General features: G+C 72.1%; 207 protein-coding genes, 4 tRNA genes and 3 pseudogenes (1 of these 214 cut by a window edge). 101 read left to right on the plus strand and 113 right to left on the minus strand.

Annotation, left to right across the window (positions count from 1 at the left end):
* Positions 1-177: 177 nt before the first annotated feature.
* The 6 genes from argS to ACGFI1_RS06025 all read right to left on the minus strand — a co-directional run bounded on the left by argS (position 178) and on the right by ACGFI1_RS06025 (position 5,809).
* Positions 178-1,923, minus strand: coding sequence for an arginine--tRNA ligase (gene argS, locus ACGFI1_RS06000; protein ID WP_392783520.1), 1,746 nt, complete (start codon positions 1,921-1,923; stop codon positions 178-180).
* Between the two features lie 47 nt (positions 1,924-1,970).
* The gene (gene plsX / locus ACGFI1_RS06005; RefSeq protein WP_392783522.1) at positions 1,971-3,197 is read right to left on the minus strand and encodes a phosphate acyltransferase PlsX; all 1,227 of its coding nucleotides are present in this window, start codon (positions 3,195-3,197) and stop codon (positions 1,971-1,973) included.
* A gap of 126 nt (positions 3,198-3,323) precedes the next feature.
* Complete coding sequence (locus ACGFI1_RS06010) at positions 3,324-3,740, minus strand: hypothetical protein (protein ID WP_138636499.1); 417 nt, start codon at positions 3,738-3,740, stop codon at positions 3,324-3,326.
* 85 nt (positions 3,741-3,825) lie between these two features.
* Positions 3,826-4,197: a hypothetical protein gene (locus tag ACGFI1_RS06015; protein WP_386875411.1), complete on the minus strand. Its 372-nt coding sequence runs from the start codon at positions 4,195-4,197 to the stop codon at positions 3,826-3,828.
* Positions 4,194-5,084 carry an alpha/beta fold hydrolase gene (locus ACGFI1_RS06020; RefSeq protein WP_392783525.1) on the minus strand — a complete coding sequence of 297 codons (891 nt, stop codon included), beginning with the start codon at positions 5,082-5,084 and terminating at the stop codon, positions 4,194-4,196. The genes ACGFI1_RS06015 and ACGFI1_RS06020 overlap by 4 nt, the downstream gene beginning before the upstream one ends.
* Complete coding sequence (locus ACGFI1_RS06025) at positions 5,081-5,809, minus strand: DUF998 domain-containing protein (RefSeq protein ID WP_138636497.1); 729 nt, start codon at positions 5,807-5,809, stop codon at positions 5,081-5,083. Before ACGFI1_RS06025 ends, ACGFI1_RS06020 begins: the two co-directional genes overlap by 4 nt.
* 427 nt (positions 5,810-6,236) lie before the next feature.
* On the opposite strand from ACGFI1_RS06025, the gene ACGFI1_RS06030 reads away from it, so the two are divergent.
* Together ACGFI1_RS06030 and ACGFI1_RS06035 are read left to right on the plus strand one after the other, a co-directional pair.
* Positions 6,237-7,553 carry a KamA family radical SAM protein gene (locus ACGFI1_RS06030; protein WP_301176551.1) on the plus strand — a complete coding sequence of 439 codons (1,317 nt, stop codon included), beginning with the start codon at positions 6,237-6,239 and terminating at the stop codon, positions 7,551-7,553.
* A 113-nt stretch (positions 7,554-7,666) separates the two neighbouring features.
* Complete coding sequence (locus ACGFI1_RS06035) at positions 7,667-8,041, plus strand: SCO4225 family membrane protein (protein ID WP_392783528.1); 375 nt, start codon at positions 7,667-7,669, stop codon at positions 8,039-8,041.
* On the opposite strand, the gene ACGFI1_RS06040 is transcribed toward ACGFI1_RS06035, so the two are convergent.
* Positions 7,977-9,173, minus strand: a complete 1,197-nt coding sequence (locus ACGFI1_RS06040; RefSeq protein ID WP_364546715.1) for an MFS transporter — start codon at positions 9,171-9,173, stop codon at positions 7,977-7,979. The two genes, ACGFI1_RS06035 and ACGFI1_RS06040, sit on opposite strands and share 65 nt — an antisense overlap.
* A gap of 59 nt (positions 9,174-9,232) precedes the next feature.
* Here ACGFI1_RS06040 and ACGFI1_RS06045 point away from each other — a divergent pair, with 59 nt between their 5' ends.
* Positions 9,233-10,207 carry an ArsR/SmtB family transcription factor gene (locus ACGFI1_RS06045; RefSeq protein ID WP_392783532.1) on the plus strand — a complete coding sequence of 325 codons (975 nt, stop codon included), beginning with the start codon at positions 9,233-9,235 and terminating at the stop codon, positions 10,205-10,207.
* Between the two features lie 31 nt (positions 10,208-10,238).
* On the opposite strand, the gene ACGFI1_RS06050 is transcribed toward ACGFI1_RS06045, so the two are convergent.
* From ACGFI1_RS06050 to ACGFI1_RS06080, 7 genes are all read right to left on the minus strand, one after another.
* Complete coding sequence (locus ACGFI1_RS06050) at positions 10,239-10,757, minus strand: YbhB/YbcL family Raf kinase inhibitor-like protein (RefSeq protein WP_138636493.1); 519 nt, start codon at positions 10,755-10,757, stop codon at positions 10,239-10,241.
* A 52-nt stretch (positions 10,758-10,809) separates the two neighbouring features.
* A complete protein-coding gene (locus ACGFI1_RS06055) occupies positions 10,810-11,685 on the minus strand; it encodes a carbohydrate ABC transporter permease (protein ID WP_386875421.1) in 876 nt (291 codons plus the stop codon).
* Positions 11,682-12,620, minus strand: coding sequence for a carbohydrate ABC transporter permease (locus ACGFI1_RS06060; protein WP_392783536.1), 939 nt, complete (start codon positions 12,618-12,620; stop codon positions 11,682-11,684). Before ACGFI1_RS06060 ends, ACGFI1_RS06055 begins: the two co-directional genes overlap by 4 nt.
* Positions 12,617-13,690, minus strand: coding sequence for an ABC transporter ATP-binding protein (locus ACGFI1_RS06065; protein ID WP_392783539.1), 1,074 nt, complete (start codon positions 13,688-13,690; stop codon positions 12,617-12,619). The genes ACGFI1_RS06060 and ACGFI1_RS06065 overlap by 4 nt, the downstream gene beginning before the upstream one ends.
* Before the next feature lie 3 nt (positions 13,691-13,693).
* The gene (locus ACGFI1_RS06070; protein ID WP_138636490.1) at positions 13,694-15,109 is read right to left on the minus strand and encodes an ABC transporter substrate-binding protein; all 1,416 of its coding nucleotides are present in this window, start codon (positions 15,107-15,109) and stop codon (positions 13,694-13,696) included.
* 132 nt (positions 15,110-15,241) lie between these two features.
* Positions 15,242-15,868 (minus strand): ABC transporter ATP-binding protein, encoded by a 627-nt coding sequence (locus ACGFI1_RS06075; protein WP_449201956.1) that lies wholly within the window; start codon positions 15,866-15,868, stop codon positions 15,242-15,244.
* Positions 15,869-16,040: 172 nt separating this feature from the next.
* Positions 16,041-16,943 (minus strand): ABC transporter permease, encoded by a 903-nt coding sequence (locus tag ACGFI1_RS06080; protein WP_301176560.1) that lies wholly within the window; start codon positions 16,941-16,943, stop codon positions 16,041-16,043.
* Positions 16,944-17,152: 209 nt separating this feature from the next.
* Between ACGFI1_RS06080 and ACGFI1_RS06085 the strand changes: the two genes are divergently transcribed.
* The 3 genes from ACGFI1_RS06085 (at position 17,153) to ACGFI1_RS06095 (ending at position 20,356) form a co-directional block, all read left to right on the plus strand.
* Positions 17,153-18,739 carry a bifunctional phosphatase PAP2/diacylglycerol kinase family protein gene (locus ACGFI1_RS06085; RefSeq protein ID WP_392783542.1) on the plus strand — a complete coding sequence of 529 codons (1,587 nt, stop codon included), beginning with the start codon at positions 17,153-17,155 and terminating at the stop codon, positions 18,737-18,739.
* A 158-nt stretch (positions 18,740-18,897) separates the two neighbouring features.
* Positions 18,898-19,776, plus strand: coding sequence for a VanW family protein (locus tag ACGFI1_RS06090; RefSeq protein ID WP_392783545.1), 879 nt, complete (start codon positions 18,898-18,900; stop codon positions 19,774-19,776).
* Positions 19,777-19,834: 58 nt separating this feature from the next.
* The gene (locus ACGFI1_RS06095) at positions 19,835-20,356 is read left to right on the plus strand and encodes a YceI family protein (protein ID WP_392783548.1); all 522 of its coding nucleotides are present in this window, start codon (positions 19,835-19,837) and stop codon (positions 20,354-20,356) included.
* Here ACGFI1_RS06095 and ACGFI1_RS06100 read toward each other — a convergent pair.
* The 6 genes from ACGFI1_RS06100 to ACGFI1_RS06125 are packed head-to-tail and all read right to left on the minus strand — an operon-like array spanning position 20,340 to position 25,424.
* Positions 20,340-21,122: a hypothetical protein gene (locus tag ACGFI1_RS06100; RefSeq protein WP_392783551.1), complete on the minus strand. Its 783-nt coding sequence runs from the start codon at positions 21,120-21,122 to the stop codon at positions 20,340-20,342. The genes ACGFI1_RS06095 and ACGFI1_RS06100 overlap by 17 nt on opposite strands.
* Positions 21,119-22,234: a glycosyltransferase family 4 protein gene (locus tag ACGFI1_RS06105; protein WP_392783553.1), complete on the minus strand. Its 1,116-nt coding sequence runs from the start codon at positions 22,232-22,234 to the stop codon at positions 21,119-21,121. Before ACGFI1_RS06105 ends, ACGFI1_RS06100 begins: the two co-directional genes overlap by 4 nt.
* Positions 22,234-22,587: a hypothetical protein gene (locus ACGFI1_RS06110; RefSeq protein ID WP_392783556.1), complete on the minus strand. Its 354-nt coding sequence runs from the start codon at positions 22,585-22,587 to the stop codon at positions 22,234-22,236. The genes ACGFI1_RS06105 and ACGFI1_RS06110 overlap by 1 nt, the downstream gene beginning before the upstream one ends.
* Positions 22,584-23,312 (minus strand): hypothetical protein, encoded by a 729-nt coding sequence (locus tag ACGFI1_RS06115; protein WP_301176566.1) that lies wholly within the window; start codon positions 23,310-23,312, stop codon positions 22,584-22,586. The genes ACGFI1_RS06110 and ACGFI1_RS06115 overlap by 4 nt, the downstream gene beginning before the upstream one ends.
* Before the next feature lie 10 nt (positions 23,313-23,322).
* Positions 23,323-24,474 carry a glycosyltransferase family 4 protein gene (locus ACGFI1_RS06120; protein WP_387071390.1) on the minus strand — a complete coding sequence of 384 codons (1,152 nt, stop codon included), beginning with the start codon at positions 24,472-24,474 and terminating at the stop codon, positions 23,323-23,325.
* Positions 24,471-25,424, minus strand: coding sequence for an NAD-dependent epimerase/dehydratase family protein (locus tag ACGFI1_RS06125; protein ID WP_392783559.1), 954 nt, complete (start codon positions 25,422-25,424; stop codon positions 24,471-24,473). Before ACGFI1_RS06125 ends, ACGFI1_RS06120 begins: the two co-directional genes overlap by 4 nt.
* A 181-nt stretch (positions 25,425-25,605) precedes the next feature.
* On the opposite strand from ACGFI1_RS06125, the gene ACGFI1_RS06130 reads away from it, so the two are divergent.
* On the plus strand, positions 25,606-25,980 hold the full coding sequence (locus tag ACGFI1_RS06130) for a hypothetical protein (RefSeq protein ID WP_392783562.1): 375 nt from the start codon (positions 25,606-25,608) through the stop codon (positions 25,978-25,980).
* A gap of 66 nt (positions 25,981-26,046) precedes the next feature.
* Here the strand turns inward: ACGFI1_RS06130 and ACGFI1_RS06135 are convergent, their stop codons facing one another.
* The 3 genes from ACGFI1_RS06135 to ACGFI1_RS06145 form a co-directional block, all read right to left on the minus strand.
* A complete protein-coding gene (locus ACGFI1_RS06135; RefSeq protein WP_301176569.1) occupies positions 26,047-26,343 on the minus strand; it encodes a MoaD/ThiS family protein in 297 nt (98 codons plus the stop codon).
* Positions 26,340-27,455 carry a WD40/YVTN/BNR-like repeat-containing protein gene (locus ACGFI1_RS06140; protein ID WP_392783565.1) on the minus strand — a complete coding sequence of 372 codons (1,116 nt, stop codon included), beginning with the start codon at positions 27,453-27,455 and terminating at the stop codon, positions 26,340-26,342. Before ACGFI1_RS06140 ends, ACGFI1_RS06135 begins: the two co-directional genes overlap by 4 nt.
* Positions 27,456-27,605: 150 nt before the next feature.
* Complete coding sequence (locus tag ACGFI1_RS06145) at positions 27,606-29,249, minus strand: ABC-F family ATP-binding cassette domain-containing protein (RefSeq protein WP_138637314.1); 1,644 nt, start codon at positions 29,247-29,249, stop codon at positions 27,606-27,608.
* A gap of 218 nt (positions 29,250-29,467) precedes the next feature.
* Between ACGFI1_RS06145 and ACGFI1_RS06150 the strand changes: the two genes are divergently transcribed.
* Positions 29,468-30,286 carry a rhomboid family intramembrane serine protease gene (locus ACGFI1_RS06150; RefSeq protein ID WP_240807718.1) on the plus strand — a complete coding sequence of 273 codons (819 nt, stop codon included), beginning with the start codon at positions 29,468-29,470 and terminating at the stop codon, positions 30,284-30,286.
* Between the two features lie 4 nt (positions 30,287-30,290).
* Here ACGFI1_RS06150 and ACGFI1_RS06155 read toward each other — a convergent pair whose 3' ends face one another.
* Entirely contained in the window at positions 30,291-31,991 is a 1,701-nt protein-coding gene (locus tag ACGFI1_RS06155; RefSeq protein WP_392783570.1) for a proline--tRNA ligase, read from the minus strand.
* A 58-nt stretch (positions 31,992-32,049) separates the two neighbouring features.
* On the opposite strand from ACGFI1_RS06155, the gene proS reads away from it, so the two are divergent.
* Entirely contained in the window at positions 32,050-33,522 is a 1,473-nt protein-coding gene (gene proS / locus ACGFI1_RS06160) for a proline--tRNA ligase (protein ID WP_392783573.1), read from the plus strand.
* Positions 33,523-33,544: 22 nt separating this feature from the next.
* Here proS and ACGFI1_RS06165 read toward each other — a convergent pair whose 3' ends face one another.
* From ACGFI1_RS06165 to ACGFI1_RS06195, 7 genes are all read right to left on the minus strand, one after another.
* The gene (locus ACGFI1_RS06165; protein WP_392783576.1) at positions 33,545-34,048 is read right to left on the minus strand and encodes a DUF6328 family protein; all 504 of its coding nucleotides are present in this window, start codon (positions 34,046-34,048) and stop codon (positions 33,545-33,547) included.
* 54 nt (positions 34,049-34,102) lie between these two features.
* Positions 34,103-36,070, minus strand: a complete 1,968-nt coding sequence (locus tag ACGFI1_RS06170; protein WP_387071403.1) for a SpoIIE family protein phosphatase — start codon at positions 36,068-36,070, stop codon at positions 34,103-34,105.
* 124 nt (positions 36,071-36,194) lie between these two features.
* Positions 36,195-37,016 carry an ANTAR domain-containing response regulator gene (locus ACGFI1_RS06175; protein ID WP_387071406.1) on the minus strand — a complete coding sequence of 274 codons (822 nt, stop codon included), beginning with the start codon at positions 37,014-37,016 and terminating at the stop codon, positions 36,195-36,197.
* A gap of 76 nt (positions 37,017-37,092) precedes the next feature.
* Positions 37,093-37,491, minus strand: coding sequence for a CBS domain-containing protein (locus tag ACGFI1_RS06180; RefSeq protein ID WP_240807723.1), 399 nt, complete (start codon positions 37,489-37,491; stop codon positions 37,093-37,095).
* Between the two features lie 146 nt (positions 37,492-37,637).
* Positions 37,638-38,006: an SSI family serine proteinase inhibitor gene (locus tag ACGFI1_RS06185; RefSeq protein ID WP_138637321.1), complete on the minus strand. Its 369-nt coding sequence runs from the start codon at positions 38,004-38,006 to the stop codon at positions 37,638-37,640.
* Between the two features lie 352 nt (positions 38,007-38,358).
* On the minus strand, positions 38,359-39,051 hold the full coding sequence (locus ACGFI1_RS06190) for a sigma-70 family RNA polymerase sigma factor (protein ID WP_392783581.1): 693 nt from the start codon (positions 39,049-39,051) through the stop codon (positions 38,359-38,361).
* A 486-nt stretch (positions 39,052-39,537) separates the two neighbouring features.
* Positions 39,538-42,657, minus strand: coding sequence for a M14 family metallopeptidase (locus ACGFI1_RS06195; protein WP_392783583.1), 3,120 nt, complete (start codon positions 42,655-42,657; stop codon positions 39,538-39,540).
* A 378-nt stretch (positions 42,658-43,035) separates the two neighbouring features.
* On the opposite strand from ACGFI1_RS06195, the gene ACGFI1_RS06200 reads away from it, so the two are divergent.
* From ACGFI1_RS06200 to ACGFI1_RS06210, 3 genes are all read left to right on the plus strand, one after another.
* Positions 43,036-45,402: an ATP-binding SpoIIE family protein phosphatase gene (locus tag ACGFI1_RS06200; protein WP_392783586.1), complete on the plus strand. Its 2,367-nt coding sequence runs from the start codon at positions 43,036-43,038 to the stop codon at positions 45,400-45,402.
* A gap of 90 nt (positions 45,403-45,492) precedes the next feature.
* Positions 45,493-46,350: a hypothetical protein gene (locus tag ACGFI1_RS06205; RefSeq protein WP_392783589.1), complete on the plus strand. Its 858-nt coding sequence runs from the start codon at positions 45,493-45,495 to the stop codon at positions 46,348-46,350.
* Positions 46,351-48,132: 1,782 nt separating this feature from the next.
* Positions 48,133-49,050, plus strand: coding sequence for a hypothetical protein (locus ACGFI1_RS06210; RefSeq protein ID WP_392783591.1), 918 nt, complete (start codon positions 48,133-48,135; stop codon positions 49,048-49,050).
* Here ACGFI1_RS06210 and ACGFI1_RS06215 read toward each other — a convergent pair whose 3' ends face one another.
* The 6 genes from ACGFI1_RS06215 to ACGFI1_RS06240 form a co-directional block, all read right to left on the minus strand.
* Positions 49,051-49,926, minus strand: coding sequence for a hypothetical protein (locus ACGFI1_RS06215; protein ID WP_301177891.1), 876 nt, complete (start codon positions 49,924-49,926; stop codon positions 49,051-49,053).
* Positions 49,927-50,035: 109 nt separating this feature from the next.
* Positions 50,036-51,754, minus strand: coding sequence for a sporulation protein (locus ACGFI1_RS06220; protein WP_392783594.1), 1,719 nt, complete (start codon positions 51,752-51,754; stop codon positions 50,036-50,038).
* A 262-nt stretch (positions 51,755-52,016) separates the two neighbouring features.
* Complete coding sequence (locus tag ACGFI1_RS06225; protein ID WP_301175368.1) at positions 52,017-53,381, minus strand: M16 family metallopeptidase; 1,365 nt, start codon at positions 53,379-53,381, stop codon at positions 52,017-52,019.
* Entirely contained in the window at positions 53,378-54,634 is a 1,257-nt protein-coding gene (locus ACGFI1_RS06230) for a M16 family metallopeptidase (RefSeq protein ID WP_301175369.1), read from the minus strand. The genes ACGFI1_RS06225 and ACGFI1_RS06230 overlap by 4 nt, the downstream gene beginning before the upstream one ends.
* Positions 54,635-54,881: 247 nt before the next feature.
* Complete coding sequence (locus ACGFI1_RS06235; RefSeq protein ID WP_240808279.1) at positions 54,882-55,235, minus strand: STAS domain-containing protein; 354 nt, start codon at positions 55,233-55,235, stop codon at positions 54,882-54,884.
* A 97-nt stretch (positions 55,236-55,332) separates the two neighbouring features.
* Positions 55,333-55,953: an ATP-binding protein gene (locus ACGFI1_RS06240; RefSeq protein WP_138639450.1), complete on the minus strand. Its 621-nt coding sequence runs from the start codon at positions 55,951-55,953 to the stop codon at positions 55,333-55,335.
* A gap of 271 nt (positions 55,954-56,224) precedes the next feature.
* Here ACGFI1_RS06240 and ACGFI1_RS06245 point away from each other — a divergent pair, with 271 nt between their 5' ends.
* Positions 56,225-57,046 (plus strand): helix-turn-helix domain-containing protein, encoded by an 822-nt coding sequence (locus ACGFI1_RS06245; RefSeq protein WP_138639452.1) that lies wholly within the window; start codon positions 56,225-56,227, stop codon positions 57,044-57,046.
* Complete coding sequence (locus ACGFI1_RS06250) at positions 57,043-57,297, plus strand: DUF397 domain-containing protein (protein ID WP_386875468.1); 255 nt, start codon at positions 57,043-57,045, stop codon at positions 57,295-57,297. Before ACGFI1_RS06245 ends, ACGFI1_RS06250 begins: the two co-directional genes overlap by 4 nt.
* Before the next feature lie 159 nt (positions 57,298-57,456).
* Here ACGFI1_RS06250 and ACGFI1_RS06255 read toward each other — a convergent pair whose 3' ends face one another.
* The gene (locus tag ACGFI1_RS06255; protein ID WP_392783599.1) at positions 57,457-59,343 is read right to left on the minus strand and encodes a serine/threonine protein kinase; all 1,887 of its coding nucleotides are present in this window, start codon (positions 59,341-59,343) and stop codon (positions 57,457-57,459) included.
* Between the two features lie 194 nt (positions 59,344-59,537).
* Between ACGFI1_RS06255 and ACGFI1_RS06260 the strand changes: the two genes are divergently transcribed.
* Positions 59,538-60,200, plus strand: coding sequence for a TetR/AcrR family transcriptional regulator (locus tag ACGFI1_RS06260; protein ID WP_392783601.1), 663 nt, complete (start codon positions 59,538-59,540; stop codon positions 60,198-60,200).
* Positions 60,201-60,309: 109 nt separating this feature from the next.
* Here ACGFI1_RS06260 and ACGFI1_RS06265 read toward each other — a convergent pair whose 3' ends face one another.
* Positions 60,310-60,492, minus strand: a complete 183-nt coding sequence (locus ACGFI1_RS06265; protein ID WP_138639448.1) for a hypothetical protein — start codon at positions 60,490-60,492, stop codon at positions 60,310-60,312.
* 235 nt (positions 60,493-60,727) lie between these two features.
* Between ACGFI1_RS06265 and ACGFI1_RS06270 the strand changes: the two genes are divergently transcribed.
* Both ACGFI1_RS06270 and ACGFI1_RS06275 read left to right on the plus strand, forming a co-directional pair.
* Positions 60,728-61,066 carry a PadR family transcriptional regulator gene (locus ACGFI1_RS06270; protein WP_138639447.1) on the plus strand — a complete coding sequence of 113 codons (339 nt, stop codon included), beginning with the start codon at positions 60,728-60,730 and terminating at the stop codon, positions 61,064-61,066.
* The gene (locus tag ACGFI1_RS06275) at positions 61,063-61,803 is read left to right on the plus strand and encodes a DUF2812 domain-containing protein (protein WP_392783610.1); all 741 of its coding nucleotides are present in this window, start codon (positions 61,063-61,065) and stop codon (positions 61,801-61,803) included. Before ACGFI1_RS06270 ends, ACGFI1_RS06275 begins: the two co-directional genes overlap by 4 nt.
* A gap of 25 nt (positions 61,804-61,828) precedes the next feature.
* Here the strand turns inward: ACGFI1_RS06275 and ACGFI1_RS06280 are convergent, their stop codons facing one another.
* Positions 61,829-65,299, minus strand: a complete 3,471-nt coding sequence (locus tag ACGFI1_RS06280; RefSeq protein ID WP_392783614.1) for an AAA family ATPase — start codon at positions 65,297-65,299, stop codon at positions 61,829-61,831.
* Between the two features lie 321 nt (positions 65,300-65,620).
* Here ACGFI1_RS06280 and ACGFI1_RS06285 point away from each other — a divergent pair, with 321 nt between their 5' ends.
* A complete protein-coding gene (locus tag ACGFI1_RS06285; RefSeq protein WP_301175375.1) occupies positions 65,621-68,998 on the plus strand; it encodes a pyruvate carboxylase in 3,378 nt (1,125 codons plus the stop codon).
* A gap of 60 nt (positions 68,999-69,058) precedes the next feature.
* Here ACGFI1_RS06285 and ACGFI1_RS06290 read toward each other — a convergent pair whose 3' ends face one another.
* Positions 69,059-69,679, minus strand: coding sequence for a TetR family transcriptional regulator (locus tag ACGFI1_RS06290; RefSeq protein WP_392783616.1), 621 nt, complete (start codon positions 69,677-69,679; stop codon positions 69,059-69,061).
* Between the two features lie 95 nt (positions 69,680-69,774).
* Between ACGFI1_RS06290 and ACGFI1_RS06295 the strand changes: the two genes are divergently transcribed.
* From ACGFI1_RS06295 to ACGFI1_RS06305, 3 genes are all read left to right on the plus strand, one after another.
* Positions 69,775-70,773 carry an RNA polymerase sigma factor gene (locus ACGFI1_RS06295; protein WP_386875480.1) on the plus strand — a complete coding sequence of 333 codons (999 nt, stop codon included), beginning with the start codon at positions 69,775-69,777 and terminating at the stop codon, positions 70,771-70,773.
* A gap of 131 nt (positions 70,774-70,904) precedes the next feature.
* Complete coding sequence (locus tag ACGFI1_RS06300; RefSeq protein WP_392783619.1) at positions 70,905-72,230, plus strand: serine hydrolase domain-containing protein; 1,326 nt, start codon at positions 70,905-70,907, stop codon at positions 72,228-72,230.
* A gap of 43 nt (positions 72,231-72,273) precedes the next feature.
* Positions 72,274-74,820 (plus strand): DUF7824 domain-containing protein, encoded by a 2,547-nt coding sequence (locus ACGFI1_RS06305; protein WP_392783621.1) that lies wholly within the window; start codon positions 72,274-72,276, stop codon positions 74,818-74,820.
* Positions 74,821-74,837: 17 nt separating this feature from the next.
* On the opposite strand, the gene ACGFI1_RS06310 is transcribed toward ACGFI1_RS06305, so the two are convergent.
* The 3 genes from ACGFI1_RS06310 to ACGFI1_RS06320 form a co-directional block, all read right to left on the minus strand.
* Positions 74,838-75,779 carry a threonine/serine dehydratase gene (locus ACGFI1_RS06310; protein WP_392783624.1) on the minus strand — a complete coding sequence of 314 codons (942 nt, stop codon included), beginning with the start codon at positions 75,777-75,779 and terminating at the stop codon, positions 74,838-74,840.
* Between the two features lie 73 nt (positions 75,780-75,852).
* Complete coding sequence (locus ACGFI1_RS06315) at positions 75,853-77,031, minus strand: RNA polymerase sigma factor (RefSeq protein WP_392784549.1); 1,179 nt, start codon at positions 77,029-77,031, stop codon at positions 75,853-75,855.
* A gap of 155 nt (positions 77,032-77,186) precedes the next feature.
* Positions 77,187-77,540 (minus strand): YciI family protein, encoded by a 354-nt coding sequence (locus tag ACGFI1_RS06320; RefSeq protein ID WP_135655624.1) that lies wholly within the window; start codon positions 77,538-77,540, stop codon positions 77,187-77,189.
* 272 nt (positions 77,541-77,812) lie between these two features.
* On the opposite strand from ACGFI1_RS06320, the gene ACGFI1_RS06325 reads away from it, so the two are divergent.
* From ACGFI1_RS06325 to ACGFI1_RS06340, 4 genes are all read left to right on the plus strand, one after another.
* Positions 77,813-78,637: an SAM-dependent methyltransferase gene (locus ACGFI1_RS06325; RefSeq protein ID WP_386875488.1), complete on the plus strand. Its 825-nt coding sequence runs from the start codon at positions 77,813-77,815 to the stop codon at positions 78,635-78,637.
* Positions 78,634-79,533 carry a helix-turn-helix domain-containing protein gene (locus ACGFI1_RS06330; protein WP_392783629.1) on the plus strand — a complete coding sequence of 300 codons (900 nt, stop codon included), beginning with the start codon at positions 78,634-78,636 and terminating at the stop codon, positions 79,531-79,533. Before ACGFI1_RS06325 ends, ACGFI1_RS06330 begins: the two co-directional genes overlap by 4 nt.
* Before the next feature lie 159 nt (positions 79,534-79,692).
* Positions 79,693-80,337, plus strand: a complete 645-nt coding sequence (locus tag ACGFI1_RS06335) for a hypothetical protein (protein ID WP_392783632.1) — start codon at positions 79,693-79,695, stop codon at positions 80,335-80,337.
* On the plus strand, positions 80,334-80,570 hold the full coding sequence (locus ACGFI1_RS06340) for a hypothetical protein (protein ID WP_392783635.1): 237 nt from the start codon (positions 80,334-80,336) through the stop codon (positions 80,568-80,570). The genes ACGFI1_RS06335 and ACGFI1_RS06340 overlap by 4 nt, the downstream gene beginning before the upstream one ends.
* 14 nt (positions 80,571-80,584) lie before the next feature.
* On the opposite strand, the gene ACGFI1_RS06345 is transcribed toward ACGFI1_RS06340, so the two are convergent.
* The gene (locus ACGFI1_RS06345; protein ID WP_392783638.1) at positions 80,585-81,145 is read right to left on the minus strand and encodes a dihydrofolate reductase family protein; all 561 of its coding nucleotides are present in this window, start codon (positions 81,143-81,145) and stop codon (positions 80,585-80,587) included.
* Positions 81,146-81,395: 250 nt separating this feature from the next.
* Between ACGFI1_RS06345 and ACGFI1_RS06350 the strand changes: the two genes are divergently transcribed.
* Genes ACGFI1_RS06350 through ACGFI1_RS06365 form a run of 4 tightly spaced genes read left to right on the plus strand, consistent with a single transcriptional unit; the run spans position 81,396 to position 88,867 of the window.
* Positions 81,396-84,701, plus strand: a complete 3,306-nt coding sequence (locus tag ACGFI1_RS06350) for an ABC transporter permease (protein ID WP_392783640.1) — start codon at positions 81,396-81,398, stop codon at positions 84,699-84,701.
* The gene (locus ACGFI1_RS06355; protein WP_392783643.1) at positions 84,698-87,262 is read left to right on the plus strand and encodes an FtsX-like permease family protein; all 2,565 of its coding nucleotides are present in this window, start codon (positions 84,698-84,700) and stop codon (positions 87,260-87,262) included. Before ACGFI1_RS06350 ends, ACGFI1_RS06355 begins: the two co-directional genes overlap by 4 nt.
* Positions 87,262-88,179: an ABC transporter ATP-binding protein gene (locus ACGFI1_RS06360; RefSeq protein WP_386875500.1), complete on the plus strand. Its 918-nt coding sequence runs from the start codon at positions 87,262-87,264 to the stop codon at positions 88,177-88,179. Before ACGFI1_RS06355 ends, ACGFI1_RS06360 begins: the two co-directional genes overlap by 1 nt.
* Positions 88,172-88,867, plus strand: a complete 696-nt coding sequence (locus ACGFI1_RS06365; RefSeq protein ID WP_138636047.1) for an ABC transporter ATP-binding protein — start codon at positions 88,172-88,174, stop codon at positions 88,865-88,867. Before ACGFI1_RS06360 ends, ACGFI1_RS06365 begins: the two co-directional genes overlap by 8 nt.
* A 1-nt stretch (position 88,868) precedes the next feature.
* Here ACGFI1_RS06365 and ACGFI1_RS06370 read toward each other — a convergent pair whose 3' ends face one another.
* Complete coding sequence (locus ACGFI1_RS06370) at positions 88,869-89,612, minus strand: GntR family transcriptional regulator (protein WP_392783646.1); 744 nt, start codon at positions 89,610-89,612, stop codon at positions 88,869-88,871.
* Positions 89,613-89,735: 123 nt separating this feature from the next.
* On the opposite strand from ACGFI1_RS06370, the gene ACGFI1_RS06375 reads away from it, so the two are divergent.
* Genes ACGFI1_RS06375 through ACGFI1_RS06385 form a run of 3 tightly spaced genes read left to right on the plus strand, consistent with a single transcriptional unit; the run spans position 89,736 to position 92,161 of the window.
* Complete coding sequence (locus ACGFI1_RS06375) at positions 89,736-90,935, plus strand: Tm-1-like ATP-binding domain-containing protein (RefSeq protein ID WP_392783648.1); 1,200 nt, start codon at positions 89,736-89,738, stop codon at positions 90,933-90,935.
* Positions 90,932-91,753, plus strand: coding sequence for a phosphoenolpyruvate hydrolase family protein (locus ACGFI1_RS06380; protein ID WP_138636044.1), 822 nt, complete (start codon positions 90,932-90,934; stop codon positions 91,751-91,753). Before ACGFI1_RS06375 ends, ACGFI1_RS06380 begins: the two co-directional genes overlap by 4 nt.
* Positions 91,754-92,161: a cupin domain-containing protein gene (locus ACGFI1_RS06385; RefSeq protein ID WP_138636043.1), complete on the plus strand. Its 408-nt coding sequence runs from the start codon at positions 91,754-91,756 to the stop codon at positions 92,159-92,161. It abuts the gene before it with no gap.
* Here ACGFI1_RS06385 and ACGFI1_RS06390 read toward each other — a convergent pair.
* Positions 92,158-92,559 carry a YchJ family protein gene (locus ACGFI1_RS06390; protein WP_392783652.1) on the minus strand — a complete coding sequence of 134 codons (402 nt, stop codon included), beginning with the start codon at positions 92,557-92,559 and terminating at the stop codon, positions 92,158-92,160. The genes ACGFI1_RS06385 and ACGFI1_RS06390 overlap by 4 nt on opposite strands.
* Positions 92,560-92,694: 135 nt before the next feature.
* On the opposite strand from ACGFI1_RS06390, the gene ACGFI1_RS06395 reads away from it, so the two are divergent.
* The 7 genes from ACGFI1_RS06395 to ACGFI1_RS06425 all read left to right on the plus strand — a co-directional run bounded on the left by ACGFI1_RS06395 (position 92,695) and on the right by ACGFI1_RS06425 (position 99,662).
* The gene (locus ACGFI1_RS06395; protein ID WP_392783655.1) at positions 92,695-93,093 is read left to right on the plus strand and encodes a VOC family protein; all 399 of its coding nucleotides are present in this window, start codon (positions 92,695-92,697) and stop codon (positions 93,091-93,093) included.
* 13 nt (positions 93,094-93,106) lie between these two features.
* Positions 93,107-93,445, plus strand: a complete 339-nt coding sequence (locus tag ACGFI1_RS06400; protein ID WP_386876835.1) for a YciI family protein — start codon at positions 93,107-93,109, stop codon at positions 93,443-93,445.
* A 10-nt stretch (positions 93,446-93,455) separates the two neighbouring features.
* Positions 93,456-94,652 (plus strand): RNA polymerase sigma factor, encoded by a 1,197-nt coding sequence (locus tag ACGFI1_RS06405; protein WP_392783659.1) that lies wholly within the window; start codon positions 93,456-93,458, stop codon positions 94,650-94,652.
* 234 nt (positions 94,653-94,886) lie between these two features.
* A complete protein-coding gene (locus tag ACGFI1_RS06410) occupies positions 94,887-94,976 on the plus strand; it encodes a potassium-transporting ATPase subunit F (protein WP_138636037.1) in 90 nt (29 codons plus the stop codon).
* The gene (kdpA, locus tag ACGFI1_RS06415) at positions 94,977-96,641 is read left to right on the plus strand and encodes a potassium-transporting ATPase subunit KdpA (RefSeq protein ID WP_392783662.1); all 1,665 of its coding nucleotides are present in this window, start codon (positions 94,977-94,979) and stop codon (positions 96,639-96,641) included.
* On the plus strand, positions 96,638-98,761 hold the full coding sequence (gene kdpB, locus ACGFI1_RS06420; RefSeq protein ID WP_392783665.1) for a potassium-transporting ATPase subunit KdpB: 2,124 nt from the start codon (positions 96,638-96,640) through the stop codon (positions 98,759-98,761). The genes kdpA and kdpB overlap by 4 nt, the downstream gene beginning before the upstream one ends.
* 1 nt (position 98,762) lies before the next feature.
* Positions 98,763-99,662, plus strand: coding sequence for a potassium-transporting ATPase subunit C (locus tag ACGFI1_RS06425; protein WP_392783668.1), 900 nt, complete (start codon positions 98,763-98,765; stop codon positions 99,660-99,662).
* Here the strand turns inward: ACGFI1_RS06425 and ACGFI1_RS06430 are convergent.
* Positions 99,659-100,327 carry a response regulator gene (locus ACGFI1_RS06430; RefSeq protein ID WP_392733109.1) on the minus strand — a complete coding sequence of 223 codons (669 nt, stop codon included), beginning with the start codon at positions 100,325-100,327 and terminating at the stop codon, positions 99,659-99,661. The two genes, ACGFI1_RS06425 and ACGFI1_RS06430, sit on opposite strands and share 4 nt — an antisense overlap.
* Positions 100,324-102,828 (minus strand): DUF4118 domain-containing protein, encoded by a 2,505-nt coding sequence (locus tag ACGFI1_RS06435; protein WP_386876824.1) that lies wholly within the window; start codon positions 102,826-102,828, stop codon positions 100,324-100,326. The genes ACGFI1_RS06430 and ACGFI1_RS06435 overlap by 4 nt, the downstream gene beginning before the upstream one ends.
* A gap of 240 nt (positions 102,829-103,068) precedes the next feature.
* Between ACGFI1_RS06435 and pabB the strand changes: the two genes are divergently transcribed.
* On the plus strand, positions 103,069-105,144 hold the full coding sequence (gene pabB / locus ACGFI1_RS06440) for an aminodeoxychorismate synthase component I (protein WP_392783672.1): 2,076 nt from the start codon (positions 103,069-103,071) through the stop codon (positions 105,142-105,144).
* 43 nt (positions 105,145-105,187) lie between these two features.
* On the opposite strand, the gene ACGFI1_RS06445 is transcribed toward pabB, so the two are convergent.
* The 3 genes from ACGFI1_RS06445 to ACGFI1_RS06455 form a co-directional block, all read right to left on the minus strand.
* Positions 105,188-107,851, minus strand: coding sequence for a cellulose binding domain-containing protein (locus ACGFI1_RS06445; RefSeq protein WP_392783675.1), 2,664 nt, complete (start codon positions 107,849-107,851; stop codon positions 105,188-105,190).
* A gap of 174 nt (positions 107,852-108,025) precedes the next feature.
* Positions 108,026-108,673, minus strand: a complete 648-nt coding sequence (locus ACGFI1_RS06450) for an ATP-binding cassette domain-containing protein (protein WP_392783678.1) — start codon at positions 108,671-108,673, stop codon at positions 108,026-108,028.
* Between the two features lie 163 nt (positions 108,674-108,836).
* Positions 108,837-110,237, minus strand: a complete 1,401-nt coding sequence (locus tag ACGFI1_RS06455; protein WP_392783680.1) for a glycoside hydrolase family 16 protein — start codon at positions 110,235-110,237, stop codon at positions 108,837-108,839.
* Positions 110,238-110,498: 261 nt separating this feature from the next.
* Between ACGFI1_RS06455 and ACGFI1_RS06460 the strand changes: the two genes are divergently transcribed.
* Positions 110,499-111,491, plus strand: coding sequence for a LacI family DNA-binding transcriptional regulator (locus ACGFI1_RS06460; RefSeq protein ID WP_301175396.1), 993 nt, complete (start codon positions 110,499-110,501; stop codon positions 111,489-111,491).
* Between the two features lie 146 nt (positions 111,492-111,637).
* Here the strand turns inward: ACGFI1_RS06460 and ACGFI1_RS06465 are convergent, their stop codons facing one another.
* The 11 genes from ACGFI1_RS06465 to ACGFI1_RS06515 form a co-directional block, all read right to left on the minus strand.
* Positions 111,638-112,495: an alpha/beta fold hydrolase gene (locus tag ACGFI1_RS06465; protein WP_392783684.1), complete on the minus strand. Its 858-nt coding sequence runs from the start codon at positions 112,493-112,495 to the stop codon at positions 111,638-111,640.
* Between the two features lie 221 nt (positions 112,496-112,716).
* The gene (locus tag ACGFI1_RS06470) at positions 112,717-114,078 is read right to left on the minus strand and encodes a dihydrolipoyl dehydrogenase family protein (protein WP_392783687.1); all 1,362 of its coding nucleotides are present in this window, start codon (positions 114,076-114,078) and stop codon (positions 112,717-112,719) included.
* Positions 114,071-114,988: a carbamate kinase gene (locus tag ACGFI1_RS06475; RefSeq protein ID WP_392783690.1), complete on the minus strand. Its 918-nt coding sequence runs from the start codon at positions 114,986-114,988 to the stop codon at positions 114,071-114,073. Before ACGFI1_RS06475 ends, ACGFI1_RS06470 begins: the two co-directional genes overlap by 8 nt.
* Entirely contained in the window at positions 114,985-115,920 is a 936-nt protein-coding gene (gene argF, locus ACGFI1_RS06480; protein WP_392783693.1) for an ornithine carbamoyltransferase, read from the minus strand. The genes ACGFI1_RS06475 and argF overlap by 4 nt, the downstream gene beginning before the upstream one ends.
* The gene (locus tag ACGFI1_RS06485) at positions 115,917-117,176 is read right to left on the minus strand and encodes an arginine deiminase (RefSeq protein ID WP_392783695.1); all 1,260 of its coding nucleotides are present in this window, start codon (positions 117,174-117,176) and stop codon (positions 115,917-115,919) included. Before ACGFI1_RS06485 ends, argF begins: the two co-directional genes overlap by 4 nt.
* Before the next feature lie 8 nt (positions 117,177-117,184).
* A complete protein-coding gene (locus ACGFI1_RS06490) occupies positions 117,185-118,624 on the minus strand; it encodes an amino acid permease (RefSeq protein ID WP_392783698.1) in 1,440 nt (479 codons plus the stop codon).
* A 209-nt stretch (positions 118,625-118,833) separates the two neighbouring features.
* Positions 118,834-119,610, minus strand: coding sequence for a sigma-70 family RNA polymerase sigma factor (locus ACGFI1_RS06495; RefSeq protein WP_392783701.1), 777 nt, complete (start codon positions 119,608-119,610; stop codon positions 118,834-118,836).
* A 307-nt stretch (positions 119,611-119,917) separates the two neighbouring features.
* Positions 119,918-122,671, minus strand: coding sequence for a helix-turn-helix transcriptional regulator (locus ACGFI1_RS06500; protein ID WP_392783704.1), 2,754 nt, complete (start codon positions 122,669-122,671; stop codon positions 119,918-119,920).
* Between the two features lie 157 nt (positions 122,672-122,828).
* Positions 122,829-125,579 carry an ATP-binding protein gene (locus tag ACGFI1_RS06505; RefSeq protein WP_392783707.1) on the minus strand — a complete coding sequence of 917 codons (2,751 nt, stop codon included), beginning with the start codon at positions 125,577-125,579 and terminating at the stop codon, positions 122,829-122,831.
* Between the two features lie 207 nt (positions 125,580-125,786).
* On the minus strand, positions 125,787-128,567 hold the full coding sequence (locus ACGFI1_RS06510; RefSeq protein WP_392783710.1) for an ATP-binding protein: 2,781 nt from the start codon (positions 128,565-128,567) through the stop codon (positions 125,787-125,789).
* Between the two features lie 189 nt (positions 128,568-128,756).
* Positions 128,757-129,074, minus strand: a complete 318-nt coding sequence (locus ACGFI1_RS06515) for a helix-turn-helix domain-containing protein (protein WP_387071526.1) — start codon at positions 129,072-129,074, stop codon at positions 128,757-128,759.
* Positions 129,075-129,251: 177 nt separating this feature from the next.
* On the opposite strand from ACGFI1_RS06515, the gene ACGFI1_RS06520 reads away from it, so the two are divergent.
* A complete protein-coding gene (locus ACGFI1_RS06520; RefSeq protein WP_392783713.1) occupies positions 129,252-129,473 on the plus strand; it encodes a hypothetical protein in 222 nt (73 codons plus the stop codon).
* 15 nt (positions 129,474-129,488) lie between these two features.
* Here the strand turns inward: ACGFI1_RS06520 and ACGFI1_RS06525 are convergent.
* Positions 129,489-129,561, minus strand: a tRNA-Arg gene (locus tag ACGFI1_RS06525).
* Between the two features lie 132 nt (positions 129,562-129,693).
* On the opposite strand from ACGFI1_RS06525, the gene ACGFI1_RS06530 reads away from it, so the two are divergent.
* Both ACGFI1_RS06530 and ACGFI1_RS06535 read left to right on the plus strand, forming a co-directional pair.
* Positions 129,694-130,143, plus strand: coding sequence for a hypothetical protein (locus tag ACGFI1_RS06530; protein ID WP_392733090.1), 450 nt, complete (start codon positions 129,694-129,696; stop codon positions 130,141-130,143).
* A gap of 82 nt (positions 130,144-130,225) precedes the next feature.
* The gene (locus ACGFI1_RS06535; RefSeq protein ID WP_138642161.1) at positions 130,226-131,260 is read left to right on the plus strand and encodes a D-alanyl-D-alanine carboxypeptidase family protein; all 1,035 of its coding nucleotides are present in this window, start codon (positions 130,226-130,228) and stop codon (positions 131,258-131,260) included.
* Between the two features lie 27 nt (positions 131,261-131,287).
* Here ACGFI1_RS06535 and mscL read toward each other — a convergent pair whose 3' ends face one another.
* From mscL to ACGFI1_RS06570, 7 genes are all read right to left on the minus strand, one after another.
* Complete coding sequence (gene mscL, locus ACGFI1_RS06540) at positions 131,288-131,701, minus strand: large conductance mechanosensitive channel protein MscL (RefSeq protein WP_386876793.1); 414 nt, start codon at positions 131,699-131,701, stop codon at positions 131,288-131,290.
* Between the two features lie 415 nt (positions 131,702-132,116).
* Complete coding sequence (gene cpaB, locus ACGFI1_RS06545; protein WP_392783715.1) at positions 132,117-132,731, minus strand: Flp pilus assembly protein CpaB; 615 nt, start codon at positions 132,729-132,731, stop codon at positions 132,117-132,119.
* Positions 132,728-133,549 (minus strand): S-methyl-5'-thioadenosine phosphorylase, encoded by an 822-nt coding sequence (locus tag ACGFI1_RS06550; protein ID WP_392783717.1) that lies wholly within the window; start codon positions 133,547-133,549, stop codon positions 132,728-132,730. Before ACGFI1_RS06550 ends, cpaB begins: the two co-directional genes overlap by 4 nt.
* A 102-nt stretch (positions 133,550-133,651) precedes the next feature.
* Positions 133,652-135,778: an MMPL family transporter gene (locus ACGFI1_RS06555; RefSeq protein WP_392783719.1), complete on the minus strand. Its 2,127-nt coding sequence runs from the start codon at positions 135,776-135,778 to the stop codon at positions 133,652-133,654.
* Between the two features lie 371 nt (positions 135,779-136,149).
* Positions 136,150-136,521 (minus strand): FmdB family zinc ribbon protein, encoded by a 372-nt coding sequence (locus tag ACGFI1_RS06560; RefSeq protein ID WP_392783723.1) that lies wholly within the window; start codon positions 136,519-136,521, stop codon positions 136,150-136,152.
* Positions 136,522-136,720: 199 nt separating this feature from the next.
* Positions 136,721-138,205, minus strand: a complete 1,485-nt coding sequence (locus tag ACGFI1_RS06565; protein ID WP_301176589.1) for a potassium/proton antiporter — start codon at positions 138,203-138,205, stop codon at positions 136,721-136,723.
* A gap of 231 nt (positions 138,206-138,436) precedes the next feature.
* A complete protein-coding gene (locus ACGFI1_RS06570) occupies positions 138,437-139,018 on the minus strand; it encodes a 5-formyltetrahydrofolate cyclo-ligase (protein ID WP_301176588.1) in 582 nt (193 codons plus the stop codon).
* A gap of 33 nt (positions 139,019-139,051) precedes the next feature.
* Here ACGFI1_RS06570 and galU point away from each other — a divergent pair, with 33 nt between their 5' ends.
* From galU to ACGFI1_RS06610, 8 genes are all read left to right on the plus strand, one after another.
* Entirely contained in the window at positions 139,052-139,987 is a 936-nt protein-coding gene (galU, locus tag ACGFI1_RS06575; protein WP_386876782.1) for a UTP--glucose-1-phosphate uridylyltransferase GalU, read from the plus strand.
* A gap of 27 nt (positions 139,988-140,014) precedes the next feature.
* Positions 140,015-141,217, plus strand: a complete 1,203-nt coding sequence (gene glp, locus ACGFI1_RS06580) for a molybdotransferase-like divisome protein Glp (protein ID WP_392783727.1) — start codon at positions 140,015-140,017, stop codon at positions 141,215-141,217.
* Positions 141,214-141,681: a cyclic pyranopterin monophosphate synthase MoaC gene (gene moaC, locus ACGFI1_RS06585; RefSeq protein ID WP_138640155.1), complete on the plus strand. Its 468-nt coding sequence runs from the start codon at positions 141,214-141,216 to the stop codon at positions 141,679-141,681. Before glp ends, moaC begins: the two co-directional genes overlap by 4 nt.
* A gap of 8 nt (positions 141,682-141,689) precedes the next feature.
* The gene (locus tag ACGFI1_RS06590; RefSeq protein ID WP_392784551.1) at positions 141,690-142,157 is read left to right on the plus strand and encodes a MogA/MoaB family molybdenum cofactor biosynthesis protein; all 468 of its coding nucleotides are present in this window, start codon (positions 141,690-141,692) and stop codon (positions 142,155-142,157) included.
* A 70-nt stretch (positions 142,158-142,227) separates the two neighbouring features.
* Entirely contained in the window at positions 142,228-144,036 is a 1,809-nt protein-coding gene (locus tag ACGFI1_RS06595; RefSeq protein WP_392783730.1) for an alkyl/aryl-sulfatase, read from the plus strand.
* A 50-nt stretch (positions 144,037-144,086) separates the two neighbouring features.
* Entirely contained in the window at positions 144,087-144,614 is a 528-nt protein-coding gene (locus ACGFI1_RS06600) for an SMI1/KNR4 family protein (RefSeq protein WP_387071547.1), read from the plus strand.
* A gap of 24 nt (positions 144,615-144,638) precedes the next feature.
* A complete protein-coding gene (locus ACGFI1_RS06605) occupies positions 144,639-145,481 on the plus strand; it encodes an AraC family transcriptional regulator (RefSeq protein ID WP_392783733.1) in 843 nt (280 codons plus the stop codon).
* Between the two features lie 73 nt (positions 145,482-145,554).
* Positions 145,555-146,166 carry a dihydrofolate reductase family protein gene (locus ACGFI1_RS06610; RefSeq protein WP_392783736.1) on the plus strand — a complete coding sequence of 204 codons (612 nt, stop codon included), beginning with the start codon at positions 145,555-145,557 and terminating at the stop codon, positions 146,164-146,166.
* Here the strand turns inward: ACGFI1_RS06610 and ACGFI1_RS06615 are convergent.
* Positions 146,150-147,136, minus strand: coding sequence for a helix-turn-helix transcriptional regulator (locus tag ACGFI1_RS06615; protein ID WP_392783739.1), 987 nt, complete (start codon positions 147,134-147,136; stop codon positions 146,150-146,152). The two genes, ACGFI1_RS06610 and ACGFI1_RS06615, sit on opposite strands and share 17 nt — an antisense overlap.
* A gap of 109 nt (positions 147,137-147,245) precedes the next feature.
* On the opposite strand from ACGFI1_RS06615, the gene ACGFI1_RS06620 reads away from it, so the two are divergent.
* On the plus strand, positions 147,246-147,641 hold the full coding sequence (locus tag ACGFI1_RS06620) for a RidA family protein (protein WP_301176599.1): 396 nt from the start codon (positions 147,246-147,248) through the stop codon (positions 147,639-147,641).
* Positions 147,642-147,818: 177 nt separating this feature from the next.
* Here ACGFI1_RS06620 and ACGFI1_RS06625 read toward each other — a convergent pair whose 3' ends face one another.
* Positions 147,819-148,337 carry a hypothetical protein gene (locus tag ACGFI1_RS06625; RefSeq protein ID WP_392783742.1) on the minus strand — a complete coding sequence of 173 codons (519 nt, stop codon included), beginning with the start codon at positions 148,335-148,337 and terminating at the stop codon, positions 147,819-147,821.
* A gap of 288 nt (positions 148,338-148,625) precedes the next feature.
* Here ACGFI1_RS06625 and ACGFI1_RS06630 point away from each other — a divergent pair, with 288 nt between their 5' ends.
* Positions 148,626-148,805, plus strand: a complete 180-nt coding sequence (locus ACGFI1_RS06630) for a hypothetical protein (protein WP_386876770.1) — start codon at positions 148,626-148,628, stop codon at positions 148,803-148,805.
* 181 nt (positions 148,806-148,986) lie between these two features.
* Complete coding sequence (locus ACGFI1_RS06635; protein WP_386876768.1) at positions 148,987-149,391, plus strand: hypothetical protein; 405 nt, start codon at positions 148,987-148,989, stop codon at positions 149,389-149,391.
* On the opposite strand, the gene ACGFI1_RS06640 is transcribed toward ACGFI1_RS06635, so the two are convergent.
* Positions 149,388-149,870 carry a hypothetical protein gene (locus ACGFI1_RS06640; protein ID WP_392783745.1) on the minus strand — a complete coding sequence of 161 codons (483 nt, stop codon included), beginning with the start codon at positions 149,868-149,870 and terminating at the stop codon, positions 149,388-149,390. The two genes, ACGFI1_RS06635 and ACGFI1_RS06640, sit on opposite strands and share 4 nt — an antisense overlap.
* Before the next feature lie 270 nt (positions 149,871-150,140).
* On the opposite strand from ACGFI1_RS06640, the gene ACGFI1_RS06645 reads away from it, so the two are divergent.
* Positions 150,141-150,731, plus strand: a complete 591-nt coding sequence (locus ACGFI1_RS06645) for a hypothetical protein (RefSeq protein WP_392783747.1) — start codon at positions 150,141-150,143, stop codon at positions 150,729-150,731.
* A 1,018-nt stretch (positions 150,732-151,749) separates the two neighbouring features.
* On the opposite strand, the gene ACGFI1_RS06650 is transcribed toward ACGFI1_RS06645, so the two are convergent.
* On the minus strand, positions 151,750-152,217 hold the full coding sequence (locus ACGFI1_RS06650; protein WP_392783749.1) for a hypothetical protein: 468 nt from the start codon (positions 152,215-152,217) through the stop codon (positions 151,750-151,752).
* Between the two features lie 480 nt (positions 152,218-152,697).
* Here ACGFI1_RS06650 and ACGFI1_RS06655 point away from each other — a divergent pair, with 480 nt between their 5' ends.
* Positions 152,698-153,609: a helix-turn-helix transcriptional regulator gene (locus ACGFI1_RS06655; protein ID WP_392783752.1), complete on the plus strand. Its 912-nt coding sequence runs from the start codon at positions 152,698-152,700 to the stop codon at positions 153,607-153,609.
* Here the strand turns inward: ACGFI1_RS06655 and ACGFI1_RS06660 are convergent.
* The 4 genes from ACGFI1_RS06660 to ACGFI1_RS06675 form a co-directional block, all read right to left on the minus strand.
* The gene (locus tag ACGFI1_RS06660) at positions 153,496-154,692 is read right to left on the minus strand and encodes an MFS transporter (protein WP_392783755.1); all 1,197 of its coding nucleotides are present in this window, start codon (positions 154,690-154,692) and stop codon (positions 153,496-153,498) included. The genes ACGFI1_RS06655 and ACGFI1_RS06660 overlap by 114 nt on opposite strands.
* A 423-nt stretch (positions 154,693-155,115) precedes the next feature.
* On the minus strand, positions 155,116-155,481 hold the full coding sequence (locus ACGFI1_RS06665) for a GntR family transcriptional regulator (RefSeq protein ID WP_138636129.1): 366 nt from the start codon (positions 155,479-155,481) through the stop codon (positions 155,116-155,118).
* Entirely contained in the window at positions 155,478-156,257 is a 780-nt protein-coding gene (locus tag ACGFI1_RS06670) for a hypothetical protein (protein WP_392783758.1), read from the minus strand. The genes ACGFI1_RS06665 and ACGFI1_RS06670 overlap by 4 nt, the downstream gene beginning before the upstream one ends.
* A 492-nt stretch (positions 156,258-156,749) precedes the next feature.
* Positions 156,750-157,742: a hypothetical protein gene (locus ACGFI1_RS06675; protein WP_392783760.1), complete on the minus strand. Its 993-nt coding sequence runs from the start codon at positions 157,740-157,742 to the stop codon at positions 156,750-156,752.
* A gap of 319 nt (positions 157,743-158,061) precedes the next feature.
* Between ACGFI1_RS06675 and ACGFI1_RS06680 the strand changes: the two are divergent.
* Positions 158,062-159,203: pseudogene (locus ACGFI1_RS06680) on the plus strand (IS3 family transposase).
* A gap of 195 nt (positions 159,204-159,398) precedes the next feature.
* On the opposite strand, the gene ACGFI1_RS06685 reads toward ACGFI1_RS06680, so the two are convergent.
* On the minus strand, positions 159,399-159,986 hold the full coding sequence (locus ACGFI1_RS06685; protein ID WP_392783763.1) for a hypothetical protein: 588 nt from the start codon (positions 159,984-159,986) through the stop codon (positions 159,399-159,401).
* 264 nt (positions 159,987-160,250) lie between these two features.
* On the minus strand, positions 160,251-160,475 hold the full coding sequence (locus ACGFI1_RS06690) for a hypothetical protein (protein ID WP_392783766.1): 225 nt from the start codon (positions 160,473-160,475) through the stop codon (positions 160,251-160,253).
* A 382-nt stretch (positions 160,476-160,857) separates the two neighbouring features.
* Between ACGFI1_RS06690 and ACGFI1_RS06695 the strand changes: the two genes are divergently transcribed.
* On the plus strand, positions 160,858-161,451 hold the full coding sequence (locus tag ACGFI1_RS06695) for a hypothetical protein (protein ID WP_392783769.1): 594 nt from the start codon (positions 160,858-160,860) through the stop codon (positions 161,449-161,451).
* Between the two features lie 561 nt (positions 161,452-162,012).
* Here the strand turns inward: ACGFI1_RS06695 and ACGFI1_RS06700 are convergent.
* Both ACGFI1_RS06700 and ACGFI1_RS06705 read right to left on the minus strand, forming a co-directional pair.
* Positions 162,013-162,606 (minus strand): IS630 family transposase, encoded by a 594-nt coding sequence (locus ACGFI1_RS06700; RefSeq protein ID WP_387076529.1) that lies wholly within the window; start codon positions 162,604-162,606, stop codon positions 162,013-162,015.
* On the minus strand, positions 162,510-163,106 hold the full coding sequence (locus ACGFI1_RS06705) for a winged helix-turn-helix domain-containing protein (RefSeq protein ID WP_392783771.1): 597 nt from the start codon (positions 163,104-163,106) through the stop codon (positions 162,510-162,512). The genes ACGFI1_RS06700 and ACGFI1_RS06705 overlap by 97 nt, the downstream gene beginning before the upstream one ends.
* A gap of 106 nt (positions 163,107-163,212) precedes the next feature.
* On the opposite strand from ACGFI1_RS06705, the gene ACGFI1_RS06710 reads away from it, so the two are divergent.
* A complete protein-coding gene (locus tag ACGFI1_RS06710) occupies positions 163,213-163,854 on the plus strand; it encodes a hypothetical protein (RefSeq protein ID WP_392783774.1) in 642 nt (213 codons plus the stop codon).
* A 790-nt stretch (positions 163,855-164,644) separates the two neighbouring features.
* Here ACGFI1_RS06710 and ACGFI1_RS06715 read toward each other — a convergent pair.
* Positions 164,645-165,436 (minus strand): hypothetical protein, encoded by a 792-nt coding sequence (locus ACGFI1_RS06715; protein WP_392783777.1) that lies wholly within the window; start codon positions 165,434-165,436, stop codon positions 164,645-164,647.
* Between the two features lie 243 nt (positions 165,437-165,679).
* Between ACGFI1_RS06715 and ACGFI1_RS06720 the strand changes: the two genes are divergently transcribed.
* Entirely contained in the window at positions 165,680-166,906 is a 1,227-nt protein-coding gene (locus ACGFI1_RS06720) for a sensor histidine kinase (protein WP_392783779.1), read from the plus strand.
* Positions 166,907-166,958: 52 nt separating this feature from the next.
* A complete protein-coding gene (locus ACGFI1_RS06725; RefSeq protein ID WP_392783782.1) occupies positions 166,959-167,621 on the plus strand; it encodes a response regulator in 663 nt (220 codons plus the stop codon).
* Between the two features lie 720 nt (positions 167,622-168,341).
* Here the strand turns inward: ACGFI1_RS06725 and ACGFI1_RS06730 are convergent.
* Genes ACGFI1_RS06730 through ACGFI1_RS06740 form a run of 3 tightly spaced genes read right to left on the minus strand, consistent with a single transcriptional unit; the run spans position 168,342 to position 169,331 of the window.
* The gene (locus ACGFI1_RS06730; RefSeq protein WP_392783785.1) at positions 168,342-168,533 is read right to left on the minus strand and encodes a DUF397 domain-containing protein; all 192 of its coding nucleotides are present in this window, start codon (positions 168,531-168,533) and stop codon (positions 168,342-168,344) included.
* The gene (locus ACGFI1_RS06735; protein WP_392783788.1) at positions 168,524-169,024 is read right to left on the minus strand and encodes a DUF5753 domain-containing protein; all 501 of its coding nucleotides are present in this window, start codon (positions 169,022-169,024) and stop codon (positions 168,524-168,526) included. The genes ACGFI1_RS06730 and ACGFI1_RS06735 overlap by 10 nt, the downstream gene beginning before the upstream one ends.
* Before the next feature lie 7 nt (positions 169,025-169,031).
* A complete protein-coding gene (locus tag ACGFI1_RS06740; RefSeq protein ID WP_392783790.1) occupies positions 169,032-169,331 on the minus strand; it encodes a helix-turn-helix domain-containing protein in 300 nt (99 codons plus the stop codon).
* Positions 169,332-169,495: 164 nt separating this feature from the next.
* Between ACGFI1_RS06740 and ACGFI1_RS06745 the strand changes: the two genes are divergently transcribed.
* Positions 169,496-169,822, plus strand: coding sequence for an ATP-binding protein (locus ACGFI1_RS06745; protein WP_392783793.1), 327 nt, complete (start codon positions 169,496-169,498; stop codon positions 169,820-169,822).
* Between the two features lie 756 nt (positions 169,823-170,578).
* On the opposite strand, the gene ACGFI1_RS06750 is transcribed toward ACGFI1_RS06745, so the two are convergent.
* A tRNA-Ala gene (locus ACGFI1_RS06750) sits at positions 170,579-170,666 on the minus strand.
* Positions 170,667-170,790: 124 nt separating this feature from the next.
* Between ACGFI1_RS06750 and ACGFI1_RS06755 the strand changes: the two genes are divergently transcribed.
* The gene (locus ACGFI1_RS06755; protein ID WP_392783796.1) at positions 170,791-172,143 is read left to right on the plus strand and encodes a tyrosine-type recombinase/integrase; all 1,353 of its coding nucleotides are present in this window, start codon (positions 170,791-170,793) and stop codon (positions 172,141-172,143) included.
* Positions 172,144-172,297: 154 nt separating this feature from the next.
* On the opposite strand, the gene ACGFI1_RS06760 is transcribed toward ACGFI1_RS06755, so the two are convergent.
* Positions 172,298-172,495, minus strand: coding sequence for a DNA-binding protein (locus ACGFI1_RS06760; protein WP_392784553.1), 198 nt, complete (start codon positions 172,493-172,495; stop codon positions 172,298-172,300).
* 173 nt (positions 172,496-172,668) lie between these two features.
* Between ACGFI1_RS06760 and ACGFI1_RS06765 the strand changes: the two genes are divergently transcribed.
* A complete protein-coding gene (locus ACGFI1_RS06765; protein WP_392783799.1) occupies positions 172,669-172,956 on the plus strand; it encodes a hypothetical protein in 288 nt (95 codons plus the stop codon).
* Positions 172,957-173,222: 266 nt separating this feature from the next.
* Here the strand turns inward: ACGFI1_RS06765 and ACGFI1_RS06770 are convergent, their stop codons facing one another.
* The 3 genes from ACGFI1_RS06770 to ACGFI1_RS06780 form a co-directional block, all read right to left on the minus strand.
* Positions 173,223-174,770, minus strand: coding sequence for a relaxase/mobilization nuclease domain-containing protein (locus ACGFI1_RS06770; protein WP_392783801.1), 1,548 nt, complete (start codon positions 174,768-174,770; stop codon positions 173,223-173,225).
* Complete coding sequence (locus ACGFI1_RS06775) at positions 174,767-175,186, minus strand: plasmid mobilization protein (protein ID WP_392783803.1); 420 nt, start codon at positions 175,184-175,186, stop codon at positions 174,767-174,769. The genes ACGFI1_RS06770 and ACGFI1_RS06775 overlap by 4 nt, the downstream gene beginning before the upstream one ends.
* A 367-nt stretch (positions 175,187-175,553) precedes the next feature.
* Positions 175,554-176,015 carry an ATP-binding protein gene (locus ACGFI1_RS06780; protein ID WP_392783805.1) on the minus strand — a complete coding sequence of 154 codons (462 nt, stop codon included), beginning with the start codon at positions 176,013-176,015 and terminating at the stop codon, positions 175,554-175,556.
* Positions 176,016-176,355: 340 nt separating this feature from the next.
* Between ACGFI1_RS06780 and ACGFI1_RS06785 the strand changes: the two genes are divergently transcribed.
* Positions 176,356-177,798 (plus strand): helix-turn-helix domain-containing protein, encoded by a 1,443-nt coding sequence (locus ACGFI1_RS06785; protein ID WP_392783808.1) that lies wholly within the window; start codon positions 176,356-176,358, stop codon positions 177,796-177,798.
* 14 nt (positions 177,799-177,812) lie between these two features.
* Complete coding sequence (locus ACGFI1_RS06790) at positions 177,813-178,352, plus strand: NUDIX domain-containing protein (RefSeq protein ID WP_392783811.1); 540 nt, start codon at positions 177,813-177,815, stop codon at positions 178,350-178,352.
* A 907-nt stretch (positions 178,353-179,259) separates the two neighbouring features.
* Here the strand turns inward: ACGFI1_RS06790 and ACGFI1_RS06795 are convergent.
* Together ACGFI1_RS06795 and ACGFI1_RS06800 are read right to left on the minus strand one after the other, a co-directional pair.
* Positions 179,260-180,084, minus strand: coding sequence for a hypothetical protein (locus tag ACGFI1_RS06795; protein ID WP_392783814.1), 825 nt, complete (start codon positions 180,082-180,084; stop codon positions 179,260-179,262).
* Positions 180,081-180,488 carry a RusA family crossover junction endodeoxyribonuclease gene (locus ACGFI1_RS06800; RefSeq protein WP_392783817.1) on the minus strand — a complete coding sequence of 136 codons (408 nt, stop codon included), beginning with the start codon at positions 180,486-180,488 and terminating at the stop codon, positions 180,081-180,083. Before ACGFI1_RS06800 ends, ACGFI1_RS06795 begins: the two co-directional genes overlap by 4 nt.
* Positions 180,489-180,544: 56 nt before the next feature.
* On the opposite strand from ACGFI1_RS06800, the pseudogene ACGFI1_RS06805 reads away from it, so the two are divergent.
* Positions 180,545-180,992 (plus strand): annotated as a pseudogene (locus ACGFI1_RS06805) (transposase); the annotation flags it as partial.
* A 403-nt stretch (positions 180,993-181,395) separates the two neighbouring features.
* Here the strand turns inward: ACGFI1_RS06805 and ACGFI1_RS06810 are convergent.
* The 4 genes from ACGFI1_RS06810 to nagA form a co-directional block, all read right to left on the minus strand.
* A tRNA-Ala gene (locus tag ACGFI1_RS06810) sits at positions 181,396-181,472 on the minus strand.
* A 47-nt stretch (positions 181,473-181,519) separates the two neighbouring features.
* Complete coding sequence (locus tag ACGFI1_RS06815) at positions 181,520-182,041, minus strand: hypothetical protein (protein ID WP_386872942.1); 522 nt, start codon at positions 182,039-182,041, stop codon at positions 181,520-181,522.
* A 215-nt stretch (positions 182,042-182,256) separates the two neighbouring features.
* Entirely contained in the window at positions 182,257-182,886 is a 630-nt protein-coding gene (locus ACGFI1_RS06820) for a GNAT family N-acetyltransferase (RefSeq protein WP_392783820.1), read from the minus strand.
* 74 nt (positions 182,887-182,960) lie between these two features.
* The gene (gene nagA, locus ACGFI1_RS06825) at positions 182,961-184,076 is read right to left on the minus strand and encodes an N-acetylglucosamine-6-phosphate deacetylase (RefSeq protein WP_386872939.1); all 1,116 of its coding nucleotides are present in this window, start codon (positions 184,074-184,076) and stop codon (positions 182,961-182,963) included.
* A gap of 94 nt (positions 184,077-184,170) precedes the next feature.
* On the opposite strand from nagA, the gene ACGFI1_RS06830 reads away from it, so the two are divergent.
* Positions 184,171-185,004, plus strand: a complete 834-nt coding sequence (locus tag ACGFI1_RS06830; RefSeq protein WP_392783824.1) for a DeoR/GlpR family DNA-binding transcription regulator — start codon at positions 184,171-184,173, stop codon at positions 185,002-185,004.
* 22 nt (positions 185,005-185,026) lie between these two features.
* Here the strand turns inward: ACGFI1_RS06830 and ACGFI1_RS06835 are convergent, their stop codons facing one another.
* Positions 185,027-186,199 (minus strand): class I tRNA ligase family protein, encoded by a 1,173-nt coding sequence (locus ACGFI1_RS06835; RefSeq protein WP_392783826.1) that lies wholly within the window; start codon positions 186,197-186,199, stop codon positions 185,027-185,029.
* 283 nt (positions 186,200-186,482) lie between these two features.
* Between ACGFI1_RS06835 and ACGFI1_RS06840 the strand changes: the two genes are divergently transcribed.
* Positions 186,483-186,932, plus strand: coding sequence for an ATP-binding protein (locus ACGFI1_RS06840; RefSeq protein WP_392783828.1), 450 nt, complete (start codon positions 186,483-186,485; stop codon positions 186,930-186,932).
* A 2-nt stretch (positions 186,933-186,934) separates the two neighbouring features.
* Complete coding sequence (locus tag ACGFI1_RS06845; RefSeq protein ID WP_386872931.1) at positions 186,935-187,360, plus strand: VOC family protein; 426 nt, start codon at positions 186,935-186,937, stop codon at positions 187,358-187,360.
* 21 nt (positions 187,361-187,381) lie between these two features.
* Here ACGFI1_RS06845 and ACGFI1_RS06850 read toward each other — a convergent pair whose 3' ends face one another.
* A complete protein-coding gene (locus tag ACGFI1_RS06850) occupies positions 187,382-188,278 on the minus strand; it encodes a hydroxymethylglutaryl-CoA lyase (RefSeq protein WP_386872929.1) in 897 nt (298 codons plus the stop codon).
* A 127-nt stretch (positions 188,279-188,405) separates the two neighbouring features.
* Between ACGFI1_RS06850 and ACGFI1_RS06855 the strand changes: the two genes are divergently transcribed.
* The 5 genes from ACGFI1_RS06855 to ACGFI1_RS06875 are packed head-to-tail and all read left to right on the plus strand — an operon-like array spanning position 188,406 to position 194,909.
* Positions 188,406-189,080: a GntR family transcriptional regulator gene (locus ACGFI1_RS06855; protein WP_301176319.1), complete on the plus strand. Its 675-nt coding sequence runs from the start codon at positions 188,406-188,408 to the stop codon at positions 189,078-189,080.
* A complete protein-coding gene (locus tag ACGFI1_RS06860) occupies positions 189,081-190,304 on the plus strand; it encodes a CaiB/BaiF CoA transferase family protein (RefSeq protein WP_138636116.1) in 1,224 nt (407 codons plus the stop codon).
* Positions 190,305-190,330: 26 nt separating this feature from the next.
* Positions 190,331-192,391 carry a hydantoinase/oxoprolinase family protein gene (locus ACGFI1_RS06865; RefSeq protein ID WP_386872926.1) on the plus strand — a complete coding sequence of 687 codons (2,061 nt, stop codon included), beginning with the start codon at positions 190,331-190,333 and terminating at the stop codon, positions 192,389-192,391.
* Positions 192,391-194,286, plus strand: a complete 1,896-nt coding sequence (locus ACGFI1_RS06870) for a hydantoinase B/oxoprolinase family protein (protein WP_392783830.1) — start codon at positions 192,391-192,393, stop codon at positions 194,284-194,286. Before ACGFI1_RS06865 ends, ACGFI1_RS06870 begins: the two co-directional genes overlap by 1 nt.
* Positions 194,283-194,909: an isochorismatase family protein gene (locus tag ACGFI1_RS06875; protein WP_392783833.1), complete on the plus strand. Its 627-nt coding sequence runs from the start codon at positions 194,283-194,285 to the stop codon at positions 194,907-194,909. The genes ACGFI1_RS06870 and ACGFI1_RS06875 overlap by 4 nt, the downstream gene beginning before the upstream one ends.
* Here the strand turns inward: ACGFI1_RS06875 and ACGFI1_RS06880 are convergent.
* A complete protein-coding gene (locus ACGFI1_RS06880) occupies positions 194,902-195,528 on the minus strand; it encodes a TetR/AcrR family transcriptional regulator (protein WP_392783835.1) in 627 nt (208 codons plus the stop codon). The genes ACGFI1_RS06875 and ACGFI1_RS06880 overlap by 8 nt on opposite strands.
* A 103-nt stretch (positions 195,529-195,631) precedes the next feature.
* Between ACGFI1_RS06880 and ACGFI1_RS06885 the strand changes: the two genes are divergently transcribed.
* A complete protein-coding gene (locus tag ACGFI1_RS06885) occupies positions 195,632-196,666 on the plus strand; it encodes an oxygenase MpaB family protein (protein ID WP_392783837.1) in 1,035 nt (344 codons plus the stop codon).
* Positions 196,667-196,681: 15 nt separating this feature from the next.
* On the opposite strand, the gene ACGFI1_RS06890 is transcribed toward ACGFI1_RS06885, so the two are convergent.
* Positions 196,682-197,398 carry a TIGR03943 family putative permease subunit gene (locus tag ACGFI1_RS06890; protein WP_392783839.1) on the minus strand — a complete coding sequence of 239 codons (717 nt, stop codon included), beginning with the start codon at positions 197,396-197,398 and terminating at the stop codon, positions 196,682-196,684.
* Positions 197,395-198,423 (minus strand): permease, encoded by a 1,029-nt coding sequence (locus tag ACGFI1_RS06895; protein WP_392783841.1) that lies wholly within the window; start codon positions 198,421-198,423, stop codon positions 197,395-197,397. Before ACGFI1_RS06895 ends, ACGFI1_RS06890 begins: the two co-directional genes overlap by 4 nt.
* 169 nt (positions 198,424-198,592) lie before the next feature.
* Between ACGFI1_RS06895 and ACGFI1_RS06900 the strand changes: the two genes are divergently transcribed.
* From ACGFI1_RS06900 to ACGFI1_RS06910, 3 genes are all read left to right on the plus strand, one after another.
* On the plus strand, positions 198,593-199,237 hold the full coding sequence (locus ACGFI1_RS06900; RefSeq protein ID WP_392783843.1) for a TIGR03086 family metal-binding protein: 645 nt from the start codon (positions 198,593-198,595) through the stop codon (positions 199,235-199,237).
* Positions 199,234-199,710 (plus strand): ribosomal protein L7/L12, encoded by a 477-nt coding sequence (locus ACGFI1_RS06905; RefSeq protein ID WP_392783845.1) that lies wholly within the window; start codon positions 199,234-199,236, stop codon positions 199,708-199,710. The genes ACGFI1_RS06900 and ACGFI1_RS06905 overlap by 4 nt, the downstream gene beginning before the upstream one ends.
* A 117-nt stretch (positions 199,711-199,827) precedes the next feature.
* Positions 199,828-201,972, plus strand: coding sequence for an acyl-CoA dehydrogenase (locus tag ACGFI1_RS06910; protein ID WP_392783847.1), 2,145 nt, complete (start codon positions 199,828-199,830; stop codon positions 201,970-201,972).
* Here ACGFI1_RS06910 and ACGFI1_RS06915 read toward each other — a convergent pair.
* From ACGFI1_RS06915 to ACGFI1_RS06925, 3 genes are all read right to left on the minus strand, one after another.
* The gene (locus ACGFI1_RS06915; protein ID WP_386872908.1) at positions 201,965-203,017 is read right to left on the minus strand and encodes an aldo/keto reductase; all 1,053 of its coding nucleotides are present in this window, start codon (positions 203,015-203,017) and stop codon (positions 201,965-201,967) included. The genes ACGFI1_RS06910 and ACGFI1_RS06915 overlap by 8 nt on opposite strands.
* 89 nt (positions 203,018-203,106) lie before the next feature.
* Positions 203,107-203,886, minus strand: a complete 780-nt coding sequence (gene hypB, locus ACGFI1_RS06920; protein ID WP_392783849.1) for a hydrogenase nickel incorporation protein HypB — start codon at positions 203,884-203,886, stop codon at positions 203,107-203,109.
* A complete protein-coding gene (locus tag ACGFI1_RS06925) occupies positions 203,879-204,217 on the minus strand; it encodes a hydrogenase maturation nickel metallochaperone HypA/HybF (RefSeq protein ID WP_138638483.1) in 339 nt (112 codons plus the stop codon). Before ACGFI1_RS06925 ends, hypB begins: the two co-directional genes overlap by 8 nt.
* A 193-nt stretch (positions 204,218-204,410) precedes the next feature.
* Between ACGFI1_RS06925 and ACGFI1_RS06930 the strand changes: the two genes are divergently transcribed.
* From ACGFI1_RS06930 to ACGFI1_RS07015, 18 genes are all read left to right on the plus strand, one after another.
* A complete protein-coding gene (locus ACGFI1_RS06930; RefSeq protein ID WP_138638482.1) occupies positions 204,411-205,487 on the plus strand; it encodes an NADH-quinone oxidoreductase subunit B family protein in 1,077 nt (358 codons plus the stop codon).
* Positions 205,488-205,593: 106 nt separating this feature from the next.
* Positions 205,594-207,378, plus strand: a complete 1,785-nt coding sequence (locus ACGFI1_RS06935) for a nickel-dependent hydrogenase large subunit (RefSeq protein ID WP_392783851.1) — start codon at positions 205,594-205,596, stop codon at positions 207,376-207,378.
* Complete coding sequence (locus tag ACGFI1_RS06940; protein WP_138638480.1) at positions 207,375-207,860, plus strand: hypothetical protein; 486 nt, start codon at positions 207,375-207,377, stop codon at positions 207,858-207,860. Before ACGFI1_RS06935 ends, ACGFI1_RS06940 begins: the two co-directional genes overlap by 4 nt.
* Positions 207,857-208,477, plus strand: a complete 621-nt coding sequence (locus ACGFI1_RS06945) for a DUF5947 family protein (protein WP_138638479.1) — start codon at positions 207,857-207,859, stop codon at positions 208,475-208,477. Before ACGFI1_RS06940 ends, ACGFI1_RS06945 begins: the two co-directional genes overlap by 4 nt.
* Positions 208,478-208,497: 20 nt before the next feature.
* Positions 208,498-208,677 (plus strand): hypothetical protein, encoded by a 180-nt coding sequence (locus ACGFI1_RS06950; protein ID WP_240808032.1) that lies wholly within the window; start codon positions 208,498-208,500, stop codon positions 208,675-208,677.
* 44 nt (positions 208,678-208,721) lie between these two features.
* Positions 208,722-209,405, plus strand: coding sequence for a DUF6084 family protein (locus tag ACGFI1_RS06955; RefSeq protein WP_392783854.1), 684 nt, complete (start codon positions 208,722-208,724; stop codon positions 209,403-209,405).
* Entirely contained in the window at positions 209,393-210,367 is a 975-nt protein-coding gene (locus ACGFI1_RS06960; RefSeq protein ID WP_386872895.1) for a hypothetical protein, read from the plus strand. Before ACGFI1_RS06955 ends, ACGFI1_RS06960 begins: the two co-directional genes overlap by 13 nt.
* The gene (locus ACGFI1_RS06965; protein ID WP_392783856.1) at positions 210,364-211,146 is read left to right on the plus strand and encodes a hydrogenase maturation protease; all 783 of its coding nucleotides are present in this window, start codon (positions 210,364-210,366) and stop codon (positions 211,144-211,146) included. Before ACGFI1_RS06960 ends, ACGFI1_RS06965 begins: the two co-directional genes overlap by 4 nt.
* Complete coding sequence (locus ACGFI1_RS06970; RefSeq protein ID WP_386872892.1) at positions 211,143-211,274, plus strand: hypothetical protein; 132 nt, start codon at positions 211,143-211,145, stop codon at positions 211,272-211,274. Before ACGFI1_RS06965 ends, ACGFI1_RS06970 begins: the two co-directional genes overlap by 4 nt.
* A 32-nt stretch (positions 211,275-211,306) precedes the next feature.
* Positions 211,307-211,828 (plus strand): DUF892 family protein, encoded by a 522-nt coding sequence (locus tag ACGFI1_RS06975; protein ID WP_387077179.1) that lies wholly within the window; start codon positions 211,307-211,309, stop codon positions 211,826-211,828.
* Positions 211,825-212,421, plus strand: a complete 597-nt coding sequence (locus tag ACGFI1_RS06980) for a D-sedoheptulose-7-phosphate isomerase (protein WP_392783859.1) — start codon at positions 211,825-211,827, stop codon at positions 212,419-212,421. The genes ACGFI1_RS06975 and ACGFI1_RS06980 overlap by 4 nt, the downstream gene beginning before the upstream one ends.
* The gene (locus tag ACGFI1_RS06985; RefSeq protein WP_392783861.1) at positions 212,418-212,624 is read left to right on the plus strand and encodes a HypC/HybG/HupF family hydrogenase formation chaperone; all 207 of its coding nucleotides are present in this window, start codon (positions 212,418-212,420) and stop codon (positions 212,622-212,624) included. The genes ACGFI1_RS06980 and ACGFI1_RS06985 overlap by 4 nt, the downstream gene beginning before the upstream one ends.
* Before the next feature lie 5 nt (positions 212,625-212,629).
* On the plus strand, positions 212,630-213,283 hold the full coding sequence (locus tag ACGFI1_RS06990; RefSeq protein ID WP_386872970.1) for a D-sedoheptulose-7-phosphate isomerase: 654 nt from the start codon (positions 212,630-212,632) through the stop codon (positions 213,281-213,283).
* Positions 213,283-213,552: a HypC/HybG/HupF family hydrogenase formation chaperone gene (locus tag ACGFI1_RS06995; protein WP_301176310.1), complete on the plus strand. Its 270-nt coding sequence runs from the start codon at positions 213,283-213,285 to the stop codon at positions 213,550-213,552. The genes ACGFI1_RS06990 and ACGFI1_RS06995 overlap by 1 nt, the downstream gene beginning before the upstream one ends.
* Positions 213,552-214,676, plus strand: a complete 1,125-nt coding sequence (gene hypD, locus ACGFI1_RS07000) for a hydrogenase formation protein HypD (protein WP_386872885.1) — start codon at positions 213,552-213,554, stop codon at positions 214,674-214,676. The genes ACGFI1_RS06995 and hypD overlap by 1 nt, the downstream gene beginning before the upstream one ends.
* Positions 214,673-215,740: a hydrogenase expression/formation protein HypE gene (hypE, locus tag ACGFI1_RS07005; protein WP_138638470.1), complete on the plus strand. Its 1,068-nt coding sequence runs from the start codon at positions 214,673-214,675 to the stop codon at positions 215,738-215,740. Before hypD ends, hypE begins: the two co-directional genes overlap by 4 nt.
* Positions 215,741-215,896: 156 nt before the next feature.
* Positions 215,897-216,403, plus strand: a complete 507-nt coding sequence (locus tag ACGFI1_RS07010) for a DUF1269 domain-containing protein (RefSeq protein ID WP_138638469.1) — start codon at positions 215,897-215,899, stop codon at positions 216,401-216,403.
* 60 nt (positions 216,404-216,463) lie between these two features.
* A tRNA-Met gene (locus ACGFI1_RS07015) sits at positions 216,464-216,535 on the plus strand.
* 80 nt (positions 216,536-216,615) lie between these two features.
* Here ACGFI1_RS07015 and ACGFI1_RS07020 read toward each other — a convergent pair.
* From ACGFI1_RS07020 to ACGFI1_RS07030, 3 genes are all read right to left on the minus strand, one after another.
* Positions 216,616-217,197 carry a TetR/AcrR family transcriptional regulator gene (locus ACGFI1_RS07020; protein ID WP_301176308.1) on the minus strand — a complete coding sequence of 194 codons (582 nt, stop codon included), beginning with the start codon at positions 217,195-217,197 and terminating at the stop codon, positions 216,616-216,618.
* Positions 217,184-218,614, minus strand: a complete 1,431-nt coding sequence (locus tag ACGFI1_RS07025) for an FAD-dependent monooxygenase (protein ID WP_392783863.1) — start codon at positions 218,612-218,614, stop codon at positions 217,184-217,186. Before ACGFI1_RS07025 ends, ACGFI1_RS07020 begins: the two co-directional genes overlap by 14 nt.
* 96 nt (positions 218,615-218,710) lie before the next feature.
* Entirely contained in the window at positions 218,711-219,691 is a 981-nt protein-coding gene (locus ACGFI1_RS07030) for a zinc-binding dehydrogenase (protein WP_392783864.1), read from the minus strand.
* Between the two features lie 112 nt (positions 219,692-219,803).
* Between ACGFI1_RS07030 and ACGFI1_RS07035 the strand changes: the two genes are divergently transcribed.
* On the plus strand, positions 219,804-220,406 hold the full coding sequence (locus ACGFI1_RS07035; protein ID WP_392783866.1) for a DUF6461 domain-containing protein: 603 nt from the start codon (positions 219,804-219,806) through the stop codon (positions 220,404-220,406).
* Positions 220,407-220,465: 59 nt separating this feature from the next.
* Positions 220,466-221,458 carry an IS481 family transposase gene (locus ACGFI1_RS07040; RefSeq protein WP_392783868.1) on the plus strand — a complete coding sequence of 331 codons (993 nt, stop codon included), beginning with the start codon at positions 220,466-220,468 and terminating at the stop codon, positions 221,456-221,458.
* A gap of 152 nt (positions 221,459-221,610) precedes the next feature.
* Here the strand turns inward: ACGFI1_RS07040 and ACGFI1_RS07045 are convergent.
* Positions 221,611-221,808, minus strand: a pseudogene (locus ACGFI1_RS07045) (transposase); the annotation flags it as partial.
* A 174-nt stretch (positions 221,809-221,982) separates the two neighbouring features.
* Positions 221,983-222,312: a putative quinol monooxygenase gene (locus tag ACGFI1_RS07050; RefSeq protein WP_392783870.1), complete on the minus strand. Its 330-nt coding sequence runs from the start codon at positions 222,310-222,312 to the stop codon at positions 221,983-221,985.
* Positions 222,313-222,376: 64 nt separating this feature from the next.
* On the opposite strand from ACGFI1_RS07050, the gene ACGFI1_RS07055 reads away from it, so the two are divergent.
* Positions 222,377-222,736 carry a MerR family transcriptional regulator gene (locus tag ACGFI1_RS07055; protein WP_392783872.1) on the plus strand — a complete coding sequence of 120 codons (360 nt, stop codon included), beginning with the start codon at positions 222,377-222,379 and terminating at the stop codon, positions 222,734-222,736.
* Positions 222,737-224,256: 1,520 nt separating this feature from the next.
* Here the strand turns inward: ACGFI1_RS07055 and ACGFI1_RS07060 are convergent.
* Positions 224,257-225,333, minus strand: a complete 1,077-nt coding sequence (locus ACGFI1_RS07060) for a DUF222 domain-containing protein (RefSeq protein WP_392783874.1) — start codon at positions 225,331-225,333, stop codon at positions 224,257-224,259.
* A 538-nt stretch (positions 225,334-225,871) separates the two neighbouring features.
* Positions 225,872-227,872: the final stretch of a DNA repair ATPase gene (locus ACGFI1_RS07065; protein WP_392784556.1), read on the minus strand. It continues 2,925 nt past the right edge of the window; the window shows 2,001 of its 4,926 coding nt (coding positions 2,926-4,926); its start codon lies beyond the right edge, outside the window; it ends in the stop codon at positions 225,872-225,874.

A 227,872-nucleotide genomic window follows, 5' to 3' on the forward strand; every position in this document is an offset into this window, starting at 1 on the left:
TCCCGGCAGAGACTAGTGCCGATCGCCGCCGCATGCCCCCTCGCCGGCGGACGTGGGGGGGGGGGGCCGCCCCCCCCCCCCCCGCCCGCCCGGGGCGGGCGCCCCCCCCCCCCCCCCCCCCCCCCCCCCCCCCCCCCCCCCCCCCGGCGGGTCATGCGTGGCGGTTGGGGTTCGGGCTTACATGCGTTCCGGGGTGGGGACGCCCAGGAGGTGCAGGCCCGTCTCCAGGGTGCGCAGGGTCGCCGCGCACAGGGCCAGGCGGGACGCCTTCGTTGCCTCGTCCGGGGCCTTCAGGACCGGGCAGTTCTCGTGGAAGGTCGTGTAGGCGTCGGCGACCGCGTAGACGTAGGACGCCAGCCTGTGCGGCTCCGCGGTGTCACCGGCCTGCTTCAGGACGGCGCCGAAGCTGAGCAACTCCAGGGCCAGAGCCCGCTCAGCGGGATGCCCCAGGGCGATCGGGCCCGTGGCGTCCTCGACGGTGACGCCGCCCTTGCGGAAGATCGACCGGATCCGGGCCGCCGCGTACTGCAGGTACGGGCCCGTCTTGCCGTGGAACGAGATCATGCGGTCGAAGTCGAAGACGTACTCGCTGTCGCGCGCCACCGACAGGTCGGCGTACTTCACCGCGCCGATGCCGACCGCCTGCACGATGGCCGCGCGGGTCTCGTCGTCGAACGAGTCGTCGTGCTGCACCTCGTCGAACGCCGCACCGGCCCGCTCGACGGCCTCGTCGAGGAGTTGGGCGAGTTTGACGGTGCCGCCCGCCCTGGTCCGCAGGATCTTGCCGTCGGTGCCGAGGACGTTGCCGATCTGCGCGTGCTCGGCCTCGACCTCGTCGTTCAGCCAGCCCGCCATCCGGGCGACGGCGAAGACCATCTGGAAGTGCAGTGACTGCGGGGCGCCCACCACGTAGATCATCCGGTCGACGTGCTCGGTGTCGACCCGGTACCGGATGGTGGCGAGGTCGGTGGTGGAGTAGTTGTAGCCGCCGTCGCTCTTGCGGATGATCACGGGCAGCGGCTCGCCCTCGCGGCCGGTGAAACCGGGCGGGAACGCGCACAGCGCCCCGTCGCTGATCACCGCGATGCCCTTGTCCTCCAGCTCCTGGACGGTCGGGGCCAGCAGGTCGTTGTAGAAGCTCTCGCCCTTGATGTCGTCGTCGGTGAGCGTGACGCCGAGCCGCCCGTAGACGGCGTTGAAGTACCGCTTCGACACGTCCACGAGGACGTTCCACAGCCGGAGGGTCTCGGCGTCGCCGGCCTGGAGCGCGACGACCCGCCGCCTAGACCGGTCGGCGAACTCCTCGTCGCCGTCGAACTTCTCCCGCGCGGCCTGGTAGAACGCGGTCAGGTCGCTGACGGACGAGTCGTCCCGCGCGGCGGCGTCCTCGCCGAGGTCGAGCAGGTGCTCGATCAGCATCCCGAACGGGGTGCCCCAGTCGCCGACGTGGTTGTCCCGGACGACGTCGTGGCCGAGGAACGCCAGGATCCGGGCGATCGCGTCGCCGACGATCGTGGTCCGCAGGTGGCCGACGTGCATCTCCTTCGCCACGTTCGGCGAGGAGTACTCGACGACGGTCTTCTGCGGCTCCTCGGCCGCGGGGACGCCGAGCCGCTCGTCCTCCAGGGCGCGCTGCGCCTCGGCGGCGATCCAGCCGTCGCTGAGCGTCAGGTTGATGAAGCCCGGCCCGCTGACCTCGACGTTCGCCACGACGTCGGCGGTGTCGAGGTTCTTGACGATCTCGTCGGCCACGTCTCGCGGCTTGCGGCCCAGCTTCTTGGCCAGCGGCAGCGCCACGTTGGCCTGAAGGTCGGCGAACTGCGACGGCCGGATGACCGGGTCGGCGTCCGCGTATGACGGTCCGAAGGCGGCGCTGAGCGCGGCCTGGACCCGAGCGGCGAGTACGAGTTGCGGATCGGGCATGTTCCAAGGTTATCGGCGCGGGACGCCCGACCGGACCCGGTTTTCCGCTACGGCGCGCCGGGCGGCTCGGTGCGGTCGGGGACGGTGTCGCCGGCGGGACCGCTGACCGGCTGCCGGGGCGCGGGCGGCCCCTCGACGGGCTGCGCCGCCCCTTCCGGGGGTTTTTCGGGCGGTTTGTCGCTCGCGTCGCGCTCGCCGTGCGTCCAGCGGCCGAACCGGGAGGTGCGGGTCGCGGCGACCTGCTCCCGGATCCGCTCGACGATCCGCCCGGCGGCCAGCCGGTGCGCCAGCTCGCACGCCGAGGTGATCGCGCGGGCGTGCGAGGCGCCGTGCGCGATCACGACGGTGCCGTTCAGGCCGAGCAGGACGCCGCCGCCGTAGGTGTCGGGGTCGAGCCGGTCGCGGAGGTCCTGGAGGCGGCGGCGCTGGAGCAGCGCGCCCATCCGCGCCGCGGGGGTGGAGGTCATCGCGTCGCGGATCTCGGTGAACGCGGTGCCGATCGTCCCCTCCATCGTCTTGAGCGCGATGTTGCCGGTGAACCCGTCGGTGACGATGACGTCGACCCGCCCGGCGAGCAGGTCGTGGCCCTCCACGTTGCCCGCGAACTCGATGCCGTGGCTGCCGCCGGCGAGCAGCTCGTGGGCGCGCTTGGCGAGCTTGTTGCCCTTGCCCGCCTCGGCGCCGATGTTGAGCAGCCCCACGGTGGGGCGGTCGGGGCCGAGCAGGATCTGCGCGTACGCGGTGCCGAGGGCCGCGAACTGGACGAGCGTCTCCGCCTTGACGTCGGCGGTGGCGCCCGCGTCCAGCAGGATCGTCGGGCGCGGGCGGGTCGGCAGCGTCACCGCGATGGCGGGGCGCAGCACGCCCTGCTGGCCCTTCAGCCGCAGCCGCGACGTCGCCACCACCCCGGCGGTGCTGCCCGCCGAGACCAGGGCCGACGCCCGCCCCTGCTTGATCAGGTGGCAGGCGATCGCGATGGACGAGCGGGGCTTGCGCCAGCTCGCGAGCGCGCCCTCGCCCATGTCGAGCGCCTCGTCGGCGTGCACGATCGGGATCTTGCCGATATAGCCGTACCGGTCGAGCTCGCGCCGGATCCGCGGGGCCTGCCCGACCAGGACGAGCCGGACGCCGTGCTCGCGGACGGCGTCCACCGCCCCGGCGACGATCTCCCCGGGGGCGTGGTCGCCGCCCATCGTGTCGACCGCGACCGGCAGCGGACGCGGCGGCACGCGGCGAGGCGACCCGGCACGCGACGGCTCGCCAGTGCCGGTCATGGCCGCTCCAGGGAGATGGAAGGAAAATGCGGTGTGCCGCAACAACGCAGCTCATCGCATCGTATGGCGTTCCTTCACCTGCCTTGGCAGCGCCCGGCCGGAGTGGCGATCATCACCCTCCGGGCGTCAGCCGCGGCTGCCGGCCTCCTGGCTGTGGCAGTCGGCGCCCAGGCAGGTCGCGTTCTGCACGACCGGGCGGCCGCCGACGAGGATCGTGTAGTAGGTCGTTGCGGTCTTCTTCTCGCCGCTCCCGAGCACCTCGACCCGCTTGCTGTCGGACGTGGTGCCGGTGCACGAGACGCGCAGCCGCTCCTTCGTCCAGCCGGGCAGGTCGGCGCATTTCAGCGGCGCGGCGAGGGTCACGCCGCGCTGGTGCAGCTCGGCGGCGGCCGTGACCGGCAGCGCGTTGCGCAGCGCGGCCTGCGTCTTGTACTTCAGCTCCTTGCCGCCGGACAGCGCCAGGTACGAGATCCCGCCGGCGAGGGCGAGCACGATGAGCGCGGCGGACCCCAGGATCAGGGCCTTCTTGCGACTTATCTTCACAACGGTTACGTCACCGACAGTACGCGGACGTATGCGTCGAGTGGTGGGTTTTGAAGGTCCGCAGGCGGATTCGTTGCCGTCCGGGTCAGGTGTTCGGGTGCTCGCAGCCGAGGCCGAGGCAGCCCTTGCGCAGCACCTCGCGGCCGCCGACGGTGACCACGTAGGTCTCGCGCGGACGGTCGGTGTCGGCGTTGTAGGCGACCCCGTCCACGGTGACCGGTTCCCCGGCGGTGGTGCGGGCCGTGCAGGCCACCCGCACCACGGAGCTCGTGGCGGGCACCGGCGACTCGCAGGAGGGGCGCTCCCGCAGCTCGATGCCGCGGATCTCGAGCTCGTCCACGACCCCGTCGGAGACCGCGTTGCGGTACGCGCCCTCCGAGATGCGCTGCATCACCTTGCAGCCCGACAGGGTCAGGGCGAGCAGCGCCGCCAGGACGAGGACCGGCCACCTTCTCATGCGGACTCCTCGATCCGGCCGGTGCGGCCGACCGCGTCGGCGACCACGTCGGGACGGTCGAGCGGGACCATGTGCAGGGCGTCGGGCAGCTCGATCCGGCTCCCGAGCGGGCTCATCCGGGCGAGCCGCTCGTGGCCCTCGGCCCAGTCGCGCTTCCCGCCGGGGTCGTCGACGTCGCCGAGCGCGGTCACCACGACGAGCGGAATGTGCGGGAACGGGCGCCGCTCCCGCAGCCGGGCCAGGTCGGCGGCCATCTCCCGGTAGGCGAGCTCCTCCGCGATCACCGTGCCGATCACCGTCCCGCGCCCGTACACGGACCGGACCACGCGGTTCGGGACGGCCTCGTCGCGCCGGCTGGTGTGGTCGAGGACCAGCCGCCGCCCGAGCGGCCCGGCGACCCTCGCCAGCCGCGTCGCGTCGAGGAGCGCGCCGGCGGCCGTGGCGAGCGGGGTCAGCGCGGCGGCCGTCCGGACGCGCACCCGCGGGTCGCGCTCGTGGCTGGGGTCGAGCAGCACCAGGCCCCGGACGAGCCGGGGCCGCAGCCGGGCCAGGGCCTCGGCGGGGAACGCGGCCATCGAGTGCGCGAGGACGGTCACCGGCCCGCCCGCCCGCTCCGCCAGCGCCTCCAGGATCGCCGTGTCGCGGCGCAGCGACGCCGGCGCGACCGCGGCCGGGCTGAGCCCGAGGCCGGGGCGGTCGAACACCGTGACCCGGTGCCCGGCCCGCAGCTGCTCGATGCTCGGCACCCAGTCGAACCACGCCCCGCCCAGCCCGGACGTCAGCAGCAGCGGCGGCCCGCCCTGCGGACCGGTCTCGATCACGTGCACCTGCTCGCGCCCGGCGTTGACGATCCGCCCGTCCGGCAGGGGGGTTCCGCTCGTGCTCACAGCCGGGCCTCCTCCGTCACGGCGGCGGTGTCGTCCCGGGCGGCGCGCGCCGCGTCCCGCCGGTCGGCGTACAGCGCCCAGGCGATGACCAGCAGGCCGAGGACGAGGATGCTGATCTGGACGCGCTGGACGACCCCGAGCCACTGCCCCAGGTACATCGCGACGAGCGTGCCCAGCGCCGACACCGACTCGGCGAGCGCGAGCAGCCAGCCCCAGCGGGCGAGCGCCGGCCACCAGCCGTAGCGGCGGGCGGCGAGCGAGAGCAGCAGCAGCGCGGCGACCCCGCAGACGATCACGGCGCTGCTGGTCACCGAGTGGAACTCGTGGGAGAACGAGACGTGCTCGGAGCGCTCCCGCAGCGCGCACCAGGTCTCCAGGCTGGGCGCGCAGTCCAGCGGGAAGGACGCGTCGCCGATCGCGCAGACGCCGAACAGCCCGAGGAACGCCCAGCCCGCCGTGGCGAGGGGCCTGCGGGTGAGCCGGCGCAGCGTGCCGACCGCCACCATGATCGACAGCACCCCGGTGACGAAGTCGCCCGCGCTGTAGACGAGGTGGAACGGCTGGTCGGCGGCCGACAGCTCGCTGACGTAGCCGTTGAAGAAGTCGAGCTTGGGGCTGAGGAGGTTCTCCAGCACGAAGGTCGCGTAGCTGATCCCGGCGATCGTCGCGAGGACGACCAGCCGCAGCGGGACGACGCCCGGCCCGTCCCGTTCGACAGCGTCCACCGGCCCCCCTCACGCCGCGTGACCGCGTCCGCGCCCTGCCGCACGCCCCGGTCCCGCCGCTTCGGTCCTGCCCGCCCCGCCCAGTATTTCCCAAGATCGCGACTTGCGGGGACCGGGGGTGCCGAGTCGCGGTGTATCCGCTGGCAGTGTCCGTGCGCCGGGCGGGTTGCGGCGCATCTCACCGCCCGATGACGGAGAAGTTGACGTCCCGTAGTCGTTGTACTGGGTACCGGGCGTCAACGATGATGTCCAGGCGATTTGTCTGGATCGTCCTTGACCAGCCTTTGTCCCGGCCCGGTAGGGGGTATCAATTCGGCATGAACCCGTCCCAAACGGTTGAATGGGGGTGTCCCGCGCACTCCTGATCACAGACCGTGATGACGCCCCGGGGCGCGCCTCCCCCGCTGACAGCAAGGAGTACCAACACGTGACACTGGTGAACGACGCGGCTCCCGCGGTGCGATCCACCGGTCGCAAGTTCCGCGCCTTCACGGCGAAGCACCTGGACGAACTCACCGCTCGCGCCGGGCTGGCGCCCGACGAGCGGCTCGCGACCCGGGCGGTGGCGACGGTCCTGCCCTTCCGGACCAACGCCTACGTCATCGAGGAGCTCATCGACTGGACGGCCGCCCCCGACGACCCGATCTACCGGCTCGTCTTCCCGCGCCCGGACATGCTCCCCGCCGAGGACGTCGCCCACCTGTCGGACCTGCTGCGCCGCGAGGCCCCGAAGGCCGAGATCGAGGCCGCCGCCCACCGGGTCAGGATGCGGCTGAACCCGCACCCGGCCGGCCAGATGGAGCTCAACATCCCGAGCTTCGGCGACGGCAAGATCCCCGGGATGCAGCACAAGTACGACGAGACCGTGCTGTACTTCCCCAAGCAGGGCCAGACCTGCCACGCGTACTGCACCTACTGCTTCCGCTGGGCCCAGTTCGTCGGCGAGGCCGACCTGAAGATGGCCGGCGACGAGCCGACGGCGCTGCGCGACTACCTGATCGCCCACCCCGAGGTGACCAGCGTCCTGTTCACCGGCGGCGACGCCATGATCATGGGTGAGCCGGTGCTGCGCCGCTACGTCGAGCCGCTGCTCGACCTGGAGCAGCTCGAATCCATCCGGATCGGCACCAAGTCGCTGGCCTACTGGCCGCAGAAGTTCGTCACCGACCCCGACGCCGACGACATGCTCCGGCTGTTCGAGCAGGTCGTCGAGTCGGGCAAGAACCTCGCGTTCATGGCGCACTTCTCGCACCCGCGCGAGCTCGAACCCCTCATGGTCGCCGAGGCGTGCCGCCGGATCCGCGACACCGGCGCGATCATCCGCACCCAGGCCCCGCTGATCAGGACGATCAACGACGACGCCGCGACCTGGGAGAGCATGTGGCGGACGCAGACCCGCATGGGTCTGATCCCCTACTACATGTTCGTCGAGCGCGACACCGGGCCGCAGGACTACTTCGCCGTCCCGCTCGCCCGCGCCTACGACATCTTCCGGGACGCCTACAGGAACGTCTCCGGCCTCTCCCGTACCGTCCGGGGCCCGTCCATGTCCGCGACGCCGGGCAAGGTCTGCGTGGACGGCGTCCTCGACCTGCTCGGCGAGAAGGTGTTCGCGCTGCACTTCATCCAGTGCCGCGACTCCGATCTGGTCGGCAAGCCCTTCTTCGCCCACTACGACCCCGACGCGGTCTGGCTGGACGACCTGAAGCCCGCCTTCGCCGACCGCTTCCCCTGGGAGAAGTAGCCGAGCCGTGCCAGGAGCCGGGGGCCGGCCACGGCCGGACTGAGTACGTGGCCGCCCCCGGCTGAGCACGAACGCCCATGCGGCGGTCGCCGCGGCACGGCGACGATGCCCGCATGTCCCCCCACATCCTCTCCTTCGAGGGGCGCGGCCCGGCCGACCGGATCCGGCTCGTGCTGGCCGCCGGCTACACCGTCGCCGTCCTCGCGGTCAGCGCGGTCGTCCTCGGCGTCATGCTCTTCTCCGACGACCCGGGCTTCATCGGCGTCTGGCTCGTCTTCGTCACCAGCCCGCTGTCGGTCCTCGGGATCACGCTCATCATGCCGCTCGGCGAGCTGCCCGGCCCCCTCGACATCGCCGTGTTCTTCGCGGCGACGACCGGCCCCGGCCTCCTCCAGGCGTGGCTGCTGTGGCCGTCCCGGAGGGTCAGCGCAGCGAACGGGCCAGGCACAGGCAGGCGGCGACGGTGGCGGCGCCGCACAGCGCCATGACGTGGCCGGGCGCCAGGAACTCGCCCAGCGCGCCCGCCGCGCCGATCCCGGCGGCCTGGCCCGTCATGAGCCCGCTGCCGGACAGCCCCAGCGCCTGACCGCGGATCTCCTCGGGCACCGCGTCCACCAGGCGGCGCTGGACGGTCAACTCGTAGCCCAGCCCGAACGTCCCGGCCGCCATCAGCGCGCACGCCGCCGGCAGGCCCGGGTCGAACGCGAACAGCAGGAGGGGCGCGCCCGTCAGCATCGCCAGCGGGAGGGTGAGGCGCTCGCGCGTCGCCGGCGGGATCCAGCGCCCCACCACGAGGTTGCCCGCGAACATGCCCGCGGCCGCGGCGGAGAGCAGCAGCCCCGCCGCGTCCGGGCGCCCCGAATCGGCCGTGAAGGGCACGACGACGCCCTCCGCGCCGACCGAGAGGGAGATCGGCAGCCATGCGGCGAGCAGCAGCCCGCGCGTGCCGCGGTGGCCCAGCAGCAGCCGGTTCGTCCGCCATGTCTCGCTCGCCAGGCCGGACGACGACGGCCGCGCCGCGGGCGGAGCGTCCGGGAGCCGCGTGCGGGCGAGCAGCGCGGCCAGCGCGGCGCCGGCCGCCGCCAGCCACAGCGCCCCGGACGCGGAGATCGCCGCCAGCAGCAGCCCGCCCGCCGCCTGCCCGGCGATCTGCGCGCCCGCACTGGTCATCGTGAACAGCGACCGGCCCAGCACGTAGCCGTCCCCGGGCAGCAGGGCGGGCAGCCGCGCCTGCACGGACGCGGCGCCGACCGGCGCGAACAGCCCCACCGCGACGAGCAGCGCCATGACCGCCGGCAGCGGCAGGACCCCCAGCGCGAGGACGGCCGTGATGACGAAGCGCAGCACGTGGTAGCCGGTCAGCAGCCGCCGCGCCGGGAGGCGGTCGGCGAGCGACAGCAGCAGCGCGCCGCCGATCACGTACGGGAGCATCCCGGCGGCGAACACGAGCGCCGCGGCGACGGACGACCCGGTGCGCTCGAACGTCTGCACCGACAGCGCGATCGTCCGGACGGAGTCGCCGGCGACCTGCAGCGTCTGGAGGGAGAACAGCGTCCGGAACTCGGCGACGCCGAAGACGTCGCGGTACCGCGCGGCGGCGGTGGACGGCGGAGCGGTCATGCCGCCGACTCTGCGGCCCCGGATCTCGTCCGCGACAATGTTTCGGGGAGGAGCGAAACATGTACCGCATCGTGGTGGGGCCGGGGGACATCGCCGCCAGCCGGTTCGGGGTCGGCCCGCTGATCGAGGTGTACGCCGCACTCGGCCTGGTCGCCGGCCGGATGCCCGTCGGGCCGCTCGGGCCGTGGGTGGAGCGGGCGCGGCCCGCATACCGGGAGATCGCCGGCGACCCGGCCGTGCGGGCGCTGGTCTTCCTGCGCCGCCCGCACGGGTACATGGCGGACTTCGTCGTCCCGCCGCCCGCCCGGCCCAACCTCACCGTCCCCGAGCAGCTGGCGGCCGTCCGGGCGACGCCGCTCGGCCAGGCGCGGCGGGAGATCGCCCGCAACCTGGTGGGCCTGCCGGAGCCGGACGCCGAGATCCGCGGCGTCCTGGACGCGCCCGACATGCCCGAGCGGCTCGCCGCCGGGCTGGAGACCGCGTGGCGCACCCTGCTGGAGCCGGACTGGGCGGTGCTGCGCTCGATCCTGGAACGCGACATCGTCCACCGCGCCGGGCGGCTCGCCGCCTACGGCTGGGCGGCGGCGCTGGACGGCCTGTCACGCCAGGTGCGCTGGCGGGACGGCGTCATCGAGGCCGACATCCAGGGCGACGTGACCTACCGGCTGGGCGGCGCCGGGCTGACCCTCGTGCCGGTGGTCTTCTCCGAGCTGGGCCTGGCCCTCGAACAGGACTGGCCGTACACGCTGATGTACCGGGCGCGGGGAGTGGCGGCCCTCTGGGAGAGCCGGGAGCCGCGCGGCGAGGACGCCCTCGACCGGCTCGTCGGCCGCACCCGCGCGGAACTGCTGCGCCTGCTCGCCGAACCCGCCACGACGACCTGGCTGAGCGCCCGGCTCCGGATGAGCCTCGGCGGGATCGGCGGCCACCTCGCGGTGCTGCGCGAGTCCGGGCTGGTCACGCGGGAGCGGAGCGGCCGGTCCGTCCTCTACCGGCGCACGGCCGTCGGGGACGTCCTCGTGGGCGCCGGCTGAGGCCGCCCCCGGCCGGGGGCGGCCGGGAACCTCAGGACTCGTAGACCGGCACGATCGAGGCGCGGGCCAGCGTGTGCGCGGTGACGTTGAACCCGACGACGGCGGGGGAGGCGTCGGAGTCGATGCCCAGCGACTCCACGTCCAGCGCGTGCACGGTGAACACGTAGCGGTGCGGCCCGTTCGGCGGCGGCGCGGCGCCGCCGTACGCCTTCGTGCCGAAGTCGTTGCGGGCCTGCACGCCGATCTTGGAGTCGGCGGTGCCGGCGCCGGTCGGCAGCTCGGTCACGCCGGCCGGGATGTCGAACAGGCTCCAGTGCCAGAAGCCGCTGCCGGTCGGCGCGTCCGGGTCGTAGCAGGTCACCGCGAAGCTCTTCGTCTCCGCCGGGAACCCCGACCAGCGCAGGTGCGGTGACCTGTTGCCGCCGCTGAACCCCCAGTCGTCGAAGACGTGCTCGTCCGCGAGCCGCTCGCCCTCGGCGACGTCGTCGCTCTCGACGGTGAAGGACGGGACCTCGGGCAGGTGCTCGTGCGGAAGCGGCGGCTTGGCCATGGCGACCTCCTACATCAGGATCTTCGTGTCCCTCCATCTCTACCAGTGGGCGTCACGTCTTGACCGCGCCCATGGTGAACCCGGTGACGAAACGGTCCAGGAACAGGTTGAACAGGAACGCGATCGGCACCGCCGTGATCACCGTGGACGCCTGCAGCGACTGCCAGAAGAACACGTCCCCCCGCACCAGCTGGGTCGGCACGCCGGTGCTGACCACCATCTCCGGGCTCGCCGACACGAACGCCAGCGCGTACACGAACTCGCTGGAGGTGAGCGTGAAGCTGAACACGACCACCGCGACGATCCCCGGGAACACCAGCGGCAGGACGACCCGGAGGAACGCGCCGAGGCGGCTGTGGCCGTCCACCATGGCCTGCTCCTCGACGTCCTTCGGGACGGCCTTCAGGAACCCGATCAGCAGCCACACCGACACCGGGACCGTGATCGTCGGATACACCACGATCATCGACCAGAGCGTGTCCTCCAGGTGCAGCGCCACCACGACCCGCGTCAGCGACAGGAACAGCAGCGACGGCGGCACCAGGTACACCATGAAGATCGCGATGCCCATCGGCGTGCCCCACGGCCGGTCCAGCCGCGCCAGCGAGTACGCCGCCGGCAGCGCCAGCACCAGCGTGACCGCCACCACCGCCGCGCCGACGATCAGCGTGTTCACCACGAACGTCAGGAACGGCGTGTCGGTGAACAGGAACGTCACATGGTCGGGCGTCGCCGGCTTGTTGAAGAAGAACGGGTTGCTCTCCGGGTTGTAGAGGTCCTGGTTCTGCTTGAACGCGCTGATCACGCTCCACAGGAACGGCAGCGCGCACACCAGCGCCGCCAGCACCGCCGCCCCGTACACGCCGCACCGCGCCGCCACATGCCGCCGCGCGTACTTCCGCCGCAGCGCCGCCACGTCCGTGGTCATTGGGCCTCCAACCGCCGGACCGCACGGAGGATGGCGACCGCGCCGGCCAGCAGCAGCGGGAACAGGAACAGCGCGATCGCCGCCCCCTGGCCGACGTCGCCGCCCTCGACGCCGCGGAAGTACGCCCAGGAGGCCAGGACGTCCGTCGAGTGCGTCGGGCCGCCCCGGGTCAGCACGTACGGGACGGTCATGTCGGTGAACGTCATGATCGCGCCGAACAGGCCCGCGACCGCGATCACCGGGAGCGTCAGCGGGATCGTCACCTCGAACATCCGGCGCCAGAACCCGGCGCCGTCGATCCGCGCGGCCTCGTCGATGTCGCGGGGGATCGCGACCAGCCCGGCCATCACGATCACGGCGGCCAGCGGGGTCAGCCGCCACGTCTGCACCGCGATCACCGACGCCATCGCGGTGCCGGGCTGCCCGAGCCACACGACGTTCGCGTCGATCAGCCCCAGGTGCCGGAGCACCCAGTCGACCGGCGAGTAGATCGAGTCGAGGAACCACAGCCACGAGATCGTCGACAGCGCGACCGGCGTCGTCCAGGGCAGCAGGACCAGGAACCGCACCACCCACTTGCCGCGGAACTCGGCCACCAGGATGTTCGCGAGGATCTTCCCGAACAGGACGATCAGCACCATGCTCACCAGCGTGAACACCAGCGTGTTGCGCAGCGCCCGCCAGAACACGCCGTCCGCGAAGACCGCGTCGAAGTTGCGGAACCCGACGAGGTCGAACGACGGGTCGCCGGTCGTCACGTCCGAGAACGCGAACGCGATCGCCAGCAGGAACGGGACGCCGACCAGCGCGGCGATGTAGACGACCGAGGGCAGCAGCATCACCCAGGCGAGGAAGCCCTCCCGGTCGGCGAGCCCGGCCTTCGCCCGCGGGGCCGCGGCCCTGTGCTCCGGGGCCGCCGCCTCCGCCCGCGTCACCGCGCGTCCCCGAGCGGCACGGCGGCCCGCCGGGCGCCCGACGCGGCGTCGAAGAACCGGAGCCGCTCCGCAGGCACCGCGAACTCGCGGGTCTCCCCGGCCTCCAGCGGCGTTCCCACGGTCGCGGGGAGCCGGGCGATCACGCGGGTCTCCGCGCCGATGCCCGTGACCGTCCCGTACACGTGCCGGTCGCCGGACAGGTACTCCATCCGCTCCACCCGGAGCGGCATCGTCACCCGCTCCGGCGACACGACGTTCTCGGCGGGCAGCAGATGCTCGGGACGGAACCCCACCAGCATGTCGCCGCGCTCGACCAGGTTCATCGGCGGCGACCCGATGAACGTCGCCACGAACGTGTCGGACGGGTCGTCGTACACCTCCTGCGGCGTCCCGACCTGCCGGACGCGGCCGTGCTCCAGCACCGCGATGCGGTCGCCGAGACCCATCGCCTCCGCCTGGTCATGGGTGACGTAGATGGTGGTGGTGCCGACGCGCTGCTGGAAGCGCTTCAGCTCGTCCCGTGCCGTCGCCCGCATCTTGGCGTCGAGGTTGGAGAGCGGCTCGTCCAGCAGGAAGACCGCCGGGTCGCGGACCAGCGCGCGCGCCAGCGCCACCCGCTGCCGCTCACCGCCCGACAGCTGGCGCGGCTTGCGGCGCAGCAGCGGCTCGATCTCCAGCAGGCCCGCCGCCCATTGCGCCTTCTTCTCGCGCTCCTCCTTGGGCATGCCCTCCGCGCGCAGCGGAAAGACGATGTTGTCCCTCACCGTCTTGTGCGGGTACAGCGCATACGACTGGAACACCATCGCGATCTGCCGGACCCTCGGCGGAAGCCCGTTCACGACGTTCCCGCCGATCAGCACCTCGCCCTCCGTGGGCTGCTCCAGGCCCGCGATGGTGCGCAGCAGCGTCGTCTTCCCGCATCCGGACGGCCCCAGCAGCACCAGGTACTCCCCGGGCTCCGCCGCGAGATCGACACCGTCCAGCGCCCGCACGTGCTCGGCCCGCCCCCGCCGAGCCCGCACATGCCCGTCGAAGGTCTTCACCAGCCCCTTGACCTCGACCGTGTTCATTGCTCAGCCGCCCACGAGGCCGCGGTCGCGCCAGTTCTTGAAGATGGCGTTGACCCGCTGCTCGGCCTCCGCGACCGCCTGGCGCGGGGACGTCTGGCCGCGGGCGGCGCGGCCGAACATCGTCGGCAGGACGTTGGTGTTGAAGATCTCGCCGATCGCCGGGTTGGACGGGCCCGGGTAGCCGATGTTCGCGCTCCACGACGTCGCCGTCTTCAGCAGCCCCAGCTTGTTCGCCGGTTTCGCGCCCCACGGGTCGTCGTCGAGCCAGCCGTTCAGCTGCGGGACGAGCGACGGCCAGCCCGGCAGGTCGTACAGCTCCGAGTAGTACGACACCGACGGGAAGTTCGCCGTGTAGTGCAGCAGGAACTCCTTCGCCGCGTCCGCGTTGCCCGCGTACTTCGGCACGATCCACTGCTGGATCACGTGCTGCGCCGCCATCGCCGCCTTCGGGCCGCGCAGCGCCGGCACGAAGAAGATGTCGTCGCCGATCGCCCGGTTCGTGCCCATCGCGGTGCGCCACGCCGAGATGGAGTTCACGATGTAGGACGACTTGCCGGCGATGAGCGCCTGGTTGTTCGACGCCGGCGTCCACGAGAAGACCTCGCTGGTCTCGGCCTCCTTGAACAGCCGCGCCATGTACTCCACGGCCGCGACGGTCGCGTCCGAGTTCAGCACGACCCGCTCGTTCTGGTCCTGGACGGACCCGCCGTACGACCACAGCAGCGCCCGCGCCGCCATGTTCGAGTCGGTCTCCGGGGACAGCCCGATGCCGCACGGCACCCCGGTCTGCTTCTTGATCTCGGCGGCGCCGCGCAGCAGGTCGTCCCAGCTCGACGGGCCGTTCGGCATGCCGACCTTCTGCCACATCGACTTGCGGTAGTCGCCGGGGTCGGGCGACCAGCCGGGGCAGTAGGCGTAGAACTTCTTCGTGTTGGGGTTGTAGCTCGACTTGCGGCACAGCTCCAGCTGCTGCCCCCAGCGCCGGGTCGCCTCCTGCACGAGGTCGGTCATGTCGAGGACGGACGGCTCGTACTGCGAGAACGGCGCGATGTGCTGGATGAGGTCGTGGCCGCGCCCCGCCTGGATCTCGGACGCGGCCCGGCGGGGGACGTCCACGGTGTTGATGTGGTCGACCCGGACGTCCACCCCGACCTTCTTGCCCCAGTCGGAGACGAACGTGTCGAACCATTTGTCGTGCCGGGGCACGAAGTGGCTCCACATCAGGATGCTGAGGGAGCCGCTCAGCTTCTTCGCGGGGGCGGTGAACACCTCCTTCGGGGCGTTCCCGGTGTTCTTCGCCTGCGGGCCGGAGGACTCGCTGGCGCAGCCCGCCAGCGCACCGTACGCGCCCGCCGCGAGCGCCGTGGAGGACAGGAAGCCGCGTCTGCTGATCCCGGGGGTGTCGAACCGTTCGGCCATGGGGAGTCTCCCTCGCCGCTGGAGGTCTCCCCTCGACGGTAGATCGGCGAGGGGACTTCATCCAGAGACGATCCGGTAACTCCGCGTCACAATGGCCTCGGCGGCCACGACAACCCCGGGAGTGCGCCCGGGTTACTTGCCGGTGGCCTCGATGTAGGCGGCGATGACCTCTTCGGGGTCGCCGTCCATGTGCATGCGGCCCTCGTCGATCCAGATGACCCGGTCGCACATGTCCTTGACCGTGTCGAGCTGGTGCGCGACGAGGAAGACCGCGCCGGCCTCCTTGCGCAGCTCGTCGATGCGGCGCTTGCTCTTCGTCCGGAACTTGGCGTCGCCGGTGGCGAGGGCCTCGTCGATCAGCAGGACGTCGTGGGTCTTGGCCGCCGCGATCGCGAACCGGAGCCGGGCCCCCATGCCGGACGAGTACGTCCGCATCGGGTACTGGATGAACCCCTCCTTGAGCCCGGCGAAGTCGACGATGTCCTGGTAGCGGGCCTTGGCGTCGGCCGGGGACATGCCCATCGCGAGGCAGCCGAGCACGATGTTGCGCTCGCCGGTGAGGTCCTTCATCAGGGCGGCGTTCACGCCGAGCAGGGACGGCTGGCCGTCGGTGTAGACGCCGCCGCGGTGCGGGGGCAGCAGCCCGGCGATGGCCTTCAGCAGCGTCGACTTGCCGGAGCCGTTGGTGCCGATGATCCCGACGGCCTCGCCGCGGTAGGCCACGAACGACAGGCCCTTGATCGCGTGGACCTCGGTCATCGAGGGGCGCTTCTGCCGGCGCAGGACCCGCGAGAACGCGGAGGCGGCGTTGCCCTTCCCGCCCGCGCCGTACACGCGGTAGACGATGTGCAGATCGTCCACGACGACGATCGGCTCCCGGGACGGGTCGATGGTGACCTGGTTTCCGGACGGGTTCATGCGCACCTTCGTGTCAGCCACGGCCGTATCGCTCCTCAGCGCGGTGGAAGTACGTGAATCCGCCGACCAGCATCACCACTGCCCAGATGACGGCGTACAACCACAACTGGCCCGTCTCCTGGACGCCGAGTTCCTTGGAGACGTGCTCGCGGTACTCGCCGAGCAGGACGTGGCGGCTCAGCTCGACGTACACGTAGGCCGGGTTGGCCTTCAGCAGCTCCCCGAGGATGGGGTACTCCGCGAGCTTGGAGCCGGGCTGCATCAGCGACGGGAGGCTGAAGATGACGCCGGACATGTAGAGCCAGGTCCGCATGACGAACGGCAGGAGCTGGGTGATGTCGCGGTTGAACGCGCCCAGCCGCGCCATCACCATGCTGATGCCGACGTTGAACATGAGCTGCAGCGCCACTACGGGGACGAACAGCGCCATGTTGAAGCTGAGGGGCTCGCCGAACGCGAAGATGATCGCGAAGAGCACGATGAGCGAGAGCAGCAGCTGCTGGAGCTCGACGACCGCGATCGCCAGCGGCAGCGTGGCCCGGGGGAAGTGCAGCGCCCGGATCAGCGAAAGGTTGTCGCCGACGGATTTGGCCCCGGACGTGACCGAGCGTTGGGTGAATCCGAACAGGAACACGCCGGTCACGAGGAAGGGGATGAAGTCCGGGACCCCGCGCTTGGTGTTCAGCAGCAGCCCGAAGATCAGGTAGTACACCGCCGCGTTCAGCAGCGGTGTCAGCAGCTGCCACACCTGGCCGAGCCGCGAGTCGGAGTACATCGAGATGTTCTTGGCCGACGCGAACGCCCAGATGAAATGGCGGCGAGCCCACACATCCTGGATGTACTTGCGCAGCGGGGGGCGCGCAGCGCTCTGCCTCAGCCCGTATCGTGCGGCGTAGTCGGCCAGGGACCCGTTCACGTGATGAGGCTCCGCGATCGTTCCGACCGACTCGCCACCCGGGGATCCGAGCCGTTCCGGGTGACTCATGTCGCGAAGCCTATTGCAGTCGATGAGTCGAGAGTGACGTTCGCCCGCATGTGACCCCCGATTTGAGATCTTTACGGAATCATGTCGGCGTCCCTGGGGATACCCCGGAGATGCGGGTCAACCACTCACGGAGCATCGTCGTGCCATCACGGTCCGCCATCAGGCGTCGTCATGAGCCCGCCCATGCCCGCTCCCCCCGATCCGTCCTGCTGCGCCGGCTCGGCCGCGCCGACCGGTGGGCGTTCGACCGGGTGGCGGCCGCGCGGCTGCACGGGCTGGAGTACGTGCTGCCGCGGCTGTCGCGGTTCGCCGACCACGGGGTCCTCTGGTTCACCGCGGCCGGGGTGATGGGCCTCACGGGGCGGCCCCGCCTGCGGCGCGCTGCGCTGCGCGGCGCGATCGCGATCGCGGTCGCGAGCCCTGCCGTGAACATCCTGGGCAAGCAGGCGTTCCGCCGCAAGCGCCCCGTCGTCGATCTGGTCCCGCCGATCCGGATCCGCTGGAAGCTGCCGACCTCGCACGCGTTCCCGTCCGGCCACTCGGCGTCCGCCGCCGCGTTCGCGACCGGTGTGGCGCTGGAGGCGCCGCGGCGGCTGGCGGTGCCGGTCGCGGCGACGGCCGCCGCGGTGGCGTTCTCCCGCGTCTACACCGGCGCGCACTACCCGGGGGACGTCCTCGCCGGTGTCGGGATCGGCGCGCTGGCGGGGGCGGGGACCCGCCTGGTGTGGCCGGCCCGGCCCCCGGTGGCCGAGGTGGCGCCGGCGGCCGGGCCGGCGAAGGTGGCCGAGGACGGGCGCGGGCTCGTCGTGGTCGCCAACAGCGGCGCCGGGCCCGGCGCGGGCGGCGAGGCGGCCGGGATCTCCCTGCCGGGGCGCCCGGAGGTGACGCTGGGCCTGCTCCGCCATGAGCTTCCGGCGGCGGAGATCGTCCAGCTCGACCCGGACGCCGACCTCGACAAGGCGTTCGGCGAGGCCGCCGAGCGGGCCGACGTGCTCGGCGTCGTCGGCGGCGACGGCACCGTGAACGCGGCGGCGGGGGCCGCGCTGAAGCACGGCGTGCCGCTGCTCGTCGTCCCGGGCGGGACGTTCGACCACTTCGCCCGCGCGCTCGGCATCGAGTCGGCGGCGGAGGCGATCGGCGCGTACCGGGACGGGCGGCTCGGCCGGGTGGACGTGGCCTACGCCGCCCCGGTGGCCGGCGCGGGCCGGGACGAGGAGGGGCTTTTCCTCAACACCGCGAGCTTCGGCGCCTACACCGAGCTCGTCGACCGGCGCGAGCGGCTGGAGCGGCGGATCGGCAAGTGGCCGGCGCTCGCGGTCGCGGCGGTCCGCACGCTGCGGCACTCCGAGCCGGTCGAGCTGCTGGTGGACGGGCGCCGGCTGCGGGTGTGGCTGGCGTTCGTCGGCAACTGCGTCTTCGGTTCGCGCGGCGCGGCGCCGACCTGGCGCGGGCGGCTGGACGACGGCCGGCTCGACGTCCGGATGATCGTCACCGGGCGGCGGGTGCCGCGGGTCCGCGCGGTCGCCGCGGTGCTGGCCGGGCCCCTGCACGTCATGCCCGGGTACCGGGAGTGGCGGACGAGCGGCCTGGAGGTCGTCTCCTCGGACGGCGGGCTGCGGCTCGCGCGTGACGGCGAGGTCTCGTCGCTGCCGGCGGCGGTCCGGTTCGGCAAGCACACGGGCGCGCTCGCGGTGTTCTGCCCCACGGCGCCCCCGGCTCCCGGGTAGCGGCTCGGTAGCGGTTCCCGGACGGGTGGCGCGTCAAGGCGCGTTCCCGTGTTGGCCGGGTGCCGGTCTTGTTCGGGTAAAGGCGTGGGAGTCGCCCGTCCGGCGGCGGCAGGGTCCGGTGCAGGATCCCGCTAGGGGATCAACTGGGGGTGTGGGCCGTGGGACGGACCCGGCGGGACCGGTACCGGCGATGTCAGGAGCGCCAGCCGCAGCTGCTGCAGTGCGTCCGGCAGTGGTGGCCGATCGTGGCGGGGGCGCTCGCGACGACCGGTCTCCTGCTCGGCGCCTACCTGGAGGTCCCGCGCCAGAAGGGGGCGGCGACGCTGGCCGCCCCCGGCCGTCCGGCCCCGAAGCGGCCGGACGCGGCGTCGCGGGACCCGGCGGAGCGGCTGATGAGCACCTACACGACGCGTTTCACGCCGGGGGAGCCGCGCGTCCGCAACATCGAGCTGGCGGCGCAGATCCTGGACGGGCACATCGTCGAGCCCGGCGGGACGTTCTCGTTCAATGGCGCCGTCGGGCCGCGCACCAGCAGCCGCGGGTACGTGCCCGCGCCCGCCATCGTGGGGCCGCGGCTGGTGAACGATGTGGGCGGCGGCATCTGCCAGGTGTCCACGACGCTGTTCAACGCGGTGTTCAGGGCGGGCCTGGACATTCGCAAGTCGCGCGCGCACACCATGTGGATGCCGGAGTACCCGGAAGGGCGGGAGGCCGCGGTCTCCTACCCCGACCTCGACTTCACCTGGAAGAACGACACCGGCCGCGCCGTGCGGATCGAGGCGGGCTACACGGGGTCGTCGCTGACGGTGAACCTGTGGGGGGAGCGCAAGTACGAGGTGCGGTCGACGACGTCGGAGCGGTACGGGTTCACCCCGTACGGGGCGGGTGTGGGGCACGGCCGCAAGTGCGTGCCGATGACGGGCCGGAAGGGCTTCAAGATCGACGTGTGGCGGACGCTGTACGCCGAGGGCCGCAAGGTGCGCAGGGAGAAGTTCCACACCGAGTACCGGCCGCAGCCGAAGGTGAAGTGCCGCTGACGGGCGCGGAGGCGCCCTATCGCAGAGCGCGGAAATGCCGCGTGGCAGGGTGGGAAGTATGCGGGGAGATTTCGAGCTGGGACCGGACGACGGGCACCTGCTGCTGCGCACGGGCCGCAGTGGGCTCGGCCGGCGGGCGGGGCACGACCTGACGATCGAGGCTACCCGGTGGTCGGCGGCGGTGCGGGCCGGGGAGCCGCTGTCCGCGTCGTCGGTCGAGGTGACCGTCGAGGTGGACGGGCTGGAGGTCCGCGAGGGCAGCGGCGGCGCGCTGCCGCTGTCCGACCAGGACCGCGCGGACATCCGCAGGAACCTGCGCAAGGTCCTCGACAGCGGGCGGTACCCGGAGATCACGTTCGTCTCGACTGCGGTCGGGGAGGACGCCGTCGAGGGCGATCTGACGATCATGGGCCGGACGAAGCCGGTGCGGGTGGCCGCCTCCCTGGACGGCGGCCGGGTGCGGGGCTCCGCCACGGTCACGCAGACCCGCTGGGGCGTCAAGCCCTACTCGGCGTTCTTCGGCGCGCTCCGGCTCGCCGACGACGTCGAGGTGGAGTTCGACATCAGGCTTCCCGAGTAGCGGTCTCCCGCCGGGCGCGTGCCGCGCGCGCGAACTGGTCGTCCAGGCTGCGTGGGAACGGCAGGATCCGGTGCCGTTCGCGCCAGGGCGCGTACTGGCGGACGGCGTTGAACCCGGCCGCGGTGATGATGCGTTCGACGTTCGGACCCGGCGCGTAGGCGGGGTAGACGTCCAGATGGGCGATGCCTTGGGGCAGACCATGCGGCCGTTGGGGCGACACCAGCGTCATCGGCGGGCGGACCCCTTCGGCGGACGCCATGTCCCGCGCATAGGCGACGAGTTCAAGGGTCTCCAGGTCGGGCCCACTGTGGACGATGAGCCAGCCGTCCACATCGACCGGTTCCGATGGGGGATCGGTGAGCACCAGCGGCGAGACCTCGTCCGATACCTCGCGCAGATAGGCGTCATGGGCGGGGGCCAGCGGCTCCAGGACGAACGTGCGGTCGAAGCGCGGCGGGTCGGCGGGCAGCAGAGGACGGTACGCGTCCCAGCGCAGCAGCCGGGCCAGGTGCGTGACCCTCGTCCCGGACGGGAAGCGGGTCAGTTCGCCCTTCAGCCCGGCGGGGAACGCGTCGACGACCACCTCGTCCGGTGCGAGCCCCGCCGCGCTCTCCACGACCTGCCAACCGCCCGTGACGCGCGCGTCGCCGCCGAACCGCGAACCGGTCACCACCGTCACCGGGCCGTCCATGCCCAGGGTGAGCAGCGCCGCCCGGAGCCGCGTCAGATGGCCGAGCCCGTCCCCGGCGGCGTAGCAGACGATCACCGGGCCGCGTCGAGGACGGCCAGGTAGCCGGCGGTCTCGGCGGCCGGGGTGAAGTCGCGGCGGATCCGCTCCGCGCCCGCCGCGCCGAGCTTCGCCAGCTCGTCGGCGCCCGCGCGGGCGGCCCGGTCGACGGCCGCGCGGCAGGCGTGCGCGTCCCCGGCGGGGAACGCGAACCCGATCTCGTCGTCCACCAGGTCGGCGAGGCCGCCGCCGTCCGAGGCGAGCAGCGGCACGCCGAGCGCCGCCGCCTCCAGCGCCACGTTCGGCATCCCGTCATAGAACGACGGGAGCGCGACGAGGTCGCAGCCCGCGTAGACGGCGGGCAGGTCGTAGCGCTCCATGAACGGTAGGAAGGAGTGCGGGACGTCGTGCGCGGCGAGCCACTCCCGCACCGACTCCTCGACCTCGCCGACGAGCACCAGGTGGAACGCGCCGGCGTGCCCGGACGCGGCCAGCGCGTCCAGCAGGAACCCGACGCCCTTCTTGACCTTGAGCTGCCCGATGAGGCCGATCGTGCGGCGGCCCGGCTCGACGTTCGCGTCCCGCCACGCCAGGCCCGAGGCCCGCTCGGACGGCAGGATCCGCCACTGCGCCGTGTCGACGCTGTTCGCGACGAACTCGACGGCCGCGTCCGGGGCGAGCGCCGCCACCAGCGGCGCGTGCGACCGGGCGACGACGCAGACCTGGGCCGAGGCGCGCAGCGCGTCCGCCAGCACGCCGCGCCGCCGCATCGAGAACACGCCCACGTCGATGTCGTTGCCGCGCAGCAGCGTGACCAGCGGGGCGTGCAGCAGCGAGGACAGGACGGGCGCGGCGAGCATCGCGTACACGCCGCCGAACGCGACCACATGGCTGTAGCCGCTGAGGTCTTCGGCGTTGATCGTCGTCCACAGCCGGCGCAGAGCGTGCTCGGAGTCGTCGCCGAGCGGGGCCGTCAGCAGCCGCCCGCCGTGCTCCCGCTTCACGCCCCACGGGCGGGCGCGCCGCGTCAGGTGCGCGACGTCCACCTCGACCCCGGCGCCGCGCAGGCCCCGCACGATCCGGTCGCACGACTGCGCCATGCCGCCCTGGCTCGGCGGGTAGTGCTCGGTGAGCCACAGGACGCGGTGCATCAGCTGTCCACGAAACCGGTGTCGTCGTCCGGACCCCAGTCGCCGCCGTAGGAGTAGTCGTCACCGGGGTTGAACGCGCCTCGGTCGTACTCGTCGAACGACGAGTACCAGTACGTGTCCTGGTAGGTCTGCGAGCTGCGGTGGTAGTACTCGCGCCGGCGGTTGCCCACCCACGTCGGGTCGTGCGGGTCCTGCGTGCGGTACCCGCGCGCCGCCGCGCACGCGGGGCACGCCCCGCCCGGCGCCGCGTGCGCCGCGCAGACGGGCCGCGAGCAGTGCGGGCAGGTCGCCACCGCCGCCTGGCCGCAGCGGCCGAGGACGAAGAAACCGGTGGTCACGGTGCAGCGGGTCACTTGGCCCTCCTCGCGGCCGTGCCGGGCGGGGTCCACCGGAACGGCTCCGTCGACACGTCCAGGATGCGGTCGAGCATGGCCTTGCCCTCCTGCACGCCGCGCAGCTTCCCGTCCACCCGGATCACCATCCGCTTCCCCGGTTTGACCTGCACCTTGAGCCAGCGCGGCGGCGGTGACGACGGCTGCCGGACGACCGCGTCCCGGCCCAGCCGCCGGGTGACCCGCACGAGCTGGGTGGTCTTCGTCTTGGTCTTGATCTTGACCTTGCCGCGCGGGTTGCGCTTCTTGCGCCGGCGGTAGCGGACCCGGTCGGTGACGGCGAGCTCCAGGACGCTGCCGTCGCGCAGCTCCGCCCGCATCCGCAGCCACGGGTCGAACGCGTACCACTGCTTCATCGAGATGACCGGCCGCTGGACGGGCACGTCGTGCTGCGGGCCGCACTTCTCCGGCAGGTCGGAGCCGCGCAGGTCCGCCGCGACGGACAGCACACCGTCCGGCGGCATGTCGGCGGCCAGCACCCGCAGCAGCGGGACGAGGACGGCCGGGACCCGCCCGGAAAGCTGCCACTTGCGCCGCTTCACCACGGTGCGGTGCCCCGCGAGGCTCTGGATCACCGGCTCCCAGTCGTCGCGCCGCAGCGAGACGGAGAACCCCTTCTCCAGCGTGAGCGCCTTGTGCAGCGGATGGAACCGCTCGATGGCGGCCTTCTGCTTACGCCAGAACATGTCGAACCACCTATCGACCTAGCGTGCGGTAGACCTCGGCCAGCCGGGCGCGGGACCGCGCCCAGGTCAGGCTCTCCTCGATGTGCTCGCGGCCCCGTCGCCCCATCGCGGCGGCCTCGTGCGGGTACTCCAGCAGGACGCGGACGGCCCGCGCCAGCTCGGCGGGACGGTCGGCCGGGACGAGCCGCCCGTGCTCCCCGTCCGCCATCAGCTCGCGCACCGCCGGCAGGTCCGACGCGACGACCGGGACGCCCGCCGCCATCGACTCGATGACCTTCAGCGGCGCGCAGCCCTGGTCGAGGTTGCGGGCGCAGCCGGTCAGCGGCGCCAGCGACGCCTCGGCGTGCGCCAGCCAGGCGGCGACCTCGTGGTGCGGCAGCGTGAACCGCCAGTCGATCCGGTCGGCGACCCCGAGCCGCTCGGCGAGCCGCCGCACCGGCTTCGCCCGCCGCTCCGGGACGGACGCGCAGACCACCAGCCGCAGCCCGTCGAGGTCGGCGAGCCGGGCGAACGCGCGCATCAGCACGTCCAGCCCCTGCCACGGCTGCATCGCGCCGACATAGATGACATAACGCTCAGGCGCATCGGCGGGCCGTTCGGTTTCACCGGGCACGTCCGCGCCGTTCGGCACCAGACGCACCTTGTGCTCGGGAACGCCCCGCTCCCGGACCGCGTCGCCGATCACCCGCGACGGCACCACGACCGCGTCGCTGCGCTCCAGGCAGAACCGCTCCAGCTCGCGGATCTTGCCGAGCGTGCTCGGCGCCGCCCACGGCCACGTGTGGCTCATCTCGATGGACGGCAGGCCGTTGACCTCGTACACGACCTTGTGGCGGCGGCCGTCCGCGACCGCCGGCAGCGCGCTCCAGGGGTCCCGCACATGGCAGACCTCAAGGGTCTCCCAGTGCGGCGCCAGATGGTCGGCCACCCAGCCGGAGAACGCCTCGGCCCGGTCGATCAGGTTCGGGACGGGCGTGTCGAACCGCGCGATCTCGCGCGTCCCCTCCCGCTGGTAGCGGGGCAGGTCACCGCCGCCGATCACGCCGAGGAGCCCGCCGCCGTACCGCTCGAACAGCTCGTCGGCCATCTGCGCGATGTGCACCGCCGACCCCTTGCTGGACGGGAACCGATCGAACGCGACGTAGGCCGCTCTGTGCCTCATCCGACGCGCACCTCCGCCGACGCCCGATGCCAGGCGATCTGGTCGTCGAGCCCCTCCCGCAGGCCGATCGCCGGCTCCCAGCCGAGCAGCTCCCGGGCGCGCCCGGTGTCGGCCCACGTCCGGTGCGCGTCACCGGCCACCGGCGTCTCCCGCTGGATCTCCGCCTGGACGCCAAGGGCGTCGACGAGCATCGCGATCGCGTCCCGCACGGCCACATGCTCGGGATGGCCGACGTTGACGGCGATGCCGGACGGCAGCTCCTCGGCCGCCGCCGCGAGCGTCGCCGCCACCACGTCCCGCACATGCGTGAAGCTGCGCGACCGGTGCCCGTCGCCGAACACCGGCAGCGGGCGCCCGTCCAGCGCCGCCTCCACGAACCGGTGGAACGCCATGTCGGGCCGCTGCCGGGGCCCGTACACCGAGAAGTACCTGAGCACGACGACGCGGAGCCCGGCGTCCGCCGCGAGGCCCGCGAGCCGCTCCCCCTCGACCTTGCTGACCGCGTAGGGGCTCTCCGGCCGGAGCCGGTCGTCCTCCCGGTTCGGCCGCCGCCCCGCCGACCCGTACACCGACGAGCTCGACGCGACGACCACCTTCGGCCTTCGCCCCGCCGTCAGGCACGCCGCGAGCAGCCGCCGCGTCGCCGTCACGTTGTCCCGCTCGGCGACGGCCCGCCCCGGCCCCCACGAATCCCGCACGCCGGGCCGCCCCGCCAGATGCAGGACGACGTCCGCCCTGGCGACGGCGTCCAGCTCGTCCACCGCGAGATCGACGTCGGCGGCGACTACACCGGGCCGCGCCGCGACCCGCGCCCACGTCCGCCGGGCGAGCTCCGGAGTCAGCGACCGCGCGGGCGCGTCGACGGCGAGCACCTCGTGCCCGGCCCCCGAGCACGCGTCGACGACATGGCTCCCGATGAACCCCGCAGCACCCGTCACGACCACCCGCACCCGGGCACTTTATCCGTAGGACCCCGAACCCGGACAGGGCTCGCGTCCCAGCTCAACCAGGACGATCACCGGGACGGATGGAGCGAACATAGCCGCCCACTGTCGTTACTTAGGGTTAGTTTTCGGTCACAGAGGGGCAGGACTGCCATGCCTGTCAACACACTTATGAAAGGGAGAGTTCGTGAAACTACGCCATAGTTTCGCAACCCTGCTGCTCGCGGGCACCGTCGGCGCCGGCCTCGCCGGCGCGCCCGCCGCGCAGGCGTCGGCTCCGCCGGCCGCCGAAGGGACGAGCACGCCGACGGCCGCCGCGTACCAGTACGCGACGGGGAAGGTGATCAGCCGTCACCGGCTCGCGATCCGGTCGAAGCCGACCACGCACTCCAAGTGGGTCGGCTGGCTGAAGCCGGGCCAGCGGTTCTTCGTCAAGTGCTGGACGCGGGGGCAGAAGGTCCGCCACACCCGCGTCTGGTACCGCATGGGGTACAGCAGCCCCAAGGACTACGTCTCGGGCGCCTACGTCCGGATCGTGAAGGGCAAGGTCCACCGCTGCTAGCCGAGCCGGATCCGGGGGCAGGGGCGGTCCGCCGCCCCTGGCCCCTCACCCGCCGGCCCTGGATTCTCATCCGCCGGCCATGGCGCCGACCACCATGAACGGCTCGGCCCCCGCCGCGACACGCGCGGGCAGGACGGTCTCCGGCGGGTCATGGGAGAAGTCCTCCTCGCAGGCGAAGAAGCGGACGAACGCGCGGCGGCGACCGGTGGAGCGGTCCCGGATCGTGCCGCGCAGCACCGGGTACCGCGCCTCCAGGGCGTCCAGCACCGAGCACAGCGTGACCGGCTCGCGCACGTCCAGCTCCACCTCGCCCTCCACCTCCGCCAGGACGCGCAGGTGCGCGGGCAGCACGACGCGGATCACGGCAGCGTCTGGACTTCCACCGACAGCACCGCCGGCAGGTCGCGGACGATCGGCGCCCAGGTGTCCCCGGCGTCGGCGGACGCGTACACCTGCCCGCCCGTCGTGCCGAAGTAGACGCCGCACGCGTCGAGCGAGTCGACGGCCATCGCGTCCCGCAGCACGTTGACGTAGCAGTGCTCCTGCGGCAGCCCCGCGGTCAGCGGCTCCCACTCGTCACCGCCGACCCGGCTGCGGTACACGCGCAGCCGCCCCTCCGGCGGGTAGTGCTCGGAGTCGCTCTTGATCGGGACGACGTACACGGTGTCCGGCTCGTGGGCGTGCACCGCGACCGGGAACCCGAAGTCGCTCGGCAGGTCGCCGCTGATCTCGTGCCACGTCTCGCCCGCGTCGTCGCTGCGCATGACGTCCCAGTGCTTCTGCATGAACAGCACCTCGGGCCGCGACGGGTGCATCGCGATGCGGTGCACGCAGTGCCCGACCTCGGCGTCCGGGTCGGGGATGCCCTCCGACCGGAGCCCGCGGTTGACCGCCCGCCACGTCTTGCCGGCGTCGTCCGTCCGGAACACGCCCGCCGCCGAGATGGCCGCGTACATCCGCGCCGCGTCCGCGGGGTCCCGCACGATCGTGTGCAGGCACATCCCGCCCGCGCCCGGCTGCCAGGACGGCCCCGACCCGTGCTCGCGCAGCCCTGGCAGCTCCTGCCAGGACGCCCCGCCGTCGACCGTGCGGAACAGCGCGGCGTCCTCGACCCCGGCGTGCACGGTGTCGGGATCGGTGGGCGACGCCTCCAGATGCCAGACCCGCTTGAACTCCCACGGCCTGGGCGTCCCGTCGTACCACTGGTGCGTGCCGGGGACGCCGTCGTAGGCGAACTCGTTCCCCATCGGCCGCCAGGACGCGCCGCCGTCGTCCGACCGCTGGATCATCTGCCCGAACCACCCCGTGGACTGCGACGCGTACAGCCGCGCCGGATCGGCGGGCGACCCCGCCACGTGGTAGATCTCCCACCCGCCGAAGTGCGGCCCGCTGACCGCCCAGTCCCTGCGCGCGCCGTCCGCCGTGAGGATGAACGCGCCCTTCCGCGTACCGACGAGAACCCGAACCCCGGTCATGGTGCCCCCTCCAAGAGCCGTCCGGCATGACTTCACCGGCGATGCTGACTCCGGCCCTCCGGAAAACTCATCGGTGCTCCCACCACGGGATGCCGCCGTTCAGATCGCGAGCACCCGTCCGCGACAGATCCTTCGCGCCTTCGCGAGGGGTCAGCGGGGGCGGTTCACCCGGGTTTCGTCCCAGACGGGTTCGGGGGACTCGTAGACGGTGCCGTCGGCGCCGAAGATGAGGTGGCGGTCGAAGGCGCGGGCGAACCAGCGGTCGTGGGTGACGGAGATGACCGTGCCCTCGTAGGACTCCAGGCCCTCCTGGAGGGCTTCGGCGCTGGCCAGGTCCAGGTTGTCGGTGGGCTCGTCCAGGAGGAGGAGCGTGGCGCCGCCGAGTTCCAGGAGGAGGATCTGCAGGCGGGCCTGCTGGCCCCCGGAGAGGGTCTCGAAGGGCTGCTCGGCGCAGACGCTCAGCTCGTAGCGGGCCAGGGCGCTCATGGCGTCGTTGCGGAGGCGGGCGTGCTCGGTCATGACGATCTCGCACGGGGTGCGTCCGGCCAGGTCGGGACGGGCGTGGGTCTGCGCGAACAGGCCGGGGACGACGCGCGCGCCCAGGCGGGCCACGCCGGTGTGGGCGACGGGTTCCACCGGGGTCGCGCCTCGGGGGAGTGCTTCCGCGATGGCCGTGAGGAGGCGCAGGAAGTGGGACTTGCCCGAGCCGTTGGAGCCCAGGACCGCCACGCGCTCGCCGTACCAGATCTCGGTGTCGAAGGGCTTCATCAGGCCCGTCAGTTCCAGGTTCTCGCAGATCACCGAGCGCTTGCCGGTGCGGCCGCCGCGCAGGCGCATCTTGAGGTTCTGGTCGCGGGGCGGGATCTCGGGCGGGCCCGCCTCCTCGAACTTGCGCAGGCGGGTCTGCGCCGCGCGGTAGCGGGACGCGAAGCCGTCGTTGACCGTCGCCTTGGTGCGGAGCATGTTGACGAGGTCCTTGAGCTTCGCGTGCTCCTCGTCCCAGCGGCGGCGCAACTCTTCGAGCCGTTCGTTGCGGTCGCGGCGGGCGGCGGCGTAGGTGGCGAAGCGCCCGCCGTGGATCCACACGTTGGCCGCCTCGACGGTCACGATCCGGTCGGCGGAGCGGTCGAGGAGTTCGCGGTCGTGGGACACGAGCAGGACGGTCTTCGGGGTTTCGCGGAGTCGTTCCTCCAGCCAGCGCTTGCCCGGGACGTCCAGGTAGTTGTCCGGCTCGTCAAGGAGGAGGACCTCGTCTGGGCCGCGTAGCAGAGCTTCCAGCGCTAGGCGTTTCTGCTCGCCGCCTGAGAGGGTGCGCACCTCACGCCAGCGGCACGAGTCGTAGGAGACGCCCAGCGCCGCCACGCAGCAGGCGTCCCAGAGCACCTCGATCTCGTAGCCGCCCGCGTCGCCCCAGCCCGAAAGGGCCGTGGCGTAGCGGAGCTGCGTCGGTTCGTCGTCGCGCTCCATCATCGCGAGCTCGGCCGCCTCGACCGCTTCGGCCGCCGACCGCACGCGGGGCGGCGCCAGGGACAGCAGCAGGTCGTGCACCGAGGAGTCGTCCCGCATGCTGCCGATGAACTGCCGCATCACGCCGATGCCGCCGCTGTGCCCGACCGTCCCGGACTGGGGGACGAGGTCCCCGGCGATCAGCCGCAGGAGGGTCGTCTTGCCGGCGCCGTTCGGGCCGACGAGGGCCGCCGTGACGCCTTCGCCGACGCGGAAGGACACGTCGTCCAGGAGCGTGCGGCCGTCCGGCAGCACATGGCTGATATGGCCGACTTCGACGTGTCCCACGTTTCTCCCCCTCGATGACCCATCGAGTCTCCGGAGGCGACGGCGGGGGCGTCAAACGGTTTTCGCGGGGCGTGTCGGCGGTTGCGGCTATGATCTCCGGCTCCCGGAGAGGTTGGATGATGACGGCGACACAAGAGGCCCCCGCGTGCTACAGGCACCCCAAGCGTGAGACGTACGTCCGCTGTTCGAGGTGTGACCGCTACATCTGCCCGGACTGCATGCGCACGGCGGCGGTGGGGCAGCAGTGCGTCGACTGTGTACGGGAGGGCAACAAGACCGTCCGGCAGGGGCGCACGGTCTTCGGCGGCACGGTCTCGGTCACGCCGTGGGTGACGTACGTGCTCATCGCGGTGAACGTGCTGGTCTATCTGGGTGAGCTGGCCAAGCCGGATCTCGTCGACAAGCTCGGGTCGCTGGGCATCGGGCTCGTCGGGCCGGACGGCGACCTCTTCGTGGCCGACGGGACGGCCTACGCCGGGTTCGAGTCCGTTGGGGTGGCCCACGGCGAGTGGTACCGGCTCATCACGTCGGCGTTCGTGCATCTGCCGCCGACGGAGGGCGGGTTCGGGATCCTCCACATCGTGTTCAACATGTGGTGGCTGTGGCGGCTCGGCCGGCCGACCGAGGAGATGCTCGGCCGCGGGCGGTTCCTCGCCCTGTACCTGCTGTCCGCGCTGGGCGGCTCGGTGCTCGGTTACCTGATCGACCCGGGCATGAACGCGGTCGGCGCGTCCGGGGCGGTGTTCGGGCTCACCGCCGCCTACTGGATCTTCATGCGCCGGCTCGGGCACCGCATGGACGAGGCGAACCGGCTCGTCGTGCTCGCCCTGATCTGGCTGGTCGTCTCGGCCGGGATCGCCTCCTGGCAGGGGCACCTGGGCGGCCTTCTGGCGGGCGGCGCCGTCGCGATCGCCTTCGCCCACGCCCCGCGGGAACGGCGGCTTCTCGTCCAGGCCGGTGCCGCCGCGGCCGTGTTCGTCCTGCTGGCCGTCCTGGTGGTGGTCAAGACGGGGGAGCTGGGCGGCACCCTGCTGTGACCCTTCAGGCCGTCTTGGCCAGCAGTGCTTCGACGTGGGCGGCCACCGCGTCCAAGGCGATCTTGGACGTCTCGCCGGTGGCACGGGTGGTCACCTCGGCGACGCCCTCGGCCAGGCCGCGGCGGCCGATCGTCACGCGGAACGGGATGCCGGTCAGCTCCGCGTCGCGGAACTTCACGCCCGCCCGCTCGGGACGGTCGTCGATCACGACCTCCGCCCCGGCGGCCGACAGCGCGGCGTAGACGCCCTCCGCCGCCCCCGACACGCCCGGGTCGTCGGACTGGGCGGGGACGACCACCACCTGGAACGGCGCCACGGAGACGGGCCACACGATGCCGCGCTCGTCGTGGTGGGTCTCGACGATCGCGGCCATCGCCCGCTCCACGCCGATCCCATAGCTGCCCATGACCACCGGGACGCGCCGGCCGTCCGGGTCCAGGACCTCGACGCCGAGCGCCCGGGAGTAGCGGTCGCCGAGCTTGAAGATGTGTCCGACCTCGATGGCGCGGACGATCTCCAGCGGCGTCCCGCAGCGGACGCACGGCTCCCCGGCCGCCACCTCCCGCAGGTCGGCCCAGGCGCCGACCTCGATGTCGCGCCCGACGTCCACGCCGCGCAGGTGGACGTCGTCGGTGTTCGCGCCGGTGAACATGTCGCGGCGGCCGCGCAGCGCCTCGTCCGCGATCACCGGGAGGGCCGCGCCGACCGCGCCGAGGCTGCCGGGCAGCGCGCCGAGCGCGTCCTGGATCTCCTGCGGCTCGGCGGCCCGGATCTCCGCCGCGCCGGTCGCGTCCACGAGCTTCTGCTCGTTCAGCGGATGGTCGCCGCGCAGCAGGACGAGCGTGAGCGCGCCGTCCAGCATGTACACGAGCGTCTTGATCTGGCGGTCGCCCGGCGCGCCGTAGGCCAGCAGATCCTCGATGGTGCGGACGCCGGGCGTGTCGAACCGCTCCGGCCCCGGCAGTCCGGGGCCGTCGGACGCGGCCGGCAGCGCCGACGTCGCCCGCTCGACGTTCGCCGCGTACCCGCAGGACGGGCAGTGGGCGACGAGGTCCTCGCCGGCGTCGGACGGGCACATGAACTCGGTCGAGCCGGAGCCGCCCATGGTGCCGCTGGACGCCTCGCACACCAGCGTCGGCACCCCCAGCCGCGCGAAGATCCGCGTGTAGGCGCCCTGGTAGGACGCGAACGACGCGTCGAGCCCGGCGGGGTCGACGTCGAAACTGTAGGCGTCCTTCATGGTGAACTCGCGGGTCCGCATGAGGCCGCCCTTGGGGCGCGGCTCGTCCCGGAACTTCGTCTGGAACTGGTACCACTGCTGCGGCAGCTGCCGGTAGGAGCTGAGCTCCCGCGCGACCGTCGCGAAGATCTCCTCGTGCGTCATGCCGAGGGCGTGGTCGGCGCCGCGCCGGTCGCGGAGCCGGAACATCTCCTGGCCCATCAGCTCCCAGCGGCCCGACCTGCGCCACGGCTCCGCCGGGTGCAGCGCCGGCAGCAGCATCTCCTGCGCGCCGATCCCGTCCATCTCCTCCCGGACGATGGCGATGATCTTCGACCGGACGCGGACGGCCAGCGGCAGCAGCGAGTAGTGCCCGGCGGTGAGCTGCCGGACGAACCCGGCGCGCAGCAGCAGCCGGTGGCTCGCCGCGTCCGCCTCCGCCGGGTCCTCGCGGAGCGTGGGCGCGAACATCTGGGACCAGCGCATCCCGCGAGGGTAGCGAAGGTGCCCGGACCGATGCCGAGGGTCAGTACCCTTGTTTGCCGTGAGTCGAGAAGGTGTGACGCCGCAGAGCGAGGATTTCTCCGCCTGGTACAACGAGGTGGTCGTGCAGGCCCAGCTCGTCGACCGCGGCCCGGTGCGCGGCACGATGGTCATCCGACCGTACGGTTTCCGGATGTGGGAGCTGCTCCAGGCCGACCTGGACCGGCGCATCAAGGACGCGGGCCACGACAACGCCTGCTTCCCGATGTTCATCCCGGAGTCCTACCTCAAGCGCGAGGCCGAGCACGTCGAGGGCTTCTCGCCGGAGCTCGCGGTCGTCACCCACGCGGGCGGCAAGGACCTGGAGGAGCCGCTCGTCGTGCGGCCCACGTCCGAGACCGTCATCGGCGAGTACATGGCCAAGTGGATCGACTCCCACCGCGACCTGCCGCTGCTGCTGAACCAGTGGGCGAACGTCGTCCGGTGGGAGATGCGGCCCCGGATGTTCCTGCGCACGACCGAGTTCCTCTGGCAGGAGGGCCACACCGCGCACATCGACGAGGACGACGCGATGCGCGAGACGATGTGGGCGCTGGACGCCTACGCCGCCGTCGCCCGCGACCTCGCCGCGATGCCGGTCGTGCCGGGGGAGAAGACGCCCGGCGAGCGGTTCGCCGGCGCCGTCCGCACCTACACGATCGAGGGCATGATGCGGGACGGCCGGGCCCTGCAGGCCGGCACGTCGCACTACCTCGGCACCAACTTCGCCAAGGCGTTCGAGATCCAGTACCAGGACGAGGCGGGCAAGCTCACCCACGCCCACACGACGTCCTGGGGGATGAGCACCCGCATGATCGGCGGCGTGATCATGACGCACGGGGACGACAAGGGCCTCGTGCTGCCGCCGCGGCTCGCCCCCTACCAGGTCGTGATCGTCCCGATCGGGCGCAAGGAGCAGGGCGAGCAGGCCGCCGCGGAGGCCCGCAAGCTGGGCGCCGCGATCAAGGCGATGGGCATCCGGGTGCACGTCGACGACAACCGTCCGCAGCTGTCGCCCGGCTTCAAGTTCAACGAGTGGGAGATGCGCGGCGTCCCGGTCCGCGTCGAGCTCGGCATGCGCGACATCGAGAACGGCGTCGCGACCGTCGTCCGGCGGCTGCCCGAGGTGGGTTCGGGCGGTGTAATGCATGGAGCGGGGCAGGGCAAGGAGCAGATCCCGCTCGCCAAGGTGCCCGAGGTGCTGCCCGGGATGCTCGCCGACTTCCAGGCGTTCCTGCTGGCGAGGGCCGAGCGGTTCCGCGACGACAACACCGCCGTCGTGGACGGCTGGGACGCGTTCGCCGCGCAGGTCGCCACCGGCTGGGCCCGCGCCTTCCACTGCGGCGAGACCGAGTGCGAGGACGCGATCAAGGCCGACACCGCCGCGACCCCGCGGGTCATCCCGGCGGACGCGCCCGCGGAGACCGGCGCCTGCGTCAAGTGCGGCCGCCCGTCCGCCTACGGCAAGCGCGTCATCTTCGGCCGCGCCTACTGATCGAGAAGGGGCGCCCGCGCGGTCACGTGTCACCCTCCGCGCGGGCGTTCGCCTTCATCCGGGTCAGGTACGGCTGGACGAACCACACCCAGCCGCTCAGCGCCATGATCCCCACGGCCGTGAGGACGACCGGGACCGTCCGCTCCGACAGCGACTCGACGATCAGCATGGTCGCCGCGGTGATCGAGACCGCCAGCGCGAACGCGCCCGCGATGCCGTACCGGTTGGCCCGCTTGATCAGCAGTTCCTTCTGCCCGAGCCGGAACAGGATGCGGTGCTGGAACGCGGGCGCGATGAAGCAGATCGACGCGAACGCCGCGCCGAACAGCGCGATGTAGAACAGCGTCGTCCCGGCGCCGTCGACCTTGTCGAAACCGGCGGAGAACGGGACGGTCAGCAGGAACGCGAACAGCACCTGCACCCCGGTCGTCGCGACCCGGAAGCCCTGGAGCAGCTCCATCAGCTGCCGGTCCAGCCGCTCGTGCTCGGTCTCGTTGCGGGGCTTGTCGGCGGGATCGACGGTCATGTTCCCGATCTACCCGGCTAAACGACCATCATCCCGACATCTTGCCCGTGCGGGCTAGTTCAGCGTGGGCTGTTCCACCCGCAGCGCGAGCATCGACACGTCATCGCGCAGGTCGCCGTCGCAGAAATCGAGCAGCGCCCGCTCCACCCCCGCGAGCATGCCCTCCGGCGTGTCGCCGGCGTGCCCGGCCAGCGCCTCCAGCAGCCGCTCCTGGCCGAACTCCTGCCGCGTCATGTCGCACGCCTCCAGCACCCCGTCGGAATGCAGGATCAGCGTGTCGCCGACGGTGAGGTCGATGGTGTCGAGCCCGGCCTCGAAGTCCTCGAACAGGCCGAGCGGGACACCGCCCCGCGACGCCGACCTGATCACCCCGTCGGCGCGCACCACGATCGCCGGCGGATGCCCGGCCGTGCCCAGCGCGACGACGACCCGCTCGGTCTCCAGCGTCAGCCCCGCCATCACCGCCGTGACGAACCGGTCCTCCTCCAGCAGCGCCTCGTTCACGATGCCGAGGACGTCCCCTGGAGAGGACTTCCACCGCGACGCGAGCCGCACGCAGTGCCGCGCCGTCGCCGTCACCGCCGCCGCGTCCTCGCCCTTGCCGCACACGTCGCCGAGGACGAGCCCCCAGCCGCTCTCCGTGCGGAACACGTCGTAGAAGTCGCCGCCCACGTCCGAGCCGTGCGTGGACGTCAGGTACTTGGCCGCCACCCGCACGCCCGGGATCGACGGCAGCGTCTTCGGCAGCAGCCCCGCCTGCAGCGTGTCGGCGACCTCGGCGCGCCGCCGGTACAGCCGCGCCGCCCGGATCACCAGCGCCAGGTACCGGCCGAGCCGCTGCACGACCCCGAGGTCCATCAGGTCGAACGGGCCGTACTCGCCGCTCGCCGCCAGCGTGATCGTGCCGATCGCGCGGTCGCCGTCCTCGATCGGCACGCTCAGCACCGACGTCGCGCCGATCTTGCCGCAGACGGGCTGGCCGTCCGGGCAGACGCCGAGCACGTCGAGGTTCTCCAGATGCGGGCGCAGCGCGCTCTGCCGGGTGACGTACACCGTGTGCGGGAGAGTGCCCTGGCCGGGCTCGACCTCCTCCAGCATCCGCGCGGCCTCGACGGAGTGCTCGTCCTCCGGGCCCATCACCACCTGGCGGCGCAGCTCCGGCTTCGCGCCCGCCGCGTGGATGCCGCCCTGCGGCGCGCCGCCCGGCCCGCCGCCCGAGCCGGTCAGGTCGATGAACGCCCAGTCGGCCAGCTCCGCGGCCAGCAGCCGGGCGCAGCGGCGCACCGCCACCGTCTCGTTGAAGACCGGCTCGTCCAGCAGCAGCTCGCTCGCGGTGGCGAGGACGTCCATCCGGTGGACGATCGTCGCCACGGCCTCGTCGTCGGCCGGCGCGTTCTGCGCCGTCCGCCCCCGGCCCCGCGTCGGCTGCTTGCGCGGCTCGTCCTCGGTCGGGGTGGTGGTCGGCCCGGCCGCGACCACCACCATCGGGTCGGGTTCGCCGCGGATCCACACCCGCGCCAGCGTCACCACCGCGTCGACCGGGCGGTCCCGGCCGAGGAAGCGGACGTTGACGCGGCGGCGCCGCCCCGTCCGGACCACGGCGGCCAGCTGCGACCGCACCGCCGCCCGCGTCGCCATGTCGCAGAACGCCGTGAACTGCTTGCCCGACACGTACCCGGACGAGGTGCCGAGCAGCATCGCCGCCTGCCGGTTGACGCGGCGGACGCTGGTCGTCCGGTCCAGCAGGAACAGCGGGACGGGGGCGTCCTGGAACACGGTGCGCAGCACCCGGCGCTCGTTCTCCGCCGCGGCCGATCCGCCCTGCTCGCCGGCCTGCTCGCCGCCCATCGTCCGCAGCACGGTCAGCGCCAGCTCCAGCTCGACCAGCGCCGCGTCCAGCGTGGCGCGCAGGTCGGGCTCCGGGACGCCGGCGGCCTGGCGCAGCTCGCCGATGCGCCCCTCGAGGTCCGAGATCTCCCGGGTCAGCGACTCGGGTTCGAGCTGGTCGGGCTGATCGTGCATCTGGTCTCCCTCTCATCCGCGTCACACGGTGGAACCAGCTCGGTTCCGGCCCGGACCGACCACGATCCGCGGAACCGCTTCGAGCAGCCTATTCGCCTCACCCGCATGCGTCTGTAAGCACGGCCTAAGGAAGGCCCTGATGACCGACGATACGCTGTGCGAGCGCGGTCAGCTTCACATGACGCGTCTGTGAGATGCGGCGCATCTCGGCGAACGCCTCGTCGGCGTCGCACCCCAGCGCGTGCATCAGAATGCCCTTCGCCTGGTCGACGACGGCGCGCGCCTCCACCGCCTGCTGCAGCTGGACGGCGGTCCGGTGCACGTCGTCGTACTGCTGGCTGTTGGAGACGGCGGCGGTGCCCTGCGCGAGCAGCAGCGCCGCGAGCGCGTGCCGGCCGTGGCCGAGCGCCTTCGGCAGCACCCCGTACAGCGTCAGCGTGACCAGGACGGGCGGGTTCACGTGCGGGGTCGTGCTGAAGCAGCGCACCCCGCGGCGCAGCATGTCCGACATGGACTCGGGCCAGCGGGTCTCGGCGAGGATGTCGTCGGAGGTGAGCACCCGGCGCCCGCGCACCACGTCGAAGATCGGCCCGTGCCCGCGGGACAGCTGCCGGTCGGTCACCTCGGCGAGATCGGGATGGCTCGCGGCCGCCGCGAGCGGCTCGGGCCGCGCGTCCTCCGGCGCGCCGGCGTCCACGGCGATCTCCGCGCCCGCCGCCGTCGCCGCGTCCGCCGCGGCCTCGGCCGCCGGCCACGCGGTCGCCCCGCCGGCCGCCGGCGGCAGCGCCCACCGCACGCTCGCCGCTCCGGCGCAGCCCGGCACGGCGCGCGCGGCCAGCTCGGTCACCCGGTGCAGGGTGCCGACGTCGGAGGACTCCCCGACCATGCCCAGCCGGGCGATCTCGAGCGCGAGCTGGTCCGTCAGGACCGTTTCGGTGGCCGTCACCCCTCCGAGATTATCCTGGCCGGGCGGCTCCGGGGCATGCCCGCGCACCCGGCGGCCCTCGTGGTCCATGGGGGTCCTAGTTGTTGGGCGGTGCCTTGCTGATCTCTCCGAGCGGCCCCGCGTCCCCGTTCGCCATCGCGAGGTCGCCGATGGACACGATGCCCACCGGGCGCTGCTCGGCGTCCACCACGGGCAGCCTCCGCACGGCCTGCTCGCACATCAGCCGCGCCACGGTCCCGGTGTCGTCGTCGGGACGGACGGTGGTCAGCTCCGCCGTGCAGACGTCGCCGAGGGGCGTCAGTGACGTGTCACGGCTCTCCGCCACCGCGCGGACCACGATGTCGCGGTCGGTGACCACTCCGCACAGCCGGCCGGCATAGGTGACGAGCACATCGCCGATCCCCTCGTCCCGCATCACACGGGCCGCCTCGTACAGCGTCGCGTCCAGCGGCAATGACAGCGGGGCCTCCGTCATCACATCGCTGACCCTTGGTGGCATCGCGCGCACATCCTCCCGAATCGCCGGCGGCTCGCGTGGCCCGTGTGCGCGCCTTACCCAAGGTCGGCGCGCCTATTCGGACATATCCGCGATCGGCCACCGCTTCGCCCCGTTTCCCATGGTCAGAAGGCGAACACGGTACCGGTCCGCGACTGCATCGCGCAGTCGTTGCCGTACTCGGCGCGGAATCGCACCGGTTCTCCGTTCCACTGCCCTTCGGCTCGCGCGATGACCGGCGCGTGGACGGCGGTGCACATCCGCCCGTCCGGCGGATGCTCGAACTTCCCGCCGGACGCCTCCAGTTCGGCGCACGCCCGCGCCGCCGCGGGATGCCCGCCTCCCGGCGGATCGCAGCGCAGCGTGACGGTCCGCGTCCCGGACGTGTCGCGTCCGGGATGGGTGAGCGTGAGCCGCACCGTCGACTCCGACGGGACGACGGGCACAAGGGCGATCACCGCACCCGCGATGACCCCGGTGAGGAGGTTCGACACGAAAGACTCCGAGTGGTCGAGGGACCCTGAACTCAGAGTAGCGACTCAATGACGTTCTGTACGGAGAAACAAGTGATCCCGCAGCCACGGGGCAGCTGCGGGACCACGCTTTTCGATCATCGCGTTTTGATCATTTTCCTCGCCAAGCCACGCACGAACGGAAAGGCACACTTCCGTAACTCCAGCCCGCGGCGACCCCCATTCGCGATCGCGTGCGAAGCCAGGTTTCGAGCGAAGCAAGAAACCTGATCGCGAAGCGAGCCGCAAGGCGAGCCGGAGCGATGCCAGCGATCGCGTTCTGCCCGTGGAAGGAAGGGCCGCCAGGCCCGACCGCCGAGGGCAGAACAAGAAATCACGCCGCGAGGATGTGGGCGGCCCGGCGGTGGTCGGCGAGGGATTCGCGGAGCTGCTTGCGGCCGCGGTGCAGGCGGGACATCACCGTGCCGATGGGGGTGCCCATCATCTCGGCGATCTCCTTGTAGGCGTAGCCCTCGACGTCGGCGAGGTAGACGGCGTCGCGGAAGTCCTTCGGCAGGGCGCGCAGCGCGTCGATGACCTGCGAGTCGGGGATGCGGTCGAGGGCCTCGGACTCGGCGGACCGGAAGCCGGAGGCGTCCGCCTCGGTCTGCGCGAGCTGCCACTCCTCCAGCTCCTCGGAGCCGGCGCGCTGGGGCTCGCGCTGCTTCTTGCGGTAGGTGTTGATGAAGTTGTTGGTCAGGATCCGGTGCAGCCAGGCCTTGAGGTTCGTGCCCTCCTGGAACTGGTGGAAGTTCACGTAGGCCTTGGCGAGGGTCTCCTGGACGAGGTCCTCGGCGTCGGCGGAGTTGCGGGTCATCCGGACGGCGCTGGCGTAGAGCGGGTCGGCCAGCGGAAGCACGTCCCGCTCGTAGCGCTGGGTGCTCTCGATGTTCGTGGTGCTCCTCTTCGCGCGGTCGTTCGTCGTGGCGGTGCTCGCGGTGGTCTTGATGCTCATCGTGCCGCTGGTGCGGATCGTTCGGCTGGCGTCGCGGCCGTTGTCGCGGACAGGCGTGGTGACAGCGGTCATCGTCGCTCCCCGTGGTAGGGCCCGGTGCAACGGGCCGGTTGCATGGCGCGTGGTCGGGGGCACGCGCGGACCGGGCGGATGATGCCGCCCCCCGTTGAGTGGTACGTGCCACCGTTCCCGGCGGGTTCGGAGAAGGTCCCCGGTCTCGCGCGGAGGCTGGGCCGAGGGTTCTGCGCGGGTCGGCGGTGCCAGGGCGACCCCGGTGGTCCGGGACGTCGCGGGCGGTGCTCGATCAGGCGCTTGACCACCCGCCGGTGGTCTTCCTGTTAGGTAAGACGCATGGAAGGGTCCAAAAGGTTGCCTCACCTGGGGTGTCGCTCATCACATCCGCATGGCGTGTCGGCGAACCCGCTGTGAACCCTTGCTATAAGGCCCGCGAACGCCGGGCTATTCCCGGCGCCGGGAGGACGGGCCGGACGCGGGCCGCGGCCCCCGCCCGGAGCGTCGAGGCTCCGGGACGAGGGCCGCGTTCGGGGGCGTTCGCGGTCAGTCGAGCAGGTGGTCGAGGGCCTTGGTGATCAGGGTTGGGGCGTCGGGGGACTGCTCCACGCCGAAGCCGAGGAGGACGGTGTCCCGGGTCGCCACCGCGGAGACGGAGTCGATCAGGGCCTGCGAGCGGACGTACTCGGCGCCGTTGCCGGGGCTGCCGGCGGGGGCGCCCTGGATCGTCCAGGGGCCGAGTCCCGTCTCGAAGCCCTCGGCGTCGAGCTGGCCGCCGGACGTGGTCAGCCGGGTGTCGTCGATGAACAGCCCGGTTCCGCCGGTGGCGGGGTCGCTCACGTAGGAGATGGACACCTCCACCTTCTTGCCCGCGTAGGCGGACAGGTCGAACGCGGCCGGGACCCAGCCGTTGGAGTTGCCGGTGAAGGCGTTCCATTGACCCGAGGTGCCGGTGTTGCCGCAGGGGTTGCCGCCGGTGAGGTAGTGGCTGAGGAACGGGTGCATGTCCAGGTAGTAGCCCTGCTCGCACTGCTCCGGGACGGTGTTGCTCGTCCGGCCGTTCTTGTCGGGCAGCGTGGTCCAGTCCTCGGCCCCGGCGGTGTGCGCCTCGACGATGATGTTGTCGAAGCCCGTCTCGGTGCTGTAGGAGAGCTGGGCCTGCAGGGTGGGGGCCTGGGCCGCGGTGACCGACGTGAGGTCGATCGTGCGGGTCAGCCGGCGGTAGGCGCCGTCCTGGTGCGGGCCCGCGACGTACCACTGGCCCTCTACGGGCTCGCTGGGCGCGGCGGCGCCGGTGTAGTCGCCGGCCTTCCAGCTGGTGAACTGCGGGAAGTCGGCCTTGGGCAGGACGGTCGAGGTGACCTGGAACCCGCCGGCCTCGTTCACCGGGTTGGTCGCGGTGCCGGTGAGCTTGGACGTGACCCCGTCGAACGGGGCGCCGGTTCCGACGAAGCCCGTGGGCGCGCCCACGCGCTGCCTGTCGTAGGCCCCCAGGTAGTACTGGAGGAAGTCGTCCGACAGCAGTTCGCAGTCGTCCCGGAAGTTGCCGGTGACCACGCACGGCTTCTCAGGGTGGCCCTTGAGGCCGTAGTAGATGCCGCCTCCGTTGAGCCGGCTGATCGGGCCGTAGTAGCCGGTCGTCTCGCCGGTGTGGAGGAGCTTGCCGCCCTCGTTCAGGTAGGAGCGGACGGAGAGGACGAGGTCCTTCTCGCGGTCGGCCACCTGCGAGTCGGGGGCGTTGCCGATGTAGGTCTTCACCGGGTCGTCGGCCGCGTCCTGGGTGAGGCGGTTGTCGCCGAGGTACCAGACGACGGCCTTGAAGTGCTTCAGGACGCCGAGGTCGTGCGGGACGCCGTCCTTGTCGATGTCCCAGACGAGCGGCCGGTGGCCCGCCGCCTTGACCAGGTCGGCGTACTGGCCCGTGTACCGGGGCGCCTCGGCCGGGTAGGTCGGGTTGATTCCGGTGTAGTCCTCGTCGGCGACGATCAGGACGTCCGCTCTGTTCTGGTCGCGCACGGTGTAGGTGAAGTGCTTGCTCTCCACCTGCTTGTGGCCCTTCCTGCCGGTGAACCACACCTCGACCCGGTCGCCGGGCCGCTGCCGCTTGATCTCGCCGCGGTACTCGGCGTAGTAGACCTTGTTGTCGTGGCCGAACCGCTCGCCGCCGCGCCACTCGCGCACGTTCCCGCGCTGCACCCGGCCGCCGTTGACCCGGTAGCGCAGCTCCTTGTTCCGCAGCGACCTGCGGATCACGGACGCGACCTCCTGCGACGTCCCGTAGGACGTGCCGAACGCGTCGGTCTCGAAGTCGGGCGCGGTGCGTCCCACGGACGACACCGGCTCGTCGGGGGTGTGCGCGGACGTGCCGATCGACAGCGCGAACGGCAGGTTCTTCCGGAACTCGCGCTCGATCAGCGCCTCGTCGTCCGGGAACTCGAAGTCGCTGCCGCAGTCGCCGGGCTCCCAGGCGTCGTCCGGGTCCTCGTTGGCGGCCGTCGTGCAGGTCGCCATCTCGGGCGTGATCGAGAGCGTGCCGTACTGGTTGTCGACCTGGCCGTCGGTGTCGCCGTTGGTCGTGTAGAGCTGCGCGCCCAGCTCGGGCGTGTAGCCGGGGACGGCGGGGTGGTCGATGTCGCCGAGCAGCGCGTCGTGGATCGCGTCGTCCGGGCTGCGGGTGAGGGCCTGCCAGCCCACGCCGTGCAGCAGCAGCTGCGCCGCCGAGTGGTAGTTGATCAGGTAGGTGGGGCGGACGCGCTTGTAGAGGTTCAGCTGCGCCTGCGTCTCGGGCTCGGACCCCGGCGACCTGCCGCGGTAGGTCTGGCTGGACGGCAGGTCCGAGGAGCCCTCGTTGTCGTAGCCCCACTTGTAGGGGAAGTTCCGGTTCAGGTCGATGCCGTCCGCGCCGGTGATCTGGCCGTCGCCGTTGTTGTCGCGGACGTTCTTGCGCCACAGCCGGAAGCCGTCCTGGAACGTCAGGTCGTAGCCGTCGACGTTGACGACCGGGATGAACCACAGCTCCGTGGTGTCGATGACCTTGGTGAGCGCGGCGTCCGTCCCGTACCCGCCGACGTAGTGGTGCAGCAGCCGGCGGACCATCTCCGGGGTGATCCACTCGCGGGCGTGCTGGGCGGCCTGGTAGACGACGACGGGCCGCTTGTGCTGCCCGCGCCGCTCCTTGCCGGCGACCCGCACGGCGGTGATCGGCTGCCCCTTGATGGACGTGCCGATGTCCACGGCCTTCGCGATGGACGGGTGGTCGGCCGCGACCTTGAGCAGTTCCTCGCGGAGATTTCCGGGCCCGCTGTAGGGGCGGAAGACGTTCTGGGCGGCGGCCTTCGCGCGCGGGCGGGCGCCCTTCACGGCGGTGAGGCCGAGGCCCCGCGCGTTGAGCGCGGCGGCTTCGGTGCCGCTCATGACGACCTCGACGTGCACGCGGTCCTTCTGCGCGCTCTTGGAGAAGCCGACGTCCTCCCGGTCGAGGGCGGAGCCGTTCAGGACCTTCACCTGGTCGGGGGTCAGCTCCGCGGTGTAGACGCCCACGGCGGGGCCGGAGGCGGCCGACCCCGGCGCCGCCTCCGCGGGCGCCGCGACGAGCGCTCCGATCAGCAGCGCGGCCGTGGCGGCGATGGGCGTGAGTCTTCGATGCCGGACCGATGTGCGCGGCATTGCGCCTCCTGGCAGGGATCACAACGGGGGGTTGCGCGATCGTCTGCCGGAGGGCAAAGGGTGTCAATGGGGCAATAGTTGCCTAAGCCCGCATTTGGCCGCTGAATAACCCCGGGTGGTGCATTCTGGCGTTCTGGCCAGCTCCGGTCCGCGCGGGCGCCTTGGCGGACGCGCCCCCGTGTGCTCGCCGTTCCCGCGCTGCCCCTGATCGCGTTCGCCGCGCAATTCGGGCCCGTCCACACCCGCCCGCAGGCGGGTGGGCCCTTAGCCGAACCATTTTCGGCGGAGTCGCAGCGCACCTGCCTTACAGCAGGTAACGTCCCCTTTACCAGGCGTTGCCGGGGACTTCGGGCGTCCTGCGCCCGGAAGGGGGACAGCATGGTCATCGCCGACCTGCTGGGAGTGACCAAGATGGCCGCCATCACGCTCGACGAGCACGGCCACATCAACCACTGGGACGACACTGCCGCCGAACTCTTCGGGGTCGGGCCGCCGCGCGCCCTGGGCCGGCCGCCCGCGGCGCTGCTGCGGCTGCCGCCCGAGCACCGCGGCGCCTTCGAACCGGAGACCTTCGGGCACGTCTGGTGCGGCTCCTGCACCCTGCCGCGGGTCGACACCGGCGAGCCCGCCGAGATCGCGTGGTGGGTCTACCCCATCGACCGGGCCCCCGGCGAACGCGGCGTCAGCGTGCTGGCGCTCGCCGCCGACCTGCGCCGGCTCCGCCGCGACGGGATCGGCATCACCATCGGCGACCGGCTGCTCTCCCCGCCGGACGGGCCGGTCCCGGTCCGCCGCCCGGCCGCCCGGCTGCTCCGCGTCGAGCCCGCCCTCGCCGGCCCGTCCGGGGACGGCGCCGACGCCGTCGCGGGCTCGCTCGCCGGCCGGCTCGCCGAACTGCTGCCCGCGCTCGACCCGGCCGCGGCCGAGAAGATCACCCAGCGGGTGATCGGGCTCGGCTGCCCGGCCGTCTCGCTCGGGCTGACGATCCGGCTGCCGATCGTCCCGCACGCCGCGGGGCCGCCGGCCGTCCCGGCGCCGCGGCCCGCCCCGGCCCGCCGGCGGCGGCCCGCCGGGGCCGACGTCCCCGCCGCCTGGGAGCCCCTCGCCTACCTCAGCGAGGCCGGCGAGCAGATCGGCAGCTCCCTCGACCACCTGCAGGCCGCCCGGGCGCTCGCCGAGGTCCTCGTCCCGCGGCTCGCCGACTTCGCCGCCGTCGAACTGCTCGAACGCGTCGTCGCCGACTCCGCCCCGCCCGCCGACGACGTCGACGAGACCACCCCGATGCGCCGCGTCGCCGTCGCCCACAACGACGACCACGGGCGCTGGGACGAGGCCGTCCGCGAAGGGGAGCCGCTGTTCCTGCCGTCCGGCACGCCGTTCGTCCAGGCCATGCGGACCGGGCTCCCCGTGCACATCCGGCGCGTCGGCCCCGGGCAGGCCGCCAAGCTCGCCATCGCGTTCGGCAACCCCGAGCTGCGCCACCTGTTCGCCGGGCGCGCGATGCTGGTCGTCCCGCTGATCGCGCGGGGGCGCGTCCTCGGCACGTTCAAGCTGCTCCGCAAGCCCGACCGGCCCGGGTTCGGCGAACTCGAACTCGCCATGGTCGACGAACTCGCCCGCCGCGCCGCCCTGTGCGTCGACAACGGGCGGCTCTACCGGCGCGAGGTCCAGGTCGCCGAGAAGCTCCAGCGCAGCATGCTGCCCGACGACCCGCCCGACGTCGCCGGGGCCCGCGTCCGCTACCGGTACCGCCCCGCCGAGCAGGCCGCGCAGGTCGGCGGCGACTGGTTCGACGCCATCCCGCTGCCCGGCTGCCGGCTCGGCCTCGTCGTCGGCGACGTGATGGGGCACGGCCTCACCTCCGCCGCGATCATGGGCCAGATGCGCACCGCCGTGCGCACCCTCGCCGCCGAGGACATGCGGCCCGACCGGGTGCTCCGCCAGCTCGACGGCCTCGCCCGCCGGCTCGGCGAGGACTACCTCGCCACCTGCCTGTACGCGGTGTACGACCCGGTCGAGCGGCGCTGCACGTTCGCCAACGCGGGGCACATCCCGCCCGTGCTCGTGTCGGCCGCCGGTGAGAGCCGCGTGCTGGCCGTCCCGTCCGGCGTGCCCATCGGCGTCGGCGGCGAACCGTTCCAGACGATGGAGGTCGAGGTCGAGGACGGCTCCCAGCTCGTCCTGTGCACCGACGGCCTCCTCGAACGCCGCGACCGCGACATCGAGGAGGGCCTGGAGCAGTTGCGCGCGCTGCTCGCCGGGGCGTCCACCGACCTCGACGGCGCCTGCGACGACCTGCTCGCCGCGCTCGCCGCGCACACCCCCGCCGACGACATCGCCATCGTCGCGGTCGGCTGCGACGGCATCCCCAAGGACGAGGCCGCCGCCTGGGAGCTCGAACCCGAGCCGAACAGCGTCCCGTGGATCCGCGCGCAGGTCGCCGCCCGGCTCGCCGGCTGGGACCTGCACGCCCTCACCGACACCGCGCAGCTGCTCGTCAGCGAACTCGTCACCAACGCGCTCGTGCACGGCGCAGGCTCCCTCGCCGTCCGCCTGATCAAGGGCCGGACGCTGCTCTGCGAGGTCCACGACGACGGCCACGACCTGCCGCACCTCCGCCACGCCGAGGCCACCGACGAGTCGGGCCGCGGCCTCCAGCTCGTCGGCCACTTCGCCGCCCGCTGGGGCACCCACCGCACCGCCGCCGGCAAGATCGTGTGGTTCGAGCAGCGGCTGCCGCGCTGATGTGAGGTAAATGTTCCGTTGCCGCCAGATCCGCTCCGCCGTCCCCATCGGCTCTGATCGAATGGTGCCGACTACCCCCGGGGGACGAGTTTGGGCGAACATCTGACGCTGCCCGTGCCGGAGACCCTCTACGGAACCTACGCCGTGGCGCTCGCCGAACCGCTCACCGACCCCGCCGCCCTCGCCCGCGACCACATCGCCCGGCACACCGCGGCGCCGCTGCGCGACCTCGTCCTCGGCATGCTCGGCAGCCCCATGCTGACCCTCGACCAGCGCCCCGCGGCCGCCTTCCCGCCGCTGCCCCGCGACCTGCTCGCCGCCTACGGCGCCGCCGCCCCCGACCTGGAGGCGATCACGTCCGCCGCCCACCTGATCGCCGTCCGCGCCGCCTACCGCCCCGGCCGCCCGCCCGCGCACGAATGGGCGTCCCGCGCCGTCGCCGGGGCCCTGGGCGCCATCACCGGCGCCCCGGTGGTCGACGTGTTCACCCCGCAGATCCTGACGCCCGACCACCTCCGGCGCTCCCTGCCCGGCCCCGACGGCACCGTCCGGCTCACCGACTGGATGCTCCTCCCGCACACCGACGGCCCGGACGGCCTCTTCGTCACCACCAAGGGCCTCGCCCGGTTCGGCCTCCCCGAACTGCAGACCGAGGACGTCCCGCCCGACCTCCTCGAACCCTGGGGCCGCGTCCTCAACGGCCTCGCCCACCGCGTCCTCGACCTGTGGTTGGCCGAACTGCACGCGGGCGCCCTCACCGCCGACATCCCCGAGACCGTCCCGGTCGGCCTCCAGGACATCGCCGCCGCCCAGGGCACCCGCGACCCGACGAGCCGCGAGGTGCCCGTCCGCCTCCGCCTGGCCCCGGGCCCCGTCCTCACCGCCGGCGCCCCAGACACCCTCGCCCCCCTCTGCACCGCCCTCTTCGGCGGCCGACCTTGCCGATGATCTTGATAGGAGCGCAGGATCGACACCGTGAGATTCGGCCCGCGTGACCGCCCCAGCCCCGAACCAGACGACTCTCCCGGGGACCCCGTCCAAGTTCCCCACCCCGGAGACGTCCACGTCGCAGGCAAGCGCACGTCCGACTGGGTCCCCCACCCCACCCCGCCCGACCCCGGCGCACCCGCGAGCCCGCCCCCTGACCCCGCCGCCACACCCCCGGCCCTGCCGCCACCGTGGTACCCGAGCGCCCAACCACCAGAGCGGGACGTGACACCCGCGCCACCTCCCGCAGGCGACCAGCCGACCCAGCCATGGAAGCCGCACAATCCACCCGCCGGACAGCCGGCGTCAACGTGGTACCCCGAGCAATCCACCCCGACGACGCCCCCCGCACCCCCCACGCCCGAACACCCGCAGCCGTCTTGGTACCCCCAGGACCAGACCGCCCGCCCCCCAGAACGGAACGCCTCACCGCCAACTCCCGCAGGCGAACAGCCAAGCCAGCCGTCCCCCACGTGGACACCACACGATGCGAGCACTGGACCGTCAACGTGGTACCCACAGGAGCAGGCAGGGCAATCAACAGAGCAGCACTCTGCGACCCCAGCGAACCCCACCGACGAACACCCGAGCCCGCCATCACCCCCGCCCTCCCAAGGCTGGACGCCGCTCGGTCCCGGTGTGGCGCCGTCCTCTGAGCAGAGCGCCGCACCCTCAGAGGGCGAAGCCCCGCTAGGCAACTCTTCCCTGCGGGAGCAGGGCGGACGATCAATGGAGCGGGACGCTACGGCTACTCCGGCGCCCCCTGCAACCGACCCTCCGAGCCAGCCGTCGCCCGCGCCCTCCCAAGGCTGGACGCCGCTAGGTCCCGGTGTGGCGCCGTCGTCTGAGCAGAGCACCGCAGCCTCAGAGGGCGAAGCTCCGCTAGGCAACTCTTCCCTGCGGGAGCAGGGCGGACGATCAATGGAGCGGGACGCTGCTGCTTCCCCGGCGATCCCTGAAGGTGAACCTTCGAGCCAGTCGTCGCCCGCGCCCTCCCAAGGCTGGACGCCGCTAGGTTCCAGCGCTGGGCCGTCGGCTGAAGAGGGGCCTTCAGGTGCCACGGGCGGACACCCGTCCGGCACCTCGCCGTCCCTGCCTCCTGACCGCGGTTCTGCGCCCTCGGGAAGTGAGTCGGCGTCGTGGTACCCGCAGGCTTCGAGCGGGCCGTCTGCTGAGCAGTACTCTGCGCCCGGCGCAGGAGATTCAGAGGGCGGAGGCTCGCTAGGCGGCCCGTCGTCCACGCATGAGCAGGGCGGGCGATCAACCGAGCAGGACGCTGCTGCTTCCCCGGCGAATCCCGCTGGCGAACAGCCCGATCCGTCGTCGACTGCGTCCGCTCAGGGGTGGGCGCCGCACGGTGCGAGTGCTGGAACGTCGGCGTCGGCTGAGTACGGTGCCGTGCCTTCTGAGGGTGAAGGCTCGCTGGGCGGGGCGTCGTCCGTGCGTGAGCAGGGTGGGCGATCGACGGAGCGGGACGCTGCTGTTTCCCCGGCGACTCCTGAGGGTGAACCTTCGAGTGCGTCCTCTGAGGGGTGGGCGCCGCATGATCAGAGTGCGGCGATGTCGTCGCAGTCCTCGCAGGAGGCAGGCTCTGCGTCTGGTGCGGAGGGGGCCGGGGCAGCGGAGCCTTGGACGCCTTACGGAGCCGGTGGGTCTGCGGATGACGCGTTGACGCCGATGTGGGCTCCGCATGGTTCGGTGCCTTCGGGGGAGGGCGGTGGTCGTCCAGCCGGTTCGGAAGCGGTGTCCGGTGCTTCCGGGGAGGAGTCGCCTGGGGCGTTCGGGTCCGCGCCGGGTGGTGGCGAGGCGGAGCGGGAGACCAGGCCCGATGCGGTGGCGCGGCCGGGGCAGGACGAGCCGTTCCTGCCGGTGAAGGGGCTGTCGGCGGAGCCGCCGGCGGTGAGCGTGCCGGCGCCTCGGCACGGGGACGTGGTCGAGACCGGGTCGCGCGGGGCCATGGCGGACGCGTTCGTGGGCGAGTTCGTCGGCGGGACGACGTGGCGGGCGATGCTGGCGGTGCTGGAGAGCGCGTTCCCGGGGCTCGGGATCGCCTCGGCGCTCTCGCGGCGGAGCGATGTGGCGGTGGGCGTGCTCGACCGGAAGGCGGCGGCGAGCCTCGGAGTGCCCGCCTGGCTGGACGACGCCGGGATGGTGTTCGACCTCAGCGCGCATCAGGGCAGGCGCCCGGTGCGGTCGCCCATGCCGGGACGGGCCGCGCCGCCGCGCGCGTCCAGGCCCTACGCGGGCGCCTTCGTCATCGACACGCTGGACCCGCTGCGCTACCACCGCGCCGTGGGCGGGCCGAGAGCGCCGCGGGACCTGTCGGGCGAGGGCGCGCTGCGGGTGCCGCCGGGGGCGGACGAGGACGACGGCGGGGTCGTGGTCGTCGCAAAGCTCACGGAGGCGGGCGTGCGCGTGCTCGACTCGGCGGCGCTGTGGCGGTACGCGGGGCGGGTCGTCACCGGGACGCTGCACGAACCGGGGCGTCCGGAGACGCGGGCGCGGGTGCGGCGGGCGCTGCGGGCGCTGCGGCAGGTCGTGGTCGTCGACCCGGACCTGCGGCTCGGGCTCTGCCTGCGGATCGACGCGGCGCGGGTGCCGCGGTGCCTGCTGGCGTTCGGGGTGGACGAGGAGGGCGCGGCCCTGTTCGTCCGCCCGTGATCACTCGTCGGGGCGCAGCCAGGACAGGTCGCGCTGCCGGTCGGCGGGCAGTTCGCGGATGCGGTCGACGAGCTGCCACGGTTCGGTCGGCGGCGTGCTCTCGTCGTCGGGGAGCACGCCGCACAGGAGCGCGCTCGGCGTGCCCACCGCGACGAACGGGCCGAACTGCGCGATGCCGCCGCCGCGCAGCGACGCCAGTTCGGTGAGCAGCGCGTTGACGGCGGACTCGTCCCGCGGGTCGTAGAGGGCGCGGACGTAGGAGAACAGGTCCTCGGCGAGGACGTCGGGGCGCCGGCCCGACATGTGGTAGACGGTGCCCCAGTAGGTGCCGGTCGCCTGCGCGGAGCGCCGGTCGCGGATGCGGACGCGCAGCCCGCACTCGGCGGCGCACTTCTCGTACGCCTCGGCGAGCAGCGTCTCGTTCTCGCCCTCCTCGCTGAGCAGGACGCCGGTGACGACGCCCTCCTCGCGGTCCAGCCGGTCGAGCATCTCGCGGTGCAGTTCGAGGACGTCCTGCTCCACCGCGTCGAGGGAGCGGGCCAGCGCGCGCTGGGCGTCGCGGTCGAGGTCGGCGCCCGTCAGTTCCGCGGAGATGTCGCCGAACTGCTTCTCCAGCCGCTCCACCCGGCCGACGGCGGAGTCGAGCCGTTCGAGGATCTCGGCGGGCGGCTCCGGCGGCGGGATGGGGATGCCCGCCGGCTCCGTCGCCTCGTCCACCACCGTCTTGAGCGCCTCGTGGTCCCTGGCGAGGTCGTCCAGCTGCCTGCGCAGCCGGCCCAGCTCCGCCTGGGCGCGGGGGAGCCGTTTGTCGGACGCCAGGTAGAGCTCGCGTCCGGCGATCGCAAGGCAGAGCAGGACCAGGATCACGGTGGTCATGTGACTCCTCGGGAAGCGGCTGCGCCTTCGACGATAACCATCCGTGGCCGGATTGGACGAGATCGCGGCGCATCTCGTCCGAAAGGTCCGGTGATTTCGGTGCGGGCGGTCAGCCGAAGAGGCCGCCGAGCAGGCCGCCGAGGATCTCAGCGGCACCGCCCGCGATCTCGCCGGCCACGTCGCCCGCGATGTCCCCGGCGACGCCGCCGGCGGCGTCCGCGATCATGCCGCCGGCGACGTTGCCGGCGTATCCGGCGACGGCGTTGCCGAACGCGTCGACCGGGGCGCCCGCGACGTAGCCCGCCACGTTCGCGGCCTGCCCGGCGACGTCGCCCATGGCGCCGATGGCCATGCCGCCCGCGACACCGGCCGCGGCGGCACCGCCGACCAGGCCCGCCGCGGCGATGCCGTGGTGGCCGCGATGCCCGTGGTAGCCGTGGTGGACGTGCGGCGGCGGCGCGGGGTGGCCGTGCATCGCGGGCGGGTAGGCGGGCGGCGGGCCCGCGTGGCTCGGCGCCGGCGGGTACGGGCCGCCGGGCGCGGGAGGCGGCGGGGCACCGTGCGGTGCGGGCGGCGGAGCGGTGTGGCCGGGCATGCCGCCGGGGCCCGGCGGTGCGGGCGGTGGCACGGCTCCGTGGGGAGCGGGCGGCGGCCCGGCGTGCCCGGGCGCGAACGCTCCGCCGGGAGGCGGAGGCGGCGTGTGCCCATGCCCCATATGTCCGGGCAGCGGGGGCGGCATGGGCGCGCCGCCGGGCGGTGGAGGCGGGGTCTGGCCGGGAGGCGGGGCGCCGTACGGCATCTGTCCGGGCGGAGGCGGCGCTCCGGGCCCGGGGGGCATGGGCGAGTGCGCGGCGTGCGCGGGAGCGCCCGGGGGCGGGTACGCGGGGCCCGGCCCGCCCGGATAGCCGGGGCTGGAGGAGTAGGCGGCCGGTCCCTCGCCCGGGGCGGGCGCCGGGGGCGGGAACTGGGCGTTCTCGGCCTGCCCGTAAGGGGAGGCGTTGGCCGGGGGCGGCGGCGGGAAGGGCGCACCGCCGGGCGGCGGCAGCGGCGCCCGGGCGTCGCCACCGGAGCCGGACGAGCGCGGCAGCGCGGCGGCGGCCTCCAGCCACTCGCCGATCTTGGCGTTCCAGTCGGTCTCGGCGGCCTCGGCGTGCGCGACCTGGAACACGCCGAACGACTCGTCCCGCGGGGTGTCGCGGTCTTCCGCGCGCAGGACGAAGGCCATGCTGCGCGGGCTGGCGACGAAGCTCAGCCCGACCTTGTCGATCCGCCCCTGGTACGCGGTCGGCGGGTTGAGGTGGATCTCCTGGTGGAACGGCAGCTGCTGCGCGACGCCGCGCAGCTTCGACGACTCGAACGTCACGTTGGTGATCTGGAAGCCGAGCCGCGCGATCGAGGCGAGCACCCACTGCTGGGACTCCAGCGGCTCGACCGAGATCGGGTCGATGTCGCCGGGGTCGGGCTGCCCGACGGCGTCGACCTCGGTGCACATGCCGATCGTGAAGCCGGGCAGCTCATGCCCGAGGACGGTCGTGAACGGCAGCTCGTACGGCAGCGGGATGGAGAACGCGAGGTCGCGCTGCTGCGCGGGATCCAGCCGGAAGCGGCGGGTGAGCGCGCCCCGGTACACCTCGGGCCCCGCGGTCTCGCCGCCGTAGCCGTTCTGCATGCGCGGCATGAGCGCGAGCGTCACATGCCGGATCTCCACGGGCCCGGGCCCGCCGCGCAGGTGGACCTTGCCCGCCACGACCCCGCCCGGCTTGCAGTTCGGCTCCGCGAGGATCGTGTCGACGGACGGCCCGCCACCCGCCATCTGCCCGTAGGACACCGGCCGTTCCCTTCTTCAGTTCGCGAGGACGTTCGCCCCGCCCCCAGCCCACCGCGCCAGCCCTGGGCCACGCAAGTTAGACCTACTTCACCATGCCATCGGTTCACCCCCGAAGCGGAACATTGAAGGGTCTCCGGCCGTGGGGGCCGGAGACGCCTTCGTCGCGGCGCTGCGTGATGCTCGGCGTGGCCGCTCGCAAGGGACATGCCCGGGCTTCTCGCGCGCGGGGGTGCCGCCGCTGGTCGGCGGGGCGGCTCCGGGGTCAGTCCTCCTTGGAGGTCACGGTGACCGGGGCGTAGCCGAGCTGCTCCAGGGGTTCGCGGATCTTGGACGCGTCGCCCACGGCGATGACGGTGAGGCCCTCCGGGTCGACGTGCTTGCGGTAGGCGCGGGCCACCCCGTCGGGGGTGGAGGCGCGGACGGCGGCCAGGTAGGCGCTCGGGTAGCCGGCGCCGAGGCCGTTCGCGGACGCGTCGGCGAGTTCGGCGGCGACGGCGCGGGACGTCTCGTACTCGGCGGGCGCGCGGTCGGCCAGCGCGCGGACGGAGAGGCCGTGCTCCTCGGGGTCGATGCCCCGGGAGACGATGCTGCGCAGCTCGGTCAGCGCGTCGCCGACCGCGTCGGCGGTGACCTCGGTGTGGACGGAGCCCTGCGCGATGAACAGGCCGCAGTGCCGCATCCGCAGCAGGCCGGCGCGCATGCCGTAGGTGTAGCCCTTCTCCTCGCGCAGCACCGCGTTCAGGCGGGACGTGAGGCCGCCGCCGAGGACGTGGGCCGCGACCGTCAGGGACGGCCAGTCGTGGTGCGAGCGGTCGGGGACGCCGTGCCCGAAGCTGAGGTAGGTCTGGACGGATCCGGGGCGGTCGACGACGACGATGCGCGCCGCCGAGTCGGGCAGGACGCGGTCGGCGGTGGGCAGCGGCTCGCCGGTGGCCGCCCAGGACTCCAGGGCGGCGGCGAGGGACGCGTCGGCGCCCGTCCCGGAGAGGTCGCCGGCGACGACCGCGGTGGCCTCGGCCGGGACGATGGAGCCGTAGAAGGCGCGGACGTCGGAGCCCTGCAGCGCGCCGACCGAGGTGCGGCCGCCGCCCGTCGGGCGGGACGCGCGGGCCTCGGCCGGGAACATCACCGCGCGCAGTTCGCGCATGGCGCGCGAGCCGGGGTCGGCGTCCTCCTGGGCGATCTCCTCCAGGCGCTCGCGGACGAGCCGGCGCACGTCGGCGTCGTCGAGCGCGGGGCGGCGCACGACGCCGGAGAACAGGTCGAGGGCGGCGCCGAGGCGGGAGGTCGGGACGTCCAGCGCGATGCGCAGCGCGGTGAGGTCGGCGGTCGCGTAGAAGCTGGCGCCGAGGCGCTCGAACGCGGCGGTCAGCGCGGTGCCGCCGCCGGGCTCGGTGCCCTCCATCAGGGCGTGCGCGGCGAGGGTGGCGACGCCGTCCAGGCCGGCGGGCTCGCGGCCCGCGCCCGCGTGCAGGACGAGCCGGACCGCGGCGAGCCGGCGGCCGGGCAGGTCGCAGCGGAGCGTGGCCGGGCCGGCCGGGACGCGGCCCTCGACGCCGGACGGGAACACCCAGGCCGGGGCCGGGCCGGGGACGGGACGGGGCTGCAGTGCCAGGCCGCTGCTCACGAGGTGCCTCCGTAGGTCAGGGCGGTGCGGGCGCCGGGGGCCAGCCAGCGGCCCGCCATCTCCTTGATCGCGTCCCCGGTGACGGCGGCGGCGCGGCCGGGGGCGGTGAAGACCCGGGCCGGGTCGTCGAACTGGGTGGCGTTCTGCGACAGCGCGTTGGCCAGGCCGGTGACGGTCTCGGTCTGCTCCAGGAAGCCGCGTTCGGCCTGCGCGGTGGCGCGGGCGGTCTCGTCGGCGTCGGGGCCGTGCGCGGCGAACCGCTCGAGCTCCTCGTCCAGCACGGCGGCGATCTTGTCCGGTTCCGGCCCGATGGCGTCGACGATGGCCAGCGACGGGCCGGAGGCCAGCCGGGTCACCCCGGCCCAGACCTCGGTGGCGATCTGGTCGCGGCGGACCATCCGGTCGTAGAGGCGGGAGCCGGAGCCGCCGCCGAGGATCTCGACGGCCAGCTCGGCGGCCTCGACGTCGTCGCCGCCGTCGGTCGGCAGCGTGAACATAGCGAAGTAGGCGGGGGACGGGACGTCCTCGGTGAGGGTCTCCTCGCGGACGCCGGTCAGCGGCCCGAGCTCGCCGGGGCGGGCGGCGGGTTTGGCCGGGCCGGCCGGGATGCCGCCGAAGTAGCGCTCGACCGCCGCGATGGTCGCGGCCGGGTCGACGTCGCCGACGACGGACAGGACGGCGTTGCCCGGCGCGTACCAGGTGGCGAAGAAGTCGGCGCAGTCTTCGAGGGTGGTGGCGTCGAGGTCGTCCATCGAGCCGATCGGTGTGTGCGCGTACGGGTGGCCGCCGGGGAACGTCAGCGCGCACAGCCGCTCGAAGGCCGTCCCGTAGGGCTGGTTGTCGTAGCGCTGGCGGCGCTCGTTCTTCACGACGTCGCGCTGGTTGTCGAGGTTGGCCTGGGTGAGCGCGGCGGGCAGCGTGCCCATCCGGTCGGCCTCCAGCCAGAGCGCGAGCTCCAGGTGGCTGACCGGCACCGTCTCGTAGTAGTTCGTGCGCTCGAACGACGTGCTGGCGTTGAAGGCGGCGCCGGCGCTCTCCAGCAGCGCGGCGTGCTCGCCTTCGGCGACGTTCGCGGAGCCCTGGAACATCAGGTGCTCGAAGAGGTGGGCGAGGCCGGTCCGGCCGGACCGCTCGTGCCGTGAGCCCACCCCGTACCAGATGTTCACGGCGGCCAGTGGTACGACGTGGTCTTCGCAGACCACCACGCGCAGGCCATTGCCGAGCGTGTGCTCATGCAGCGGCTGTTCTGCCACGGAGCGCTCCCGTCCGTTCGATGGGTCGGCTGGCGGACAGCACCGCGCGCGTCGGCGGGACGTGCCCGGGCGGCGGGCTTGATCTCGGTCTCACCGTACCGGGTACGTCCGGCCGCGGTCGCGTCCACGCCGACCTGTGGATGACCAGGTCGACAAAGCCGGACAAGAGCGGGCGAATGGGAGCGGAAGTTGGGGTCGTTCCGGGCGGGGGTCTGGGGGAGCGGTGGGTCAGGCGGGGAGCGGCGGGTCAGGAGGTGGCGGCCTCGTGGGCCGCTATCGCGTCCTCCAGGGAGCGGTGCAGGACGAAGATCTTGGTGAGCTGGGTGACGTGGAAGACCCGGCGCACCCGGTCGTTGACACCCATGAAGGACATCGAGCCGTCGCGCGCGCGGAGCCGGTGGTAGATGCCGACCAGGACGCCCAGGCCCGTGGAGTCGAGGAACGTCACCTCGCCGAGGTCGATGACGAGGTGGGTGCCGCCGTTGTCGATGATGTCGAGCAGTGCCTCGCGCAGCCGGGGGCTGGTGAAGACGTCGATCTCACCGCTGATCTTGACGACCGTGAGGCCCCTCTCGACGCGGTGCTCGACGGCGAAGTCCACAGGTGCTCCTCTCATCCGCATGGCTCGTCGGGCCCTGTGCGAGGTGCCCGCGGGGGAATTGGATAGTTACCCCTGTCGCGCGCCGTTACGCGCTGCGTCACGGGGAACGGAACAGCGCCCACACCACCTTGCCGTGGTCGAGCCCCCGCCACCCCCACCGGACGCTGAACGACTCGACGAGGTGGAGGCCGCGTCCCGTCTCGGCGATGTAGTCGGGTTCCCTGCGGCGCGGCGCGGTCCGGCTGGCGTCCATGATGCCGCAGAGCAGCCAGGGCGCCTCGTGCCCCAGGCGCAGCCTTATCGCGGACGGCGCGGAGCCCAGCGGGTCGGCCGGGTCGCCGTACACGCCCTCGCGGTGCACGTCGACGCCCGGCCGCCCGCTGGAGTTCACCCCTCCGCTGTGCCGCAGTGCGTTCGTCACGAGCTCGGACACGACGAGGCCGACGTCGTCGGCGAGCTCGGGGAGGTTCCATTCGGTGAGCCGGGAAACGGCGAAGTGCCGGGCCTCGGTGACCGATTCCGGGTCGGGCTGCACCGTGAACGACACCGTGGTGCCCCGCAGCTCGGTGAGCGCCGTGACGGCCGTGTCCAGCCGGGGCGGCAGGTTCACCGACTCGGGGACGGGCGTCGACAGCCCAGCGTGGTCCCGTGGCTCGCTCGGCCCCGCGATGGGGCCGAGCTCCCACCGCGTGTCGTCGTGCGCGTGGCGTGACGTCATTCCACCGGACCCCGCAGAGTGATCTCGTTGTGCAGCCGTGGCTCGGAAGTCTCGTGCGTTATCCTGCGCATCGTAGCGTGCGAATGCAAGGCCCAATGCACGTGCATCCGGGTTGTGTGGGTGTGGGGCGACGCGGATTGCACGCGGGTGAACGGAGGTAACCGCAGGACACTCAGGCCAGTGGCACACTAGGTTCGCTGTCCGCCGAATAGCCGGGAGGTTGGGCGTGACTCCAGAGACGCCGGGAAGCGGGTCGACGGTTCGTCGGATCCTGCTCGGGTCGCAGCTGCGCCGTCTGCGCGAGCAGAAGGGCGTGACCCGTCAGGACGCCGGCTACGTCATCCGTGCGTCGGAGTCGAAGATCAGCCGTCTCGAGCTCGGCCGGGTCAGCTTCAAAGAACGCGACGTGGACGACCTGCTCACGTTGTACGGCGTCAGCGACAAGACCGAGCGCGAGGCGCTGCTGCAACTGGCGCGGGAGGCCAACACCCCCGGTTGGTGGCACCGGTACAACGACGTGCTGCCCGGCTGGTTCCAGACCTATGTGGGCCTGGAGGAGTCGGCGGCGTTGATCCGCACGTATGAACTGCAGTTCGTCCCGGGACTGCTGCAGTCGGAGGGGTATGCGCGTGCGGTGATCCGCCTGGGCAACGCCGGCGCCGCCGAACACGAGATCGACCAGCGCGTGGAACTGCGCCTGCAACGTCAGGAACGCCTCACGGGCCCGGACGCACCGCGCCTGTGGGCCGTGGTGGACGAGGGGGCGCTCCGGCGCCCCATCGGCGGTCCGGAGGTGATGCGGGGCCAGTTCGAGCACCTCATCGAGATGTCCAAGCTGCCCAACGTCACCATCCAGATCATGCCGTTCAGGTTCGGCGGCCACGCCGCCGAGGGCGGGGCCTTCACCATCCTGCGCTTTCCCGAGCAGGACCTGCCGGACGTGGTTTACGTCGAGAACCTCACCGGCGCGATGTACCTGGACAAGCGCGACGACGTCGACACCTATCTGCAGGCGATGGAACGCCTGTGCGTCGACAGTGCGACCCCGGAGCGCACCGTCGAGCTTCTCGGTGATCTTCTCAGAGAGACATGATGCTCCAGACCGATTACGACAACGGGATGCCGGCCGCCGAACTCCTCGGAGCGCGGTGGCTGAAGTCCCGGCGAAGCAACTCCCAGGGGAACTGTGTGGAAATCGCCGAGCTGCCCGGCGGGCAGGTCGCGATGCGCAACTCCCGTCATCCCGACGGACCCGCCTTGATCTACACCCGCCCGGAGATAGAGGCGCTGATCCTTGGAGCCAAGGACGGCGACTTCGACCATCTCATCGCCTCCCGTAACTGACCGGCTCTCACAACGAACGGCACGCCCGAACGGCGGCGGGTCGGCTCCGGAACACCGAACGTCGACCCGACCGCGGTACGGACGGCACCAGATCGCTCACAGGCCACCCCGGCGCGAGGGTGGCCTTTCTTCTGCCACCGCGGGGTTCCGGCCGCGGGCTCAGCCGCAGTTGCCGTAGGGAGCGCTACGGCCGTTGCCGCCGAACCTGACGCAGGCGCCGGGCGCCTTCACGTACACCGGTCCCGCGTACCAGGCGAACGACCCGCTGTCGGCGATGGAGCTGCCGCCCTGCTTCTGGATCCACACCGAGACGGGCGACGACTTGCCGACGTTCACCGTCTTCATGGTGACCGCGCAGTTGTAGCCCGAGCTGTTGTAGAGCAGGTAGGCCACGCCGCCGGAGACGCTTAGCGACCGCTGCACGTAGTAGCCGCTCCCATGGCCGCCGCTGTTGCACGCCTGCTGCGGCGTGTACTTGTTGGCGGGCTCCCGGGCGGGCGTACCGCCGCCGCCATCATCACCGCCACCGCCGCCGGTGCCCGGCGTGGGCGCGGGCTGGCCCGGCTGCTGCGGTGCCTCCCCCGGCTTCTTGGACGGCCCAGGGGACGCCGGGTTTCCGCTTTTCGTGCTCTGCGGTTGCCCGGACTTCTGCTTGGACGGGCTCTGCGCGGCGTTGCCCGCACTGTCCGTGGGCCCGGCGCCTCCCTGCGCGCCCTGGTTGTCGTCGGAGGCGACGGTCTGGTGGTCGTTGCCCTTGTCGTCGCCGCCCCTCGTCGCGGCCCAGGCGGCGCCGCCCGCGAGGACGACGGCCACCGCCGCCGCTGCCGCGATGGGCACGAGGAGGCGCCCGCGCCTCCTGCCCTCCGGCCCGTGCTGGCCTTGTCCGTGCTGGCCTTGTCCGTGCGGGCCCTGACCAGGCGGTGCGGCGGGCGGGACCGGCGGGGGCGCGCCCTGCGGCTGCCCCGGCATGACCAGCGGCGGGTTCAGCTCCTCGTAGGGCGGCGGTTGCGGGGCCGTCCTGTTCCGGGGGGCGGACGGGTCCGTGACGTGGTCGGGAGGCAGCAGGGCGCCCGCCATCGCCGACGGGGAGGCGTACGGGTCCGTGGAGCTCCGCGGCGTCCCCGCGCCGGGCCCCGTCGCCGCGTCGGCGAGCAGGCCGGGGAAGGCGGGCAGCGGCGGGACGGGCGATCCGCCGGCGAACGTCCCGGTGGCGGCGCCGACCAGCCGCTCCTGCGCCTGCCGTGCGGTCGGGCGCTGCGCCGGGTCTTTGGCCAGGCACGCCAGGACGAGTTCGCGCATCGGGTCGGGCAGGTCGCCGAGATCGGGCTCGCCGGTCAGGATGCGGTGCATGACCGTGGCCATCTCGTCGTTCCCGAACGCGGGACGCCCGGTGGCGGCGAACGCCATCGTCGTGCCCCAGGCGAACATGTCGGCCGCGGGGCCGACCTCCCCGCCGGTGAAGTGCTCGGGCGACATGTAGGCGGGCGTGCCGACGTTCTGCGTCTCACCCGCCGCGCCCAGCGCGCGCGCCACTCCGAAGTCGATGACGCGAGGGCCGTCTGGGCCCAGCATCACGTTGTGCGGTTTGAAGTCACGGTGGACGATGCCGGCCTGGTGGATCGCGGTGAGCGCGGTCAGGGTGCTGATGGCGAGGCGCTCCAGCGCGCCGCCCGTGCGCGGGCCCTCCGTCCGCACGACATGGTGCAGCGACAGGCCCGGCACGTACTCGCTGACGATGTAGGGCTGGTCGCCCGCGACGTCGGCGTCGAGCACCTGCGCGGTGCAGAACCGCGCCACCCGCTTGGCGACCTCCAGCTCGCGGACGAAGCGCGCGCGGGCCGCCTCGTCGCCGGCGAGGCCGCCGTGCAGCAGCTTGATCGCGACGTGGTCGGCGGACCGGATCGTTCCAGTCTCGCCGGCCCGCCTGCCGAGGAAGACGGCGCCCTGACCGCCCTCCCCGAGGCGGCCGAGGATCTCGTATCCGCCCAGCTCAGTCGGGTCGCCCGACCTCAGTGGAAGGGCGTCCGGCATCGTCCTGTCCGTCACACCACTCGCTCCCCGTTGCTCCCGGCTCGTTCGCAAGACCGTGGAGCAAGACTATTGGGCACACGATGGTAGACGCTCCGCGCGATCATCGATCTCCGCGCCCCGGATCCGCTCCGGCCCTGATCCGGCATGATCTGGGCACGCGCGAACGCAAAATAGGACTATAGTCCGGTTAATTCGATGAGGAGGCGCCGATGGAGCGGGGACCCGCGGGCGGCCGTCGTGTCGACCTCGAACTGATGCGGACGCCGCCGCCCAAGGAGCGCGCCGACGCCGCCCGCAACCGCGTGAAGGTGCTGGACGCGGCGGCCGGGCTCTTCGCCAGGCACGGGGTCGAGTCGGTCTCGATGGACGCCGTCGCCGCCGCGGCCGGCGTCGGAAAGGGGACGCTCTTCCGCCGGTTCGGCGACAAGGCCGGCCTGGCGGCGGCCCTCCTGAACCAGCGCGAGCGCGACCTCCAGGATGCGATCCTTTCCGGCCCGGCCCCGCTGGGTCCGGGTGATGGGGACGCGGCCGTCTCGCCGTCCGACCGGCTGCACGCCTTCGCCGACGCGTATCTCGACTACGCGCTGGCCCATCTCTCCCTGGTGCGGATGTCGGAGACCGCCGCGCCGGGAGCGCGCTACCGCATCGGCGCCTACGGGTTCTGGCACCGGCACCTGATGATCCTTCTCGACCAGTTGGGTGGAACGGTCCCGGACTCCGGCGAGCCGGGCGTTGACTCGGATGCGGCCGCGCATGCGCTTCTGGCCGTCCTCGGAGCGGAGCATCTCGCCGCGATGGTCGACCTCGTAGGAGCGGAACGCGCGCGCGCCGCCGTCCACGCGCTCTACAACGTGACCCACGTCCGGCCCTGAGTACGAGACGACAAAACCCCCGTGCGCGATGCACGGGGGCTCGGCGTCGTACGCCTGACCAAGACCGGGTCAGGCCGGACAAGTTGCCGGAGGGTGCGGGGGGCTGAGGTCAGGCCGGGTCGGGAGTCGCTCGCTCGGGGCGGGACTCCTCCCGGCCGTCCACTTTGCCCGGTGGTCCCTCCGGGGCGTGGTTGCGTTCCAACTGGGCCGCCACCGCGAGGGCTCGCAGCGACGTCGTCTTCACGTGTTTGCGTCCGTTCGTGGAGCGGGTGCGGGGGATGCTGCTCGGCACGGTCACCTCCATGGGTCGTGGACATGGGTGCTACCCGGTGCGCCGGTGTTCGCACGGTAGTTGCAACCGCAAGATCCTTCCGGCTATTCCGAGTGATCGTTCCGTTTATGCGCGACCGGTTCCGGCCGCGGCGCTCCCCGGCCTCGGTTCGGTCTCGCTATCTAGATTGTATTCCTAACTAGGTTGCTCTACCGTTTAGGTCGTTGCGCTAACTGAAGGGGAGGTGCCGTCCGCCATGGCTCTCGACCGCCGTGCCAGCTGGCTCAAGGGCGTGCTCGACCTGCTGGTCCTCGCCGGGCTGACCCGCGGCGAGAGCTACGGGTACGAGATCGCCAAGACCCTCGCCGACGCGGGGCTGGGGCAGATCAAGGGCGGCACCCTGTACCCCGTCCTCAACAGGCTGGAGGAGGCGGGGCTGGTCTCTTCGGAGTTCCGCGCCGCCGACCGCGGGCCCGGCCGCCGCTACTACCGCCTCACCGCCGCCGGCCGCGCGACGCTCGCCGAGCAGAGCGGCCTGTGGCTCGCCTTCGACGAATCAGTCCGGAAGATGCTCACCGAGGGAGCCGACCGATGACGCACCCCTACTTCGACGAACTGACGCGGAGCCTGCGCGACCGCGGCCTGCCCGAGAAGGAGGTCACCCGGACGGTGGCCGACCTGGCCGCCTTCGCGGCCGAGTCCGGCACCGACCCGGAACAGGAGTTCGGTACGCCGGACGAGTTCGCCGCGCATCTCGCGGGAGCGGGCGAGCGTGAGAGCGATCCCGCCGGCCCCGCCGCCCCGCCGGCCGAGGCCGAGACGTGGACGTGGCGGGCCGACGCGTTCCACGAGCGCGAGGTGCTCAACCGCTACGGCGACGAGGGGTGGGAGGTCGAGCGCGTCGACTCCGTCGGCCGCTTCGTCAGCCGCCGCGCCGGCGACCACCCGCTGCGCTGGGAGTACCGCCGCGAGACCGTCCTGCCCCGCAACCGCGCCGCCGTCGCGGAGCGCCTCGCGCCGGACGGCTGGGAGCCCTGCGGGTCGTGGTTCCACTTCGAGTACTTCAAGCGCCCCAAGGCGGTCACGCTCGGCTTGGAGGGCGAACTCGATCTGACGCCGGAGGCCCCGGCCAAGGCGACCTACTGGAGCAGGCGCTTCTACCTGTTCCTCGCCGGCTACGCGGTCTTCCTCGCCGTCATGTGCACGGCCTGGATCGTCTTCGCGCCGGACGACTCCCACTTCATCTTCATCGCGGGCTGCCTGACCGGCGGCGTGGTGGCCCTCGCGCTGATGGGCCTGCGCCTGAGGCACGCCCATCGCCGCGTGCAGTGACGCCCGCCGCCACAGGTGGCCGGCGCTACAGGTAGAGGCCGACGCTCTTGGACGGATCGGACGACCCGGGCTTGTGCGGCCGCAGATCGGCGGCCTCCAGCGTGGCCAGCTCCTCCGGGCCGGAAGCGGCGGTGAGCCGCTCCGCCTGGACGGCCAGGGCGTCGTCCAGCAGGTTGCGCATGAGGCGGCCGTTGCCGAACGACGGGCCGCGCGGCACGTCCCGCAGGATCTCGCGGAGCCGGCCGGGGACGTCCGGCGCCGGCCGGAGCCCGTCCCGCGCGGCGAGGTGCTCGAAGATCGCGACCAGCTCGCCGTCGGAGTAGTCGGGGAACGCCAGCCGCTTGGGGAAGCGGGACCGCAGCCCGGAGTTGGCGTCCAGGAAGGCGTCCATCTCGCGCTCGTAGCCCGCCGCGATGACGACCAGGTCGCCGCGGTACTCCTCCATCAGCTGGACGAGGGTCGCGACGGCCTCCCGCCCGTACGCGTCGCCGGCCAGGGAGTACGCCTCGTCGATGAACAGGATCCCGCCGAGCGCCTGCTCGACGGCGGCCCGCACGCGCGGCGCGGTCTGGCCGACGTAGGCGCCGGCGAGGTCGGCGCGCGTCACCTCGACGAGGTGCCCGGACGACAGCAGCCCCAGCTGCGCGTAGACGGACGCGACGAGCCGCGCCACGGTCGTCTTGGCGGTGCCGGGGTTGCCGGTGAACACCATGTGCCGGGACGGGGCGCCGACCGGCTGCCCGGCGGCGCGGCGCAGGTCGGCGGCGCGGGCCTCGGCGGCGAGGCGGCGCACCTCCTCCTTGACGGACGCGAGGCCGATGAGGGCGTCCAGCTCGGCGAGCGGGTCGGTGGCCGGCGGGACCCGCGTGGCGCCGCCGAGGCCGTCCGGGATGTCGTCGGCGCGCAGTTCGGCGAGGTCGGCGGCGGTGGGCGCGTCCAGCGCGGTGACGCGGCGGGCCTGCAGCGCGGTGGCGCGCTCGCACAGGTTGCGCATGACGCGGGCGTTGCCGAAGGACCGGCCGCGCGGGGCCCGCCGCAGCAGGCCGGCGAGCTTGCCGCGCGCGCCGTCCGACACCGCGAGCCCGGCCGCCGCGGCCTGCCCGGTGAAGATCTCCATCAGCTCGGCGTCGCTGAAGTCGGGGAACCGGACGGTGCCCGGGAACCGGGACGCCAGGCCCGGGTCGGACGCGATGAACCGCTGCATCTCGCGCTCGTAGCCCGCGACGATGACGACGAGGTCGTCCCGGTGGTCCTCCATGCCCTTGAGCAGCTCGGCGACGGCCTCGGGCCCGTAGTCGTCCTCCGAGCCCGTCGGCGCGAGCGCGTACGCCTCGTCGACGAACAGGACGCCGCCGACGGCGCGCTGCACGACGGCGCGGGTCTTCCCGGCGGTCTCGCCGACGTAGCGGCCGACGAGCCCGGCGCGGGACGTCTCGACCAGGTGCCCGGACGACAGGACGCCGAGGTCCTTCAGGACGCGGGCGACCAGCCGGGCGACGACGGTCTTGCCGGTGCCGGGGTTGCCGGTGAACACCATGTGCCGCGCGGGCGGGGCGGGGACGGGCAGCCCGGCGTCGCGGCGCATCTTCGCGGCCTTCGCGGCGGCGACGAGCAGCTCGATCTCCTGTTTGACGGTGCCGAGCCCGGTGAGGGCGGCGAGTTCGGCCATCGGGTCGTCGCCGGCGGTGTCGAACGAGGCGGGGACGTCGGCGTGCGTGACGACGAGTTCGGCGCCGGGCTCGGTCCGGGCGCGGACGGCGTCCACGACGGTGTCGGCGAGGTGCTGGGCGAGGCGGGCGTTGCGCAGGTTCCGCACGGGCGGCGTGCGGACGAGCAGCTCACCCGCGGCGGTCAAGGCGCGCTTGTGCGCGCGCGCCCCGCGCTGCTGGATCGCACGGTTGAACAGCTCCGCGTGGCCCTCGGCGGTGAACGGGTGCGTCGGGACGATCTGGAACCGCAGCGCCAGCGCGGGGTTGACCTCGCGGATCCGTTCGTCGCCTCCCGGCTCGCACAAGACGACGACGTGCAGGTCGTCGTGGGCGTCCAGGGTCCGGTGCAGCTGCTCGACGATGGCTTCGCCGCTCTGCGTGTCGTGGGACATGTCGTCCAGGCCGTCGATGACCATCAGCCGCACGCCGGCGCAGTCGCGGGCCTCGGCGTAGAGCTGGCTGGTCGCGGCGGAGACCTCCTTGGCGGCGAAGAAGTCGCCGGCCAGCCACAGCGGCGGCTCCATGATGCCGCGCCGCTGCACGATCTCGGCGACCTCCTGGGCGGCGTCGCGCTTGCCGGTGCCGTCCGGGCCGACGAGCATCAGCCGGACCGGGCCGTCGCCCGCCGCGATGTCCGCCAGCGCCGCGACGACGTCCGGCTGGCCGATCAGGTCCGTCTCGATCTCGGCGGTGCGGTCGCCGCGCCGCCGCGACGGCGCCGTGCCGAGGCTCGCGGCGAGCGGGTTGGCGACGCGGCGGCGCGGGGTGAACAGGCGGCGCACGTCGTCCTGGAAGCCGCCGACGGGGATCCACACGGGGTCGGGCGAGCGCGCCGGGCCGGGCAGCCCCTGGACGCAGCCGGTGAAGCGCGCGGCCATGTCGAGCCAGCCCCGGCAGGCGTCGACGGCCCCGGCGCCGAGGGCGCGGCCGAGCCACGCCCATTCGTCCGAGCACCACTCGTCGGGGTCGAAGGAGGAGCCGCGGGCGTCCTCGAACCGTCCGAGAAGTTCGCCGTACCGGTCCTCGGTGAGCACGACCGACAGTTCGGCTGGGACCTGCTTGAGCCCCGCCTGCAGCAGCAAGTGGACGAGCAGCCCGTCGGCGGTCTCGCCGTGCGGGGCCACCTCGCGCAGGTGCTCGTGGACGGGCAGCAGCCCCGAGCACACCCATTCCAGATAGCCGATGGGGCCGGCCAGTTCAGGCAGTACTGCGAGGACATCGTCGTCGGCCTGCGCGGCCCACGCGTCGCGCCGCTTCTCCAAGGGCAGCGCTAGCCAGTTCCCGGGCGGCGGGTTGTCGTACAGCTTGAGCAGGGCGCGCCGCCGCCGCTCGAACGGCTGCAGCCCCTGGAACACGCCGGCCGCCTCGCGGGCCAGGGTGAGCGCGAGGTCCTGGTCGCCGGTCTCCTCCAGCCAGTCGAAGGGCCGGAAGGCGCCGGCCCCGGCGCTCCAGTCGACGTCCTCCTCGCCCGGGTCCAGCGGCTCGGCCATGTAGGGGCCGAAGACCTCGTGGTACAGCTTCGCGCTCGACCCGGACAGGACGGCGGCGCCGCCGGGCAGGAAACCGAGCGTGGTCATCATCTCGGCGACGATCAGCGGGGCGGGGACGGCCATCAGCCCGTGCTCGTCCACGGTGAACCCGGCGCAGCGCGGGTCCTCGGCGAGGGCGTCCACCCGGCCGCGGACCTCGTCGTAGAACCCGTCGGGGACGCGCCACGGGCGGGACGCGTACAGGTCGAGGACGGGCTCGTCCGTGACGAGCAGTTCCAAGTGTTCTGGCAGCCGCACCCGCTGCTCCTCCCCGAGGTCCACGAAACAGTGCGAAAGCCTAGCGATCCAGGGCTTTCCGGGGGTCGGACCCGGTGCGGCCGGAAGGGGAACCCGTCGAGGTGAGAACAATCGTGCGTTTTTCCCACTAAGCGTCATCTGTCGCTTTGTTCACGCGTCCGGACTGCTGTGCCAGGCTCGCCGGACCGCTCAACTGGGTAGGTATCCGAAGATTCGGTTCGCCCGCCGGGCTGGTCCCGCCTCAGAGCGGCTCAGCGTGGAGCCCCAGGAGACCGTCGGGTGCGGGCGGACGCGCCCGTGCCGTCTCCTGGGAGAGATACGTTGATCAGAAAGCTGCTCGTCGCCAACCGGGGCGAGATCGCCGTGCGCGCCTTCCGCGCGGCCTACGAACTCGGCATCGCCAGCGTCGCCGTCTACGCGCACGAGGACCGGCTGTCCCTGCACCGGCAGAAGGCGGACGAGGCGTACGAGATCGGCGAGCACGGCCACCCCGTCCGCGCCTACCTCGACGTGGACGGGATCGTGGAGACCGCCCTGCGGGTGGGCGCCGACGCCGTCTACCCGGGCTACGGGTTCCTGTCCGAGAGCCCCGAGCTGGCCGAGGCGTGCGAGCGCAACGGGATCAAGTTCGTCGGCCCGCCGTCGCGCGTGCTGAGGCTGGCCGGCAACAAGATCGAGGCGGTCGCGGCGGCGCGCCGGGCGGGCCTGCCCGTGCTGCGCTCGGCGACCCCCGCGCCGGGCGAGGAGCTCGCGGCGGCCGACGAGGTCGGCTTCCCGCTGTTCGTCAAGGCCGCGGCCGGCGGCGGCGGGCGCGGGCTCCGCCGCGTCGACCACCGCGACGAGCTGGAGGCCGCCGTCGACACCGCGCGCCGCGAGGCGGAGAGCGCGTTCGGCGACCCGACCGTCTTCCTGGAGCAGGCCGTGGACCGGCCGCGCCACATCGAGGTGCAGGTCCTCGCGGACGGCGAGGGCCACATCGTCCACCTGCGCGAGCGCGACTGCTCCGTGCAGCGCCGCCACCAGAAGGTCGTGGAGATCGCGCCCGCGCCCCGGCTCGACCCCGTCGTGGCGCAGCGCCTCTGCGAGGACGCGGTGAGGTTCGCCCGCGAGATCGGCTACGAGAACGCGGGCACCGTCGAGTTCCTCGTGAACGACCGCGGCGAGCACGTGTTCATCGAGATGAACCCGCGCATCCAGGTGGAGCACACCGTGACCGAGGAGGTCACCGGCGTCGACCTGGTGCAGAGCCAGCTGCGCATCGCGGGCGGCGAGACGCTCCCCGGCCTCGGCATCGCGCAGGAGGACGTCACCGTCAGCGGCTTCGCCGTGCAGTGCCGCATCACCACCGAGGACCCCGCGAACGGCTTCCGCCCCGACACCGGCAAGATCTCGGCGTACCGCTCGCCGGGCGGCGCCGGGGTCCGGCTCGACACCGGCACCGCCTACGGCGGCGCGATCATCTCCCCGCACTTCGACTCGCTGCTGGTGAAGCTGACCTGCCGCGGCCGGACGTTCGAGGAGGCGGTGCGGCGCGCGCGCCGGGCCGTCGCCGAGTTCCGCATCCGCGGCGTCGCGTCGAACATCCCGTTCCTCCAGGCGCTGCTGGACGAGCCCGACTTCCGCGCGGGCGGCGTCACCACGTCCTACATCGCCGACCACCCCGAGCTGCTGACGGCCCGGTCCAGCGGCGACCGCGCGACGCGGCTCGTCCGGTACCTGGCGGACGTCACCGTCAACAAGCCCCACGGCGACGCGCCTACCGACCTGGACCCGTCGACGAAGCTGCCGCCGCTCAACATGGACGCCCCCTTCCCAGAAGGGTCGAGGGACCGCCTCCTCGCCCTCGGCGCGCGCGCGTTCGCCGAGCAGCTCCGCAACCAGAGCGCCCTGGCCGTCACCGACACCACGTTCCGGGACGCACACCAGTCACTCCTGGCGACGCGAGTACGCACCTACGACCTGCTCGCCGCCGCGCCTTACCTGGCCCGAATGACCCCTGAGCTGCTCTCCATCGAGGCATGGGGCGGGGCGACGTACGACGTCGCGCTCCGGTTCCTCGGTGAGTCGCCGTGGGACAGGCTGTCCGCGATCCGCGAGGCCGCCCCGAACCTGTGCATCCAGATGCTTCTGCGGGGCCGCAACACCGTCGGCTACACCCCGTACCCCGACTCTGTGGCGCGGGCCTTCGTGAAGGAGGCGGCCAGTACGGGCGTCGACATCTTCCGTGTGTTCGACGCCCTGAACGACATCGAGGCCATGCGTCCGGCCATCGACGCGGCCCTCCAGACCCACGCCCTGGTCGAAGGCACCCTCTGCTACACGGGCGACCTCTCGTCCCCGAACGAGAACCTCTACACACTCGACTACTACCTGCGGCTCGCGGAGCAGCTGGTCGAGGCGGGCGTCCACATCCTGTGCATCAAGGACATGGCCGGCCTGCTCCGCGCACCCGCCGCGCGCACGCTCGTCAAGGCGCTGCGCGAGCGGTTCGACCTGCCCGTCCACCTGCACACCCACGACACGGCCGGCGGGCAGATCGGCACCTACATCGCCGCCATCGAGGCCGGTGTCGACGCCGTCGACGGCGCCGCCGCGCCTCTGTCGGGCACCACCAGCCAGCCGCCCCTCCAGGCGATCGTGGCCGCGACCGACTTCACCGACCACGCGACCGGCATCGACCTGGACGCGCTGACCGTCATGGAGCCGTACTGGGAGGCCGTCCGCAAGCTGTACGCGCCGTTCGAGATGGGCCTGCCGTCGCCGACCGGACGCGTCTACCGGCACGAGATCCCGGGCGGGCAGCTGTCCAACCTGCGGCAGCAGGCGGTCGCGCTCGGCCTCGGCGACCGCTTCGAGGAGATCGAGCGGCTGTACGCGGCGGCCGACGCGATCCTCGGGCGGCTGGTGAAGGTCACCCCGTCCAGCAAGGTCGTCGGCGACCTGGCCCTGCACCTCGTCGCCGCCGGCGCCGACCCCGACGACTTCGCCGCGAACCCGGAGCGCTACGACATCCCCGACAGCGTCATCGGGTTCCTCAACGGTGAACTGGGCGACCCGCCGGGCGGCTGGCCCGAGCCCTTCCGCACCAAGGCGCTCGCCGGACGCCACTACACGCCGCCCAGGGCCGAACTGGACGGCGCCGAAGAGAAGGCCCTGGCCGGGCCAGAGGTCCGCGACACTCTCGACCGGCTCCTCTTCCCCGGCCCCGCGAAGGACTACCGCGAGGCACGCGCCGCCTACGGCGACCTTTCCGTGCTGCCCACCGGCCCGTTCCTCTACGGCCTGCGCACCGGGCACGAGGTCGCGTTCGACCTCGAACCCGGCGTCCGCGTGCTCGCCGGGCTGGAGGCGGTCGGCGACGTCGACGAGGCGGGCGTCCGGCAGGTCATCTGCACGGTGAACGGCCAGCTCCGCACGCTGTCCGTCCGCGACAAGTCCGTGGTCTCGGACGCGCCGCCGGTCGAGCGCGCCGACCCGTCCGAACCCGGCCACGTCGCCGCGCCCTTCGACGGCTCGGTCACCCTCCGCGCGTCCAAGGGCGACACGGTCGCCGCCGGCGACGTCGTCGCCACGATCGAGGCGATGAAGATGGAGGCGGCCATCACCGCGCCCGTGGCCGGCACCGTGACCCGCTTGGCCGTCCCTGAGGCCACGCCGGTCCAGGCGGGCGACCTCCTCCTCGTCATCCAGGAGGCTTAACCCGAACACAACAGCGGGGTCTTGCGGCGCACTGGCGGTGCCGCAAGACCCCGCTGTGCGTTAGCGCACCGCGTAGTCGTTGAGGGACGGGGACAGCAGGTCGAAGGCGGTGCGGGCCGTCTTGGTGAGGGCGGCGGCTATCTCGTCGTTGCTCTCGCCGGTGAGGGTGCGGCGCAGGGTCTCCTGGAACAGGAAGCGGTGGACGGTGCCGAGCTGGGCGGCGACCAGCCGGGGGAGGGGGTCGCCGGGGGCGGTGCCGGTCTCCTCGGCGAGGACGGCGGCGAGGGCGTCCTCGCGCTCCTCGTGGAACTCGCGGAGGCGGGCGACCAGCGCGGGGCTCTCGACGATCATGCGGGCGAAGTCCGGGCCGGAGAAGCCGATGACCGGATCCTGCCGGTCGGCGGCGGCGAGGAACGCGCGGCGCAGCGCGGCCAGTGCCGACTCGCCGGGGGCGCGGCCGGCGACCGTGCGGGCGAGCAGGCCGGTGAACTCCTCGTGCAGGTCGAGTGCGAGGTCCTCCTTGCGGGGGAAGTAGTTGGTCACGGTCATCTTCGCGACCTGCGCCGCCGCCGCGACGTCGGCGATCGTCACCCGGTCGAAGCCGTGCCGCAGGAAGAGGCGCGTCGCCTGGTTCGAGATGTTCTGCCTCGTCTGCTGCTTCTTCATCTCCCGCAGTCCCATGCGGACATCATTGCATACCGACCTAAGTTTGTCATTGACACATCTCTAGGTTCGTCCTAAGTTTATGTCGCAAGGCAGACGGGTACCGAGATCGGGTGACCCGTTCCCTCCCGGCCGGACGAGCAAAGGACACCGCCCTGAACGCCAGCCACGCGCCCAGCGCGTCCCCCCGCGCGACCGTGAACCTCGTCGACCCGATGAAGGACTACCTGTCCCGGATCGGGCGCACCCCGCTGCTCACCGCCGAGCAGGAGGTCGACCTGGCCAAGCGCATCGAGGCCGGCCTGTTCGCCCGCGAACGTCTCGAGACCCTCGGCGACGACCTCCCCCTCCAGGACAAGGAGGACCTGGAGTGGATCGCCGCCGACGGGCGCCGCGCCAAGGAGCACATGGTCGAGGCCAACCTCCGCCTCGTCGTGTCGCTCGCCAAGCGCTACATGGGCCACGGCCTCCCGCTGAACGACCTCGTCCAGGAGGGCAACCTCGGGCTGATCCGCGCCGTGGAGAAGTTCGAGTACCGCCGCGGCCTGAAGTTCTCCACCTACGCCGTCTGGTGGATCAAGCAGGCGATCAGCCGCGCGCTGGCCGACCAGAGCCGCACCATCCGCATCCCCGTGCACGTCGTCGAGGTCCTCAACCGGATGACGCGCGTCCGGCGGCGGATGATGCAGGACCTCGGCCGCGAGCCCAACTCGCAGGAGCTGGCCGTCGAGCTGGACATCACCCCCGAGAAGGTGGAGTGGCTGCGCCGGCAGGCCCGCGAGCCGCTGTCGCTGCACACCCCGCTCGGCGAGGACGGCGACGGCGAGCTCGGCGACGTCATCGAGGACCCGGACGGCGGCGACCCCGCCGACGTCGTCGCGTCCTCCATGCTGCGCGGGCGGCTGGACGCGGTGCTAGAGACGCTCACCGAGCGCGAGGCCGGCGTCATCTCGATGCGCTTCGGGCTGTCCGGCGGCGAGCCGAAGACGCTCGAAGAGGTCGGCAAGGTCTACGGGGTGACGCGCGAGCGCATCCGGCAGATCGAGTCGAAGGGCATGCACAAGCTGCGCCACCCGTCCCGCCGGGAGACCCTCGCCGACCTGCTCGGCTGAGGCGGACCCCGAGTGCGGCCCGGTTCACCCGGTGAACCGGGCCGTTGAATTCTCACGTATTGGGATGACAGAGCGGCTGATCGCCGAGGACACTTTTCTCTGGACGTCCTGGGGTGCGTGGAGAGTTGGGGATGATGGCGAGGCGGTTCGGGCGGGCCGCGGCTGCGGCCGTGGCACTGGCGCTCCTGGCGGTTCCGGCCCCTGCGCGGGCCGCCGGACCGGGCACCGCGTCCACCGCCCCCGCGGCGACCCCGCCCACGTCCACCACGACGCTGCGGCCGCCGACCGTGGCGTTCGACGCCGCGAAGCTGCGCGCCACCCTGGACGCCACCCGCGACGCGGGCATGTACGGGCTCTTCTCCCAGGCGCGCGACGGGCGCACCGCGTGGGACGGCGCGTCCGGCGTCGCCGACGCGCGCACGCGCCGCCCGGTCACGCCCGGCATGCGGCAGCGGGTCGGCAGCATCACCAAGTCGTTCGTCGCCGCCGCGGTCCTCCAAGAAACCGAGAAGGGGCGCATCGGCCTGGACGTGCCGGTCGGGCACTATCTGCCGGGCCTGCTTCCGGGGCGGCTCGGCGACCAGGTCACGGTCCGCATGCTGCTGAACCACACGAGCGGGATCGGCGACTACGTCGGCACGGCGTTCCCATCGTGGACGGAGCTGTCGCCGAAGAGCCTCGACGACTACCGCTTCCGGAACGTTCCGCCCGACCAGCTCATCGCGTGGGGCGTGCAGGCACCGCGCACCGGGATGCCGGGGGAGCGCTGGTCGTACTCCAACACCAACTACATCATCGCCGGGAAGCTCCTGGAGAAGGTGACGGGAACCAAGGCGGAGCAGTACATCACCCGCAACGTCATCGAGAAGGCCGGGCTCAAGGACACCTACTTCCCGTCCTCACCCTGGATCGCCGAGCCCCACCCGCGCATGTACGAATCGCTGTACCAGCACGTGCAGCCCCCACGCGACTACAGCGTCTACAACATGAGCTGGGCATGGACGGCGGGCGCACTGGTCTCCACCATGGACGACCTCAACCGCTTCTACCGCAAGCTCCTCACCGGCCGCATCATCGGCAAGGACGCGCTGGCCCAGATGAAACGCACCGTCCCCGTGCAGGACGCCGAAGGCAACGTCCTGATGGACTACGGCCTCGGCCTCTACGCGCTCGACCTGCCGTGCGGGACGTTCTGGGGCCACGACGGCGCCGTCTTCGGCGCAGGCACGCAGGCGCTGTCGTCCGCCGGCGGCGCGCGCCAGGTTTCGGTCGCCTTCAACCTGATGAAGTACCAGCAGCTCGACGCGAACGGCGCGCCCGTCCCGCACCCGATCGACAACGCGCTCGCCGCCCACGTCGTGGAGGCCCTCTGCGGCACCCGCCCCGCAACGGCAACGACAACCCCCGGCGCCCCCCTCCGCCTGCTGCCGCTCCAGTTCGCGCGAACCGTGCGCTGATCGCCGACGCCGAATGTCGGTGGGAACGTCTAGCTTTCCCGGCATGCCGAGCGCGACCGACATGGACGACCCCGCCTGGGAGAAGATCGCGGCCCTCATCGACGATCGGAACCCCGGGGCGGTCGCCGCCGCCGTCCGCGACCTGGACGCCGCCGGGCGGCGCGCGGTCGCCAGGGCGCTGCCGGGGCACGTCACGGCCGTCCGCGCCCGGCGCGAACTCTGGGAGGACATCGACGACTTCGCGCCCTCCTTCCGCGCGGCGGGCGCCGTCGCGCTGGGCGGCGCCTCCGCCGTCGCGGCCTGGCTGACCCGCCGCGAGTTCAACTCCCGCTGGTCGGGCGGCCACCACGACACCGGCCTGCTGATGGAGATGTGGGCCGACCGCGACGACGCCTGGCTCGCCGACCTCGCGCGCCGGCTCACGCTCCGGCTGCGCGGCCCCCGGTACATCGGGCTCGACCTCGTCCTGGCGCTGCTGGCCGAGACGGGCATCGAACCGCCCGACCACGATCCGCTCGTCGTCGGCTGGGTGTCGTCCGCGCCGCCCCGCGCGCAGGATCCGCTGCTGCCGCTCCTGCTGCCGCGCGTCTTCGAGGCCGCCGGCGTCGGCCGGGAACTGCGCGACGACTCGTCCTGGCCGCGGACGCTGGCGACGCTCGCCGAGCGGGGCGCGGTCGACCGCCGGATGCTGCTGGACGGCTGCGTCCGCCGGTTCCTGCGCGGCGGGACGGTCCTCGACCTGCGCTTCTTCGTCCGCCTGCACGGCCTGCTCATGCCCGCCGACCCGGCCGCGCGGGAACGCGAGATCCTCGACCACGCCCGCGACTACGTCCGGCTGCTGCCCGTCGCGCCGGGCACCGTCGCCGACCTCGCGCTCGGCCTGCTGATGGAGCCCCAGGAGCTGCCGTCCCGGCACGTGGTGGAGGCGCTGGACGGGGTGCTCTTCCGCGCGGAGTCGGGGCTTGTGAACACAGGGCTGACGTGGCTGCGCGCGACCCTCGGGGACAGGCCCGAACTCGCCGGCGCCTGCGCCGCCGCCCTCGCGCGGGCGTTCGGGCACGAGTCGTACGCCGTCCAGGAGCGCGCGGTCGGGATCGCGCTCAAGCTTCCCGAGGGTACGGACGCGGCCGTGCTCGCCGACGCCGTTCCGCTGCTGCCGCCGGACCTCGGCGCGAAGGCCGCCGCACGCTTCGGCGGCACCGTCGCCGAACCCGAACCGGACGACGGCCCGCCGCCCGTCCTCGTCTCGCCCCCGCCGCCGGACCCGCCTCCCCCGCTCCCGGACCCGATCGACCGGCCGGCGGAACTGGTGGCGGCGCTCGCCGACCACCACCTCCAATGGCCGATCATCGAACCGGTCCTGGTGGCGTTCGCCCGGCTCGCCCGAGAGGACGCCGGCCGCCTGCGCGCCGCGTTCGCGGACGGTCCGCGGCCGGACCCGTATCCGGGGCCGGACGAGCGGTACTGGACCTGGCCGAGCCAGTGGCTCGACGCGGCCGCCCGTCTCCTGACCGGCTCCGGTCCGGTGCCCGCCGACTGGCGCCACCGGCTGCCCGCGCTCCAGGGCGGGGCGTCCCCGCACATCATCCTGCTGTCCCGGTGCGCGGAGATCGCCGCGGCCATCGAGGACGGGACGCCGCCGCCGCTGCTGCTCGCCACCCCCACCGAGCCGACCGGCCACATCGCCCCGGACGCGCTCGTCGACCGGCTGGAGATCCTGCGGTCCGCGGGCGTCGAACCGGGGCCCGCCGACCTCCAGCAGGCCCTGCTGCGGCTGCCGCGCGAGATCGCGCAGGGCGCCGTGCGGCGCGCGTCCGCGCTGACCACGCCCGCCGGGCGCACCGCCGCGCGCTGGCTGGCCGAGGGCGGGCTGCCCGTCCCCGAGGTGTCGATGGGCCCGCTGGTGAAGGGCCGGGCACAGCCCGTGATCGACGCCCCGCCGACGGGCCTGCCGCTGGTCGACGCGGTGTTCACGGCACCGCCCATGTACTCCGGCGGGCGGCACGGCTTCTACCGGCACGACTGGGCGCGGCAGCTGCCCTCCCATCCCGAGGTCGTCGCCGCGCACGTCCTCCCGCACCTTCCCGGCGGCCGGTTCGGCTCCGGGGCGCCGATCGGCGAGTTCACCGGACTCACCGCGGGGAACGGGCCGTTCGCCGAGGCGATCGCCCACCACCTGGCCCGCCACCTCGGGGGACGGCGCGGCGGGGCCGCCGGTGACGCGCTGCTCACCATGGCCGCCCGCGGCGACCTGCCCGCCGCCGCTCTCGGCCGGCACATCGGGGGGCTCGTCCGCGCCGGCGAGATCCGCCCGGTGCGGATCATCGAGGCGCTCGACCGCGCGGCGGACGCGGGCGCCCACGCCGAGGTCTGGACGGCGATCGCCGCGGCCCTGCCCGTCCTGTGCCCCGGGCCGGGCGAGCGGCCGGTGAACTCCCTCGACCGCCTGCTCGCCCTCGGTCTCAAGACCGCGCGCTGGTCCGGTACCCGCGGACCCGTCCCGCAGGTCGAGCAGCTCGCCGCCCGCAAGGGGACGTCCAACGTCGTCCGCGAGGCGCGCGCGCTGTCCGCCCACCTCGCCGCTCCGTAGGGCTCGGTGCCGGGGCGTCAGGCCAGGTCGGAGGGGTTGGTGTTGGCGCCGCAGAGGACGATCAGCACACGCTCGTCCGGGGACGGGCGGTAGGCGCCGGCGCGTAGGGCGGCGACCGCGGCGGCGGTGCCGTGTTCCACGACCAGGCGGTACTCGTCCCACATGAAGCGGCGCGCCTCGATGATCGCCTCGTCGGACACGAGGACGGGCCGCACCCCGGTGCGGGACGCGACCGCGAACGCGATGTCGCCGAGCCGGGTGGCGCCGAGCGAGTCCGCCGCGACCCCGGACACCGCCACGTCGACCGGGCCGCCGGCGTGCAGGGCGCGTTCGAGCGTCGGGATCGTCGCCGGCTCCACCCCGACGACGCGGGCCCGCCCGTCGAGGGCCGCGGCGACCCCGGCCATCAGGCCGCCGCCGCCGACCGCGAGCAGCACGGTGTCGACCTCGCCGCCGGTCTGCTCCAGGATCTCCAGGCCGAGGGTGCCCTGGCCGGCGCAGACCTCCGGCAGGTCGTAGGCGTGGCAGAACAGCGCGCCGGTGTCGGCGGCGCGTTTGAGGGCGGCGTCCTGCGCCTCGGCGTACCGCGTGCCGACCTGGACGACCGCGGCGCCGAGGGCGCGCAGCCGCGCGACCTTCACCGCCGGCGCCGTCTCCGGGACGAACACCTCGGCGGGCACGCCGGTCTCCGCCGCCGCGTACGCGAACGCGAGGCCCGCGTTGCCGCCGGAGGCGGCGACGACGCCGGCGCTCGGGAGCCGCCCCGCGTCGCGCGCGGCGAGGACGTGGTTGAACGCGCCGCGCGCCTTGAACGACCCGGTGTGCTGGGCGAGTTCGAGTTTCAGCCACATCCGCCCGGCGGGCGCGAGCGGGGCCGGGTCGACCTCGATCAGCGGCGTGCGGCGGACGCGGCCCGCGACGCGGCGGGCCGCCGCCCGGACGTCCGATTCAGCGATCATCGATCTTCCTCCCGGCCTCAGCGGTCAATCCCAGTTTGGCGCATGACGACGCGTCGGGCGGCCGGGAGCGGCGTCACTCCGTGTCGCCGAGCGCGGCGGCCCGGTCGAGGAGCACCGCGCGCTCCGGAGCGTTGCGGGTCAGCTCCGCGGCGCGCTCGAACTGCTCCCGGGCCTCCTCCCGGCGGCCGAGGCGTTCGAGCAGGTCGCCGCGGACGCTCGGCAGCAGGTGGTAGCCGCGCAGCGACGGCTCGTCCAGCAGCGCGTCGGTGATCTCCAGGCCCTTCTCCGGGCCGTGCGCCCGGCCGACCGCGACCGCCCGGTTCAGTTCCACGACGGGTGACGGGGCGACGCTCGCGAGGATCTCGTAGAGGGACGCGATCTGCGTCCAGTCGGTGTCCTCGGCGGCGAGGGCCTGCGCGTGGGTGGCGGCGATGGCCGCTTGCAGGACGTAAGGGCCGGGAGGCTGCCCGATGGCCTTGGCGCGGAGCAGGGCGGCGAAGCCCCGGTGGATGAGGAGCCGGTCCCAGAGGGCGCGGTCCTGCTCCAAGAGCGGGATGGGTTCGCCGGACGGCCCGGTGCGCGCGCGTGTCCGGGACGCTTGGATCTCCATCAGTGCGGCGAGCCCGTGCACCTCGGGTTCGCCCGGCGCGAGTTCGGCGAGGATGCGGCCGAGGCGCAGCGCCTCCTGGCACAGGTCGGTCCGCACCCAGGCGTCGCCCGCGGAGGCCGCGTAGCCCTCGTTGAAGATGAGGTAGACGACCTCCAGGACGGACGACAGCCGCGCCGCGCGGTCGTCGCCCTGCGGGACCTCGAACGGCACGCCGGCGTCCGCCAGGGTCCGCTTGGCCCGGACGATCCGCTGCGCCACGGTCGACTCGGAGACCAGGAACGCGTGCGCGATCTCGTCGGTGGTGAGGCCGCCGAGCATCCGGAGCGTCAGCGCCACCCGCGCCTGCACCGACAGCACGGGATGGCAGGCGGTGAAGATCAGCCGCAGGACGTCGTCCTCGATGTGCCCCTCGTCCGGGACGTCGAGCTCCGGCGGCGCCTGGCTCTCCAGGTCGCGGCCCATCTCCTCCAGCTTGTGCGCGAAGCGCTGCTGCCGGCGGATGCGGTCGATGGCGCGGCGCTTGCCGACGGCCATGAGCCAGGCGCCCGGGTTGTCCGGGACGCCTGACTCGGGCCACTGTTCGAGCGCGGCGACCAGCGCGTCCTGCGCGAGTTCCTCGGCGAGCCCGATGTCGTGCACCATCCGCGCGAGGCCGCCGATGATGCGCGCGGACTCCAGCCGCCACACCGCGTCGACGCTCGCCCGCACGCCGGGCGCGTGCCCATCGGGCCCTCTCGAAGCCGTCACGCCGCCGATGAGAGCATCCGCACCGGCCGCCGCGCAAGCTCAGCGCGCGGTCACTGCCCCGGGTAGGGGTCGTCCGGGCCGAACACCTGCTTGATGACGCCCTCGCCGCCCCCGACGATCCCGTAGAACCGCTTGGACAGCTCGATCGCCTCCTCGCGGGTGCGGACCTCGATCAGCGCGAAGCCGACGACGCCCTCCTTCGACTCGGCGAACGGGCCGTCGGTGACGGTGATCTTGCCGTCGACCGCGCTGATGCGGGTGCCGTCCGGCTCCAGCCCGCCGGTCGCGAGCAGCACCCCCGACTTGGCCATCTCCGCGATGAACTCGCCCATCTCCTGCTGCATCCGCTCGTCCGGGGGAGCGGTGTCGGGGCCGGTGTCGGTGGTCATCATCATGAATCGCATGGCTGCCTCCTGTGGTCGGTGTCCGGGGTCATCCCCAGCCTTCACTGGCGCGTCGAAGAGGGGGAGGGCGGATCGACATCCCGGATCGACTTTTTTCGGATTTTCTTCGGAGCATGGATCGTGCCAGGTCAGCCCGCCAGCGGGACGACCTGGCCGCCAGATATTCCCGCAGATCACGACAAAACGGGCGGTTCGGGACCGGTGGGCAAGCGGCCCGGCGTCGAGTAACTTCTCTCCGTAGGTAGTTTTCTTTCCTGTCGAGGAGGAGTTCCGTGGGAGATTCGGCACCGGATACCGGTCCGCGACCGGAGCCCGACATCGACGACACGGTGCCGCAGTCCGCGCGCATCTGGAACTACTGGCTCGGCGGCAAGGACAACTACCCCGTCGACAGGGCCGCCGGCGACCAGTTCGTCGCCGCCTACCCGCAGATCGTGGACATCGCCCGGCACTCGCGGGCCTTCCTCTCCCGCGCCGTCCGCTACCTGGCGGGCACCGTCGGCATCCGGCAGTTCCTCGACATCGGCACCGGCCTGCCCACCGTCGACAACACCCACGAGGTCGCGCAGCGCGTCGCGCCCGAGTCCCGCATCGTCTACGTCGACAGCGACCCGCTCGTCCTCTCGCACGCCCGCGCGCTGCTGACCAGCAGGCCGGAGGGCGCCACCAGCTACGTCGACGCCGACCTGCGCGACCCCGCCCGCATCCTCGCCGAGGCCGGCCGCACCCTCGACCTCGGCGAACCCGTCGGGCTGATGCTGCTGAACATCCTCGGGCACGTCGCCGACTACGACGAGGCGCGCGCGGTCGTCCGGCACCTGGTGGGAGCGCTTCCGCCCGGCAGCCACCTGGTGATCGCCGACGGCACGGACGTCGTCACCGGCGAGGCGTTCCGGAGCGCCATCGAGATGTGGAACCAGGCCAGCGACGCCCCCTACCACCTGCGCACCCCCGAGCTGATCGCCGGCTTCTTCGAGGACGTGGAGATCCTGGAGCCGGGGGTCGTGCCGGTGTCGCGGTGGCGCGCCGAGGCCGGCCCGTTCGGCGAGCCGGACGAGGTGGACGAGTTCTGCGCCGTGGGCGTGAAGAGATCATGACCGCCCGCCCCCGCCCGGACGAGCCGCTGCGCACCGCGCCGGACCTGCGGGCCGCCGGGCCCACCGTGCTGCGCATGGTGGTCGGCGCGCAGCTGCGCCGCTTCCGCGAGGCGGCCGGGATCTCCACCGAGGACGCCGGGTACGAGATCCGCGGCTCGCATTCCAAGATCAGCCGGATGGAGCTCGGCCGGGTCGGCTTCAAGGAGCGCGACATCGCCGACCTCCTGACCCTTTACGGTGTGACCGACCCCGGCGTCCGCGACACGCTGCTGGAACTGGCCGCGCACGCCAGCACCCCCGGCTGGTGGCACGCGTACGGCGACGTGGTGCCCGGCTGGTACGAGCCCTACCTCGGGCTGGAGCAGGGCGCCCTGGTCGCCCGCGTGTACGAGGTCCAGGACGTCCCGGAGCTGCTGCAGACCCCCGGCTACGCCCGCGCCCTGCTCGCCGCCCGCCACCCGGACGCCTCCAAGGAGGAGGTCGAGCGCCGGGTCGAGCTGCGGATGGCGCGCCGCCGCGTGTTCGAGCGCCCCGACCCGCTGAAGCTGTGGGCCGTCCTGGACGAGGCGGTGCTGCGCCGCGTCGTCGGCGGCCCCCGGACGATGCGCGCGCAGATCGAGCACCTGATCGCGATGGCGGAGCGGCCGAACATCACCGTGCAGATCCTGCCGTTCACCACGGGCGGCCACGCGGCCGAGAGCGGCCCGGTGACGCTGCTGCGGTTCGCCGAGCCCGAACTGCCCGACGTCGTCTACCTGGAGCAGCTCACCGGCGCCCTGTACCCCGACCGCGCCGCCGACATCGCCCGCTACCGCGACGTCCTCGACCGGATCGGCGTCCAGGCCGAACCGCCGTCCCGCACCCCGCAGATCCTCCGCGACCTCCTCATCCCCTGACATCCGCGACCTCCTTATCCCCTGACAGCGGCGATACGCTCGCGGACGCCCGGCTCCGGGCCCGCGAGCAGGACGTCGGACGTGCGGTGGGCCCAGGTGCCGGCGAAGGCGAGGCCCGCCTCGGTGCGCACGGCGACCAGGGTGGGGGGACGCGGGCTCGTGCTCAGCCGGATGGCCGGCGACCGGACGCTGGTGCTGGCCGCGTGCGCGACCGCGCTGTTCGCCACGACCGTCCTCGCGGCGCTGACCGGCTACGTCGGATCGGTGACCGGCGAGGGGCTGCGCCGCACGCTCGTGGCCGCGACGTTCGAGTCGGCGGGGACGACGATCGGCGTGCACGTCCCCGCGGACGGCCTCCCCGGCGTGCGGGACCGGACGAGGGTCGCGCCCGCCGCCCTGGCGGTGGAGGGCGGCCTGCTGCGGCTGAGCATCCCGGCGACCCCGTACCAGCGGACCTACCAAGGGGACGCCGTGCCCGTGCCCCGGGTGTCCGTCCACGCGATGGCCGCCGGGGCCGGGCCGCCGCCGGGCCACCCGTCGGAGAACGCCGACCTGCTGCCCGCCGTCCCCGGCGTCGTCACGAGCGAGCTGGCCCGGCGCGCGGACGCGGGCGTCGGCGGCACCGTCACCGTGTCCACCGCCGACGGCGAGCAGCCGATCACGGTGGTGGGCGTCGCCCCGGCGCTGCCGAGCGTGCCCGGCGGCACGGCGGGCGCCCTGGTGGACCTGCCCACGCTGACCGAGCGGCGGCTCGCCGTGACCGGAGCGGACCCCGCCGCCCTCGCGCCATCGCGTTCGCGGTGAACGCGGCGGTGACGGCCGGGGAGCGGTCGCGCGAGTCCGCCGTCCCGCACATCGTGCTCGGCGTGCGCGCCGCCCGTCCGTATCCGCCCGTCGAGGCGGTGTTCCCGTGGCCGGCCCTGCTGGTGATGACCGCCGGGGTGGCGGCGGTGCTCGGGCTCGTGCTGCGGGTCATGATCGGTGCGCTGCGCCGCCGTGACCTCGCCGCCGACCTGCGCATGGGGGAGGACCGGTAGGCGGTCGCCGGCCGCTACTGCCGGACGGGGACGTAGGTCGCGATGACGACGCCGGTCTTGAACGTCCTGATGCCGGCCGGCTCGAACGCGGCCTTGAAACCGGAGCGGGTGATCAGGTGCTCCGGGTCGGCGGGGCCGGCGAAGACGGGGTGGATCCACAGGCGCAGCTCGTCCAGCAGGCCGTTGCGGATGAGCGTCCGGGTCACCGGGCCGAATCCGTACTGGAGGATGTCCTGGCCGTCGCGCTCCTTGAGCCCGGTGATCTCGGCGACGGCCTCCGCCCGGGGGATCGCCGTCGTGTCGCCCCAGCCCGGTTTCTTCAGCGAGTCGGACACGACGTAGTGGGGGAGGGTGTTCATCCGGACGCCGAAGTCGCCGGTCGCCTGCTCCATCGCCGGCCACGCCTGGGAGAAGCCGTCGAACGTCCGGCGGCCCATGAGCAGGGCGCCGCAGGAGAACAGCAGCTCCCGCGCGTAGGCGGCGGCCTCGTCCCCGAAGTAGGCCGGCGTCCAGTGCTGCGGCTTCTCGACGACGCCGTCGAGCGACACGTACGTCGAGTTGATGATCTTGCGCATGCTCGTCCTCCAGGGGATCCGACCGGTGCCGCGCCTGCCTCTCGCCTGCTCTTGTCCCGCATGGCACCGCCGCCGCGCACGTCGTTTACCGGATCATTACGCCGTCCCACCTGGCGGAACGTTGGGTGATTTGTCGTATATTGCAACAGCATTGCGGAAAGTCACGGAAAGGTTGCGGCCCCTTGTGGTCCGTGCCACAAACACTTGATCATGAGCGGCTGTGGGGCGACGGGGGCTGGTACTCAGGCGGATGGCCGGCGATCGCATGCTGGTCCTGGCCGCGTGCGCGACGGCCCTGTTCGCCACGACCGTGCTCGCCGCGCTGGTCGGCTACACCGGGTCGGTGACCCGCGAGGGGCTGCGGCGCACGCTCGCCGACGCCACCTTCGCCACGGTGGGGGCGACGCTCGGCACCCACGTCCCCGCGAACGGCCTCCCCACCGTGCAGGACGAGGTCTCCCGAGGGCTCGAGCAGATCTACCGGGACGTGCCGCTCACCGTCTCGATGAGCGTGCGCAGCGACTCCTACACGCTGCCCGGGCAGGAGAAGAGCGACCACCCCGAGCTGACCGCGTTCGGGACCTACACCGGCATCGAGAAGCACGCGCGGCTCACCGCGGGCCGCTGGCCCGCCGCCGCGACGTCCGGTGAGGTCGAGGCGGTGCTGCCCGGCGCCGCAGCCCGCGCGATCGGCGCCCGCGTGAACGACGTCCTCACCCTGCACGGCCGCGTCGACAAGAAGTCCGTCGTGCGGGTCCGGCTGGTCGGGCTGTTCGACGTCCCCGACCCGCAGCACTACTTCTGGCAGGGCGACCGGCTCGTCACGACCGGCGCCGAACGCCTCGACTACACGACGTACGGGCCGTTCGTCGTGCCGCCCGAGGTGTTCGCGGAGCGCTTCACCGGCACCGGGGCCGACGCCCGCTTCACCGTCATGCCCGACCTGCGCGGCGTCGCCGCCGGGGACCTCGGCCCGCTCGGCGACCGGGTGACGCGCGCCGCCGGCACCTTCGAGGACATCGGCGGCGGCGAGCAGTTCACCGTCGTCACCGAGCTCCCCGAGCTGACCTCGCAGCTGCGCGGCGCCGTCCAGGTGGCACGGTCCACGATGCTGATCCCGGTGATCCAGCTGGTGCTGCTGGCCGGGTGCGCGTGGCTGCTGGTCGCCCGGCTGCTGGCCGACCACCGGCGCGGCGAGGTGGCGCTGCTGCGCACCCGCGGCATGGGCATGCGGCAGCTCGCCCGGCTCGGCATCGCCGAGGGGCTGCTGATCGTGCTGCCCGGCGCCGTGCTCGGCCCGCTGCTCGCCGGTCCGCTGCTGCGGCTCGCCGGGCACGCCCCGGCGCTGCGGTCCGCGGGGCTGCGGCTGGACGCCGGACCGCTCGCGCCGCTGTGGGCCGTGTCGGTGCTGACCGCGCTGGCCTGCGCGGTCGTCCTGACGATCCCGACGCTGCGCGGCGCCAACCGCACGTTCGTCGAGGCGCAGGCCGGGATCGGCCGGCAGGGACGCGGCGGCCTGCGCGGCTCCGGCGTCGACCTCGCGCTGCTGCTCGTCGCCGGCCTCGCGATCTGGCAGCTCACCCGGTACGGGGCGGACGGCGCGGGCGACACCGGGGACGGCGCGTCCGGCATCGACCCCTTCATCGTGTCCGGCCCCGCGCTGGCGCTGCTCGCCGGCGGGGTGCTGCTGCTGCGCGTCGTGCCCGTGGCGTCCCGCGCCGCCGAGCGCGTCGCGACCCGGGCGCGCGGGCTGGTGCCCGTGCTCGGCACCCGGCAGGTCGGGCGCCGCCAGCTCCGCTACGCGGGCCCGGTCCTGCTGCTGGTGATGGCGATGGCCGTCGGGGTGCTGTCGGTGACGACGATGGCGACCTGGCGCGCGTCGCAGACCGACCAGGCCGACTTCCAGAGCGGCGCCGACCTGCGGTTCGCCCGCACCGCCCAGGCCGGCGGCCCGGCGGCGCTCGGGCAGGGCGGGCGGTTCGCGGCGCTGCCCGGCGTCACCGGGACGGTGCCGGTGCTGCGCGCGGACGCCGACCTCGGCAACGACCCGGCGACCCTGCTCGGCGCCGACGCGAAGGCGCTCGGCCCGCTGCTGCGCGTCCAGCCCGGCCTGCGCGACGACCTGCGCCTGGACGAGCTGGCGAAGGCCAGGCCGCCCGCGCCCGCGCTGACCGTCCCGGGCCGGCCGAAGCGGCTGCTGTTCGACGTGCGGCTCGGCCACGCCGGGCGGGTGCCCCCGATGCCCGAGGACTACGCGCCGCCGCCCGGCCCGGACCACAAGATCGCGGTGACCGTCATGGACGGGGCCGGGCTGGCCCGCCGGTTCGACCTGCCCCCGTTCGACGCGGACGGCGACGTGCACACCCTCGCCCTCGACACGGCGCAGATGGCCGGGCCGGACGGCGTGCTCTCCTACCCCCTGTCGGTCCGGGGCGTCCACTTCGCCTACGACGACAACGCCCTCACCGGCCCCCTCGACCTCCGGCTGCTGGACGTGCGCGGCGAAGGGACCGGCAAGGCCGAGGCGCCCGCCGGAAGCCGCTGGGACGTGTTCGCCGAGCAGCCCAACCTGGTCGACCCGCTCAAGCCGCACGCCACCGGCGCGCGGGGCGCCCTGGTGGGCCTCGTGATCCCCATGTCGCCGCTCCTGCACGAGAGGGCGAGCGAGGTCCTCGGATCCGAGACGGGCACGGTGGTCCACGGGGTGCTCGGCACGCCCTCGCCGCCCGCCCACGACCCGCGGAACGCCGACCTCCTGCCGGCCGTGCCGGGCGTCGTCACCGAGGAGGCCGCCGCGCGCGCCAAGGTCGGCGTCGGCGGGACCATCACCCTCAGCACCGTGGACGGCGACCAGCCGGTCAAGGTCGCGGGGATCGCCCCCGCGCTGCCGACCGTGCCGGCCGGCGCCCCCGGCGTCCTCGTGGACCTGCCGACGCTCACCCAGAGCCGGCTCGCCGCGGGCGGCTTCATCAGCGGGAGCATCGAACCCGGCGAATGGTGGGCCGCGGTGCGCGGCGGGCGCACCGCCCCGGCCGCGGCGGCGCTCGCCGAGCACCCCTCCTGGGGCGAGGTCGCCGGCGACCGCGTCCGGACGCGCGCCGAACTCCGGGACGCCCCGCTCGGCGCGGCCCTGCAGGGGGCGCTCGTGCTCGGCTTCGGCGCGTCGCTGGCCTTCGCGGTCATCGCGTTCGCGGTGAACGCCGCGGTGACCGCGGGCGAGCGGACCCGCGAGTTCGCGGTGCTGCGCGCCCTCGGCGTCCCGCCCCGGCAGGTCGCCGGGATGCTCGCCATCGAGCAGGCGTACCTGGTCGCGCTCGGCCTGCTCGGCGGGACGGTGCTGGGCCTCGTCGTGGCGCGGCTCGTCGTCCCGCACATCGTGCTCGGCGTGCAGGCCGCGGAGCCGTACCCGCCCGCCGAGCTCGTCGTGCAGTGGCCGATCCTGCTGGCCATGCTCGCCGGGGTCGCGGCGGTGCTCGGCCTCGTGCTGCCACCGGTGATCCGCATGCTGCGCCGCCGCGACGTCGGCGCCGGCCTGCGCGTGGGGGAGGACCGATGAGGAGCACCGCCCTGCGGCTGGCGCGGGCGCAGTGGGCGCCGCTCACCGCGCTGGCCGTGCTGTCGCTGCTGACGGCGCTGCTCGCGGTCGCCGTCCCGGCCCGCACCGCCGCCGGCTACGACCGCGCCGCCGCGGCCGCCGCCGGCGCCGACGCCGACATCCTGATCCAGGGCAAGGCGCGCGGCAACGAGGCGTGGGCGGCGGTGCCGAGCCGGGCCGCGCTGGAGGCCAACAACGTCACCTGGCAGCAGATGCTGCCGGCCTCGCTGCGCGCCGTCGCGGGCGAGCCGGAGGCGTCCGCCACCGCCGAGCGGATGTCCGTCGAAGGGAAGTTCGACGCCCCGCGCCTGCTCTACCTGGGCTGGGACCTCGGCGCGCTGAGCCGCGTCCGCCTCGTGGCGGGCACGCCCGCGATCAACCCGGCGACCGAGACGAGCGGCGACATCCGGGTCATGGTCGCCAAGAAGTACGCCGACCAGCTCGGCTACAAGACCGGCGACCGGATGGCCCTGGGCGGCATCACCGTCCGGATCACCGGTCTGTACGAACCGGTGAACGCCGCCGACCCGTTCTGGTCGCCCCGCACCCGCATGCTGCACCCGGTCAAGGAGAGCCTCGGCGGCGACGGGATCCAGGGCGACGCGGGCACCGCGCTGATCGACGCCGGCGCGTACTCGCGGCTCGCGCGCGGGGGCGCCACGCAGTTCACCTTCACCTGGCGCTTCCCGATCCGCGTCGGCGCCGTCGGCGCGGACGACGCGAGCACCCTGGCCGCCGACCTCGACGCGCTCCGGTCCGCCGTCCGGGGCCGCGCCGCGTTCTTCTCCTGCGACGTCATCACCGCGCTCGACGACCGGCTGAACGAGTTCGCCGGACGCCTGCACACCGCCCGGTCCGTGCTCGGCCTCGCGCTCGGCGGGCTCGCCGCCGTCGCCGCCGGGGCGCTGCTGCTCGCGGCCGGGCTGCTCGGCGACCGGCTCCGGCCGGTGCTCGGCACGATGCGGGCGCGCGGCGCGTCGCTGCGGCAGCTCGCCGGCCCCGCCGTCGGGCTCACCGCGCTCGCCGCCGTCCCCGCCGCCCTGCTCGGCTACCTCGCGGGACGGCTGCTGGACGCCGGCCCGCCGCAGCCCGTGTCCGCCTACGCGGTCACCGCGCTGGTGGCCGCCGTGCTGCTCGTCTCCGCCGCCTCGGTGTGGCGGGAGCGGGGCGGCGGCCTCGGCTCCGTCGCCGACCGCCGCGACGACCTGGTGTCCGTGCGGCCGTCCGCGCGGCGGCTCGTCCTGGACGTGCTGCTGGTCGCGCTCGCCGTGATCGGCGTGGTGCTGCTGCGGCGGCGCGGCGCGTCCGCCGGGACCGACCCGCTCGTCGCCGCCGTCCCGGTGCTGCTCGGCGCGGCGCTCGGCGTGCTCGTCCTGCGCGGCTACCCGTACCTGCTGCGCGCCGCCGGGCCGTTCCTGCGGCGGCGCAGCGGCGCGGTCGCGTTCCTCGGCGTGGCCCGCGCGTCCCGGCAGAGCCTCGTGGGGGCGCTGCCGCTCGCCGTCCTGCTGCTGGCCGCGACCGTCGCCGGCTTCACCGCCACCGTCGACACCGCCCTGCGGGACGGGCAGGTGCGCGCGTCCTGGTCGGACACCGGCGGCGACGCGCGGATCGAGGCCGGGCCGGTGGACGAGGCGGCACTCGCCCGCATCCGCGCCCTGCCCGGCGTGACGGGCGCGGTCCCGGCCCGGATCATCACCGGCGTCACCAGCGCCTCCGACCCGGCGCCGCTGACACTGGTCGGCGTGGACCTCGACGCCTACCGCAAGCTCGCACCCGGCGTCCCCGGCCTGCCGTCCGGGACGGGCGCCTACCTGTCGCCGCTCGCCGCCCGCACCCTCGGGAACGGCCCGGTGACGCTGGGCCGCCCCGGGATGACCTCGATCGACGTCAAGCCCGCCGGGCAGGTCGAGCGGTTCCCCGGGCAGGGGACCGGCACCGCGTTCGTCGTCGTCCCGTACAAGCTGATCGCCGGCGAGACGGGCTTCCCGTCCCAGGTGTTCGTCACCGGGAACGTGGACGCGAAGGCCCTGCGCGCCGCCGCCCCCGGCGGGGACGTGCGGATGCGCCGGGACGTCCAGAAGGCCATGACCGACACGCCGCTGGTGACGGTCGTCCACGAGACGTTCCGCGACGGGGCGCTCATCGGCGGCGCGTACGGCCTGCTCGCGGTGCTGCTCGTCCTCGTCGTCGGCGCGCGCGCCCGCGGCCGCACCGTCGCCCACCTGCGCGCCCTCGGCCTCAGCCGGAGGCAGAGCCGCGGCCTCGCGCTCGTCGAGATCGCGCCCGTGCTGCTCTGCGCGGTCGGCGCCGGCTGGGTGCTCGGCCTGCTGCTGCCGGAGATCACCGGGCCGGTCGTCGACCTGCGCCCCTACACCGGCGGGTTCGCCGTCACCGCCCACACGCCCGGCCTCGCCGCGCTGCTCGGCCTCGTCGGCGCGCTGCTGCTCGCCGCCGCCGCGGCCGTCGCCGTCGACCGGCTCTTCGACGCCCGCCCCGGCACCGTCCTGAGAACGGGGGACTGATGACCAACGCACCCGACCTCGCGGAACTGGAACGCCGCGCAGCCGAACGCGGGCCCGTCTACGGCGAGGGCGCCCACATCGTCTGCGACAACCTGGTCCGCATCTACAAGACGGACGGCATCGAGGTCGTCGCGCTCCAGGGCCTCGACCTGCTGGTGGACCCCGGCGAGCTGGTCGCCATCGTCGGCGCGTCCGGCTCCGGGAAGTCGACGCTGCTGAACATCCTGTCCGGGCTGGACGTGCCGACCGCGGGCGTCGCCCGCGTCGCCGGGTCCGACCTGCTCACGATGGCGTCCAAGGAGCGGCTCCGGTTCCGCCGCGAGCAGGTCGGGTTCATCTGGCAGCAGACGTCCCGCAACCTCCTGCCGTACCTGACCGCCGTGCAGAACGTCGAGCTGCCCATGCGGTTCGCCGGGCGGTCCCGGCGCGAGCGCGCCACCCGCGCCGCCGAGCTGCTCGGCATGCTGGACGTCGGCGACTGCGCGAACCGGCGCCCCGCCGAGCTGTCCGGCGGCCAGCAGCAGCGCATCGCGATCGCCGTCGCCGTCGCCAACGAGCCCAAGGTCGTGCTCGCCGACGAGCCCACCGGCGAGCTCGACACCGCCACCGCCGCCGGGGTGTTCGCCGCGCTGCGCCGCGTCAACGAGGAGCTCGGCACCACCACCGTCGTCGTCACCCACGACGCGCAGGTGTCCGAGCGCGTCGACCGGACCGTCGGGATCCGCGACGGCCGCACCAGTGTCGAGGTCCGCCGCGGCGGCGGCACCGCCGAGGAGTACGCCCTGCTCGACCGCGCCGGGCGCGTCCAGCTGCCCGCCGCGTTCACCGAGTCCCTCGACATGCGCGACCGCGTCCGCCTCGCGCTGGAGAGCGACCACGTCGGCGTCTGGCCGGACCGGGAGGAACCGCATGAGTGACCCGATGGTGGCCGTCGAGGACCTGACCCGCGTCTACCGCACCGGCAAGATCGAGGTCCCGGCGCTGCGCGGCGCGTCGTTCAGCGTCGACGCGGGGCAGCTCGTCGCGATCAAGGGCCGGTCCGGCTCCGGCAAGACGACGCTGCTCAACCTGATCGGCGGCCTCGACACCCCGGACGGCGGCACCGTCCGCGTCGACGGCCGCGACGTCGGCGCCCTCCCCGAGAACGACCTGCTGGCGCTGCGCCGCGACCACATCGGCTACGTCTTCCAGTCGCACGGGCTGATCCCGGTGCTGTCGGCCGCCGAGAACGTCGAGGTGCCGCTGCGGCTCGTCCGGACGGACCCGAAGGAGCGCGACGAGCGCGTCCGCGTCCTGCTCGCCCTCGTCGGGCTCGGGGACCACGCCGCCCAGCGACCCTACGAGCTGTCCGGCGGGCAGCGGCAGCGCGTCGCGATCGCGCGGGCCCTCGCCAACCGCCCGCGGCTGCTGCTGGCCGACGAGCCGACCGGCCAGCTCGACTCCGAGACGGCCGCCGCGATCATGCCGCTGCTGCGCGCGGTGGTGGCCAGCGAGGGCGTCACGGTCCTGGTCGCCACGCACGACCAGGGGCTGCTCTCCGAGGCCGACCGGGTGCTGAGCCTGGAGGACGGCGTGATCACCGAGGCGACCGTCCCGGCGGGCTGAGTCACTCGACGGGCACCGTGTAGGAGAGCTCGTAGCGGTCGGCTGGGACCACGATGTCGGCGGTCTCGACGGGCCGGTCCCCGGTGTAGGTGCGCCGGATCACCATCACGACGGACCCCCTCGGCGCGCGGAGCCGCTCGGCCTCGTCCGCGAGGACGGGCCGCGCCGTGACGACCTCGGTGGCCTGAGCCACGTCCCGGCCGATGGCCCGCATCCGCGCGACCACGCCCGCCCCGGCCTGCGGCCCCTCCTCCGGCAACATCACCGGTGTGCCCCAGGTCAGGTCGAGCGGCTCCCAGGACGTGGACAGCATGACGGGCTGGTCGCCGGCGAAGAAGGTGTAGCGCGTCACCATCACGGGCTCTCCCACCGGGATGCGGAGGCGTTCGGCGACGTCCGGCGACGCCTTGTCCGTCTCCGAGCCCGACAGCCACGTCCCCTCGTGGCCCTGCGCCTCCATGTCCGCGCGGAACGGGGAGCCCGCCCGGCCGTTGGCGCGATACCAGGCGCTGGTGAGGCGCCGCACCTGCGGGCGCCGCCGCACGTACGTGCCGCTGCCCGAGCGGGACACCACGTAGCCCTCGGACACCAGCAGCCGGACGGCCTCGACCGCCACCCGGTCGGAGACGCCGTGCTCGCCCGCGAGCTTGTACCGGGAGGGGACCCGGTCGCCGGGGACCAGGCGGCCGTCGGCGATCTGCCGGCGCAGGTCATCGGCGATGCGGAGGTATGCGGGTCTGGTCACGGTCACTCCGGCTGGCGACGTGGATGATCGTTTTGTGGGTGTTCCTGCCGGAATGATCGCAGCCGATCCGTTGCCCGGACGTTGCGCCGGTTGGGTGGGCGATCGGGCGGGAAGTGATCGTTCATGGCGACCGTGGTTCTGGTGGGGACGCTCGACACCAAGGGGGACGAGTACGCGTGGCTGCGCGAGCGGCTGCGCCGGCTCGGCTGCGACGTGGTCCTCGTGGACGCGGGGGTCGGGCCGCCGCAGACGGAGGCCGACGTCCCGGCCGACGAGGTCGCGCGGGCCGGGGGCGCGTCCCTCCAGGTGCTGCGCGACGCCGGGGACCGCGGAGCCGCCGTCACCGTGATGGGCGAGGGCGCCGCGGCCGTCCTCGCCGAGCTGGACCGGGTCGACGCCGTGCTCGCCGTCGGCGGCAGCGGCGGGTCGTCGATCGCGGCGCGGGCCGTCCGCGACCTGCCCATCGGCGTGCCCAAGCTGATCGTGTCCACGATGGCGGCCGGGGACGTCGCGCCCTACGTCGGGGCCAAGGACGTGGCGATGATGTACAGCGTCGTCGACATCGCGGGCGTGAACCGGGTGTCGCGGCTCGTCCTCGGGAACGCGGCGGCAGCGGCGGCCGGGATGGCGAAGGCGTACGCAGCGCCCGCCCCGGTCATGGACGACCGGCCGCTGGTCGGGGCCTCGATGTTCGGCGTCACCACGCCGGCCGTCGAGGCGGCGCGCGAGCGGCTGGACGAGCTGGGCTACGAGGTGCTCGTCTTCCACGCGACCGGCGCCGGCGGGCAGGCCCTCGAAGGGCTCGCCGAGAGCGGGCTCCTGGCCGGCGTCCTGGACCTCACCACGACCGAACTCGCCGACGACCTCGTCGGCGGCGTCCTGTCGGCCGGGCCCGACCGGCTCACGGCGGCGGGCAAGACCGGCGTCCCGCAGGTCGTGGCGCCCGGCGCGCTCGACATGGTCAACTTCGGCCCGCTCGCGACGGTCCCGGAGCGCTTCCAGGACCGCAACCTCTACGTCCACAACCCGACCGTGACGCTGATGCGGACGACCCGGGACGAGATGGCCGAACTCGGGCGGCGGGTCGCGGGGAAGCTCGCGGCGGCCACCGGCCCGACCGTGCTCTTCCTGCCCCTCCAGGGCGTGTCGGCGCTGGACGCGCCGGGGATGCCCTTCCACGATCCGGAGGCGGACGAGGCGTGCTTCGCGGCCCTGGAGGGCACCGTGGAGACCGAGAGGCTCGACATGAACATCAACGACCCGGCGTTCGGCCGCGCGATGGCCGACCGGCTGCACAAGCTGATCACGGAGGGGGCGCGGTGAACCGCGACACGGTCCTGTTCCGGCTGCGGAACGCCACCGCGGAGGGCAAGCCGATCATCGGCGCGGGGGCGGGCACCGGGCTGTCCGCCAAGTGCGCGGAGGCCGGCGGCGTCGACCTGATCATCATCTACAACTCGGGCCGGTACCGGATGGCCGGGCGGGGCTCGCTGGCCGGGCTGCTGCCCTACGGGGACGCCAACCAGATCGTGGTGGAGATGGCGTCGGAGGTGCTGCCGGTCGTCAAGAGCACGCCCGTCCTGGCCGGGGTGTGCGGCACCGACCCGTTCCGGCTGATGCCGGTCTTCCTCGACCAGTTGAAGGCGATGGGGTTCGCGGGCGTCCAGAACTTCCCCACGGTGGGCCTCTACGACGGGGTGTTCCGGCAGAACCTCGAAGAGACCGGCATGGGGTACGCCCTGGAGGTCGAGATGGTGCGGCTCGCGCACGAGCGCGGCCTCGTCACCGCCCCGTACGTCTTCGACGAGGACCAGGCGCGCGCCATGGCGGAGGCCGGCGCGGACGTCCTCGTCCCGCACGTCGGGCTCACCACCAAGGGCAGCATCGGCGCGGGCACCGCGCTGACGCTGGACGAGGCGGTCGAGCGGGTGCAGGCCATGCGGGACGCCGCGTTCGCCGTCCGCCCCGACATCGTCGTCCTCTGCCACGGCGGCCCCATCGCCGAACCCGAGGACGCCGCCTACGTCCTGTCCCACACGGAGGGCGTCGTCGGCTTCTTCGGCGCGTCCTCCGTCGAGCGCCTGCCGACCGAGCGGGCGATCACCGAGCAGGTCGCCGCCTTCAAGAACCTGGAGCTGTGAATGCGAGTCGGTCCCGATGACGTGGCGACGATGTCGTTCGACTGGGGGTCCATCAAGTGGTTCGTCACCCCGTCGAGCGTGGAGGGCGCGGGCAGCACGCTGGGCGAGGTGATCGTCAACCCCGGCAAGGGGCACGCGCGGCACAACCACCCCGGCGCCGAGGAGGTCATCTACGTGATCTCCGGCGAGGCGACGCAGATGGTGGACGACGGCGAGCCCTTCCCGATCCGCGAGGGCGACGCCGTCCACATCCCGAAGGGCGTCTGGCACTCCACGTACAACACGACGTGGCGGCCGCTGCGCCTCATCGTGACGTACACGCCGGGCGGCGAGGAGAAGGCCCTCGAAGGCGCCCCCGACTTCTGCCGCCACGACCCCGGCGCCGTCCCGGAGTGGAACCGGGCCTAGCCGCCCGGCTCGATGATCTTGCCGCGGACGTAGACCCAGTCGCCGTCCCGGCGGACGAACCGGCTGACCTCGTGCATCTCGCCGGGCCGCCCGTCCGCCAGGTAGCGGGCGCGGAACTCGACGACGCCCTTCTCGTCCGCCGGGCCGCCGTCCTCCTCCCGGACGATGTCGAGCCCCGTCCAGCGGGTGCCGCCCTCGAAGCCGACGCGCTCCGGGCGGGTCGCCGGGTGCCACGTGCGCAGCAGGTACGCCTCGTCCTCGACGGCGAACGCGCTGAACCGCGACCGCATCAGCTCCCCGGCCGTCTCCGCCGACCCCTCACCCCGGTGCAACCGGCCGCAGCAGTCCCGATACCGGGCGCCGACACCGCACGGACATTTCTTGGCCACAGCCCGCATTCTGCCCTGCGAGGAGGCATGCTCGCGGAACCATGATTCTTCGCGGGGGATGTCTGATCGGGACGTCCGCCGATCGTCTAGGGGGTGACAGCAACCGACCGCCCCGGACTCCGGGGCGTCCCGAAGGAGCGTGTCATGGACCTGACGATGAACACGATCGACATCGTGGTGGCCGACATGGACGCCGCCATCGCCTTCTACCGCCGGCTCGGCGTCGAGTTCAAGACCGACGCCGCCTACCCCGGCCACGCCGGCTGCGACCTGCCCGGCGGGCTGCACCTGATGCTGGACGCCGAGGAGTTCCGCGGGCCGACCGTCGACGGCTGGACGAAGCCGTCCGGCGGCCCGCGCACCTTCCTCGCCTTCCAGGCCGGGTCCCCGGCGGACGTCGACGCCAAGTACACCGAGCTGACCGAAGCGGGGTACACCGGAGCCAAGGAGCCGTGGGACGCGTTCTGGGGCATGCGCTACGCGACCGTCCTCGACCCCGACGGCAACGGCATCGACCTGTACGCGCCGCTGCCCGCGAGCTGAGGGGGAGACCGACATGAAGTACGTGCTGATGTTCGTCGAGACCGAGGAGTTCGCCGCGGAGCTCGCCGCGATGAGCGAGGACGAGCGCCAGGCGTCCTACGAGCAGGTCGCCCAGTGGTTCGCGCGGCACGCGGCGCAGATCACCCACCACGGGCACCTGCAGCCCGCGCACACCGCCACCACCATGCGCCTGGACGGCCCCGAGCCGATCCTCACCGACGGCCCGTTCGTCGAGGGCAAGGAGGTCGTCAGCGGCTACGCCGAGGTGGAGGTCGCCGATCTGGACGAGGCCCTCGCCATCGCCCGGTCCTGGCCCGCCTGCCCCATCGTCGAGGTCCGCCCGCTCACCTGACGGGCGCCGCGTGACCGAGGGGGTGAACGCCGAGCTGACCCGCGTGCTGCGCGAGCACGCGGGCCGGCTCACGGCGTCCCTCATCCGGACCCTCGGCGACTTCTCCGCCGCCGAGGACGTCATGCAGGACGCCCTGGAGACCGCGCTGAAGCGCTGGCCCGCCGAGGGCATCCCCGAGCACCCGGACGCGTGGCTGCTCACCACGGCCCGCCGCCGCGGCATCGACCTGCTGCGCCGCCAGGCCAACTACCGGGAGAAGCTGGCCCGGCTCCAGTGGCCGGTGCCCGGCGAGCCCGACGACCGGCTCAAGCTCGTGTTCACCTGCTGCCACCCCGCGCTGCCGGTGCCCGCGCAGGTCGCGCTCACCCTGCGCACGGTGTGCGGGCTGACGACCGGGCAGATCGCCGCCGCGTTCCTCGTCCCGGAGACGACGGTCGCGCAGCGCATCACCCGCGCCAAGCGCAAGATCACCGACGCGCGCATCCCGTACCGGATCCCGCCGGACGGCGAGCTGGACGAGCGCCTCGACCAGGTCCTCGCCGTCGTGTACCTGCTGTTCAACGAGGGGTATCTGACGAGCGGCGGCGACCGCCCGCACGCCCGCGACCTCGCGGACGACGCGCAGTGGCTCGCCGAGAGCCTCGCCTGGCTGATGCCGCGCCGGCCGGAGGTGCTCGGCCTGCTCGCCCTGATCAGGCTGCACCAGGCCCGGACGCCCGCCCGCTTCGACGCCGCCGGGCACCTCGTCCTGCTGCGCGACCAGGACCGGACGAAATGGGACCACGACGCGGTCAAGGAGGCGACCCGGCTGATCGGACGGGCCGCCGCGATGCGCCGCCCCGGCCCGTACCAGGTGCAGGCGGCGATCGTCGCGTGCCATGCGGAGGCTCCCACCTGGGACGACACCGACTGGACGCAGATCCTCGTCCTGTACGACATGCTGCTGGGCATGACGCGGTCCCCGGTGGTCCGGCTCCACCGCGCCATCGCGCTCCGCTACGTCCAGGGCTCCGAGGCCGCGCTGGCCGAGCTTGACCCGCTCGCCAAGGCGCTGGACGGCCACCACCTGTACCACGCGACCCGCGCCGAACTCCTGCGCGACGTCGGCCGCCAGCGCGACGCCCACACGGCCGACCGCCGCGCCCTCGCGCTCACCGCGAATCCCGCTCAGCAGGCCCTGCTCGCCGACCGCCTCACCTGGTCCTGAACCCACGGCGGCGCTGGGCGCGTCAGGGCGGCGTCAGGATCGGCGTCGGCGGTGTCAATATCGCGTAGCGAACGGCGGCCGGGTGGAAATTCGTCCCTATGGTCGGATTCGTCCGGCCGAAACGCGCGCCGGGAATTCGATGGGGGCACCGATCGTGCAAGACGTCGTCTTCGTGCTGCTGACCGTGGCGGTGTTCGCCCTGCTCGGCCTGCTGGTGAAGGGCGTGGAGAAGCTGTGACCGCGGAGAACGCCGTCGGGCTCGGGCTCGCGGCGGTACTGATCCTTTTCCTGGTCGCGGCGCTGCTGTTCCCGGAGCGATTCTGAATGGACACGACCCTCGCGGGGATCCTTTTCCTCGGGTCCCTGGTAATCGCCTTGGCCGTGGTCTACCGGCCGCTCGGCGATTACATGTACCGCGTTTACAGCCGTCCGGAGCACGGCCGGGCCGAACGGGCCGCCTACCGGCTCGTGGGCGCCGACCCGGACGCCGAGCAGACCTGGGGCGCCTACGCCCGGAGCGTCCTCGCCTTCTCCGTGGCGGGAATCCTCTTCCTGTACGGGCTGCAGCGCCTGCAGAACCACCTGCTGCTCAGCCTCGGGTTCGGGCCGGTCAAGCCGGACCAGGCGTGGAACACCGCGGTCAGCTTCGTCACCAACACCAACTGGCAGTCGTACTCCGGTGAGGCGACGATGGGCCACCTGGTGCAGATGGCGGGCCTCGCGGTGCAGAACTTCGTGTCCGCCGCCGTCGGCATGTCCGTCGCGGTCGCGCTGATCCGCGGGTTCGCGCGGAAGAAGACCGACCGGCTCGGCAACTTCTGGGTCGACCTGACCCGCACCTGCCTGCGCGTCCTGCTGCCCATCGCCTTCGCCGGCGCCGTGCTCCTGATCGCGGGCGGGCTGGTGCAGAACTTCGGCGGCGGCCACGCCGCCGACACGATCACCGGGGCGCGGCAGCTGATCCCGGGCGGGCCGGTCGCGAGCCAGGAGGTCATCAAGCTCCTCGGCACCAACGGCGGCGGCTTCTACAACGCCAACTCCGCGCACCCGTTCGAGAACGCGGCCGCCTGGACGAACTGGCTGGAGATCTTCCTCATCCTGCTGATCCCGATCGCGCTGTGCCGGACGTTCGGCCGCCTCGTCGGGCAGAACCGGCAGGGCTACGCGATCCTCGCCGTGATGGGCACGATCGCGCTCATCAGCGTCTCGCTCGTCAACGCCTTCCAGCTCGCGCACCACGGCACGGTGCCGACCGCCGCCGGGGCGGCGATGGAGGGCGTGGAGACGCGGTTCGGCGTCGCGAACTCCGCGACGTTCGCGGGCGCGACCACGCTGACCTCGACCGGCGCCGTCGACTCCTTCCACGACTCCTACACGAGCCTCGGCGGCATGATGACGATGATCAACATGATGCTGGGCGAGGTCGCGCCCGGCGGCGTCGGCTCCGGCCTGTACGGGATGCTGATCCTCGCCGTCGTCACCGTGTTCGTCGCCGGGCTCATGGTCGGCCGCACCCCCGAGTACCTCGGCAAGAAGATCGGCCGCCGCGAGATCACGTTCGCGGCCCTGTACTTCCTGACGACGCCCGCCCTCGTGCTGGCCGGGACGGCGGTCGCCATCGCGCTCCCGGAGGGCCGCGCGGGCATGCTCAACGGCGGCCCGCACGGCTTCAGCGAGGTGCTGTACGCGTTCACGTCGGCGTCCAACAACAACGGGTCCGCCTTCGCCGGGCTGACCGTGAACACCGTCTTCTACGACACCGCGCTCGGCCTGTGCATGGCGTTCGGCCGGTTCCTGCCGATCGTGTTCGTCCTCGCGCTGGCCGGGTCGCTGGCACGGCAGGGCGCCGTGCCCGAGTCGGCCGGGACGCTGCCGACCCACCGCCCGCAGTTCGTCGGGATGGTCGTCGGCGTCACCGTCGTCCTGGTCGCGCTGACCTTCCTGCCCGCGCTCGCGCTCGGCCCGCTCGCCGAAGGGATCGGCTCATGACGACGCAGACCATCGAACCCGCGCCCGCGCGGCCGGCCGAGCGTGGGCCCGGCGGGCTGCTCGACCCGGCACAGCTGGCCAGGTCGCTTCCGGACGCGTTCCGCAAGCTCGACCCGCGCACGCTGTGGCGCAACCCCGTCATGTTCATCGTCGAGGTCGGTGCCGTGTGGACGACCGTCCTCGCCGTCCTCGACCCGAGCGTGTTCGGCTGGCTGATCGTCGCCTGGCTCTGGCTGACCGTGCTCTTCGCGAACCTCGCGGAGGCGGTGGCGGAGGGGCGCGGCAAGGCGCAGGCCGACTCGCTGCGCAAGGCCAAGACCGACGTGGTCGCGCGCCGCCTCGCCGGCACGGCCGAGGAGCGGGTCCCGGCGCCCGAGCTGCGCCGCGGTGACCGGGTGGTCGTCGAGGCCGGGGAGATCATCCCCGGGGACGGCGACGTCGTCGAGGGCATCGCCAGCGTGGACGAGTCGGCGATCACCGGCGAGTCCGCGCCGGTGATCCGCGAGTCCGGCGGCGACCGGTCCGCGGTGACCGGCGGGACGCGGGTGCTGTCGGACCGGATCGTCGTGGAGATCACCCAGGAGCCCGGCCGGTCGTTCGTGGACCGGATGATCGCCTTGGTGGAGGGCGCGAGCCGGCAGAAGACGCCGAACGAGATCGCGCTCAACATCCTGCTCGCCGCGCTCACCATCGTGTTCCTGCTGGCGGTCGCGACGCTCCAGCCGATGGCGATCTACGCCAAGGACGTCAATCCGGGCGTCCCCGACGGCCCCGCCCTCGGTGGGCACGGCGTGACCGGCATCGTGCTGGTGTCGCTGCTGGTCTGCCTGATCCCGACGACGATCGGGGCGCTGCTGTCGGCGATCGGCATCGCCGGCATGGACCGGCTCGTCCAGCGCAACGTCCTCGCGATGAGCGGCCGCGCGGTCGAGGCGGCGGGCGACGTCGGCACGCTGCTGCTCGACAAGACCGGGACGATCACGCTCGGCAACCGGCAGGCCGCGGCCTTCGTCCCCGTCGCCGGGGTGGGGGAGGACGCGCTGGCCGACGCCGCGCAGCTGTCCAGCCTGGCCGACGAGACGCCCGAGGGCCGCTCGGTCGTCGTGTTCGCCAAGCAGCGCTACGGCCTGCGCGAGCGCACGCCCGGCGAGCTGAGCCACGCCACCTGGGTGCCGTTCAGCGCGCAGACCCGGATGAGCGGCGTCGACCTCGACGGCGCGCCCGAGCGGCACCTGCGCAAGGGCGCCGCCGGGGCGGTGGCCGAGTGGGTGCGCGAGAACGGCGGCGCCGTCCCGTCCGACCTGGCCTCGATCGTGGACGGCATCTCCGCGTCCGGCGGCACCCCGCTCGTGGTGGGGGAGCGGACGGGCGGCGCGGCCCGCGTCCTCGGCGTCGTCCACCTCAAGGACGTCGTGAAGGAGGGCATGCGGGAGCGGTTCGACGAGATGCGCCGGATGGGCATCCGCACGGTGATGATCACGGGCGACAACCCGCTGACCGCCAGGGCCATCGCCGACGAGGCCGGGGTGGACGACTTCCTCGCCGAGGCCCGCCCCGAGGACAAGCTCGCCCTGATCAAGCGGGAGCAGGCCGGCGGCCGGCTCGTCGCGATGACCGGGGACGGCACCAACGACGCGCCCGCCCTCGCGCAGGCCGACGTCGGGGTGGCGATGAACACCGGCACGTCCGCCGCCAAGGAGGCGGGCAACATGGTCGACCTCGACTCCGACCCGACCAAGCTCATCGAGATCGTCGAGATCGGCAAGCAGCTGCTCATCACGCGCGGCGCGCTGACCACGTTCTCCATCGCCAACGACATCGCCAAGTACTTCGCGATCATCCCGGCGCTGTTCGCGGGCCTGTATCCGGGGCTGGACGCGCTGAACGTCATGCGGCTGCACAGCCCGGAGTCGGCGATCCTGTCCGCGGTCGTGTTCAACGCGCTGATCATCGTCGCGCTGATCCCGCTCGCGCTGCGCGGGGTGCCGTACCGGCCCGGCGGCGCGTCCCGGCTGCTGTCCCGCAACCTGCGTGTGTACGGGCTCGGCGGGCTCGTCGCCCCGTTCGTCGGCATCAAGATCATCGACCTGTTCGTCCAGTTCCTTCCGGGGGTGTCGTGACATGCGGTTTCCTGCCTGGTTCCGGGTGCATCTGGCGGCGGTGCGGGCCCTGCTCGCGCTGACCGTGCTGCTCGGCGCCGCCTACCCGCTGGCCGTCTACGCGGCCGGACGGCTGCCCGGCCTGAACGACCGCGCCGACGGCTCCCTCGTCTCCGCGAACGGCCGGACGGCCGGCAGCGCCCTGATCGGCCAGTCCTTCACCGGCAAGGACGGCGAGCCGCTCCGGCGGTACTTCCAGAGCCGCCCGTCCGCCGGGGACTACGACCCCGCCGCGTCCGGGGCGAGCAACCTCGGCCCGGAGGACGTCGTCGACACCCTGCCCGACCCGAAGCTCGGCGCCGACGACCCCGACGCGCGGCAGAGCCTCCTCACCCAGGTCTGCGAGCGCAGCAAGGCGGTCGGCGAGTTCAACGGGGTGAGCGGGGCGCGCCCGTACTGCACGCCCGGCGGCGTCGGCGCGGTGCTGGCCGTCTTCGGAGACCGCACCGCTGACGGGACGGTCCCGCACCCGACCCGCGTCGTCAGCGTGAACGAGGAGCAGGGGGTGGTGAAGGCCCCGTTCATCGCGTCCTACAAGGGCGTCAAGGTCGACCTGGCCCGCTTCGGCGAGGACTACGCCAAGGGCCTGACCGTCCCCGTCCGGGGCGACGCGCCGGCCGACCCCGCCGTCCCGCCGGACGCCGTCACCGCGAGCGGCAGCGGCCTGGACCCGCACATCTCCCCGGCCTACGCCGACCTCCAGGTCACGCGGGTCGCCGAGGCGCGCGGCGTCCCGGCCGCGCAGGTCGAGCAGCTCGTCCAGCAGAACACCACTGGGCGCGCCCTCGGCTTCATGGGCGAGCCGGCCGTGAACGTGCTGAAGCTCAACCTCGCCCTAGACCACGCCTACCCCGCCCGTTAGGGCTGGTAGCGGTAGCCCATCCCCGGTTCCGTCAGCAGGTGCCGGGGATGGGCCGGGTCGTCCTCCAGCTTGCGCCGCAGCTGGGCCATGTACTGGCGCAGGTAGTGCGTCTCGCTCTTGTACGCCGGGCCCCACACCGTGGTGAGGAGCTGCTGCTGCGCGACGAGCTTGCCCGGGTTGCGGAGCAGGACGTCCAGCAGCCGCCATTCGGTCGGCGTCAGGTGCACGCCGTCCGACACCGTCTTCGCGGCCAGGTCGATCGTGTGCCCGCCCACCTCGACGGTCGCGGCCGCCGCCTCGGCGGACGGCGCCCGGCGCGACACCGCGCGGATCCGGGCCACCAGCTCCTCGATGTCGAACGGCTTGGTGACGTAGTCGTCGGCGCCGGCCTCCAGCGCCTCGACCTTGTCGCGGCTGCCCGCCCGCCCCGACAGCACGATGATCGGGACCTCGGTCCAGCCGCGCAGCCCGTGGATCACCTCGATGCCCTCCAGATCGGGCAGCCCCAGGTCGAGGACGACCAGGTCGGGATGCCACGCACCGGCCCGGCGCAGCGCGGTGGTGCCGTCGGCGGCGACGTCCACCTCGTAGTCGCGGGCGCGCAGGTTGATTCGCAGCGCCCGCAGCAGCTGGGGTTCGTCGTCGACGACGAGCACGCGCGTCATGCGGTCTCCTTCCGGTGCGCGGGCAGCGACACGATCATCGTGAGGCCGCCGCCCGGGGTGTCCTCGGGGATCAGCGCGCCGCCCATCGCCTCGGTCAGCCCGCGCGCCAGCGCGAGCCCGAGCCCCACGCCGGTGTGGTTGTCGCGGTCGCCGAGCCGCTGGAACGGCAGGAACGCCCGCTCCCGCTCGGCCTCCGGGATGCCGGGGCCGCGGTCGGCGATGCGCAGCTCCACCCGGTCCAGGATGGCGCCGGCGGTGATGAGGACGGGCGCGCCGGGCGGGCTGTGCCGCAGCGCGTTGGCGATCAGGTTGACGAGCACGCGTTCGAGCAGCGCCGGGTCGGCCGACACCTCGGGGAGGTCGGGGGCGAGCGTGACCGTCACGTCGCCGCCGCCGAGGTCGTCGAGGGCGCGCGGCACGATCTCGTCCAGCGCCAGGGGGCGGGCGGCGATGCCGAGCACGCCCGCCTGAAGCCGGCTCATGTCGAGCAGGTTCGCGACCAGCCGGTCCAGCCGCTCCAGGGAGAGCTGTGCGGTGTCGAGGAGTTCGGCGCGCTCCTCCTCCGTCCAGGCGATCGAGGTACTGCTGAGGCTGTCCACCGCGGCCTTCGCCGAGGCCAGCGGCGTGCGCAGGTCGTGGCTGACGGCGTTGAGCAGCGCGGTCCGCATCCGGTCGGCGGCCTCCAGCGGGCGGGCCTTCTCCGCCTCGGCCCGCAGCCGCTGCTGCCGCAGCGCCCCCGCCGCCTGCACCGCGAACGCCTCCAGGACGCGGCGGTCCCCGGCGGGCATCGGACGGCCCCGGATCGCCAGCGTCAGATCGTCCCCCACCGGGATCTCGGCGTCGCCGTCGCCGGGCGCCCCGCACGGGCGGCCCCCGACGGTCGCGACGATCCGCCAGTCCCCGTCCCCGGACGGGCGCTCCAGCAGCGTGACCGAGGTGAGCCCGAACGTCTCGCGGAGCCGGCCGAGCACCGCGTCCAGGGCGTGCTCGCCGCGCAGGACGTCCCCCGCCAGCGTCGACAGGACCTCCGCCTCCGCGCCCAGGCGCGCCGCCTCCCGGGAGCGCCGCGCGGCGCGGTCCACCACGACGCTCACCCCGACGCCGACCAGCACGAACACCGCCAGCGCCAGCAGGTTCTCCTCCGCGGCGACGGTGAAGCGGTGGACGGGCGGGGTGAAGTACCAGTTGAGCAGCAGGAACCCGGCGACTGCCGTGAACAGCGCCGCCCGCATCCCGCCGACCAGCGCGATCGCGACCACCGCCGCCAGGAAGAACAGGATGTCGGACGGCAGCGAGATCGCCGGGCGCGCCGCCAGCAGCCCGAACGTCAGCAGCGGCAGCCCGGCGAGCGCCAGCAGGAACCCGCCGAGCCGGCGGCTCGGCGGCAGGCCCTCCGCGCGGCCGCGCCGCGCGACGCCGCGCCGCGCCTGGTCGTGCGTGACCATGTGCACGTCGATCGAGCCGGACCGCGCCGTCGTCGTCACCCCGACGCCCGGCCGCAGCAGCTGCGCGAACCGCCCGCGCCGCGACACGCCCAGCACCAGCTGGGTCGCGTTCGCGCCGCGCGCGAAGTCCAGCAGCGCGCCCGGCACGTCGTCGCCCACCACCTGGTGGTAGGTGCCGCCGAGCCCCTCCACGGCCTGCCGCTGCCGGGCCAGGTCGCCCGGCCGCGCCCCGGCGAGGCCGTCGCCGCGCGCGACGTGCACGGCGAGCAGGTCGGCGCCCTTCGACCGGGCGGCGATGCGGGTGGCGCGGCGCAGCAGCGCGTCGCCCTCCGGGCCGCCGGTCAGCGCGACCACGATCCGCTCGCGCGCCTCCCACGTCCCGCCGATGCCGTGGTCGGCCCGGTACCGGTCGAGCTGGTCGTCCACCTTGCCGGCCAGCCAGAGCAGCGCCAGCTCCCGCAGCGCCGTCAGGTTGCCGACCCGGAAGTAGTTCGAGAGGGCCGCGTCCACCTTCTCCGGCCGGTACACGTTGCCGTGCGCCATCCGCCGCCGCAGCGCCTCCGGCGCCATGTCGACCAGCTCCACCTGGTCGGCGCGGCGGACCACCTCGTCCGGGACGGTCTCGCGCTGCACCACCCCGGTGATCTGCTCGACGACGTCGTTGACCGACTCCAGATGCTGGACGTTCACGGTCGAGATGACGTCGATCCCGGCGTCGCGGATCTGCTCGACGTCCTCCCAGCGCTTGGCGTGCCCGGCGCCGGGCGGGTTCGTGTGCGCCAGCTCGTCGACCAGCACCACCGCCGGCGCGCGCTCGATCACCGCGGCGACGTCCAGCTCGGCGAACGCGGCGCCCCGGTAGGTCACCGTCCGGCGCGGGACGACCTCCAGGCCGTCCAGCAGCGCCTCGGTGCGCGGACGGTCGTGCGTCTCGACGTAGCCGACGACCACGTCGGTGCCGCGGTCGAGCCGCCGCCGCGCCTCCGCCAGCATCGCGTACGTCTTCCCCACGCCGGGGGCGGCCCCCAGGTAGACGCGGAGCTGCCCCCTGGCCATGCCCCCATCCTTCCAGGCCGAAGACCACCCACCCTTGGTGGCGTCACCTGGAAGGAAACGCCCGGCGCACCCGGATCCGTCCCGTCTTGACGCGATCCATACGCGGACGCGGCCATCCTTCACGCGTTCCGTACGCGGGAGGGCGGCGCGTACCTTGGGCGGGGCCGTCCCGGTCGCGTCGAGTACCGTTTCGGGCGTAACCAGGTCAGGCCGGACATCAATGCGGAGGCGGCGCGGTCGGTGCGGACCCTGATCATCGACAACTACGACTCGTTCACCGGCAACCTCGTCCAGTACGTGGCCGAGGCGGGCGCCGAGCCCGCCGTGCTGCGCAACGACGAGGCGGCGTGGCGCGCGGACCTGCTCGACCCGTTCGACGCCGTGGTCATCTCGCCCGGCCCCGGCTCGCCGGACCGGCCGGGCGACTTCGGGATCTGCGCGGACGTGATCGAGCACGCCCGGATCCCGCTGCTCGGCGTCTGCCTCGGGCACCAGGGGATCTGCCACCACTTCGGCGGGCGCGTCAAGCCCGCCCCGGAGGTCAGGCACGGGCTGACCTCGCCGGTCGAGCACACCGGCGACGCCCTGTTCCGGGGCGTGCCGTCCCCGTTCACGGCGGTGCGGTACCACTCGCTCGTCGCGGACGACCTGCCGCCCGTGCTGGAGCCGATCGCCTGGACGTCCGACGGGGTCCTGATGGGCGTGCGGCACACGCGGCGGCCGATCTGGGGCGTGCAGTTCCACCCGGAATCGGTGTGCACGGAGCATGGGCGGCGCATCATCGCGAACTTCCTCGCGCAGGCCGGGCCGGTCGGTGCGAAGCCCGCGCGGGACCGGGCCGCCGCTCCGGCGCGGCGACCCGCGCCCTACCGGGTGATCGCGCGGCGGCTGGGCGCGCCGGCGGTGGCCGAGGACGTGTTCGGCGCGCTGTTCGCCGCGTCCGACCGGGCGTTCTGGCTGGACAGCAGCCGCACCGGCGAGCACGGCGGACGGTTCTCGTTCATGGGCGACGCCTCCGGCCCGCTGGCGCGGTTCGCCGTGTTCGACGTGGAGACCGGAGACCTGACGATCGAGTCGGCGGGCGGGCGGGAGCGGGTCGAGCGCGCGTCCTTCTTCGACTGGCTCGACGCCGACCTGCGCGCCCACGCGGCCGACGTCCCGGACCTGCCGTTCGGGTTCGCGCTCGGCTGGGTGGGCTACCTCGGCTACGAGCTCAAGGCCGAGACCGGCGGCGCGCGGGCGCACCCCTCACCGCACCCCGACGCCGCCATGGTCTTCGCCGACCGGGCCGTGGCGTTCGACCACGCGGAGGGCGCCGTCCACCTGCTGGCGCTCTGCCCTGCCGGGGACGAGCGCGACGCGCTGGCCTGGCTGGACGCCATGGAGACCCGCCTGGCGGACCTCGCGCCGCCGGACGAGCCGGGCCCGGTCGCGGCGCCGTCCGAGATCGTCCTGAGGCACGGCCGCCCCCGCTACCTCGACAAGATCGCGGAATGCCTGCGGGAGATCATCGCCGGCGAGACCTACGAGGTCTGCCTGACGAACATGCTCACCGCCGCCGTCCGCGCGGACCCGTGGGACCTCTACCGCCGCCTCCGGCGCGGTGATCCCGTGCCGTTCGGAGCGCTGCTGCGGTTCGGCGACCTGTCGGTGCTCAGCTCCTCGCCCGAGCGCTTCCTGCGCGTGTCGGCGGACGGGGCGGCCGAGTCCAAGCCGATCAAGGGCACCCGGCCGCGCTCGCCCGACCCGGCCGAGGACCGGCGGCTGCGCGCGGACCTCGCCGCGAGCGCGAAGGACCGCGCGGAGAACCTGATGATCGTCGATCTCGTCCGGCACGACCTCGGGGGCGTCGCCGAGACGGGGTCGGTCACCGCCGACCCGGTGTTCGCCGTGGAGAGCTACACGACCGTCCACCAGCTGGTCAGCACCGTCCGGGCCCGGCTCCGCCCGGACGTCTCGGCGGTGCGGTGCGTGCGGGCGGCGTTCCCCGGCGGCTCGATGACGGGCGCCCCGAAGATCCGCACCATGCGGATCATCGACCGGCTGGAGGAGGGCCCGCGCGGCGTGTACTCCGGCGCGCTCGGCTACTTCTCGCTGTCGGGGGCGGCCGACTTCAGCATCGTGATCCGCACCGCCGTCGCCACTCCGGGCCGCGTCGAGTTCGGCGTCGGCGGCGCCGTCACCGCGCTGTCGGACCCGGCCGACGAGTTCGCGGAGACCGCGGTCAAGGCCGCGCCGCTGCTCCGCCTGCTCGGCGTCCCGTTCCCCGGACCGCCCGCCGCCCCGGCCGCCGAGGCGGCCCTCGTGGGCGGCTGAAGGGGGCGGGACGGGAGCGCGTCCGGCCGTCCCGCCCCCCGTGTCACTCGCCGCCGCAGGCGGGAGTGACGGACTCGGGCGAACCGGTGCCGATGAAACCGAACGTCGTGCCGGCCCCGGGCGCGAGCGTCCCGTTCCAGGACTCGTTCGCCGCGGTGACCGACGCACCGGCCTGCGTCACCTTGGCGCCCCAGGATTGGGACACCGTCTGGCCGCCGCCGAACGTCCAGGACACCTTCCACGCCTTGGTCGCGGCCGTCCCGGTGTTCTTGACGGTGACCTCGCCTTGGAAGCCGCCTCCCCACGAACCGGTCGTCTTGTAGGTGGCCGTGCAGCCTCCGTCGGACGGCGGGTCCGTGGTGGGCGGGTCGCTGGTCACCGGCGGGCTCGACGGCGTCGTGTCGGACGTGTCGCCGTAGATGATGCCCCGCCCGTTCGTGCCGAGATAGACGCGGCCGTAGACGCGCGGGTCGCCGGTGAGGGCCTCGCCCGCGTTGCCGTACTGGTGCTGGTCGTCGTTGATGCGCGTCCAGGCACCGCCCGCGTCGTTCGACCGGAACAGGCCGGTGACGCCGTTGACCGTCCCGACCAGATAGAGCGCGGGGTAGTTCGCGCCGGGGGCGGCCTTGCCGAACCCGACGTTCACGGCCTTGGAGACGCCCCCGGCCTTGGTGAAGCTCGCGCCGGAGTCGGTCGAGTGGAACAGGCCGGTGTCACCGGCGAGCCAGATGTCGCCCTCCTTGCCGGGCAGCGCCTTGAAGTGGACGCCGCTGGACGGCAGCCCGGACGCCGCCGTCGCCGCGAACGACTGGCCGCCGTTCGCGCTGACGTAGAACCGTCCTCCGGAGAAGGCGTAGAACTTGCTCGCGTTCACCCGGTCGGACTCGACGATCGCGTTGGCCGGGACGCCGGACGACGCGCTCCAGGAGTTGCCGAACCCGGCCGAGTGCACGACCTGCTGCCCGGCGTCGCCCGGCGCCCACACGAACCGGCTCCCGTCCGCCGCCGCCGCGACCGTGCCGCCGCTGTTGACGCCGCTCGGCTCGGTGCCCTGGAACCAGTTGGCCCCGCCGTCGGTCGAGAACGCGACATGGCTGTCGTCGGGGCGGTCGGAATCGGTGAAGTTCCCCGCACGCACCATGACGCTCGGCTCGCCCTCGGCGTAGTCGAGGCTGGCCGTGCTGGTGAACACCGGCTGGGTGAACATCGACGACGGCACCGCGCCCAGATCGGCGTGCCGGAACCCGCCGATGTCGCCGAGCCCGCTGACCAGCGGCGCGCCGGACGGCGGGCTGATCAGATCGAGGACGGCGGTCTCCTCCAGCCCCGTCACCATCGGCTTGATCGAGATCTTGCCGCCGGCGTCCCACCGGGTGAGGTCCCCGGTGCCGTAGATCGTCGCGCCCGTCCCGTACATCAGCCGGTCGGAGTCGAACGGGTCGATCTCCACCGACTCGTTCATCCAGCCGAGCTTCGGCGTGACCTCGGGCGGCGCCGGGTTCGTCCCGAACGTCAGCCAGGGCACCGAGGAGACGTCCTGGGTGTAGCGGAAGCTGCGGTTCGGGTAGCTCGTCCAGTCCCAGATGCGCGTCCAGGACGCGCCGCCGTCGGTGCTCCGCCACATGATCATGTCGGGCCACCAGGACACCTGCGTCGCCACCATCAGCGTCCCCGGGTGCTGCCGGTCGACGGTGAGGCCGCTGTAGCCGAAATAGTCGTCGGAACTGCTGGACGGCACAGGGCTGATCTGCGTCCACGCGCCCGACTGCGTGTTGTACTTCCACACATCGCCCTTGGCGCCGCTGTAAGGACCGGCCGTGTCACTTGTGGCGATGTAAAGCGCGTGGGTGGACGCGTCCAGTACGCCCTTGTGCGCGATGTAGCCGGTGGGCTGACCCGCTAAGCGCTCCCACGTCGCGCCCGCGTCCGTACTCCGGTAGACGGTGTTCGCCTTGTCGGCGACGCCCGCGTAGATCGTCCTGGTGGGCGTGCCGGACGTTCCGGTGCTCTCGTCGAAGGTCACCCAGACGACGCCGGGCCGGTGACTGGCGTAACCGGTCGTGTCACTCGGATCGTCGGAGTAGTCGCCCGGATTGGTAAAGCTGTTCACCTTCGCCCAGGTCGCACCCCGGTCGGTGCTGCGCCAGAGACCATGCCCTTCCGGCGTGCCCAGATACAGCACCCGGTTGTCATTGGGATCGACGGCGAGTCGTTCGCCCATGCCACGTCCCGGCATGTTGCCGCCCAGTTTGAACGGCAGTTCCGCGACGTCCCATGTCCGGCCCCGGTCGGCCGAGCGCAGCACGGCGCCGTTGTTGGGGTCCCAGTCGTTGGTGTACATCCCGACCGCCGCGTACACCCGGTCGGCGTCCACCGGGTCGGCGGCCAGGCTGATCACGCCGTTGTAGCCCCACTCGTCCCAGCCGGCCCAGTCGAGCAGCGGGATCCACCGCCCGTTCGCCTGGTCCCACCGGTACGCGCCGCCGATGTCGGTGCGGGCGTAGACGAGGTTCTTCTCCTTGCGGCTGAAGACGATGCCGGGCACGAACCCGCCCCCGTCGATCCGCACGTTCCGCCAGGTGTAGGTCTCGGCCGCCACGGCGGGGCGGGGAGCGACGGCCGCCATCACCGCGACCATCGCGGCGACCAGCGCGAGCGCGGCCAGTGCCGCCGCGACGGCGGCGGTCAACGATCTTCGTGCGGGCATGGCGCCTCCTTGGTGTCCCGGTGCCCAGGAGGCTGATCGAAGCGCTTCGATCCGTCAACGCCCGGTGTCCGCCTTTCATGGCGGGCCCCGCCCACCAGCCCGAACGCGCCCCGCCGCATGAAAACTGAGGGCCGGGTGGCGTCCGGTGACCGCGACGATCGTGCGGGTCGGCGGCTACGCGGCCCGTGAACGCGGAGACACCGCGCGGGGGCCCGCCCGTCCTTCGTCGACGACGCTGGTCCGGTCGGCGTGGGACGCCTCGGCGAGGGAGCGCGTGGAGAGCAGGATCGCCGCGCCCGAGCCCGCCAGATCGCGCAGCACCGCCCAGATCCGCTCGACCGTGCCGCTGTCGAGGCCCGCCAGGGGATCGTCCAGGAAGAGGACGTCGGAGCGGTTCAGCAGGGCCAGCGCCAGATCCAGCAGGCGCCGCTGCCCGGCGGTCAGCCGCTCGAAGCGCACCGCCGCCAGGCCGCCGAGACCGGTCAGCTCCAGCGCGTCCGCACTCGTCAGCGGGTCGAGCGTCCAGCGGCGGAAGGACTCGGCGATCTCCTCGACGGTGAAGCCCGCGTGGTCGCCGCCCTCCCGCCAGACCGCGCCCAGGCGGAGTCCGTCCCGGCCCCCGTACGGGTCGACCCCCTTCACCCGCACCGACCCGGACATGGGGCGCCGCAGCCCCGCCACCGCCTCCAGGACGGCCGTCTTGCCCGACCCCGACCGGCCGAGAAGCGCGCAGACCTCCCCGGCCGCCACGTCGAACGACACGCCCGCGGCCTTCTCCCGGCCGCCCACCCGCAGATTCCGCACCCGGATCACCGGCTCCATGCGTCCCCCCAAGCCGTCCTACCGGCGCCCTCAAGATCACTTACCTGGGACTGTACGGCCGCTCGGCCGCCGTCCGCCCCGCCGGCGGATGGCCGTTCGCAGTCCGTAAGAACTGGCCCGGCCGCCGGCCCCTCGGCAGGGCGGCGGCCGGGCGGTGGAGGGGTCAGCTCGCGAAGGTGAACCAGTTGACGTTGACGAAGTCGGCCGGCTGGCCGCTGCTGAAGGTGAGGTAGACGGTATGGGTGCCGGTCGTTCCGGCGATGTTGGCGGGGACCGTCCGCCAGCTCTGCCAGCCGCCGGTGTTCGCGATCGCGAAGTCGCCGATCACCGGGCCGGTCGGGCTGTCCAGCCGCACCTGCACCAGGCCGCTGACCCCGGCCGCCGCGCCCGAGGCGACCCTGGCCTTGAACTGCGTCGCCGGGGTGCCGCCGAACGCGACGCGGTCATAGCGCAGCCAGTCGCCGTTGCCGATGTGGCCGACGTTCTGGCCGCCGCCGGTGTCGGTCGTGGTCTCCGTCTGCGTGCCCGACTGCGCGTCGCTGCTCTCCGCCTGGATCGTCGAGCGGGCGTCGACCGTGTCGCCCGTCGGCGGCGGCGTGGTCGAGCCGCCGCTCTGCCAGACCGCGACGTAGTCGACCAGCATGGGACGCCCCGAGACGGTGTCCGCGGTGGGCGTGCCGCGCCCGGCGACGCCGTTGGGGAAACCGCCGCCCATGGCCACGTTCAGCAGCAGGAAGTAGCCGCCGTGGCCGGTCATGTTCGCCCACGTCCCGGCGTCGAGCTGGTTCTGGCCGACGCTGTGGAACTGCTGTCCGTCCACGTACCAGCGCAGCTGGTTGGGGCTGACGCTGCGGTCCCACTCGAAGCGGTAGGTGTGCATGCCCGCCTGGCAGGACGTCCCCGGGCAGGCACGGCTCGCGCCGATCCCGTTCGTCTCGTTGCAGGGGCCGCCCGGATTCGTCCCGCAGTGCAGGACGCCCCAGACGGAGTTGATCCCGTTGACGTTCTCCATGATGTCGAACTCGCCGATCGACGGCCAGTTCTGGTAGTTGCCCCGGTACGGGGACCCGAGCGCCCAGAACGCGGGCCAGTAGCCGAGCGCCTGCGCGCCCGTCGCGTTGGGCATCTGGATGCGCCCCTCGATGCGCAGCACGCGCCCGTCGGCGGGCTTGAAGTCGGTGCGCTGGGTCTCGATGCGGGCCGACGTCCACTCGCCCGAAGCGGTCTTGACGGGGGTGATCCGCAGGTTGCCGCCGCCGTCCAGGCTGACGTTGGCGGGGTCGGCGGTGTAGTTCTGGATCTCCCCGGTGCCCCAGTTGCCCGGCCCGCCGGGGTAGCCGTGGCCGGTGTCGATGATCCAGTTGGCCGCCGAGGGACGCGCCCCCGCGGCGCCGTCGAAGTCGTCGCTCCAGACCAGGCTCCAGCCGGACGGGGGCGGTGGGACGGACGCGCCGGCCGTCGGCGGCGTCACGGCGACGGCGACCGCGGCCGCGGCCGGGAGCGCGGCGGCGAGCACGGCGAGCGCGGGCCGGCGCCAGAACCGGGGACGTCTCGGTGGGGTCATGGCGGGAACCTCCAGAGAGGGTGGGAGCAAGCGCGGGGTGCCTGCCTCTGGTGCGCTCAATGTCACCCGCCCGGGGACCTCCGTCAAGAGGTCGTGAGAGCGCTCTCTCAAGGCCGAGAGCTTGCAAATATGCCTATGACCAGGTCTCCTATGTTCACCAACTCGGTTTTGCTCTTTTTGAGAAATCGCTCTCTCGTGAAGGCGCGGGTTCGCGCCCGGCCGGCGCGCGTAAGGTCGATCCCTGATGGTGGAGAGGCGGGCATGAAACGTCCCACGCTGGAGGCCGTGGCGGCCAGGGCCGGGGTCTCGCGGGCCACGGTGTCGCGCGTGGTCAACGGCTCCGCCACGGTGAACCCGCGGATACGCACGGCCGTCCTGCGCGCCGTGGAGGAGCTCGGCTACATCCCGAACTCGGCCGCCCGCAGCCTGGTGACCCAGCGTACCGGGTCGATCGGGCTCGTCGTCTCCGAGCCGCCCGCGCGGGTGTTCTCCGACGACCCCTTCTTCCTGTCGGTCGTCCGCGCCGTGAGCCAGGAGCTGGAGGCCGCCGACAAGCAGGTCGTGCTCATGATGCCGTCCACGCCGGCGGGCCAGGCGAGGGTGGAGCGGTACGTCGCGGGCCGGCATGTGGACGGCGTCATCCTGCTCTCCCAGCACGGCGCGGACCCGCTGCCGGCGGCCCTCCTGCGGACGGGCGTGCCCGTCGTGTCGCACGGCCGCCCCGTGTCCACGGCCAGGCCGCCGTACTGCGACGCCGACAACGTCGGCGGCGCGCGCGCCGCCGTGGAGCACCTCCTGGCCACGGGGCGGCGGCGCATCGCCGCGATCACCGGCCCGCCCGACATGTCCGCCGGGCTGGACCGGCTCGCCGGGTACCGCGAGGTCCTCTCCGGCACCGACCGCAGGTCCCTGGCCGCGCTGGGCGACTTCACCCGCGAGTCGGGGGCGGCGGCCATGGCGCAGCTCCTGGAGGACGACCCCGGTCTCGACGCGGTGTTCGCGGCGAACGACCTGATGGCGGCCGGTGCCCTGCACGCGCTGCGGAAGGCGGGGCGGCGCGTCCCGGACGACGTCGCCGTCGTCGGCTTCGACGACATCGACGCCGCCCGCTACACCGACCCGCCGCTGACCACCGTCCGCCAGCCGGTCGCCGAGGTGGCGCGGGCCGCCGTCCGGATGCTCCTCACCGGCGGCGAGGGGCCGGCCGAGCCGGTGGTCCTTCCCACGGAGCTCATCGTCCGCGACTCCACCTGAACCGCGGCCGCCCCGGGTAACGGCGGCCTCCCCTGGCCGCCACCGGCATTCGGCGACGGCAGCGGGCTGACGGCCTGACCCAGGCACGCGACCAGGCGGGTCCAGTCCGCCCTGGGCCCCGGACCCGCCGGCCGTGCGTCCTACCGCTAGCCGGCGCTCGACCTCGCGGCCCGCTCGATGACCCGGGTGACGGTCCCGGGCTGCGTCATCAGGCCGAGGTGCCCGGCGTCGTACTCGGCGACCGTGGAGCCGGCCCGCTTCGCCATGGCCCGCTCGGCGGCGGCCGGGATGATCTTGTCGTTCTTCCCGATGAGGTACCAGGACGGGATGCCCCGCCAGGCCGGGGCCGCCGACGGCTCGTTGAGCGCACCGACCGTGGCCGGCCGCTGGGTGGCCGTCACGAGCGCCTTGTCCCGCGCGTCCAGCCCGGTCGCGAACGAGGTGAAGACGGTCGACCTCTTGAGGTAGAGGTCGGTCGTCGCGGTGGGCGGCAGGGTGCCGGGAACGAAGTCGAAAACGGTCGTCGGGTCCACCGAGAGTGCGGAATCCGGGCCCGCGAGCGCGGTGGCGGACTCGCCCTCGTCCGGCGCGAACGCGTTCACGTAGACGAGCCCCTTGACATTCGCGCTCCCCGTGGCCGCATTGGTGATCACGGCGCCGCCGTAGGAATGGCCGACGAGGACGACGGGTCCCTTCTGGGATTCCAGGAAGGTGCGCACGAACGCGGCGTCGTCGGACAATGACCGCAGCGGATTGGCGACCGCCACGACGGGATACCCGTCGTCCTGGAGCCTGGTGACGACCTTGTTCCAGCTCGACGCGTCGGCCCAGGCCCCGTGCACGAGCACGATCGTGGGCTTCGCCGTCCGATGCCGCTTCTCCTGCGAGAACGCGCTCTGCGTCTGGACGGTGCTCGTCAGGACGAGGGCGGCCGCCAGCACGAGGGCCGCCGCGGCGGGTCTCCTCCTGAGACGGCCGGCCGGCTGGCCGGGAGAACTGGTCATGTCTTCTCCTGTTCGATGGACGGGCCCGTTGGGACGGCGACGGCAATGGGTGAATCGGCTTTATGAGCCATTTCCGTTCGCACCCGTGGCGGCCGTCCGGCCCGGATCGATCGCGGGGCGATCGACTCATGATTAATGACCGGATATCGGCTGCCCCTGTGACACATTCCCATGTAGAAATGTCAAGATTTCTCCACGGCGGGGCACGGTTTTCGGTGGTGTCACTGGAGGGCGTGCAGCGCCGCCTCCACGGCCCGGTGGAACGTCGGATACGTGTAGATCATGTGCTTGAGGAGATCGGTCGGCGTCTCGGCGTGGACGGCGACGTTCAGCCCGTACAGCACCTCGCCGCCGGCCGGCCCGGCCGACGTCGCGCCGACCAGCACGCCGCGGTCGGCGTCCTCGACGAGCTTGATGAACCCCGCGTTGCCGGGGCCGTGGATCCGGCCGCGGGCGGACTCCGGGATCGGCGCCAGGCCGGTGCGCACCCGCATCCCCCGGTCGCGCGCCTGCCGCTCGGTGATCCCGACCGCCCCGATCTCCGGGTCGGTGAACGTGACGCGGGGCAGCGCCCGGTAGTCGGCGTCGGGGCCGGGGCGGCCCAGGATGTCGCGGACGGCGATCTGCGCCTGGTACATCGAGATGTGCGTGAACGCGCCGTGGCCGGTGATGTCGCCGACCGCCCACAGCCCCTCGGCCGCCCGCATCTGCCCGTCGGTGGGCACCGCGTGGGCGGCGGGGTCGAGGCCGACGGTGCCGACGTCCAGCGCGGCCAGGTCACTGCCGCGTCCGGTCGCGACCAGCAGGCGCTCCGCGCGGACCGGCTCCAGACCGCCGTCGGGCAGGGCCTCGAACGTCGTCCCGTCGTGCTCGAAGTCGACGGCCCCGGCGCCGGTGCGGACGGTGACGCCGTCGGCCCGCAGCGCCCGCGCGGCGAGCTCCCCGGCCTCGGGCTCCTCGCGGGCGAGCAGCCGCTCCCCGCCCTCCAGGACGGTGACCGCGCAGCCGAAGCGGGCGTAGACCTGCGCGAGTTCGACGCCGATCGCGCCGCCGCCGAGCACGAGCAGGGAGGCCGGCATCTCCGCCGCCTCGATGGCCTCCCGGTTCGTCCAGTACGGCGTCCCCTCCAGGCCCGGAATCGGCGGGATGCGCGGCTGCGAACCGGTCGCCAGGAGCACACCGCGCCGGGCCTCGAACGTGCGGTCGCCGACGGCGACCCGGCGCGGGCCCGCGAGCCGCCCCCGCTCCCGCACGAGCCGCACCCCTTTGGCCGTCAGGCGGTCGGCGGCCGCCTCGTCGTTCCAGCCGTCGGTGGCCTCGGACCGGACGCGCGCGGCGACCCGGCTCCAGTCGGGGACCGCCTTGCCCTCGCCGGCCAGCACGGGAACGCGCCCCGCCTCGGCGAGCGCGTTCCCGGCGCGGATCATCATCTTGCTGGGGACGCATCCCCAGTACGGGCACTCGCCGCCGACGAGCCCCGCCTCGATCCCGACCACGTCCAGCCCGGCCTCGGCGAGGGCGCCCGCGGCGTACTCGCCGCCGGGGCCGAGCCCGACCACCACCACATCGACCTGCTCACTCATGCCGTTCTCCTCCGTCGTCCTCGATCCGGGTCCCCGCCGCCCCCGACAGGAGCGCGGGCGCGTCGGCGAGCGCGCCGACCACGGCGACGGCGCCGCGGCGGTGCTCGGCGAAGCGGCACGCCGCCTCCGCCTTGGGCCCCATGGACCCCGCCGGCAGCGGCAGCCGCCGCAGCAGCGCGGGGGTGACGCGGCGCAGGGGCCGGGCGCGCGCGGTGCCGTGGCCGCGCTCGATCGCGGGGACGTCGGTGAGGAGCAGCAGCACGTCCGCCTTGAGCCGCGTCGCGAGCAGCGCCGCCGCGAGGTCCTTGTCGACGACGGCCTCGACTCCGCGATGGCCGCCGTCGGTGGGGACGCCGCCCCCGCCCACGGCGATGACCAGGCACCCCTCGTCGGTGAGGCGCGCGATCGTCAGCAGTTCCACGATGGCGCGCGGCTCGGGGGAGGGGACGGCCCGGCGCCAGGCGTCGCCGTCCCGGCGCATCGTCCAGCCGTGCTCGGCGCGCAGCCGCTCGGCCTCCGCCGCGTCGTAGGTGCGGCCGACGAACTTGGTCGGGTCGCCGAACGCGGGGTCGCCGGGGTCGACCTCGGTCTCGGTGAGCAGCGCGGCGATCTCCCGGCCGGGTAGGGCGCGGCGTAGTTCGCGGGCCAGCCAGTAGCCGATCATGCCTTGGGTCTGGGCGCCGAGGACGTCGAGGGGGTAGGGGGCGGAGAGTGCCGGGTCGGCGGCGCTTTCCACGGCCAGCAGCCCGACCTGCGGTCCGTTGCCGTGCGTGACGATCAGCTCGTTGCCGTCCGCGAGCGCGGCCAGCCCGCCGACGGCTTCGCGCACGTGCGCGATCTGCACGGACGCGTCCAGCGGTTCGCCCCGGCGCAGCAGCGCGTTGCCGCCGAGGGCCGCGACGACCCTCACGGCCGTCCGTCCAGGCGCTCGGTGAGCAGCGCGGCCAGCACGGCTTGGGTGGCGGGGAGCCGGTTGGCGGCCTGCTGGAAGACCAGGGAGCGGGCGCCGTCGATGACGCCGGGGGTGACCTCTTGGCCGCGGTGGGCGGGCAGGCAGTGCATGAAGACGGCGTCGTCGCGGGCCTGGGCCATCAGCCGCTCGTCCACCCGGTAGGGCGCGAGCGCGGCGGTGCGGCGTGCACGCTCGTCCTCGGCGTCGCCCATGGACAGCCAGACGTCGGTGTAGACGACGCTCGCGTCCTTGACCGCTTCGGCCGGGTCATCGGTCACCAGGACGGCGCTGCCGCGCCGCCGGCCCTCGGCGGTGGCGAAGGCGACGGCCTCCTCGGGCGGCGCGTAGCCGGGCGGGGTGGCGATCGCGACGTCCATCCCGGCGAGGGCCGCGGCCTCCATCAGGCTGCGGGCGACGTTGCCGCCGTCGCCCACGTAGGCGACGCGGTGGCCGCGCAGGCGGCCGAAGTGCTGCTGGACGGTGAGCAGGTCGGCGATGGCCTGGAGTGGGTGGTGTCCGTCGGTCAGGGCGTTGACGACCGGGATGGGCGCTGCGGCGGCGAGGTCGGTGACGTCGGCGTCGGCGTACGTGCGGATCACGATCGCCGCCGAGTAGGAGCCCATCACGCGGGCGGTGTCGCCGATGGTCTCGCCGCGGCGCAGCTGTAGTTCGTCGGGACCGACGGCGATGGGTGTGCCGCCGAGCCGGGTGACCGCTGCGGCGGTGGACAGCCGGGTGCGGGTGGACGGTTTGGCGAAGTACATCGGCACGATCTGATGGGCGAGCAGGTCGTGCGCGGAGTCGGGCACCCGGTGGAAGTCGGCCGACAGCCGCAGCAGCAGCGTCAGGTCGTCGCCGTCCAGGTCGGCGATGCGCAGCAGGTCCTTCACGATGCCACCTCGTTCTCGGGGGTCGCTCCGCCGCCGGGAGCCGCTTCGTCGCGTTGGAGGGGGCAGCTCATGCAGCGGGGGCCGCCGCGTCCGCGGCCGAGTTCGCCGCCGGGGATGGTGATGACCTCGATGCCGTTGCGGCGGAGCATGGTGTTGGTGGTGATGTTGCGTTCGTAGGCGACGACGACGCCGGGTTCGAGGGCCAGGACGTTGTCGCCGTCGTCCCATTGCTCGCGTTCGGCGGCCCGGACGTCTTGTTGGGCGGACAGGACGCGGACGCGGGGCAGGCCGAGGGCGCGGGCGATGGCGGGGAACAGCGCGTCGTTGTCGGTGACGGTGACGGTGTCGCCGGTGCCGGGGGTGCCGGGGGTGAGGGTGTAGGAGCGCAGTGGGGGGAGTTCGGGGTAGACGGCGAAGGCGTCGCGGTCGACCATGGTCATGACGGTGTCCAGGTGCATGAACGCGCGCTGCTTGGGCAGTTGCGCGGCGATGATGTGGTGGGCGCGGCCGGCGGTGAACAGGCGTTGGGCGAGGAGTTCGATGGCTTGGGGTGTGGTGCGTTCGCTCATGCCGATGAGGACGACGCCGTTGCCGAGGACGTGGATGTCGCCGCCTTCGATGGAGGGCAGGGCGAAGTCGGTGCCGGGGTACCAGACGGGGATGTCGGTGCCGGTGAACATGGGGTGGTGCCGGTAGAGGGTGTCCAGGTGGATGGTTTCGCGGCGGCGGGCGGGTTTGGCCATCGGGTGCAGGGTGAGGCCGTCGTGGATCCAGGCGGAGGGGTCGCGGGTGAACAGGTGGTTGGGCAGGGGGGCCAGGACGAAGTCGCCGTCGTCCAGGGAGGCCAGGAGCAGGCTGTGGGCGGCCAGGCCGAGTTCTTGTTTGGTGAGTCCGCCGATGAGGTGGCGGGTGAGGGTGTGGGGGTCCATGTCCTGCAGTGCGGCGCGGACGGGTCCGGCGAGGGTGGCGCCGAGTGCGGTCTGGGAGGCGGTGTGGTCGAGGACGTGGGTGCGGGCCTGGTCGTTTTTGAGGGTTTCGGTGAGCAGGTCGGCGAGGTAGTGGACGTGGACGCCGCGTTCGCGGAGGGTGTCGGCGAAGACGTCGTGTTCCTGGCGGGCGCGTTTGGCCCAGAGCACTTCGTCGAAGAGCAGGTCGTCCTTGTTGGCGGGGGTGAGGCGGAGCAGTTCCAGGTCGGGGCGGTGCAGCAGTACCTGCCGCAGCCGCCCGACCTCGGAGGAGACGGTGAACACGGGCATCGATCCCTTCAGACGGCGGGCACGGGCGGTTCGGACGGTCCGGGCTTGCCGGACGGACCGGGCTTGCCGGACGGGCCGGACGGGCCGGAGGGTTCGGAAGGGCCGGGTGCCGGGCCGTACTCCTCGGCCTCCTCCACCGCGACCTCGATCTCGGCCTCGACCTCTTCCTCCTGGACGCGGTGCTCGCGGTATTTCAGCCAGGCGTAGACGGGCATGCCGGCGAAGATGAGCAGGGTGCCCTTGTAGACGACCTCGTAGCCGGCGCCGGCGATGGCCCAGACGGTGTAGCCGAACGCCGGCAGCGCGATCACCGCGTCGCGGGCCAGCCGCCGGCCGGAGAACGCGACCCGGTCGGTGGCCAGCAGCACCAGCTCGGCCAGCGAGGCATACGCGTAGGGGATGACGGTGGTCAGCGTGGCCAGCAAGATGATGAAGGTGAACTGGTCGACCAGCCCGGCGTTGTAGTTCATCAGCATCAGCCCGGTCACCAGGACGCTGGAGACCACCAGCCCGACCACGGGCGTCCCACCCCGCCCGGTGCGGGCGAACACCCGCGGGAACAGTCCGTCGCGGGCGGCGGCGAACGGGATCTGGCCCTGCAGCAGGATCCAGCCGTTGAGCGCGCCGAACGCGCTGATCGCCGCGCCCGCCGCGACCAGGTCGGCGGCCCACCCGCCGAACGCGGCGTCGGCGGCGTCGGCGAACGGCGCGGTCGAGGTCGCCAGCGCCGCGGCCGGGACCAGCCCCAGCACGGCCACCGTCCCCAGGATGTAGACCAGCGCGGTCACCGCCGTCCCGGCCACGGTGGCGCGGGGGATGGTCTTCCCCGGTTCCTGGACGTCCTCGGCGGGGACGGTGGCCGACTCCAGTCCGATGAACGACCACAGCGTCAGCGCCGCCGCCGCGGTCACCGCGCCGAACGCGCTGCCGCCACCGGCGTTGAACTCCCCGAAGTTGCCCGGCTCGATGAACAACAGCCCGCCGACCGCAATCATCAGCAGCGGCACCAGCTTGACGACGGTGGTGACGACCTGGACGGCGCCGCCCTCGCGGACGCCGTAGGCGTTGACCGCGGTCAGCAGCCAGATCGTCGCGACCCCCACCGCCGCCGCCAGCACCTTGTCTTCGCCCAGCGACGGCCAGAAGTGCGCCAGGTAGCCCACGAACGCCACCGCGATCGCGGCGTTGCCCGCCCACACCGCGATCCAGTAGCCCCACGCGGTCTGGAACCCCACGAAATCACCGAACGCGCGCCGCGCGTAGGCGTACGGGCCCCCGGTTCGGGGGTAGGCCCGCGACAGGCGTGCGAACACCAGCGCCAGCAGGATCGCCCCCGCCGCGGTGAACCCCCACGCCACCAGGCTGATCGGCCCGAACTCCGCCAGCGAGCTGGGCAGCAGGAACACACCCGACCCGATCATGTTGCCCACCACCAGAGCCGTGGCCATCCACAACCCCAACTTCCGGCGAGCCGGTCTCCCACTCATGAGTACCTCCTCAGGCGCGGCGGAGCGCCGCGGTTCAACTGGTCATCCGGGTGAGCGCAGTGCGCGGGCGCACAGCCGGCAGCACGGCGGGAACGGCAGTGAGGGCGACCAGGCCCCCGAAGCCGCGCGGCGGCCTCGGCAGAGGTGAGCCCGCGCGGCTGGAGCGTCGGTCAGGCGGGTGCCGGCTGCGGCAGGCGCGGTTGGCCGGGACGGGCGGGACCGGGGCGGGCGGCGCCGGCGCGTTGCGTGCGCCGGGCGGGGCCGCGCCACTGGCTGACGCCGATCCGCGGCAGCCGCGCCGTCCCGCCGGGGGCGGGGCTGACGACGTCCGCGGCGAAGTGCGCCTCCAGGGCCCCGATGTCCCCGTCCTGGGCCGCGAGGAAGGTCGCCAGGAGGCGGTGGTGCTCGCCGGTGTCGGTGGGCTCGGCCCGTCCGGTGCTCAGGTGCTTGCGGGCGCGGCTCACCAGCTGCCGGACGTTGGCCGGGCTGAGCTGGATGATCTCGGCGATCTGCTCGTAGGGGTAGAGGAAGGCCACCCGGAGGACGTAGGCGGCGCGCTGGGCCGGCGTCAGCCGTTCGAGCAGGAGCAGCAGCGCGCGTCCGAGCGCCTCCTCCCGTTCGGCCCCGGCGGCCGGATCGGCGCCGTGGTCGACGGGCTCGGGGAACCAGGAGCCGACGCAGGTCTCGCGGCGGACCCGGGCGGACTGCAGGGCGTTGAGGGCCAGCCGCGTCGTGATCAGCGTCAGGAACGCCGCCGGGTTGGCGATCGCGGCGTGCTCGGTGTGCTGCCAGCGCAGCCAGGCGTCCTGGACGATGTCCTCGGCCTCGGCCCTGCTGAGGAGCATCCGGTAGGCGATGCCGAAGAGCCGCGGACGTATTTCGATGAAGGTGGCGGCGGCCCCGTCGAGGGAACTCGCCCGGTCCTGTTCTGCGCAATGCGTGCTCACTGCAGCCCTCGAAACAATAGTTCCGTCGCCGTATGCGGTACCGGTCGTCCGGTGGCCTTCGCTGTGGTGGTCGTATGTCATTCCGTCCTCCCAGGGCAGGCGCTTCACCGGACGAACCAGGCTTACCTCCCTTACCTTCTCTTGAGTGTCATGACGTGGCATGACACGAACGCATGAGATCGGAGAATGGTGCTTAGGGAGAATGGAACATGCGTTATGAGAACGGCCTTGACTGAGAGTCGAGATGGATACACGGAAAGGACGGAACCGTCCGTTCGGAACGGTTCCGACTTTGCTCGCCGGTATGTCAGCCGGCGGTCTCCTTGTGCTCCAGGTAAAGGCGTGCGAGCTGCACGCGCGAATTCACTCCGAGCTTTTGGAAGACGTGCATGACGTGCGTGCCGACCGTGGCGGGGGACAGGAAGAGCCGCGCGGCGGCCTCGCGGTTGGTCGCGCCTTCGGCGACGAGCGCGGCGACCCGCCGCTCGGCCGGGGTGAGCGCGTGCCAGCCCCGCGCCGCCCGGCGGGGCTTCGGCCGCCGCCGCTGCGGCCGCCCGGCGCCGCCCAGCCTGCGCCGGACCCGCGCCGCCTCGCTCTCGGCGCCCGTCCGGGCGTAGCCGTCCCCGGCCTCCGTGAGGTGCGCGACGGCCGCGTCGCGGTCGGTGTCCAGGAGCAGCCGCCCGGCGTCCTCCAGGGTGGAGGCGAGCGCCAGCGGGTAGGGGCCTCCGCGCAGGATCCCGACGGCCCGCAGCACCGGGGCGGCGTCGTCGTCCAGTAGCCCGCGCGCGTGCGCGGCGACCGCCGCGAAGAACGGGACGGCGGGGTTCAGCGCGGCCCTGCGCTCCGCCTCGGCGACCACGGCCGCGGCGTGGTCGGACCGGCCGGCGCCCAGCGCCATCCGCACGAAGCGGGGATCGTCCGCCGGCCAGGTGCCCGGCCGCCGCAGCCCGTCGGCCTCGCCCGCGCCGACCATCCGCCCCGCGCGGGCGGACGGGTGCGCGGACGCGAACGCGGCGGCGGCGGGGTTCGCGGCGGCGGACTCGCCCGTCAGCGCCGCGACGCGTCCGACCACGCTCAGCGCGTCGAAGAAGATGGCCTCGCCCGCGCCGGACTCCTCGGCCATCGCGAGCGCGGCCTCGGCCTGCGCCCGCGCCTCGGCCAGCCGGCCCGCCGCCAGCAGCAGGCGGGCGTGCGTGGCCAGCCACAGGGTCAGGCCCTGGACGCGGCCGGGGCGGCGCGCCGCGGCGATGCCGTCCGCCGCGTCGCGCAGCCCCTCGTCCACGCGCCCGGTCATGCCGTGCAGCGACGCCCTCCAGACGGCCGGCCCGACCAGCGCGGCCGGACCGGGCATGGCGGCGACGGCCGCGGCGGCGAGGCGCTCGGCTGCCGCGAAGTCCAGATGGCGGGCCCGGGTGATGGAGTCGGCGGTGTGGACCAGCGCCAGGGCCGCGCCGTCCCCGGTCTGCTCGGCGGCCTCGGCGGCGGGTGCGAGCAGCCGTTCGGCGGCGGCCATGTCACCGGACAGGACGGTGGAAACGCACTGCACCGCCATCAGTTGGGCGCGCATGCCGCCGGGCAGCCCGTTGAGGCGGACCCCCGCCCGGCTGTACCGCAGCGCCTCGGTGAACGATCCCTGCAACGCCGACAGCCCTGCGGCAAGCCGGATCCGGCCCTCGACGGCGGCTGGCAGCGGGCCGTCCAGGACCGAGTCGGCGAGCCTGCGGCCCTCGCCGCCCCGGCCGACGCGGGCGAGCAGCGGGACGGCCTCCGCGACGGCGGCGGCCCGTTCCGGAGAGCCCGCCGGCGCGAGCGCGACGGCCTGCCGGGCGATCGGCGCGGCGGCCTCCGGCGCGGTCTCCGCCAGTTCGGCCAGGGCCCTGCGCAGCAGCGCGGCGGCGTCGGCGTCACCGGGCTCGGCGGTCTCCGCCATGGCCAGGGCGACCTGGCCGATGGGCATGCCCTGCGCCAGGCTCAGCTCGGCGGCCCGCGCGCGCAGCTCCCGCCGCCGCGCCGCGGGGACCGTCCCGCGGACGGCCTCGCGGACGAGGTCGTGCCGGAAGGCGAGGGGGTCGCTGGGGCGGACGAGGTCGGCGTCGACGGCCTCCTGGAGCGCCGCCACGACCTCGGCGACGCCGTACCCGCCGAGGTCGGCGAGCCGTCCGGCGTCCAGGTCGCGGCCGAGCACCGACGCGAGCCGGAGCACGTCGCGGGCGACGGGCGACAGGTGCCCGAGCATGCGCCGTGCGGAGCCGTAGGAGTGGACCGGCGAGTGCCGGCCGGTCAGGTGCGCCGTCCCGTCCGTCCGGGTGACGGCGCCCTCGCCGGTGAGCCCGCGGACGATCTCGGTCACCAGCAGCGGCCGGCCCTCGGCCCGCCGGACCAGGGCGAGGACGTCCGCGCCGGGCTCGGCGCCGAGCAGGTCGCCGGCGATCCGGGCGACGGCGTCCGCCGGCAGCGGCCCGAGGCGCATCGTGCGGGCGCCGAGGTCGGTGAGCCGGGCGACGGTGGCTCGCACGTCGGTGCCGGGCGACCCGGTGCGGACGGTGACCAGCCAGCGGACCGGATGCGCGGACAGCCGCGCCGGCAGGGTGCGCAGCGCCAGCAGCGTCCCGGCGTCGCACCACTGGAGGTCGTCGAGGACGACGAGCAGCGGCCGGTCCCGCGCGGCCTGCTCCACCTGGTCGCGCAGCGCCCGGAACAGCCAGTACCGCTGCTCGGCGGACTCGGAGAGCGTCCGGAGCGCGCCGGCGGCGGGGCTTCCGTCCGAGGCCAGCGCCCGCGACAGCGCCCCGAACGGAACGTTCCGCCGCGCGCGCTCGCCCGCCCCCGCGAGGACACGCACCGGGAGGTCCTCCGCGATGGCCAGGGCCTCCCGCACGAGGCGGCTCTTGCCGGCCCCCGGAGCCCCCTCGACGAGCAGGACCCCGCCCTGCCCGGCGCGCAGCCGCGCCAGCCATCCGGTCAGTTCGGCCACCTCGGCGTCGCGGCCCCGCAGCGGGAGAACGCCGGTCGATGGGCGCACGCCGCTTCCCGCCTCACGCGCCGTCTCCTCGACCGCCATGCCCCGCCGCCTCCTCCGTCCGGCCCGGCGAGCCATCGCCGCCGGTATCCCACACTCTCGCCGGGTATGGGGCGCGGTCGCATCAGGGACATACCTGGCCGGGGCCCTAGGCAGGCCCCAGTGCCCCCAGGGAGTGCGGGGCGGCGGCACGCGGGGATCAGAGGCGGTCTTCGAGCTGGTGGCGCGAGGTGATGCCGAGTTTCGTGAAGACCTGGCGCAGGTGGTGCTCGACGGTGCGGGGGCTGACGTACAGGCGGGTGGCGATCTCCTTGTTCGTGAGGCCGGCGCGGGCCAACCCGGCGATCTCCGCCTCCCGGGGGGTGAGCGCCTCCGCGGTCTCGGCGGTCCGCTCCCGCACGGCCTCCCCGGTGGCCCGGAGCTCGCGCGCGGCCCGGTGGGCGAAGGCCGCCATGCCGCTCCCGGTGAACAGGTCGAGGGCGGCGCGCAGGTGCTCGCGGGCCTCGGCGCGGCGGCGCTCGCGGCGCAGGCGCTCACCGTAGAGCAGGTGGGCGCGGGCGAGGTCGGCGCGGACGCGGGTCCGGCCGAGGCGGTCGATCGACTCCAGGTGCAGGCGCTCGGCGTCCGCGTCGTCCGCCAGCAGCGCCCGTGACCGGGCCGCGACCCCGAGCGCCCAGTCGGTGCCCCCTGCCGCGGTGGTCTCGGTGACGCGGCGCAGCGCCCCGGCCGCCGCCTCGCCGCTCCCGGACCGCGCCGCCGCCTCGACGAGCTCCACCGCGGCCCAGTTCCCCACGCCGGGGTCCCGCTCGTGGCCGGCGGCCCGCTCGGCGGACGCCAGCGCGTCGCCGTAGCGGCCGAGGCCGTTGCCGAGCACCGCGGTCGCCAGCTCCGCCGCGGCGATCCCGAGGCCCTCCCCGCGCTCGGCCGCCTCCGCGGCGGTGGCCTCGACCAACGCGGACGTCTCGGCCTCCCGGCCGCGTAACGCGGCGAGCGCCAGCGCCCCGTACGGCGCGAGCCGTCCGCCCGCCGCCTCCAGCGCGTCCGGCACCTCGTCGATCAGGGCTTCGGCGGCGGCCAGGTCGCCGGTGAGCAGCAGCACCTGGGCGCGCATGGTGAGGGCGAGCGGCAGCTCACCGAGCGCACCGGCGCCGCGCGCCAGCTCGACGAACCGGGCGGACAGCTCCACCAGGCGGGCGTCGTCCCAGAGATGCCACGCGGCGACGCAGGCCGGCCACAGCCGGCCCAGCTCCTCGTCGGCGGACAGGCCGTCGCCGAACGCGGCCAGGGCCTGCCGGAGCACGGGTGCCGCCGCCGCGGTCCCTTCCTTGCCCAGGATCGCGAACCCGTCCAGCAGCAGGTCGGACGCACGGGGTGCGTGCGGAGGCCGGGGCGCCGCGCCGGCGGCGCGGGCCACCTCCTGCACGCCGCCGCCGGGACGGGCCAGCCGTCCGGCGAACATCGCGGCGGACACCGCGTCCAGGTAGGCCGCGCGGGCGCGGCCGGCGTCGAGCGGTTCGAGCCGCTCGGCGGCCCGGACGAGCAGCAGCGGGGCGTCGCCGCCCCGGTGCGCGGCGAAGTCGAGCCGGCCCCGCAGGACGTCCGCGCGGGCCTGCTGGAGCCTGCCGAGCGGCCCGGTCCCGGCCGCCGCCAGCAGCGCCCGCGCCGACGCGAGCGCGCCGGCGAGGTGCGCGGCCTCGGCGGCGGCGAGGACGCGTTCGGCCTGCCGCCCGGCCTCGGGGGTGAGCGCCGCCGCGCGCTCCAGGAAGGCCGCGGCGGCGGGCAGGCCGCCGCGCTCCCGGGCGCGCCCGGCCGAGCGTTCGAGGTCGGCGGCGATGCCCTCGTCGGGGTGCGCGGCGCCGTGCGCGCGATGCCAGGCGCGCCGGTCGGCGTCGGCGTCGCCGGTCGCCTCCGCCAGCGCCCGGTGGACCCGGCGGCGCTCCCGCGGACCGGCCGCGCCGTACACCGCGGAGCGGTCGAACGGATCCCGGAAGCGCACCGGGTCGCCGACCTCGACCAGCTCGCCTGCCGCGTCGAGCGCCGCCGTGTCGGCGCCGAGCAGCGCTGAGGCGCGCCGCAGCAGGTCCGGATCGCCGGCGGGATCGGCGGCGGCCAGCAGCAGCACCGTCTGGGCGCCGGGCGGCAGGCCGTCGAGCTTTCGCCGGAGCCGGTCCGGCGCCGCCGCGCCAGTGGCCGCCGTCGGGAACCCGCCCGCGGACACGGTGCGGGGGAGTTCGAGCAGCGCGCGCGGATTGCCGCGCGCTTCGGACAGGATCCGGTCGCGGACCCGCTCGTCCAGCGGCCCCGGGACGGCCCGGCTGATGAGCATGCGCGCGTCGTCGTCCAGCAGCCCGCCGACCTCCAGCGCGGGCAGACCCGGCAGGACATCCGCTTTGGCGGGCTCCCGGACGGCGAAGACGAGGGCCGCGCTCGCCACCGCGAGACCCCGGGCGGCCTCGGTGAGGAGCCGTGCCGAGGCCGGGTCGAGCCACTGGGCGTCGTCGACCACGCACACCAGCGGGTGCTGCTCGGCGGCACGGGCCAGTAGGCCGAGGACGGCGGCGCCGAGCACGGAGGGGTCGGGGACCGGACCGGCGCGCATCCCGAACGCCGTGCCGAGCGCGTGCCGCTGCCGCGCGGGCAGGCCGTCGAGCAGATCCAGCATCGGCACGCACAGCTGGTGGACGGCCGCGAACGGCAGTTCCATCTCCGTCCGCACCCCGGCGGCCGCCGCGACCCGGCATCCCGCGGCCTCCGCGGTGAGGTGGTCCAGCAGGGCCGACTTGCCGATTCCGGCCGCACCGCGCAGCACCAGCACCGGGCTTCCGCCGCTCCGGACGTCGGTGAGCAGCCGTTCGAGCATCCCGCGCTCCGCGGCCCTGCCCACCAGCGGCGGCGGCCGCTCCATCCCGAACGCGGACCGGCCACTCGCAGAATCCGACTTTTCGGGCATTCAACCCTGTCTTCCGTGCCGCGCAGCACCGGTGGCGCCAGGACGACCGGACTGTCATCTAATGCAACATCCCATTATCCAATGCAATATGTCGAAAAACGCGCAACGCCACCCCGAAGCGCGCATCGACTGTTCAGAGTTAGGGCCATTGGCGGTACTACTGCGGACGGGTCAGGCGGCCCGGCGTGAGCGGTGAGGGACGCTGGGTTACGCGGCTTCGCGGGCCAGGACGAGGCGGGCCAGGTCCACCCGGGAATTGATGCCCCACTTGGTGTAGACGTTCCGCAGGTGGGTGTTGACCGTGTGCCGCGACAGGAACAGCTGCTCGGCGACCTGCCTGTTGGTGGCGCCCTGTGCCACCAGGCGGGCCACGGTGACCTCCGCCGCCGTCAGCCCCCACCGGCCCTCCCGCGACCCGTCCTGGGTCCGGGGCGCCCGGCGCACGCCGAGCTGGCGCAGCCGGCGCCGGACGCGGGCGGCGTCACGTGCGGCGCCCGCCTCCTCGTACAGGTCGAGCGCGGTGTGCAGGAGGTCCTGCGCGGCGGGGTCGCCGGCCGCGCCGAGGACCCGGCCCGCGTCCTCGGCCGCCGAGGCGTGGACCAGCGGCCGTTCCGCGTCCTCGAACAGCTTGACCGCGTGCAGCAGCAGGTCGGGGTCGTCGTCGACGACTCCGCGCGCCTGCGCCGCGACGCCCCGCAGCAGCGGGAACGCGGGATCGAGACCGGCGGCGCGCTCGGCGGCGGCGGCCGCGAGGCCGGGCCGCCTTGCGCCCAGCGCCAGGCGCGCGAGGACGACGAGGTCGGCGGGGTCGGGTGGGGCACCGGGCGACCGGTCGGCGCCGTCCCATGCGGGTTCGAGCAGTTCGGCGACGCGGGCGGTGTCGCCCAGGGCGTCCGCCGCCAGCGCGGCCATCCAGGCGCCGGTGCGCCGCACCGCGGCCGCCTCGGCGTCCATCATCCGCGCCCCGTCGGCGGCGCAGCGGCGGATGCCCTCCCGGTCCCCGAGCGTCACGGACGCGCGGCCGAGCGCGTACCGGGCCGTGGTGTCGGCGAAGTCGCCCTCGGCCAGGGCGCCCGCACCGGCCAGGGCGGCACCGGCCTCGGTGCGCGCGGCGGCGAGCCGGCCCGCGTCGAACAGGATCCGGGCGCGGCTCATCGACCACAGGGCCGCCGCGGTCGCGTGCCCGGTCCGCCGGGCGGCGCGGGCGCCGGCGTCGGTCTCCCGCAGCGCCGCCCCCGTATGCCCGGACGCGGTGAGGGCGAACGCGCGCCCGCAGACCTCGGGCGTCCACTGCGGCTGACCTGAGCGGGCGGAGGCGCAAGCCTGGAGATCGAGAGCAAGACGCGGATCCAGCCGGGACAGTGCGGCCCAGGCGTCCGCGGTGAGCGCCGTGGCGTCATCGACTCCGGCCGCAGCGGTCGGCTGCCCGGCGTCCCCCGATTGGGAGAGGTACAGCGCCTCGGCGGCCGACAGCCGGGCGCGCAGCGCGTCCGGCAACTCCGGCAGCGACAGACCGACCCGGCACTGGCGAACCGCCTCGACAGAGGAGGAAGGGCTCACCAGACGAGCCACCGCCAACCGCAGCCGCGCCTCGCCGTCCGCGGTGAGACAGTCGTCGAGCGCAGCGTCGGCCAGGGCCCTGGCCTCGGCGTACTGGCCGTCCGCGCCGAGCAGCTCCACCGTCTCAGCGGCGATATCGGCGGTGTCAGGACCGGTCGGCGCCGCCAGTTCCAACGCCCTGCGGCTCAGCGCCGCTGCCCGGGAAGGAGCGGAAGCCGCCAACTCGGCCGCCGCCTCGCGCAGCAGTTCCACGGCCCGCCGGTCGCCCGGCACCGCGGCCTCGGCGAGCGCGGCGGCGACGTCCACCGCACTGCCGCCCCTCGCCAGCCGGACGTCGACCGCCTCGCGCCGCAGGTAGCGGCGCAGCGCCGCGGAGAGGGTCTCGGAGACCGCCTGCCGCACCAGGTCATGGCGGAAGGCCAGCAGCGCCCCCGCCGGACGGAGGAACCCGGCGCGGACGGCCTCGTCTGCCATCACGGCCGCCTCGTCCGCCGGAACCCCGGTGAGGTCGCCCAGCTCCCCGGCGGTGAAGGGCCGGTCGAGCACCGACGCGACGCGCAGGCCCTCCCGCGCGTCCGGCGGCAGCTGGTCGAGCCGCCCCCGCACCATGGCGCGGACCCGGCGCGGGATCGTCGCACCGGCCGCCGAGGCCACGCCGTCCCGGACCGTCACGAGCCCTTCCTCCCGCAGGCCGCGGAGCAGCTCGACGACCAGCCGCGGCGTGCCCTGCGCACCCTGGACGGCGCGCATCACGGTCTCACCGGGCTCGGCCCGCAGCACATCGGCCGCCAGCGCGACGACCGCGCGATCGGAGAGCGGACCGAGAACGACCCGATGCCCGGCGCTCTCCCGGATCAGATCCAGCGCTCCGGACGTGTCCGCGGGCGCGGGCCCTACCGCCGCCACCCACAGGATCGAGGCGTCCGCCAGGCCGTCCATGAGCATGGCCAGGGCCTCCAGCGTCACCGGATCGCACCACTGCACGTCGTCAAGGCAGACCACCAACGGCTGCTGCGCCGCGCTGTGCACCAGGCTGCTCCGGACCTCCCGCAGCGTCCACGAGCGCAGGTCAGCCGGGTCGGCGGCAACCGGAGCCGTGGCGCTGAGCAGTGGCGCCGGGCCGGTGGAGAGCGCTTCCAGCAGCGGCCCGAGCGGGACGGGGAGGCCGCTGAACGCGCCGGCCCCGTGCCGGCAGGAAATCCCCGCCGCGAGGGCGCGCGCCCGGGTCTCCGCGAGCAGCCGCGTCCGCCCCGAGCCCGGCGGGCCCTCGACCACCACCGCCCCGCCCTCCCCGCCGGCCAGCGCGGACAGCCGTTCCAGCAGCAGTCCCAGCTCGGGGTCACGGCCGCGGAGCGGGAGATCACCGACCGTGCCGGGAGTACGCCCCAGGCCGCCGCTCCGCCCCCGAATCATCTGCTCGACCGCCATGACCCCTCCGTTCAGCCCGCCGGTGGACACCTTTCGCCGACACAACAACTCTGTGCGGACACGTGGCGCGACCGCATCAGGGACAGCCTGGGCAGTCTCCCTAGGAAGACCCGGGGCACCGCCCGGGTACGCGAACCACACGCTTACCTTGTGACGACTCCCGCACCGTCAGTGAGGCGGTACTCCGCGTCACTCCGGCCGGCGCGGGGCCCGTGTGGAGGGCGGCTTGATCAGGTCGTCCATCGCGCAGTCGAGGATGTCCAGCAACGCCATCAGCGTGCGGAGGTTCAGCCGCTCCGGCTTGTCGACCACGAGCCGGTACACCTGGCTCGCCGACAGTTCGACGCCGCGAGCGGCCAGCAGCGGACGCAGTTCCGTCGTGGAGAACATGCCGCGCTCAGCCATGACCTCGCGGAGACGCCACCCATAGTCCAGGTCGGCCATGCGGCGGGCTTCCTTCTCCTCTGATCCGAACGGTACGTGCTTGACGACCGGATATCTGCGCATGAAGACAGGTTCCCCGGGCCCGTGCCCCGTTCGCATCCGTGACCCCCTAGGGGACCCGCCCCCGTGACCCCGGGCATCGGCCGGCGGCCCCCGCCCCGCGGCGACTCCGGCCGAGCTGTCACAGGCCCGCGAGGTGCCCGGTCGTACCTGGTGAGAGCGAGAAAAGGAGGGCCCGACATGAGGATCGTGGTGCTCGGCGGCACCGTCCTGCTGGGGACGAAGCACCTAGAGGACGTTCACGAGGCACCACCCCGCAACCCCGGCATGCTGAAACCGAGGGAAGACGAGACCGAGGCGACCGCACCCGCCCACGGGATGCCCGACCCCACCGCTCCAGAGCAATTCCGAATGGACGCCTTCTACCGCACCGCCCTGGCCGCCCAAGCGGGATGGGACTGAGTTCCACGTCCTGTGCGCCCCCGGCAGGATTCGAACCTGCGACACCCGCTTTAGGAGAGCGGTGCTCTATCCCCTGAGCTACGGAGGCATGTCGTCGCTCGCGCTAGAGCGTAGCGGACGGCAGGTACAGGGTAGGGGAAAGGGAGCGGTGAACGCTTCTTCTTATGGGTGACCCGGGGCTCTAGGCCGGGTGGGCCCCCTGTCTGTACGCTTCGGTCCCGTGACGGGACGGCATCGCGGTCAGCCGAGGCTCAAGGGCGCCGAAGACGAGGTGGAAGAGCGCGGTGCGTCCCGGGGCAGACAGATCGCGGTGATCTCCGCCGCTTTCCTGGTGCCCGTGCTGGTGGCGTCCGTGATCGCGGTCGGGATGCGGGACGAGCCCGTCCGGGAGCGGCCGGAGACCGCCGGGACCACGGCGCGCAACGCCACGCCGGCCACGCCGGAGACCGAGCCGACGTACGGCGAGTACGTGCCGCCCGAGTCGGAGCCGCAGATCGCGACGAAGGTGCCGAAGCGGGCGCCCGCACCGGTGACGAAGCCGCGGCGGACCGCGTCGCCGGAGCCGTCGCCGACCCCGACGAGGCGGGTGCGGCGACCGTGCCCGGCGGGCTGGGATGATGTCTGGTGGATGCGCCGCTGGTGCGAGCGCCACGGTTACGGTGACCGCTGAACCGGTTACGCGCAGGTCATCGTAGAACCTGTAGTAGCGTTCTGCCGCTGTTCCGCATTTGGGCATCTGGAGGAAAACCACCGTGCCGTACACCCGGTCGGCGGCGCTGACCGCGGTCTTCCTGGTGATGGCGGTGCTGTCACCGCACGGCGCCGCCGCCGCGGGCCGGGCCGACTCGCTGGAGTCGCTGCGGCGCGAGGCGTCCAAGGCTCGCGACGAGCTGGAGAAGGCCACCGATCAGATGAAGGGCCGGCAGAAGGACCTCGCCGCCTCGCAGGTGAAGCTGCGCGGCACGCTGAAGGACCTCGCCGTGGCCGAGGCCGAGCTGAACCGGATCCGGGAGCCGCTGGCCCGGCTGGCGAACACGTCCTACCAGCAGAGCGGCGCCGCCGGATCCATGTCGATCTTCGGCGGCGGCGACCCCGGCCAGGCGCTGCGCTCGACGGCGGACGTGACGCTGCTCGCCCGGTCGCAGCAGGCGCTCGTGGACCGTGCCGACGAGCTGCAGAACCGGCGCCAGCAGCTCGCCTCCACCGCGCAGGACCTGCAGTCGCGCAACGCGGTCGAGCAGACCCGCCTCCAGCAGGAGGTGGACGGGCTGAAGACCAAGTCGGCGCAGTTGACGAAGCAGCTCAACGACATGCTCGACAAGCTCGCGGTGAGCCGGCAGAAGCGGTTGGAGCTCGGCTGCGACAAGAGCCTCGCCGCGGACGCGAAGAAGTTCCCGAACGGGCTGATCCCGGCGAAGTACCTGTGCGCGCTGCCGCAGAAGGGCGGCCACAAGCTGCGGGCCGACGCGGCGCTCTCCTTCTACAAACTGAACACCGCGTACAAGCGCCGGTTCGGCCGCGACATGTGCGTGACGGACGCGTACCGGAGCCTTGCCGAGCAGCACTCCGTCTACGCCCGCCGCCCCGGCTTCGCGGCCGTCCCCGGGACGAGCAACCACGGCAAGGGGCAGGCGCTCGACCTGTGCGGCGGCGTCCAGAACTCGGGCTCCCTCCAGTTCAACTGGATGGAGGCCCACGCCGGAAGGTACGGCTGGATCCACCCGGCATGGGCCTACAGCAACCCGTTCGAGCCCTGGCACTGGGAGTTCGGGACCGAGAACGACTGACCGGTCCCGCCCCCGCGCCACCGGGGTCTAGTAGGGGACCTCGGTGGCGGGGACGATCTCCGAGGTGCAGTAGCGGCAGCGGCTCGCCTTCACCGGGATGTCGCTGAGGCACTGCGGGCACTCGCGCTCGGTGGCCTCCTTGCCGCGGTCCATCCGCTCGATCAGCTTCGCGGTCGGCAGGACGACCAGGAAGTAGACGATCGCCGCGGTGATGGTGAACGCGATCGCCGAGGTGACGAAGATGCCGTAGGGGAACGTCGTGCCGTTGATGGTGACGGCCAGCCGCGTGTAGTCGGGCTTCCCGCCGAGGAGGGCGATCAGCGGGGTGATGAACGAGTTCGCGAAGTCCTTGACGAGGCCCGCGAACGCCGCGCCGACGACGAAGGCGACCGCGAGGTCGACCAGGTTCCCGCGGAAGAGGAACTTCTTGAATCCGCTCATGAGCACTCCAGGGGGTGTCGGGGAACGCCCATAGATCGACAAGGGCGCCGGAACGGCGGATGGTAATGAACACTCCCCGCTTAGCCAAGTTGACCTCAGGCAACTCCCGTCCCACAAACACCGCACGCACCACCACAACTGACGCAGAGCCAACGGCCGACGGCTGCCAAAGGAACCAGGGGCAGAGCTTCAACCGCTAACGCCGTTTGCGGAAGGGATTGTTGTCACCGGCCGGAGGGTGCCGAGGTCAGGCGTGCAGCGTGGACGCTCGGGGGGCGTGGACGGGACTGTGGTCATCGGCCGGAGGTGCCGAGGTTACGCGTGCGGCGTGGACGCTCGGGCGGGGCGTGTGGACGGGACTGTGGTCACTGGCCGGAGGTGCCGAGGTCATGTCTGCGCCGTGAACGCTCGGGGGTTAGCGGGTGGTGATGGTTAGGGAGAGGTGGGGGCCGGCGGTTGTCAGGGTCAGGGCTTGGGGTCTGGTGGTCGCCAGGACGAGCAGTGCTCCTTCTTGAGGGTTGTCGTTGTCTGCCGGTGGGGTGGCGATGACGGGGACGTCCGAGACCACGAGCTTGGCCGTGTCTGTGGGGGTGTCCGGTGGTTGCTGGGTGGAGGTGGGGGTCTCCGGGGGCGGGGCGGTGAGGACGTCTATGTGGTCGCCGGGGTGGAGGAGGCGGACGGCGTCCGGGTCGGCGATGCGGACGGGGGTCGCCACCGTGCCGGGGCCGTAGCCGTGGAGGAGGGCCTCGCCCAGGACGCGGGCGTCGGTCAAGGGTTCGCCTTGGCGCATGGGGCCGGCGAGGGTGTGGCCGGCGGCCCTGCGGAGGGCGCCGGACGGGACGGCGGACGGCGGGACGGCGACGCGGTGGACGTCGGAGGCGGTCAGGGTCGTCCCCGCGGGGAGGTCGCGGGCGGCGGCGAGGACGCGGACGGACGGGGGAGGCCCAGGCCGCAGCGCGAGGAGGGCGAGGCCCGCGGCGGCCGCGGCGAACAGCGCCGCCAGCGGCCGCCGCAGGCGGGCGAATCTCATGGGAGGTCCAGGGGGAGTTCCAGGCCGTCCAGGGCGCTGGGGCACGGGCAGGCGCGCTCGGTGGGCAGCGCCTTGACCGTGTCGGCGACGAGGGCGCGGAGCCGGTCGATGTTCTGGCCGAAGACGCGGAGCACCTCCTGCATGGTGACGCCCTCGCCTTCCTCGATGCCCGCGTCGAGGTCGGTGACGAGGCAGAGGGAGGTGTAGCAGAGCGCCAGCTCGCGGGCGAGGACCGCCTCGGGGTGGCCGGTCATCCCGATGAGCGTCCAGCCTTGGGAGGCGAACCACTGGGATTCGGCGCGGGTGGAGAACCGGGGCCCTTCGATGATGACGAGCGTGCCGCGGTCGACGGGGTCCCAGCCGGTGGCGCGGGCCGATTCGAGGGCGGTGCGGCGGCCGGTGGGGCAGTACGGGTCGGAGAACGACACGTGGACCGCGCCGCCGGCGTCGTAGTAGGTCTGCTCGCGGCCGGACGTCCGGTCGGCGAGCTGGTCGGGGACGGCGAGCGTGCCGGGCCCGTACTGCGGCGTGAGGGAGCCGACCGCGCAGGGCGCGAGGACCTGCCGGACGCCCAGGGATCGCAGCGCCCACATGTTGGCCCGGTAGGGGATCCGGTGGGGCGGGAACCGGTGGTCGCGGCCGTGCCGGGGGACGAAGGCGACGCGGCGGCCGGCCAGCTCGCCGACCGCGATGGGGTCGCTCGGCGGGCCGTAGGGGGTGTCGACCCGCACCTCTTCGATGTCGTCGAGGAACGAGTAGAAGCCCGAGCCGCCGACGACCCCGATCTCGGCGGTGGGCTGGGAACCGGAAGTGGACATGGCGCCGACACTAGCCACCCGCCCACCGGGCCCGGCAGGTCGTCCGCCGATTGTGGATAACCCGGGGGGAGAGGGCACGCGCGCACTCTCCCCCCGGTGCCGTCAGCCGACCGGGTCCAGGACCTTGGGCTCGGCGGCCGGCTCCTCGCGGGCGAGCCGTCCCGGCGTCCAGATCCGCCGCCCGATGTCGTGCGCCAGGGCCGGGAGCAGCAGGGACCGGACGATGAGCGTGTCGAGCAGGACGCCGAACGCGACCACGAAGCCCATCTCCACCATGCTGACCAGCGGCAGCGTGACCATGGCCGCGAACGTGGCCGCCAGCACCAGCCCGGCCGAGGTGATCACGCCGCCGGTGACGGTGAGGCCGCGCTGGATGCCGCGGCGTGTGCCGAGGGTCTGCGCCTCCTCCCGCACCCGGTGCATCAGGAAGATGTTGTAGTCGACCCCGAGCGCGACCAGGAAGATGAACGCCAGCAGCGGGAACCCGGCGTCGGCGCCCTCGAAGCCGAAGCCGTGCTCGAAGATCAGCGCGCAGGCGCCGAGCGAGGCCAGGAACGACAGCACGACGGTGCCGATCATCAGCAGCGGCGCGACGGCGGCGCGCAGCAGCGCGATGAGGATCAGGAACACCACGGCCAGCACGATCGGGATGATCACCTTGTTGTCGCGGGCGGAGGCGCGCTTGATGTCGAGCGACGTCGCGGTGGTGCCGCCGACCTTCGCGTCCGCGGACGGGACGGCGTGCACGGCGGTGCGCAGCCGGTCGATGGTCTTCCGCGCGGCCTCGCCGTCGGCCGGGTCCTTCAGCACCGCCTCGTACTTGACCAGGCCGTTCACGGTCACCGGCGAGGAGACCTCGGCGATGCCGGACGTCCCGCGCAGGGTCTGGGCCAGCTGGTCGGACGCCGGCGCCCGGCCGATGACGACGGCGGGGGAGCCCGATCCCGCGGGGAAGTGCTGGGCGACGACCTTGGAGCCCTTCACGGAGTCGGGAGTGCCGGTGAACTGTCCGGCGTCGGTCAGGCCGTCCGCCTTGAGCGACCCCAGCCCCAGTGTGAGGACGATCAGGCCGAGCATGGTGACGGCCCAGAGCGCGCGCGGGCGCCTGCCGACGAAGGCGGCTATGCGGCTCCACACGTTGTGCTCGGCGTCGTACGCCTCCGGCTTGAGGTACTTCGCGTCGTACCGGGGCACGAGCGGCCAGAACAGCCAGCGGCCGAAGATGACCAGGAGGGCGGGCAGCAGCGTGGTCATGGCCGCGAGGGCGGTGAGCACGCCGGCGGCGGCGACGGGACCCATGCCCGCGGTGGAGTTCATGTCGGCGAGCAGCAGGCACAGCAGGCCGACCGCGACGGTGGCGGCGGAGGCGATGATGGCGGGCGCCGCGCGGTGCAGCGCGAAGGCCATCGCTTCGTGCCGGTCCTCATGGCGGTGCAGCTCTTCCCGGTAGCGGGCCACGAGCAGCAAGGCGTAGTCGGTCGCGACACCGAAGACGAGGACGGTCAGGATGCCCGCGCTCTGCCCGTTGACGGTGAGGTCGCCGTACTTGGCGAGCAGATACACCGACGACTGGGCGAGCCCCAGGGCGAAGACGGCGCTGAGTACCGGGACGATCCACAGAAGAGGGCTGCGGTAGATGAAGAGCAGCAGGACGATGACGACGGCGCCCGCGGCCATGAGCAGGAAGCCGTCGAGGCTGTTGAAGACCTTGAACATGTCGGCGCCGCTGCCGGCGGGGCCGGTGACGTGGGCGGTCAGCCCGGGAGGCCCGCGCTTGGCGATGTCGCGTGCCTCGTCGACGGCGGCGGTGATGTCCACGTCGGTGAGCGGCACGAGCGTCTGCAGGGCCTTGCCGTCCTCGGACGGGAACGGCCCCGCCACCTTCTGGGCGCCGGGGAGCTTCTGCAGCGCGCCCACGTCCGCGGCGGCTTTGGCGCGGTCGGCCGCGGTGATCCCGCCGGACCGCTCGTAGACGATGACGGCGGGCATCGTCTCGTCCTTGCGGAACTGCTCCTCCAGCTCGACGACCTGGGTCGACTCGGCGCCCGCGGGGAGCCAGGCGGCCGCGTCGTTCTCCTCGACGTCGCCGAGCTTGCCGGCGAGCGGGCCGAGGGCCATCAGCAGGACGATCCACAGGGCCAGGACGGCCCATTTGGTGCGCCGTCCGGCGATCAGTCCGGCGAGCCGGTGGGACGGGGGTCTGGGGGGAGCCGGGCTCGGTGCGCTCATGTTCCTCTCCTGGGGCGCTGAAAGACGAGATATGTCGCGATGACTCAGAATGTCTCGCTCCCCGAGAGATGTCAAGTACTATCTCGAAATCCCCGAGGACGCTGCGGCGGGAACGGAATCCAGAGCGGACCGAAGCGGGCCGGAGTCGGCCGGAGGCGGCCGGAGCCCCGGGGCGGGCCGTTCCCTACTCCTCATCGTCGCGAGGAGGCGTGCCGTGCGCGTCCGGCGCGAGAAGGGAACTCCGCTACCCCGCGCGGGGCATGAGAAGGGCACCGGCTACGTCTTGAGATGTAGCCGGCGCCCGGGAACGCCGAAGGCCCGGCGGATCCGCAGGGGTTCCGCCGGGTCGGGCGTAAAGGAGTCCTAGGAGGTCAGGCGACCTTTTCGGACGACGAGGACTTGCTGGACGACGAGGAGTCGCCGCCGGACGACGCCGACGCGCCGGAGGGCGACGAGGACGAGCCCGCCGAGCCGGAGTCGCCCGAGGAGCCGTTGGCGGAGCCGCCCGACGAGCCGTTGGACGAGGCGCTCGACGACGAGCCCGCGGTCGAGGACGACTTGCCGGAGCCGCGGCTGTCGGTGCGGTAGAAGCCCGACCCCTTGAAGATGATTCCCGCCGCGGAGAAGACCTTGCGGAGCTTGCCGCTGCACGCCGGGCATTCGGTCAGCGCGTCGTCGCTGAACTTCTGCACGACCTCCAGAGGCTCGCCGCACTCGGTGCAAACGTACTGATACGTCGGCACGGTTCCTCCTAGCTGACTCAGCCCGGCGGAGTCCGGACTGGCACTCACTCTGAACGACTGCTAATGGTACCCATGCGTGGAACAGGATTCGCCCCCGGCCTGTTCCCAGGCCGGTCACGAATCCGTCCCTCGAAGCCCCGTACCTCAGACCTGCGGGTTCGTCCCAAGGCGGGCCGCGGGCGGGCCGTGGGCGGGCGCATCAGGTGCCGGTCTCGCCGAACCAGCCCGCCAGCTTGCCCTTGCGGCTGACCGCGCGCAGCCGCCGCTCCGCCGCCTCGCGCACGGAGTCGGTGGTCACGACCAGGAGGGTGTCACCGGACTGCAAGGGCGTGGTGGGTTCGGGGACGAAGCTCGACCCTTCCCGCACGATGAGGGTGACGGACGCGCCCGGCGGCAGCCGCAGCTCGAAGATCTCCACGCCGCTCAGCATCGAGTCGGCGGGGATCCGGACCTCCAGCAGGTCGGCGTGCAGCTCCTCCAGCGGCGCGGCCTCCACGTCCAGCTCGCGGGTCTGCTCGTCGCCGGACAGCCGGCACCAGCGCGCGACGAGCGGCAGCGTCGGCCCCTGGAGCAGGGTGAACAGGACGACGATGTTGAAGACGATCGCGAACAGCCGGTCGGCGTTCGGGATGTCGGCGACCATCGGGATGGTGGCGAGGACGATCGGCACGGCGCCGCGCAGCCCGGCCCAGGAGGTGAAGATCTTCTCGCCCCAGGTCAGCTTGAACCCGACCGTGGACAGCACGACCGATACCGGACGGGCGATCAGCAGCAGCACGAACCCGATGATCAGCGCGGGCAGGATCTGGCCGGGGAGGTCGCCGGGGTCGGCCAGCAGCCCGAGCATCACGAACAGCCCGATCTGGGCGAGCCATCCGACGCCCTCGGCGAAGCCGCGGGTGGCGGGACGGTGCGGAAGCCGCGAGTTCCCGAGGACCAGCGCGCTCACGTAGACGGCGAGGAACCCGCTCGCGTGCAGCAGCGACGCCATGCCGTAGGAGCCGACGGCCAGCGACATCACCGCGATGGGGTAGAGGCCGGACGCGGGCAGCGCGATGCGGCGCAGCCCCTGCGCGCCGAGCCAGCCGATCGCGATGCCGATGACGGCGCCCGCGACCAGTTCGTACACCATCACGCCGAACAGTTCGGCCAGGTTGGGGGCGGCGCTGTGGGCGCTGAGGGTGACCACGATGATGACGACGGGGGCGTCGTTGAAGCCGGACTCGCCCTCCAGCAGGCCCATCAGCCGCGAGGGCAGGGGCAATCGGCGCAGCACGGAGAACACGGCCGCGGCGTCGGTCGGCGCGAGCACGGCGCCGAGCAGGAACGCGGGGCGCCAGTCCATTCCGATCAGCCAGATGGCGGCGGCCGCCACGATGCCGATGCTGATCAGGGTGCCGATGATGGACACGCTGACCGCGGCGGGCACCGACGGCCGCATGCGCCGCCAGTCGGTGGTGATGCCGCCTTCCGCGAGGATCAGGACGAGGGCGGCGAGCCCGAGCGTCTCGGCGAGTTCGGCGTCGTCGAAGCGGATGTGGAGGGGACCGGACTCGCCGATGAAGAGGCCGAGGGCCATGTACGCCAGCAGGGTCGGGAGTCCCGCCTTGTGGGACAGCCTGACCGCGATGATGGCGCAGAGTACGAGCGCGGCCCCGAGGAGTAGCCAGATGTCGAGATGCACATCCCGCCCTTCGGGGTCGTCAAAGTTGAACGTTTAGCAATCCTACAGATTCAACGGTCGATCGCGCATTTCCGGTTGAGCATCGGCATGTCGGAAACGCCGCCGAACGCCGTATGGCCTGCGGTTTTACCCTGAACGCGATGTTTCGCACGTCCCGCTCCGCACGTCCCCGTACCGGCTCCGACAGCGCGTCCCCGCTCCAGATGTCGCGTTCCCCGGTAGGCACGCGGGTCAGCTCAGCCGGACGAACCCGCCGGACGGCGTGGCGACGGCGCGGACGCGCTGGTCGTGCGGCTCGACCGGCAGCGCCTCCACCAGCTCGCCGTCGTACAGCGGCGCGACCGTCAGGATCGCCGGGCCGACACGCGCGAGCGCCCGGTCGTAGGAGCCGCCGCCGCGGCCGAGCCGCACCCCGGTCCGGTCGACGGCGACCGCCGGGGTCAGGACGACGTCCGCCCCGGCGATGGCGTTCGGCCCGCGCGGCGGCTCGGACGGCTCCAGGCACCCGCGCGCCCCCGGCACCAGCGAGTCGGGCCCCTCGTAGGACGCCCAGTCGAGGTCGCCGTCCGGGAGCAGGATGGGGAGCAGCACGTACGTCCCGCGCTTCCACAGCGCGAAGAGCAGGCTGCGCGTGTCCGGCTCGTCGCCGATCGACGCGTACGCCGCGATGGTCCCCGCCATCTCCACCTCGGGCAGCGACAGCAGCGCGTCCCGGATGGGCCGCGCCGCGGCGGAGCGCTCCTCCGGTCGCATCGCCGCACGCCGGGCCAGCAATTCCGTCCGGAGATCGGTCTTCGAAACGATGTCCTGCACGCTGTCGTCCTCACGGATGGCTAGGGTCGGTACATGGCCGACATTGCACCTGTACTCAAGGCGGTCGTCCCGGCGGCCGGCCTCGGTACCCGATTCTTGCCCGCCACCAAGGCGACTCCCAAGGAAATGCTGCCCATCGTCGACAAACCGGCGATCCAGTACGTCGTCGAGGAGGCGGTCGACGCCGGCCTCAGCGACGTGCTGATGATCACCGGGCGCAGCAAGCGGTCCATCGAGGACCACTTCGACCGAGCCTACGAGCTCGAGGAGGCGCTGCGCGCGAAGGGCGACGACGGGCGGCTGGACGCGGTGCGCGAGTCCAGCGACCTCGCGATCATGCACTACGTCCGGCAGGGCGAGCCGCGCGGCCTCGGGCACGCCGTGCACTGCGCCCGCCAGCACGTCGGCCGCGAGCCGTTCGCGGTGCTGCTGGGCGACGACATGATCGACGCCCGCGACAAGCTGCTGCGCCGCATGATCGAGGTGCGCAACCAGTACGGCGGCAGCGTCATCGCGCTGATGGAGGTGGAGCCCGACCAGGTCTCCGCCTACGGCTGCGCGGCCATCGAGGCGACGGACGAGGACGACGTCGTCCGCATCTCCGACCTCGTCGAGAAGCCCGCCGCCGAGGAGGCGCCGAGCAACTGGATCATCATCGGCCGCTACGTCTGTGACCCCGCGGTGTTCGACGTGCTGGAGAAGACCCCGCCCGGGCGCGGCGGCGAGATCCAGCTGACCGACGCGCTGCGCACCCTCGCCGACACGCCCGCCGGCCAGGGCGGCGGCGTCTACGGCGTCAAGTTCCGGGGGCGCCGCTACGACACCGGCAACAAGCTGGAGTACCTGCGGACGGTCGTCCAGTTCGCCGCGGAACGTCCTGACCTGGCTCCGGAGTTCATCCCGTGGCTGCGCGAGTTCGTCCAGTCCCAGGACGGCGCGGGCGGCGTGGGCGGCTCCGGGGACGCGTGACGACGCGCCACACTGGAAGGCGTGGTCATGAGAACGGTCGATGAGCATCTGCAGGAGATCCTCGGCAGCGTGAAGACGCTGCCCCCGCTGGACCTGGCGCTGCTGGAGGCGCAGGGCACGGTGCTCGCGGAGCCCGTGTCCGCGCCGGTGCCGCTGCCGCCGTTCGACAACTCGGCGATGGACGGCTACGCCGTCGTCGCGGCCGACATCGCGGCGGCCGCCGACGGGTCCCCGGTCACGCTGCCCGTGGTCGGCGACATCGTGGCGGGCGACTCCGGCGTGTCCGCGATCCGGCCCGGCCTGACCGCGCGGATCATGACGGGCGCGCCGCTGCCCGCCGGCGCCGACGCGGTCATCCCGGTCGAGTGGACGGACGGCGGGAACGCCAACGTGCGGGTCTTCCGCGCGGCCCCGCCGGGCAACTACATCCGGCGCGCCGGTGAGGACGTCCGCGCCGGGGAGGTCGTCGCGCCCGTGGGCACGCGGCTGACCGCGCCCCAGCTCGGCATGGTCGCGGCCGTGGGACGATCCCGGGTGACGGTACGTCCGAAACCCCGCGTCGTGGTGGTCTCCACAGGCGATGAGCTGCGCGAGCCAGGCGCCACCCTGGCCCCGGGCCAGATCTGGGAATCGAACAGCTTCATGCTCATCGCCGCCGTGGTCGAGGCAGGCGGAGTGGGTTTCCGCCACGCCACGGTCGAGGACGAGCCGGGCAACGTCCTGGAAATGCTCCACGACCAGCTCGTCCGAGCCGATGCCATCATCACCACCGGCGGCGTTTCCATGGGCACCAGGGACGTCGTCAAGGAAGCGCTGACCGGCACGGTGGGTTTCCACAAGGTGCGGATGCGTCCGGGCAAGCCGCAAGGGTTCGGCCTCCTTGAAGGCACGCCCGTCTTCACGCTCCCTGGGAACCCCGTAAGCGCGTACGTGTCGTTCCAAGTGTTCGTCCGTCCCGCGCTGCTCGCCATGCAGGGGCTGGCACCGGAGCCGTTGCCGACCGTGAGCGCCGTGTTGGCCGAGGACGTCAAGTCACCCGCCGGGCTGCGCCACTACCTGCGCGGGAAGCTGTCGTTCGACCGCGGTTCCTACAGCGTGGCCCCCGCCGAGGTGCAGGGCTCGCACCAGCTGGCGTCCCTCTCCTCGGCGAACGCGCTGATCGAGCTTCCAGAAGACACAGAGGCCGTGCAGGCCGGTACCAACGTCAACGTTCTGAGGTTGCCCTCGTGACTGAGTTCACCCACCTGGACGACACCGGCGCGGCCCGGATGGTCGACGTGTCGGCGAAGGACGTCTCCGCCAGGACGGCGACGGCGACGGGCTTCGTCCGCCTGTCGCCCGACTGCGTCGCCCTTCTGCGCGCCGGTGACATCCCCAAGGGCGACGCCATCTCCGTCGCCCGCATCGCCGGGATCATGGGGGCCAAGCGCGTCCCCGACCTCGTCCCCCTGTGCCACCCCATCGCGCTGCACGGCGTCACCGTCGACCTGGAGATCACGGACGACGGCGTCGCGATCGAGGCGGTCACCCGCACCGCCGACCGCACGGGCGTCGAGATGGAGGCGCTGACCTCCGTCAGCGTCGCCGCGCTCGCCCTCGTCGACATGGTGAAGGCGGTCGACCCCGCCGCCGTCATCACCGACGTCCGCGTCGAGGAGAAGACCGGCGGCAAGAAGGGCGTGTGGCGCCGGTGATCAGGGCGATGGCGGTCACGGTCTCCAACCGCGCCGCCGCGGGCGTCTACGCCGACAAGTCGGGGCCGGTCCTGGTCGAGTTGCTGGAGGACCTCGGCTGCCAGGTGGACGGCCCGGTGGTGATCCCGGACGGCCCGCCGGTCGCCGAGGTGCTGCGCGACGCGGTCGCGGAGGGCTACGACGTCGTCGTCACGTCCGGCGGGACGGGCCTCACCCCGACCGACCAGACCCCGGAGATGACCCGCCAGGTCCTCGAATGGGAGATCCCGGGCATCGCGGAGGCCGTCCGCATGGAGGGCCGCGAGAAGGTGCCCGCGGCGATCCTCTCCCGCGGCCTGGCCGGCGTCGCGGGCCGCACCATCATCGTCAACCTCCCCGGCTCCACCGGCGGCGTCCGCGACGGCATGGCCGTGCTGGCCCGCGTCCTCCCGCACGCGGTCGACCAGCTGAAGGGCGGCGACCACCCCCGCCCTTGACGCCGAACTCGGCCAAGGACTTGCCCGCCGGTGACCCGGGATCTACTCGTCGTCGCGCTAAATGAGAACCATGGGCGGACTCTCTTTCGACGATCGGACCGACTTCGAGAACGCCGAGCGGGGCCTGGTCGCCCCGCTGACTCCCGGTCAGGTGAGGGACGCCGGCGGGCGCGTCGTGTGGGACTGCGACGCCTTCGCGTTCCTCGACGGGCCGTGCCCGGACACCGTGAACCCGTCGCTGTGGCGGCAGTCGCAGCTGTGCGCCAAGCAGGGTCTTTTCGCGGTGACGGACGGGATCTACCAGGTCCGCGGGCTGGACCTGTCGAACATGACCCTGGTCGAGGGGGGCCGCGGAGTCATCGTGATCGACCCGCTCGTCTCGGTGGAGACGGCGGAGGCCGCGCTCGCCCTGTACCGGGAGCACCGCGGGGACCGCCCGGTGACCGGGCTCGTCTACACCCACTCCCACGTCGACCACTTCGGCGGCGCGGAGGGCGTCGTCCCGGCCGGGAACCCGGACGGGATCCCCATCCTGGCGCCGGCGGGGTTCCTGGAGCACGCGGTCGCGGAGAACGTCTACGCGGGGACGGCGATGGCCCGCCGCGGCGCCTACCACACCGGCGCCAACCTCGACCGGGGCCCGGCCGGGATGGTCGGCACCGGACTCGGCCAGACCGCCTCGACCGGACGCGTCTCCCTGCTTCCGCCGAACACTGACGTCACCCGGACGGGCCAAGAAGAGGTCATCGACGGTGTCAGGATCGCGTTCCAGCTGACCCCGGGCACCGAGGCCCCGGCGGAGATGAACTTCCACTTCCCCGGACGGCGGGCGCTGTGCCTGGCGGAGAACGCCACCCACAACCTGCACAACCTGCTGACTCTGCGCGGCGCGCTCGTCCGGGACGCGCGGATGTGGGCGCGGTACCTGGACGAGGCGATCACCCTGTTCGCCGACGCCACCGACGTCGCGTTCGCCTCCCACCACTGGCCGACCTGGGGCCGCGAGGCCGTCGTCACGTACCTGTCCCAGCAGCGCGACCTGTACGCCTACCTGCACGACCAGACGCTGCGGCTGCTCAACCAGGGCCACACCGGCATCGAGATCGCCGAGATGATGGAGCTGCCGCCGGCCCTGGCCGAAGCGTGGCACGCGCGCGGCTACTACGGCTCCGTCAGCCACAACGTCAAGGCCGTCTACCAGCGGTACATGGGCTGGTTCGACGGGAACCCGGCGCACCTGTGGCGGCATCCGCCCGTCCAGGAGTCGCAGCGGTACGTCGAGTGCATGGGCGGGGCGTCGAAGGTGATGGCGATGGCCCGCGACTACGCCGCGCAGGGCGATCTCCGGTTCGCCGCGACGCTGCTGAACCATGTGGTGTTCGCCGACCCGTCCAACGACGACGGGAAGGCGGCGCTCGCGGACGTCTACCGGCGGCTCGGCGAGGGCGCGGAGAACGGGACCTGGCGCAACTTCTTCCTGACCGGGGCGATGGAACTGCGCGAGGGCGTCAGGCCGCTCCCGATGAGCATCGCCGGCGGCATGACCGCCGGGCTGACCGTCGAGCAGGTCTTCGACTCGATGGCGATCCGGGTGGACGGCCCCAAGGCGTGGGACGAGCACCTGACCATCGACTGGGACTTCACCGACAGCGGTGAGCGCTACCGGATGACCCTGTCGAACGGCGTCCTCACCCATCGCCCCACCGGCGAGACGGGAGGCGCCGACCTGACGCTGACGCTCACCAGGCCGATGCTGTTCAAGCTCGCGTCCGGCGAGGACCCCGGCGGCGTGGCCGCCTCCGGAGACGGCGCCGCCCTGCGGCGGCTCGTCGCCGTCCTGGACACGCCCGACCCGAACTTCCCCATCGTCACCCCCTGACTGCCGAGGGCCGCCCTCCAATGTCAGAGGCGATCGCCATAATGAGTCGGGTGACGGAGCACGACGAGTTGCTGAAGCTGGTCGCGGAACGAGCGGCCCAGGAGTCATCGGCCGAACTGACCCCTGCCACCCCCGAGCAGGTGCGAGAAGCGGAAACGGCTCTGGGATTTCCCCTGCCGCCCCTCCTCGCTCGCCTCTACCAGGAGGTCGGCAATGGCGGTTTCGGCCCCGACTACCAACTCCTGCCCCTGATCGGCGAAGGCCGCACCGTCGTGGGCTCGTATCACGCCGAATACGTCCCCGGCGAATGGCCGGCCGGAGTCGTCCCCATCCTCGACTGGGGCTGCGCGATGTACGCGGCGGTCGATTGCACCGACCCCCGGGGCCCCGTCCTCCTCTACGAACCCAACGCCGTAGAGGACGACTGGAGCGTTGCCTGGTACGAGGACGCCGACAGCATCGCCTCCTGGCTCCAGTCCTGGCTCTCGGGAACCGGCTGGTACGAGGAGGAGGTCATGATGAGCGAGGACGCCACGGATCTGACCCCGTGGCCGCAGGCCAAACAACGCCTGACCTGAACCGTCTTCGTCCACACTGGTTCGATGGACTACGTCGGCCGGGTGCCCGCGCCGCCGCTGGACCGGTTCATCGACGACATCTACTGCATGTCCGGAGTGCCGCGCCACCGCCGGCTGAACGTGCCGCCGATGCCGTCGGCTCACCTGTTCATCAACCTGGGTGAACCCGCCCGCCTGCGGGACTCCGACCCTTCTGTGCCGCCGGCGATGGTCGCCGACGGCTGGTTCATGGGCATATGGACGAGGCGTTTCCTCATCGAATACCCCGCACGAGTGCGGTTGGTCGGGGTGCACTTCAAACCGTGGGGGCTTTCGCCGTTCATCGACATTCCGGCGTCCGAACTACGTGACCGATGGGTGCCGGTAGACGCAGTCTGGCAACGCTCCGTAGACCGAATCCGAAACCAGATCGGCGACATCACATCGGCCGCCGAGACACTGCGCGCCGTGGAAAACGAACTGCGAGCGCGACTCATCGACACACCTTCGCTCGGCCTCGACCTCGTCCAGCACACCGCCGGGCGCCTAGAGACCGGCCATGGCGCGATACCGGTCGGCGCGCTGGCCGATGCCGCAGGGGTAAGCGGAAACCACCTGGCCGCGCAGTTCAAGTCCCATGTCGGCGTCACCCCGAAGCGGGTGGCACGGATCTACCGCTTCGCGCGGCTGATCCTCTCCGTGGACGCCCGGCGTCCGGTCGACTGGCCGGACCTCGCCCATATGGCGGGCTATTTCGACCAGGCCCACTTCATCAGGGAGTTCAAGGACTTCACCGGCCACACCCCGACGCAATACCTGGCCCTGCGGCGCCGCTTCCCCGCCGACGCGGCGTTCCCGCCGGACAGCGGCCCGATGCCCGCCGATTGATTTTTTACAATCCCGCCCGCTCCCCAGGGCGCCAGGATCGCAGGCCGAGGCGCAAACGACCGGAGGAGACCTCATGGGCCCAGTGATCATGCACTGCGCGGTGTCGGTGGACGGCTTCATCGCCGACGAGAACGACGACGTCGGGCCGCTCCATGACTGGTACTTCAACGGAGACACCCCGATCACCGACACCGGCGACGAGCAGTTCGACCATTCCGGAGCCGGAACCGCCTTCAAGGTCTCCAGAGCATCGGCGGAGTACATCCGGCCGATCTGGGACGGGATCGGCACCATCGTGATGGGCCGCACCCTGTTCGACCTGGTGAACGGCTGGGAGGGCCATCCGCCCGCCGGAGACCACGTGGTCGTGGTTTCGCACCGGCCAAAGCCCGAAGGCTGGCACCCCGAGGCGTCCTACCATTTCGTGAACGACATAACGGCGGCGATCGCCAAGGCCCGAGAACTCGCCGACGACCGAACCATCAGCGTGAACGCAGGCAACGTGGGCGGCCAACTTCTCGAAGCCGGCCTAGTGGACGAGGTGGCCATGGACCTGGTGCCCGCAGTATTCGGAACGGGCAAACGCTACTTCGGCACCGTCAACGGCCAGCACCTATTGGAGCACCCGCACACGGTCATCCAGGGCGACGGCGTCCTGCACCTGGGCTTCAAGGTGCGCCGCTAGGGCCGACGCCATAGCAAGCAGCGATAGCGGCAGCCCGATCGCGCAGCGAAGTACGCAACCACTCCGGTTCCAATGCCTCCGCGCTGGTGGCGAGCTGCCAAAGCGCCCACTCGGCGTGCCTCCGGTCTTGGAAGGTCACTTCTAGCCGCACCCACCCATCCGGCTCGGCTTCTTCGTCGAGGACGGCCAGCGCGGTACCGACGAGCTCGTCCCGCCGCGCCGGATTCACCCGCACCAGCACGGCGACCTGGTCGCCCCCGGTCCGGAACCGCGTGCTGCGCTCCTGCCAGACCCGGTCCAGATCGACCTGCTCCGGCCGCTGAGCGGGCTCGTCGAGCTCCTCAGCGGCCAGGATCCGAGATAGCCGGTAGGTGCGGTCCTCACCGTCCCTCCTCGCAAGCAGGTAGCCCAGATCCCGAACGGTCACCAGACCAACCGGATCCACCGTCCGCCACTGGGGCGCCCCACCCTTGGCCACATAGCGGATGCGCAACTTGTGCCCCGCGAACACCGCCTGCCGAACCTCGGCCACCACGACATCGGGCACCTCCTCGGCGACCTGCCGCCGCGAAAGAAGGTCGATCTCCGGATCGATGAGCAACCGCTGAGCCGCCCCCGCCGCAACGTCCCGCTGGCTTTCCGGGAGCGCGTCAACGACCTTGAGCATGGCCGACGCCAGCGCCGACCCGAGCCCGAACGCCTGCGCGCCCCGCCGCGACCCGGCGATCAGCAATGCCAGCGCCTCATCGTGGTTCAGCCCGGTGAGCTCCGTCTGAAAACCGGGCAGCAGCTCAAAACCCCCATGCCGCCCGCGCTCGGCGTACACGGGAACCCCGGCCGCCGACAACGCCTCGATGTCCCGCAGGACGGTCCGCGTGGACACCTCCAGCTCGCGAGCCAGCGTGGCCGCGGACAACCGACCGCGCCGGCGCAGCAGCAGCACCAGCGAAACCAACCGGTCGGCACGCACCCGAAAACCCTAGCGAATACATGACACAGGATGTCGTGATTAGTTGGCAGGCTCTCACCACGTCGGCCACCAGAGCCGACTACTCCCAACGAACGGAGCCGCAATGACCATAGAGCGCACGCCGGTCAACCCCTGGCCGTGGTCAGTCCAGATGGGCTACAACCAGGCCGAAGCCGTCTCCGGTGAGACCCGAACCCTCTACATCTCCGGCCAGACCGCGATGAACGCCGACGGCAACCCCCAGCACCCCGACGACATGAAGGCACAACTGACCCTGAGCCTCGACAACCTGGAAACCGTCCTGGACGAGGCCGGCATGACCCTGGAAAACCTCATCCGGCTCAACGTCTACACAACCGACGTCGACCAACTCTTCCAGCACTACGCCGTCCTGGCCTCCCGTCTCGCCACCGCCGGAGTAGCCCCGACCACCACCATGCTGGGCGTGACCCGCCTGGCACTCCCACCCTTGATGGTCGAACTAGAAGCAACCGCCGTCGCCTAACCCCAGAGGCCGACCCAAAACCCCGGGTCGGCCTCACCCCTCCCAAGCGCCGCAAAACCGAAAAGACCCGCCCCCGCCCCCTCGACGCAACCGACCGGCCCCCGCCCCCACAACCGCCCACCCCAGCTACAACGTGCGCCGCACACGTGATCCCGTATGCCGTTGTGCGCCTCTGTGTCAGAGTCCCTCATCTCCCACGTCGGGCAGCGATCCCTTGACACCGAGATCTCGCCGCGCCGCCTCGTAGAAGGCCCGGCGCCGACGGCCGGCTTCGGCGAGCGTCGAAGACCAATCCGTGTCCACTTCGCCCAATGCCGCTCGTCGTAGCGTCCATACGGTCCGATGCCACAACCTTGCGGCAAGGATCGCCTCTGCCGAGCCCAGCAGCAGAACCGACTCCCACCGAACCTCGCGCTCAGCTTCTGCGGCCGACAGTTCGGTCCTGCCCTCATCGAGGATCAGCGGATGCGGGTAGTGGCCGACGCCGCGTCCGGATGCGACTCTGCGTGCGAGAGCAACACAACGGATGACCGCATGACCGTACTCGGTGTACACGATGGCGCGTTGCTCGTCCCAACGCACCCGTGTCTGCCGTTTCCAGCGGGCTCTTTCGGTCGCTGAAGTAGCCAGGTACGACGACGCCGCACCCACCACCACACCCACGAGGGCCGGAAGTTGCGCCGAAAGCCCCGTCATCCGCTCCTCCGCATGGATACCTCGGACGCACCGTCCGCATCGGGTGTGAGCCTCCAGTCACCCAGCCCTCAGCACGCACCACAAGATGTCCTCTGGGCGACGGTCACGTACCTCGCATCGGCAGTCAGCCAAGGCGCCAACGTGCGCTGCACAGCAAAGCCACTGTTGGCCGCTTTCTGAGCCCGAGGCCTCAGCTCAAAACTTCTGATCCATAGCAAGACCGAAGGCGTCCGGGACTGTCCGTGCTCGTCAAACAGATGTTGCTAGCACCAGCGTTAGCATCGGGGCGTGATCGATATCCGGGTGGACGGAGGCTTCTTCCGCGTCGTCGATCCCTCGTTCGAGTTGGTGATCCCTCGGTGGGAGGGGCAGGACCCGCTGACGGCGCAAGAAGCCGATGCCACGGTCCGATTCCCCGATGGCACCCGCCGCTACGCGACATTCATGACGCTCGCGGCCATGCTTTGAGCCGCCGCACATGCCGCAGGTGCTGCCTGGCTCGGCATTGTTGGCGATCAACGAGCAACGTGCGCGGGTCGGCTGACAGCTCACTTCTGTCTGGTCCACGCCGCGACGTACCTCCGGTGTTGCGAGCGGTTCCAGTGAGTTCGGGTCGCTCTGGTGGGACGACCGGGTGGACAATCGGGATGTGAGCTGGGTGGCCAACGTGATGGTGTCGGTAGATATGGAAGACCGCACGCTTGTGGAGTCGCTCAGCGAGTGGCTGAGGAGGGAAGCCCCGCGGGGGTGGGATACGCCGGAACGTGGTGTCGGCTTTCTCGGTGAAACCACTGGGCGGGACTCAGCATGGGGAGGATGGAAGTATCCGGAGTGCGAGGTGTGGGCCGGCGCGCTCAACCATGCCGACTTGAACGCAGTCCTGGATCACATCGCGCAGATGCCCTGGCGGTGCCCCAACGCGCTGCAAGTCTTCGTGATGGACCAGGAGGAGTCGTTCTTCAGACTGTGGATGCTGAGGGATGGCGAGTTGCGCCAGTACGCACCGGTTAGCCCTGACGAGAACGACCCGAACTTCTATCCCGATGGGCGTTAATTGTCCGCTGACCCGCTCGCGACCCACCTGTTGTTGGCATTGGCGTTAGCGTGCGGGGCGGGAAACTGGGCGATGTACCGCACAGCCCGCTCCCACGGATCGAAGGCAAAGAACTGCCGGGGCCGGTGGTGGTGGCGCACGCAGAACGTGTCGAGATCCATGTGGATCAGACACGGCTGAAAGCCACTCTGCGGTTCGGCAGCGCGTGTGGCACTCAGAAGTTCTGCCTGCGGGGTCCATCCGTCGTGGTCGAAGGCCCAGGTGCCATCCGTGACGTAGACATGACCGGGGTCCGGCGCATCGCGTGGCCAAAGCCCTACAGGTTGAAAGCCGGCATCCGGATAGGTCTCCAGGAACGCGTACGCCAGGATGTGGCAAGCTCCGGCGGCGAAGAACGCCACGTCATCCCGGTTCCACGAGAGCAGTTGATCCTGTCGCTCGGCGTTGGTACGTCTGAAGCGTGCGCTCGGACGGTACATGATCGGAAGCCTACGGGAGCCGACGAAAACGGCGATGGCTCAATCCGCGTGCACGTCGAACCCTTCAACGCTCAAAAGCGTGTCCAGCGGCGGGACGAACTGCCGACTTTCCGCTGTTCAGAAGTGGTGGTGACCGGCAGGCTGTGGGCTCCCTGATGTGGAGCAATGCTTGAGACCTGTGGATCGCCCGGGAAAAGGTGTACCTTCCCGGATCGTATGAGGTTCTCAAGCAAGCCGGGATTGCAGCGTCGTCCGGAAGGCACATCCCAGATGCTCACCGCAGTCCCCGATCCGTCCGAAGGTGATCGGTCCGGACAGGCTTCCGTGTCGCCGTCGTCGATCGATGAGGTCAACGGCGCGCGCGCCGACCGTCCCGAAAGAAGCGGCCGCGTGAGCAGCCCCACTGAGGGCCCCGCCGAGCCGGACGAGCACCGCCGTTACGCCTGCCACCTGCGGGCCCTGGGCGCCGGCGATGAGCCCGCGTTGGTGAGCGAGATCCTGCAGGATCCCGACCCGGTGATGGCACAGGCCGCAGTGGCCCGCCACATCGACGACCGGGCACGCCTCCTGCTGACCGACGAACGGTTTCCTGGCTGGGCCCACACCATGACCGGCGTCATCGGCGAGCGGGACTTCCTCACCCGCCGCCTGACCGAATGGACGCTGCTGGCTGCTATCGCCCAGGACAGACCATGGGCGCCCGCCCAAGTCACCTCGGCATCCGACTGGTTCCAGCGAAAGGCTGTCGAAGTCCTGGCATCACCCGATGCCCTTGCCCTCCTTGCCGGCCAAGGAAGGGCACGACGGGTTCGGGCGGCAGCCAGCCAACGGCTCCGTCAGCAAGGTCACCAACACGGCTGACTTGATTCAAATGTCTTGGCTATTCCCCCTGATGTGCGTCGATGGGGCGTTGGCCGGTCGGCTTGAGCGCACCAGTTTGCGGATCAGTATGCTCGGGCTGTGCGTTCTCCCTTGCCTGCTAGCAACCGAGCGTCTTGGGGGCGGACAGCGGTCATGCTCCCTGTTGGTTTCATGCCGCTGGTCGTGCTAGTGAACGACTGGCGCGTTCTGGTGCTGGCCGCGCTGGCGGCGGTTGGCTGGCTTGGTGTTGTTGGTGTTGTTGGTGTCACGACGTCCAGAGCGGGCGTTGCCGTCCGTCATGACTCCCGCGTGATATTCGGTTCCGTCTCCGTCATGATCTTGGCGGGTCAGGTCGCTGTGGCCTCAGGCGGTCGTTTGTGGGTCTGTGTCACGGCGTCGGGGTTTTCGTGCGTCGCGATCCTGGTCCTTGCCCTACATCATCGATGGCTCGCTGATGTGCCAGGCGGACCCGAGAGGGACGAGAACGCAGACTCTCTGCAGCAATCCGACATGTAGTTCTCCTTGATGTACTCGCGCATGGTGTCCAGGTCGCTGTGGACCCAGATGGACGTCACATCCGTGCCGTTGGCCTGGCATCGGCGGGTGAGGCGTGAGATAGAGATCGGTGCGGCGGTCGTGCCGGTCGGCCCCGAATGAGATGTGGCGGAGCAGGGATGGGCGGCGGTGCTGCGCCATCGGTGGAACGTCTACAGCGAGGTGTCAACGGACGCGACGCGCAAGGCGCTCAAGCGGCTCGACTCCCCGCGGGAGGGGTCGTAGCTACGCGGGCACTGAAAAGGCAGGTTCCGGTGATCGGGACCGGCCTTTGAGGTTGGTGGAGCTGAGGGGATTTGAACCCCTGACCCCCTCAACGCAACAGGATAAATCGCGTTTTACTGCTTCAGTCTTTCAACAACTTCAGGATAAAGTCGTAGGTGAGAGAGGTTGTTGGTGCTCCCGTGTCACCGGGTTTCAAGATCGACCACACCGTCCTTGATGAATAAACGGTGCAAGGGGCTCACCACATCCTGATCGGTCTTATTTCGAGATTCGGGTCTTCGGTGTGCACCAGACACAGCACGCGCCGACCAAGCAATGCGAATTGCCAGGAGCTATGAGCTACGAGTCCGAGCAGAACTTCAGCCTCATCCCTATGGCGGCCGGCAAACAGGTCGAAGTCATTGAGGGCGAGCGCGAAGCCTGCGGAATGGCGCAATGCGTCGCCGACCGCCTCTGCCATTCCCTCGCGCAGGCACTGCCATTGATCGTGGCAGGCGTATCCGAGCGCTGCAGCGAGATCCCGGAACATGTGTGACGTGATCAACCAGGACGCGTCGACTGAAACGACATGGTAGTCGTGTTCCCGAAGCCAACCGGTGGTCTCGTCCAGACGCGACCGGCTGTGCACCCACCGCACCGGTGACCACATCATCAACTGGAAGTCCAGCCTGCTCGCATCGGTCACCGGATCGAAGGCAGCTCCCATGGCGACCAGGATGTCCTGATAGCGACCGCTATGTCACCTGGGATTCGGTGCCACACGGCGACGGGCCGGTAGCGGATTGGTTGACCTGCCCGGGCAGGACGGCCAAGGACGCGAGCGACGTCCCCGTGTCCGGACGCCGTCGATCATCCACGCCGGTACGGCGTATCAGCGCACGCGCTGGTACATGGCCGGCAACGCCCGGCGTGACTTGGGAAGCTCATCCGCCTGGACCGGACTCGGGGCCCATCGTCACGGGCCACACGTCCTCCTCGAACTGGATGAGAAAGCTGACACGAATACGGCCCGTCCCATGTCAAGCCCCCGTCCCATGTCAAGCCCCCTGTCCCGCCTGTTGTCGCACGACATTCTCGCGGCGTATCGCGGAGCGCATCCGGTTTGCGTCGCTCCTGGAGACGCCATCCGGGGCGCGCGGGAATAGGCCGCCGTCTTTCATGTGCTTCAGCTCACGTGGCGAACATCGTGGATGTCTCACGGGCGGACGAGGTCGGCACCTCCTCCTCGGAACCGGCGTGGGAGATGTCGGGCATGGACCATGTCCAGTTGCCGGCGGGCGCAGTGCTCACCGAACCACCGGTCCCGCTGTGGGCGCTGGTGCTGTCGGGCGAGTTCACGCTTGAGACGGCGTTCGAGGCGCAGTCGCTCGCCGAGGGGGACGCCGTCCTCGTCGACGCCCGCACCGCTCACCGGCTCACCGCGTCGCGGCGGCACGAGGAGTCCGCCCTGGTCGTGGCGGACCTGCGCATGGCCGTCCCGGTCCGGCGGCTCCCCAGCCCGCTGGTGGTCCGCGGCTTCGGCACCCGGCATGGCGGTGTCATGGCGCTCGTCACGCGGTGCCCGCTCGAACGTGCGTGCCGGCCGACCCTGTTCGCCGCCAGCTACGGTAACCTGATCGGGGCGGCGATGACCACCTCCTGGCAGGAGGACCAGGGCGGCGACGCCGGAGCTCCGGACGAGGCCGTCACCGCGGTGGTGGCCGCCGTGGCCGCCCGTCCGGCCGAGCCGTGGACCGTCGAGGGGATGGCCCGCCTGGTCCACTTGTCGCGTTCCGCCCTGGGCGAGCGGTTCCGCCGCGCACTCGGCCGCGGACCCGCGGAGGTGCTCCGCGAGATACGCATGCGGGAAGCGCGCCGGCTGCTCGCAGACCCGTCGCGTCCGGTGGAGTACATCGCGTCCGCCGTCGGGTACGGCTCCAGCGCCGCCTTCAGCCGGGCGTTCTCGTCCCACCACGGTGTCGCGCCGCAGGCCTGGCGGGAGCCGTCACTTACGCGGGACGCGCAGCGCGGCGAAAAGCAGCCCGGCCGCCGCGGCGAACCCCGTGCCGAGCAGGAAGGCCGCCTGCACGCCGCGGGCGTCCAGGAGCGCGCCTCCTGACGCCGACCCGAGCGTGATCGCCACCTGGAATGCGGTGACTTGCAACGACAGGGCCGACTCGGCACGCTCGGGCTCGACGCGGGTCACCCAGAGTTGGGTGGCGACCGGGACCATGTTGAAGGCCAGACCCCACACGACGACCCCCGCGGCCAGCATCGGCAGGGACGGCGCGGTCGCGGTGACCAGCAGGCCGATGGCCAGCAGCAGCGGGGCCGCGGCGACCACCGCGCGCAGCCGTCCCGCGAACCGCCCGGCGGCGAGGTTGCCCGCCAACCCGCCCACGCCCCAGGCCAGCAGCAGCCATACCGTGGCGCCCGCGTCGACGTCCTCGATCGCGACCCGGATGAAGGGGAAGGCGGCGAAGTTGCCGAACGCGACCAAGACCACGCCCAGCACCCCGGCCATCAGCCGGCGGTTGGCGAGCGCCGCCCGCAGCATCGCCAGTCCGGCGGCCGGGTGCGGGGGCACCGGCGGCAACGTCAGGGCCACGGCCAGGGCGGCGACGATGCCGAGGGCCGCCGCGACGCCGAACACCAGCCGCCAGCCGACCGCGTCCCCGAGCAGGGAGGCCAACGGGACGCCGCCGATCGTCGCGAGGGTGACGCCCAGCGCGATGGACGTTGAGACCACGCTGTCGCGTCCCGGCACGGCGCGGGTTCCGGCGCCGAACGCGAACGACCAGTACCCGGCGATGGCGACGCCGAGGACGAGCCGGCCGAGGAGCAGGACGGCGAAACCGGGGGCGACCGCCACCGCCAGGTTCGAGACGGCCGCCGCGACCAGCAGCCAGGTCAGGACCGTGCGCCGGTCGGTCCGCGGCAGCAGCACCGCGATGCTGGGGGCGGTGACCGCGCCCGCGACCGCGGTCGCCGCGACCGCCAGGCCGGCGGTGCCTTCGCTGAGCCCGAGGTCGGCGGCCATCGCGGGCAGCACGCTCGCCGGCAGGAACTCGCTGGCGACGAGCACCGCGATCCCGGCGGCGAGCGCGACGATCGGTGACCAGTTCGCCGAGCCGCCGGACCGTGCCGGGGACCCGGGCGGCGCGGTGTCGGCGGACGGCGGCGAGGACTGAGGCGTTGACATGCCTTCCAGCCTCGCCTCGTCCGCGCGGCCGCAGTTGATCGCGTGACGCGCACAGTTGATCGTCTGACCGGTGTGCGCCGCACGCGATCGACAGTCGTCGAGAGTCGGCGTAGTCCGGAGCGCGGCGATTCAGGAACGACATGATCCGGCGGCATCCTGCTGGCGCGTGCGAACGGTGAGCGGCCGTCCGCCGATGTCGGCGGTCAAGTTGCGGGACGCGTCGGGTTCTTCTTCCAGGTGGACGACTTCGAGGCCGCCCACGCCCGCATGACGGCAGCCGGGTCCAGTTCGTCACCGCACCGCGCACCGAAAACTCCGGGCGTATCACAGTGTTCCTCGACATCGCGGGCACCGCTGGGACCTGCTCGGCCCTTCCTGACTGGGGCCCGCCTGTAGCGGCCACTCCGGCCCAGCCCGGTGGTCTTATGGGCTTGAAGCATGGCCCAGTGCCGCCTCGACGATCCGGATCGCCTCGGTGGGATCGATGCCGACGCTGGCGATGACCGCCGCGTACTCGCGGGCGGCGCGGCGGGCCTGCTCGCGGGCCGGTTCTCCGGCGGCGGAGACGAATGAGCCGGCCCGTCCGCGCGTCTCGATCAGCCCGGCCTCCTCCAGCTCCCGGTAGGCCCGGCCGACGGTGTTCACGGCGAGGCCGAGGTCGGCCGCGAGCCGGCGGATCGTCGGCAGTCTCGTGCCGACGGCGAGCGAGCGGTCCTGGATCTGCCTCGCGAGCTGCGCCCGGAGCTGCTCGTACGGCGGCGTCGGCGAGGCCGCGTCGATGACGATCATCGGCTGATCATGGCCCGTCGTGCCGCCGTCGCGACACAGGTGGTCCGGCGCTGGATCAGCCAGAGCGCGATGGCACCCGCGACCACGAGCGCCAGCGAGACCGCGTTCCACCAGCCGAGCGATTCCCCGTACAGGAAGATGGCCGGCATTGACCACACCAGGCCGGGTGTGACGAGGGCACGGGCGTCCTCGACCCGCATGATGACATCGGCCGTGAGCGACGCCTCGTCCTCGGCTACGGCGGGGCTTGCCAGCACTTGGCGCAGCTGCATGATGGTGCCGGCGCCGGTGCCGGCGAGGCCGATCAGCACGACGATCGCCCCGTACCGCAAGCCGGGGTCCGAAACTGGCATCACGCTCACCGCGAGCAGCAGGGCGCTGGTGAAGGTGGCGGCTGTGAACAGGGCATACGGTCGGCCCAGGACCGTCTGCCATCCGAGCTCGACCGGATGGGCCACCCGCCGGGACAGTTGCGCGCCGGCCCGCCGGTCGACGCGCCGAACCCACCAGCCGAGCAGCCACTGCGCCACCAGCAGCCCGGCCACCAACGCCGCCAGCACTAGCAGCGGCCGCCAGGAGGACGTGACCTGGACGGGGAGCGCCAACGCGTGCGTGAGCGCCGCGCCGATCAGGAACGCGGCCAGCAGGAGGCTGTCGGCGATCTTGGCGCGCCGCCGCACCGCCAGCCGCGCCACGAGCAGCGGGGACGGCTCGGCGTCGGCCAAGCCGTGCCGGATCAGCCACCGCCTAGCCTCCGTGTGATCGGCCTGGCGCATACCGCCACCTCCGTATGTCGCAAGCTTTGTCTTAACAGGATGAGTCATAGGTTGCGACAATGTCAATCTCGTGTCGGACGCCGTCACCCTGGCCAGGCCGACCCCGGTCGGCGTGCGGCACGCCACGCCTGACCGGAACGGTCGGCCGAGGGCCAGCCCGCGCGATCACGATGTCGCGGACTGCTTGCCGCGATCGGCTTCAGGTCGTTGACGCCGCCCGCTCCGCCGCAGGCGGCATCCGCGGGACGCGGGAGTCGGTGGCCTCGGTAGGGCAGTAGAGCTGACCCAACGCCAACTCTGCCCGGCAACTGCTCGACGATTTCACCGCCCCACGCTCCCGAACGCATGGCGGTACGGGAATGCTTCGAGGAGGCGAGACACCTGCACAAGTGAACCACTGCCGTAGCGGGACAGCGCCACGGCGATGCGCCGCTCGCGTACTTCTGAGAGAGTGGCCGCTGGTCGTCCGGCTCTGGGGTGTCGGCGAAGCCCTTATACCGCGTATGGGTCCCAGTAGGTGGCGTAGCGCAGCAGCGAGCGAGCCAGGTCTGGGTGGGTTGCGGCCCATCGGGTATCGAACAGGAACCATTGATCGAACCCGAAGAAGCCGTCGATGTACCGGGCGACCTGCGTAATGTGGACGTCCAGCCGGGTCAGGGACTCGACGGGCCGCACCGAGCGAAGCATGGCCGCCATCTCGCCGTGGATCGCCTCATGTGCGAGTGGCCGGTCGATGCCGGCGGGCGCCGGAGCGTATCCGCCCAGCCTGGCGTAGCGCTCCATCGCTGGGCGGATGTCGTCCTCTCCAGGGGCGACCAGTGCCCGCAGCAGGCGGGCGTCATGCGGCCAGCGGTGGACACCGGGTCCGTCGGTGCCCCGCAATCGAGCGGCGAGATCCGGCAGGGCCAGACCGGGGAAGACCAGGGCGCCGACCAGATTCAGGTTCCGATGGACGTCGGGCGATTCCCAACACAGGCGGACAGAGAAGACCGATTCGGGCCCCGGTGGGGCAAGCCGGACGCTACGGACCGGTACGTCAGGGCTGAAGACCGCACCGGACGCGACGGCATCGGTGGGCAGCGGCCAGCTGTCGTGCAGCAGGAACGCGAGCCGCTCGGGCAGAGCGGCGGCGCTCTCATCGTCGATGAAGTAGTAGGCGAGGTCCACTTCGTCGTCATCGGTGCGCACTCTCAGGGCATGCTCGCCGAGCCGGATGAAGTCGGCGTCCCCCTCGACCCACAGGTGCTCGTGCAGCAGCTCGCGCAGTTCGTCAATGCTCTGCGGCTCGGGCAGGTTTCGCTTCTGAGCCTCGTCGAAGATCGAGTCGAGGCCGTAGACATGGCCGCCCAGCTCGCTGGCGATCCATGCTTCCGGGTCGTCGCATTTCCAGCCGCGGCGGAACCAACCGAGCACGGTGGTGTCGGGTACCGCGACCACCCGCTTACTGAACGGCGATTCCTCTCGCCACCGAGACACGAAATACACGCGGCTGACTCTAGGCCAGCGGTCGATTCCGAGTATGCGCGCAGCAGCAACGGCCACGACCGGCCGAGAAATGGCGGGCAGCCGCCGCGCCGCCCGAGCAGGACCATGGCGGTACCCGGTCTCCGGCCCCTGGCCTGGCCCACACCGCTCATCAGTACCTGCGAGCGACCAGCGGCATGGGCGGACGTGGCCCGGGGGCGATTCAGCCGGCGAGGATTTCAATGTCTGAAGCGCCCCGGTTTCGATGGAGGCTGGTGTGCCCCGGGTGTAGTGGAGGTGGATTAGTGGATTCTTGTGCCATTTGAGTTGAAGGAGTGGCATGGGACGTCGTGGGTATCCGCCGGAGTTTCGACGCAAGGTGCTGGACCTGCTGGAGGCGGGCCGCAAGGTCGTTGACGTGGCCCGGGACCTGGAGATCAGCGAGCAGACGGTCTATCTGTGGCGGCGCCAAGACCGGATTGACCGGGGCCTGGAACCGGGGCTGACCAGTGCGGAGAAAGCTGAGCTCGCCGCGGCCAAGGCCCGCATCGCGGAGTTGGAGACTGAGCTGGCGGCGACCCAGCGAGCGATCCAGTTGGTGCGAGAGGTGGTGCCCCCAAAAGGAGGTTCCAAGCCATTGCGGTGATGGCCGGCGAGGGCATCCCCGTCGAGGCGGCGTGCCGCGTGCTGGATGTGTCGGTGTCGGGCTACTACGCCTGGCTCACCCGCCCGCCGTCACAGCGCGCGGTCCGACACGCCTGGCTGACCGACGTCATCACTGAGGTGCACCAGGCCTCGCGCAGCGTCTACGGAGCCCGGCGCATCCATGCCGAGCTGACCCTCGGCCGCGGCATCACCATTGGCCACGGCCAAGTCGAGCTGCTGATGCGCCGAGCCGGCCTGCAAGGCGTCACCGGCCGCCCCAAATGGCGGCGCGTCAAGCCAGACCAGACCGCCACCGACCTGGTCGACCGGCAGTTCAGCCGCACCGGTCCTGATCAGCTGTGGGTCACCGACATCACCGAACACCCCACCCGCGAAGGCAAGGTGTACTGCTGCGTGGTCCTGGACGCCTACTCCCGTAGGGTCGTCGGCTGGTCCATCGACTCCTCACCCAACGCCGCACTGGTCACCAACGCCCTCGGCATGGCCATCGACACGCGCAGGCCCCGGGCAGGCACCCTGATCCACTCCGATCACGGCGTCCAGTTCGGGTCCTGGGTCTTCACCCAACGGGCCAAGGACTCGGGCCTGGTTCCCTCGATGGGCAGTGTCGGTGACTGCTACGACAACGCCATGATCGAGTCGTTCTGGTCCCGGATGCAGGTCGAACTGCTGGACCGGCAGCGGTGGCGCACCCGGATCGAGCTCGCCAACGCGATCTTCGAGTACCTGGAGATCTGGCACAACCGCCAACGCCGCCACAGCGCCCTCGGAATGCTCACCCCGATACAGTTCGAAAACACACCCACCGTGGCATGAGGTCCAACAATCCCACTCCACGCAACCCGGGGCACACCACCCACTCCACGCAACCCGGGGCACACCACCACCTCCATCCGACCCGGGGCGCTTCACTGGACAAACGTCTGGAAGTCATGTTCACCCGGCTCAACTTGTGCCGGCCTTCAGGCCGGGTGAGTCACGTCATCGCCGAACTGATGGCCGCTAGGTAACTCAGAGCCAACCGACCTCCTTCGCGTGCATAATCGCCTGAAGCCGCGTCTCAACGCCCATCTGCTTATATAGCGCCTGCAACAGCCGGAACATCGCGCGCTCGGAATACCCGGCCTCATCCGCGAGTTGGCCGACCGTCCAACCTGTCGCCAGTCTCTGCAGCCAGGCCAACTGCTCTACTGAGGGAGTCGCGACGGCGGCAGAAGGCGCGGCGAGTGCGGTCGCGACGGCCGCCGGCATCACGGCCTGACCTTCGATGGTCGCGGCTACGGTCCGCTGCAGAATCACATCGGTCACATCACGTGGCAGGACGGACCGCGCTCCAATCCGTACCGCACGAGGCCCGGCCGTCACGTCGTCCAGCAGTGCGATCACCGGTATGGCCTCGGTGCTGACGCAGAGCCGTCCCAGCAGTTCCCAGTCCGGTTCCATCGCCACTGTCAGTAGCACGAGGGTTCCGGCACGCTGGCATACCCATGCCACCACATCGGCAGGAGTCTCCACCGCATGCCCGGCCTCCTTCAGGACGGTCGCGACCCCCTGCCGGAACATCGGCAACGGCTCGACAACGGCGATGCGAACGGCCACCGGATCGGCGAATCCCTTCTTCCAGTGTCTCGGCGTAGGCGTTGTGGATCCTTGCATCTAACCTGAATCGCCGATAGCTCAGGGGCGGGAGCACGCCAGATCTCGACAGAGCCATGCCATCATCGGCCGTGGACCCGCACCGCTCGGCGCTCTTAGCGTCCTCGGTAAAGGGGGGCGGTGCCCATGGTCCACGATGACGACACCGGCAAGCGCGTCGAGTTCACGATCCCCGGCACAGATCGGCGAACGCCTATCGGCAGACCGTCAAAGCTCCCGTCGCAGGAGATCCAAGACGAGATTAGGGCACTCGGCAGGCAGCGTGGCGTGGATATTGAACGCATCTTCGCGCGATTCCGCCGCATGCGCCATGACATCAGCCGGGAAACGATCAGGTACATCCTGGAACAGGATGAGGCCAGGCAAGAGCCCAGGCCCAGGCACTTGGGCTGAGCCGTTGTGCTTGCTGCGGATGTCGGCGAAGAACAGCACCAGATCAGGGCTTGCAGTATTGCTCGGCTGTTGTCCGACAACTCTCGGACTGTGCTACAGGCCGGGCTGGAGACCGAGATGAACGACCATCTGGGCTATGAGGGCGAACGCCCGGCCAAAGCCGCCCAGCAGCGACCGCAACGGCACCCTCGCCTTGGAGGCGTCCACGAATCGGGTCAGGGAGGCGTCCAGGTGCCGCGTCCGCTTCTCGGCAGCACCGCACGATTTCTCGGCAGCACCGCACGATCTGCGGCATGACAGCGAATCGCATCAACGGTCGACGCTTGGGTTGACGATCTGGGGCCGCCGTCGGTGCCCGAGCTTAACCGTTCGGGCTGGCTCCAAAGCCGTAGGCGGCGCTCGCGAACGTGATACTGGGGCAATGCAAGACTCGTGGGTACACGTTGGTCGGCTCTGGACCAACGGCGAACCGTTTCTCGCGCTCGACGCCGCACTTCGTGGGGGCTGGCACGGCTCCAGCGACGACGAGTTCGACCGGATCGTCGAACTCGGCCCGCAGGAAACCAGCATCCTCGTCGGCAGTGAGCGAGCAGCCCTCGTCGGCGGCGACGGGGTCGTCCGCGACGACAGTTGGATCGAGGTCTTCCAGGCGGCGAGCGGCACCGTCGCCATCGTGCAGGCCTCCGGTGGAGACTATTCGGAAGCGCTGGCCAGAGCGCTTGAGTACCCGACTGCACAGGACGAAGACGGAGACACGCTGAACGTGCGCAGTGGCGCGCTTGCCGTCTTCAGTGGCGCGGTCGATGGTGCCGGTCCGCATTCCGTACCCCTGCTCGCGGCCCAGCCCGGACCAGTGCCGGCCATCCACGGCCCGCCGTCTTGCGGTGTGAACCCGGGCCTCCTGTTGGCCACCGCGCACACCGCCTACAAGCTCAAGGTTCGCTGGTACACCGAACTCGACGAGGACAACTGCTTCGCCCGGTGGCTCCTCGTCCCAGTACAGGCCACAGGCTGAACAACGCTCGGAACGGATCCGCACCATCAGCGGCAAATGAGTGCGTTCGAAACACGGAGTAGCCCTGGCTGCATGGCAGACCGGCGGTGCGTGTTTGAGGAGTTCTCGCGGTCGGTGCGGCTGGGTGACGTTCGGTATCGGTTCGGTCAGGGCGGCGGGGTCATTCGGCGGCCCCGGTTCCATGCTGCCGTCACTCCAGTCTCGCCGTCAGACCAAGCCTCTACGCTCCCCGTATGACTCGGACCACGCCGCCACGGCCCGTCGACCTTGTCTCCGTTTTCCCTGAACTGTCTCGCTACGCGCGGACGGCAACACGGCTTCATCCTCGGCCCGGCTCACCGCGAGTACGGGAAAGCTCGATCGGCGGCCCCCTGTTGTGGCCGGCCGACGAGCCTTGGCCGATGTGTACGCAAAAGCACGACCCTTACGGGCTGGTCGAGCGGCTCGACCACGAACGCCGTCGTCGCGAGGTCCTCGCGGAAGCTTGGAGCCGGATTCCGCTCGGCTCGAGAGCGGACTTCACCCCGCAGCAGCGGGCGGAGTTGAACCGCCTAACCAGGGTTAATTGGTGTTGGCGGGTGTGGTGGTGGGGGTGAGGCCTGTGGTGGTCAGGCAGCCGTCGATCACGTCGGGGTGGTGCTGGATGACTTTGAGGCGGTGCTTGATCATGCCGGTGAGGTGGTCCAGGTCGGTGGCCAGGAAGTTGGCCATGGAGCGTTTCAGCAGGGACCACACGCTCTCGGCGGGGTTGAGGTCGGGGGCGTAGGCGGGCAGGTAGAACACTTTCAGCCAGTCGGCGTGGGCGTCGATGAACGCGCGCATCGCGGCGGAGTGGTGGATGCCCAGGTTGTCCCAGACCAGCACGATCTTCCCGCCGGGTAACTGCTGGTGGGCGGCCTGGAGCAGGCTCTTGTACTCGTTGAGAGTGAAGGCGGCGCGTTCGCCTTTGCGGCGGCGGTAGTGGTGCAGCCGGTAGATCAGCCGGGGCCGGTGCCCGGGCCGATAGCAGACCATCCCGGCGACCGAGACCCGCCCGCCGTGGTGGCCGCCGTGCACCCTCACCTGCGGCCGGTGCCCCCGCCGCGACCAGCAGCGTCCGCGCGGCGGCCTGAGCCCTTGACCTGTCTCGTCTTCGAAGCAGATCCAGGCGCCCAGGTCGCCCGCGGTGCTTCCACCTGCGGCCACACCTGCTCTTTCCACACCTCGACGGCCTGGTCGTCGCGCTCGATCGCACGGCGCCCCGGGACCTGCACCGACCAGCCGTTGCGGCGCAGCAGCAGCGACACCCCCGGCAGGGTGTACTCGACCCCGAACAGGCCCTTGATCAGCGCCGCGATCCGGCCCAGCGTCCAGCGCTGGTCATCGGCATACCCGTGCGCGGCCGGCCCGCGGTTCAACTCGGCCTCCAACCACGCGAACGCCGCATCGTCCAGCCGCGCCCGCCGATGCGGACCCTTGGACCGCAACGCCTCCGGCCCGCCCTGGCGCCAGGCCTGCCGCCACTTCTCCACCTGCCGCACACCGACCCGCAATTGCGCGGCGATCCACACGTTGGGCCGCCCATCTGCGAACCACTGCGCGGCCTGCATCCGCACCTGTTCCCGCCGTTCACGGCCCGCGTCGGTCATCCCGCCGCCCTGGGGGTATCTGGCCATGCCACCGGCATACGCCCACACCACCGGCCCGTCCACTCACCAAACCGCCATGACCCATTAACCCTGGTTAGATGACAACGAGCCGCCCCCACCGCCGGACGGGCCGGTGCCCTTCCTGGCCTTCGCGCAGCTGTACGCACGTGACGTCCCTGACTTGGCACCGCCGCCGCACGCCGATCTGCTGCAGGTGCTGTGGTGTCCGTGGGACCACGACTACCTGTCGTGTCCGGCGGTGATTCTGCGGTGGCGGCGGGCGGACGAGGTCACCGTCGCGCTCGATTCGCAGCCCGAACCGGAACTGATGGAGTACAACACCTATCTGCCCGAGCCATGCGTCCTGTATCCGGAGCAGATCGTCGAGTATCAGTACGCCGACTTTCTGCCCGCCGACCTGGACCGCAGGCTGAGAGAGTGGAGCCGGGAGACCGGCCACAGCTACCAGGACCTGTCGATCGCCTCGGGGATGAAGGTCGGCGGTTGGTCCTCCTGGCACCTCACCGATCCCTACCCCATGATCTGTGAGTGCGGCGCCGACCTTGAACTATTGCTGTGCATCGACGGTTCCGAATGGGACGGCAAGCGCACCTGGCAACCGGTTGAGGACATCGAGATCGAAGCGGCCGAGCAGTTCCACCGCTATCCGCATCTCAACAGTCCGACCAACATCACGATCGGCCGGGGTTACGGCCTGTGGATCTTCACCTGCCCCGTTTCCCACGACCACCCGCACCAGATGAGCATGCAATGAACGCACCGCCTCGGCCGCACTGATCGCGGTAGTAGAGGACGCCAGTACCGGTGCAACGGCGACGAGATCCCAGACCCCATGAACTCTTATATGCCGTGCTCGATCAGTAGGTCGAAGGCGGCTCGGGGCGCCGTTGTATCAGCGTCCTGCCCTGCCGCTGTTGTTGAGAGTGGTTCCGGGTGGGTCGGTCAGTACGTACAGTCCCCGGCCGGTCCGGCGGAGCGGTGTTCCTCCTGCGCTGGGTGGTCCTCCGGGCGCATTACTGATCATGCCCTGGAAAGTGGGGTCGAGGCTTGGCCGGTCGTGATCACGACGCGATCGGCGGCAGATGAGGATGTTTCGTTGGGTTCGAGGCCGGCAGCCTCGGTAGGGGAAGCGCGTGAACGCCAGGCTTCCGATCAGTTCCGCGGGCCTGTTCCTGCGCGGTCGGTGGCGCGGTGGTGGTAAATAGCACGCATGGCAGTACTGCCGGATACTACGGCCACGTCTCGCAAACGAGGTCCCGCGTAGATCGAGACGACGGCCTCGGAGCGCGGACACTGCGCCCCGGCGGCGGCCGACGTGACGTCTGCGCCGGCCATCAGCTGTCCCGCCGCGGTCCGTGCAGCGGCATCAAGGCGGGCGGCTCGCCCGCCTTGCCGCCCAGGGCGGCGAGGCCCGCCGCTGCTACCGAGAACGCCCGCTGCCGCTCCTCGAACTCGAGCGCGGCATCGGCGATTGCACCTCCGGCGCACGGCCGGCGAACGCCCCAAGCGCTGCGGCGACCGCAGCTGCCTCGATGTCGTTCTCATCATCCCTCCTCGTCGGAGGTCGATGCGTCGTCAGGACGGTCAGCTGTTCGAGCGCGCACCAGCCGTACGCCGGTCGCGAGCAGCCACACGAGCCAGGCGGCGTAGCCGGGCATCCCCACGAAGAGGAGCCGTGAGCCGTCCGCGATCGCGAGGTTGGCCGCCCCGGCGGCGAGCAGCAGGCCACCCCCGGCCACTGCGAGCAGACGCTGCCACGGCGGCGTCAGCCGGCTCGCATGCGCCGCCAGCGCAGCGCCGATGAATGTGGTGCCGAGCGCCGGCAGCGCCAACGCGAAGGCTGCTGCATGCAATTGCCAGGCGAGCTCGAACTCCGGGCTCGGCTCGGCGAGCTCGCCGGCGGACAGCACGACACCGTTCCACAGGACGGCGTAGAGCGCGAAGACTGCCGAGAGGGTCGCGCCTGCGGCCACCGCGAGGCGCGACCAGTCCGCGCCCGCACGCCCGCGGCGCTCGACGAGCCCGTGGAGACCGGTCAGGAACCCGAGCAGCAGTGGCAGGTTCAGCGCCTCCAGGCCGACCGCGATCGCGACCGCGACCCGGTGCTCGGTGTGGAAGGCGAGCACCTCCTTGATCGGGGCCCCGTAGTCCGGCGCTCCGGCCCAGACCACCACCGCGTTCTGGATCGCCACCGACGCTGCCAACGCGACCGCCGTCGCGCCCACGACCCGCTCTCGGAGCGCTCGGGTCGGGGTGGGCCCCGTCGTTGGCGCTGCCGCGCTCACGGGCACGTGCAGGGATTCCAGCGCGGTGGCGGGGTTATGCGGTGATCTCATCTCTCACTCCTTCGTTGCGGTCGGCTGATCGGTGTAACACCACGTCATTCGTTGGCGCAGGAATGGTCGGAATTGGTTTCGGAGTCTTCTTCGGCTGTCCGTTCCAGTGATGTGGAACAGATTGCTGGAGCGGCCGGATACGCCGCTACGAGCCCAGGTCGGTGGTGGTGGGCCCAAGGTCTACACCGCGGAATCGACTTTGGTCGGATGCCGTGGGGCCCGACCCGGCCGTACCCTTCGATCATGATGGTCCCGGCGGACCCGCAGGATCGGAGTCCGCAACCGGCGGGCGCGACCAGCGATGCCGACCACAATCCGGTACGCCCCGCCGAGCGCACGATCCGCGGCCGGGTGGCCGACGCCACGTGTTTCCTGCTGGCCGTCGGCCTCACGATGCTCGCCCTGGCCGACGGCCTCGCGCAACACATCGCACCGGTCCCGCTCACCGTCGACCTCGTCCTCGGCGGCCTGTGCAGTCTGGGGGTGTGGCTGCGCCGACGCCGGCCGGTCGGCTTGGCCGTGGTCGTGGGTCTGGTCAGCGTCTATTCGACGTCGGCGGCGGGCGCGGCGCTCGTCGCGCTGTTCACCGTCGCGGTGCACCGGCGTTTCGCGGTGGTCGCCCCGATCGTGGCCGGGTACGCGCTCGTACCGTTCCTGACGCTGCTGGTCCGGCCCGACGTCCCAGCCGGGTCCCCGTCGGAGATCGTGCTGGGCGTCGTCCTCGCGGCCGCGGTGCTCGCCTGGGGCATGTTCGTACGGGCCCGGCGCCAGTCGCTGCGGGAGCGGGCCGGTCGGGTCGAGGCCGAACAGGAACTGCGCCTCGCCGAAGCCCGCCAGAGCGAACGCAACCGGATCGCCCGTGAGATGCACGACGTGCTCGCCCACCGCCTGTCCCTGCTGAGCCTGCACGCCGGGGCGCTGGAGCTACGCCCCGACGCCGCGCCCGAGGAGATCGCCCGTGCCGCCGGGGTGGTCCGCGACAGCGCCTACCAGGCGCTGGAGGACCTTCGGGAGGTGATCGGCGTCCTCCGCACCGGTGTCGACCGGTCCGACGAGACGCCGGAACGGCCGCAGCCCACCCTGGCCGACCTCCCTGACCTCGTCGACCAATCGCGGCGCGCCGGGATGCGGGTACGGCTCGACTGGCGGACCGACGCGCTTCCCGCCGTACCGGCCGGTGTGGGACGCAGCGCGTACCGGATCGTGCAGGAAGGGCTGACCAACGCCCGCAAGCACGCCCCCGACGGCGAGGTGGCCGTCACCGTCCGGGCAGCCCCAGGCGACGGCCTAACCGTCGAGATCCGCAACCCGTACCCGGCCGAAACCAGCCCTGCCGGCATCCCCGGCGCCGGCATCGGCCTCATCGGGCTCACCGAACGGGCCGCCCTCGCCGGCGGACGCCTCGAACACGGCCCCACCCCCGCCGGTGACTTCCGGCTCAGGGCCTGGCTACCGTGGCCTACCCCCTGATCGCGGTCGGAACCGGCCTCCGTCCCAGGTGAGCACAGACAAGGAGCCCAACGTGAACGCACCGCTGCGGGTCCTCATCGTCGACGACGACCCGCTCGTGCGGGCCGGCCTCACCATGGTCATCGGCGGCTCGCCGGACATCGCCGTGGTGGGCGAGGCCGGCGACGGAAGCGAAGTAGCCGCCGCCGTCGACGCATACGCCCCGGACGTGGTGCTGATGGACATCCGCATGCCCACCCTCGACGGCCTCGCCGCCACCGAACGACTCCGCGCCCGACCCGACCCACCCGAGGTCATCGTCCTGACCACCTTCGACGCCGACGAATACGTCCTGCGCGCCCTGCGCGCCGGGGCCAGCGGCTTCCTGCTCAAACACACGCCACCCGCCGAGATCCTGCGCGCCATCGCGCGGGTTGCGGCCGGCGAACCCATCCTGTCGCCGACCGTCACCCGACGGCTCATCGCCCACCTCAGCGACACCGGCGCCGCCGCCCGGCAACAGCACGCCACCACCGCGCTGCATCAGCTCAGCGAACGCGAACGCGAGGTCGCCATCGCCGTCGGGCAGGGCAAGTCCAACGCCGAGATCGCGGGCGAGCTGTTCATGAGCGTGGCCACCGTGAAAGCCCACATTTCCCGCATATTCACCAAACTCGATCTCAACAACCGTACCCAGGTCGCTCTGCTCGCCCATGACGCCGACCTCACCGGCTGACACCGGAAGCCTTCTGCCCCCTCACCGCCAGACAGTTCAGGCGGGAGCCATCGACCACTTGCTATTGCCCAACTTCCGCACATCGGCATGAGGGGGCGTTTGGCCCATGGGAAGAGTCGGCTGATGCAGGAGGTGGTCGATCGTGCTGCGGGACGTGGCCTCGATCGCGGCAGGTAGCGGATGACCCATTTCTGATCATCCGCTTTGTGCTGTCCCGGTTGTTTGTGGCAGGAGGTCGCGGCGAGGCTTCGCACGTCGGCGTGCAGGGGGCCGGCGGCTGGCCGAGGGCGAGCGTGTGTTGGTAGATGGTGATGCCGGTGAGCCGGACGCGGTGGCCGTTCGGGAGATAGGGGCGGTGCAGTAGGCGAGCATCTGGTACAGGGCGGAGTCGGGGAAGCCCTCGGGGTTTTCGGCCTTGTACTTGGCGTCGGGCCACGGCGTGCGGGGTGCCGTCAACGGTGTAGTGGACGAGTGGGGCACGATCGGGATCGCGTGGTTCTCGTCTAGGTGGTCGGGGGCTTGGAGTACGCAGTGGCTGGTGCTCGCGCTGAGTGCCTCGCGTAGGGCGAGCGTGACGACGTCCTCGAAGACGCGTGCCAACTTGAGTAGGAAGCCGCTGACAGTGGTGCCTGCGGTGCTCGGCGGAGGCGCCGCAGACGTCGATACCGGACGTTCAGCCGCGTGGGCCGTCACGCTGGCGGGGGTGGGGGTGCCGGGTTGTCAGTGGGTGTTGGCGGGGGATCGGACGGCTGTGCGCAGGGCCGTGTGGGTCAGGAGGAGGACGGGGCCATCCGGGTCCTTGCTGTCTCGTACTGCCACCACCGCATTGGTCACGTCCGCTAGTTCGACGCAGTTGCCTCCGCTTGAGGTGCTGCGGCTGCTCCGGCGCCAAGTAACGTTGCTCAGGTCCATTTTTCTATTGCCTTCCTAATGACCTCTCGCGACGCATCTTCCGTGAGTGCTCGTGCACGAAGCTCGATCAGAGTTCGTGCCAGAGTGGCCAGGTCCGTCGGGTTGTCCGTTGCGATGCCGCGGATGGCCGTCTCGACGTAGGCAACCTCGCTGCGGTCCTCCATCGTTGCAATCATGAAGTCACCCGAGTTGCCGGTGTGCTCACCGCTTGCCAAGACTACTTGGATCGTGATGTTCGGCAACATGCCTATGGTGAGCAGGTGCTCCAACTGTTCGCTCATCGTCTCGGCGGAACCGACTTGCCGGTACAGGGCATGCTCGTCGAGGAGCAGCACAAAGAGCGTGGGAGGAGTTCCATCGTCCCTGGTGAGGATGGATTGACGTCGCAGGCGGAGGTCTATCGCCTCCTGGTTGCCCTTCAGCAGGACCGACATGTTATCCGGAGTTTGTAGCAGTCCAGGGATCACTCCGTGCTCCCAGCAGACCAGCATCACCGCATCACCCTCTATCTGCGGCCAGTCGAACCAGACCGGTACAGGGTGACCGTCCTTTCAGGTCCTCCCACAGAGCGATCAGCGCTCCGCCTGCCTCCAGGTGGTCGTCGATGATCTCCACAAAGGGCCGCGTGGCGTGCTTCTTCCCCGCCTCGATGCGGCTCACCTGGGCGGGGCTGACCTTTGTGAGATGGGCGATCGTCTCCTGTTTGATGCCCTTGGCCTCCCGTAGCCGGCGCATCTGCCGACCGAAGGCGATGAGCGCAGCCGACTCCCTGGGGCGCTGCCGTCGTACCGGCGCCATGATCCTTTTCTCCTCTCGGCAACTTGCCGCTTGTTTGTGCTGCTTACCGCTCGACGCCACTTGAGTGCGGCAAGTCAAACGGTAGCCCGGATAGTGGCTCACTGTGTGTCGTTCAACACACACAGTGAGGAGAGGTCTTGGGTCATGCGGCGTACGCGAGCGAGATGGCAGCGAAGCAGGATCTACAGGTCGTCGCGGAGGTCCGGGAGTTCGTACGTCTGTTCACCGGTCAGTACGGCATGGATGACTTCGTTCCGTGCCTGGTGGCGAGCGAGCTGGTCACCAACGCGCTCCGCTGTGCGTCCGAGAAGGACGGCGACGTGACGCTGCGGCTGGACCGCACCGAGGACGGCGCGTTGTGGATGGAAGTCCAAGACGCGACCAACGACCTGCCGCGCATGCTGGAGACGGACGCGGTCAGCGAGACGGGCCGGGGGGCTGTTCATCGTCGATCAGTACGCCCGCTGCTGGGGCATCCGCGCTCTTGCTGAGGACGCTGGCAAGGTCGTCTTCGCCGTCATTGACGCGACATGAACTGGCACGGCATGGCGGCCGAGGCGTCGGCGAGGTTAAGCGTCGTCCCCGAGGCGCCGAACCTCGCTGCCGACGGCGCTCGACCCGGCGACCCCCGGCTCAGGCTGCGACCGGCCCGAATTGGCGATCGTTCGACTTCTGAGTGCCTACGGGCAGGAGTCTCGAGGAGTGCGTGACCCTCGACCGGTGGACTCGTCGAGCGGCATCGGCTGGTGCCGTGCGAGGTGCCCGCAGGTTCCATGCCGAGGTAACTCCCGACCTGTCTGATGCTGGCAGAAAGGCGTCCTACATGGTCCCTATTCAGGTTGACCAGGCGAGCACCTCGTATGGACGGACTAGAGCTTCACAACGACGGGGTCGCTGAGCGGCTCACTTTGGAGCTGGAAGGGCAGCCTTGTCTGAGCCCGCGGCTGGGAGCCCAGGAACAACGTGACGCTTCTCCTGCCGATGCCTTCGATGCGTCGGCGTCGATATCGAAGTTGCGGCGCCGGCGTAGAACGCCGCTGGGATCGCACGCTGACTCGTGGTTGTGCGACATGCCAGCGGGGGACGGGCAGTCCGAGCTGCGCCGGAGCCACGGGAGTCGCCGAGTTGCGGAGGGGTGAGACGTAGCCTGCCGGGGTGTGTCATCTGGTGCCGGTTGGTCTTGATGACAAACGATCAAGGGCCTGATCGGAGTATGTTCCGATCAGGCCCTTGACCTGCGTATTCGTTGGTGGAGCTGAGGGGATTTGAACCCCTGACCCCCTCGATGCGAACGGGATGAATCAAGTTTTACAGAGTCGGACGTTCAACAACTTCAGGGTAAAGTTGCAGGTGAGAGCGGCCCTTGATGCCGCCCCGTGTCACCGGGTTTCAAGATCGACCACACCGTCCTTGATGACATCTCGATGACACGGGCGATCACTGCTTCCTGGAGGTTCCCATGGGTTTCGCGCGGCCACGCACGGCCAAGGACGGCCGAGTCCGCTACATCGCCCTCTATCGAGACCAGCGCAACAAGGTCAGATCCGCCGGTACCTACTCGTCCGAGCGCCAAGCAGACAAAGCTTGGCAAAAGGCCGAGGCGAAACTCGCGTTAGATCGCCTGCCCGACGCCACCAAGGGCCGCCAGCGATTCCGCCGCTACGTCGAGGACGTCTGGTTCCCCAACCATGTCGTCGAACTACGGACGAGAGAGAACTACGACTACGAGATCCACCGCCACATCATGCCCTGGTTCGCCAGCATGCGAATGATCGACATCCTGCCCGTGGACGTCCGCGAATGGGTCACGCACCTGCAGAACGAGGGGGTCAACCCACCGACCATCCGCTACTGCATGACGGTTCTCAGCGCCATCTTCACGACAGCGCTCAACGACCTCGTCATCGTCCTCCACCCCTGCAAGGGCGTGAAAACACCGCCCGTCCCCAAGAAGAAGCGCACCATCATCACGCCCGAGCAGTTCGACGCTCTCTACGAGTCACTGACCGACACGCGCATGAAATTGCTCGTGGAACTGAAGGTCGAAACCGGCCTCCGTTGGGGTGAACTCACCGAACTGAGGCCGAAGGACATCGACTTCGCGACGCGGACCCTCACCGTCAGCCGGGTCATCATCGAACTCAACCCGAGGCACCATCCGGAAGGCGGCCGCTTCCTAGTGAAGGATTACCCGAAGGACAGGGAGCACCGCAGCGTCCGCCTCAGCAGGCAGATCGTCTGCAAGGTCCAGGCGTACATCAGCGAAGAGGGCATCCAGGAGAACGACCTCCTCTTCTTCCTGCGCCAGGACGAACTTCCGCGGCCACGACGACTACGCGTCCTCCTCGACCCCGAAACCCTCGGTTTCATCGAGCCCGACTGCCGTTACAGACACGGGACGCTGAGCGGGTACTCCGCGGGCAAGTGCCGCTGCCAACACTGCAAGGACATCTACGCTGACTACCGCGCCCGTCGACGCGAAGCCGGCAAGGACTCCCCAAGACGCCGTCGAACAATCAACACCGACGGCCACATCCCCCGGACTTGGTTCCGTGACCACGTCTGGAAGCCAGCGATCAAAGCGGCCGACCTCCGCATCCATCTCCGCCCTCACGACCTTCGGCACGCCCACGCGTCCTGGCTCCTGGCCGGTGGAGCCGACCTCCAGGCTGTGAAGGAACGCCTCGGCCACGCCAGCATCACGACTACCGAGAAGTACCTGCACACCCTCCCCGACGAGGACGACACAGCCCTGGACGCCTTCGACAAGATCCGTAACCGCTCGAAACCCACTTCGATCCGAGCTGTCTGAATCCAACCAACGAGGCTTCCTGGGGATATCAACTTCCCAGGAAGCCTCACGTCTTCGTGGCCAAGCTTCAGATGGCACGGTCCCTCACCATCAACACAGAAGGTCCGGCTCTCCATCGGAGAACCGGACCTTCGTGCGAATGGTTGGCGGTTCGTCAGTTCGGCTCGATACCGAGGAGCCTGCGGAGGTCAGCCGTGACGACGCGATAGCTCGTGCCGATGCGGATCACCTTGCAGGGGAACTGCCCTCGGCGGGCAAGTTCGTAGGCACGCGTGCGCCCTAGCCGGATGGCGCGGGCTGCGGTCTCGACGCTGACGGTGGTGGGGAGGGCGAGCAGCTCATCGTGGCTCATCTGCTTCACGCTCCGGCCCCTCTCCGAGAGTTGCCGAACCATCTCGTGCGTAGCCGTCCGTTCTCGGGACCTCTCGCTCGTGGCTCGGCTCGTCGGAGCGGAGCCGCGGGTGCTGGCTCGGCGACTTGGGCGGGGGACGGCGTTGCCCCGGCCGCGCGCGGCAGGCTCTTGCCGTGAACGTGGTTGATCGTGCTCCTGGCCTGGTCGACCGCCTCGCTGCATCCGGCACCCAAGTGGCGGGCGTGAAGAACGGCGCGGCTGAACGTTTCGAGAGTCTCATCGAGGCTCACACCGTGGTCATGGACGAGCTGTCCGTCCAAGTGCTGGCGCACGAGGAAGCGCTCGAGTTGAAGGAAGAGTTGATCGAGGCCGGAGACGGCCGTGTGCACGGCGTCCAACACTCCGTAGACGGTTGCCGGCTCGGCAAGGCCGCCCGGTTGGCCGACGGCCCGCTTCAGTGAGCGGGCGGCGCTTTCGAGGTCGTGGGCGAACTGTTCGGTCTCATGGTCGGTCTGGGTGTGGTCGTGAGCCATAAGTGCACTCCTTGGGCTGCAGGCCCTCTGCGGGAGGGCCAGAGTTGATCGTGGACATGACCGTCCTTCCTGTTGAGGAGCAGCAGGCAGATAGCTCTGCCGCTCCATGACGTTGTTTACGCTCCGTAATTGTGCCCGTGCCTTGATCATGACTCCACGACTCCAGAGGCCTCGGCGAGTCACGCCCTGCACGGTCAGCGCTTGGACGCTCCCCTGCGAAACTGTGGTCCCTGGTTTGGACGGACAGAAGGTGCGGCTGTCGCGACCAACCCCTCGCCCAGGGGTACTGGGAAGGACTCGGCCGCAAGCCGAGCCATTTCCCTTCCCTCCTCAAGCGTCTCCGAGACGCTTGGCGGCATCGGTACGGTCGGCCCAGCCGCCATCCGCCGAATGGCGTGCAGCCGCCCGGCGGCCCGGCGTGCGGCATCAGCCTGGGCGAGGCGCTGCTGGGCAAGACGATGCTCGGCCGCCGATTCGATGAGGTCGGCGATGTTCGCTATGAGGAACAGCAGATCGACGGTGAGGTCCCTTTTCTGCTCGCGTCGGTCTCCCCAGCCGACGTTGGTGACCGCGAGCATCCGCGCTACTGCTCGTAGGACGCTTCCGTACGGTGTGACTGGTGGCGGGCGGCCGTACGGTTCCCGGGCGGCGCGGTCGTAGGCGTCGGCGGCCTCGGCCAGTTCACGGTTGCCGGTGATGTCCGCCGTGACGTGCAGAACGTCGGCGGCCGCCGCCGCGAGGTCAGCGCGGACACCCGGATCACGGAGCGTTCGCATCTGCCAGGCCGCTGTCCCGGCCGCTCGGGTGGCCTCCCGGTAGGCCGCAGCTCGCACGTCGTGGTCGGCGGACCAACCCGGCATCCACCTGCGCGACCGGGCCGGCGGCCGCCGGGCCTCGCTGTCCGTCCACCGGTGGCGCAGCTTGGGCAAGGTCAGGTCGGCGGCGAGCTTGCCACCGGAGAAGAAGACCGGTTCACCCGCCGAGTTGGTGTACTCGGGCACCGCGACGGCGTACCCGGTGACCTCCCCGGGCGTCCGGACGCTGAATCTCAGCCGCACCGCCAGTCCGCGCTCGCGCAGGCCGGCGAAGAACGCCTCCTCGCTGCCGGATGCTGCAGCGGCTGCGGCCACGTGCCGACGCAGCACGACACGGGGCGGTTCCTGCAGCCCGGCGCGCTGAGCCCGTTCCAGCTCAGCCCGCGAAGGACGCGGTGCCGCCGTCCGGTCCGCGGGCGCGGTCCGGCACAGCCCGTACCGTTGCTCGACGACCTGGCACGCGGTGCGGGCCTTGAGGTAGTCGCGGGTGATGTTCGGTCGGTGCCCGTCCTCGCGCGTGAGTGTGGCCACGACATGGATGTGATCGTCGGCATGGCGCACGGCGATCCATCGGCATGCCTCGACGTCACCGCGTGGTGCGATGCCGGTCTGGTGCATCAGCTCCTCGGCGACGTCGGCCCACTCCTCATCGGTCAGGAGACGATCGGTCGGGGCGGTCCGCAGCGAGCATTGCCAGACCGGCTCGGCGGGCCGGCTGCGCCTCATCGTTTCCAGCGGAGAGCGCAGCACCTCGGCCAGCGGCCGGAGACGGCGCTTCCCGTCCGCGCGCCTGGCTGGTTCCAGGGCGGCCGGGTGCCGGTACCCGACAACGATGTGAGGATCGGTGTGCTCGTTGCGGTTGCCCGGCCCGAAAAGATAGCGCAGCAGGTTGCCGACATCGGCGCCGCGCGTGACCTTCGCGATCACGGCAGCCGTCGACCGAGTTCCACGATGACGGCCTCGGTCCGCCGCACCACCTGGAAGCAATACTCCGCCAACCACGTCACCGATTCCGGAACCTGGCCGCGGGCGTTGGCATGGCGCACAAGCTGGTTGAGGTTGACCCCAACTGCGTTGACCTGACGGCTGGCATTCCGCAACTCCGCATGCATCGCCACGAGTGCCCCGTCCAGGGGCCGCTGCTCCCGGATCGCGGTGCGCACCATCCTTATGACGAACGCGCTACAAGCGAGCCCCGCTCGCGTCGCCGCCTTATGGATCTCCTTGTACTCCGCATCGCTGACGCGGATTCTCAGTTCCCGCTCCCGCCGTCGTCCACCGCCGAGTTTGGCTCGACGCTCCAGCGGCCCCGACCCGTCGCCGCCTCGCTTGGCTGTCGGCATATACCTCCGCCCCTGGCTTTTGAGGGACCGCGCTCGGTCCCCTGCCTGGCCAGTGTGATCTTCCGAGCGGAAGTTATCCACAACAGGTAGCGCTCTACCAGCTATCTTGCATCCCGTGTTGGACCGGTTGGGAATTCGGTCTAGCTGGCGCGCTAATTCCAAACGCGATTCACGAATGACGTGCAGTGCCGAGAACTATCAAAACGTCCACGTTCCAGGAGAGGCTCCCGTGGTACTCTACGCGCAGCAACAACGAGAACCGCCGCAATCGTCACCTGTGCCGGAATTTCCTCCAGCAGGCCAAGTCATCGCTCGCCACTCTCTTCACAGAGGTGATGACGGGTCTCGTACTTCCGGCGCGCGAGAGTCATGAAGCTGGCAGCTCTGCCCACACCACTTTGCCACCGCCCTGGGTCGGGTACCAGCCCCACTTGTCACAGTAGGCGCGGACGACGAACAGCCCGCGTCCACCCTCGGATTCGAAGTCGGGCAGTTGCTCGACCGGCGGTTCGTCGCTGCTGTCCCACACCTCGACAAGCAGCATGGCCGGCCCGTAGGAGAGCTGCAGCCGTACCCTCGCGAGTTGTGAAAGTTCAGTGAAGCGGAGGGTGAGCGGGGCCTTGGCGTATGCCTCTTGCTGGCGCACGTCGAGCGTGCCGGTCGCCCTCACCGCGTTACTGATGAACTCGGTGATCACAAGCTTTGCGTCACCGAGCGGGACGCAGGCGTCCCATCGCTTCAAGACCTCCTCGGCATGGCGACGCGCCCAGTACGCAGCGTTGGGAAGCGCAATCAGTGTCAGCCCACTCTGATGCGTCCAAGTGTTCACTATGCCGCTCCCATATGACCAGATCGATTAGAAGCAGGGTCGGTGCCGAAGCCCGGGTTCACGCAGACGTCGCAATGGGGGAAACAACATCTGCCGACGGCACCGACCCTGCGCTTGAGGCACGGCTGGCAGGCTCCCCTCCAGTTCGCCTGCCAGCCGTGCGCATTGCACCCTCCGCGCGAGGTTGACCTTGCGGTGTGTGACTAGCTTCCGATCTGGAGCGCTGGCAAGCTACGCGAGTTCGGCATACCGTTTATGCGCTTAAGGTATAACGAAGAGGAAGTTACCAGCAGGCGACAAGCACCGACCGAAAACGATCAACAGGAAGTCACCGTCGGCTATGAAATCCGGGGATAATGCCCGCATTTGCCACAGTTGTGGCGCACGCCTGGCACGCAGCAACCCGGACGCGAAATGTGCCCCCTGCCAGGCCAAGGCGCGTGACCGCTTCATCGAGCCACCGACCGTGCCCGCTGCCTTCTGGAGCGCCGAACCGCTTCGAGCAGCCCTGAGCGACTGGCACGTGGGGCGGCTCATCCGGGCATACCGGCACCACCCTCACCATGGCCCCCGCGCACTGCCCCAGGACGTTGTCGCGCGCTGGCTCAACATCACCCAGACCCAACTCAGCCGCATCGAGAGCGGCCCGCCGGTGACCGACCTCGACCGCCTCATCCCCTGGGCCCGTACCCTCGGCGTCCCACCAAGCCTGCTGTGGTTCAAGCTCCCAGAGGAGCCGCGGCCGCCTGCCGCAGCCCACCGCCCGCAGTCACTCGTCGCTCCATCGCTACCTGCAGCCCTTCAGTACGCCGCGCTCAACCCGCTCGGCAGCGCAGAGCCGCCCAGCGACGATCCGGACATGACAACGCTGTATGCCTTCCGCGCGGCAGACCGGCAGGTCGGCGGCGGCCACCTCTACCCCACGGTCACCAGCTACCTGCAATCCACACTCGCACCCCGCCTGTTCGGCAGCCAGACCAGCCGCGCACCCACCAGCATTTTCACCGCAGCGGGCGGCTTCACCGAGATGGCCGGCTGGATGGCTCACGACGCCGGCCACGACCAGATCGCCCGCCGGCACTTCCGCCGTTCGCTCGACCTGGCCCAGATGGGTGGAGACCCGCAACTCACCGCCCACGTCTACGCCAGCATGAGCCACCTGTCCCTCCACCAAGACGAGCCCGGCCAGGCCATAGCCCTGGCCCGCCAAGGACACGCCGCACTCGATGACAACCCGCCAGCGCCGGTACTCTCCGCACGGCTCTACGCGATGGAAGCACGCGGCCTGGCCGCGCTGGCCGATCAAACCGCCTGCGCAGGCGCGCTGAAGAAGGCCGAAAAAGCGCTCGAACGCTGCTGCGACGAGAGGCCGTCACCGTGGGTCAGCCCCTTTGACGCAGGCTCGCTGGCGAGCGAAGCCGCCCGCTGCATGCGCCAACTCGGCGAACTGACCGAAGCCGAGCGCCAAGCCCGACGCATCATCGAGCTTCGTGCCGACAGCCACACCCGCAGTCGAGTCTTCGCCAAGCTGCTCTTGGTGACCGTGCTCATCGCACAAAGAAGACCAGACGAGGCCTGCTCTCAAGCACGCGAGATACTCGACCTCATCCAGGGACTGAGTTCACACCTCGTGACGCAACAACTCGACGAGCTGCATGCCCTGCTCGGGCCGTACCGGAGGAACACCACAGTCGCTGAGTTCCTGCCCCGCCTAGAAGGTACCCTCCGGAGCCGACGCGATCTCTACAGTTGGCTCAGTAGCAACGCCACCCGAGCAGGTTAGGCCGAGGAGAATCGATGCCTCCACAAGAACCGCTCTACGAGCGTGACCCCGAGGCATGGCACGCTCACCTTGCCGAAGGCAACGCCACCCAGCCCCGCAAACGCGTCGGCGCCGACGCCCTCATCCGCGACCCGGCCGGTCGGATACTCCTCGTCGACCCAAAATACAAGCCGGACTGGGACCTGCCCGGCGGCATGAGTGAGGCCAACGAGCCACCAACCGAGACCGTCCGTCGCGAGCTAAAGGAAGAACTCAACCTCGACCTACGTCCTGGACAGCTCCTATGCATCGACTGGGTACCCCCGCACGGTCCGTGGGACGACTCGATAATGTTCATCTTCGACGGCGGCATCCTGGATGGGAGCCAGATCGCGAACCTCAGCCTGAACGACGACGAACTAAAAGCCTTCATATTCTGCACCAAGAACGAAGCCGCCAAACGCCTCCGCCCATACGTCTGGCGCCGCACACACGCAGCCCTGAGTGGCCTGCAAGAGGGCAAGACCCTCTACTTGCAAGAGGGACACACTGACAAGCCGGTCGAGGCACCTTGAGGTTTCCTGAGATTCCTGGCTTCACCCAAACTTACAGCCGCTTCCGGATACTCTGCTCACATGCGTCCGTAGGACGGTGAGCGAGTTTGGCTCGAGCATGATGGCGTAATAGAGCTCAAAGCCGCGCCGAGATCGACGTCTTCTTCCACGGCGACGCCCTGGACAGTGCTCCGATGCCCCAGCAACTCGAACTGCCGCGAGGATAACATTTGACCCAGCAGCAACATATGGCTGGCGGCCCCGCGTGCAGGGGAAGAAGAAGAGCTCGCTGGCGCCGATGTGCACCCATATCATCCGGCAATCGCGATATCCACGGTCTTAACCGCCGAAGCTGCGCGCATATTTATCCCACACGGATTCAGGGACGTTGATATGCAGACGAGACCGCTCGCGCTTCGTGTGAGTGGTTCTGGCGGTGCCAATATCAAAGAGGATAGTTTGCAAAACTATGACGCCATAGTCAAGGCGGTATTGACAAAGCCACTAAAGGGTCAACCTCACCCTCATTGTTAGCGGCGCGCTATCGATGCAACTCGAACTACATATGGCGAATCCCCCGTCCCCAATCTAGGTGGGGAAGTTAATGTCTTCAAATGCCTCAGCGTGAATCACGAGACATAGGCGAGAGAGCTCGGCCGGCCGAGCTTAGCCGAACTCTCCTGGTGGGCGACGAACGTCCGGATGTGCATGATTGTCACCGTGCTTGGTATTCTGCGACAGATCCACGTGACGTACGTTGAGAGACAGGTTCAAACTGCATAGCGGCGCTTTGAACGACTATCCGGAGCAACGATTGGTTGCGCTGAGCTTCCGTCGCCGTCCGTCGACGCTCCCAACTGGCACGACTGCAGCTTCGACTTCGTCCTGTGGCAGCACGGATAGTCGTGATTAACGAAAAACTCTCTGGCTAGTCTCTATCGAGAATGCGTCCAACGATTTCTTCCTTCAGCTCGTTAGAGGCGCCAGGAAAAGCAGTCGTAACTAGTTTCTTAATATGCTCAGCTTCTCGTCTGCGTGCCCGCTTATCGGAAGAAATCGGACGGTCTGACAGGGAACCCTCGATCCAGTCAATCATGTTATCGGGTGAGATAAAGTCAGGGCTTGAAAATCTTCTCACACAAAAATTAATCTCATCGAATAGATCTGGATTCTTCACGGCATAGCGCCAATCATGGACCAGGTGATTGCGACTGCGTGCGAGCCGTTCCAGTCGGAAGAGATCATCCTCAGAGATTGCCCCATGGCTGCGGAGCTCTGCAGCCTGTATGGTGACGTCTCGCGTCCAAACATTGACCGAGAAGGAGTCTGCCACTACCTCAAGGGCGCCTTCGAGGGCAAGCCATGCGAGCGCAACGGCTGCGGCCTCATCTACTTCGCGAATACGTGCCGCGTGGTTCACCAAGCGCACTGGCTCTTCAGGGTCGACGCCTTCGGGAAGCCTTCCAATCCAAAGCAAGTCGACCCTATAGCCGTCAGGAAGACGAGTCTTTTCATTGTCGACAGCGAGCGTTTCAAGGTCCTTGGCATTGCCAAAAGACTTGACCAGAATGGCCACTACTTGGTCCTCGCGACGTGCAATTAGGTCAGGCTCGAGATCGCGCACCTGGACAGGCAAATCATGCTTCTTGGAAAAATCGTCCGAAGAAGTTACCGTGTAGCCGTCCTCGATGTACTGGCTAACAATTGAATTGATTCTATTTTCCCAGTACCGAGACCGGGAGGTCGCACTCATGGCAACTCCTTATGGTCTGGTGGGGAATCAAGCTTTATGTGCACGAATGGGATGCCTTGAGTGAATCCCTTGGCGAGCTGCGGAGTGATCCCCCGGACGATGTATGCGCCGTTGAGATCGCGGAGGCTTCCTTGAACGTCGGTTAGGTGCTTGTCGTCGTCGTACACCACGCCAACAAGAGCATCTTGAATCGGCTTCAGCATGTTGTCGACGTCGAGCGGAGCGCCCAGGTGGAAGCAGGTTACTCTCAGTGACAACGGTTCGGCCAGTGGCGGGATGCCCGCCGGCCACGCGGTCCGTGCCGCAGCCGTGACCGCCGCTTTCCACTGTCTACGCCGTGCCGAACTGCCCTGGACGGAGGCAGGAGTGCCCGGAACCACTACGTCCCACGGCAGCTCCAACATAGTGAGAGTCTACCTGGTCCGAGCCGGTCTGACCGGGCGCCTTTGGGCGAAGCGAGCCGGAGTCGGCGCATCCGGGGGCGAAGAAGGCGCTGGCGGAGATCTGGAACGCCGAGGACAAGGACCACCCACTTGCCGCGGTGAAGGCATTCGAGGCGGCCTACGGCGCCAAGTCCGGCGAGGCCGTCGCCGGGCTGGTCGACGACCTGCTGTCGTTCTATGACTTCCCAGCCGAGCACTGGATCCACCTGCGCACGACCAACCCGATCGAGATCACCCTCGCCACGGTCCGCCACCGCACCAAGGTCACCAAGGGACCTGGTTCACGGGCCGGCGGCTGGCCATGGCGTTCAAGCTCATCGAGTCCGGCCAGACCCCCGGCGGGCGGTCAACGCACCCCACCTCGTCGTCCTCGTCCGCGCAGGAGCGACCTTCATCAACGGCAAGCTCGTCGAACACCTCGACGACCGACCAGAAGCCGCCTTTAAGGGAATCCGAACCCCGTGACCGCGATGCGCAGCCCACCTGCACGCCACACGCAACCACCGCCCACCGGGTTGGCTTGATCCTACGAGGTGCTGGCCGCGGCAGACTGGAAGGGGACATCACGTGTGCGATGGGCGCGGGGTTGGGTGCACGGCCGCGCCGTCCCGTATCAGCAGCTGAGTCGCTCGGTGGGCGGTGGGCCGGGGTGGCGGGGCGCAAATGCATCCTCAGTTAATGACCTTGCGCCGCAGCGGCTGAGGGCTACATCACGAGGCCGTGACCGTGGCGTTGTGGCATGAGGTGGGGTGTCTGGGTGGCCAGGGCGTGTCATCTGGTGCCGCTTGGTCTTGGTGGCAACGTGGTGGCAAATGATCAGAGGCCGGTCTAGGATTTCTCCTGAACCGGCCTCTGACCTGGGTGTTCCTGGTGGAGCTGAGGGGATTTGAACCCCTGACCCCCTCGATGCGAACGAGGTGCGCTACCGGACTGCGCTACAGCCCCAACGACTCCGTAAGGTTAGCAAACATCCGGGGGTGCTCGCGCATCGGTTACTCGCCGACGGCCCGGCGGTCGTCGGCGTACTGGTCGAAGACCTCGTCGGGGGTGACGAGTTCGATGACCTCGGCCGGTTCGGCCTCCTCGGCGGCGCGGCGGGCTTCGAGGGCCCGGGCGCGGGCGGCGGCGGCGCGGGCGGCCTCGGCGGCGGCGCGGCGGCGGGCCGCGTCCATGCCCACGGCCACGCGGAGCAGGGCCAGGTGGCCGGCCAGGAGGGCGGCCGGGGGCAGGGTGACCCACCAGGGGGCGACGCCGGACGCGACGACGGCGCCGGCGGTGACGAGCAGGGCGGCCAGGCCCGTCGTGCGGCGGCGGCGCCGGGCGATGACGGTGGCGCGGGTCACGCGGCGGCGGGGTTCGGGGGCCGCGGTCTCCTCGGGCTCCTCGGCCTCGTCGTCGCGCTTGTGGAGCAGGCGGGAGATCCCGGACGCCTCGGTGTCGCGGCGCAGCCACATGGGCACGAGGACGACCGCCCAGACGGCGACGATGGCGAGGTACAGAACGGTGCTGCTCACCGGCCCCACCGTCCCAGGGCACGCTCAGTAGGCGGGCCGACTTTCGGCGCGCGAACGTGCAATGGGAGCAGGGTCACGCCCCGCACGGTACGAGGGGCTGTCAGAGGTTGACGAGCATAAGGGGCGGTGTGTCGCGAGATCGATCTCGCCGTTACTCTCCGTTTGCCCGGCCTTCTCGTTCGCAGGATTCTTACGGCCGGAAAGTCACGGGCGGCTCAGCCGCCTCGGGGAAATGCCTGTTTGCGGTCGGCGAGCCAGCGGGCGCGCAGGCCGCCGGGGACGTCCTCGACGGTGAGGGCGTAGCAGATGTGGTCGCGCCAGGCGCCGTCGATGTGCAGGTGGCGGCGCCGAATTCCCTCTTCGCGGAATCCGAGTTTTTCGACGACGCGGCGGCTGGCGGTGTTCTCCGGGCGGATATTCGCTTCGAGGCGGTGCAGGCCGACGGTGAAGAAACAGTGGTCGACGGCGAGGGCGACGGCGGTGGGAATGACGCCGCGTCCGGCCACTCGCTTGTCGACCCAGTAGCCGATCTGCGCGGAGCGGGCGGAGCCCCAGACGATCGCGCCGATGGTGAGCTGGCCGGCGAACTCGTCGTCGTGGGTGACGACCCAGGGCAGGGCGAGGCCCTGCCGGGCCTCGCGGCGCATGGTGTGCACCATGCTGATGTAGGGCCCGAGGCCGCTGCGGAACAGCGGCGTCTCCGGGTTGGTGGGCTCCCAGGGGCGGAGCCAGTCGGCGTTGCGGACGCGCAGTTCGCGCCAGGCGGCGGCGTCGCGGTGCCGCAGCGGGCGCAGCCCGACGGGACCCTCGGTCAGCGTGACCGGCCATCCCCGTAGACGTTCCACGGTTCCATGATTCCCTTGTCGGACGTCTGGACGCCATCAATTCTCGCCGAGAATTCGGGCACCCGGGACGATCGTCACACCCGGCGTCCCCGCTTCATCACCCAGTCGACGCGGAGGTCGTCGTCGAGGACGACCAGATCGGCGTCCTTGCCGGGTTCGAGGGAGCCGGTGCGGTCGTCCAGGCCCAGCGCGCGGGCGGGGACGAGGGACGCGGCGCGGGCGGCGTCCTCGATCGGCAGGCCGAGGCTCGTCACGGCGAGGCGGAACGCGTCCGCCATGGTGATCGTGCTGCCGGCGATGGAGGTCCCGCCGGCGAGGACGGCGCGGCCGTCGCGGACCTCGACGTCCATGACGCCGAGGCGGTAGGCGCCGTCGCCCATCCCGGTGGCGGCCATGGCGTCGGTGATCAGCGCGACGCGGGGGGTGGCGGCGAACGCCAGCCGCGCCACGGCGGGCTCCACGTGGACGCCGTCGTTGATCAGCTCGACGGTGACGCGGGGGTCGTTCAGCGCGGCGGCGATCGGCCCGCCCTCGCGGTGGTGCAGCGGCCGCATGGCGTTGAACAGGTGCGTCGCGACGCGGGCGCCGGCGTCGAAGGCGGCGCGGACGGTGGCGCCGTCGGCGTCGGTGTGGCCGACGGCGGCGATGACGCCGGCGGCGGCGGCGTCCCGGACGAGGTCGAGGCCGCCCGGCAGCTCCGGCGCGACGGTGATCATGCGCAGGTGGCCGCGGCCGAGCCGGACGAGCCGCTGGAACTCGGCGGTGTCGGGGTCGCGCAGCAGCGCCGGGTCGTGGGCGCCGCAGCGGTCGTGGGACAGGTAGGGGCCCTCCAGGTGGATCCCGGCGATCAGGCCGTCCGCGGCGAGGTCGGCGAGACCGGTGACGGCGTCGGCGAGTTCGTCGGCGTCGCCGGTGACGAGGCTCGCCATCGTGGTCGTGGTGCCGTGCGCGAGGTGGAAGGACACGGCGCGGTCGGCCCCGTCGGGACGCTGGTACGACACGCCCGCGCCGCCGTGGACGTGCATGTCCACGAAGCCGGGGACGACGTGGCGGCCGGCGAGGTCGATCTCCTCGCCCGCGGCGGCGGTGGCGATCTTGCCGTCGGCGATGTGCAGGTCCCCGTGCCGGACGCCGTCCGGCAGGACGATCCGGGCGTTGGTCAGGGTCAGCCCGGGGGCCGGCTTCGACATGGGACTCCTTCGCTGCTCGCCGCTGATCATTGCTGATTGTTCCACCGCGGGAACGTGCAGGTAAGGCCAGGGGCGCGCAGGCTAGAATCCTCGGATGACCTTCGCCCCGGACGGTTCCCCGCACGCCGGAAAGGGGGCCGGTGTGTCCCGGCACGAGCGCTGGAACGCGCTGCTCGAACTGCTCGCGGACGCGGGCCGGCTGACGGTGGAGGAGGCGGCCCGGCGGATGGGGGTGTCGGCGGCGACGATCCGCCGCGACTTCGACCAGCTCGCGCAGCAGCAGATGCTGGCCCGCACCCGCGGCGGCGCCGTGGCGCAGAGCGTCAGCTACGACCTGCCGCTGCGCTACAAGGCGGCGCGGCGCGCGTCGGAGAAGCAGCGGATCGCGGCGGCGACCGCCGAGCTGGCGGTGCCCGGGTCGATCATCGGGCTGAACGGCGGGACGACGACCTCGGAGGTCGCCCGGGTCCTCGCCACCCGCGCCGACCTGCACGCCGAGGGCGCGACGCCGGCGCTGACGATCGTGACGAACGCGCTGAACATCGGCAACGAGCTGGCCGTCCGGCCGCATGTGAAGATCGTGCTGACCGGCGGGGTGCCGCGGCCGCAGTCCTACGAGCTGACCGGGCCGCTGGCCACCGGGATCTTCGACCAGGTGACGCTGGACGTGGCGATCATCGGGGTGAACGGGGTGGACGCCCGGCACGGCGCGACCTGCCACAACGAGGGCGAGGCCGACGTGAACCGGCTGATGGCCGAGCGCGCCGAGCAGGTCGTCGTGGTGGCGGACGGCTCCAAGGTCGGGCACCGGGCGTTCGCCCGGATCTGTCCCGTCGGCGACATCGACGTCCTGGTCACCGACGAGACGGTGCCGGACGCGGAGGTCGCGGCGTTCACCGAGGCCGGCGTCCGGGTGATCCGCGCCTAGCGGCCCTGCCCAGCGGGCCCTGTCAGGCGAGTGCCAGCAGGTGGAGGGCGAGCCGTGCCGACCCGGCGCCGTCCTGTTGGGCGATGGCCAGCGCGGTGGGGACGTCCAGGTCGTCGAGAAGCGCCTGCGTGACGGCCTCCTCGGCGGTGGCGGACGAGGGGCGGCGCCCGGCGGCGGTGTGGAGCCGGTCCAGGACGGCCGCGGCCTCGTCGAGGGCCTCCGGGGTGTAGTCCCAGGGTTCCCGCCAGGGCGCGGTGATGAGCATGAGCCGGACGGCGACGGCCGGGTGGTCGGGGACGAGGTCGGAGACGAGCACCAGGTTCCCGGTGGACTTGGCCATCTTCTCGCCGTCCCGGCGGACCACGCCCACGTGCAGCCAGGCGCGGGAGAAGGGCCGCACGCCGGTCAGCGCCTCGGCCATGGCGGCCTCGTAGGCGTGGTGCGGGAAGCGCAGGTCGGCGCCGCCGCCGTGCAGGTCGACGGCGGGGCCGAAGATGGTCATGGCCATCGCGGCGCACTCGGCATGCCAGCCAGGGCGGCCGGGGCCCCACGGGCTGGGCCAGGCGGGCTCGCCCGCGCGCGACGGCCGCCAGACGGCGACGTCGAACGGGTGCTCCTTGGCGGGGTCGCCGGGGTCGTCGCCGTACTCGGCCAGCAGCGCGCGGGCCTCGTCCTCGCCGAGTCCGACGCGGCCGGGGACGTCGGCGCCGCGGAAGAGCACCGCGCCGTCCCGCAGGTAGGCGTGGCCGGACGTGAGGAGCCCCTGCGCGAGCGCGATGACCTCCCGGACGTGGTTGTGGGCCCGCGGCTGGTGGTCGACGGCGTGGACGCCGAGCAGGTCGAGGTCGCGTTCGAAGTAGTACTGCTGGACGGCGGCGAAGCTGTCGTAGGGGCTGCCGGCGCGGTGCGCGGCCTGGTCGAGCACGTCGTCGACGTCGGTGACGTTGCGGCAGACGCGCACGGTCCCGCCGGCGTGCCGCAGGACGCGCGCGGCGATGTCCGCCCAGACGAAGGTGCGGGCGTGGCCGAGGTGGGTCGCGTCGTACGGGGTGATCCCGCAGACGTACATGCGGGCGGGTCCGGCGACGGGCAGCGGGCGGCCGCCGAGCCGGAGGGTGCGGTCGGGCGCGCCGGCGGCGCCGCCCGCGCCGCCGCTCGCGGGGGCGCCGCCGTTCACGGGTGCGGTGGAATCCACGGGAACGCGTTCCTCACGCTGGTCGGGAGGCCCGGGGGCCCTGGCACTCGATGAGGTTTCCTCCCAGTGTGCGAAAAATGCGGTAAAGGCAGTACCCCCGGCGTCCCTCCGCTTGGCGACCTCGCCGCCGGGCGCGGGGCGCGGCGGGGCATGCCGAACCTGAAAGGTCCCGTCTAACGTGCCGGTGATCAGGGAAGACCCCCGTTGGGCGGGCCTCGCCGTTCGCTCGCGAAGGGGACCATGGACGCTTGCCCTGGGGCAACGAGTGCGCTCGGAGGACGCCATGACCGGCAGCGGGGAGCGCGTCGGCGATCCGCCGGACACGGAGGCGCCGCCCGCCGAGCGGGCCGCGCGCCCGCGGCGGCTGCCCTTCGACGCCGCCGCGCTGAAGGCGGCGCGGGCGCTGGTGGTCGAGGGCGCGGCCGAGGCCGGGCTCGACGAGGACCGGATCCAGGACGCCGAGCTCATCGCCAGCGAGCTGACCGCCAACTCGATAGAGCACGGCGGCGGCGCCGGGGTGCTGTGGATCTGGCATGACGCCACCCACCTCGTCATCGAGGTCAGCGACGCGGGCCACATCGCCGACCCGCTGGCGGGCCGGCGCCCGGTGCCGCCCGACTCGATCGGCGGGCGGGGGCTGCTGCTCGTCCATAAGCTCGCCGACTTCGTCCGCATCCGGACAGAACCCGGCAGAACCGTCATCCGGGCCTACTTCACCCGCGCGATGATGTGATCATGACGGAGATCTCAGCGCAGGGCTACGGACCGGACCACGCGTCGCCGTTCACCTTCGCCGTGCACCATGTGCAGATCGCGATCCCGCCCGGCAGCGAGGACGCCTGCCGCGCCTTCTACGTGGACGCCCTCGGCATGAGGGAGATCGCGAAACCGCCGGTGCTGGCCGCGCGTGGCGGACTCTGGGTGCGCGCGGACGCGCTGGAGATCCATCTCGGCGTCGAGGAGGACTTCCGCCCCGCCCGCAAGGCGCATCCCGGCATCCGCGTCGACGACCTGGACGCCCTCGCCGAACGGCTCGCGAAGCACGGCACCGAGGTGGCCTGGGACGACGCCTTCCCAGGCCACCGCCGTTTCTACGCCTTCGACAACCTGGGCAACCGGCTGGAGTTCCTGCAGCGGGACGGTACGCGCCCCGAATGGTGACCGGCCGCCCGGCCGCGCCCGTCAGGACGCGGGGAAGGGCCCGGCGCGGCCGAGCAGCGCCTGCACGGGGCTGTCCAGCCGTTCGCTCAACCAGGCCGCCGTCTCCGTCACCGGGGCCATCTGGACGCCGGTCCTGACGCCCATCCGGTCCAGCGCGTAGACCAGGTCCTCGGTCGCGATGTTGCCGGTCGCGGCGGGCGCGAACGGGCAGCCGCCGAACCCGCCGGTGCTCGCGTCCAGCGCGCTCACCCCGTGGTCGAGCGCGGTCAGCGCGTTCGCGTAGCCGGTGTTGCGCGTGTTGTGGAAGTGGCAGCGCAGCGGCACGCCGGGCGCGATCTCGGCGGCGCCGGTCAGCAGCGCGCGCACCTGCGCCGGGACGCCGACGCCGATCGTGTCGGCCAGCGCGATCTCGTCGGGCTCGCTCTCGGCGATCCGCCGCACCAGGCCGAGGACGCGCTCGGCCGGCACCTCGCCCTCGAACGGGCAGCCGAAGGACGCCGCGATCGTGACGCTGCGGAACAGCCCGGCGGCGCGCGCGTCGGCGGCGATCCGCGCCCAGTTGGCCAGCCCCTCCTCGACCGAGCAGCCCTGGTTGCGGCGGCTGAACTCGTCGGTCGCCACGACCACCACGTTGACCTCGTCCACGCCGGTGGCGAGCGCCCGGTCGAGGCCGCGCGGGTTGAGGACGAGCCCCGCGTAGCGCACCCCGTCCGGCCGGGGGACGCGCTCCATCACGGCCTCCGCGTCGGCCATCTGCGGGACGCGCTTGGGGTTGACGAAGCTGACCGCCTCGATCCGCCGCAGCCCGGCGGCGATGCTCCGCTCGATGAGCCGCACCTTGTCGGCGGTGGGCAGGATCGCGGCCTCGTTCTGCAGCCCGTCCCTGGGCCCCACCTCGATGACTTCGACGTCCGCCATGGGCCCTTCCCTTGTATGCAATCTGACGACATGCCGAGAATCGGCCAGGTACAACCCTTGTGTCAAGCGACCGAAATGCTTATCTTGCATGCAATCGACCGCTGAGGAGGTTCGGATGGTCCGTGCCGTGGACCGTGTGTACACACGGCTGCGCGCCGACATCCTGGACGGCGTCCACCCGCCCGGGGCACGGCTCGGCGAGGCCGAGCTGGCCGAGCAGACCGGCTCCAGCCGGACGCCGGTCCGGGAGGCGCTGCGCCGGCTGGAGGTCGAGGGGCTGGTCGAGGTGCTGCCGCACCGCGGCGCCCGCGTCCCCGACTGGACGCCGGAGGACCTGGAGGAGATCTACGACCTGCGGATGCTGCTGGAGGGCGCCGCCGCGCGGCGGGCCGCCACCCGGATCGAGCCGAAGGACGTGGACCGCATGGACGAGCTGTGCGGCCTCATGGAGCGGGCGGCGGGCCCCGGCGACGGCCAGGACCTCGACCGCGTCGCGGAGCTGAACGCCGAGTTCCACGGCATCGTCCGCGCCGCGGCGGCGAGCGCCCGGCTGGTGTCGATGCTCAACGCCGTCGTCCAGCTGCCGCTGGTGATGCGCACCTTCCACCGGTACTCGCCGGACGACCTGGCCCGCAGCTCCGCGCACCACCGGGAGCTGGCCGCCGCGCTGCGGGCGGGCGACGGCACCTGGGCCGAGTCGGTGATGCGGGCGCACGTGCTCGCCGCGAAGGCCGTCCTCCTCCGCGCCTCCCGCCGCCCCGCAGACGACCCAGACGACGACACCGAAACGAGGATCCGCTAGATGTCAACGCACGACGGCGCCGCTCAGGACGCCCGGGGACCGCTCGCCGACCTGCGCGTGGTGGAGATGGGGCAGTTGCTCGCCGGCCCCTTCTGCGGCCAGCTGCTCGGCGACTTCGGCGCCGAGGTGATCAAGCTGGAGTCGCCGGGCGCGGGCGACCCGATGCGCCAGTGGGGACGGGAGAAGCCGCACGGCAAGTCCCTGTGGTGGCCGGTGGTCGCGCGCAACAAGAAGTCGGTGACCTGCAACCTGCGCACCGCCGAGGGCCAGGACCTGGCGCGGCGGATCATCGAGCGGGCCGACATCGTCGTGGAGAACTTCCGCCCCGGCACGCTGGAGCGCTGGGGCCTGGACTTCGACGCGCTCCGCGAGGCGAACCCGGGGCTGATCCTCGTCCGCGTGTCCGGTTTCGGGCAGAGCGGCCCGTACGCGCCGCGCGCCGGGTACGGGTCGATCGGCGAGGCGATGGGCGGCATCCGGTACGTCACGGGCGACCCGGAGAACCCGCCGTCCCGCGCGGGGATCTCGCTCGGCGACTCGCTCGCCGCCGTGTTCGCCACGATCGGTGCGCTCGTCGCCGTCCACCACCGGAGCAACACCGGCCGGGGCCAGATCGTCGACTCGGCGATCTACGAGGCGGTGCTGGCGATGATGGAGTCGCTGCTGCCCGAGTGGGCCGTGGCCGGCTACCAGCGCGAGCGCACCGGCTCGGTGCTGCCGAACGTGTCGCCCAGCAACGTGTACCCGACCGCGTCCGGCGAGATGATCCTGATCGCCGCCAACCAGGACACCGTGTTCGGACGCCTCGCGAAGACGATGGGCCGCCCCGAGCTGGCCGAGGACCCCCGGTTCGCCGGGCACGCCGACCGGGGCCGCAACATGGCCGAGCTGGACGAGCTGATCTCCGCCTGGTCGGCGACGCTCGGCACCGAGGCCCTGCTGGAGACGCTGCACGAGGGCGGTGTCCCCGCCGGCCGCATCTACACGGCCAAGGACATGTTCGACGACCCGCACTTCGCGGCCCGCGAGGCCATCGTGCGGCTCGTCCACCCGGACTTCGGGGAGCTCCCGATGCACAACGCGTTCCCCAAGCTCAGCGAGACGCCGGGATCGGTGCGGCACGCCGGTCCCGCGCTCGGCGAGCACAACCGGGAGGTGTACGGCGGCCTCCTGGACCTCGGAGAAGAAGAGATCGCCGCGCTGGCCGAGCGCGGAGCCATCTAGAGCAGGTACGGCATCGGGAGACCGACATGGGTTATCGCCTAGGCGTCGATGTAGGAGGCACGTTCACCGACGTGCTGCTGGTGGACGAGGAGACCGGCGTCAGCCACCGCGCCAAAACGGCGTCCACTCCGGCGGACCAGTCCGAGGGCGTCCTCAACGGGATCCGCAAGGTGTGCCGGGACGCGGGGATCGAACCGGCCGAGGTCGCGCACGTGCTGCACGGCACCACGGTCGCGACCAACGCGATCCTGCAGGGCAGGGGCGCGCGGGTCGGGCTGGTCACGACCGAGGGGTTCCGGCAGGTGCTGCAGATCGGCCGGTCCTTCGTGCCGGGCGGGCTGGCCGGCTGGATCATCTGGCCGAAGCCGGAGCCGCTGGCCCGGCTGGAGCACACCGTGGAGATCCCCGGCCGGATCACGGCGGACGGCGAGGTCGTCACCCCGCTGGACGAGGACCGCGCCCGCGCGGCGCTGCGCCGGCTGGCCGGGGCCGGGATCGAGGCGCTCACCGTCTCGCTGATCAACTCGTACGCGAACGACGCGCACGAGCGGCGGGTCGCGGAGCTCGCGGCCGAGGAGCTGCCGGGCGTGCCGGTGTCGCTGTCCAGCCACGTGCTGCCGGAGATGCGGGAGTACGAGCGGACCGTCACGACCGTGGCGAACAGCTACGTGCAGCCGGAGGTCGCCCGGTACGTCGGCAACCTCGACCGGTCGCTGACGGGCAGCGGGATCGCGGCGCCGCTCGCGGTACTGCGCAGCGACGGCGGCCTCACGCGGGCCGACAAGGCGGCCGAGGACCCGGTGTCGCTGCTGCTGTCCGGCCCGGCGGGCGGGGTGACCGGCGCGGTGTGGTTCGCCGAGCAGGCCGGGTTCCCCGACTTCCTCACCTTCGACATGGGCGGGACGTCCACGGACGTCGCGCTCGTGCTCGGCGGGCGCCCGCGCATCGGCCGGGAGACGAGCGTCGGCGACCTGACCGTCCGGGCGACCAGCGTGGACGTCCGCACGGTCGGCGCGGGCGGCGGCTCGATCGCGCACGTCCCCGAGCTGACGAAGGCGCTGCGGGTCGGCCCGCAGTCGGCGGGCGCCGACCCCGGCCCGGCCGCCTACGGCACCGGCGGCACCGACCCGACGGTCACCGACGCCAACGTGGTCCTCGGCTACCTGCCGACGGAGCTCGCGGGCGGGGAGATCTCGCTGGACGTCGAGGCCGCCCGCAAGGCGGTCGGCACCGTCGCCGAGGCGATGGGCCTGCCGAGCGTCGAGGCCGCCGCGGCGGGGATCATCGACATCGTCAACGAGAACATGCTGGGCGCGCTGCGGCTGATCAGCGTCCAGCAGGGCTTCGACCCGCGCGAGTTCGCGCTGATGTCGTTCGGCGGCGCGGGCCCGCTGCACGCCAACGCGCTCGGCCGGCTGACCGGCTCGTGGCCGGTGATCGTGCCGCCGTCGCCGGGCGTGCTGTGCGCCTACGGGGACGCGACGACCTGCGCCCGCGACGAGAGCGCCCGCACGATGGTGCGCCGCTTCTCCACCCTCGACGACGCCGAGCTGCGCGCCGCGCTCGCCGAACTGGCCGACGCCGCCGCCGGGCGGCTGGAGGCCGAGGGCGTCCCGCGCGACAGCCAGACCGCGACGTACCAGTTCGACCTGCGCTACCACGGGCAGGGCTTCGAGATCCCGGTCGAGGTCGACCGCGCGACCGTGGACGGCGACCTGCTCGCCGAGCTCGGCGCCGCGTTCGACGCCGAGCACAAGCGGCTGTTCTCGTTCCTGCTCGACAACGAGCGCGAAGTGATCAACCTGCGGGTCACCGTGAGCGGCCCGCGCCCCGAGGTCGCCTGGCGCACCCTCCCGGAGGGCGACGGCGACCCGGCCGCGGCGCTGGTCCGCGAGACCGAGGTGTGGATGGACGGCGCGTCCGTGCCCGCCCGCATCTTCGACCGTTCCAAGCTGCGCGCCGGGGACGTGGTGCCCGGACCGGCCGTCGTGGTCGAGATGGACTCCACCACCCTCGTCCTGTCCGGGCACGCCGCGACCGTGCACCCGAGCGGCAGCCTGCTGATCCGTCCCACTGAGGAGGGCTGATGGCCGAGATCCTGCAGACCACCACGGAGCCGGTCGGCCGGGTGGAGGTCGACCCGGTGACCCTGGACATCATCGAGAACGCGCTGCGCAACGCGCGGCACGAGATGGACGAGGTGCTGTTCCGCACCGCGCTGTCCCCGGGGATCCGCGAGCAGCACGACGAGTTCCCGCTGATCGCGGACCCGTCCGGGAAGATGGTCGTCGGCCAGTTCGGCCTGTCGGTGCCCGACTTCCTGGAGAACTTCGACGGGACGATCGGCGAGGGCGACATCCTCATGACGTCCGACCCGTACGCGTGCGGCGCCGCGATCAGCCACGCCAACGACTGGCTGCTGGTCGTGCCGATCTACCACGGGGGCCGGCTCGTCGGCTGGTCGTCGATGTTCGGCCACATGTCGGACGTGGGCGGCAAGACGCCGTCGTCGATGCCCGCCGACGCCCGCACCATCTACGAGGAGGGCGTGGTCGTCCCGCCGTTCAAGCTGTACGAGGGCGGTGAGCTGAACGAGGCGGCGCTGCGCATCATCCTCAACCAGGTGCGGATGCCCGACTGGAACCGCGCCGACCTGAACGGCCTCGTCGCGGCCTGCACGACGGCGGCGCGGCGGGTGACCGAGCTGTGCGACCGGTTCGGCGTCGAGACCTACCTGTCCGCGCTGGACGCCCTGCTCGACCGCAACTACCAGGCGATGAAGGTGCTTCTCGCGACCCTCTTCGAGGACGGGCAGACGCTGGAGTTCGCCGACTACATCTGCGACGACGGCTGCGGCTACGGCCCCTACGAGCTGAAGATCTCGCTCACCCGCACCGGCGAGAAGATCCACCTCGACTTCAGCCACGCCGCGCCGCAGGCGGTCGGGCCGATCAACTACTTCATCAACGAGAACCTCGTCCGGATGTTCTTCGGCATCTACGTGATCACGGTCGCGGACCCGCAGATCCTGTGGAACGACGGCTTCTACCCGCTGATCGACGTGACGATCCCCGAGGACTCGTTCTGGAAGCCGCGCCACCCGGCCGCGCTGAACGCCCGCAACCACGGCATCGGCCGCGTGTTCGACCTGTTCGGCGGGCTGCTCGGGCAGACGAACCCGGAGATCCTGAACGCGGCCGGGTTCTCCTCCTCGCCGCACTTCATGTACTCGGGGCACTACACGTCCGGGCCGCGCGAGGGCGAGTGGTTCCAGCTGTACTCGATCGGGTTCGGCGGCGTGCCGGGGCGCCCGGTCGGGGACGGCCCCGACGGGCACTCGCTGTGGCCGTCGTTCGTCAACATCCCCTGCGAGTACCTGGAGTCGTACTACCCGCTGCGCATCGAGCGGTGGGAGACGATCGCCGACTCCGGCGGCGCCGGCCTGCACCGGGGCGGCAACGGCGTCGACGTCGCGTACCACTTCGAGGAGCCCGGCACGATCGCGATCCACGACGACCGCTGGCTCACCTACCCGTGGGGCGTGAACGGCGGCCGTCCGGGGGAGCGGGGCCGCAAGTGGATCGACCGGGCGGACGGCACGCGCGAGGTGCTGCCCAGCAAGGTCCACGACGTGCCGGTGGCGCCGGGCGACGTGCTGCACTTCGTGACGTGGGGCGGCGGCGGATGGGGCGACCCGCTCGCCCGTCCCGCCGAGCTGGTCGCGACGGAGGTGCTGCGCGGCCTCGTGACGGCCGAGGGCGCCCGCGACGGGTACGGCGTCGTCTGCACCGACGACGGCGTCCTCGACGTGGGGGCCACCGAGCTGCTGAGGGCGAAGATGGCCGCCGACCGGACGGAGATCCCCGTGTTCGACATGGGCCCGCCGCTGGCGGAGATCCTCGCCCGCTGCGAGGAGGAGACCGGGCTGCCCGCGCCGCGCCCGCCGGTCGACGTCCGCTCCGCGGAGGCGCTGCGCCGATGACCGGCCCGGACGACCTGATGGCGGACTACCGGGAGTCCGGCTTCGGCGAGAGCCTCGGCTGCGGCGACGCCCCGGCGGTGCTGGTGGTCGACTTCGCCCGCGCCTACCTGGAGGACGGGTCGCCCCTGCGCGCCCCCGTCGAGGACGCCCTTGCCGCGGCGATCACCCTGATCGGCGCGGCGCGGGACGCCGCCGTCCCGGTGCTGTTCACGCGGGTGGCATACCAGCCGGGCGGCGCGGACGGCGGGCTTTTCCGCCGCAAGGTGCCCGCGCTGCGGGTGTTCGAGGAGGGGAGCCCCCTCGGCGACTTCGCCGAGGGGGTCGCCCCCCGGCCGGGGGAGACCGTCGTCACCAAGCAGTACGCGAGCGCGTTCCACGGGACGTCGCTGGCGGCGACGCTGACCTCGTCCGGCATCGACACCCTGTTCATCTGCGGGCTCTCCACGAGCGGCTGCATCCGGGCCACGGCCACGGACGCGCTGCAGCACGGGTTCCGCCCGCTGGTGGTGGACGAGGCGTGCGGTGACCGCGACCCGCGCCTGCACGCCGCCAACCTGCTCGACCTCCAGGCCAAGTACGCCGACGTCGTCTCCCTCGACCGCGCCCTGGAGCTGATCACCTGACCGCGGCGGTGCCGTGGAGCGCGAGGGAGAGCTCCACGGCGCTGTCGACGACCGCGTCGAGGTCGTCGCCGAGCCGCCCGTCCGCCCACCGCTGGGCCAGTTCGGTCATCGCGCCGGTGAACATGGTCGCGGCGACGACGACCGGGAGCCGCGGGTTCTCGATGTTGCTCATCGCGAGGACGCCGTCCAGGAGGGCGGTCTGGGCGGCGCGGCGCCGCTCGGCCAGCACCTCGTTGCCGCGCGCCTCGGCGAACAGCACGCGGCCGCGGCGCGGGTCGTCGCTGATGAAGCGGAGCACGCCGCGGATGCCGGTGCGCGTCCGGGCGTCCGGGCTCGGCCCGGCCTCGTCGAGTGCGGCCGCCAGCGCCTCGCCGAGGGCCGCGGCCTCCCGGTCGTAGACGGCGGCCAGCAGCTCGTCGGTATCGGGGAAGTTCTCGTAGAAGTACCGGGTGTGCAGTTCGGCCTCCCGGCACACGGCGCGCACCGTGAGGGCGGCCTCGCCCTCCTCGCCGAACAGCCGGTACGCGGCCCTGACCAGCATGTCGCGCCGCTCGTCCCGCCGCCGGCTCGCGGGCACCCCGGCCCACCGGGTGGACGTGGCCGTGCGCGCGTTCGCCATGCCCCGACGATACCCCCGGCCCGCGCCGGGCATCCCCAGTCTGGACACGGGTGTACCCAAACACTTACTCTGGCCACAGTTGTAGCCAGAATTGGGAGTCCAGATGGCGGCCACCACGAGTCCCGGCAAGAGCAGCCCCGGCAAGAGCAATGTCGTCGCGACGCGCTTCGAGCGGGCCTTCGACGCCGATATCCGCTCCAGGTTCTTCAAGGGCCTGGACTTCGCCGGCCCCGACGGCGACCCCGGCTGGTTCGGGCCCGGCAGCGCGGTCTGGTACGTGCACTCGCACCTGCCCACGCTGATCCTCGGCCTGGTCGGCGCCGCCTACATCGAGGGCCTCGACCCGAGCATCAGCTGGATGGCCTACGACCACTCCCGCATCCCCGAGCGCGTGGACGGCGTCCCGACCGGCAACATCGACCCGGAGGGCGCCGCCGTCCGGCTCGGCCACTCGCTGTCGTTCTTCATCGGGACGGCCTACGGCTCCACCGCGACCGCCGAGCGGCTCGCCCGCACCGTCCGCGCCATGCACCACACCGTGAAGGGCACCCGCCCCGACGGCCTGCCCTACGACGCCGACGACCCCGAATGGCTGCGCTGGAACTACGCCACCGTGGTGTGGGGGCTCGCCACCGCGCATGAGCGCTACCACCGGCGTCCCCTGCGCGGACCCGCCCTGGACCGCTACTACGGCGAGTTCGTCCGCGTCGGCGAGGCCCTCGGCGGGACGGACCTGCCCGCCACCAAGGCCGAGGTCGCCGACTGCCTGGAGTCCTACCTGCCGCGCCTGGCCGTCACCCCGATCAAGGCGTTCGCGACCGGCCCGAACCTCCGCGAGAGCAAGGCCAAGCCGTGGGAGCCCGGCAGCCCGTTCATGGACTGGGCCGCCCGCGACATGCTCCCCAGGTGGGCGCAGAAACTCTGCCTGTACCAGCCGCCGAACCCGGTTGCCCTGCGCGCGCGCAGGGCGACGCTGTGGCTCGTCCTCAACGGCCTGCACGACGCCACCGGCCCGATCCGGGAGTACCGCGAGGCCGAGGCCCGTGTCGCGGGCGGCGCCTCCGCCCCGGTCGCCTCGACGGCACCGGCCGCGCCCGACCCCGTCCTCACGCGGGACGAGGTGGAGGCGACCGCCTGACCCGGTCGCGCGGGCTCAGTCGTAGGGCTGCTCGGGCCGGGGGATCGGGACGGTCTGCGTCGCGTCCATCGCCTGCTCGTCCGTCGGCGGGGTGCCCGCCGGCGGGCGGCGCCAGGTGCCGGTCACCTGCACCCACCGGTCGGCGGTCGGCTGCGGCACGCCGTGCACGATGACGCGGAACGCGACGGCGTCGCCCGCGCAGCACGCGATCTTCATCCGGGTGAGGTACCAGCCGCCCTCGCGGCGCGGGGTGACGAACCCGGTCAGCCGCACCCGGACGCCCTCCAGCGCCCTCGGGTTGCCGCGCTGCGCCTGGAACGCCCGTCCGATGTACTCGCCGATCGACATCTGCGTCGGCGCCACGGACACGGCGATCTCGCCGTACTGCCGCGAGTCCGCCGGGGGCGCGGGCGCCCGGCCGGTGCCGCGCGAGGCCATGTACGACCCGAGCGCGGGCGGCGCGACCACGGCGATGACCAGCACGGGCAGCCCGAGCAGCCACGCGACCCGCGGCCCGCGCGAGTGGTCGTGCCCGTGGTCGTCGTGGTCGGCGGGCGCGGGGCGGCGGACGAGCCCGGCGACGCCGAGCGCGATCAGCACGGCGGCGGCGGTGAGCAGCGGGATCCGGAAGCTCGGCCGCACGTAGTTCAGGTACTCGCCGGTCGGCAGCGTGATCCAGACGGCGGCGAGGCCGAGCGTGATCAGCAGCAGCGACTGCGCGTGCCGGTTCACAGCAGGATCCCTCCGGCGGCGGTGCCGCAGACGACGGCGAGGACGAAGGTCAGCGGGACGAACCGGATCGCGAACGAGCGGCCGAAGAACCCGGTCTGCAGCGCGATGAGCTTGAGGTCGACCATCGGGCCGACGACGAGGAAGACGAGCTTGGCGGTCGGGGAGAAGCCGGTCAGGCTCGCGGCGACGAACGCGTCCGCCTCCGAGCAGATCGACATGAGCACCGCGAGGAAGGCCAGCACCAGGATCGACGCCGGCGGGACCCCGCCGACACCCGTCACCCACTCCGGCGGGATCAGCACGTTGATCGTCGCGGCGGCCAGCGCGCCGACCACGAGGAAACCGCCCGCGTGCATGATGTCGTGGGTCATCGCCTCCCGGAACGCCGTCCAGCGGGCGGCGCCCTCGGCGGGGCGGCGGCGCGGGACGCGCAGCCACTCGCCCTTCCCGAACAGCAGCCACGCCCAGCCCGCGACGACCGCGGTGAGCAGCGACGCCCCGAACCGCGCCGCCGCCATCTCCGGCTGCCCGGGGAACGCGACCAGCGTCGCGACCAGCACGACCGGGTTCACGGCGGGCGCGGCGAGCAGGAACGTCAGCGCGGCGGCGGGCGCCACGCCGCGCGCCATCAGCCCGCCCGCGACCGGCACGGACGCGCACTCGCAGCCGGGCAGCACGGCGCCGAGCGCCCCCGCGACGGGGACGGCCGAGCCGGGGCGGCGGGGCAGCACGCGGGTCCAGAACGACGCCGGGACGAACGCGGTGATCGCGGCGGACAGCGCCACGCCGAACACCAGGAACGGCAGCGCCTGCACGCACACCGCGACGAAGATCGTCGACCAGGCGTCCAGGGCCGGGGCGGAGACGCCGGGCGCCACCCAGCGGCGCCCGGCGACCAGCACGACGGCCGCTGCGCCGAACAGCCACAGCGCTCCGCCGAGGGTGGATCCGCGGGGCCTTCCCCAGTCGGCGGGGGGCAGCAGCTCTTCGTCCCATGCGGCGGCGGGGATGGGGGACCGGGGCATCACGCCATGATGGCATGACCTGGCGCTGGTGACGCTCGGCTCCGGGGGCGGCACGCGGCGCTGCGGGGCACGCCGCGCCCGGCCGCGTCTCCGATCGCCCGCCCGTGATGATTTTCCGCCGCCGCCGCGGTCTACAGAGCATGGGGCGTCACCCGATCGGAGGCCGAGTGTGCGAGTGGACGCGAACCGCGGCAGGCTGCTGGACCGCGCGATCGGCTTCGCGCTGACGGCCGCCCAGGGGGTCATGCCGCATATGCTCGCCCGCCGCACGCCGTGCGCGTCGTGGGACCTCGGCATGCTGCTCCTGCATCTCGCCGACTCCCTCGCCGCGCTGCACGAGGGCATGGTCGGCGGGCACGTCGCACGGTGCTCGGAACCGGCGGCCGGGGCGGTCGACCCGGTGTCGGAGCTGCGCGTGCAGGCCGTCCGCGTGCTGCGGGCGTCGGCCGCCCGCGGCGCGGTGATCGTGGGGGACCGGCGCCTGCAGGGCGACCTGATGGCCGCGGCCGGGGCGGTCGAGGTCGCCGTCCACGGCTGGGACATCGCCCAGGCGACCGGCGAGGGGCGGCCGATCCCGCCGGTGCTCGCGGCCGACCTGCTGGCGGTGTGCCCGCTGGTGCTGCCCGCGCCGCCGCGCGGCCCGCTGTTCGCCGAACCGGTGGAGCCGCCGCCGGACGCGCCCCCCGGTGACCGGCTCGTCGCCCTTCTCGGCCGCCGCCCGGTGGCGGGCCCGCGGCCGGAGGATGCGTGCGCGGACGGGTTCCGCGAGAATCGTCCCGTCCGTTCCCCCGGCCAGAGGAGAGAGACCCGGTGAAGCATCCGGTGTCCGCCCGGTACCTGCTCCCCGAGGCGTACGAGCGCGTGGTCGGGCTCATCGCCGAGGAGAAGTACATTCCCGCGATCAAGCTCGTCCGGCAGGCGACGGGCCTCGGCCTCAAGGAGGCCAAGGAGTACGTGGACGGGCTGAAGGGGCAGGTCTTCGCCCGGCAGGTGCCGCCGCAGGTGCAGGCGAAGGCGCGCGCGATGATCGCCGAGGGCCGGGCGAAGCCGGCGGTCAAGATGGTCCGCGCGGAGACCGGGCTCGGGTCGCAGGCGGCCAAGGACTTCGTCCAGGCGCTCCGGGACGGGCTGGTCGTCGCGCCCGTGGCCGACCCCGGCGGGACGCTGTCGGACCGGGTCCGCGCGTTCCAGGCGGCCGGAGACTACGCCTCGGCCGTCGCGCTGGTGTGCGCGGAGACCGGGATGCGTCCCGAGGAGGCCGAGCGCTTCGTGGCGGCGCTCCAGTAGCGGCTCCGCGCCGGCCGGCGGCGTCGGCCTCCGGGCAAGAGATCGGGACGACCCCTCGCCCCGGACGGCAACCGAATGCCATTCTGGTGTCCGGACGCAACGATGCCTGGAGGGGCCATGGCGATCGCCATCAGCGCGGAGCACCGCGAGCTGGCACGGACGGCGCGCGCTTTCCTGCGCGACCACGAGGCGCGGGCCGCGAACCGCGCGCTGCTGGACGCCGAGAAGGAGACGCTCCCCGCCTTCTGGACCGGGTTCGCCGAGCTCGGCCTGCTCGGCCTGCACCTGCCCGAGGAGCACGGCGGCGGCGGGGCCGGCCTCCAGGAGCTGGTCGTGGTCGCCGAGGAGCTCGGCCGGTCCGCCGCGCCCGGCCCGATGCTGCCCACGATGATCGCGTCCGCCGTGATCGCCGCCGCCGGGACGGACGAGCAGCGGGCCCGCCTGCTGCCCGGCCTCGCGTCCGGCGCGACCCCGGCCGCCCTCGGCACCGGCGGCGCGCTGACCCTGGCGGACGGCACGGCGACGGGTGACGCGGGCGTCGTGCTGGGCGGCGGCCTCGCGGAGCTGCTCGTCCTCCCGGCGGGCGACGACATGGTCATCGTCCGGGCGGACGCCGCGAGCGTCGAGGTCCCGGAGAACCTGGACCCGTCGCGCCGGTCCGCCCGTGTCCGCCTGGACGGCGCCGCCGCCGAGGTCCTGCCCGGCGCCCGCGCCCAGGCCGTCGCCATCGCCCGCACCCTGGTCTCCGCCGAGGCGGTCGGCGGCGCGCTCGAATGCGTGGAGAACGCCGTCGAGTACGCCAAGGTGCGGCAGCAGTTCGGCCGCCCCATCGCGACGTTCCAGGCCGTCAAGCACCACTGCGCGAACATGCTCGTCGCCGCCGAGCTGGCCACGGCCGCCGTGTGGGACGCCGCGCGCGCCGCGTCCGGGCCCGCCGACCAGTTCGAGCTGGCGGCGGCCGTCGCGGCGGCGCTCGCGCTGCCCGCGTTCACGTCCAACACGGGCCTGAACATCCAGGTGCACGGCGGCATCGGCTTCACCTGGGAGCACGACGCGCACCTGCTGATGCGCCGCGCCGCGACCCTGGAGGCCGTGTTCGACCCGCGCTCCGCCGAGCGGGACGTGACCCGCCTGCGGGACGCCGGCGTCGTCCGCGCGGCGACCCTCGACCTGCCGCCCGAGGCCGAGGCCGAGCGGCCCCGGATCCGCGAGCTTGCCCGCGAGATCGCCGCGCTGCCCGCCGCAGAGCAGCGGCGGCGGCTCATCGACACCGGCTACGCGCAGCCGCACTGGCCGCGCCCGTGGGGCGTCGAGGCGAGCGCCGGGCTGCAGCTCGTCATCGAGGACGAGTTCCGCGCGGCGGGCGTGAAGCGCGTCCAGCTCGGCATCACCGGCTGGGTGATCCTCACCCTCGTCCAGCACGGCACCCAGGACCAGATCGACCGGTGGGTGCGGCCCGCGCTCAGCGGCGACGAGGTCTGGTGCCAGCTGTTCAGCGAGCCCGAGGCCGGCTCGGACGCCGCCGCCGTGAAGACCCGTGCCGTCAAGGTCGACGGCGGCTGGGTCGTCAACGGCCAGAAGGTGTGGACGAGCGGCGCGCAGCACTGCCGCTGGGGCTTCGCGACCGTCCGCACCGACCCGGACGCGCCCAAGCACGCCGGCGTCACCATGGTCGTGATCGACATGGAGCACCCGGGCGTGGAGGTCCGGCCGCTCCGCCAGATCACCGGCGGGTCCGACTTCAACGAGGTGTTCTTCTCCGACGTGTTCGTCCCCGACGCCGACGTGGTCGGGCAGCCGAACCAGGGCTGGACGGTCGCCCGCGCGACGCTCGGCAACGAGCGGGTCAGCATCGGCGGCGGCGCCGGCGGCCCCGCCGGGCCCGACGTCGTCGCGCTCTACCGCGAGCACGGCGCGGACGTCCCGGCCGGGGCCGAGCGGGTCGGCGCCTACCTGGCGGAGGAGCAGGCGCTCCGGCTGCTGAACCTGCGCTCCGCCGAACGCGCCGTCGCCGGCGGCGAGCCCGGCCCCGAGGGCAACATCACCAAGCTCGTCCTCGCCGAGCACGGCCACGCCACCGCCGACCTCCTCGCCGCGTTCGCCGGCCCCGGCACCGCGTTCAACGAGGGCCTCGGCCAGTTCGCCGGGCTGATGCGGCTCGGCTCCCGGGGCATGTCGATCGCGGGCGGCACGTCCGAGATCACCCGCAACCAGATCGCCGAGCGGATCCTGAAGCTGCCCCGGGACCCGCTGATCAAGTAGCGGACGCGGCGGGCCGGCGGCGGTGCTCGGCGAGCAGCCCCGGCTCCCCCGCCCGGTGGTTGATGCCCGCGATGTCGGTGCCGGGCGGGACGACCTCGTCGATCGCGTCCAGCACCGCCGGGTCGAGGCGCAGGTCGGCGGCGGCGAGCAGGTCGTCCAGCTGCGCCATCGTCTTCGGGCCGATGATCGTCGAGGTGACGGCCGGGTGCTCGCCGACGAACGCGAGCGCCAGGTGGGTGAGCGACAGCCCGGCCCCCTCGGCGATCTTCGTGAGCCGCTCGACGGCGTCGTAGCGGACGGGGGCGCTCGGGTCGACGTCCACGGTGCGGTCCCGCCACGCCGGGTTGTCCGACGGGGCGAACCGGGACCCGGCGGGCGGCTGCGCGCCGCGCCGGTACTTGCCGGTCAGCCAGCCGCCCGCGAGCGGGCTCCACGGGATGACGCCCATCCCGTGCCGCCGCGCGGCCGGCAGCATCGCCCGCTCGATCGACCGGGCGAAGACCGAGTACTGCGGCTGCTCGCACACGAACCGGACGCCGCCGCGCCGCGCGGCGGCCCACTGCGCCTCCACGATCTGGTCGGCGGGGAACGACGACGACCCCGCGTAAAGGATCTTGCCCTGCCGGACGAGGTCGGACAGCGCGTCGAGCGTCTCCTCCAGATCGGTGTCCCAGTCGCGGCGGTGGATCTGGTACAGGTCGATGCGGTCGGTGCCGAGCCGCCGGAGGCTGTCCTCCACGGCGCGGACGATGTACCGCCGCGACCCGCCCCGGGCGTTGCGCTCCTCGCCGAGCGGGAAGAAGAACTTCGTCGCGAGGACGACGTCGTCCCGGCGGCCCTTGAGGGCCTTGCCGACGATCTCCTCGCTCTCGCCGGCCGAGTACATGTCGGCGGTGTCGATGAAGTTGATCCCCGCGTCCAGCGCCTTGTGGACGATGCGCTGGGAGTCCTCGTGGTCGGGGTTGCCGACGGCTCCGAACATCATGGCGCCGAGGCACTGGGTGCTGACCTCGACGCCGGTACGGCCGAGCTTGCGGTACTGCATCTGCGCTCCCTCGTCAGGTGACCGCGCAGCACGCTATGACCTGGAGCGCGCTCCAGGTCAAGCGCCGATCCGGGCCCGCGGGCGGCCGCTCAGAGGGTGGCGAGCCAGTCGTACCAGGCGCCGAGGCCGTCGCCGCGCGTCGCCGACAGCGGCAGGACGCTGAGGCCGGGGCACAGCCGGCGGGCCGCGTCCCGGCAGGCGGCCACGTCGAAGTCGACGTGCGGCAGCAGGTCGATCTTGTTGAGCAGCAGGACGTCCGCGCCGCGGAACATGTGCGGGTACTTCAGCGGCTTGTCGGCGCCCTCGGTGACCGACATCAGCACCACGCGGGCCCGCTCGCCGAGGTCGAACAGCGCCGGGCAGACGAGGTTGCCGACGTTCTCGACGAAGACCGTCGAGCCGTCCCGGGGCGCCAGCGCGGTCAGCGCCTCCGCCACCATCGCCGCGTCGAGGTGGCAGCCGGCGCCGGTGTTGACCTGGACGGTCCGCGCCCCGGCGGCGGCGAGGCGGCGGGCGTCCAGCAGCGTCTCCTGGTCGCCCTCGATCACCGAGATCGGACGGTCCGCGCCGAGGTCGGCGACGGTCCGCTCCAGCAGCGTCGTCTTGCCGGAGCCGGGGGAGCTCATCACGTTGAGCGCGACGATGCCGCGCTCGGCGAGCCAGGCCCGGTTCCGCCCGGCCAGGTCGTCGTTGTGCGCCAGCACCTTCTGGCCGAGGGCGACGGTGCGCCCGAGGCCGTGCGCGTGCTCATGCCGGTGCTCGTGCTCATGCTCATGCCGGTGGTCGGGGGCGGGGTCGGGGGCGGGCGGCGGGAGGGTCGTCAGGCGCGCGTCCCCCGGAGCGGCGTCGCAGCCGCAGGTCTCACACATCGTCGGCGACCTCCACCGCTTTGATCGTCAGGTCGGCGCCCCCGCTGACCGTCACGTCGGCGCTGCCGCAGGGGCACACGGCGAGCGGCGCGCGCGCCGGGAAGGTGAGCCCGCAGGACGCGCAGTCGCCCACCCCGTCCGGCTCGGTGATGTCGAGCCGGGCGCCCTCCACGCAGGTCCCCTCCCCGGCGAGCGCGAAGCAGAACCGCACCGCGTCCGGCATGACTCCGGAAAGTCTCCCAATTTCGAGGTGGACCACCACCACCCGCGAATCGGGCAATTGCGTAGTTATTGCCGCGATAACGCTCTCCGTGACGGCCAGTTCGTGCACGCGTCCTCCGTCCCGTCCGGGCCCCCGGAACCGTTGCGGGAGCGCTGTTGCGGTGCCCCCGATCTTCCCTCGTCAAACGGTGTGTTGACCGAATTCGGGACCGCTGTTTAACGGCTCTTCGGGCGGTGTTTCGGGCCCATCCCGCAGGGCAGGCCCGAACTGGTGATGATCACTTCGGGGGAAGGGAGCCGTCATGGCGAGCACCGCGCCGGAACAGGCCGCGCCGGGACCGCCGACGTCGCAGCCGCCGACGGAGGAGATCCACATTCTGTGGACGTCCGAGGGCATGAGCTGCGACGGGGACACGGTCTCGGTCACCGCCGCCACGCTGCCGAGCATCGAGGACGTGCTGCTCGGCGCGATCCCCGGCCTCCCCAAGGTGCACCTGCACAACAAGGTGCTCGCCTACGAGACCGGCGACGCGTTCGTGGAGGCGTTCCGGCAGGCCGCGCGCGGTGAGCTGGACCCGTTCATCCTCGTCGTCGAGGGGTCGGTCCCGAACGAGAACATCAACGGCGACGGCTACTGGACGTCGATGGGCAACGACCCGGAGACCGGCGAGCCCGTCACGCTGAACGAGTGGATCGACCGGCTGGCGCCGAAGGCGTGGGCCGTCGTCGCGGCCGGCACCTGCGCCACCTACGGCGGCATCCACGCCATGGCGGGCAACCCGACCGGCTGCATGGGCCTCGCCGACTACCTCGGCTGGGACTTCCGCTCCGCCGGCGGCCTGCCGATCGTGAACGTGCCCGGCTGCCCCGTCCAGCCGGACAACTTCATGGAGACCCTGCTGTGGGTGCTGCACCAGGCGGCCGGGCAGGCGCCGGTCATCCCGCTGGACGACAAGCTCCGCCCGACGTGGCTGTTCGGCAAGACCGTCCACGAGGGCTGCGACCGCGCCGCCTACTACGAGCAGGCCGACTTCGCCTTCGACTACAACTCGCCGAAGTGCCAGGTGAAGATCGGGTGCTGGGGCCCGGTGGTGAACTGCAACGTCACCAAGCGCGGCTGGATGGACGGCGTCGGCGGCTGCCCCAACGTCGGCGGGATCTGCATCGGCTGCACGATGCCCGGCTTCCCGGACAAGTTCATGCCGTTCATGGACGAGCCGCCCGGCGGCAACCTGTCCACGACGCTGCTGAAGACCTACGGGCCGTTCATCCGGACGATGCGGTCGATCACCAACCGGAGCGCCAACGAGGAACCGCGGTGGCGCCACAACCGCGACCGCCTGACCAGCGGCTACCAGCCCCGCTGGCCGCGCACCTGACCCGCACACGCCAAAACCGTCACCGCAGAGCAGTCACCGCAGAGAGTCGTCACCGAAAGGCCGCGCCGATGAGACAGGGCACTCACCGATGAAGCAGGGCACCAGCGTGCGAAGCGACCGGTCCCCGGAGCAGGGGGGCCTCGTCGAGGTCGCGTTCGACCCGATCACCCGGATCATCGGCAACCTCGGCATCTACACCAAGATCGACTTCGCGAACCGGGAGGTGGCCGAGTGCCGGAGCACCTCGTCCATCTTCCGCGGCTACAGCGTGTTCATGAAGGGCAAGGACCCGCGCGACGCCCACTTCATCACCAGCCGCATCTGCGGCATCTGCGGTGACAATCACGCGACCTGCTCGGTCTACGCGCAGAACATGGCGTACGGGATCAAGCCGCCGCCCCTCGCCGACTACATCATCAACCTCGGCGAGGCCGCCGAGTTCATGTTCGACCACACGCTGTTCCAGGACAACCTCGTGTTCGTCGACTTCTGCGAGCGGATGGTCGCCGAGACGAACCCGGGCCTGCTCGCGACGGCGCGGACGACCGAGGCGCCGCGCGGCTCCGTGCACGGCTTCAAGACGATCGCCGACATCATGGCGGCGTTCAACCCGTTCGAGGGGTCGGTCTACAAGCAGGCCCTCGAACTCAGCCGGATCACCCGCGAGATGTGCTGCCTGATGGAGGGGCGGCACGTCCACCCGTCCACCCTGTACCCGGGCGGGGTGGGGACGGTCGCGACGCCGCAGGTGTTCACCGACTACCTCGTCCGGCTGACGCGCTGCCTGGACTTCGTCAAGCGGTCCGTCGCGATGAACGACGACATCTTCGACTTCTTCCTGGAGGCGCTGCCCGGCTACGACCAGGTGGGGCGGCGCCGGACGCTGCTCGGCTGCTGGGGCGCGTTCCAGAACCCCGACGTCTGCGACTACGACTACCGGCACATGTCCGAATGGGGCCGGGCCGCGTACGTCACGCCCGGCATCGTGATCGACGGCCAGCTCCTCACCACCGACCTGGTCGACATCAACCTCGGCATGCGGATCCTCCTCGGCAGCTCGTACTACGACGACTGGGCGAACGAGGAGACGTTCGTCAAGCAGGACCCGCTCGGCAACCCCATCGACCAGCGGCACCCGTGGAACCAGACGACGCTGCCGCACCCGCAGAAGCGCGACCTGGACGGCGGCAAGTACAGCTGGGTGATGAGCCCGCGCTGGCTGCATCCGGTGACCGAGGAGCACCTCGCGCTCGACACCGGCGGCGGGCCGCTCGCCCGGCTGTGGACGACCGCGCTGGCGGGGCTGGTGGACACGCCGTACGTCCGGTCCACGGGGCGCAGCGTGCAGATCGACCTGCCGAAGACGCCGGGCATGCCCGAGGTCAACCTGGAGTGGACGCCGCCGCCGTTCGCCAACACGATCGAGCGCGACCGGGCCCGCGCCTACTTCGTCGCCTACGCGGCCGGGATGGCGCTGTACTTCGCCGAGAAGGCCCTCGACGAGGTGCGGGCGGGCCGCACGAAGGTGTTCACCGACTTCGAGGTGCCGGACGAGGCGATCGGCGTCGGGTTCCACGAGGCGGTGCGGGGCGTGCTGTCGCACCACCTCGTCATCCGCGACCACAAGATCGCGAACTACCAGCCGTACCCGCCGACGCCGTGGAACGCCAGCCCGCGCGACTCCTACGGCACGCCCGGCCCGTACGAGGACGCCGTGCAGGGCCAGCCGATCTTCGAGGAGAACGGGCCGGACGACTTCAAGGGCATCGACATCATGCGGACCGTCCGCAGCTTCGACCCGTGCCTGCCGTGCGGCGTCCACATGTACCTCGGCGGCGGCCGGACGATCGAGAAGCGCCATTCCCCGATGTTCGGTGCGCAGGAACGATGAGCTGGGACGACGAGCGCGTACGCGAGCACGTCCAGCGCCTGGAGGGGCTGCTGGAACGGCTCGACCCGGCCGCGGCGGACACCGTCCACGCGCTGGTGGAGCTGTACGGGGAGGCGCTCGACCGGGTCATGCGGCTCGCGGGCGACACCGGCGCCCTCATCGAGGACGAGCTGATCCGCCACCTGCTGCTCGTCCACGGCCTGCACCCGGAGACCGCGGAGGCGCGGGTGCGGCGGGCGCTCGGCGCGCTGGAGACCTTCCTCGCCAAGCACCGCACGTCCGCCGAGTTCGGCGGCATCGAGGACGGCGCGCTGCGGCTGGCCGTCGCCGCCGAGGGCCGGGCCGCGCCGCCCCGCCCCGTGCTGGACGCGGTCGAGCGGGCCGTCCGCGCGGCGGCGCCGGAGCTGGACCGCGTCGACATCGCGGCGCCCGCCCCCGAACCGGTGCTGATCACCCTCGACCAGGTGCGGAGCCGCGCATGACCGCCGCCCTGTCCACGCCCCGGCTCGCCGCGCTGGCCCGCCGGGAGCCGCGCCCTCCGGCGGCCGCCGCCGCCGAGCGGTGCGAGCTGTGCGGCGAGCCGCTGCCGGACGTCCACCGGCACCTCCTCGACCTGGGGACGGGCGACCCGCTGTGCGCGTGCGGGGCCTGCACCGTGCTTTTCGCCGACCACGCGGCGGGCGGGCGCCACTACCGGCTCGTCCCGGACGAGCGCCGCCGGCTGGCCGGCTTCCACCTGGACGGCCCGCTCTGGGCCGCCCTCGGCGTCCCGGTCGACCTGGCGTTCTTCACCGCCGCCGCGTCGGGCGAGGTCACCGCCCGCTATCCGAGCCCGGCGGGCGCGCTGCACGCGCCCGTGCACGCCGCGAGCTGGGAGCGCCTGACCCGCGCGAACCCCGTGCTGGCGGACCTGCGCCCGGACGTGGAGGCGCTCGTCGTCCACCGGGCGCTGGGCGCCGCCGAGCACTGGATCCTCCCGGTCGACGACTGCTTCCGGCTCACCGCCCTGCTGCGCGCGCACTGGACGGGCTTCACCGGCGGCGACGCCGTCCGGCACCGCATCCGCACGTTCTTCGAGGAGTTGGAGGGGGACAGATGATCAGGTTGGGGAGACCCGACGTGAAACCCGACACGCCGTCGCACACGCGGGGCGTCCGCGAGGGGAACGCCGCGGGGAACTACGAGAAGCAGCCGGGCCACCTGCCCGACGGCACCTCGAACCAGCGCCGCTCCACGGGGATCAACGCGAAGCACCGCGAGCCGATCCTCGACTCGATGCCGAACCTGTCTCCGGCATGAGCCCGGGGGGTGCGGGGGGTCGTCCCCCCTCGGGAAAGCAGGGCATGAGCGAGAGGAACGGGGCGCCGGAGCTGGGGCTGGAGCTGCTGGGGGTCGAGGCGGAGGCGTTCGCGGCGACGCCGACGCTGAACCTGCGGATCGGGCTGCGGCGGCTGGACGGCGGGTCCGTGCAGTGCGTCCTGCTGACCACGACGGTGACGATCGCGGCGGCGCGGCGGGAGTACGGAGACGCCGAGCAGGAGCGGCTCACCGGCGTGTTCGGCACGCCGGACATGTGGGAGAGGTCGCTGCGCGGGCTGACCTGGGCGCGGGTCGGCGCGACGGTGCCGACGTTCCGCGGGGAGACGGAGGTGACCCTGTCGCTGCCGTGCGGGCATGACATGCAGGTCGCGGCCGACCGCTACCTGCACGCGCTCGACGACGGCGACGTCCCCCTCGACCTCACGTTCAACGGCACGGTGTTCTACCCGGGCGAGGACGGGAAGCTGCGCACCGGGCAGATCCCGTGGCACCACGAGGCGACGGGCGTGCTGCCCGTCCAGGCGTGGCGTGACCTGATGGACCGCTACTACGGCGGCGCCCGCTGGCTCCGCCTGGACGACGCGTGCTTCGGCCGGCTGGCCGCCTACCGGGCGCGCCGCGCGCACTCCTCGTTCGACGACACGGTCGACGAGCTGCTGCGGCAGGCGGAGGCGGCGCGCGAAGGGGAGGAAGAGTGGACCGTGTGAGGGCGGTCGCGGACACGGTCCTCTACGAGGGATACCTGCTGTGGCCGTACCGGCGGTCGGCGCTGAAGAACCAGCGGCGCTGGACGATCGGCGGCGTCTACCCGCGCCGCTACGCCGAACGCAACGACGACCACTGGACGGTGCGCGCCGAGTTCGTCCTGGACCCCGGCGGCGACACCGACGTCGAGGTCGCGTTGCGGTTCCTGCACGAGGTGCACCGCCAGGTCATGGACGGCGACACCCCCGTGGACGAGCTCAGCCGGGGTGTGGAGACGTACACGACCTGGCAGGAGGCCCGCGAACGCGAGTTCACCGGGGGCCGCGTCCCGCTGGAGCGCCTGCTGGACGGGCCGGTGCGGATCCCGGTCGAGGTGCCGCCGGGCGCCGAGGACGAGGAGATCGGCGGCGGTGCCCGCTTCACGCGGTCGTGGGGGCGGGTGACCGGCTGGGTCGACGTCTCGGCCGTGCCGGTGGAGGACGGCGCCGTGCGGGTCCGGGTCGAGGTCGTCAACGGCGGCGACGCCGCCGAGCACGGCGACGCGGTCCGGGCCGGGATGCTGTCCGCCCATGTCGTGGCGCGCGCGGGCGGCGGCGGGGCGTTCGCCTCGTCCACCGATCCGCCGGAGCGGCTCGCCGCCGCCGTCGCGGGGTGCGCGAGCGAGGGGCTGTGGCCGGTGCTGGCGGGGGAGCCGGGCGGGTTCGACACGGTGCTGGCCGCGCCGATCGTCCTGTACGACTGGCCGCAGGTCGCGCCGGAGAGCCCCGGCGACCTGTTCGACGGGACGGAGATCGACCGGCTCCTCATCCTCAGCGTGCTCGGCCTCACCGAGGACGAGCGCCGGGAGATGGCGGCGACCGACCCGAAGGCGCGGCGGATCCTGGAGCGGTGCGGCGCGCTGTCGTCCGACGAGCTGCTCGTCCTGCACGGCACCATGCGCGATCCCCGCAGGGACGTGTGGTGAACGCGCGGGCGGTCGTCGGCGGGCGGGAGCTGACCGCGGGGAGCCGGGTGCGGCTGCGGCCGCGGGGCGGCGCCGACATCTTCGACCTCGCGCTGCTCGGCCGCACCGCGACCGTCGAGCGGGTCGAGGAGGACATGGAGGGCGGCCTGCACCTGGTCGTCGCGGTCGACGACGACCCCGGCCGGGACCTCGGCGCCCGCGACCAGCTCGGCCACCGGTTCTTCGTCGGGCTGGACGAGGTGGAGCCGCTGCCGCAGGACGCCGCGGCCCGCAGGGTCCTCGTCGCCGGGATCGGGAACGTGTTCCACGGCGACGACGGGTTCGGGGTGGAGGTCGTCCGGCGGCTGGCGGAGCGGCCGGTGCCGGCCGGCGTGGCCGTCACCGACTTCGGCATCCGCGGCATCGACCTGATGTACGCGCTCGGCGACGGCTACCGGACGGCGCTCCTGGTCGACGCGGCGGCCCGCGGCGAGGAGCCCGGCACCGTCTCGCTCATCGAGCCGGAGCCCGGCTCCGACGACTTCGGCGGCGCCGCGGTCGACGCGCACGGGCTCGACCCGGCGCGGGTGCTGCGGCTGGCCCGCGGCAACGGACCGGTGCCGCCGCGGATCCTGCTGGTCGCGTGCGAGCCGTCGGCGCAGACCACCGACGCCACCTGGGACATGGAGCTCAGCGCGCCGGTCCGCGCGGCCGTCGGCGAGGCCGTCCGGCTGGTCGAGCGGCTGCTCGCGAGGGAACTGGAGACGCACACCGACACAGAGGGGGGATCTGTGGCATGAGGAAGGGAATCCACATCGGGCCCGGCGTGGTCCGGCTGGCGGTCGCGCTGCTCGCGCTCACCGTGGTCGCCGCGGCGGTCAGGGAGGTGCCGGCGATCCGCAGGTACATCAAGGCCGAGTCGATGTGACCGCGCCGCTGACACGGGATCGGACACGGGCCATGACGACCATCGACCGGCAGCTCGTCGGGTACCTGAAGGACGCGCACGCGCTGCAGGAGCATGTCGAGGCCACGCTGAGCGAGCTGCTCACCACGGTGGCGGTTGAGCCGGACGTCTGCCGGCGCCTCGGCCGCTACGCCGAGCGGACGCGGACGCACACCCGCGAGATCGAGGCGCGGCTGCGGGCGCACGGGTCCGCGCCGTCCATCGTCCGGGACGCGGGGCAGCTGTTCGCGTCCGTGCTGGAGGCCGGGCTGGGGCGCACCCGCCGGGACCAGGCCGGCCGCCACGTCCGGGACGCCTACGTCGCCGCGCACCTGCAGATCGCGTCCGCGGAGATGCTGCGCCGCGTCGCCGAGCGGGCCGGGGACGCCGAGACGGCGCGGGTCGCGACGGCGCTGTGCGACGACGCGCACGCGATGTCGGCGGAGCTGTCGGAGCGCTGGGACCTCGCCGTGGAGCTGTCGCTGCGCCAGCACGGCCTCCGCGACGTCCCGCCGCCGCCGGGCGGTGGCGGATGAGCGGCACGGCGGCGGAGGTGTTCGCGCGGCGCGCCGCGCCGGGCGCGGCGCTCGCGGGCGAGGCCGGCGCGATCGCCGCCGCGTGCCACGCGATGGCGGCGCGGTTCCACCGCGGCGGGCGGCTGCTCGCCTTCGGTGCGGGCGGCGCCGCCACCGACGCCCAGCACGTCGCGGTCGAGTTCGTCCACCCGGTGATCGTGGGGAAGCGGGCGCTGCCCGCGCTGTCGCTCACCGGCGACGTCGCGACGCTCACCGGGATCTGCGCCGGGCCGGGGTTCGACGACGCGTTCGCGCACCAGGTCCGCTGCTTCGGCGGGCCCGGCGACATCGCGTTCGGGATCTCGCCGGACGGCCGCTGCGGCAGCGTCCTGCGCGCCATGGAGGCCGCGCGCGGCCTCGGGATGCTGACGGTCGCGCTCGCGGGCGGCGACGGCGGGGAGCTGCCCGGAGCCGTCGACCACCTGGTGACCGTGCCGTCCACCGACCCGCGCGTGGTCAAGGAAGTGCACGTCACCGCTTACCACCTGCTTTGGGAGCTGGTCCACGTGTTCTTGGAGCAGCCGGGCGTGCTCGGCGAGGAGGTGCTCGCGTGACCGGATGCGAGGAAGACGGCCACTGCACGACCTGCGCGGACGAGGCGCGCCCGGCCACCGTTCTCCGGCTTGTCGACGGCGATTTCGCCGACGTCGACACCGGCGGCGGGGGGATCGAGCGGATCAGCGTGGCCCTGGTGGACGCCGCCGCCGGCGACACCGTGCTCGTCCACGCCAAGGAGGCGATCGGGGTCGTGACGTGACCGAGATGCTCTACCCGTTCCTGTACGCGGGCGGCTCCGGGCTGGACACGCTGCTGGAGGACGTCCGGCGCTCGACGGCCGACAAGGCCAACGAGATCGTCCGGCTCCGGGAGGCCGTCCTCGCCGAGTACGCCGACGAGCTCGCCGCCTGCGCCGCGCGGATGGCGGCCGCGTTCCGCGCGGGCGGCCGGCTGTTCGCGTTCGGCAACGGCGGCAGCGCCACGGACGCGCAGGACGTCGCCGCGCTGTTCCTCAACCCGGGCGGGGCGGCGCGCCCGCTGCCCGCGCTCGCGCTGACCAACGACACCGCCGCCATCACCGCGCTGTCCAACGACGTCGGGTTCGAGGTGGTGTTCGCGCGGCAGCTCGCCGCGTTCGGGCGGCCGGGCGACATCGCGGTGGCGCTGTCCACGAGTGGCGACTCCGACAACCTCGTCGCCGCGCTGCGGGAGGCGGCGCGGCGCGGCATGACGGCGGTCGGGCTCGCCGGCTGCGGCGGCGGGCGGATGGCGGAGACACCGGGCCTGCACCACCTGTTCGTCGTGCCGTCGTCGTCGGTGCACCGGATCCAGGAGGCGCAGACGACCGTCTACCACGCGCTGTGGGAGCTGACGCAGTCCGAACTGGCCCGTTTCGAGACCACAGGGGAGGCAGGCTGATGTGCCTGGCGATACCGGGCGAGATCGTGGCGGTCGGGACGGACCGGCCGGTGGCGGAGGTCGACGTGAGCGGCGTCCGCCGGTCGGTCGACATCGGCCTGCTGGACGGGGAGCGGCTCGCCGCGGGCGACTGGGTCCTCATCCATGTCGGCTTCGCCATGTCCAAGATCGACGAGGCGGAGGCGCGGGCGACGCTGGAACTGCTCCAGGGCCTCGGCGCCGCCTACGACGACGAGATCGACGCGCTGCGGGAATCGGAGATCGGCTGATGCGCTTCGTCGACGAGTACCGGGACGCGGGGAGGGCGCGGGCGCTCGCCGCCTCGATCGCCTCCCTGTGCGAGCCCGGCCGGCACTACAAGTTCATGGAGGTGTGCGGCGGCCACACGCACACCATCTACAAGCACGGCGTCGAGGACTACCTGCCGGAGAACGTCTCCCTCGTGCACGGGCCGGGCTGCCCGGTGTGCGTGATCCCGATGGGGCGGGTGGACGACGCCGTCCACATCGCGTCCCGGCCCGGCGTGATCCTGGCGACGTTCGGCGACATGATGCGCGTGCCCGGCGGGGGCGGCTCGTTCCTCGACGCGAAGGCCGCGGGCGCCGACATCCGGATGGTGTACTCGCCGCTGGACGCCCTGAAGCTCGCCGAGCGCAACCCGTCCCGCCGGGTCGTGTTCATGGGGATCGGGTTCGAGACGACCGCGCCGTCCACGGCGATGACCGTGCTGCGCGCGGCGGCGGCCGGGATCACCAACTTCTCGGTGTTCTGCAACCACGTGACGATCCTCCCGGCGATCAAGGCGATCCTGGACTCGCCGGACCTGCGCCTGGACGGCTTCCTCGGCCCCGGCCACGTCTCGACGGTCATCGGCTGCCGGCCCTACGCGTTCATCCCCGGCGACTACGGCAAACCGCTGGTCGTCGCCGGTTTCGAGCCGCTGGACCTGCTGCAGTCGGTGCGCATGCTGCTGACCCAGCTCGCGGAGGGCCGCGCCGAGGTCGAGAACCAGTACGGCCGGGTCGTCCCGTGGGAGGGCAACCCGAAGGCGCTGGACGCCATCGCCCGCACGATGGAGATGCGCCCGTACTTCGAGTGGCGCGGCCTCGGGTTCATCTCGCATTCCGCGCTGCGCCTGCGGGACGAGTACGCCGCGTTCGACGCCGAGCGCGTCTTCGACATCCCGGGCGGCCGGGTCGCGGACCCGAAGGCGTGCCAGTGCGGCGAGGTGCTCAAGGGCGTCCTGAAACCGTGGGAGTGCAAGGTCTTCGGGACGGCCTGCACCCCGGAGACGCCGATCGGCACCTGCATGGTGTCGTCCGAAGGCGCCTGCGCCGCCTACTACAACTTCGGCCGGTTCACCCGGGAGCGCGTCAAGGAGGCCACCCGATGACGATCCGCGAGGAGCAGGTCCTCGAACGCATCGCGCGGGCGCGCGGCCGCCGGGCCCGCCTGCGCGAGGACGCGATCACGCTCGCGCACGGATCCGGCGGCAAGGCCACCCGCACCCTGGTCGACGCGGTGTTCAAGGAGGCGTTCGGCAACCCGCTGCTCGACCGCCTGGACGACTCGGCGCGCTTCGCCGTCAACGGCGCCGACCTGGCCTTCACCACCGACTCCTACGTGGTGTCGCCGCTGTTCTTCCCCGGCGGTGACATCGGCGACCTCGCCGTCAACGGCACGGTCAACGACCTCGCCGTCGCCGGCGCGACCCCGCTGCACCTGTCCGCCGGGTTCATCCTCGAAGAGGGCTTCCCGGTGGCGTCGCTGCGCCGCATCACCGCCTCGATGAGCGCCGCCGCCGACGCCGCGGGCGTCGACATCGTCGCGGGCGACACGAAGGTGGTCGAGCGCGGCAAGGCCGACGGCTGCTACATCAACACCGCCGGGGTGGGCGTCGTCCACTCCCCGCCCACGGGCGAGCTCCGGCCCGGCGACGCCGTCCTGGTCACCGGACCGATCGGCGAGCACGGCGTCACGGTCATGCTGGCGCGCGGCGACCTCGACATCGAGGCCGACCTCGCCTCCGACACCGCGCCGCTGAACTGCCTGCTCGCCGACCTGTCCGCCCGCTGCCGGGGCACCGTCCGCCGGATGCGGGACGCGACGCGCGGCGGGGTGGCGACCGTCCTCAACGAGCTGGCGGCGGACGCGGGCCTCGCCGTGGTCGTGGACGAGGACGCGATCCCCGTCCACCCGGCCGTCCGGGGCGCCTGCGAACTCCTCGGCATCGACCCGCTGTACGTCGCGTGCGAGGGCCGGGCCGTCGTCGTGGTCGCGCCCGGCGCGGCGGACGCGGCGCTGGCCTCGCTGCACGCCCACCCGCTGGGCGCGGACGCCGCCGTCATCGGCCACGTCCGGGACGACCCGCCCGGCACCGTCCTGCTGAAGACGGCCTTCGGCGGCACCCGCATCATCGACCTCCTGGTGGGCGATCCGCTGCCGCGCATCTGCTGATCCCGGGGCCCGCGACGGTGCCGCGGCGGTGCCGTGCGGCACGGTCAAAGGCTCCACTGGAATCGGGCATCTTTCTACTACCGGTGTATTGCCGGGCATTGGGGTGGGCATCGTCCCGGAACGCTCAGGCGTCACATCCTTGGGGGGAACACTTCAATGAGCGATCTCATCGCCATCGCCTATCCGGACCTCGACCGTGCCATCGAGGTCCGCGACCGGCTCATCGACATGCAGCGGCAGAACGTGATCGCGCTCGCGGACGCCGCCGTCGTCGAAAAGCGCCTCGACGGCAAGATCAAGCTGCACCAGATCCACAACACCACCGGCCGGGGCGCCGCCTGGGGCACCGTCTGGGGCGGCCTGCTCGGCATGCTGTTCTTCGCCCCGCTGATCGGCGCGGCGGTCGGCGCCGCCGCCGGCGCCGCGGGCGGCGCCGCGTCGGACGTCGGCGTGGACGACTCGTTCATGCGCGAACTCGGCGCGAAGCTCCAGCCCGGCGGCGCCGCGCTGTTCCTCCTCGTCACCAAGGTGACGCCGGACAAAGTCATCCCGCAGGTCGCCCAGTACGGCGGTGAGATCCTGCAGACCTCGCTCAGCGCGGACGCCGAGCAGCACCTGCGCGAGGCCGTCGAGGCCGACGCCCGCGTCCACGCCACCACCTGACCCGGGCGCGAAAAACCATTGGCTCCGCCCCGCACCGGCCTTTTACCATCGAAAGGCCGGTGCGGGGTAGTGCAACGGGAGCATGCAGGTCTCATAAGCCTGGTGATGCGGGTTCGAATCCCGCCCCCGCCTCTAGTGAAAGGCGCGCCCGAATGGTCGGGCGCGCCTTTCGTCATGCCTTTTCGCCGTGCCTTTTCGCTACGGCGGCGAGCCTAGGTCGCCGCCGGGCTTCCGTAACGGGCCAGCAGAGCCCGCACGGCGGTGCGGATCGGCTCGCCCGGCGACTCCGGGACGCCGGTGGTCAGGGCGGTGAACAGGATGCCCAGGACGCTCATCTCCAGGAGCATGGCGTCGTCCGGGCTGACCTCCATCCCGGCGGCATGGCACTGCCGGACGATGAGATCGGCGCGGGCGCGCAGCGCGTCCGTCAGCATCCGCCGCAGCCGCGGGTTGCGGGTGCTCTCCAGATGCAGCTCGAACAGGGCCAGCGGGTCGTGGCCCCCCTCGGCCAGCATCAGGGTCAGCACGGCGACCAGCGCCTCCTCCAGGTCCGCGGGCGAGATCGGCCGGACGGTGTGGGCGGCCACCCGGTCCCCGAGCCGGTCGGTGATCCGCTCGATGACCCCGTCGAGGAGCGCGTCGCGGGTGCGGAAGTAGCGCGAGGCGGTCCCGGCCGGGACGCCGGCGCCGGCGTCGACGGCCCGGTGGGTGAGCCCACGCGACCCCTGCTCGGCCAGCACGGCGATGGCCGCGTCCGCGAGCCGGGCGCGTCGCTGCGGGTTAGGCGGTGGCACGGTGCCCCTCCAGATCGGTGCGGTCGGCCGGACCGCACCATTCCACCAGAGCCGCCCCGACGCCGGCGCTGTCGCCGGCCCAGGCCACGTACCCGTCCGGGCGGACCAGCGTCGCCGCCGGCCCGGTCGCGTCCTCCGGCCTGGCCTGCCGCACGCGGTCCCGCCAGTGGACGGGCACCGCCTCGTCCGACAGCAGGACGAACCGCCCCGCGCGCAGCACCTCGTACAGGCGGCCCACGTCCGTGCGGCGGTCGGGGGCGCGGCGCCCGGCCAGCGGGTGGGCGCCGGGCCCGCCGGGCGGATAGGCGAACTCCAGCCCCGACAGCCTGCCGAGGATGCGGCGGCGGCCCGCGCCGGTGCGCAGCAGGGCCGCCATGATCCGCCGGTTGGCCGCCAGCCGCACCCGTGACCCGCTCAGCACCAGCCCGGTGAGGTGGTCGGTCATGGCGAGGACGGCGGAGCCGACGGGATGCCGCTCCGCGTGGTAGGTGCCGAGCAGCCCGGGCGGAGCCCAGCCGCGCAAGTCGGCGGCGAGCTTCCAGCCCAGGTTGGCGGCGTCCTGGATGCCGGTGTTCATGCCCTGCCCGCCGATCGGCGAGTTCACGTGGGCGGCGTCCCCGGCCAGGAAGACGCGCCCCGCCCGGTAGTCGCGGGCCTGCCGGCGCTCGGCGGCGAAACGCGAGAACCAGCGCGGCTCGCTCATGCCGTAGTCGGTGCCGGCGATCTGCCGGAACGCCGTACGGATCCGGTCGAAATCGGCGTCCTCCCGGTCTTCGCGCAGCCACGCGCCGACCCGGTACCAGCCGTCCCCGAACGGGAGGGTCACCACCACGCCCTGCGGCCCGACCTGCGTGATCGGCGGCGGCTCAGAGCCGGGGACGCGGACGTCGGCCAGCAGCATGGGCAGGCTGTAGGCCGCGCCGGCGAAGCCGACGCCCACCAGCCCGCGGACGGTGCTGTGGGCGCCGTCCGCGCCGATGACGTACCGGGCGTCCAGCGCGGTCCCGTCCGCGAGCGTGAGCCGTACGGACTCGGCGTCCTGGGCCAGGCCGGTGACCTCCGCGCCGCGGCGGACCTCGACGCCCAGTTCGGCGGCGCGCCGCCGCAGGACCTTCTCGGTGCCGTTCTGGGGCACGATCAGCAGCATCGGATACCGCGTGTCGAGCCGGCCGAAGTCCACGCGCGAGGCGTAGGCGGGGTACACCGTCCTGAGCGGGTTGCCCAGCGCCACCAGTTCGTCGCCCATGCCGCGGGCGTCGAGCAGTTCCAGGGCGCGGGCGTGCAGGCCGAAGGCCCGGGTGACGCCGGACTCACCGCCGCGCTTGTCCACGACCACGCAGGACACGCCCGCCAGGGCCAGCTCGCAGGCGGCCATCAGCCCGGTGGGCCCGGCCCCCACGATGACGACGTCGTCCATGGCGCCCTCCATTCGCTACAGATGTATCGCTACATTTATAGCGAATGAAGGGCGCCGACGCACCCCCACGGCATGGGGGCCGGGTGCTCCGCTCCGTCAGCGGGCCCGCTCGGCGTCCACGACCAGCAGCGACTTGCCGACCGTGGCGCGCTCGGCCAGCGCGCGGTGCGCGTCCGCCGCCCGCTCCAGCGGATACGTGGCCCGGATCACCGGCTTCAGCCGCCCCTCCTCGGCCAGCTCAAGCACTCGGCCCAGCAGTTCGCGCACGGTCGCCTCGTCCGGCGGCCCGTCCATCAGCGGAGCGAGCACCCGCACGCCACGGCGCTTGGCCACGTCCTTGTCCGGGTCGGTGAAACCTTCCGCAGTGCCATACGTGACGAACCGCCCGCTATCGGCCACGGCGTCGAACGCGGCCAACCCCAGCGGCCCGCCCGCACCGTCGTAGGCGAGCGCGACCCCGCCCCCGGTCGCCTCGCGCACACGCTCGACCCAGTCCGCCCGCGTGTAGTCGACGACGACCTCCGCCCCGAGCTCGCGCGCGAGCTCCAGCTTGGCCTCGCTCGACGCGGCCGCCACCACCCGCGCGCCCGCGTCGACGGCGAGCTGCACCAGCAGCGACCCGGCCCCGCCGGCCGCCGCCGACACCAGCACCCACTCACCGCCCGCCGGCGCCCCCAGCCGCGCCAGGCTGAGCGCAGTCACACCGTCGTGGACGAGCGCCGCCGCCGTCCCGGCCGCCAGCCCGCCGGGAACCGGCATGATCTCGCCCTCCCCGGCGACGACCTGCTCGGCGTACCCGGTCCCGGTCCGCACGACCACCCGCCGCCCGATCCACGCCGGATCGACGCCGTCGCCCGTCCGCAGCACCTCGCCCGCTCCACCGCCGCCCGGCACGTAGGGGAGCGTCCGGGGGAAGAAGTCCTGCCCCCAGCCCCCGCGCAGGAGGGTGTCGAGGAAGATGACGTCCGCCACGGCCATGCCGACGACGACCTGCCCCGGCCCCGGCACCGGCTCGGGCACCTCCGCGACGCCGAGCACCTCCGGCCCACCGAACTCCTTCACCTGGATCGCCCGCATGGCAGCCCCCTTCGCTTCCGAAACCGTTCCACCCCACTCTCCAACCTCAACCAATCTTGAGGTCAAGGCGGCGCTAGGGTCGTGCGGGCGCCGACCCCCGAAGGAGACGATCATGGCCGGCCCGTCACCGGAGCAGATCCAGCACTACGTGCGCGTGCTCGACCACCTGAGCCGCCTCCCACCGGACCCCGGCGCGTCGGAGAACCTGTCCTGGACGGTCGTCCGCGGACCGGGAATGACCGTCCACGAGGCGGTACGCCGCCTGAACGGCGACCCGGCCACCCTCACCGCACACCGCCCGGCCGCCGACGACTACGACCCCGACGACGCGCTCTTCCTGGAACAGCGCGGCGACGCGGTCGTCATCGTCTCCTACGGCACCGCCACCGCCGAACTGGACGCACTCCAGCGCCTGAGCCGGGGCGCCACGCTGCACTCGGTCTTCTGGCTGATCAACAACTTCAGCCGCCTCTACTACCTGGCCGACGGCGAGCTGATCACCGAACTGGACCCGCTCGACCCGCAGAACCCATCGGGCACCACCCCGCACGCGTTGACCGACCACCTGGACGCCCTCCGCACCCTCCGCGCCCACCCCGGCCCCGGCCCGGACTGGGAAACGGCGATGGCCACCCTCGAATCCTTGACCGGCGAAAGACTGGACGCCGACTGGTTCACCCACCCCCAAACCTTCGCCGAGGCCAACCGCCGCTAGGTCTAAAACTGCCGGAGGTTGTTGACACCCGGGGTCTCCGATCACTACGGAGATCTCTCATGCCCCCATCGCCTCAACAGCAACAGGACCGCCAAGCACAGCGACGCCTGGCGGTCCTGCGCCACGCCGAGGAGGTCACCGGCAACGTCTCTCAGACCTGCCGGTACTACGGCATCAGCCGCAACTGCTTCTACAAGTGGCAACGCCGATACCAGGAAGAAGGCATCGACGGGCTGCGCGACCGCTCCAGCCGACCGCACCACAGCCCCAACGCCACCCACACCGACGTCGTCAACAAGATCGTCTACCTGCGGCGGCACTACCACTTCGGGCCGATGAAGATCCAGATGTACCTCAAGCGGTACCACGACATCGACATCGCCACCTCGGCCGTCTACCGCATCCTCAAGAAACTCGGCCTGAACCGCCTGCCGGCCTCCCAGCGCCACAAGCACCACACCAAACGCCACCAGCGCTACGAGAAGCAACTGCCCGGCAACCGCGTCCAGATCGACGTCAAGTTCATCGAACCCGTCGGCGTCCCCGAACCCACAGACCGCCAGGACGCGCCGAAACCGCTCACCCCGGCCCCCAAGAGCCGGCGGCGGGCCAAGTACTACCAGTTCACCGCCATCGACGACTGCACCCGGCTGCGCATCCTGCGGGTCTACCCCCGCTGCGATCAGAAGACCGCCATCCAGTTCCTGGACTACGTCCTGGAACGGCTGCCCTTCCGTGTCGAGGTCGTCCAGACCGACAACGGCGCCGAATTCCAGTCCGGCTTCCACTGGCACGTGCTGGACAAGGGCATCGCCCACACCTACATCAAACCCGCATCACCTCACCTCAACGGCAAGGTCGAACGCTCCCACCGCATCGACGCCGAGGAGTTCTACCGCATGCTCGACGGCGTCGTCATCGACGACACCGGCGTCTTCAACGACAGGCTCCGCGAGTGGGAGGACTACTACAACTACGATCGTCCGCACGGAGCCCTCGGCGGCCAAACCCCTTACGAACGTCTCAAGCAGAAGACCCAGGCCCCGGTGTAACCAAGCTCCGGCAGATGCACAGCTAGGCCCTTTTTCAGGGTTGATCAGAGCCATTCGTTGACGGCGTCGAGGTAAACGGTGGGGTAGCGGACGGCGAGTTTGGCGAACCGGGTGGCGACCGCGCGATGACGTTCGAGCCGGTTGATGCCGCACTAGCGGGGGTGGCGCCAGCGGTGGACGGCCGGATTCGGAACTGCGCCGGCCGTGCCGTCGCAGTGCCAACGGCGGAACAGTGAGGACCCCACCTCCCAGGAGCCATAGCAGGCGGGCACGTCCCGCCACAGGACACCGACCCGGACTCGCCCGCGAACGCCATCGAGCTGCCGTTTCGTCCATTTCGAGGGCAGGCCCGCCTCGTCACCGCCAGGGCGGCCACGAGGTCTCCGGTGGGGGTGGCAACCGAAGCCCCCATCACTTAACGATTACGACACCCGTCACACAACCGACTCCGAAGCAGGCCCTGGGCCCCGCCAACCTCGCCTCGGCCGTCATCTAGCGGCGTCGGTGGGTCAAGCCGTCCGGAACTATGTGAGGTCGGCCGGGTAGGCGCTCCTCATCTCGCCGAAGTAGGCCTCGGGCGGACCTTCCACATGCTTGGGCAGCTCGTCCATGAAGGCGCGCAGCAGCGCGGTCGCATTGTGCCGATCGAGGTCCTCTTGCGAACGCCAGACCTCGTACAGGAAGAACCGGCCGTCCTCCTGTTCGTGAAGGTGGTACTGGAGATTGCCGGTGTGCTGCCGGGACGGTTCGACGAGGTTCAGCAGGAGATTGCCGAGTTGCTCGGCGTGCCCGGGCTTGGGGATCAGGAATCCGTAGAGCGAGACGGGCGCCGGTGCAGTCGAAGTAGTTGTCATGCGAGCAACGTTAGGATGTGACATCGATGTGAGATTCAAGCCGCGTGCCTATGGGGTGGGTCACATGAAGATCGGAGATCTGTCCCGCGAAACGGGCGTGGCCGTCCGTCTCCTGCGCTACTACGAGGATCAAGGCCTGCTCACCTCCCACCGCAGCCCGGGCGGACACCGCCACTACGGCCCCGAGGCCCCCGCTGCGGTCGCCCGCATCCGCACACTGCTCGCGGCAGGGCTCCCCACGCGAGTCATCCGCGAACTCACGCCGTGCTTCGTCGGCGACGGCACAGAGGTCCAGGCATGTGTCCTCGACCACCTCCGAACCCAGTGCGCCGAGTTGGACACGCGCATAGCCGACTTGGTCCAGGCCCGCGCGGCCCTAGGCGAAATCCTCCAGGCTTCCACCCGCTCCCTAACCCACACCTGACCGGGGCTGCAGCCTGGCGTGACGTGCAGAAGCCGTGCCCCACGCACTAGCGGATACCCAGGTGGGGAGGGCCTGCGTAGGTGCACGTGTGATCCACTTGCGTGGCGCTGCCTAGAGGAGCGGGCGTCGCGTTGCGCCGTAGCGGGATTACACGACCCTGGGCGTCGAGAACGCGGCTGAGCGTGAAGTATGCGCCTGCGAATGCGCGGGAGCTGTGCCCCAGCATGTCGGGTGACAACGCTGAAGGGCGTCCTCAGACCCGCGCTGGTGAAGGCCAAGCACGGGACCTGTGCCTTCGATCGTTCGACCTGAGCCCAGCATGGTGGGCGATCAGCCTGGGCGGACGGGCCCCAGCCCGCGCCGGCGGGAAAACCGGGCGCGGGGTACACGCACCTGAGCCAACGTGGCCTTGAGCTCGCGCAGCGGCCGGCCGGGCTAGGGCCGATTCCCGACCCGCGCATGGTGGGACGACCGGACGCAGGCTGCCGATCACGCGCCTTGAACCAGCTCGGCGGAGGGGGGAGGGACGAGGGCGTCTCCGGCCCTGTGTTGCTGGAGGGCGAGCGCGGACCTGCGGTCGCGTGCCTTAAACCAGCCCGATGGGTGTCCAGACTGAGGAAGGGATCCCGACTCGTGCCGGCGGGGGACCGGTGCCTTGTGAAGGCGTGCTCTTGAGATGGCGCGGCGGGGATCAGGTGGGTGGCGCGCCTGAGCCCGTGCCGGCGCGGACGCCGCCCCCCGGTCCGCGAGTTGGCGATCGTGCGGAGCTCGGACGGGAGAGCGCACCGGCCTCGCGCTGCCTGAAGGAACGGGCGGGCGCGTTGCGGTGAAGCGGATTACCCCTCGACAATGCGGCCGAGCGTGCGGTGTGCATCCGCGAACCTGCGGCCATGCCCAACCGGCAGTCGGCCATGCCAGGCGACGGCCCGGCCTCGTGCTGGCGGTATGGCCGGGCGTGATCAGGCGCCTAGCTCAGCGTGCCCGAGCGTAGCGGGCGAGGCGACCCCCGCCCGTGATGGTGCATGCGGGCCTGCGCTCGCGTGGCCGGGCCCCGCTTGGTGGTCGGCCTGGACGGGGATCGGTTCGGGGCCGTGTTGGCGGGATTGCCCGGGGGTGGGCTGTCGGCCAGTGCTTAGGACGAGCGTGGCGGGTGGGGAGAGTCGGGCGGCTCTGGGGGCGTGAGTCGGTGTTCGCGTCGTCTTCCGTCGGCGCGGGTTCGGGCCCGGCCGGGTGTGCGGTGGTGGGTTGCTCGGCGCGGGGCATGCGGGTGCGGCACGCGGCCCCGGGTCTGTTCGGGGGCGCGAGTCTGTGGTCTGTGGGTCTGTGATCAGGCGGCTTGGCTTGTTGGGGGTGGGCGGCTGGCCGGGGTGAGGCTCCATGTTGGTGGGCCTGTGGTCTGGCCTGTACCGGGTGGGTGGAGGCGGTAGGTGTAGCGGCCGTCCGTTGTTTTGGTGATGTGGAGGCGGTCTGGGTTGGTGTGTTTGTAGCGGTTGTGCCATCCGCAGGTGAGTGCGAGTTGGTCAATGTCGGTGGGGCTGTGGCCGAGGGCCCAGCCGTGGACGTGGTCGACTTCGCAGAGTGTCCCGGGTACTTCGCAGTCTTGGACGGCGCAGGTGGAGTACAGGGTTTCCAGGGACTTGGCGCTGTGGGGCGGTAGCGAACCGGACTCGATGGCCCAGGTAGAGGGGCAGGTTTCCGCGTCCTAGTAGGAGCGGTGAAACTCCGGCGTTCAGTGCGATGCGGCGGGCTTGGGCGGCGGGGATGGGGGTTCCGTCGGTGAGACGGGCGGGGGTGGTGCCGCCGGTGAGGGTGTCCAGGTCGCAGATGACGGTGACCTTGGTGGCCTTGTGCCCGCCCGACAGCACCGTGGTCAGCGCGGCCGCCGTCCGCTCCGACAGGTCGCGGTGGTCGTCGGTCCCGGCGGGTTTGGCCAGCGGCCCGAGCGTGCCGTCCCAGATCGCGGCGTCTTCGGCGTTCAGCCAGCCCTTGATGTAGCGGCCACCGTCCAGCGAACGCGTCGAGTCGATCCAGGATCGCTCGTAGCCGCGCGCCACGTCCTCGGGGGCCTGTTCGGTGCCGTCGCGTTCGGCGATGACGTCGCGGATCCGCTTGCCGAAGCTGGCGACTTTCCCGGCGGAGAAGCCCTGGTCGACCATGCCGAGCAGGATGCTCTCGGCCGCGGGGCAGTCATCGTCGTCGAGTCGGGTGATGGCGTCGGCGATGGTGGCGGCGTACCCGGCCGACAACTCACCGGCAGCCCACCGTCCGGTCATCTCGGGCAGGCGGTGCCGTTGGCGGGCCAGGGTCAGGCGTTCCTTGGCGCGGGATTCGCGCATCCCGAGGCGGGACCGCAGCCAGGACCGGGTGGAGGGGAAACCCCACCGCTGCACCTCGCGCGCGCCGTCCACCACGCCGATGAACCCGGCGAGGGCGGCTTCCTGCAGATCGGTGGTGGTGGCGAGGGTTTCGGTGAGTTCCAGGCACGCCGCTGCTGATTCGGGGGCGGTGCGGGAGGCGAGTTCGGCGGCGATCGCCGATGCCGCGTTCACCAATTCCATGGTGGACGCGGCGTCGAGGTCGACCGCGATTGAACTCATAGCCTTATGATATCCGGCCGGACGCTACTTCGTCCTTTCGAGTCGAAAATCGACCATGATTCTTTTGAGCTTCCTTGATCGGCTCTCGCATGTTTTCTCGAAAGGCTCATTTCGGGCATTTCGAATTGGCTACCTGTCTTGTTGTCGTGTGTGTTTCTGGTTGGGGTGGGGGCGGCGCGTCGGGCAGAGGGCAGGCGGAGCCTGCCCGACGAAAGCTGCACTCAGGGGCCGTAGAGGCTCCGAAGTCAAGGGTGGGACGGAGTCCCATCGCGAAGCGACGCCGAAGGCGCCCTTGACTTTGGAGGGGCGGCCCCGTACGCAGCGCCGCCCCCACCACAATTCCACGAACAACACTTAAGCCATGGTGTCCGGCGTGGTCGAACATCGACTTGTCAAACGCTGGTTCGGTTGAATGTCGGTCTGGTCGAACGCTGGCACAGTCGGGCGCCCCCTCCCGGTTGGATGTCCCCCCCGGTTCGATCACGTCGGATGTCCACTTGGTGAGTGTCAATCCTGGCGGACGTTCTGTGAACGGTGGCTAGGTGTTGCGGAGGGCCTTTTCTATGGCGGTTAGTTTGTCCGCCAGGTGGAGCAAGGCGCCCACGGACGGGTCTTCGGGGTTGCCCGCGAGGGTTCGGGACCGCTGGTAGGCCGCCTTCACCTCCGTCCAGCGGTCCGCTTCGGCGGTGGCCAGAGTGCCGCGGAGTTCGGACAGTTTCAGGAGGTTGGCTTCGGCGTCCGAGGTCAGCGTCTGCGACTCGGCCCGGTAGTGGTCGTCCAAGGCCGCTTCCAACTCCCGTGCGTTCATCACCGGGAGGACCCGTTCGGCCAGCTTGTTCATGTCGCGGTAGGAGCCCTGGAGGCGGAACGGCGGTTCGGTGCGGGACGCGTCGTCCTGCGCGGCGGAGGCGATGTACGCGCGGTTCACCGTCAGCACCACCCGCTGCACGTGGATCAGCTTCTCCAGGACGGACAGGATCTCGTCCAGTTCGGCCTGGGAGTAGGGGTGCGACAGGCGGTCCGGGCGGACAGTCTGGTCGCCCGACGCGAGGCGCACGAGCAACTCGACGTCCTCGCGGTCGCGGGTCGTCAAGGGGGCCAGGACCGGGTTCGAGGTCAGCGCGTTCTCGATATAGCTGAGCGCGAACAGGTCGTCCTTGCCGGACAGGACGTCGCCGAGGTTCCACACGTCGGCGCGGTTGGCGAGCATGTCGGGGATGCGGAAACGCCGGCCCGATTCGGTGTACGGGTTGCCCGCCATGCAGACCGCGAAGCGCTTGCCGCGCAGGTCGTAGGTGCGGGTGGCGCCTTCGATGCGGCGTTGGGCGTCGCAGAGCGGGATGAACTTCTGCAGGAACTCGGGGGACGTGTGCTGGATGTCGTCCACGTAGAGCAGGACGTTGTTTCCCATCTCCAACGCGAGGTTGATCTTCTCGACCTCGCGGGCCGCCGTCGCGTTGGGAGCCTGGGCCGGGTCGAGGGAGGTGACGTCGTGGCCCAGGGCCGGGCCGTCCACGCGCACTAGTGCCAGGCCGAGGCGGTCGGCGACGTACTCCATGAGCGTCGTCTTGCCGTAACCGGGCGGGGAGATGAGCAGGAGCAGGCCCATCTGATCGGTGCGCTTGCCCTCGCCGGCGGCGCCCAGCTGCTTGGCCAGGTTGTCGCCGATGAGCGGCAGGTAGACCTCGTCCACCAGGCGGTTCCGGACGAACGCGCTCATCGTGCGGGGCTTGAAGTCGGCCAGCCCGAGGCGCTTCTCCTCGACGGCGATCAGGTCGTTCCGCTGTTTCTGGTAGGCGCGGAAGGCGGGGACCCGCTCGGTGCGGAAGCGGTGGGTGCGGGCGAGGGTCTCGTCCAGGCGCAGGTCCAGGCGGCGGTCGGTGATGCGCGGGTGGTCGCCGAGGAGGTCCTCGATCGCGGCCGTCAGCGCGGCGGGGGAGTCGTAGCGGGCGGACGGGCACAGGAGCGTCGCCACGGCCTCGGGGAGGTCCGCTTCGTCGCCGCCGTCGCCGGTCGCCAGGTAGGAGGCCAGCCATGCTTCGGCCAGCTGGTGGCGGGCGGCCAGCGTGCCGGCGTCGCGCAGGTCGTCGTCGAGCGTCGTGTCGCCCAGCGCCTGCGTGAAGCCCTTCAGGAGGGCGCGGGCGCCCTGGCTCGTCACGAAGCCGTCCGGGGCGGCGGCCAGTTCCTCGACGAGGTACTCGGCGGTCAGCGGGTCGGGGAGGCGCAGGTCGTGCCGCTCGGTGAACTCGGTGATCGACGCCGTCAGCTCGGTGGTCAGGTCGGCCAGCGCGTCGGCGCGCCCGAACGCCTGGCGGGCGCGGACCAGCGACCGGGCGCGGGCCGTCCACATGCCCCGTTCGGTCTCGTCCGGGCCGTGCGTCCAGAAGAGCTGCGCGGTGGCCCGGGCCGGGCCCGGGTAGCGGAGCAGGCCCGCGTCGGCGCGCAGCCGCAGCAGGGCCTCCAGGATGCGGGCCGCGTCGTGGTCGTGGACGCCCCGCTCGTAGCCCTCGTCGTAGCGGTCGGCGGCCGCGTCCCGGAC

The organism is Actinomadura geliboluensis (genome assembly GCF_043197915.1).
In the GTDB taxonomy this organism is placed as follows: domain Bacteria; phylum Actinomycetota; class Actinomycetes; order Streptosporangiales; family Streptosporangiaceae; genus Spirillospora; species Spirillospora geliboluensis.

Bases quoted from the DNA above. Each gene is read 5' to 3' on its own strand.
- argS (WP_392783520.1), bottom strand. From the start codon at position 1,923: ATGCCCGATCCGCAACTCGTACTCGCCGCTCGGGTCCAGGCCGCGCTC.
- plsX (WP_392783522.1), bottom strand. From the start codon at position 3,197: ATGACCGGCACTGGCGAGCCGTCGCGTGCCGGGTCGCCTCGCCGCGTG.
- ACGFI1_RS06015 (WP_386875411.1), bottom strand. From the start codon at position 4,197: ATGAGAAGGTGGCCGGTCCTCGTCCTGGCGGCGCTGCTCGCCCTGACC.
- ACGFI1_RS06035 (WP_392783528.1), top strand. From the start codon at position 7,667: ATGTCCCCCCACATCCTCTCCTTCGAGGGGCGCGGCCCGGCCGACCGG.
- ACGFI1_RS06040 (WP_364546715.1), bottom strand. From the start codon at position 9,173: ATGACCGCTCCGCCGTCCACCGCCGCCGCGCGGTACCGCGACGTCTTC.
- ACGFI1_RS06045 (WP_392783532.1), top strand. From the start codon at position 9,233: ATGTACCGCATCGTGGTGGGGCCGGGGGACATCGCCGCCAGCCGGTTC.
- ACGFI1_RS06050 (WP_138636493.1), bottom strand. From the start codon at position 10,757: ATGGCCAAGCCGCCGCTTCCGCACGAGCACCTGCCCGAGGTCCCGTCC.
- ACGFI1_RS06055 (WP_386875421.1), bottom strand. From the start codon at position 11,685: ATGACCACGGACGTGGCGGCGCTGCGGCGGAAGTACGCGCGGCGGCAT.
- ACGFI1_RS06065 (WP_392783539.1), bottom strand. From the start codon at position 13,690: ATGAACACGGTCGAGGTCAAGGGGCTGGTGAAGACCTTCGACGGGCAT.
- ACGFI1_RS06070 (WP_138636490.1), bottom strand. From the start codon at position 15,109: ATGGCCGAACGGTTCGACACCCCCGGGATCAGCAGACGCGGCTTCCTG.
- ACGFI1_RS06075 (WP_449201956.1), bottom strand. From the start codon at position 15,868: ATGACCGAGGTCCACGCGATCAAGGGCCTGTCGTTCGTGGCCTACCGC.
- ACGFI1_RS06095 (WP_392783548.1), top strand. From the start codon at position 19,835: ATGCGGGGAGATTTCGAGCTGGGACCGGACGACGGGCACCTGCTGCTG.
- ACGFI1_RS06105 (WP_392783553.1), bottom strand. From the start codon at position 22,234: ATGCACCGCGTCCTGTGGCTCACCGAGCACTACCCGCCGAGCCAGGGC.
- ACGFI1_RS06115 (WP_301176566.1), bottom strand. From the start codon at position 23,312: ATGTTCTGGCGTAAGCAGAAGGCCGCCATCGAGCGGTTCCATCCGCTG.
- ACGFI1_RS06120 (WP_387071390.1), bottom strand. From the start codon at position 24,474: ATGAGGCACAGAGCGGCCTACGTCGCGTTCGATCGGTTCCCGTCCAGC.
- ACGFI1_RS06140 (WP_392783565.1), bottom strand. From the start codon at position 27,455: ATGACCGGGGTTCGGGTTCTCGTCGGTACGCGGAAGGGCGCGTTCATC.
- ACGFI1_RS06150 (WP_240807718.1), top strand. From the start codon at position 29,468: ATGCGCACGGCGGCGGTGGGGCAGCAGTGCGTCGACTGTGTACGGGAG.
- ACGFI1_RS06155 (WP_392783570.1), bottom strand. From the start codon at position 31,991: ATGCGCTGGTCCCAGATGTTCGCGCCCACGCTCCGCGAGGACCCGGCG.
- ACGFI1_RS06165 (WP_392783576.1), bottom strand. From the start codon at position 34,048: ATGACCGTCGATCCCGCCGACAAGCCCCGCAACGAGACCGAGCACGAG.
- ACGFI1_RS06170 (WP_387071403.1), bottom strand. From the start codon at position 36,070: ATGCACGATCAGCCCGACCAGCTCGAACCCGAGTCGCTGACCCGGGAG.
- ACGFI1_RS06180 (WP_240807723.1), bottom strand. From the start codon at position 37,491: ATGACGGAGGCCCCGCTGTCATTGCCGCTGGACGCGACGCTGTACGAG.
- ACGFI1_RS06190 (WP_392783581.1), bottom strand. From the start codon at position 39,051: ATGACCGCTGTCACCACGCCTGTCCGCGACAACGGCCGCGACGCCAGC.
- ACGFI1_RS06195 (WP_392783583.1), bottom strand. From the start codon at position 42,657: ATGCCGCGCACATCGGTCCGGCATCGAAGACTCACGCCCATCGCCGCC.
- ACGFI1_RS06200 (WP_392783586.1), top strand. From the start codon at position 43,036: ATGGTCATCGCCGACCTGCTGGGAGTGACCAAGATGGCCGCCATCACG.
- ACGFI1_RS06215 (WP_301177891.1), bottom strand. From the start codon at position 49,926: ATGACCACCGTGATCCTGGTCCTGCTCTGCCTTGCGATCGCCGGACGC.
- ACGFI1_RS06240 (WP_138639450.1), bottom strand. From the start codon at position 55,953: ATGACGTCACGCCACGCGCACGACGACACGCGGTGGGAGCTCGGCCCC.
- ACGFI1_RS06250 (WP_386875468.1), top strand. From the start codon at position 57,043: ATGATGCTCCAGACCGATTACGACAACGGGATGCCGGCCGCCGAACTC.
- ACGFI1_RS06260 (WP_392783601.1), top strand. From the start codon at position 59,538: ATGGAGCGGGGACCCGCGGGCGGCCGTCGTGTCGACCTCGAACTGATG.
- ACGFI1_RS06270 (WP_138639447.1), top strand. From the start codon at position 60,728: ATGGCTCTCGACCGCCGTGCCAGCTGGCTCAAGGGCGTGCTCGACCTG.
- ACGFI1_RS06275 (WP_392783610.1), top strand. From the start codon at position 61,063: ATGACGCACCCCTACTTCGACGAACTGACGCGGAGCCTGCGCGACCGC.
- ACGFI1_RS06290 (WP_392783616.1), bottom strand. From the start codon at position 69,679: ATGGGACTGCGGGAGATGAAGAAGCAGCAGACGAGGCAGAACATCTCG.
- ACGFI1_RS06300 (WP_392783619.1), top strand. From the start codon at position 70,905: ATGATGGCGAGGCGGTTCGGGCGGGCCGCGGCTGCGGCCGTGGCACTG.
- ACGFI1_RS06305 (WP_392783621.1), top strand. From the start codon at position 72,274: ATGCCGAGCGCGACCGACATGGACGACCCCGCCTGGGAGAAGATCGCG.
- ACGFI1_RS06310 (WP_392783624.1), bottom strand. From the start codon at position 75,779: ATGATCGCTGAATCGGACGTCCGGGCGGCGGCCCGCCGCGTCGCGGGC.
- ACGFI1_RS06315 (WP_392784549.1), bottom strand. From the start codon at position 77,031: ATGGTGCACGACATCGGGCTCGCCGAGGAACTCGCGCAGGACGCGCTG.
- ACGFI1_RS06320 (WP_135655624.1), bottom strand. From the start codon at position 77,540: ATGCGATTCATGATGATGACCACCGACACCGGCCCCGACACCGCTCCC.
- ACGFI1_RS06330 (WP_392783629.1), top strand. From the start codon at position 78,634: ATGACCGCCCGCCCCCGCCCGGACGAGCCGCTGCGCACCGCGCCGGAC.
- ACGFI1_RS06345 (WP_392783638.1), bottom strand. From the start codon at position 81,145: ATGCGCAAGATCATCAACTCGACGTACGTGTCGCTCGACGGCGTCGTC.
- ACGFI1_RS06350 (WP_392783640.1), top strand. From the start codon at position 81,396: ATGGCCGGCGATCGCATGCTGGTCCTGGCCGCGTGCGCGACGGCCCTG.
- ACGFI1_RS06355 (WP_392783643.1), top strand. From the start codon at position 84,698: ATGAGGAGCACCGCCCTGCGGCTGGCGCGGGCGCAGTGGGCGCCGCTC.
- ACGFI1_RS06360 (WP_386875500.1), top strand. From the start codon at position 87,262: ATGACCAACGCACCCGACCTCGCGGAACTGGAACGCCGCGCAGCCGAA.
- ACGFI1_RS06365 (WP_138636047.1), top strand. From the start codon at position 88,172: ATGAGTGACCCGATGGTGGCCGTCGAGGACCTGACCCGCGTCTACCGC.
- ACGFI1_RS06375 (WP_392783648.1), top strand. From the start codon at position 89,736: ATGGCGACCGTGGTTCTGGTGGGGACGCTCGACACCAAGGGGGACGAG.
- ACGFI1_RS06385 (WP_138636043.1), top strand. From the start codon at position 91,754: ATGCGAGTCGGTCCCGATGACGTGGCGACGATGTCGTTCGACTGGGGG.
- ACGFI1_RS06390 (WP_392783652.1), bottom strand. From the start codon at position 92,559: ATGCGGGCTGTGGCCAAGAAATGTCCGTGCGGTGTCGGCGCCCGGTAT.
- ACGFI1_RS06395 (WP_392783655.1), top strand. From the start codon at position 92,695: ATGGACCTGACGATGAACACGATCGACATCGTGGTGGCCGACATGGAC.
- ACGFI1_RS06400 (WP_386876835.1), top strand. From the start codon at position 93,107: ATGAAGTACGTGCTGATGTTCGTCGAGACCGAGGAGTTCGCCGCGGAG.
- kdpA (WP_392783662.1), top strand. From the start codon at position 94,977: ATGGACACGACCCTCGCGGGGATCCTTTTCCTCGGGTCCCTGGTAATC.
- kdpB (WP_392783665.1), top strand. From the start codon at position 96,638: ATGACGACGCAGACCATCGAACCCGCGCCCGCGCGGCCGGCCGAGCGT.
- ACGFI1_RS06425 (WP_392783668.1), top strand. From the start codon at position 98,763: ATGCGGTTTCCTGCCTGGTTCCGGGTGCATCTGGCGGCGGTGCGGGCC.
- ACGFI1_RS06430 (WP_392733109.1), bottom strand. From the start codon at position 100,327: ATGACGCGCGTGCTCGTCGTCGACGACGAACCCCAGCTGCTGCGGGCG.
- ACGFI1_RS06435 (WP_386876824.1), bottom strand. From the start codon at position 102,828: ATGGCCAGGGGGCAGCTCCGCGTCTACCTGGGGGCCGCCCCCGGCGTG.
- ACGFI1_RS06445 (WP_392783675.1), bottom strand. From the start codon at position 107,851: ATGCCCGCACGAAGATCGTTGACCGCCGCCGTCGCGGCGGCACTGGCC.
- ACGFI1_RS06450 (WP_392783678.1), bottom strand. From the start codon at position 108,673: ATGGAGCCGGTGATCCGGGTGCGGAATCTGCGGGTGGGCGGCCGGGAG.
- ACGFI1_RS06455 (WP_392783680.1), bottom strand. From the start codon at position 110,237: ATGACCCCACCGAGACGTCCCCGGTTCTGGCGCCGGCCCGCGCTCGCC.
- ACGFI1_RS06460 (WP_301175396.1), top strand. From the start codon at position 110,499: ATGAAACGTCCCACGCTGGAGGCCGTGGCGGCCAGGGCCGGGGTCTCG.
- ACGFI1_RS06465 (WP_392783684.1), bottom strand. From the start codon at position 112,495: ATGACCAGTTCTCCCGGCCAGCCGGCCGGCCGTCTCAGGAGGAGACCC.
- ACGFI1_RS06470 (WP_392783687.1), bottom strand. From the start codon at position 114,078: ATGAGTGAGCAGGTCGATGTGGTGGTGGTCGGGCTCGGCCCCGGCGGC.
- ACGFI1_RS06485 (WP_392783695.1), bottom strand. From the start codon at position 117,176: ATGCCCGTGTTCACCGTCTCCTCCGAGGTCGGGCGGCTGCGGCAGGTA.
- ACGFI1_RS06490 (WP_392783698.1), bottom strand. From the start codon at position 118,624: ATGGCCACGGCTCTGGTGGTGGGCAACATGATCGGGTCGGGTGTGTTC.
- ACGFI1_RS06500 (WP_392783704.1), bottom strand. From the start codon at position 122,671: ATGGCGGTCGAGGAGACGGCGCGTGAGGCGGGAAGCGGCGTGCGCCCA.
- ACGFI1_RS06505 (WP_392783707.1), bottom strand. From the start codon at position 125,579: ATGCCCGAAAAGTCGGATTCTGCGAGTGGCCGGTCCGCGTTCGGGATG.
- ACGFI1_RS06510 (WP_392783710.1), bottom strand. From the start codon at position 128,567: ATGGCGGTCGAGCAGATGATTCGGGGGCGGAGCGGCGGCCTGGGGCGT.
- ACGFI1_RS06515 (WP_387071526.1), bottom strand. From the start codon at position 129,074: ATGCGCAGATATCCGGTCGTCAAGCACGTACCGTTCGGATCAGAGGAG.
- ACGFI1_RS06520 (WP_392783713.1), top strand. From the start codon at position 129,252: ATGAGGATCGTGGTGCTCGGCGGCACCGTCCTGCTGGGGACGAAGCAC.
- mscL (WP_386876793.1), bottom strand. From the start codon at position 131,701: ATGAGCGGATTCAAGAAGTTCCTCTTCCGCGGGAACCTGGTCGACCTC.
- cpaB (WP_392783715.1), bottom strand. From the start codon at position 132,731: ATGAGATTCGCCCGCCTGCGGCGGCCGCTGGCGGCGCTGTTCGCCGCG.
- ACGFI1_RS06550 (WP_392783717.1), bottom strand. From the start codon at position 133,549: ATGTCCACTTCCGGTTCCCAGCCCACCGCCGAGATCGGGGTCGTCGGC.
- ACGFI1_RS06555 (WP_392783719.1), bottom strand. From the start codon at position 135,778: ATGAGCGCACCGAGCCCGGCTCCCCCCAGACCCCCGTCCCACCGGCTC.
- galU (WP_386876782.1), top strand. From the start codon at position 139,052: ATGGCCGACATTGCACCTGTACTCAAGGCGGTCGTCCCGGCGGCCGGC.
- glp (WP_392783727.1), top strand. From the start codon at position 140,015: ATGAGAACGGTCGATGAGCATCTGCAGGAGATCCTCGGCAGCGTGAAG.
- ACGFI1_RS06590 (WP_392784551.1), top strand. From the start codon at position 141,690: ATGGCGGTCACGGTCTCCAACCGCGCCGCCGCGGGCGTCTACGCCGAC.
- ACGFI1_RS06595 (WP_392783730.1), top strand. From the start codon at position 142,228: ATGGGCGGACTCTCTTTCGACGATCGGACCGACTTCGAGAACGCCGAG.
- ACGFI1_RS06605 (WP_392783733.1), top strand. From the start codon at position 144,639: ATGGACTACGTCGGCCGGGTGCCCGCGCCGCCGCTGGACCGGTTCATC.
- ACGFI1_RS06610 (WP_392783736.1), top strand. From the start codon at position 145,555: ATGGGCCCAGTGATCATGCACTGCGCGGTGTCGGTGGACGGCTTCATC.
- ACGFI1_RS06625 (WP_392783742.1), bottom strand. From the start codon at position 148,337: ATGACGGGGCTTTCGGCGCAACTTCCGGCCCTCGTGGGTGTGGTGGTG.
- ACGFI1_RS06640 (WP_392783745.1), bottom strand. From the start codon at position 149,870: ATGTACCGTCCGAGCGCACGCTTCAGACGTACCAACGCCGAGCGACAG.
- ACGFI1_RS06645 (WP_392783747.1), top strand. From the start codon at position 150,141: ATGCTCACCGCAGTCCCCGATCCGTCCGAAGGTGATCGGTCCGGACAG.
- ACGFI1_RS06650 (WP_392783749.1), bottom strand. From the start codon at position 152,217: ATGGGAGCTGCCTTCGATCCGGTGACCGATGCGAGCAGGCTGGACTTC.
- ACGFI1_RS06660 (WP_392783755.1), bottom strand. From the start codon at position 154,692: ATGTCAACGCCTCAGTCCTCGCCGCCGTCCGCCGACACCGCGCCGCCC.
- ACGFI1_RS06665 (WP_138636129.1), bottom strand. From the start codon at position 155,481: ATGATCGTCATCGACGCGGCCTCGCCGACGCCGCCGTACGAGCAGCTC.
- ACGFI1_RS06670 (WP_392783758.1), bottom strand. From the start codon at position 156,257: ATGCGCCAGGCCGATCACACGGAGGCTAGGCGGTGGCTGATCCGGCAC.
- ACGFI1_RS06695 (WP_392783769.1), top strand. From the start codon at position 160,858: ATGCAAGACTCGTGGGTACACGTTGGTCGGCTCTGGACCAACGGCGAA.
- ACGFI1_RS06705 (WP_392783771.1), bottom strand. From the start codon at position 163,106: ATGGCCAGATACCCCCAGGGCGGCGGGATGACCGACGCGGGCCGTGAA.
- ACGFI1_RS06715 (WP_392783777.1), bottom strand. From the start codon at position 165,436: ATGAGATCACCGCATAACCCCGCCACCGCGCTGGAATCCCTGCACGTG.
- ACGFI1_RS06720 (WP_392783779.1), top strand. From the start codon at position 165,680: ATGATGGTCCCGGCGGACCCGCAGGATCGGAGTCCGCAACCGGCGGGC.
- ACGFI1_RS06730 (WP_392783785.1), bottom strand. From the start codon at position 168,533: ATGGACCTGAGCAACGTTACTTGGCGCCGGAGCAGCCGCAGCACCTCA.
- ACGFI1_RS06735 (WP_392783788.1), bottom strand. From the start codon at position 169,024: ATGCTGGTCTGCTGGGAGCACGGAGTGATCCCTGGACTGCTACAAACT.
- ACGFI1_RS06740 (WP_392783790.1), bottom strand. From the start codon at position 169,331: ATGGCGCCGGTACGACGGCAGCGCCCCAGGGAGTCGGCTGCGCTCATC.
- ACGFI1_RS06745 (WP_392783793.1), top strand. From the start codon at position 169,496: ATGGCAGCGAAGCAGGATCTACAGGTCGTCGCGGAGGTCCGGGAGTTC.
- ACGFI1_RS06755 (WP_392783796.1), top strand. From the start codon at position 170,791: ATGGGTTTCGCGCGGCCACGCACGGCCAAGGACGGCCGAGTCCGCTAC.
- ACGFI1_RS06760 (WP_392784553.1), bottom strand. From the start codon at position 172,495: ATGAGCCACGATGAGCTGCTCGCCCTCCCCACCACCGTCAGCGTCGAG.
- ACGFI1_RS06775 (WP_392783803.1), bottom strand. From the start codon at position 175,186: ATGCCGACAGCCAAGCGAGGCGGCGACGGGTCGGGGCCGCTGGAGCGT.
- ACGFI1_RS06785 (WP_392783808.1), top strand. From the start codon at position 176,356: ATGAAATCCGGGGATAATGCCCGCATTTGCCACAGTTGTGGCGCACGC.
- ACGFI1_RS06790 (WP_392783811.1), top strand. From the start codon at position 177,813: ATGCCTCCACAAGAACCGCTCTACGAGCGTGACCCCGAGGCATGGCAC.
- ACGFI1_RS06795 (WP_392783814.1), bottom strand. From the start codon at position 180,084: ATGAGTGCGACCTCCCGGTCTCGGTACTGGGAAAATAGAATCAATTCA.
- ACGFI1_RS06800 (WP_392783817.1), bottom strand. From the start codon at position 180,488: ATGTTGGAGCTGCCGTGGGACGTAGTGGTTCCGGGCACTCCTGCCTCC.
- nagA (WP_386872939.1), bottom strand. From the start codon at position 184,076: ATGTCGAAGCCGGCCCCCGGGCTGACCCTGACCAACGCCCGGATCGTC.
- ACGFI1_RS06830 (WP_392783824.1), top strand. From the start codon at position 184,171: ATGACCTTCGCCCCGGACGGTTCCCCGCACGCCGGAAAGGGGGCCGGT.
- ACGFI1_RS06840 (WP_392783828.1), top strand. From the start codon at position 186,483: ATGACCGGCAGCGGGGAGCGCGTCGGCGATCCGCCGGACACGGAGGCG.
- ACGFI1_RS06845 (WP_386872931.1), top strand. From the start codon at position 186,935: ATGACGGAGATCTCAGCGCAGGGCTACGGACCGGACCACGCGTCGCCG.
- ACGFI1_RS06850 (WP_386872929.1), bottom strand. From the start codon at position 188,278: ATGGCGGACGTCGAAGTCATCGAGGTGGGGCCCAGGGACGGGCTGCAG.
- ACGFI1_RS06860 (WP_138636116.1), top strand. From the start codon at position 189,081: ATGTCAACGCACGACGGCGCCGCTCAGGACGCCCGGGGACCGCTCGCC.
- ACGFI1_RS06865 (WP_386872926.1), top strand. From the start codon at position 190,331: ATGGGTTATCGCCTAGGCGTCGATGTAGGAGGCACGTTCACCGACGTG.
- ACGFI1_RS06870 (WP_392783830.1), top strand. From the start codon at position 192,391: ATGGCCGAGATCCTGCAGACCACCACGGAGCCGGTCGGCCGGGTGGAG.
- ACGFI1_RS06875 (WP_392783833.1), top strand. From the start codon at position 194,283: ATGACCGGCCCGGACGACCTGATGGCGGACTACCGGGAGTCCGGCTTC.
- ACGFI1_RS06880 (WP_392783835.1), bottom strand. From the start codon at position 195,528: ATGGCGAACGCGCGCACGGCCACGTCCACCCGGTGGGCCGGGGTGCCC.
- ACGFI1_RS06885 (WP_392783837.1), top strand. From the start codon at position 195,632: ATGGCGGCCACCACGAGTCCCGGCAAGAGCAGCCCCGGCAAGAGCAAT.
- ACGFI1_RS06895 (WP_392783841.1), bottom strand. From the start codon at position 198,423: ATGCCCCGGTCCCCCATCCCCGCCGCCGCATGGGACGAAGAGCTGCTG.
- ACGFI1_RS06910 (WP_392783847.1), top strand. From the start codon at position 199,828: ATGGCGATCGCCATCAGCGCGGAGCACCGCGAGCTGGCACGGACGGCG.
- ACGFI1_RS06915 (WP_386872908.1), bottom strand. From the start codon at position 203,017: ATGCAGTACCGCAAGCTCGGCCGTACCGGCGTCGAGGTCAGCACCCAG.
- hypB (WP_392783849.1), bottom strand. From the start codon at position 203,886: ATGTGTGAGACCTGCGGCTGCGACGCCGCTCCGGGGGACGCGCGCCTG.
- ACGFI1_RS06930 (WP_138638482.1), top strand. From the start codon at position 204,411: ATGGCGAGCACCGCGCCGGAACAGGCCGCGCCGGGACCGCCGACGTCG.
- ACGFI1_RS06940 (WP_138638480.1), top strand. From the start codon at position 207,375: ATGAGCTGGGACGACGAGCGCGTACGCGAGCACGTCCAGCGCCTGGAG.
- ACGFI1_RS06945 (WP_138638479.1), top strand. From the start codon at position 207,857: ATGACCGCCGCCCTGTCCACGCCCCGGCTCGCCGCGCTGGCCCGCCGG.
- ACGFI1_RS06955 (WP_392783854.1), top strand. From the start codon at position 208,722: ATGAGCGAGAGGAACGGGGCGCCGGAGCTGGGGCTGGAGCTGCTGGGG.
- ACGFI1_RS06970 (WP_386872892.1), top strand. From the start codon at position 211,143: ATGAGGAAGGGAATCCACATCGGGCCCGGCGTGGTCCGGCTGGCGGTC.
- ACGFI1_RS06975 (WP_387077179.1), top strand. From the start codon at position 211,307: ATGACGACCATCGACCGGCAGCTCGTCGGGTACCTGAAGGACGCGCAC.
- ACGFI1_RS06980 (WP_392783859.1), top strand. From the start codon at position 211,825: ATGAGCGGCACGGCGGCGGAGGTGTTCGCGCGGCGCGCCGCGCCGGGC.
- ACGFI1_RS06990 (WP_386872970.1), top strand. From the start codon at position 212,630: ATGCTCTACCCGTTCCTGTACGCGGGCGGCTCCGGGCTGGACACGCTG.
- ACGFI1_RS06995 (WP_301176310.1), top strand. From the start codon at position 213,283: ATGTGCCTGGCGATACCGGGCGAGATCGTGGCGGTCGGGACGGACCGG.
- hypD (WP_386872885.1), top strand. From the start codon at position 213,552: ATGCGCTTCGTCGACGAGTACCGGGACGCGGGGAGGGCGCGGGCGCTC.
- hypE (WP_138638470.1), top strand. From the start codon at position 214,673: ATGACGATCCGCGAGGAGCAGGTCCTCGAACGCATCGCGCGGGCGCGC.
- ACGFI1_RS07010 (WP_138638469.1), top strand. From the start codon at position 215,897: ATGAGCGATCTCATCGCCATCGCCTATCCGGACCTCGACCGTGCCATC.
- ACGFI1_RS07025 (WP_392783863.1), bottom strand. From the start codon at position 218,614: ATGGACGACGTCGTCATCGTGGGGGCCGGGCCCACCGGGCTGATGGCC.
- ACGFI1_RS07030 (WP_392783864.1), bottom strand. From the start codon at position 219,691: ATGCGGGCGATCCAGGTGAAGGAGTTCGGTGGGCCGGAGGTGCTCGGC.
- ACGFI1_RS07035 (WP_392783866.1), top strand. From the start codon at position 219,804: ATGGCCGGCCCGTCACCGGAGCAGATCCAGCACTACGTGCGCGTGCTC.
- ACGFI1_RS07040 (WP_392783868.1), top strand. From the start codon at position 220,466: ATGCCCCCATCGCCTCAACAGCAACAGGACCGCCAAGCACAGCGACGC.
- ACGFI1_RS07050 (WP_392783870.1), bottom strand. From the start codon at position 222,312: ATGACAACTACTTCGACTGCACCGGCGCCCGTCTCGCTCTACGGATTC.
- ACGFI1_RS07055 (WP_392783872.1), top strand. From the start codon at position 222,377: ATGAAGATCGGAGATCTGTCCCGCGAAACGGGCGTGGCCGTCCGTCTC.
- ACGFI1_RS07060 (WP_392783874.1), bottom strand. From the start codon at position 225,333: ATGAGTTCAATCGCGGTCGACCTCGACGCCGCGTCCACCATGGAATTG.